Source organism: Cellulomonas sp. T2.31MG-18, from assembly GCF_964266755.1.
GTDB lineage: Bacteria > Actinomycetota > Actinomycetes > Actinomycetales > Cellulomonadaceae > Cellulomonas.
In genome coordinates this window covers 1,474,540-1,693,797 of the sequence record NZ_CAXWGW010000001.1, presented here as the reverse complement: position 1 = coordinate 1,693,797, position 219,258 = coordinate 1,474,540, and the positions used below count along the sequence as shown (strand labels likewise).

The 219,258-nt window shown below is 74.0% G+C and carries 200 protein-coding genes (1 of these 200 only partly in view); 39 read left to right on the top strand and 161 right to left on the bottom strand.

The window, feature by feature from the left end; all coding sequences use genetic code 11:
- Positions 1-578 precede the first annotated feature (578 nt).
- The 11 genes from tyrS to argC all read right to left on the bottom strand — a co-directional run bounded on the left by tyrS (position 579) and on the right by argC (position 12,094).
- Positions 579-1,844: a tyrosine--tRNA ligase gene (gene tyrS, locus ACFQTY_RS07830; RefSeq protein WP_378099054.1), complete on the bottom strand. Its 1,266-nt coding sequence runs from the start codon at positions 1,842-1,844 to the stop codon at positions 579-581.
- A 61-nt stretch (positions 1,845-1,905) separates the two neighbouring features.
- Entirely contained in the window at positions 1,906-2,628 is a 723-nt protein-coding gene (locus tag ACFQTY_RS07825) for a DNA-3-methyladenine glycosylase (RefSeq protein ID WP_378099052.1), read from the bottom strand.
- Entirely contained in the window at positions 2,625-3,224 is a 600-nt protein-coding gene (locus ACFQTY_RS07820) for a uridine kinase (protein ID WP_378099050.1), read from the bottom strand. The genes ACFQTY_RS07825 and ACFQTY_RS07820 overlap by 4 nt, the downstream gene beginning before the upstream one ends.
- Entirely contained in the window at positions 3,212-4,654 is a 1,443-nt protein-coding gene (argH, locus tag ACFQTY_RS07815) for an argininosuccinate lyase (protein ID WP_378099048.1), read from the bottom strand. Before argH ends, ACFQTY_RS07820 begins: the two co-directional genes overlap by 13 nt.
- Position 4,655: 1 nt before the next feature.
- Positions 4,656-6,086 carry an argininosuccinate synthase gene (gene argG / locus ACFQTY_RS07810; RefSeq protein ID WP_378099046.1) on the bottom strand — a complete coding sequence of 477 codons (1,431 nt, stop codon included), beginning with the start codon at positions 6,084-6,086 and terminating at the stop codon, positions 4,656-4,658.
- The gene (locus ACFQTY_RS07805; RefSeq protein WP_378099044.1) at positions 6,083-6,628 is read right to left on the bottom strand and encodes an arginine repressor; all 546 of its coding nucleotides are present in this window, start codon (positions 6,626-6,628) and stop codon (positions 6,083-6,085) included. The genes argG and ACFQTY_RS07805 overlap by 4 nt, the downstream gene beginning before the upstream one ends.
- Complete coding sequence (gene argF / locus ACFQTY_RS07800; RefSeq protein ID WP_378099042.1) at positions 6,625-7,557, bottom strand: ornithine carbamoyltransferase; 933 nt, start codon at positions 7,555-7,557, stop codon at positions 6,625-6,627. The genes ACFQTY_RS07805 and argF overlap by 4 nt, the downstream gene beginning before the upstream one ends.
- A gap of 16 nt (positions 7,558-7,573) precedes the next feature.
- Positions 7,574-8,845 (bottom strand): acetylornithine transaminase, encoded by a 1,272-nt coding sequence (locus tag ACFQTY_RS07795; RefSeq protein WP_378099040.1) that lies wholly within the window; start codon positions 8,843-8,845, stop codon positions 7,574-7,576.
- Complete coding sequence (gene argB, locus ACFQTY_RS07790) at positions 8,842-9,816, bottom strand: acetylglutamate kinase (protein WP_291758529.1); 975 nt, start codon at positions 9,814-9,816, stop codon at positions 8,842-8,844. Before argB ends, ACFQTY_RS07795 begins: the two co-directional genes overlap by 4 nt.
- Positions 9,813-11,039 (bottom strand): bifunctional glutamate N-acetyltransferase/amino-acid acetyltransferase ArgJ, encoded by a 1,227-nt coding sequence (gene argJ, locus ACFQTY_RS07785; RefSeq protein ID WP_378099037.1) that lies wholly within the window; start codon positions 11,037-11,039, stop codon positions 9,813-9,815. The genes argB and argJ overlap by 4 nt, the downstream gene beginning before the upstream one ends.
- A complete protein-coding gene (gene argC / locus ACFQTY_RS07780; protein WP_378099035.1) occupies positions 11,036-12,094 on the bottom strand; it encodes an N-acetyl-gamma-glutamyl-phosphate reductase in 1,059 nt (352 codons plus the stop codon). The genes argJ and argC overlap by 4 nt, the downstream gene beginning before the upstream one ends.
- Before the next feature lie 70 nt (positions 12,095-12,164).
- Here argC and ACFQTY_RS07775 point away from each other — a divergent pair, with 70 nt between their 5' ends.
- A complete protein-coding gene (locus ACFQTY_RS07775) occupies positions 12,165-13,148 on the top strand; it encodes a quinone oxidoreductase family protein (RefSeq protein ID WP_378099033.1) in 984 nt (327 codons plus the stop codon).
- A gap of 39 nt (positions 13,149-13,187) precedes the next feature.
- On the opposite strand, the gene ACFQTY_RS07770 is transcribed toward ACFQTY_RS07775, so the two are convergent.
- The 8 genes from ACFQTY_RS07770 to infC all read right to left on the bottom strand — a co-directional run bounded on the left by ACFQTY_RS07770 (position 13,188) and on the right by infC (position 20,945).
- Entirely contained in the window at positions 13,188-13,775 is a 588-nt protein-coding gene (locus tag ACFQTY_RS07770) for a TMEM175 family protein (RefSeq protein WP_378099031.1), read from the bottom strand.
- Positions 13,776-13,810: 35 nt separating this feature from the next.
- Positions 13,811-16,396 carry a phenylalanine--tRNA ligase subunit beta gene (pheT, locus tag ACFQTY_RS07765; RefSeq protein WP_378099029.1) on the bottom strand — a complete coding sequence of 862 codons (2,586 nt, stop codon included), beginning with the start codon at positions 16,394-16,396 and terminating at the stop codon, positions 13,811-13,813.
- Position 16,397: 1 nt separating this feature from the next.
- Complete coding sequence (pheS, locus tag ACFQTY_RS07760; RefSeq protein WP_378099027.1) at positions 16,398-17,450, bottom strand: phenylalanine--tRNA ligase subunit alpha; 1,053 nt, start codon at positions 17,448-17,450, stop codon at positions 16,398-16,400.
- A 167-nt stretch (positions 17,451-17,617) separates the two neighbouring features.
- Positions 17,618-18,286 carry an RNA 2',3'-cyclic phosphodiesterase gene (gene thpR / locus ACFQTY_RS07755; protein WP_378099025.1) on the bottom strand — a complete coding sequence of 223 codons (669 nt, stop codon included), beginning with the start codon at positions 18,284-18,286 and terminating at the stop codon, positions 17,618-17,620.
- A complete protein-coding gene (locus tag ACFQTY_RS07750) occupies positions 18,261-19,091 on the bottom strand; it encodes a TrmH family RNA methyltransferase (RefSeq protein ID WP_378099023.1) in 831 nt (276 codons plus the stop codon). The genes thpR and ACFQTY_RS07750 overlap by 26 nt, the downstream gene beginning before the upstream one ends.
- 34 nt (positions 19,092-19,125) lie before the next feature.
- Positions 19,126-19,509 (bottom strand): 50S ribosomal protein L20, encoded by a 384-nt coding sequence (gene rplT / locus ACFQTY_RS07745; protein ID WP_263732634.1) that lies wholly within the window; start codon positions 19,507-19,509, stop codon positions 19,126-19,128.
- A 60-nt stretch (positions 19,510-19,569) separates the two neighbouring features.
- Positions 19,570-19,764, bottom strand: coding sequence for a 50S ribosomal protein L35 (gene rpmI, locus ACFQTY_RS07740; RefSeq protein ID WP_263732633.1), 195 nt, complete (start codon positions 19,762-19,764; stop codon positions 19,570-19,572).
- Between the two features lie 89 nt (positions 19,765-19,853).
- A complete protein-coding gene (gene infC / locus ACFQTY_RS07735; RefSeq protein ID WP_378099020.1) occupies positions 19,854-20,945 on the bottom strand; it encodes a translation initiation factor IF-3 in 1,092 nt (363 codons plus the stop codon).
- Between the two features lie 308 nt (positions 20,946-21,253).
- Here infC and ACFQTY_RS07730 point away from each other — a divergent pair, with 308 nt between their 5' ends.
- From ACFQTY_RS07730 to ACFQTY_RS07720, 3 genes are read left to right on the top strand one after another with little or no spacing between them, the layout of a single operon-like run.
- Positions 21,254-21,691 (top strand): DUF1844 domain-containing protein, encoded by a 438-nt coding sequence (locus ACFQTY_RS07730; RefSeq protein WP_378099018.1) that lies wholly within the window; start codon positions 21,254-21,256, stop codon positions 21,689-21,691.
- Positions 21,692-21,715: 24 nt separating this feature from the next.
- Complete coding sequence (locus ACFQTY_RS07725; RefSeq protein ID WP_337972938.1) at positions 21,716-22,318, top strand: hypothetical protein; 603 nt, start codon at positions 21,716-21,718, stop codon at positions 22,316-22,318.
- Complete coding sequence (locus tag ACFQTY_RS07720) at positions 22,315-23,046, top strand: S1C family serine protease (protein ID WP_378099016.1); 732 nt, start codon at positions 22,315-22,317, stop codon at positions 23,044-23,046. Before ACFQTY_RS07725 ends, ACFQTY_RS07720 begins: the two co-directional genes overlap by 4 nt.
- 36 nt (positions 23,047-23,082) lie before the next feature.
- Here ACFQTY_RS07720 and ACFQTY_RS07715 read toward each other — a convergent pair whose 3' ends face one another.
- The 27 genes from ACFQTY_RS07715 to mraZ all read right to left on the bottom strand — a co-directional run bounded on the left by ACFQTY_RS07715 (position 23,083) and on the right by mraZ (position 53,968).
- A complete protein-coding gene (locus ACFQTY_RS07715) occupies positions 23,083-23,805 on the bottom strand; it encodes an SseB family protein (protein WP_378099014.1) in 723 nt (240 codons plus the stop codon).
- Entirely contained in the window at positions 23,802-24,545 is a 744-nt protein-coding gene (gene priA / locus ACFQTY_RS07710; protein WP_378099012.1) for a bifunctional 1-(5-phosphoribosyl)-5-((5-phosphoribosylamino)methylideneamino)imidazole-4-carboxamide isomerase/phosphoribosylanthranilate isomerase PriA, read from the bottom strand. The genes ACFQTY_RS07715 and priA overlap by 4 nt, the downstream gene beginning before the upstream one ends.
- A 64-nt stretch (positions 24,546-24,609) precedes the next feature.
- Positions 24,610-25,281 (bottom strand): imidazole glycerol phosphate synthase subunit HisH, encoded by a 672-nt coding sequence (hisH, locus tag ACFQTY_RS07705; RefSeq protein ID WP_378099010.1) that lies wholly within the window; start codon positions 25,279-25,281, stop codon positions 24,610-24,612.
- Between the two features lie 63 nt (positions 25,282-25,344).
- A complete protein-coding gene (locus ACFQTY_RS07700) occupies positions 25,345-25,854 on the bottom strand; it encodes a hypothetical protein (RefSeq protein WP_378099008.1) in 510 nt (169 codons plus the stop codon).
- Positions 25,851-26,453, bottom strand: coding sequence for an imidazoleglycerol-phosphate dehydratase HisB (gene hisB, locus ACFQTY_RS07695; RefSeq protein ID WP_263732295.1), 603 nt, complete (start codon positions 26,451-26,453; stop codon positions 25,851-25,853). Before hisB ends, ACFQTY_RS07700 begins: the two co-directional genes overlap by 4 nt.
- Positions 26,450-27,565, bottom strand: coding sequence for a histidinol-phosphate transaminase (locus ACFQTY_RS07690; RefSeq protein WP_378099006.1), 1,116 nt, complete (start codon positions 27,563-27,565; stop codon positions 26,450-26,452). Before ACFQTY_RS07690 ends, hisB begins: the two co-directional genes overlap by 4 nt.
- A 118-nt stretch (positions 27,566-27,683) precedes the next feature.
- Complete coding sequence (gene hisD, locus ACFQTY_RS07685) at positions 27,684-29,006, bottom strand: histidinol dehydrogenase (protein ID WP_378099004.1); 1,323 nt, start codon at positions 29,004-29,006, stop codon at positions 27,684-27,686.
- 70 nt (positions 29,007-29,076) lie between these two features.
- A complete protein-coding gene (dnaE, locus tag ACFQTY_RS07680; protein ID WP_378099002.1) occupies positions 29,077-32,646 on the bottom strand; it encodes a DNA polymerase III subunit alpha in 3,570 nt (1,189 codons plus the stop codon).
- 64 nt (positions 32,647-32,710) lie between these two features.
- Positions 32,711-33,646: an RluA family pseudouridine synthase gene (locus tag ACFQTY_RS07675; protein WP_378099000.1), complete on the bottom strand. Its 936-nt coding sequence runs from the start codon at positions 33,644-33,646 to the stop codon at positions 32,711-32,713.
- A complete protein-coding gene (gene lspA / locus ACFQTY_RS07670; RefSeq protein ID WP_378098998.1) occupies positions 33,643-34,296 on the bottom strand; it encodes a signal peptidase II in 654 nt (217 codons plus the stop codon). Before lspA ends, ACFQTY_RS07675 begins: the two co-directional genes overlap by 4 nt.
- 20 nt (positions 34,297-34,316) lie before the next feature.
- Positions 34,317-34,772, bottom strand: coding sequence for a TraR/DksA C4-type zinc finger protein (locus ACFQTY_RS07665; RefSeq protein WP_291758565.1), 456 nt, complete (start codon positions 34,770-34,772; stop codon positions 34,317-34,319).
- Between the two features lie 283 nt (positions 34,773-35,055).
- Positions 35,056-35,736, bottom strand: a complete 681-nt coding sequence (locus ACFQTY_RS07660; protein ID WP_337972950.1) for a DivIVA domain-containing protein — start codon at positions 35,734-35,736, stop codon at positions 35,056-35,058.
- A gap of 199 nt (positions 35,737-35,935) precedes the next feature.
- Entirely contained in the window at positions 35,936-36,211 is a 276-nt protein-coding gene (locus ACFQTY_RS07655) for a YggT family protein (RefSeq protein WP_263732303.1), read from the bottom strand.
- 3 nt (positions 36,212-36,214) lie between these two features.
- Positions 36,215-36,691: a cell division protein SepF gene (locus ACFQTY_RS07650; protein ID WP_337972951.1), complete on the bottom strand. Its 477-nt coding sequence runs from the start codon at positions 36,689-36,691 to the stop codon at positions 36,215-36,217.
- 97 nt (positions 36,692-36,788) lie between these two features.
- Positions 36,789-37,607, bottom strand: a complete 819-nt coding sequence (pgeF, locus tag ACFQTY_RS07645; RefSeq protein ID WP_378098994.1) for a peptidoglycan editing factor PgeF — start codon at positions 37,605-37,607, stop codon at positions 36,789-36,791.
- A gap of 3 nt (positions 37,608-37,610) precedes the next feature.
- Positions 37,611-38,864, bottom strand: a complete 1,254-nt coding sequence (gene ftsZ, locus ACFQTY_RS07640; protein ID WP_378098992.1) for a cell division protein FtsZ — start codon at positions 38,862-38,864, stop codon at positions 37,611-37,613.
- A 208-nt stretch (positions 38,865-39,072) separates the two neighbouring features.
- A complete protein-coding gene (locus tag ACFQTY_RS07635; RefSeq protein ID WP_378098990.1) occupies positions 39,073-39,999 on the bottom strand; it encodes a cell division protein FtsQ/DivIB in 927 nt (308 codons plus the stop codon).
- A 149-nt stretch (positions 40,000-40,148) separates the two neighbouring features.
- Positions 40,149-42,794 carry a UDP-N-acetylmuramate--L-alanine ligase gene (gene murC / locus ACFQTY_RS07630; RefSeq protein WP_378098988.1) on the bottom strand — a complete coding sequence of 882 codons (2,646 nt, stop codon included), beginning with the start codon at positions 42,792-42,794 and terminating at the stop codon, positions 40,149-40,151.
- Positions 42,787-44,025, bottom strand: a complete 1,239-nt coding sequence (ftsW, locus tag ACFQTY_RS07625) for a putative lipid II flippase FtsW (protein WP_378098985.1) — start codon at positions 44,023-44,025, stop codon at positions 42,787-42,789. Before ftsW ends, murC begins: the two co-directional genes overlap by 8 nt.
- Before the next feature lie 5 nt (positions 44,026-44,030).
- Positions 44,031-45,536, bottom strand: coding sequence for a UDP-N-acetylmuramoyl-L-alanine--D-glutamate ligase (gene murD / locus ACFQTY_RS07620; protein ID WP_378098983.1), 1,506 nt, complete (start codon positions 45,534-45,536; stop codon positions 44,031-44,033).
- Positions 45,537-46,619 carry a phospho-N-acetylmuramoyl-pentapeptide-transferase gene (mraY, locus tag ACFQTY_RS07615; protein ID WP_378098981.1) on the bottom strand — a complete coding sequence of 361 codons (1,083 nt, stop codon included), beginning with the start codon at positions 46,617-46,619 and terminating at the stop codon, positions 45,537-45,539.
- The gene (gene murF, locus ACFQTY_RS07610) at positions 46,616-48,061 is read right to left on the bottom strand and encodes a UDP-N-acetylmuramoyl-tripeptide--D-alanyl-D-alanine ligase (protein ID WP_378098979.1); all 1,446 of its coding nucleotides are present in this window, start codon (positions 48,059-48,061) and stop codon (positions 46,616-46,618) included. The genes mraY and murF overlap by 4 nt, the downstream gene beginning before the upstream one ends.
- A complete protein-coding gene (locus tag ACFQTY_RS07605) occupies positions 48,058-49,659 on the bottom strand; it encodes a UDP-N-acetylmuramoyl-L-alanyl-D-glutamate--2,6-diaminopimelate ligase (protein ID WP_378098977.1) in 1,602 nt (533 codons plus the stop codon). Before ACFQTY_RS07605 ends, murF begins: the two co-directional genes overlap by 4 nt.
- A 35-nt stretch (positions 49,660-49,694) precedes the next feature.
- Positions 49,695-51,521: a peptidoglycan D,D-transpeptidase FtsI family protein gene (locus ACFQTY_RS07600; protein ID WP_378098975.1), complete on the bottom strand. Its 1,827-nt coding sequence runs from the start codon at positions 51,519-51,521 to the stop codon at positions 49,695-49,697.
- Between the two features lie 101 nt (positions 51,522-51,622).
- Positions 51,623-52,030: a hypothetical protein gene (locus ACFQTY_RS07595; protein WP_378098973.1), complete on the bottom strand. Its 408-nt coding sequence runs from the start codon at positions 52,028-52,030 to the stop codon at positions 51,623-51,625.
- Positions 52,027-53,043 carry a 16S rRNA (cytosine(1402)-N(4))-methyltransferase RsmH gene (gene rsmH, locus ACFQTY_RS07590; RefSeq protein WP_378098971.1) on the bottom strand — a complete coding sequence of 339 codons (1,017 nt, stop codon included), beginning with the start codon at positions 53,041-53,043 and terminating at the stop codon, positions 52,027-52,029. The genes ACFQTY_RS07595 and rsmH overlap by 4 nt, the downstream gene beginning before the upstream one ends.
- 478 nt (positions 53,044-53,521) lie before the next feature.
- Positions 53,522-53,968 carry a division/cell wall cluster transcriptional repressor MraZ gene (gene mraZ, locus ACFQTY_RS07585; protein ID WP_337975604.1) on the bottom strand — a complete coding sequence of 149 codons (447 nt, stop codon included), beginning with the start codon at positions 53,966-53,968 and terminating at the stop codon, positions 53,522-53,524.
- Between the two features lie 423 nt (positions 53,969-54,391).
- On the opposite strand from mraZ, the gene ACFQTY_RS07580 reads away from it, so the two are divergent.
- Genes ACFQTY_RS07580 through ACFQTY_RS07570 form a run of 3 tightly spaced genes read left to right on the top strand, consistent with a single transcriptional unit; the run spans position 54,392 to position 58,907 of the window.
- Positions 54,392-55,396, top strand: a complete 1,005-nt coding sequence (locus ACFQTY_RS07580) for an AAA family ATPase (protein WP_378098969.1) — start codon at positions 54,392-54,394, stop codon at positions 55,394-55,396.
- The gene (locus ACFQTY_RS07575) at positions 55,396-56,655 is read left to right on the top strand and encodes a DUF58 domain-containing protein (RefSeq protein WP_378098967.1); all 1,260 of its coding nucleotides are present in this window, start codon (positions 55,396-55,398) and stop codon (positions 56,653-56,655) included. Before ACFQTY_RS07580 ends, ACFQTY_RS07575 begins: the two co-directional genes overlap by 1 nt.
- Positions 56,652-58,907 (top strand): transglutaminaseTgpA domain-containing protein, encoded by a 2,256-nt coding sequence (locus ACFQTY_RS07570; RefSeq protein ID WP_378098965.1) that lies wholly within the window; start codon positions 56,652-56,654, stop codon positions 58,905-58,907. Before ACFQTY_RS07575 ends, ACFQTY_RS07570 begins: the two co-directional genes overlap by 4 nt.
- Here the strand turns inward: ACFQTY_RS07570 and ACFQTY_RS07565 are convergent.
- The 3 genes from ACFQTY_RS07565 to ACFQTY_RS07555 are packed head-to-tail and all read right to left on the bottom strand — an operon-like array spanning position 58,852 to position 60,980.
- Entirely contained in the window at positions 58,852-59,244 is a 393-nt protein-coding gene (locus ACFQTY_RS07565) for a DUF3040 domain-containing protein (RefSeq protein WP_337972965.1), read from the bottom strand. The genes ACFQTY_RS07570 and ACFQTY_RS07565 overlap by 56 nt on opposite strands.
- A 42-nt stretch (positions 59,245-59,286) precedes the next feature.
- Positions 59,287-60,552, bottom strand: a complete 1,266-nt coding sequence (gene dinB / locus ACFQTY_RS07560) for a DNA polymerase IV (RefSeq protein WP_378098962.1) — start codon at positions 60,550-60,552, stop codon at positions 59,287-59,289.
- Positions 60,549-60,980: an SAV_6107 family HEPN domain-containing protein gene (locus ACFQTY_RS07555; RefSeq protein ID WP_378098960.1), complete on the bottom strand. Its 432-nt coding sequence runs from the start codon at positions 60,978-60,980 to the stop codon at positions 60,549-60,551. The genes dinB and ACFQTY_RS07555 overlap by 4 nt, the downstream gene beginning before the upstream one ends.
- Positions 60,981-61,146: 166 nt before the next feature.
- Between ACFQTY_RS07555 and ACFQTY_RS07550 the strand changes: the two genes are divergently transcribed.
- Positions 61,147-61,944, top strand: coding sequence for a spermidine synthase (locus tag ACFQTY_RS07550; protein ID WP_378098958.1), 798 nt, complete (start codon positions 61,147-61,149; stop codon positions 61,942-61,944).
- 94 nt (positions 61,945-62,038) lie between these two features.
- Here ACFQTY_RS07550 and ACFQTY_RS07545 read toward each other — a convergent pair whose 3' ends face one another.
- The 5 genes from ACFQTY_RS07545 to ACFQTY_RS07525 form a co-directional block, all read right to left on the bottom strand.
- On the bottom strand, positions 62,039-62,242 hold the full coding sequence (locus ACFQTY_RS07545; protein WP_263732321.1) for a cold-shock protein: 204 nt from the start codon (positions 62,240-62,242) through the stop codon (positions 62,039-62,041).
- A 212-nt stretch (positions 62,243-62,454) separates the two neighbouring features.
- Positions 62,455-63,384, bottom strand: a complete 930-nt coding sequence (locus tag ACFQTY_RS07540) for a proteasome assembly chaperone family protein (protein ID WP_378098956.1) — start codon at positions 63,382-63,384, stop codon at positions 62,455-62,457.
- 123 nt (positions 63,385-63,507) lie between these two features.
- Positions 63,508-63,945 carry a response regulator gene (locus tag ACFQTY_RS07535; protein WP_378098954.1) on the bottom strand — a complete coding sequence of 146 codons (438 nt, stop codon included), beginning with the start codon at positions 63,943-63,945 and terminating at the stop codon, positions 63,508-63,510.
- Between the two features lie 140 nt (positions 63,946-64,085).
- On the bottom strand, positions 64,086-65,735 hold the full coding sequence (locus tag ACFQTY_RS07530) for an ATP-binding protein (protein ID WP_378098952.1): 1,650 nt from the start codon (positions 65,733-65,735) through the stop codon (positions 64,086-64,088).
- On the bottom strand, positions 65,732-66,958 hold the full coding sequence (locus ACFQTY_RS07525; protein ID WP_378098950.1) for a PP2C family protein-serine/threonine phosphatase: 1,227 nt from the start codon (positions 66,956-66,958) through the stop codon (positions 65,732-65,734). Before ACFQTY_RS07525 ends, ACFQTY_RS07530 begins: the two co-directional genes overlap by 4 nt.
- A gap of 213 nt (positions 66,959-67,171) precedes the next feature.
- On the opposite strand from ACFQTY_RS07525, the gene ACFQTY_RS07520 reads away from it, so the two are divergent.
- Together ACFQTY_RS07520 and serA are read left to right on the top strand one after the other, a co-directional pair.
- Positions 67,172-69,415: a HelD family protein gene (locus tag ACFQTY_RS07520; protein WP_378098948.1), complete on the top strand. Its 2,244-nt coding sequence runs from the start codon at positions 67,172-67,174 to the stop codon at positions 69,413-69,415.
- Between the two features lie 68 nt (positions 69,416-69,483).
- Positions 69,484-70,683 carry a phosphoglycerate dehydrogenase gene (gene serA / locus ACFQTY_RS07515; RefSeq protein ID WP_263732327.1) on the top strand — a complete coding sequence of 400 codons (1,200 nt, stop codon included), beginning with the start codon at positions 69,484-69,486 and terminating at the stop codon, positions 70,681-70,683.
- A gap of 128 nt (positions 70,684-70,811) precedes the next feature.
- Here the strand turns inward: serA and ACFQTY_RS07510 are convergent, their stop codons facing one another.
- A complete protein-coding gene (locus tag ACFQTY_RS07510) occupies positions 70,812-71,000 on the bottom strand; it encodes a DUF5302 domain-containing protein (protein WP_378098945.1) in 189 nt (62 codons plus the stop codon).
- A 155-nt stretch (positions 71,001-71,155) separates the two neighbouring features.
- Between ACFQTY_RS07510 and ACFQTY_RS07505 the strand changes: the two genes are divergently transcribed.
- Positions 71,156-72,181 (top strand): aldo/keto reductase, encoded by a 1,026-nt coding sequence (locus ACFQTY_RS07505; protein ID WP_378098943.1) that lies wholly within the window; start codon positions 71,156-71,158, stop codon positions 72,179-72,181.
- Here the strand turns inward: ACFQTY_RS07505 and nrdR are convergent.
- Together nrdR and ACFQTY_RS07495 are read right to left on the bottom strand one after the other, a co-directional pair.
- Positions 72,161-72,727 (bottom strand): transcriptional regulator NrdR, encoded by a 567-nt coding sequence (nrdR, locus tag ACFQTY_RS07500; protein WP_378098941.1) that lies wholly within the window; start codon positions 72,725-72,727, stop codon positions 72,161-72,163. The two genes, ACFQTY_RS07505 and nrdR, sit on opposite strands and share 21 nt — an antisense overlap.
- Positions 72,728-72,854: 127 nt before the next feature.
- Positions 72,855-73,298 carry a LysM peptidoglycan-binding domain-containing protein gene (locus ACFQTY_RS07495; RefSeq protein ID WP_378098939.1) on the bottom strand — a complete coding sequence of 148 codons (444 nt, stop codon included), beginning with the start codon at positions 73,296-73,298 and terminating at the stop codon, positions 72,855-72,857.
- A gap of 287 nt (positions 73,299-73,585) precedes the next feature.
- On the opposite strand from ACFQTY_RS07495, the gene lexA reads away from it, so the two are divergent.
- A complete protein-coding gene (gene lexA / locus ACFQTY_RS07490; RefSeq protein ID WP_263732332.1) occupies positions 73,586-74,332 on the top strand; it encodes a transcriptional repressor LexA in 747 nt (248 codons plus the stop codon).
- Between the two features lie 69 nt (positions 74,333-74,401).
- Here the strand turns inward: lexA and ACFQTY_RS07485 are convergent, their stop codons facing one another.
- From ACFQTY_RS07485 to hflX, 3 genes are all read right to left on the bottom strand, one after another.
- A complete protein-coding gene (locus tag ACFQTY_RS07485) occupies positions 74,402-75,406 on the bottom strand; it encodes an L-lactate dehydrogenase (protein WP_378098937.1) in 1,005 nt (334 codons plus the stop codon).
- Between the two features lie 86 nt (positions 75,407-75,492).
- Entirely contained in the window at positions 75,493-77,577 is a 2,085-nt protein-coding gene (locus ACFQTY_RS07480) for an ATP-dependent DNA helicase (protein WP_378098935.1), read from the bottom strand.
- Positions 77,578-77,664: 87 nt separating this feature from the next.
- On the bottom strand, positions 77,665-79,242 hold the full coding sequence (gene hflX / locus ACFQTY_RS07475) for a GTPase HflX (protein WP_378098933.1): 1,578 nt from the start codon (positions 79,240-79,242) through the stop codon (positions 77,665-77,667).
- A 46-nt stretch (positions 79,243-79,288) separates the two neighbouring features.
- On the opposite strand from hflX, the gene ACFQTY_RS07470 reads away from it, so the two are divergent.
- A complete protein-coding gene (locus tag ACFQTY_RS07470; RefSeq protein WP_378098931.1) occupies positions 79,289-79,924 on the top strand; it encodes a class I SAM-dependent methyltransferase in 636 nt (211 codons plus the stop codon).
- A 15-nt stretch (positions 79,925-79,939) separates the two neighbouring features.
- Here the strand turns inward: ACFQTY_RS07470 and dapF are convergent, their stop codons facing one another.
- On the bottom strand, positions 79,940-80,896 hold the full coding sequence (gene dapF, locus ACFQTY_RS07465; RefSeq protein WP_378098929.1) for a diaminopimelate epimerase: 957 nt from the start codon (positions 80,894-80,896) through the stop codon (positions 79,940-79,942).
- Complete coding sequence (miaA, locus tag ACFQTY_RS07460) at positions 80,893-81,867, bottom strand: tRNA (adenosine(37)-N6)-dimethylallyltransferase MiaA (protein WP_378098927.1); 975 nt, start codon at positions 81,865-81,867, stop codon at positions 80,893-80,895. Before miaA ends, dapF begins: the two co-directional genes overlap by 4 nt.
- Before the next feature lie 36 nt (positions 81,868-81,903).
- On the opposite strand from miaA, the gene ACFQTY_RS07455 reads away from it, so the two are divergent.
- Positions 81,904-82,497, top strand: coding sequence for a YbjN domain-containing protein (locus ACFQTY_RS07455; RefSeq protein WP_378098925.1), 594 nt, complete (start codon positions 81,904-81,906; stop codon positions 82,495-82,497).
- On the top strand, positions 82,494-83,021 hold the full coding sequence (locus tag ACFQTY_RS07450) for a YbjN domain-containing protein (RefSeq protein WP_263732340.1): 528 nt from the start codon (positions 82,494-82,496) through the stop codon (positions 83,019-83,021). The genes ACFQTY_RS07455 and ACFQTY_RS07450 overlap by 4 nt, the downstream gene beginning before the upstream one ends.
- A gap of 5 nt (positions 83,022-83,026) precedes the next feature.
- Here ACFQTY_RS07450 and ACFQTY_RS07445 read toward each other — a convergent pair whose 3' ends face one another.
- From ACFQTY_RS07445 to ACFQTY_RS07410, 8 genes are all read right to left on the bottom strand, one after another.
- Positions 83,027-84,616, bottom strand: a complete 1,590-nt coding sequence (locus ACFQTY_RS07445; protein WP_378098922.1) for an aspartate:alanine exchanger family transporter — start codon at positions 84,614-84,616, stop codon at positions 83,027-83,029.
- Between the two features lie 105 nt (positions 84,617-84,721).
- A complete protein-coding gene (gene miaB, locus ACFQTY_RS07440) occupies positions 84,722-86,251 on the bottom strand; it encodes a tRNA (N6-isopentenyl adenosine(37)-C2)-methylthiotransferase MiaB (protein ID WP_378098920.1) in 1,530 nt (509 codons plus the stop codon).
- Between the two features lie 28 nt (positions 86,252-86,279).
- Positions 86,280-87,812, bottom strand: a complete 1,533-nt coding sequence (rny, locus tag ACFQTY_RS07435; RefSeq protein WP_378098918.1) for a ribonuclease Y — start codon at positions 87,810-87,812, stop codon at positions 86,280-86,282.
- Between the two features lie 221 nt (positions 87,813-88,033).
- Positions 88,034-88,615: a regulatory protein RecX gene (locus tag ACFQTY_RS07430; RefSeq protein ID WP_378098916.1), complete on the bottom strand. Its 582-nt coding sequence runs from the start codon at positions 88,613-88,615 to the stop codon at positions 88,034-88,036.
- 2 nt (positions 88,616-88,617) lie between these two features.
- Positions 88,618-89,655: a recombinase RecA gene (gene recA, locus ACFQTY_RS07425; RefSeq protein WP_291758630.1), complete on the bottom strand. Its 1,038-nt coding sequence runs from the start codon at positions 89,653-89,655 to the stop codon at positions 88,618-88,620.
- Between the two features lie 244 nt (positions 89,656-89,899).
- Positions 89,900-90,754 carry an MBL fold metallo-hydrolase gene (locus ACFQTY_RS07420; RefSeq protein WP_378098914.1) on the bottom strand — a complete coding sequence of 285 codons (855 nt, stop codon included), beginning with the start codon at positions 90,752-90,754 and terminating at the stop codon, positions 89,900-89,902.
- Complete coding sequence (locus ACFQTY_RS07415) at positions 90,751-92,757, bottom strand: alkaline phosphatase family protein (RefSeq protein WP_378098912.1); 2,007 nt, start codon at positions 92,755-92,757, stop codon at positions 90,751-90,753. Before ACFQTY_RS07415 ends, ACFQTY_RS07420 begins: the two co-directional genes overlap by 4 nt.
- A 62-nt stretch (positions 92,758-92,819) precedes the next feature.
- Entirely contained in the window at positions 92,820-93,062 is a 243-nt protein-coding gene (locus ACFQTY_RS07410) for a DUF3046 domain-containing protein (RefSeq protein ID WP_378098910.1), read from the bottom strand.
- A 58-nt stretch (positions 93,063-93,120) separates the two neighbouring features.
- Here ACFQTY_RS07410 and ACFQTY_RS07405 point away from each other — a divergent pair, with 58 nt between their 5' ends.
- Positions 93,121-98,163: an ATP-dependent helicase gene (locus ACFQTY_RS07405; RefSeq protein WP_378098908.1), complete on the top strand. Its 5,043-nt coding sequence runs from the start codon at positions 93,121-93,123 to the stop codon at positions 98,161-98,163.
- A gap of 15 nt (positions 98,164-98,178) precedes the next feature.
- The gene (locus tag ACFQTY_RS07400) at positions 98,179-98,949 is read left to right on the top strand and encodes a DNA-formamidopyrimidine glycosylase family protein (RefSeq protein WP_378098906.1); all 771 of its coding nucleotides are present in this window, start codon (positions 98,179-98,181) and stop codon (positions 98,947-98,949) included.
- A gap of 70 nt (positions 98,950-99,019) precedes the next feature.
- Here the strand turns inward: ACFQTY_RS07400 and ACFQTY_RS07395 are convergent, their stop codons facing one another.
- From ACFQTY_RS07395 to ACFQTY_RS07375, 5 genes are all read right to left on the bottom strand, one after another.
- Positions 99,020-99,367: a helix-turn-helix domain-containing protein gene (locus ACFQTY_RS07395; RefSeq protein ID WP_378098904.1), complete on the bottom strand. Its 348-nt coding sequence runs from the start codon at positions 99,365-99,367 to the stop codon at positions 99,020-99,022.
- Positions 99,368-99,629: 262 nt separating this feature from the next.
- Positions 99,630-100,124, bottom strand: a complete 495-nt coding sequence (locus ACFQTY_RS07390) for a CinA family protein (RefSeq protein WP_378098902.1) — start codon at positions 100,122-100,124, stop codon at positions 99,630-99,632.
- A gap of 2 nt (positions 100,125-100,126) precedes the next feature.
- On the bottom strand, positions 100,127-100,723 hold the full coding sequence (pgsA, locus tag ACFQTY_RS07385) for a CDP-diacylglycerol--glycerol-3-phosphate 3-phosphatidyltransferase (protein WP_378098900.1): 597 nt from the start codon (positions 100,721-100,723) through the stop codon (positions 100,127-100,129).
- A 59-nt stretch (positions 100,724-100,782) separates the two neighbouring features.
- A complete protein-coding gene (locus ACFQTY_RS07380; protein WP_337972996.1) occupies positions 100,783-102,966 on the bottom strand; it encodes a bifunctional diguanylate cyclase/phosphodiesterase in 2,184 nt (727 codons plus the stop codon).
- Complete coding sequence (locus tag ACFQTY_RS07375) at positions 102,960-105,467, bottom strand: DNA translocase FtsK 4TM domain-containing protein (protein WP_378099131.1); 2,508 nt, start codon at positions 105,465-105,467, stop codon at positions 102,960-102,962. The genes ACFQTY_RS07380 and ACFQTY_RS07375 overlap by 7 nt, the downstream gene beginning before the upstream one ends.
- A gap of 447 nt (positions 105,468-105,914) precedes the next feature.
- On the opposite strand from ACFQTY_RS07375, the gene ACFQTY_RS07370 reads away from it, so the two are divergent.
- Together ACFQTY_RS07370 and ACFQTY_RS07365 are read left to right on the top strand one after the other, a co-directional pair.
- Complete coding sequence (locus ACFQTY_RS07370) at positions 105,915-106,913, top strand: DMT family transporter (protein ID WP_378098898.1); 999 nt, start codon at positions 105,915-105,917, stop codon at positions 106,911-106,913.
- An 86-nt stretch (positions 106,914-106,999) separates the two neighbouring features.
- Complete coding sequence (locus tag ACFQTY_RS07365; RefSeq protein WP_378098896.1) at positions 107,000-108,319, top strand: MFS transporter; 1,320 nt, start codon at positions 107,000-107,002, stop codon at positions 108,317-108,319.
- 47 nt (positions 108,320-108,366) lie between these two features.
- Here ACFQTY_RS07365 and ACFQTY_RS07360 read toward each other — a convergent pair whose 3' ends face one another.
- The 4 genes from ACFQTY_RS07360 to ACFQTY_RS07345 are packed head-to-tail and all read right to left on the bottom strand — an operon-like array spanning position 108,367 to position 112,396.
- Positions 108,367-110,052, bottom strand: coding sequence for a ribonuclease J (locus ACFQTY_RS07360; protein ID WP_337972999.1), 1,686 nt, complete (start codon positions 110,050-110,052; stop codon positions 108,367-108,369).
- A gap of 25 nt (positions 110,053-110,077) precedes the next feature.
- Positions 110,078-110,995 carry a 4-hydroxy-tetrahydrodipicolinate synthase gene (gene dapA, locus ACFQTY_RS07355; protein WP_291758655.1) on the bottom strand — a complete coding sequence of 306 codons (918 nt, stop codon included), beginning with the start codon at positions 110,993-110,995 and terminating at the stop codon, positions 110,078-110,080.
- A gap of 4 nt (positions 110,996-110,999) precedes the next feature.
- Entirely contained in the window at positions 111,000-111,581 is a 582-nt protein-coding gene (locus ACFQTY_RS07350; protein WP_378098893.1) for a dihydrofolate reductase, read from the bottom strand.
- Positions 111,578-112,396 carry a thymidylate synthase gene (locus ACFQTY_RS07345; RefSeq protein ID WP_378098891.1) on the bottom strand — a complete coding sequence of 273 codons (819 nt, stop codon included), beginning with the start codon at positions 112,394-112,396 and terminating at the stop codon, positions 111,578-111,580. Before ACFQTY_RS07345 ends, ACFQTY_RS07350 begins: the two co-directional genes overlap by 4 nt.
- Before the next feature lie 64 nt (positions 112,397-112,460).
- Between ACFQTY_RS07345 and ACFQTY_RS07340 the strand changes: the two genes are divergently transcribed.
- Together ACFQTY_RS07340 and ACFQTY_RS07335 are read left to right on the top strand one after the other, a co-directional pair.
- A complete protein-coding gene (locus ACFQTY_RS07340; protein WP_378098889.1) occupies positions 112,461-113,948 on the top strand; it encodes an NAD-dependent succinate-semialdehyde dehydrogenase in 1,488 nt (495 codons plus the stop codon).
- Positions 113,945-114,535, top strand: a complete 591-nt coding sequence (locus ACFQTY_RS07335; protein ID WP_378098887.1) for a GNAT family N-acetyltransferase — start codon at positions 113,945-113,947, stop codon at positions 114,533-114,535. The genes ACFQTY_RS07340 and ACFQTY_RS07335 overlap by 4 nt, the downstream gene beginning before the upstream one ends.
- A 30-nt stretch (positions 114,536-114,565) precedes the next feature.
- Here ACFQTY_RS07335 and ACFQTY_RS07330 read toward each other — a convergent pair whose 3' ends face one another.
- From ACFQTY_RS07330 to ACFQTY_RS07320, 3 genes are all read right to left on the bottom strand, one after another.
- Entirely contained in the window at positions 114,566-115,054 is a 489-nt protein-coding gene (locus ACFQTY_RS07330; RefSeq protein WP_378098885.1) for a tetratricopeptide repeat protein, read from the bottom strand.
- Positions 115,051-115,812: a 4-hydroxy-tetrahydrodipicolinate reductase gene (dapB, locus tag ACFQTY_RS07325; protein ID WP_378098883.1), complete on the bottom strand. Its 762-nt coding sequence runs from the start codon at positions 115,810-115,812 to the stop codon at positions 115,051-115,053. Before dapB ends, ACFQTY_RS07330 begins: the two co-directional genes overlap by 4 nt.
- Positions 115,813-115,885: 73 nt before the next feature.
- Positions 115,886-116,698 carry a hypothetical protein gene (locus ACFQTY_RS07320; RefSeq protein WP_378098881.1) on the bottom strand — a complete coding sequence of 271 codons (813 nt, stop codon included), beginning with the start codon at positions 116,696-116,698 and terminating at the stop codon, positions 115,886-115,888.
- A gap of 62 nt (positions 116,699-116,760) precedes the next feature.
- Between ACFQTY_RS07320 and ACFQTY_RS07315 the strand changes: the two genes are divergently transcribed.
- Complete coding sequence (locus ACFQTY_RS07315; RefSeq protein WP_378098879.1) at positions 116,761-117,729, top strand: hypothetical protein; 969 nt, start codon at positions 116,761-116,763, stop codon at positions 117,727-117,729.
- A 4-nt stretch (positions 117,730-117,733) separates the two neighbouring features.
- Here ACFQTY_RS07315 and ACFQTY_RS07310 read toward each other — a convergent pair whose 3' ends face one another.
- The 11 genes from ACFQTY_RS07310 to rimP form a co-directional block, all read right to left on the bottom strand.
- On the bottom strand, positions 117,734-119,077 hold the full coding sequence (locus tag ACFQTY_RS07310) for a M16 family metallopeptidase (protein WP_378098877.1): 1,344 nt from the start codon (positions 119,075-119,077) through the stop codon (positions 117,734-117,736).
- 1 nt (position 119,078) lies between these two features.
- Complete coding sequence (locus ACFQTY_RS07305; protein WP_378098875.1) at positions 119,079-121,334, bottom strand: polyribonucleotide nucleotidyltransferase; 2,256 nt, start codon at positions 121,332-121,334, stop codon at positions 119,079-119,081.
- Positions 121,335-121,553: 219 nt separating this feature from the next.
- On the bottom strand, positions 121,554-121,823 hold the full coding sequence (rpsO, locus tag ACFQTY_RS07300) for a 30S ribosomal protein S15 (RefSeq protein ID WP_263732369.1): 270 nt from the start codon (positions 121,821-121,823) through the stop codon (positions 121,554-121,556).
- Positions 121,824-121,988: 165 nt separating this feature from the next.
- Positions 121,989-123,029, bottom strand: coding sequence for a bifunctional riboflavin kinase/FAD synthetase (locus ACFQTY_RS07295; RefSeq protein ID WP_378098873.1), 1,041 nt, complete (start codon positions 123,027-123,029; stop codon positions 121,989-121,991).
- A gap of 127 nt (positions 123,030-123,156) precedes the next feature.
- Positions 123,157-124,110 (bottom strand): tRNA pseudouridine(55) synthase TruB, encoded by a 954-nt coding sequence (truB, locus tag ACFQTY_RS07290; protein WP_378098871.1) that lies wholly within the window; start codon positions 124,108-124,110, stop codon positions 123,157-123,159.
- Complete coding sequence (locus tag ACFQTY_RS07285; RefSeq protein WP_378098869.1) at positions 124,107-125,414, bottom strand: DUF4921 family protein; 1,308 nt, start codon at positions 125,412-125,414, stop codon at positions 124,107-124,109. The genes truB and ACFQTY_RS07285 overlap by 4 nt, the downstream gene beginning before the upstream one ends.
- Before the next feature lie 5 nt (positions 125,415-125,419).
- The gene (rbfA, locus tag ACFQTY_RS07280) at positions 125,420-125,947 is read right to left on the bottom strand and encodes a 30S ribosome-binding factor RbfA (RefSeq protein WP_378098867.1); all 528 of its coding nucleotides are present in this window, start codon (positions 125,945-125,947) and stop codon (positions 125,420-125,422) included.
- 140 nt (positions 125,948-126,087) lie between these two features.
- On the bottom strand, positions 126,088-128,916 hold the full coding sequence (gene infB / locus ACFQTY_RS07275; protein WP_378098865.1) for a translation initiation factor IF-2: 2,829 nt from the start codon (positions 128,914-128,916) through the stop codon (positions 126,088-126,090).
- 133 nt (positions 128,917-129,049) lie between these two features.
- Positions 129,050-129,283: a YlxR family protein gene (locus tag ACFQTY_RS07270; RefSeq protein WP_378098863.1), complete on the bottom strand. Its 234-nt coding sequence runs from the start codon at positions 129,281-129,283 to the stop codon at positions 129,050-129,052.
- A gap of 178 nt (positions 129,284-129,461) precedes the next feature.
- Positions 129,462-130,523 (bottom strand): transcription termination factor NusA, encoded by a 1,062-nt coding sequence (gene nusA, locus ACFQTY_RS07265; RefSeq protein ID WP_291758684.1) that lies wholly within the window; start codon positions 130,521-130,523, stop codon positions 129,462-129,464.
- Position 130,524: 1 nt separating this feature from the next.
- On the bottom strand, positions 130,525-131,115 hold the full coding sequence (gene rimP / locus ACFQTY_RS07260; RefSeq protein ID WP_378098860.1) for a ribosome maturation factor RimP: 591 nt from the start codon (positions 131,113-131,115) through the stop codon (positions 130,525-130,527).
- Positions 131,116-131,248: 133 nt separating this feature from the next.
- On the opposite strand from rimP, the gene ACFQTY_RS07255 reads away from it, so the two are divergent.
- Entirely contained in the window at positions 131,249-132,337 is a 1,089-nt protein-coding gene (locus ACFQTY_RS07255) for a DUF4439 domain-containing protein (RefSeq protein ID WP_378098858.1), read from the top strand.
- 74 nt (positions 132,338-132,411) lie between these two features.
- On the opposite strand, the gene ACFQTY_RS07250 is transcribed toward ACFQTY_RS07255, so the two are convergent.
- On the bottom strand, positions 132,412-134,205 hold the full coding sequence (locus tag ACFQTY_RS07250) for a proline--tRNA ligase (RefSeq protein ID WP_378098856.1): 1,794 nt from the start codon (positions 134,203-134,205) through the stop codon (positions 132,412-132,414).
- A gap of 109 nt (positions 134,206-134,314) precedes the next feature.
- On the opposite strand from ACFQTY_RS07250, the gene ACFQTY_RS07245 reads away from it, so the two are divergent.
- A complete protein-coding gene (locus ACFQTY_RS07245; RefSeq protein WP_378098854.1) occupies positions 134,315-135,205 on the top strand; it encodes an Fpg/Nei family DNA glycosylase in 891 nt (296 codons plus the stop codon).
- A gap of 67 nt (positions 135,206-135,272) precedes the next feature.
- Here ACFQTY_RS07245 and ACFQTY_RS07240 read toward each other — a convergent pair whose 3' ends face one another.
- The 3 genes from ACFQTY_RS07240 to ACFQTY_RS07230 all read right to left on the bottom strand — a co-directional run bounded on the left by ACFQTY_RS07240 (position 135,273) and on the right by ACFQTY_RS07230 (position 138,725).
- Positions 135,273-136,157: a GNAT family N-acetyltransferase gene (locus ACFQTY_RS07240; protein WP_378098852.1), complete on the bottom strand. Its 885-nt coding sequence runs from the start codon at positions 136,155-136,157 to the stop codon at positions 135,273-135,275.
- A 74-nt stretch (positions 136,158-136,231) separates the two neighbouring features.
- Complete coding sequence (gene ispG / locus ACFQTY_RS07235; RefSeq protein ID WP_378099129.1) at positions 136,232-137,368, bottom strand: flavodoxin-dependent (E)-4-hydroxy-3-methylbut-2-enyl-diphosphate synthase; 1,137 nt, start codon at positions 137,366-137,368, stop codon at positions 136,232-136,234.
- Positions 137,369-137,408: 40 nt separating this feature from the next.
- Positions 137,409-138,725 (bottom strand): M50 family metallopeptidase, encoded by a 1,317-nt coding sequence (locus ACFQTY_RS07230; protein WP_378098850.1) that lies wholly within the window; start codon positions 138,723-138,725, stop codon positions 137,409-137,411.
- A gap of 209 nt (positions 138,726-138,934) precedes the next feature.
- Between ACFQTY_RS07230 and ACFQTY_RS07225 the strand changes: the two genes are divergently transcribed.
- Positions 138,935-140,281: an NAD(P)/FAD-dependent oxidoreductase gene (locus tag ACFQTY_RS07225; RefSeq protein ID WP_378098848.1), complete on the top strand. Its 1,347-nt coding sequence runs from the start codon at positions 138,935-138,937 to the stop codon at positions 140,279-140,281.
- Between the two features lie 36 nt (positions 140,282-140,317).
- Here ACFQTY_RS07225 and dxr read toward each other — a convergent pair whose 3' ends face one another.
- The 8 genes from dxr to rpsB form a co-directional block, all read right to left on the bottom strand.
- On the bottom strand, positions 140,318-141,490 hold the full coding sequence (dxr, locus tag ACFQTY_RS07220) for a 1-deoxy-D-xylulose-5-phosphate reductoisomerase (protein WP_378098846.1): 1,173 nt from the start codon (positions 141,488-141,490) through the stop codon (positions 140,318-140,320).
- 26 nt (positions 141,491-141,516) lie between these two features.
- Positions 141,517-142,071: a DivIVA domain-containing protein gene (locus ACFQTY_RS07215; protein ID WP_378098844.1), complete on the bottom strand. Its 555-nt coding sequence runs from the start codon at positions 142,069-142,071 to the stop codon at positions 141,517-141,519.
- Positions 142,068-143,228, bottom strand: coding sequence for a 23S rRNA (adenine(2503)-C(2))-methyltransferase RlmN (gene rlmN, locus ACFQTY_RS07210; protein WP_378098842.1), 1,161 nt, complete (start codon positions 143,226-143,228; stop codon positions 142,068-142,070). The genes ACFQTY_RS07215 and rlmN overlap by 4 nt, the downstream gene beginning before the upstream one ends.
- Complete coding sequence (locus tag ACFQTY_RS07205) at positions 143,225-144,064, bottom strand: phosphatidate cytidylyltransferase (protein ID WP_291758701.1); 840 nt, start codon at positions 144,062-144,064, stop codon at positions 143,225-143,227. Before ACFQTY_RS07205 ends, rlmN begins: the two co-directional genes overlap by 4 nt.
- Entirely contained in the window at positions 144,064-144,621 is a 558-nt protein-coding gene (frr, locus tag ACFQTY_RS07200) for a ribosome recycling factor (RefSeq protein WP_291758703.1), read from the bottom strand. Before frr ends, ACFQTY_RS07205 begins: the two co-directional genes overlap by 1 nt.
- 54 nt (positions 144,622-144,675) lie before the next feature.
- Positions 144,676-145,416: a UMP kinase gene (gene pyrH, locus ACFQTY_RS07195; RefSeq protein ID WP_291758705.1), complete on the bottom strand. Its 741-nt coding sequence runs from the start codon at positions 145,414-145,416 to the stop codon at positions 144,676-144,678.
- A gap of 100 nt (positions 145,417-145,516) precedes the next feature.
- Positions 145,517-146,362 carry a translation elongation factor Ts gene (tsf, locus tag ACFQTY_RS07190; RefSeq protein ID WP_378098838.1) on the bottom strand — a complete coding sequence of 282 codons (846 nt, stop codon included), beginning with the start codon at positions 146,360-146,362 and terminating at the stop codon, positions 145,517-145,519.
- 36 nt (positions 146,363-146,398) lie between these two features.
- Entirely contained in the window at positions 146,399-147,364 is a 966-nt protein-coding gene (gene rpsB, locus ACFQTY_RS07185) for a 30S ribosomal protein S2 (protein WP_378098836.1), read from the bottom strand.
- A 568-nt stretch (positions 147,365-147,932) separates the two neighbouring features.
- Between rpsB and ACFQTY_RS07180 the strand changes: the two genes are divergently transcribed.
- Positions 147,933-148,475, top strand: coding sequence for a M23 family metallopeptidase (locus ACFQTY_RS07180; protein ID WP_378098834.1), 543 nt, complete (start codon positions 147,933-147,935; stop codon positions 148,473-148,475).
- Positions 148,476-148,546: 71 nt separating this feature from the next.
- Here ACFQTY_RS07180 and ACFQTY_RS07175 read toward each other — a convergent pair whose 3' ends face one another.
- From ACFQTY_RS07175 to ileS, 28 genes are all read right to left on the bottom strand, one after another.
- A complete protein-coding gene (locus ACFQTY_RS07175) occupies positions 148,547-149,464 on the bottom strand; it encodes a FliA/WhiG family RNA polymerase sigma factor (protein WP_291758712.1) in 918 nt (305 codons plus the stop codon).
- A 20-nt stretch (positions 149,465-149,484) separates the two neighbouring features.
- On the bottom strand, positions 149,485-150,411 hold the full coding sequence (locus ACFQTY_RS07170; RefSeq protein ID WP_378098831.1) for a tyrosine recombinase XerC: 927 nt from the start codon (positions 150,409-150,411) through the stop codon (positions 149,485-149,487).
- A 132-nt stretch (positions 150,412-150,543) separates the two neighbouring features.
- Positions 150,544-151,782 carry a DNA-processing protein DprA gene (gene dprA, locus ACFQTY_RS07165; protein WP_378098829.1) on the bottom strand — a complete coding sequence of 413 codons (1,239 nt, stop codon included), beginning with the start codon at positions 151,780-151,782 and terminating at the stop codon, positions 150,544-150,546.
- Entirely contained in the window at positions 151,779-153,299 is a 1,521-nt protein-coding gene (locus ACFQTY_RS07160; protein WP_378098827.1) for a YifB family Mg chelatase-like AAA ATPase, read from the bottom strand. Before ACFQTY_RS07160 ends, dprA begins: the two co-directional genes overlap by 4 nt.
- A complete protein-coding gene (locus ACFQTY_RS07155; RefSeq protein WP_291758720.1) occupies positions 153,300-153,656 on the bottom strand; it encodes a YraN family protein in 357 nt (118 codons plus the stop codon).
- A 247-nt stretch (positions 153,657-153,903) separates the two neighbouring features.
- Positions 153,904-154,227, bottom strand: a complete 324-nt coding sequence (locus ACFQTY_RS07150) for a DUF2469 domain-containing protein (protein WP_291758722.1) — start codon at positions 154,225-154,227, stop codon at positions 153,904-153,906.
- 7 nt (positions 154,228-154,234) lie between these two features.
- Positions 154,235-155,104 carry a ribonuclease HII gene (locus tag ACFQTY_RS07145; protein WP_378098824.1) on the bottom strand — a complete coding sequence of 290 codons (870 nt, stop codon included), beginning with the start codon at positions 155,102-155,104 and terminating at the stop codon, positions 154,235-154,237.
- Positions 155,101-155,967, bottom strand: a complete 867-nt coding sequence (lepB, locus tag ACFQTY_RS07140) for a signal peptidase I (RefSeq protein WP_378098822.1) — start codon at positions 155,965-155,967, stop codon at positions 155,101-155,103. Before lepB (ACFQTY_RS07140) ends, ACFQTY_RS07145 begins: the two co-directional genes overlap by 4 nt.
- Before the next feature lie 131 nt (positions 155,968-156,098).
- Positions 156,099-156,461 carry a 50S ribosomal protein L19 gene (gene rplS, locus ACFQTY_RS07135; RefSeq protein ID WP_263732575.1) on the bottom strand — a complete coding sequence of 121 codons (363 nt, stop codon included), beginning with the start codon at positions 156,459-156,461 and terminating at the stop codon, positions 156,099-156,101.
- Between the two features lie 266 nt (positions 156,462-156,727).
- Positions 156,728-157,525 carry a tRNA (guanosine(37)-N1)-methyltransferase TrmD gene (gene trmD / locus ACFQTY_RS07130; protein ID WP_291758729.1) on the bottom strand — a complete coding sequence of 266 codons (798 nt, stop codon included), beginning with the start codon at positions 157,523-157,525 and terminating at the stop codon, positions 156,728-156,730.
- Between the two features lie 7 nt (positions 157,526-157,532).
- A complete protein-coding gene (rimM, locus tag ACFQTY_RS07125) occupies positions 157,533-158,138 on the bottom strand; it encodes a ribosome maturation factor RimM (RefSeq protein ID WP_378098819.1) in 606 nt (201 codons plus the stop codon).
- 2 nt (positions 158,139-158,140) lie between these two features.
- Positions 158,141-158,380, bottom strand: coding sequence for an RNA-binding protein (locus ACFQTY_RS07120; protein ID WP_263732578.1), 240 nt, complete (start codon positions 158,378-158,380; stop codon positions 158,141-158,143).
- Positions 158,380-158,790: a 30S ribosomal protein S16 gene (gene rpsP, locus ACFQTY_RS07115; protein ID WP_291758734.1), complete on the bottom strand. Its 411-nt coding sequence runs from the start codon at positions 158,788-158,790 to the stop codon at positions 158,380-158,382. The genes ACFQTY_RS07120 and rpsP overlap by 1 nt, the downstream gene beginning before the upstream one ends.
- Before the next feature lie 167 nt (positions 158,791-158,957).
- Positions 158,958-160,052 carry an amidohydrolase family protein gene (locus tag ACFQTY_RS07110; protein ID WP_378098816.1) on the bottom strand — a complete coding sequence of 365 codons (1,095 nt, stop codon included), beginning with the start codon at positions 160,050-160,052 and terminating at the stop codon, positions 158,958-158,960.
- Positions 160,053-160,057: 5 nt separating this feature from the next.
- The gene (ffh, locus tag ACFQTY_RS07105; protein WP_378098814.1) at positions 160,058-161,671 is read right to left on the bottom strand and encodes a signal recognition particle protein; all 1,614 of its coding nucleotides are present in this window, start codon (positions 161,669-161,671) and stop codon (positions 160,058-160,060) included.
- Positions 161,672-161,698: 27 nt separating this feature from the next.
- Entirely contained in the window at positions 161,699-163,489 is a 1,791-nt protein-coding gene (locus tag ACFQTY_RS07100) for a [protein-PII] uridylyltransferase (protein ID WP_378098812.1), read from the bottom strand.
- Between the two features lie 3 nt (positions 163,490-163,492).
- A complete protein-coding gene (locus ACFQTY_RS07095; protein WP_291758743.1) occupies positions 163,493-163,834 on the bottom strand; it encodes a P-II family nitrogen regulator in 342 nt (113 codons plus the stop codon).
- Entirely contained in the window at positions 163,834-165,153 is a 1,320-nt protein-coding gene (locus tag ACFQTY_RS07090; protein WP_378098810.1) for an ammonium transporter, read from the bottom strand. The genes ACFQTY_RS07095 and ACFQTY_RS07090 overlap by 1 nt, the downstream gene beginning before the upstream one ends.
- A 157-nt stretch (positions 165,154-165,310) precedes the next feature.
- Complete coding sequence (gene ftsY, locus ACFQTY_RS07085; RefSeq protein WP_378098808.1) at positions 165,311-166,510, bottom strand: signal recognition particle-docking protein FtsY; 1,200 nt, start codon at positions 166,508-166,510, stop codon at positions 165,311-165,313.
- A 45-nt stretch (positions 166,511-166,555) separates the two neighbouring features.
- A complete protein-coding gene (locus ACFQTY_RS07080; RefSeq protein ID WP_378098806.1) occupies positions 166,556-166,918 on the bottom strand; it encodes a hypothetical protein in 363 nt (120 codons plus the stop codon).
- A 133-nt stretch (positions 166,919-167,051) separates the two neighbouring features.
- A complete protein-coding gene (gene smc / locus ACFQTY_RS07075) occupies positions 167,052-170,627 on the bottom strand; it encodes a chromosome segregation protein SMC (protein ID WP_378098804.1) in 3,576 nt (1,191 codons plus the stop codon).
- Positions 170,628-170,676: 49 nt separating this feature from the next.
- A complete protein-coding gene (gene ndk, locus ACFQTY_RS07070; RefSeq protein WP_337973042.1) occupies positions 170,677-171,111 on the bottom strand; it encodes a nucleoside-diphosphate kinase in 435 nt (144 codons plus the stop codon).
- A gap of 53 nt (positions 171,112-171,164) precedes the next feature.
- The gene (locus ACFQTY_RS07065; protein ID WP_378098801.1) at positions 171,165-171,578 is read right to left on the bottom strand and encodes a DUF4233 domain-containing protein; all 414 of its coding nucleotides are present in this window, start codon (positions 171,576-171,578) and stop codon (positions 171,165-171,167) included.
- 19 nt (positions 171,579-171,597) lie between these two features.
- Positions 171,598-172,323, bottom strand: a complete 726-nt coding sequence (gene dhaM, locus ACFQTY_RS07060; protein WP_378098799.1) for a dihydroxyacetone kinase phosphoryl donor subunit DhaM — start codon at positions 172,321-172,323, stop codon at positions 171,598-171,600.
- Positions 172,320-172,955: a dihydroxyacetone kinase subunit DhaL gene (dhaL, locus tag ACFQTY_RS07055; protein WP_291758763.1), complete on the bottom strand. Its 636-nt coding sequence runs from the start codon at positions 172,953-172,955 to the stop codon at positions 172,320-172,322. The genes dhaM and dhaL overlap by 4 nt, the downstream gene beginning before the upstream one ends.
- Before the next feature lie 72 nt (positions 172,956-173,027).
- The gene (dhaK, locus tag ACFQTY_RS07050; protein WP_291758768.1) at positions 173,028-174,023 is read right to left on the bottom strand and encodes a dihydroxyacetone kinase subunit DhaK; all 996 of its coding nucleotides are present in this window, start codon (positions 174,021-174,023) and stop codon (positions 173,028-173,030) included.
- 174 nt (positions 174,024-174,197) lie between these two features.
- Positions 174,198-175,586, bottom strand: coding sequence for a bifunctional folylpolyglutamate synthase/dihydrofolate synthase (locus tag ACFQTY_RS07045; protein ID WP_378098796.1), 1,389 nt, complete (start codon positions 175,584-175,586; stop codon positions 174,198-174,200).
- On the bottom strand, positions 175,583-178,870 hold the full coding sequence (gene ileS / locus ACFQTY_RS07040) for an isoleucine--tRNA ligase (RefSeq protein ID WP_378098794.1): 3,288 nt from the start codon (positions 178,868-178,870) through the stop codon (positions 175,583-175,585). Before ileS ends, ACFQTY_RS07045 begins: the two co-directional genes overlap by 4 nt.
- A gap of 343 nt (positions 178,871-179,213) precedes the next feature.
- On the opposite strand from ileS, the gene ACFQTY_RS07035 reads away from it, so the two are divergent.
- Entirely contained in the window at positions 179,214-179,927 is a 714-nt protein-coding gene (locus ACFQTY_RS07035; RefSeq protein WP_378098792.1) for an HAD hydrolase-like protein, read from the top strand.
- On the opposite strand, the gene ACFQTY_RS07030 is transcribed toward ACFQTY_RS07035, so the two are convergent.
- Entirely contained in the window at positions 179,878-180,405 is a 528-nt protein-coding gene (locus ACFQTY_RS07030; protein ID WP_378098790.1) for a phosphoribosyltransferase, read from the bottom strand. The two genes, ACFQTY_RS07035 and ACFQTY_RS07030, sit on opposite strands and share 50 nt — an antisense overlap.
- Positions 180,406-180,507: 102 nt before the next feature.
- Between ACFQTY_RS07030 and ACFQTY_RS07025 the strand changes: the two genes are divergently transcribed.
- Positions 180,508-181,281, top strand: coding sequence for a DUF1206 domain-containing protein (locus tag ACFQTY_RS07025; RefSeq protein WP_291758779.1), 774 nt, complete (start codon positions 180,508-180,510; stop codon positions 181,279-181,281).
- Here ACFQTY_RS07025 and ACFQTY_RS07020 read toward each other — a convergent pair.
- From ACFQTY_RS07020 to ACFQTY_RS07010, 3 genes are all read right to left on the bottom strand, one after another.
- Positions 181,186-182,166 carry a phosphatase PAP2 family protein gene (locus tag ACFQTY_RS07020; RefSeq protein ID WP_378098787.1) on the bottom strand — a complete coding sequence of 327 codons (981 nt, stop codon included), beginning with the start codon at positions 182,164-182,166 and terminating at the stop codon, positions 181,186-181,188. The genes ACFQTY_RS07025 and ACFQTY_RS07020 overlap by 96 nt on opposite strands.
- Entirely contained in the window at positions 182,166-182,882 is a 717-nt protein-coding gene (locus ACFQTY_RS07015; protein WP_378098785.1) for a phosphatase PAP2 family protein, read from the bottom strand. Before ACFQTY_RS07015 ends, ACFQTY_RS07020 begins: the two co-directional genes overlap by 1 nt.
- A 140-nt stretch (positions 182,883-183,022) precedes the next feature.
- Positions 183,023-183,829 carry a hypothetical protein gene (locus ACFQTY_RS07010; protein ID WP_378098783.1) on the bottom strand — a complete coding sequence of 269 codons (807 nt, stop codon included), beginning with the start codon at positions 183,827-183,829 and terminating at the stop codon, positions 183,023-183,025.
- A gap of 328 nt (positions 183,830-184,157) precedes the next feature.
- Between ACFQTY_RS07010 and ACFQTY_RS07005 the strand changes: the two genes are divergently transcribed.
- Positions 184,158-184,913 carry a TipAS antibiotic-recognition domain-containing protein gene (locus ACFQTY_RS07005; RefSeq protein ID WP_378098781.1) on the top strand — a complete coding sequence of 252 codons (756 nt, stop codon included), beginning with the start codon at positions 184,158-184,160 and terminating at the stop codon, positions 184,911-184,913.
- A 61-nt stretch (positions 184,914-184,974) separates the two neighbouring features.
- On the opposite strand, the gene lepB (ACFQTY_RS07000) is transcribed toward ACFQTY_RS07005, so the two are convergent.
- The 5 genes from lepB (ACFQTY_RS07000) to ACFQTY_RS06980 form a co-directional block, all read right to left on the bottom strand.
- Complete coding sequence (gene lepB / locus ACFQTY_RS07000; RefSeq protein WP_378098779.1) at positions 184,975-185,382, bottom strand: signal peptidase I; 408 nt, start codon at positions 185,380-185,382, stop codon at positions 184,975-184,977.
- A complete protein-coding gene (locus ACFQTY_RS06995) occupies positions 185,382-186,038 on the bottom strand; it encodes a DUF6448 family protein (RefSeq protein ID WP_378098777.1) in 657 nt (218 codons plus the stop codon). Before ACFQTY_RS06995 ends, lepB (ACFQTY_RS07000) begins: the two co-directional genes overlap by 1 nt.
- An 81-nt stretch (positions 186,039-186,119) precedes the next feature.
- On the bottom strand, positions 186,120-186,824 hold the full coding sequence (locus ACFQTY_RS06990) for a Crp/Fnr family transcriptional regulator (protein ID WP_291758798.1): 705 nt from the start codon (positions 186,822-186,824) through the stop codon (positions 186,120-186,122).
- Between the two features lie 52 nt (positions 186,825-186,876).
- Entirely contained in the window at positions 186,877-188,409 is a 1,533-nt protein-coding gene (locus ACFQTY_RS06985) for a phytoene desaturase family protein (protein ID WP_378098774.1), read from the bottom strand.
- Positions 188,406-189,368, bottom strand: a complete 963-nt coding sequence (locus ACFQTY_RS06980; RefSeq protein WP_291758805.1) for a squalene/phytoene synthase family protein — start codon at positions 189,366-189,368, stop codon at positions 188,406-188,408. Before ACFQTY_RS06980 ends, ACFQTY_RS06985 begins: the two co-directional genes overlap by 4 nt.
- 197 nt (positions 189,369-189,565) lie before the next feature.
- Here ACFQTY_RS06980 and ACFQTY_RS06975 point away from each other — a divergent pair, with 197 nt between their 5' ends.
- Positions 189,566-190,159, top strand: coding sequence for a TetR/AcrR family transcriptional regulator (locus tag ACFQTY_RS06975; RefSeq protein WP_291758808.1), 594 nt, complete (start codon positions 189,566-189,568; stop codon positions 190,157-190,159).
- Positions 190,160-190,225: 66 nt separating this feature from the next.
- Complete coding sequence (poxB, locus tag ACFQTY_RS06970) at positions 190,226-191,947, top strand: ubiquinone-dependent pyruvate dehydrogenase (protein ID WP_378098771.1); 1,722 nt, start codon at positions 190,226-190,228, stop codon at positions 191,945-191,947.
- A 79-nt stretch (positions 191,948-192,026) separates the two neighbouring features.
- Here poxB and ACFQTY_RS06965 read toward each other — a convergent pair whose 3' ends face one another.
- From ACFQTY_RS06965 to ACFQTY_RS06925, 9 genes are all read right to left on the bottom strand, one after another.
- Positions 192,027-192,776, bottom strand: a complete 750-nt coding sequence (locus ACFQTY_RS06965) for an SDR family NAD(P)-dependent oxidoreductase (protein ID WP_378098769.1) — start codon at positions 192,774-192,776, stop codon at positions 192,027-192,029.
- On the bottom strand, positions 192,773-194,134 hold the full coding sequence (locus ACFQTY_RS06960) for an aspartate aminotransferase family protein (RefSeq protein WP_378098767.1): 1,362 nt from the start codon (positions 194,132-194,134) through the stop codon (positions 192,773-192,775). The genes ACFQTY_RS06965 and ACFQTY_RS06960 overlap by 4 nt, the downstream gene beginning before the upstream one ends.
- Positions 194,135-194,248: 114 nt before the next feature.
- Entirely contained in the window at positions 194,249-195,418 is a 1,170-nt protein-coding gene (locus tag ACFQTY_RS06955; RefSeq protein ID WP_378098765.1) for an ABC transporter substrate-binding protein, read from the bottom strand.
- 100 nt (positions 195,419-195,518) lie between these two features.
- Positions 195,519-196,283, bottom strand: coding sequence for an ABC transporter permease (locus ACFQTY_RS06950; RefSeq protein ID WP_378098760.1), 765 nt, complete (start codon positions 196,281-196,283; stop codon positions 195,519-195,521).
- Entirely contained in the window at positions 196,280-197,131 is an 852-nt protein-coding gene (locus ACFQTY_RS06945; RefSeq protein WP_378098758.1) for an ABC transporter ATP-binding protein, read from the bottom strand. Before ACFQTY_RS06945 ends, ACFQTY_RS06950 begins: the two co-directional genes overlap by 4 nt.
- Positions 197,128-198,012 carry an ABC transporter permease gene (locus ACFQTY_RS06940; protein ID WP_378098756.1) on the bottom strand — a complete coding sequence of 295 codons (885 nt, stop codon included), beginning with the start codon at positions 198,010-198,012 and terminating at the stop codon, positions 197,128-197,130. Before ACFQTY_RS06940 ends, ACFQTY_RS06945 begins: the two co-directional genes overlap by 4 nt.
- The gene (locus tag ACFQTY_RS06935; RefSeq protein ID WP_378098754.1) at positions 198,009-199,040 is read right to left on the bottom strand and encodes a TIGR03842 family LLM class F420-dependent oxidoreductase; all 1,032 of its coding nucleotides are present in this window, start codon (positions 199,038-199,040) and stop codon (positions 198,009-198,011) included. The genes ACFQTY_RS06940 and ACFQTY_RS06935 overlap by 4 nt, the downstream gene beginning before the upstream one ends.
- Before the next feature lie 7 nt (positions 199,041-199,047).
- Positions 199,048-200,469 carry a dihydropyrimidinase gene (gene hydA, locus ACFQTY_RS06930; protein ID WP_378098752.1) on the bottom strand — a complete coding sequence of 474 codons (1,422 nt, stop codon included), beginning with the start codon at positions 200,467-200,469 and terminating at the stop codon, positions 199,048-199,050.
- 25 nt (positions 200,470-200,494) lie between these two features.
- Positions 200,495-201,343: a nitrilase-related carbon-nitrogen hydrolase gene (locus ACFQTY_RS06925; RefSeq protein WP_337973072.1), complete on the bottom strand. Its 849-nt coding sequence runs from the start codon at positions 201,341-201,343 to the stop codon at positions 200,495-200,497.
- Positions 201,344-201,558: 215 nt separating this feature from the next.
- Here ACFQTY_RS06925 and ACFQTY_RS06920 point away from each other — a divergent pair, with 215 nt between their 5' ends.
- From ACFQTY_RS06920 to cofD, 5 genes are all read left to right on the top strand, one after another.
- Positions 201,559-202,989 carry an aminotransferase class I/II-fold pyridoxal phosphate-dependent enzyme gene (locus ACFQTY_RS06920; RefSeq protein ID WP_378098749.1) on the top strand — a complete coding sequence of 477 codons (1,431 nt, stop codon included), beginning with the start codon at positions 201,559-201,561 and terminating at the stop codon, positions 202,987-202,989.
- Between the two features lie 170 nt (positions 202,990-203,159).
- On the top strand, positions 203,160-204,227 hold the full coding sequence (locus ACFQTY_RS06915; RefSeq protein ID WP_378098747.1) for a putative F420-0 ABC transporter substrate-binding protein: 1,068 nt from the start codon (positions 203,160-203,162) through the stop codon (positions 204,225-204,227).
- Between the two features lie 5 nt (positions 204,228-204,232).
- Positions 204,233-205,273 carry a putative F420-0 ABC transporter permease subunit gene (locus tag ACFQTY_RS06910; protein WP_378098745.1) on the top strand — a complete coding sequence of 347 codons (1,041 nt, stop codon included), beginning with the start codon at positions 204,233-204,235 and terminating at the stop codon, positions 205,271-205,273.
- Entirely contained in the window at positions 205,264-206,124 is an 861-nt protein-coding gene (locus tag ACFQTY_RS06905) for a putative F420-0 ABC transporter ATP-binding protein (RefSeq protein ID WP_378098743.1), read from the top strand. The genes ACFQTY_RS06910 and ACFQTY_RS06905 overlap by 10 nt, the downstream gene beginning before the upstream one ends.
- Positions 206,121-207,107, top strand: a complete 987-nt coding sequence (gene cofD, locus ACFQTY_RS06900; protein WP_378098741.1) for a 2-phospho-L-lactate transferase — start codon at positions 206,121-206,123, stop codon at positions 207,105-207,107. Before ACFQTY_RS06905 ends, cofD begins: the two co-directional genes overlap by 4 nt.
- Before the next feature lie 45 nt (positions 207,108-207,152).
- On the opposite strand, the gene cofC is transcribed toward cofD, so the two are convergent.
- Positions 207,153-207,845: a 2-phospho-L-lactate guanylyltransferase gene (gene cofC, locus ACFQTY_RS06895; RefSeq protein ID WP_378098739.1), complete on the bottom strand. Its 693-nt coding sequence runs from the start codon at positions 207,843-207,845 to the stop codon at positions 207,153-207,155.
- Positions 207,846-207,961: 116 nt separating this feature from the next.
- On the opposite strand from cofC, the gene ACFQTY_RS06890 reads away from it, so the two are divergent.
- Complete coding sequence (locus tag ACFQTY_RS06890; RefSeq protein WP_378098737.1) at positions 207,962-208,258, top strand: antibiotic biosynthesis monooxygenase family protein; 297 nt, start codon at positions 207,962-207,964, stop codon at positions 208,256-208,258.
- A gap of 89 nt (positions 208,259-208,347) precedes the next feature.
- Positions 208,348-209,538: a PQQ-binding-like beta-propeller repeat protein gene (locus tag ACFQTY_RS06885; protein WP_291758851.1), complete on the top strand. Its 1,191-nt coding sequence runs from the start codon at positions 208,348-208,350 to the stop codon at positions 209,536-209,538.
- Positions 209,539-209,560: 22 nt separating this feature from the next.
- On the opposite strand, the gene ACFQTY_RS06880 is transcribed toward ACFQTY_RS06885, so the two are convergent.
- Both ACFQTY_RS06880 and ACFQTY_RS06875 read right to left on the bottom strand, forming a co-directional pair.
- Positions 209,561-210,616, bottom strand: coding sequence for a hypothetical protein (locus tag ACFQTY_RS06880; protein ID WP_378098734.1), 1,056 nt, complete (start codon positions 210,614-210,616; stop codon positions 209,561-209,563).
- A gap of 77 nt (positions 210,617-210,693) precedes the next feature.
- Positions 210,694-212,343, bottom strand: coding sequence for an MFS transporter (locus ACFQTY_RS06875; protein WP_378098732.1), 1,650 nt, complete (start codon positions 212,341-212,343; stop codon positions 210,694-210,696).
- A 140-nt stretch (positions 212,344-212,483) separates the two neighbouring features.
- Between ACFQTY_RS06875 and ACFQTY_RS06870 the strand changes: the two genes are divergently transcribed.
- On the top strand, positions 212,484-213,074 hold the full coding sequence (locus ACFQTY_RS06870; RefSeq protein WP_378098730.1) for a TetR/AcrR family transcriptional regulator: 591 nt from the start codon (positions 212,484-212,486) through the stop codon (positions 213,072-213,074).
- Here ACFQTY_RS06870 and ACFQTY_RS06865 read toward each other — a convergent pair.
- The 7 genes from ACFQTY_RS06865 to ACFQTY_RS06835 form a co-directional block, all read right to left on the bottom strand.
- Positions 213,044-213,331, bottom strand: a complete 288-nt coding sequence (locus tag ACFQTY_RS06865) for a hypothetical protein (RefSeq protein ID WP_378098728.1) — start codon at positions 213,329-213,331, stop codon at positions 213,044-213,046. The two genes, ACFQTY_RS06870 and ACFQTY_RS06865, sit on opposite strands and share 31 nt — an antisense overlap.
- A gap of 1 nt (position 213,332) precedes the next feature.
- On the bottom strand, positions 213,333-214,667 hold the full coding sequence (locus ACFQTY_RS06860) for a radical SAM protein (RefSeq protein WP_378098726.1): 1,335 nt from the start codon (positions 214,665-214,667) through the stop codon (positions 213,333-213,335).
- Positions 214,668-214,720: 53 nt separating this feature from the next.
- The gene (locus tag ACFQTY_RS06855) at positions 214,721-215,875 is read right to left on the bottom strand and encodes a hypothetical protein (protein WP_378098724.1); all 1,155 of its coding nucleotides are present in this window, start codon (positions 215,873-215,875) and stop codon (positions 214,721-214,723) included.
- 101 nt (positions 215,876-215,976) lie between these two features.
- Entirely contained in the window at positions 215,977-216,690 is a 714-nt protein-coding gene (locus tag ACFQTY_RS06850; protein WP_378098722.1) for a type 1 glutamine amidotransferase, read from the bottom strand.
- The gene (locus ACFQTY_RS06845; RefSeq protein WP_378098720.1) at positions 216,687-218,006 is read right to left on the bottom strand and encodes a MurT ligase domain-containing protein; all 1,320 of its coding nucleotides are present in this window, start codon (positions 218,004-218,006) and stop codon (positions 216,687-216,689) included. The genes ACFQTY_RS06850 and ACFQTY_RS06845 overlap by 4 nt, the downstream gene beginning before the upstream one ends.
- Before the next feature lie 151 nt (positions 218,007-218,157).
- Positions 218,158-218,652: a flavin reductase family protein gene (locus tag ACFQTY_RS06840; protein ID WP_378098718.1), complete on the bottom strand. Its 495-nt coding sequence runs from the start codon at positions 218,650-218,652 to the stop codon at positions 218,158-218,160.
- Positions 218,653-218,758: 106 nt separating this feature from the next.
- Positions 218,759-219,258: the 3' portion of an undecaprenyl-diphosphate phosphatase gene (locus ACFQTY_RS06835; protein WP_291758876.1), read on the bottom strand. 409 nt of this gene lie beyond the right edge of the window; the window shows 500 of its 909 coding nt (coding positions 410-909); its start codon lies beyond the right edge, outside the window; the stop codon is at positions 218,759-218,761.

Sequence of the window (219,258 nt, the reverse complement as noted above, 5' to 3'; positions counted from 1 at the left end):
CAATGTCCAACGCCACCCAACCACCCGAAGACAGTCAGGCAACAGACACAACAAAGAACAACACAGATCTGGCATCAAAAAGGAACCCACCACCCACGGGGTGGACGACAGGCTCCCATCAACACCAAGCCCACCACGACACAACATCGCAGCAGACAACTTGGCATCGACTACTTGGCACACTGTTGAGTTCTCAAAGAACAGACGCTCTTCCCGTCAGACCCTTGCGGGCCGGACCCGGAGGCGATCTCATCCGTTGCTGGCCCTTTCGAGGCCGGCACCGGAGGTTATCCCATCCAGTCCTGCTCTCCGACCACCGGCTCCAGGGCGCACTGAGCGCCTCGAACCAGTGAGTGGAGTTTTGCTCTCGGCGGGACCGACCACCGGGTGTTCCCTGGTGTTCGTTCCTCCCTGCCGGGGGCCTGGAAGACATTACGCGACCCGCAACCCTGAGGCAAATGTGCTGGTCAGCGCGGTGACGAGGCGTCCGGCGGCTCCGGGCGCCGAGATGCCGTCGTGCCGACCGCGGCAGCGCGACCAGGTTGGGGCGGTGCCGGGTGGTCCTCCGTCGCGGTTCGTCAGCCGCGGGCGTTGCGGACGACGGCGAGCGAGCGCTTGCCACGACGGAGAAGGGCGAAGCCGCCGGCGAGCACGTCCTCACCCTCCAGGACGGCGGCCTCGTCGGCGACCCGGCGGTTGTTGACGGACAGGCCGCCCTCCGCGACCGCACGCCGCGCCTCGCTCTTGCTCTTGACGAGCCCTGCCGCGGTGAACAGGTCGACCAGCAAGTCGCCGGGGGCGCCGTCGGTGCCGGGGAGCTCTGCCACGGCGGCTCGCAGGGTGGACTCGTCGAGATCCGCGAGAGAGCCGCGGCCGAACAGCGCCTGGCTCGCGGCGACCACCTTGGCCGTCGCGTCGGCACCGTGGACGAGCGTGGTCACGTCGCCGGCCAGGGCTCGTTGGGCGTCGCGGGCGGCGGGCCGGGTGCGGACCGCCTCCTCGAGCTCGGCGATCTGCTCCCGCGTGCGGAAGGTGAACACCTTGAGGTGGTTGACCACGTCCGCGTCGTCCGAGTTGAGCCAGAACTGGTAGAAGGCGTACGGGCTGGTCAGCTCAGGGTCGAGCCACACGGTTCCCGACTCCGTCTTGCCGAACTTGGTGCCGTCGGCCTTGGTGATCAGGGGTGTGGTCAGGGCGTGGACCGGGTCGCCGGTGACCTTGCGGACCAGCTCGACGCCGGAGAGCAGGTTGCCCCACTGGTCGTTGCCCCCGGTCTGCAGGGTGACGCCGTGGCGACGGTGCAGCTCGAGGAAGTCCATCCCCTGCAGGATCTGGTAGCTGAACTCGGTGAAGCTGATGCCCTGCTCACTGGCGAGCCGGCGCGCCACGGTGTCCTTGGCGAGCATCGTCCCGAGGCGGTAGTGCTTGCCGACGTCGCGCAGGAAGGCGATGGCGGACAGGTCGGCGGTCCAGTCGAGGTTGTTCACCATCGTCGCGGCCGCAGGTCCGTCGAAGCGGAGGAGCGGTGCGATCTGGCTGCGGATGCGTTCCACCCAGCCGGCGACGACCGACGGGTCGTTGAGGGTGCGCTCCCCCGTCATCTTCGGGTCGCCGATCAGGCCGGTCGCTCCGCCGACGAGGGCGAACGGGCGGTGACCGGCGTCCTGCAGGCGCCTGATGGTGAGGATCTGCACCAGGTTGCCGATGTGCAGGCTCGGGGCGGTGGGGTCGAAGCCGCAGTAGACCGCGACCGGACCGGCGGCTAGCGCCGCGTCCAGCGCGTCGCGGTCGGTGGTCTGGGCGACGAGCCCACGCCAGGTCAGCTCGTCGAGGACGCTGGTCACATCTGTCTCCTTGCACACGGGCGCCGAACGGCGCCCGACGGACGGTTCGGGTGGCCGGTGGTCAGGCCGACGCCGTGGCCCCGGGCGGGGTCGTTGCCGACGTCGGCGAGCGATAGGCCGGGCGGTACGCGGACACGGTGGGCTCCCCCGTCAGCCAGAACCGCCACGGGTGCCGTGCGGCGTCCCCGCCGGCACCGGACACGCCGACCCGTGCTCCCTGCCGGTGCGCGGGCGCCAGTGCAGCCTCGCCCCGGCGCAGCACGATCGCACCGTCGGGCTCGGTGACGTCCGCACCGTTCGCGTCCAGGTCGAGACCGAGGCACACGGCCAGCCGCGCCGGACCGCGGGCCAGCTGCCGCTCGTTGTCCACGACGCCGGCCGCCTCCCGTCGGCGCCACGCCAGCTCGCGCCCTGCCACCACCTCGCCCGCGCGCAGCAGCACCGCGGCAGGGCGACCGGTGGGCTCCGCCACGACGTTGAGGCAGTGGTGCAGCCCGAGGTGCCGGTAGACGTACAGCCGACCCGGTTCGGCGAACATCGCGGCGTTGCGCTGGGTGCGGCCGCGGTGGGCGTGCGAACCAGGGTCGTCCTCGCCCCTGTATGCCTCCACCTCCGTGATGCGCACGGTCACGTCGCCCTCCGGCGACCTGGCGGTGAGGTGGGCTCCGAGCAGGTCGCGTGCGACCGTCAGCACGTCGCGGGCGAACCAGACCCGGGCCGGGCACGTCCCCAGGTCCGGATCCGCGGGGCGGGCCGGCTCCACGGCGTCCCGCTGGCTGGTCACCGGGTCATCCTGCCGCATCCGTCGAGCCGGACGTCGGCCCGTTCCGCGGTGCGCTCGCGCGCGAAGTGACGGGCCTCCCGTCGCATCCAGTCCACCCAGTGGCCGCGCATCGCCGTCCCGTCGCGAGCCAGCCCGCGCGCGAGCCGCTCGGCCGGTGGCGCCTCCACCCACACGCGGAGGGTGGCGACGGCATCGGCCTCGCGGCGGGCGGATCCACAACCTTCGAGCACGAGGACGGTAGCCACCGGCACCTCGACCCACTCGGCGAAGCGGCCCGCGATCCAGTCGTAGCGCTGGAAGCGCCCGGGCCGGCCGCGTCGCAGCGGCTCGAGCACCTGGGCGGCCAGCCGGGGCCACAAGGTGCCTTCCAGGCCGGACCAGCCCTCGTACAGGTCGTCCAGGTGCACCACGGTCACGGTCGTGCCCCGCGCCCGCAGGACGGCCGCCACGGCCGCCGCGGTCGTCGTCTTGCCCGACCGGGCGGGACCGTCGACGCAGAGCAGCCGCACAGGGCCGAGCCGCGCCGCGCCGGCGAGGACGTCGTCCGCCAACGCCCTCGCCGAGCTTGCGTCGTCCGCTGAGGTCAGCGTGCCCACGTCCGCGCGTCGTCGGCTGCGGCACGGGCGCGGACGCGCTGCTCCGCCACGCGGACGGGTGCCGTGCCTCCGTAGGACGCGCGCGAGGCCAGCGACCCCTCGACGGTGAGCACGGACCGGACGTCCGGCGTCAGGTGCGGGCTGATCGCCGCGAGGTCCGCGTCGGTCAGCTCCCACAGCTCGATCGCGGGGCTGCGGCTCTCGCACGCGCGCACGCACGCACCGGCGATCTCGTGGGCCTCGCGGAACGGCACGCCCGTCCGGACCAGCCACTCCGCGACGTCCGTCGCCAGCGAGAAGCCCTGCGGGGCGACCGCCGACATGCGCTCGGTGTCGAACCGGAGGGTGGCGACCATCCCGGCGAACGCGGGGAGCAGGACGGTCAGCTGGTCGACCTGGTCGAAGACCGGCTCCTTGTCCTCCTGGAGGTCGCGGTTGTACGCCAGCGGCAGACCCTTCAGCGTGGTCAGCAGGCCGGTCAGGTCGCCGACGAGGCGGCCGGCCTTGCCACGGGCGAGCTCGGCCACGTCCGGGTTCTTCTTCTGCGGCATGATGCTCGACCCGGTGGAGTACGCGTCGTCGAGATGGGCGAACCCGAAGTCCTTGGTCGACCACAGGATGACGTCCTCGGCGATCCGGGACAGGTCGACCCCGACCATCGCGGCGACGAACGCGAACTCCGCGACGACGTCCCGCGAGGCGGTGCCGTCGATCGAGTTCTCCACCGGTCCGGCGAAGCCCAGCTCGGCCGCGACGGCCGCGGGGTCGAGGCCCAGCGACGAGCCCGCGAGCGCGCCCGAGCCGTACGGGGACAGCGCGGCGCGCGCGTCCCAGTCCTGCCACCGCTGGACGTCGCGCAGCAGCGGCCAGGCGTGCGCCAGCAGGTGGTGCGCGAGCAGCACGGGCTGGGCGTGCTGCAGGTGGGTGCGGCCGGGCATGGGGGCGTCGCCCGCGGCCTCCGCCTGGCCGATGAGCGCGTCCACGACGTCGAGCACCAGGGCGGCGAGCACGCGAGCCTGTCGGCGCAGGTACATCCGCACCAGCGTGGCGATCTGGTCGTTGCGGCTGCGGCCGGCACGCAGCCGACCGCCGAGCTCGGCGCCCGCCCGCTCGATCAACCCGCGCTCGAGAGCGCCGTGGACGTCCTCGTCGTCGGGTGCCGGTCCGAACGCGCCGGACTCCACGTCGGCGCGCAGCGCCCCCAGCGCGGCCACCATCCGGTCCGTGTCCTCGTCGGACAGCAGGCCGGCCTTGTGCAGCACGTGCGCGTGCGCCACCGAGCCGGCGATGTCATCGCCGGCCAGCCGCCAGTCGAACTGCGTCGACCTCGAGAGCGCGGCGAGGGCGTCCGCAGGCCCCGAGGCGAACCGGCCGCCCCACAAGGCCCCAGCGATCGTGGCGGACCGAGCGAACGAGTCGGGAGCGGCCACGTCAGTCCGTCCCGACTTCCATCGCGGCGGCGTCGAGCGCCGCCTCCTCGTCGCCGACCACCGCCGGGTTCGTCGCGATGACGTCCGCGCCACCCGCGGGCAGCGCGCCGAACAGCGTGCCGTGCTCGACGAGCACCTGGCCCTGGTCGACGGGCTGGCTCGCGTACAGCTCGAGCTTCGCGCGCGAGTCGGCGATGTCGAGGTTGCGCATCGTCAGCTGGCCGATCCGGTCGGTCGGCCCGAAGGCGGCGGACTCGGTGCGCTCCATCGACAACCGCTCCGGGTGGTAGGAGAAGCCGGGCCCCTCGGTGCGCAGGATCGTGTAGTCCTCCCCGCGCCGCAGCCGCAACGTCACCTCGCCGGTGACGACCGAGGCGATCCACCGCTGGATCGACTCGCGCACCATGAGCGACTGCGGGTCCAGCCACCGCCCCTCGTAGAGCAGCCGGCCCAGCCGCCGGCCCTCGTTGTGGTAGGTGGCGACGGTGTCCTCGTTGTGGATCGCGTTGACGAGCCGCTCGTAGGCCGCGAACAGCAGCGCCATGCCGGGTGCCTCGTAGATGCCGCGCGACTTCGCCTCGATGATCCGGTTCTCGATCTGGTCGGACATGCCCAGGCCGTGCCGACCGCCGATCGCGTTCGCCGCGCGGACGAGCGCCACCGGGTCGCTGTACCGCACGCCGTCGATCGCCACCGGCCGGCCGCGCTCGAACGCGATCGTCACGTCCTCGGTCTCGATCGGCACCGCCGGGTCCCAGAACCGCACGCCCATGATCGGCTCGACCGTCTCGAGCGACACGTCGAGGTGCTCCAGCGTCTTCGCCTCGTGCGTGGCACCCCAGATGTTCGCGTCCGTCGAGTACGCCTTCTCGGCACTGTCGCGGTACGGCAGGTCGTGGTCCACGAGGAACTGGCTCATCTCCGCGCGTCCGCCGAGCTCGGTGACGAAGTCCTGGTCAAGCCACGGCTTGTAGATCCGCAGGTTGGGGTTGGCGAGCAGGCCGTACCGGTAGAAGCGCTCGATGTCGTTGCCCTTGAAGGTGGACCCGTCGCCCCAGATGTCGACGCCGTCGGACTGCATGGCGCGGACCAGCAGGGTGCCGGTGACGGCCCGGCCCAGCGGCGTCGTGTTGAAGTACGAGCGGCCGCCGCTCCTGATGTGGAAGGCGCCGCACGCGATGGCGGCCAGACCCTCCTCGACCAGCGCGGCCTTGCAGTCGACGGCGCGCGACAGCTCGGCGCCGTACGCCATGGCGCGGCCGGGCACCTGCTCGATCTCCGGCTCGTCGTACTGGCCGAGGTCCGCGGTGTAGGTGCACGGGATCGCGCCCTTGAACCGCATCCAGGCGACGGCCACCGAGGTGTCCAGGCCGCCGGAGAAGGCGATGCCCACCCGCTCGCCGACCGGGAGCTGCGTCAGAACCTTGCTCACATCACGTCCTTGTCTCGTGCGAAGTCTCGCGTGGAGTCACGCCCTGCCGCGAGGTCGAGGAACCGCTGGGCCACCGCCGCGCCGGTGTCCGACTCGGCGGCGATCACCAGGACGGTGTCGTCGCCTGCGATCGTGCCGAGCACCCCCGGCATCGTCGAGTGGTCGATCGCCGAGGCGAGGAACTGCGCACCGCCGGGCGGCGTGCGCAGCACGACGAGCGGGCCGGACGCCTCCGCGGTGACGACGAGCTCGGCGGAGAGCCGTGCCAGCCGGGCGGCCAGGACCTCGGTGCTCTCCGCCTGCAGGGTCGCGCGACCGCCGCCCTCGACCGGCACCGCGTAGACGAGGGTGCCCTGGTGGCGCACCTTCACGGCCTGCAGCTCGACCAGGTCGCGGGACAGGGTCGCCTGCGTCACCGTGACGCCCTCGGCGGCGAGCAGCTCGGCGAGCTCCACCTGGGAGTGGACCTGCTGCCGTGCCAGCAGCGCCGTGATCAGCGCCTGTCGAGCGGCCTTCGTCGACGGTACCGACGTGGCGGTCATGCGTGCCCCTGCAGCAGGTACGTCAGCAGCGCCTTCTGGGCGTGCAGCCGGTTCTCGGCCTCGTCCCACACCACCGACTGGGGACCGTCGAGGACCTCGGCGGTCACCTCCTTGCCGCGGTAAGCGGGCAGGCAGTGCAGCACCAGCGCGTCGGGCGCGGCGAGCGCCAGCGTGGCGGCGTCGAGCTGGAACGGGACGAACGGCAGCTGCCGCTGCTGCGACTCGCCCTCCTGGCCCATCGACACCCACGTGTCCGTGGCGACCACGTCGGCGCCGGCCACCGCCTCGGCACGGTCGTGCACCACGGTGACCGAACCGCCGGTGACCGCCGCGACCCCCTGCGCCGCGGCGAGCACCTCCGCGGCCGGCCCGTACTCCTGCGGTGTGCCGATCCGCACGTGCAGGCCCGCCGTCGCGCCGCCGAGCAGGTACGAGTGCGCCATGTTGTTCGAGCCGTCGCCGATGTACGCCAGCGTCCGCCCGGGCAGCTCCCCCACCCCGCCACGGTGCTGCGCGACCGTCAGGAGGTCGGCCAGCACCTGGCAGGGGTGGAAGTCGTCCGTCAGCGCGTTCACGACCGGGACGCCCGCCTCGGCCGCCATCTCCTCGATCCGCGCCTGGGCGTGCGTGCGCCAGACGATGGCCGCGACCTGGCGGCCCAGCACCCGCGCGGTGTCCGCGATGGACTCACGGACGCCGATCTGTGCCAGGTTCCCGTCGACGACCACGGGGTAGCCGCCGAGCTCGGCGACGCCCGTGGTGAACGACACCTGCGTGCGCAGCGTCGGCTTGTCGAAGATCACCGCGACGGCTCGCGGTCCCTCGAGCGGCCGCCGCGCGAACCGGTCGGCGCGCAGCTCGAGACCCAGCCGCAGGACCTCGGCCTGCTGGGCCGGTGTGAGGTCGTCGTCACGAAGGAAGTGCGCCATCAGCTGGCCTCCTGGCTCAGGTCGCCGGCACGCCGGCGAGGAAGTCGACGAAGCTGCCGGCCTGCTCACGCGTGAGCACGTACGGCGGTGCGAGGCGCAGCGTGGTCGGTGTGCACGGGTTGACGATGAAGCCCGCCTCGAGCGCCCGTGCCGCGACGACGGCGGCGACGGGCGCCGTCAGCTCGACGGCGATCAGAAGACCCTCACCGCGCACGGTGCCGACCAGGGGGTTCCCGGTCGAGGCGAGGGCGGCACGCCACCACTCCCCCAGCTCGCGCACGTGGGCCAGCAGGCCGTCGCGCTCGATGACGCCCATGGTGGCGAGCGCAGCGGCCGCGGCCACCGGGTTGCCGCCGAAGGTCGTCCCGTGCTGGCCACGGCCCAGGCACGCGGCGGCGTGCTCGCCGAACGCGATCAGCGCTCCGACCGGGAACCCGCCGCCGAGACCCTTGGCCACCGTCACGACGTCGGGCACGACGCCGCCGCCGATGTGCGGGTGCTGGAAGGCGAACCACCGGCCCGTCCGACCCATGCCCGACTGGACCTCGTCGAGCACCAGGAGAGCACCGTTCTGCTCGGTGAGCCGGCGCGCCAGTGCGAGGTAGCCCGGGGGGAGCGTCCGAACGCCCGCCTCTCCCTGCACCGGCTCCAGGAACAGCGCCGCGACCTTCTCGCCGTCCGTGGCGAACGCCGCCTCGAGCGCGTCCGTGTCCCCGAACGGCAGGAACTCCACCCCCGGTGGCAGGGGCTCGAACGGCTCCCGGTAGGCCGCCTTGTGGGTCAGCGCCAGGGCACCCATCGAGCGGCCGTGGAAGGCACCCTCGAGCGCGAGCAGCCGTGGGCGCGAGCCGGCGGAGTGCCGCCGGGTCAGCTTGACGGCCGCCTCGTTGGCCTCGGTGCCCGAGTTGCTGAAGAAGACCCGCGAGCCGGCCGGGGCACCGGCGATCGCCAGCAGCCGCTCGGCCAGCGCCACCTGCGTGGGGCTGGCGAAGAAGTTGGAGACGTGGCCGAGCGTGCCGAGCTGTGCACTGATCGCAGCGGTCAGGGTGGGGTGCGCGTGGCCGAGGGCGTTCACGGCGATGCCCCCGAGCAGGTCGAGGTACCGACGACCGTCCGCGTCCCAGACCCAGGCGCCCTCGCCCCGCACCAGCACGCGCTGCGGCGGTCCGAACGTGTCCATCACGGCGTGGGTGTACCGGTCGGTCCACTCCGCGACGGAGCCGCCCTCGGTGGCGGTGGGCAGCGCGTCGTCGCCGGTGCCGACCGCCACGTGCCGTGCCGCGGTCATGCCAGCACCACCGGGACGGGCGCGGTGGCCGGTGCCTCCGGCAGCTCCTCGTCCGGCAGCACCATGGTGCCGACGCCGTCGGAGGTGAACACCTCGACCAGGATCGAGTGCGGCTGCCGGCCGTCGATGACGTGCGCGCGCCCGACGCCGCCGCGGACCGCCCGCCAGCAGGCCTCCATCTTCGGCCGCATCCCGGAGTCCAGCCGCGGCAGCAGCGCCTCCAGGGTGCTCGCGCGGATGCGCCGGACCAGGGAGCTGCGGTCCGGCCAGTCCGTGTACAGGCCCTCGACGTCGGTGAGGATGACGAGCTTGCGGGCGCCGAGGGCGATCGCGAGCGCGGCGGCGGCCGTGTCGGCGTTCACGTTGAGCACCTGCGTGGGGTCCTCGATGTCCGGTGCGACGGTGGACACGACGGGGATCCGCCCGGCGTCGAGCAGGTCGAGCACCGCGCCGGGGTTGACCTGCACGACGTCGCCGACCAGACCCACGTCGACCTCTTCGCCGTCCAGCACGACGTTGCGCCGCCGGGCCTGCAGCAGCCCGCCGTCCTCGCCCGAGAGACCGACCGCGTGCGGCCCGTGGGCGTTCAGCAGGCCGACGAGCTCGCGGGACACCTGACCCGTGAGCACCATGCGGACGACGTCCATCGCCTCCGGCGTGGTGACGCGCAGGCCGCCGCGGAACTCGCTGGCGATGTCCAGCCGCTCGAGCATCGCGTTGATCTGCGGTCCTCCGCCGTGCACGACGACGGGCCGCAGGCCCACCTGCCGCAGGAACACCATGTCCGCGGCGAAGGCGCGCTTGAGCTCGTCGTCCACCATCGCGTTGCCGCCGTACTTGACGACGACGAGCGCGCCGCTGAACTTGCGCAGCCACGGCAGCGCCTGGATCAGCACCTCGGCCTTCTGGTCGGGGCGCAGGTCGGTGCGCGTGTCGAAGACGGCGTCCTCGGGGAGCGGGGTCGGGTTCATGTGGTGTACGCGCTGTTCTCGTGGACGTAGCCGTGGGTCAGGTCGTTGGTCCACACCGTCGCGTCGGCCGTGCCGGCGTGCAGGTCGATCTCGATGTGCACCTCCCGGTTCGAGGCTAGGTCGACGCTGGCGCGGTCGGCCCAGGCGCCGCCGGCGCGGCACACCTGCACCCCGTTGACCGTCACGTCGACCTGGTCCGGGTCGAACGGCGCGACGGACTCCGGCACGGTGCCGATCTGCGCCAGCACGCGTCCCCAGTTGGGGTCGTTGCCGAAGACGGCGGTCTTCACCAGGTTCGACCGCGTGACCGCGCGTCCGACGGCCACCGCGGCGGCCTCGGACGACGCACCGACGACGTGCACGGCGAGATCGTGGCTGGCGCCCTCCGCATCGGCCACGAGCTGCCGGGCCAGCGAGGCGCACACCTGCCGCACGGCGTCGGCGAACTGGACGTAGTCCGGCAGGACGCCGGAGGCGCCCGACGCGAGCAGCACCACCGTGTCGGACGTCGACATGCAGCCGTCGGAGTCCACCCGGTCGAACGTGGTCCGGGTCGCACCCTGGAGGGCGGTGCGCAGGCCGCCCGCGTCGACCTGGGCGTCGGTGGTGAGCACCACGAGCATCGTGGCGAGGGCCGGAGCGAGCATCCCCGCGCCCTTTGCCATGCCCCCGACGGTCCACGTACCGTCCGGCGTCTCGACGGAGACGTGCGCCGTCTTGGCCACCGTGTCGGTGGTCATGATCGCCGTGGCCGCCGCGAGGCCGCCGTCGGTCGACAACGCCGCAGCCGCCGTGTCGACCCCGGCGAGCAGCGCGTCGATCGGGACGGGTTGGCCGATCACACCCGTCGACGCCACCACGACGTCGCCGGACGAGATGCCGAGCACGTCGCCCACCTTCTCGGCGGTCTCGTGCACGTGCACGAAACCCTCGGGACCGGTGCACACGTTCGCCGAGCCGGAGTTGAGCACGACGGCCGACACGACGCCGTCGCTGACGACCTGCCGCGACCACACCACGGGGTGCCCCACCACGCGGTTGGTGGTGAAAACCCCGGCGCCGACCTGCGCAGGCCCGTCGTTCACCACCAGGGCGAGGTCCGGCCGGCCGGAGGGCTTGAGCCCGGCGACCACGCCCGACGCGCGGAACCCGGCGGGCGCCGTCACGCCGGGTGACGTGCCCGGGCTGGTGCCGACCAGGGCGTCGGCGAGATGGTCCGTCACGGTGCCACTCCGTCCAGAGGGAGGCCGAGGACCTCGGGCAGGCCGAGGGCCAGGTTCAACGACTGCAGCGCACCACCGGCGGTGCCCTTGACCAGGTTGTCGATCGCCGTGACGGTGACGACACGTCCCGCCGCGGCGTCCAGCGCCACCTGCACCTCGGCGGTGTTCGACCCGACGACGGAGGCGGTGGTCGGCCAGCGGCCCGGCGGCAGCAGCCGGACGAAGGGCTCGTCGGCGTACGCCGCCTCCCACGCGGCCCGCAGCGCGGCGTCGTCGACCCCGGGCGCGACGCGGGCCGTCGTGGTCGCGAGGATGCCACGCGACATCGGCACGAGCACCGGGGTGAAGGACAGCGACACGGCGGCGGCCCCGGCCGAGCGCAGGTTCTGCGCGATCTCGGGGATGTGCCGGTGCGTACCCGCCACCGAGTAGGGCGCGGCCGCGCCGAGCGCCTCGGCGGCGAGCAGGTGCGGGCGCAACGCCTTCCCCGCACCCGAGTAGCCGACCGCGAGCACCGCGACCACGTCCTGCGGGTCGACCAGAGCGGCGGCGACACCCGGCTGGAGGCCCAGCGTCACCGCCGTGACGTTGCAGCCGGGCACGGCGATGCGGCGCGCGCCGGCCAGCGCGGCCCGCTGCGTGTCGGCGTGCTCCGCGCGGATCAGCTCCGGCAGGCCGTAGGGCCACGTGCCGGCGTGCGGGCTGCCGTAGAAGGCCTCCCAGTCGGCGGCGTCGACCAGCCGGTGGTCGGCACCGAGGTCGACCAGCACGGCATCGGAGCCCAGCGCCTCCAGCTCGGCGGCGATCCGGCCGCTCGCACCGTGCGGCAGGGCCAGGACGACGACGTCGTGACCGGCGAGCGCCTCCACGGAGGTCGGCTCGAGCACACGGTCGGCGAGCGCGTGCAGGTGGGGGTGGTGCTCCGCGAGGGTGCTGCCGGCGTTGTTGTGCGCCGTCAGCGTGCCGATCCGGGCCTCGGGGTGGCCGAGCAGCAGCCGCAGCATCTCGCCGCCTGCGTACCCGCTCGCGCCGGCGACGGCGACGGTGAAGGACATGTGCATGAACATACACCACAGTGCACGACGATTCGCTGACACGCCACGCCGCAGGCGTTTTGATGGTGCCATGCGCGCTGTCGTCGCCACCGCCCCGGGCGGTCCGGAGGTCCTGCAGGTCCTCGAGCTCCCCGACCCGGAGCCACGCCCCGACGAGGCCGTGGTCGCCGTCGCGGCGGCGGGCGTGAACTTCATCGACACCTACCGCCGGTCAGGTCTCTACCCGATGCGCTACCCCCACGTCGTCGGCTCGGAGGGCGCCGGTCGGGTGGTGGCGCTCGGCTCCTCCGTCACCGGGGTGGCGGTGGGCGATCGCGTCGCGTGGACCGCCGCGAACGGGTCGTACGCCGAGCTCGCCACCGTGCGCGCCTCGGACCTGATCCCCGTGCCGGACGGGGTGTCGGACGAGACGGCCGCGGCGATCCCGATGCAGGGCATCACCGCCCACTACCTGGTCACCTCGACCGTGGAGCTGCGACCGGGAGACGACGTGCTGCTGCACGCCGCGGCCGGCGGAGTGGGTCTGCTCGCGACGCAGCTCGCGACGCTGCGTGGCGCGCGGGTGATCGGCACGGTGGGCACCCACGCCAAGGAGGAGCTGGCGCGCCAGGCCGGAGCGGCGGACGTGATCCGGTACCGGGAGCTCGACGACCTGACGCGACAGCTCCCGGCTCTCGTCCGCGAGCTGACGTCGGGGGTCGGTGTGCGTGCGGCGTACGACTCCGTCGGCAAGGACACCTTCGACGCCTCCCTGGCCAGCGTGCGGCCTCGGGGGACGCTGGTGCTGTTCGGTGCGTCGTCCGGACCGGTGCCGCCCGTCGACCCGCAGCGCCTGAGCGCCGCGGGCTCGGTGTACCTGACGAGGCCCTCGCTCGGCGCCTACACCGCCACGCGCGAGGAGCTGCTGGGCCGCACCGACGAGCTGTTCGCGCTGCTCGCGGACGGACGGCTGTCGGCCCGGATCGGGGCCACGTTCCCCCTGCGGGACGCGGCCGACGCGCACCGAGCCCTGGAAGGTCGCCGGACCACGGGCAAGGTGCTGCTCACGCTCTGAGGCTCGCTGCCGGCGCCCGTCCAGGGCAGCGGCGCAGCCTCAACCCCGGTCGCCCCGCGCGAGCTGCCGTTCGACGCGCCTGTCCGGTACCAGCCACAGCAGCGCGACCCCGCCGTAGAGGGCGATGGAGACCCACGGCTCCACGAAGGCCATGCCGACGCCCGCGGCGTAGACGAACGGCGAGATCCGCCCCTTGAGATCCGCACCGACCGCCAGCGCGAGCGTGGACCGCGGACCTTCGAGGGCGATGATCCGGCCCTGCAGCACCCAGTAGGCGATCGCCGCACACAGCGCCACCACGCCGTACGCCGCCGTCGGCACCGCCACCGCGTGGTTCTCGCCGAGCCACGCGGTGGTGAACGGGAACAGGGACAGCCAGAACAGCAGGTGCAGGTTGGCCCACAGCACCGAGCCGTCGACGCGCCGCGCCGCGTTGAGCATGTGGTGGTGGTTGTTCCAGTAGATGCCGAGGTTGACGAAGCTCAGCACGTAGGCGAGGAACACCGGCAGCAGGGGCCGCAGGGCCGCCAGGTCGGTGGTGCGGGGCGCTCGCAGCTCGAGCACCATCACCGTGATCACGATCGCGATCACGCCGTCGCTGAACGCCTCGAGCCGGGTCTTCGACACGGTCGGAGCGTATCCACCGGCCGCTCAGCGGCGGCTCAGGACCGCAGCTCCGCCCCGAACCGCGCCTGCGCCGTCGCCACCACGGCGTTGCGGACCTCCGCCGTCTCGGCCGCCGTCAGGGTCCGGTCGGCGGCCCGGAGCCGCAGCGAGAACGCCAACGACCGCCTGCCTTCCCCGACCTGGTCCCCGACGTAGACGTCGAACAGCCGTACGTCCTCCAGGACGTCGCCCGCGGGGCTGCTCGCCGCGCCGTCCCGCACGGCGGCCAGCACGTCCGCCGCGGGTACGGCGGCGTCGACCACGAGAGCCACGTCCTCCTTGGCCACCGGGAACGTCGACACCGCCTCGGCCTGGACCGGGGCCGACGGCGCGGCGGCGAGCAGAGCGTCGAGGTCGAGCTCGAACGCCACGGCCCTGGCGGGCAGGTCGTGCGCGGCGACGACGGCCGGGTGCAGCTCCCCCGCGTAGCCCAGCACGCGGCCGTCGGCAGCGAGCACACGGGCACAGCGGCCGGGGTGGAACGGTGCACGGTCCGGCTCGGCTGCCACGTGCACCTCGACGCCGAGGCGCCGGGCCACGACGCCCACCAGGGCGAACGCGTCCGTGTGGTCCGCGCGGCGGGCCGGACCGGTCCAGCCGGCGCGCTCACGCAGACCCGTGAGCACCGCCGCCAGGTGCCGCGGCTGGTCCGGGAGCGCCGCCGCCAGCTCGTCCAGCTGGTCGTCGGTGGGCAGCGTGCCACCCGGCAGCAGGGGCGCGGCCGGAGCGCCGCTACGCGGCAGCGTGACGAGCCCGGTCTCGAACAGCGCGAGGTCGCTCTGGCCACGGCCCACGTTGCGGCGCGCGGTGTCCAGCAGCGTCACCAGGAGATCCGTCCGCATCAGCGGCTGGGCCTCGGAGATCGGGTTCGCGAGCCGCAGGGCACGCCGGCGGGCATCCCCGGCGGGCAGGTTCATCGCGTCCAGCTGCGCCGTCCCGACGAAGGGGTACGAGAGCACCTGCACGAGCCCCTCGGCCGCCAGCGCGTCGGCCACCGCCCGGCGAGCGCGCTGCGACCAGGTCAGCCCACGTCCGGCGGGCGCCGCGGGCACCACGGACGGGATCGTGTCGTAGCCGCCGAGCCGCGCGATCTCCTCGACCAGGTCGACCGGCACCACCAGGTCGGGACGCCAGGAGGGCACCTGCACGGACAGACCGGCCGCCGAGTCGGTCACGGTGCACCCGATCCGCTCGAGCGTGCCGCGCACCTCGTCGTCGGTGTACGGCACCCCCACCAGCCGCGCCGGCAGCCGGGGGTCGAGCAGCACGGTGGGCGGCTCCGTGGTCCGGTCGACGTCCGTCCCGGTCTCGTCGACGGTCCCGCCGCCGAGGTCGACCAGCAGCTCCGCCACCCGGTCCACAGCCACCCGCGCGAGCTGCGGGTCGACCCCGCGCTCGAACCGCTTGGCCGCCTCGCTCGACAGCCGGTGGCGGCGCGACGTGCGCGCGACGGTGATCGGGTCGAAGTGCGCACCCTCGATCAGCAGGTCGGTGGTGCCCCCCGCGACCCCGCTGTCCGCGCCGCCCATCACACCGGCCAGCCCCAGCACGCGGGAGCCGCGCGCCCCGTCCGGGCTGTCGGTGATCAGCAGGTCCTGCGGGTCCAGCGCACGGTCCACGCCGTCGAGCGTGGTCGCGTGCTCCCCGGGCGCCGCGCGGCGCACGACGATCGGCGCGGCCAGGCCGCCCAGGTCGTAGGCGTGCAGCGGCTGACCGAGGTCCAGCATCACGTAGTTGGTCACGTCGACCGCGAGGCCGAGCGGCCGCATGCCGGCCTGCACCAGCCGGTGCTGCATCCACGACGGTGAGGGCACGTCGGCGCGCACGCCACGCACGATGCGCGCGACGAACCTGTCGGCGCCCGGGACGCCGTCGATCGGCGCCCCGTCGTCGATCTCCACCGGGAAGCCGCCCGTCAGGGGCGCACGCTGCGCGTCGGTCGGCAGGCCGTGGTCCGTGAACCGGGCACCCGTCGAGTGCGCGTACTCCCGCGCGATCCCACGCATCGAGAAGCAGTAGCCACGGTCGGGCGTGACGTTGATCTCGAGGACCTCGTCGCGCAGGCCGAGCAGCTCCGCCGCGTCCGCGCCTGCGGGTGTCTGGTCGTCGGTCAGCCCGAGGCGGGACAGCACGATGATCCCCGAGTGGTCGTCCCCGATGCCCAGCTCGCGGGCCGAGCAGATCATCCCGTCGGAGACGTGCCCGTAGGTCTTGCGCGCGGCGATCGGGAACGGGCCGGGCAGCACGGCGCCCGGCAGCGCGACGACGACGTGGTCGCCCGCGCCGAAGTTGTGCGCGCCGCAGACGATGCCACGCGGCACGGTCGGCAGGCCGGCGTCGTCCAGGTCGTTGAACGACCCGACGTCCACCTGGCACCAGTTGATCGTCTTGCCGTTCTTCTGCGGCTCCGGATCGGCGGAGAGCACGTGGCCGACCACCAGCGGTCCGGTGACGTCGGATCCGGAGTGGATCGCCTCCTCCTCCAGACCGACCCGCACCAGGTCCGCAGCGAGCTGCGCCGCCGTCAGACCCTCGGGGAGCTCCACGTGGTCGCCCAACCAGGCGAGCGGGACCATCACCACGTCAGATCACCGCCCGGAACTGCTCCGAGAAGCGCACGTCGCCCTCGACCATGTCGTGCATGTCGGCGATCCCGTGCCGCAGCATCAGCGTGCGCTCGATGCCCATCCCGAAGGCGAAGCCGGAGTACTCGTCGGGGTCCACCCCTACCGACCTCAGCACGTTCGGGTTGACCATCCCGCACCCTCCCCACTCGATCCAGCCCGGGCCGCCCTTCTTCTGCGGGAACCACAGGTCCATCTCCGCCGACGGCTCGGTGAACGGGAAGAACGACGGCCGCAACCGGGTGCGGGCCTCCGGCCCGAACATCGCTCGCGCGAAGTGGTCGAGCGTGCCCTTCAGGTTCGCCATGGTCAGACCCCGGTCCACCGCCAGGCCCTCGACCTGGTGGAACACGGGCGTGTGGGTCGCGTCGAGCGCGTCCGTCCGAAACACGCGACCCGGGCAGACGACGTAGACCGGCAGCTCCCGCTCCAGCAACGAGCGAGCCTGGACCGGGGACGTGTGCGTGCGCAGCACCAGGCCGGAGCCGGCGGGGTCGACGAAGAACGTGTCCTGCATCTGCCGCGCGGGGTGGTCGGGACCGAAGTTCAGCGCGTCGAAGTTGAACCACTCCGCCTCGACCTCGGGCCCCTCGGCCACCTCCCAGCCCATGGCGACGAAGACGTCACCGACGCGCTCCATCAGCGTCTCGAGCGGGTGCCGGGCCCCGGCGGGGCGGCGGTCCACCGGGAGGGTGACGTCCACGGCCTCGTCGACCAGCACCCGCGCGTCGCGCTCGGCCTCCAGCTCTGCCTCGCGCGCCGCGATGGCGGCGGTCAGCCGCCCCCGGACCTGGCCGACGATGCGCCCCGCCGCCGCCTTCTCCGCACCCGGTAGACCGCCGATGGCACGGTTGGCCAGGGCCAACGCGCTGCGCTCCCCGGTGTGCGCCTGGCGGACGGCCTTCAGTGCCGCGAGGTCGGCAGCGGAGGCCACCGCCGCGAGCGCCTCGTCCAGCGCGTTCTGCATCGCGTCGGCGTCGAGGGGGGACAGCACCGTGCTCTCGTCGGGCATCCGAGCCTTCCAGGGTGGGACGACGACCGGCGCAGCAGGCGGACCGGCCCGGCCGCCACGCGCACGGGCGGCCGACCCGGCAGTCTAGTGGCGCGCACCGCAACGGCCCGGGTGCGTCCGGCAGAGGGCCCACCGTCCGACTGACCGGCGGCCCGCCGACCCACCGGTCAGGTGCCCAGCGGGAGCTCGCCGACCGGCACGTACAACGGACCTCCGCCGCGCCCGGCGCCCGGGGTGGACTCGACGAGCCGCAGGGACGTCACGGTCCACGTCGGTCCCTCGTACACCGCCAACGCCGAGACCAGGTCCTCCGGCAGCTGACCCCCCACGTCTCCGGCCGCACGCTCGGCTCGACGCCGCCCGGCGGCCCGACCACCCCGGACGGCGGGAGCACCCGGTCGCACCCGGCCCACCGTCAGGTGCGGCCGCTCCCGCACGCGCACGTCCGGTGGAGCGCCGACCTCGTCACCGGCCCGGCCGCAGGCGTGCGTCAGAGCCCGGTGCTGGTCGAGGTCGCCTGCCACGCCGGTCCACAGGGTCCGGTGGGAGAACACCCCGGCGCCGCGCAGTCGCAGCGCGTACGGCTCCGCAGCAGCCGCCGCGGCCGCGAGCTCCTCGAGCAGGATCGGGGCGCTGCCGTCGGCCACGGTGCCGTAGAAGGCGAGCGTCAGGTGCCAGGTCTCCCGTGCCGCCCACCGGACGGGGCCACGGTCCTCCCCCGCCGTCGCCCCGCGCACGGCCGCGAGGGCGAGGTCGAGGTGGTCGAGCACCTCCTCGGGCGGCCAGACCGCGGCGAACAGGCGCACGGGCTCAGAGCCGGAGGTGCCGGTGGGCACGCGCGGAGGCGTACAGGCAGACCGCGGCAGCCGTCGCGAGGTTGAGCGACTCGGCGCGGCCGTGCAGCGGCACCCGGACCACCGCATCGGCCAGGGCGAGGTCCTCGTCCGCCAGGCCCCACGCCTCGTTGCCGAACAGCCAGGCGGTCGGACCGGCGAGGTCGGGCGCACCGGAGCCGGCGGTGTCCTGCAGGTCGTCGAGGTCCACGTCGCCGCGGCCGTCCGCGGCGAGGACGGTGACACCGGCGCTGCGCAGGGCGTCCACGGCGGCGGCGAGGGCCACCTCCTCGACGACGGGCAGGTGGAAGAGCGAACCCGCGGTGGAGCGCACCACCTTGGGGTTGTGCACGTCGACGCTCTCGGTCGAGAGCAGCACCGCGTCGGCTCCGGCGGCGTCGGCCACCCGCAGCACCGTGCCGGCGTTGCCCGGATCACGCACGTGCGCCAGCAGCGCGACCAGCCGGGGGCGCGCCGCTAGCACGGTCCCGAGGTCGTCGTGCCGCTGGTCGGCGACCGCCACGACGTGCTGGGCGTCGGGGCTCATCGCCTCGAGCACGGCGGCGTCGCCGATGTGCAGGTGCAGCCGCCGCTCGCGGGCCGACGCCACGATCTCCGGGTAGCGCTCCGCCGCACCCTCGGTCAGGTAGACGTCGTGCACGACGACGTCGGCCGTCGCCACCGCCTCGCGCACCGCCTGCGGCCCCTCGACGAGGAACCGTCCGGTGCGCCGACGTGCCGAACGCCCGGCCAGGGCGGCGACCGACCGCACGCGCTCGGCGCGCGGGTTGGTCAGCTCAGCGCTCATGGCCGGGCGTTCGGGTGGAGCGGGTCGACGGACCTCACGCAGCCGAGGGGGCGTTGACGTCCTCCGGCAGCGCATCCTTGGCCAGCTGGACCAGCGCGGCGAAGGCCGCCGCGTCGTTCACGGCCAGGTCGGCCAGCACACGCCGGTCCACCTCGACGCCGGCGAGCTTCAGGCCCTGGATCAGGCGGTTGTAGGTGATGCCCTGGGCTCGGCCGGCGGCGTTGATCCGCTGGATCCAGAGCTTGCGGAAGTCGCCCTTGCGCGCCTTGCGGTCGCGGTAGGCGTACACCAGGGAGTGGGTGACCTGCTCCTTGGCCTTCCGGTAGAGACGGGACCGCTGACCGCGGTAGCCGCTCGCCCGCTCGAGGGTCGACCGGCGCTTCTTCTGGGCGTTGACCGCCCGCTTCACGCGTGCCACGTGATGCTCCTTGCTGGTCCAGGCTCGTCGCGCCCGGGACGCCCCGTGGGGCGTCCCGGGTCAGCGGCCGAGCAGCTTCTTGATCTTGGGGGTGTCGACCGACGAGACGACCACGTCACCGGCGATGCGGCGGGTGCGACGGCTCGACTTGTGCTCCAGCAGGTGCCGCCCGTTGGCCTGCTCCCGCATGATCTTGCCGGTGCCGGTCACGCGGAAGCGCTTCTTGGCACCGGAGTGCGTCTTGTTCTTCGGCATGGCTGCCGTCTCTCCTTGTCGTTCGCGCCACCCGGGTGCCCGGGTGGCTCGTGCCGTGCAGGTCCGCCGGTCGGCGTCCCGGCGGTGGTTCAGCTCGCCCCCTCCGTGGGAGCCGTGCGGTTGCCCGTGCTCGTGCTGCGCGCAGCCGCCGGCCGAGGCGGTGCCGGGCGCGGTGCCGCGGGGCGCGGGGCGGCGGGCCGCGGTGCCGACGCCTGCTCCCCGGCCGCGGGTGCGGCCGGCGCAGGACGGGGTGCACGCGGGGCCGCCGCTGCCGGCCGGGCCGCGGGCGCAGCCGTGCGAGGTGCGGGAGCCGGACGCGGGCTCGGCCGAGGCGTCGACGCCGGGGCAGCCGCCGGGCGCGCGGCGGACGAAGCCGTCCGTGCGGGTGCAGCGGCCGCGGGAGCCGCCGCTGCGGGGGCTGCGGGTGCCGGCGCGGCAGCGGGTGCCGGCGTCGCTGCGGGTGCAGGCGCCGCGGCGGGTGCTGTCGCGGGAACCGCGCCGGCCGCCTGCTCGTCCGCGGGAGCCGCTGCCGGCTGCTCCTGCGCCTCGGCCTCGCCCGGCTTGGCCGCTGCCTGTGCCCGGCGCTGCTCGCTGCGCTGGTCCGCCTTCTTCTTGGTCGGCCCGAGCACCATGATCATGTTGCGGCCGTCCTGCTTGGGCATCGACTCGATGAAGCCCAGCTCGGTCACGTCGTCGGCCAGACGCTGCAGCAGGCGCACGCCCATCTCCGGGCGCGACTGCTCGCGGCCGCGGAACATGATCATGACCTTGACCTTGTCGCCGCCCTTGAGGAAGCGCTCGACGTGCCCCTTCTTCGTGGCGTAGTCGTGCGGGTCGATCTTCAGGCGGAACCGGATCTCCTTGAGGACCGTGTTCGTCTGGTTCCGGCGAGCCTCACGGGCCTTCATGTCGGCCTCGTACTTGAACTTGCCGTAGTCCATGATCTTGACGACCGGCGGGCGGGCGTCGGGGGCCACCTCGACGAGGTCGAGGTCGGCGTCCTGGGCAAGGCGCAGTGCGTCCTCCACGCGGACGATGCCGACCTGCTCGCCGTTGGGGCCGACCAGGCGGACCTCGGCGACGCGGATCCGATCGTTGATGCGGGGCTCGCTGATGTGGTGCTCCTCGAGAGTCGTGACGGACGACCGCCCGGGAACGAGGAAGGCCCCCGCCCTGGGCACAGGCGGAGGCCTCGGCAGCACCGCACCGGTGGTTGGTGACCACACGGCGGCACACGGCGCGGCCGTGTGCTGCGGACTGGACCCGGCCCCTGTCGTCAGCACGTCCGGCGGACGTGCTGTGCGGTCGGGACCAAGGTGGGAGGTTCTCCACTTGTGCACCCGACGCCTGCGTCCGTCTGCACCCCTGCGGATGGTCCGCGGGAGCGAAGGACGGGGCCTGCGCCAGGTCAGTCGTGCCACAGGTTACCAGACGGCAGCCGCGCCCCTCTCGAGCGGGTACCCGGGGGCGCGATGAGAGGATGCGTCCCATGACTGCGAACGCCAGCCCCGAGCCGCCGGTGAGCGCCTCCGCCGAGGCGCACGGCGCCCAGGCCACGACGACGGGTCCGGCTCACCTGCACGAGTCGGTCGCCGAGGCGACGCGGGACATCGCGGACGTGTCGGCAGGCGAGGTGATCAGCACCGCGGCCGTGCACCTGATGAGCGCGGCGGCGGTCAAGTGCGGGCTCGCGGAGGACGGGCCGGCGGGAGCCGGTGCCGCGTACCTCGACCTGGACGAGGCCCGGAAGCTGATCACCGCGCTGGCGGCCCTGGTCACCGCGTCCGCGCCGGACCTCGGCGACCAGCACGCCCGGCCGCTGCGCGACGGCCTGCGGTCGCTGCAGCTGGCGTTCCGCGAGGCGTCCCCGTACCCGGACCCCCGTGGTGAGGGCCCCGGCGAGAAGTTCACCGGTCCCGTGTCCTGAGCGGCTCGCTCCTATCCTTGCCGCGTGAGCGATGAGCCGACCGGCCTCGTCTGGAGCCAGCCCCCGCACCGGGACGACGAGACGCGGCCGCTGCCGGTCGTCGAGCCGGGTCGCCACGGGCGTCGGCGCCCTGCGCCCCTGATCGTCGTGCTCGTCGTCGCCCTGGTCGTCGCCCTCGTCGCGGTCGGCCGGATGATCCAGGTGACGACCGCATGGCAGCGCTCGTCCGCGCAGTGGCAGGCGCTGGCGCACACCCACGGGGACCAGCTCGCCCAGGCCCAGGCGGATCTCAAGGCCGCGCAGGACGAGCTGACCGCCACCCGCTCCCAGCTCGACGCCGCGCAGCAGCGGATCACCCAGCTGGCCGACGAGAAGGCCAAGCTGGGCGACACCACCGCGGCCCAGCAGCAGCTCGCCGACTACCAGGCGCGGGTGTCCCAGGCCGCCGGCAAGGTCGCGACCTCCCTCGCCACCTGCATCGACGGCCAGAACAAGCTGATCAGCTACCTGGCCAACGCCTCGGCCTACGACCCGGCGTCCCTGGCGAGCTACCGGAACGACGTGCAGTCGTACTGCGGGCAGGCGACTGCCGCGAACACCGCCCTGCAGCGGGAGTTGTCGCGGTGAGACGTCCCGTCGCCGTCGCTCTCGTCGGCGGCGCCACCCTGCTGGCCAGCTGCGGGGTGCTGCCCGGGATGCCCGCCCCGGTACCGACCAGCGTGGTGCCGACCAGCCTGCCGACGCCGTCGATCTCCGCCGGCACGTCGACGCTGTCGGCGGACGGGTTCGACGCCGTGCGGCGCATGGCGGTGCGCATCCGCAACGTCGGCTGCGGCCAGGTGTCCACCGGGTCCGGCTTCGCGCTGACGGACCACGAGCTGGTGACCAACAAGCACGTCGTGGCCGACTCGGCGTCGCTGCAGGTGTCGACGTACGACGGCCGCGACGTGGCGGTCACCGCGGCCAGCACCGCGAAGCTGGCGGACCTGGCGATCGTCCGGACCGCCGACGCGCTGCCGTCCGCGCCCCAGCTGGCCGCCCACGACCCGCAGACCGGTGACCCCGTGACGGTCGTCGGCTACCCGCTGGGCAGCCGGCTCACGCTGACCGACGGGCACGTCATCGGGTCCACGACGGACCCGCTGAACGCGACGCTCGGACAGGTGCTCGTCACGGATGCACCCGTGGAGCCGGGCAGCTCCGGTTCGGCCGCGCTCGGAGCCGACGGCACCGTGATCGGCGTCGTCTACGCCAAGAGCACGGACGGGCACAGCTATCTGGTGCCGGTCAGCACGTTGCGCCGGATGCTCGACGACACCTCGGCCTTCAGCCCCGCGCCGACCTGCACCGGCTGACCGGCGCCTGGTTCGGCGCGCGGTCCGCCGGTCGCATCAGGCGCTGCGCAGGCGCAGCTCGAACGAGTCGACCCGCTCCGCGGCGACGGGGTCCGCCGCGAGCCGCTCGCCGACCCGCTGCAGCAGCGCGTCGAGCTGCTGCCGGTCGAGCCCGGCGCGCAGCGTGAGGTCCACGGCGACCTCGGCACGCCCGCCCGGCACCGCCGCGCAGGCGACCACGCCGTCGAGCCCGTCCAGGGCTGCGCGAACGGCGTCCCGGACCGCCACCACCACGGCGCCGTCCGCGACCGCCGGTTCCCAGGGGCGGCCCTCCGCCAGCGCCACCACCGCCGGTCGCGGCACGGTCACGGCCGTCGGGCCCGCAGGGTCCAGGACCAGCACGGGCCAGCCGTCGGACACGGCGGACTGCGCCGCTCGCGACGCCTCGGCCGGCACCGGCCGGGCCTCCGGACGCCACGCCGCCAGGGTGGCGACGCTGCTGAACACCGGCAGCGCGGTGCGCCCGTCCGCGATCTGCAGCCCGACGACGCCCGCCGACGCCGTCGAGTCGCCGGCGTGCTCGGCGGCAGCCTGCTCGGCGGACACCTCGGCGTGGGCCAGCACCGGCACGAGGACCCGGGTGCCGTTCAGCGCGGCCACGACGTCGGCCAACGACGAGCGGCCTGCCGCGTAGGCGCCGACCGCGGCCGCGAGTGCCGGGTCCGCCGATCCGTCGTCGTGCGCGAACGCCGAGGTCGGAGGGAGCTCGCGCGGGCTCACGGCCGCCCGGCGACCTGCAGCGCCGCCTCCAGCGTGAAGGCGCCGGCGTACAGCGCCTTGCCCACGATGGCACCCTCGACACCGACCGGGACCAGCGTGCGCAGCGTGCGCAGGTCGTCCAGGCTCGAGACGCCGCCCGACGCGACCACCGGCGCGGACGTGCGGCCGCACACCTGGCGGAGCAGGTCCACGTTGGGACCCCGCAGGGTCCCGTCCTTGGTCACGTCCGTCACGACGTAACGGGCGCAGCCCGCGTCGTCGAGGCGAGCCAGCACCTCCCACAGGTCCCCGCCGTCCTGGGTCCAGCCCCGGGCCGCGAGCGTGGTGCCGCGCACGTCGAGCCCGACGGCGACGCGGTCCCCGTGCGCCGAGATGGCCGAGGCCGTCCACTCGGGGTCCTCGAGCGCCGCCGTGCCCAGGTTCACCCGTGCCGCGCCGGTCGCGAGTGCCCTGTCGAGGGAGGCGTCGTCGCGGATGCCGCCGGACAGCTCGACCCGGACCCCCCGCTCGGCGAGCTGGGCCGCGACATCCGCGAGCAGCGCGGCGTTGGACCCGCGACCGAAGGCCGCGTCGAGGTCCACCAGGTGCACCCACTCCGCCCCCGCCTGCTGCCAGGCGAGCGCCGCATCCAGAGCGTCGCCGTACCCGGTCTCGGAACCGGCCTCCCCCTGCACCAGCCTCACGGCCTGGCCGTCGACCACGTCGACCGCCGGCAGCAGCTCCAGGCGCGGCTCGCTCATCTCGTCGTGCTCCTCACGTCGGAAAACCGTCGGAAAACCAGGGACTGCCCTGCGGCGACGCGCGTCAGCGCAGAGAGGCGACCCAGTGGGACAGCAGCTGCGCCCCGGCGTCGCCGGACTTCTCAGGATGGAACTGGGTCGCGGCCAGGGGACCGTTCTCCACGGCGGCGACGAACCGGTCGCCGTGCTCCGCCCACGTCACCAACGGCGGTGGCATCGGGCCGGGACGCGCGCCGGCTGCCGCGAGCGGGAACGACCGGGCGGCGTAGGAGTGCACGAAGTAGAAGCGCTCGTCCTCCAGCCCGGCGAAGAGCGTCGACCCCTCGGGAGGCTGCACGGTGGCCCAGCCCATGTGCGGCACGACCGGTGCCTCGAGGCGGTCCACCAGCCCGGGCCACTCCCCCAGCCCCGCGGTGCGCACACCGTGCTCGACACCCTCCGTGAACATCACCTGCATCCCGACGCAGATGCCGAGCACCGGACGGCCGCCGGCGAGGCGGCGGTCGACGACCTGGTCACCCCCGACGGCGCGCAGCCCGGCCATCACGGCGGCGAACGCGCCGACGCCGGGGACGACGAGACCGTCGGCCTCCTGGGCGCGGTCCTTGTCGGCGGTCAGCTCGACCTGCGCACCGACCCTCTCGAGCGCGCGCACGGCGGAGCGCACGTTGCCGAAGCCGTAGTCCAGAACCACGACGTGGGGCTGCTGGGGCACGCCGTCAGGGTACCTGCGCATCGCGCGCCGCCTCCGCGGCGCCCGCGCCTGGGCCCGGCGCGGCACGCGGTGCCCGAGGTGGTGTCAGTCCCGCGAGCGCCGTCCTGCCAGGGTTCGCAGGGCCTTCCACCGAGTCATGCCGACGCTGGTCACCGTGCCCGGCACGTCGGCCGCTCGGATGCCCCGGAGCAGCAGGTCCTCGAGGAGCTCGGGCGCGTCGGACAGCACCAGGCCGGGCGGGAGGTCCCGCGTGCGTTCGCCACCGACCCAGTGCGTGGCGGACACCTGCTGCTTGCGGCGCTCCAGCAGGACGACCGGCACGGCGCGCAGCAGCTCGGAGATCGCCCCGGCCGCCTGCTCGCCGGCGGCCGGGTCCCGCAGCACGGCGATCGCGCCGACCTCCGACGGGACGGCGTCGACGTCGACCTTGGCCAGCGCGCAGGTGGCGGCGAGCGGCGCGGGGTCCGCCACGGGCGTCACGACGAGCGCGACGGACGGGACCTCGTCGTCCAGCTCCGAGAGGTCGTCCGGGATCTCCAGACCCGAGAGCGGGTCGTCGTCAGGCCCGGACGGAACCGGTCCGGCGCCGCTCACAGGGCGCCCTTGGTGGACGGCACGCCCTCCACCCGCGGGTCGAGCGCCACGGCCGCGCGCAGCGCCCGTGCCAGCGCCTTGAACTGCGCCTCGACGATGTGGTGCGGGTCCCGGCCGGCCAGCACGCGCACGTGGATGGTCATCGCGGCGTGGTGCGCGATCGACTCGAGCACGTGCGCCGTCAGGGAGCCGGTGAAGTGGCCCCCGATCAGGTGGTACTGCTGCCCGGCGGGCTCGCCGGAGTGCACGAAGTACGGGCGGCCGGACACGTCGACGACCGCCTGGGCGAGCGCCTCGTCGAGGGGCACCGTGGCGTCCCCGAACCGGGCGATCCCGCGCTTGTCACCCAGCGCCTCGCGCAGCGCCTCGCCGAGCACGATGGCCGTGTCCTCGACCGTGTGGTGCGCGTCGATGTGGGTGTCGCCCCGCGACTGCACCGTCAGGTCGAGCAGCGCGTGCTTGCCGAGCGCCGTGAGCATGTGGTCGTAGAACGGCACCCCGGTGTCGATCGTCGTCCGTCCGGACCCGTCGAGATCCAGCTCGACCACCACGCTCGACTCGCTCGTCGAGCGCTCCACCCGCGCCGTGCGACCGCTCACAGTCCCGCCACCTCCACCAGGGCGGCCTTGAAGGCCGCCGTCTCCTGCGGGGTGCCGACCGACACCCGCAGCCATCCGGCCGGGCCGACCTCACGGATCAGCACGCCACGGTCGAGCAGACCCTGCCAGACGGCGTGCGGGTCGTCGAGGACGCCGAACAGCACGAAGTTCGCGTCCGAGTCCGCCACGGTCAGGCCCTTCGACCGCAGCCATGCCACGAGGTCGTCGCGCTCGTCCCGCAGCGCCCCGACCTGGGCCATCAGCTCCTCGGAGTGCGCCAGCGCGGCGCGCGCGACCGCCTGCGTCACCGCCGACAGGTGGTACGGCAGCCGCACCACGCGCAGCGCGTCGACGAGCTCGGATGCAGCTGCGAGGTACCCGACCCGCCCACCCGCCAGCCCGAAGGCCTTCGACATGGTGCGGCTCACGGCGAGGTTGGGGTGGTCGACGAGCAGCTCGAGCGCCGACGGTGTGCCGCGACGGCGGAACTCGCCGTACGCCTCGTCGACGACGACGACGCAGCCGTCGGGTACCTCGTCGGCCGCCGCCAGCACCGCCTCGACGGTGGCGAGAGGCAGCGCGGTGCCCGTGGGGTTGTTCGGGCTGGCGAGGAGCACCACGCTCGGCCGCTCCTCGGCGATCACGTCGTGCGCGTGCGCGGGGTCGAGGCTGAAGTCCTCCGCGCGGCGGCCGGTGACCCACCGGGTCGACGTGTCACGGGCGTACTCCGGGTACATGGAGTAGGTCGGGGCGAAGGACACCGCCGTCCGCCCGGGCCCGCCGAAGGCCTGCAGCAGGTGCAGCATCACCTCGTTGGAGCCGTTGGCCGCCCAGATCTGGGACGGGTCGAGCCGCACCCCCGACTCCGTGAGCAGGTAGGCCGCCAGGTCCGCCCGGAGGTCGGCGAAGTCCCGGTCGGGGTACCGGTTGAGCGTCGCGGCAGCGGTGCGCACCGCGGCGGCGATGTCGTCGACCACGGCGGGCGAGGGAGGGTACGGGTTCTCGTTGACGTTCAGCCGGACGGGGACGTCCAGCTGGGGAGCCCCGTAGGGGTGCAGACCTGCCAGCTCGGGTCGTAGGGGCAGGGCGGCACGCGGCTGGTCGGCGGTCACCGGACGAGTCTAGGGAGCGCCTCGAACGAGCCCCGCAGCGGTCCGCCGTCCGGGCCGGCGCGTGACCTCGTCCGCCCACCGCCTCAGCTCGCCGACCACCTCACCTGGCGGACGCCCGTCAGAAGCGGACCCGCACCGCCTCGCCGTGCGCCGGCAGCCGCTCCGCGTCGGCGAGCGCGACGACGCGGTCCGCCACCGCGGCGAGCGCCCCGGCGTCGTACTCGACGACCTGCACCGGGCGGACGAACGAGTGGACCCCGAGCCCGCTGGTGAAGTGCGACGAGCCGCCGGTCGGCAGCACGTGGTTCGACCCCGCCATGTAGTCCCCGAGCGACACCGGCGAGTACGGGCCGACGAAGATCGCACCGGCGCTCGTCACCTGCTCGGCGAGCGCGGCCGCGTCCTCCGTCTGGATCTCCAGGTGCTCGGCACCGTACGCGTTGACCACCTCGAGCCCCGCGCGGACGTCGTCCACCAGGACGATCGCGGACTGCGTGCCCGCCAGGGCCGTCCGCACGCGCTCGGCGTTCGCCGTCGCGGGCACCAGCTCAGCCAGCACGGCGTCCACGGCGTCCGCGAGCGCCGACGACGGGGTGACGAGCACCGCCGCCGCGAGCGGGTCGTGCTCCGCCTGCGAGATCAGGTCCGCCGCGACATGGCGGGGATCGGCGGACCGGTCCGCGAGGATCGCGATCTCGGTGGGCCCCGCCTCCGCGTCGATGCCCACACGCCCGCGCACCAGGCGCTTGGCGGCCGCGACGTAGACGTTGCCCGGTCCGGTGATCACGTCCACGGGCTCGCACAGCACCGCGCCGTCGCGGTCGTCCTCCCCGAGCGCGCCGTAGGCGAACATCGCCACCGCCTGGGCCCCACCGACGGCGTACACCTCGTCCACGCCGAGCAGCGCGCACGTGCCCAGCACCACGGGGTCCGGGAGTCCGCCACGGTCCTTCTGCGGCGGCGAGGCGACGGCCAGCGACCCGACCCCGGCCTCCTGCGCCGCGACGACGTTCATCACCACGGACGACGGGTAGACGGCCAGACCGCCGGGGACGTACAGCCCGACCCGCCGCACCGGGATCCAGCGCTGCCGCACCTGGGCACCGGGCGCGAGGTCCGTGACCAACGGCGCGGGCCGCTGCGCGGCGTGCACCTGGCGGACTCGACGGATCGTCTCCTCCAGGGCGGCGCGGATCTCCGGTGCGAGCGCCTCGACGGCCCCCGCGAGGACGTCCGCGGGCACCCGGAGGTGCTCGGGGCGCACACCGTCGAACCGCTCCCCCAGCTCGCGGAGCGCGACCGCACCGCGGGTCCGCACCGCCTCCAGCACGGGGAGCACCGCGGCGACGGCGTGCTCGACGTCCAGCTCCGCCCGAGGAAGCGCGTCGATCAGCTCACGTCGGGACAGGGAACGGCCGCGCAGGTCGATGCGGGAGATCACGGGGCGCAGTCTAGGCGGGGCCCCCGGGGCCGGCCCGGGCCGTCCGAGCCCGCGTGCGGCGGCTGCCTCCTCAGGAGGCCAGGCAGCTCGGTCCCAGCAGCGCCTTCAGATCGCCGAAGAGGGCCGGGGTGCGCTCCACGCGCAGACCGTCGCCGAGCCGCATCACCGTCGCGCGGCCCGGGCTCGTCAGCCGCAGCCGCACCTCGGTGACGCCGGGGTGCGTGCCCAGCACCTCCCGCAGCCGCTCCACCACCGGCGGTGTGCACCGCGCCACCGGGAGCGAGACGAGCAGCGGAGCATCCGTGCCCTGCGAGATGTCCGGCAGGGTCACCTCGTTCGCCTGCAGCTGCAGCTGCTCGTCCCGGCGTCGCACCCGGCCGCGCACGACGAGCACGGCGTCCTCGGCCAGCACGGTGGAGTACGCCAGGTACGTCTCGCCGAAGAAGAGGACCTCGATCGAGCCCTCCATGTCCTCCAGCGTGATCACGGCCCACGGGTTCCCCTGCTTGGACATCTTGCGCTGGAGCGACGTGACCAGGCCCGCCACGACCACCATCGAGCCGTCCGGCCGCGCCTCGTCTGCGAGCAGCGTGGCGATCGACACGTCCGCCGCCGTCGTGAGCACGTGCTCCAGCCCGGACAACGGGTGGTCGGACACGTACAGGCCCAACATCTCGCGCTCGAACTGCAGCCGCTGCCGCTTGTCCCAGTCCGGGACGTCCGGCACGGTGACCGCGAACCCTGGACCGCTGTCCGCGCCGCCGCCCATCAGATCGGCGAACAGGTCGAACTGACCTTCCGCCTCCTTGCGCTTCACGCCGATGACGGAGTCGACGGCCTGCTCGTGCACCAGCAGCAGCCCGCGTCGGGTGTGGCCCAGCGAGTCGAACGCCCCCGCCTTGATCAGCGACTCGATGGTGCGCTTGTTGCACACCACGGCCGGCACCTTGTCCAGGAAGTCGGTGAAGGAGGTGAACGCCCCCTTCTCCTCGCGCGCCTTGACGATCGCGTCCACCACGTTGGCGCCCACGTTGCGCACGGCCGTCAGACCGAACCGGATGTCGTCGCCAACGGCCGTGAACAGGGCGGAGGAGGAGTTGACGTCCGGGGGCAGCACCGTGATGCCCATGTGCCGGCACTCGCCGAGGTACAGCGCCGACTTGTCCTTGTCGTCGCGCACGCTCGTCAGCAGGGCGGCCATGTACTCGGTCGGGTAGTTCGCCTTGAGGAACGCCGTCCAGTACGACACCACCCCGTACGCCGCGGAGTGCGCCTTGTTGAACGCGTAGCCGGCGAACGGGACCAGGGTGTCCCACACCGCCTGGATCGCCGCGTCGGAGTAGCCGTTCGCGCGGCACCCCGCCTGGAACGGGATGAACTCCTTCTCGAGGATCTCCTTCTTCTTCTTGCCCATCGCGCGGCGGAGCAGGTCGGCCTGGCCCAGCGTGTAGCCGGCCAGCTTCTGTGCGGCGCGCTGCACCTGCTCCTGGTAGACGATCAGCCCGTGGGTGATCCCCACGACGTCCTGCAGCGGCTCCTCGAGCTCGGGGTGGATCGGCTCGACGTTCTGCAGCTTGTTCTTGCGCAGCGCGTAGTTGATGTGCGAGTTCATGCCCATCGGACCGGGCCGGTACAGGGCGATGACGGCGGAGATGTCCTCGAAGCTGTCCGGTCGCATCTGCCGCAGCAGCGAGCGCATCGGGCCGCCGTCCAGCTGGAACACCCCGAGCGTGTCGCCGCGCGCCAGCAGGTCGTACGTCGGCTGGTCGTCGAGCGGCGTGTCCTCGATGAGGATCGCCGGCTTGCCGTTCGCGACGATGTTCGCCAGCGCGTCGTCCAGGATCGTCAGGTTCCGCAGACCGAGGAAGTCCATCTTGATCAGGCCCAGCGCCTCGGACGCCGGCTGGTCGAACTGCGTGATGATCGCGCCGTCCTGCGGGCGCTTCATGATCGGGACGACGTCCGTCAGCGGGACGCTCGACATGATCACGCCGGCCGCGTGCACGCCCCACTGCCGCTTGAGGTTCTCCAGCCCTCGCGCCGTCTCCAGCACGCGCTGCGCCTCGGGGTCTGCGGCGACGACCTGGCGGAACTCCTCCGCCTCCGCGTACCGCGGGTGCTCGGGGTCGTACATGCCGGACAGCGGGATGTCCTTGCCCATGACCGCCGGCGGCATCGCCTTGGTCAGCTTGTCGCCCATGGCGAAGGGGAAGCCGAGCACCCGCGAGGAGTCCTTGAGCGCCTGCTTCGCCTTGATGGTGCCGTAGGTGACGATCTGGGAGACCCGGTCCTCGCCGTACTTCTCGGTGACGTAGCGGATCACCTCGCCGCGCCGACGCTCGTCGAAGTCCACGTCGACGTCCGGCCAGGAGATGCGCTCGGGGTTGAGGAACCGCTCGAAGATCAGCCCGTGCTTGAGCGGGTCGAGCTCGGTGATGCCCATCGCGTAGGACGCCATCGAGCCCGCCGCGGACCCACGACCCGGTCCGACGCGGATCCCCTGCGACTTCGACCAGTTGATGAAGTCGGCGACGACGAGGAAGTAGCCCGAGAACCCGAGCTGCGTGATGACGCCGGTCTCGTACTCCGCCTGGCGGCGCACGTCCTCCGGCACCTCGCCGTGGTAGCGCCGCTGCAGGCCGCGCTCCACCTCCTTGATGAACCAGGAGTCCTCGTTCTCCCCCGGCGGGGTGTCGAAGCGGGGCATGTAGTTCACGCCCGTCGTGAACTCGACCTCGCACTGCTCGGCGATCCGCAGGGTGTTGTCGCACGCCTCGGGCAGCTCGGCCCAGGTGCGCCGCATCTGCTCCGCCGACTGCAGGTAGTAGCCCGTCCCCCCGAAGGCGAACCGGCTGCCACCCTGGTCGGACGTCGGCTCGTCCAGCGTCGAGCCGGACTGCACCGCGAGCAGGACCTCGTGCGCGTGGGCGTCCTCCTCGCGCGTGTAGTGCAGGTCGTTGGTGGCGACGAGCGGTGCGTCCAGCGCCTCCGCGATGCGCAGCAGGTCCTTGATCACCCGGCGCTCGATGTCGAGCCCGTGGTCCATCAGCTCGACGTAGAAGTACTCCTTGCCGAAGATGTCCTGCAGCTCGCCGGCGGCGCGCAGCGCCTGGTCGAACTGACCCAGCCGCAGCCGGGTCTGCACCTCGCTGGAGGGGCAGCCCGAGGTGGCGATCAGGCCGTCGGCGTAGCGCGACAGCAGCTCGCGGTCCATCCGGGGCCACTTGCCCATCTGGCCCTCGAGGGACGCCTCCGACCCGAGCCGGAAGAGGTTGTGCATGCCCGCGGTGGTCCGGGACAGCAGGGTGAGGTGGGTGTACGCCCCGCGCGCGGAGACGTCGTCGGCCGCCTGGTGCGCCTCGCCCCACCGGACCCTGGTCTGGTCGAACCGGCTGGTGCCCGGGGTGACGTACGCCTCGACGCCGATGATCGGCTTGATCCCGTGGGCCTTGGCCTTCTGCCAGAACTCGAACGCGCCGAACAGGTAGCCGTGGTCGGTGATCGCCATGGCCTTCTGGCCCAGGCGTTCCGCCTCGTCGAACAGCTCGCCGATCCGTGCCGCACCGTCCAGCATCGAGTACTCGGTGTGCACGTGGAGGTGGACGAAGTCGGTGCTCTTCGAGCCACCCGCCGCTGCCATGCGGGCGATCCTACGTCGCCCCACCGACGCCCTCCGGTGTGTCGTCGGGCGTGCCGCGGCGGGGTCAGCGGTACGTCGAGCGCAGCTCGTCCAGGGCGTGCTGGAGGTCCTGCGGGTACTCGCTGACGACCTCGAGCCAGCTGCCCGTCGCCGGGTGCTCGAAGCCGAGGCGGACGGCGTGCAACCACTGCCGAGTGAGCCCGAGCCGCTGCGCCAGCGCCGGATCGGCGCCGTAGGTGAGGTCCCCGACCAACGGGTGGCGAAGCGCCGCGAAGTGCACGCGGATCTGGTGGGTCCGGCCCGTCTCGAGGTGGACCTCCGTGAGCGAGGCCCCGGGGAGCGCCTCGATCACCTCGTAGTGCGTCACCGACGGCTTCCCGTCGGCGACCACCGCGAACTTCCAGTCCGACGACGGGTGCCGCCCGATGGGGGCGTCGATCGTGCCGGTCGCCGGCGACGGATGCCCCTGGGCCAGAGCGTGATAGACCTTCTCGACCGTGCGCTCCTTGAAGGCGCGCTTCAGGGCCGTGTACGCGCGCTCGCTCTTGGCGACCACCATCAGCCCGGAGGTGCCGACGTCCAGCCGGTGCACGACACCCTGCCGCTCGGCGGCTCCCGACGTGGACACCCGGTAGCCCGCAGCGGCGAGCGCCCCGACCACCGTCGGGCCGGTCCACCCCGGCGACGGGTGCGCCGCCACCCCCACGGGCTTGTCGACGACCACCAGGTCGTCGTCGTCGTACCGGACCACCATCCCCGGCACCGGTTCCGGCGGCGCGGCGGCCCTGGCCGATGCCACGTCGGGGAGCTCCACCTCGAGCCACCCGCCCGCGACGAGGCGGTCCGACTTGCCGAGAGGCCGGCCGTCCAGGGCGACTGCGCCCGCCTCCACCAGATCAGCCGCCCGCGTGCGGGACAGGCCGAGCAGCCGTGCCACGGCAGCGTCCGCCCGTTCCCCGGCGAGACCGTCCGGCACGGGCAGGCTCCGTCGCTCGCTCACTGCGGGACGTCGTCCGCCGACGCGGCCGCCCCGCCCCGCGCCACGCGCTCCGGCCTGCTGCCGTCCAGCTGGACACCGCGCATGGTCTGGAGCACCACCAGCACGGCGGCCACGACGATCGCCACGTCGGCGACGTTCCCGACGAAGAGGTGGCCGTAGGCGATGAAGTCGACGACGTGCCCGCGCGCAGGCCCTGGCGCCCGGACCAGCCGGTCGACCAGGTTGCCCACCGCGCCCCCGAGCAGCAGGCCGAACGCCAGCGCCCACCCGGTGGAGCCGAGCCGCCGCGAGACCCGCACGACGACCACCACGACGGTCGCGGCGATGATCGTCAGCACCCAGGTCATGCCGGTCGCGATCGACAGCGCGGCGCCGGGGTTGAACACGAGCTGCAGCCCCAGGAGGCTGTCGAGCACCGGACGGCGCAGACCGTCCGCCAGTGCGCGGAGCGCCCACGCCTTCGTCAGCTGGTCGACGACCAGCACCAGCGCCGCGAGGACGACGACGAGACCGAGCAGTCGCCGGTGCGCCGGCGCTCCGGCCGCGCCCGGAGGCACGGCCGCGCCCCCGTCCCGCGCAGACCGCGAAGGGTCTGCATCGGCCTGCTGGGCGGTACCGGGGATCGGTCGTGGCTCGTCAGGCGTGGGCACCGCAGGAGTCTACGGGCGCGTCAGCGCCGTTCCTCGCGCTGCTTGCACTCGACGCAGAGCGTGGCCCGCGGGAACGCCTGCAGCCGAGCCTTGCCGATCGGCTTGCCGCAGGACTCGCAGGCGCCGTACGTCCCCGCCGCGATCCGCTCCAGGGCGTGACGCGTCTGCTCGAGCAGGTCGCGGGTGTTGTTCACCAGCGTCAGCTCGTGCTCGCGCTCGAGCGCCGAGGACCCGTAGTCGGCCTGGTCGTCACCGGCCCCGTCGCCGGAGTGCCGCAGCAGCTCGGACAGCTCCGCGTCGGCGTTCACCAGCTCGCCCTCGAGCCGCGCGCGCTCCGCCGTCAGCTCGTCGGCGACCTCCGTCACCTCGGCCGCCGTCCACGGCTTCTCACCGTCCCGTACGGGGAACTGCTTCACCATCGTGCTCAGGTCCTTGGTCTCGCCGCTCGCGGTGAGCGTGGTGAGTGCCTCGTTCATGGCCGTCGGTCCCCCCTCGCTGGAGTCACGCGAATGTATTCGTGTGCAGGCCGGAGCACAACAGGACACGCACCCGTTCGCCCGCGGTGACCGGCTGAAGTCTCGCGGAACCTGCCGCGCGTGCCCGGTTCCGGCCTCGGCGCAGGTCAGGGACGCGAGCCGCGACGACCTCGCACCGGCCGGACCACGAGGTGGCGACGCCGCAGACGCACGACCGCCCGGCACCCCAGGAGGGGCGCCGGGCGGCGCGACGACGACGCTGCGACCGCGGGAGGCCGCAGACTCAGATGCCCTGGACCTCGCCCACGGGCTGCGCCTGGCCGCTGCGCGGGGGCAGCGCGTTGCCGCGGTTGTCCAGGTCGCCGAGGAGGTTCTCGAGGTAGCTCTTCAGACGCGTGCGGTAGTCGCGCTCGAACACCCGCAGCTCGTCGATCTTGCGCTCGAGCAGCGACCGCTCCTGCTCCAGCTGGCCGAGCGTCCGCTGGGAGGTCTCCTCCGCCTCGCGGACGATGTGGGTCGCACGGGACTTCGCCTCGTTGATCAGGCGGTCGGACTCCTCCTGACCGCTGCGCACGTAGTCGTCGTGCAGCTTCTGCGCCAGCGCGAGCATCCCGGTGGCCGACTCGGGCTCGTTGCGGGGCGCCGGTGCCGTGACCGCCGGGATGGGGGGCGCGACTGCGGCGACGGGAGCGGGCGCGGGGGCCTGGACGGGCTCCGGGACGGGAGCGGGCTCCGGCTTCGGCGCGGGCGGCTGCTGCTGCGCGCCGGTGCGGCTCAGCTCCGCGATCCGACGCTCGGCTGCTGCGAGCTTCGTCTTGAGGTCCTCGTTCTCGTTCTGCACTTCGCGCAGGGTGTTGACGATCTCGTCGAGAAAGTCGTCGACCTCGTCCTGGTCGTACCCCTCGCGGAACTTCGTCGACTGGAACTTCTTGTTCAGGACGTCGTCTGCGGTCAGCAGTGCCATCGTCGTCACCTCTGTCGGTCGTGCTGCTAGGCCGGCGGCAGTCCACCGACCGCCTCGGGCCACCGTAGCGGACAAACGGCGAGCCGGACTCCCCCCGACACGCGTGCCGTCCGGGTGAGGAGCGGGGCCTTGCGGCTGCCCTCCGGCGCCCGTTCACGGCTGTCCGGCCGGGCGCGACCGGCGCTCGACCCCTCCTGTCCTATATGACCGAGAGCAGCACGATGCAGATGAGGAACAGCACGGTGAACGCCAGGTCGAGCTGCACCGGTCCGAGCCGCAGCGGGGGCAGGAAGCGCCGGAGCAGGCGCAGCGGCGGGTCCGTGACCGTGTAGGTCGCCTCGGCGACCACCAGAGCCACGCCTGTCGGGCGCCACGTGCGGGCGAAGACCTGGACCCAGTCGAGCACCATCCGCACGAGCAGGATCAGGAAGAAGACCAGGACCGCCAGGTGCAGGACGGCGCGGACCAGGCCCACCGGTCAGCTCTGGTTGTAGAAGCCGGGGCGCCCGGCCGCATCGGGGCCGTGCCCCTCACCGGAGACCTCGACCGTCGCCGGGGAGAGGAGGAACACCTTGCTGGTGACGCGCTCGATCGCACCGTGCAGACCGAAGATCAGGCCGGCGGAGAAGTCGACGAGGCGCTTGGCGTCGGCGTCGTCCATGTCCGTGAGGTTCATGATCACCGGGACACCGTCCCGGAACGCCTCACCGATCTTGCGGGCGTCGTTGTACGAGCGCGGGTGGATCGTGGTGATCCGGCGCAGCTCGCTGGACGTCGCCGCAGCGACGGCGGCACCGGTGACGCGGGTGGGTCGCCGCAGCGGGGTGACCTGAGCCTCGAACTGGTCCGGCACCTCGGCCTCCTCGACGTCGTCCTCGACCCACTCGTCCTGCTCCTCGGGCCGCTCGTCGGCCAGACCGAGGTACAGCATCGTCTTCCGCAACGCTCCAGCCATCGCGTCTGCTCCCATCCTCCGGACGTCTCCGGTCCCCCACCCGTCCGGGTCGACCCCCGGAGACGGCGCAGCGCCACCGGCGGAAGCACTGCGCTCGTCACGCTAGCAAGGCGTCCTCGCTGGTCGGCGGCGCGACACGCGGTGCCGCGGGCAGCAGCCGGACGATCCCGCAGGAGCGGCCCGTCGTCGTGCCGGCCGCGGTCGCCCGTCGGTGCGAGTAGAGGTCGGGATCCCGGAAGGTGTCGCGATCGACGCGGTGGACCCGGCGCACCCCTGCTGCCGCCAGCACGGCGACGACGCCGGCGGGGAGGTCGAGCGCGGGGGTGCCCCACGACGTGGTCGCCGAGGTGGCCGGCACCACCTGGGCCACCGCGTCGCGCAGGTCGGCCGGCACCTCGTACGACCGCCCGGCGATCGACGGTCCCACCGCCGCGACGACCCGGTCCAGGCGGCCGCCTAGATCGGTCATCGCGTCGAGCGCCGCCTGGACCACTCCCGCCAGGAGGCCGCCACGGCCGGCGTGCACCGCCGCGACCACCCCGGCCTCGAGGTCCGCGAGCAGCACGGGGACGCAGTCCGCGACGAGGACCGCCAGCGCGACGTCCGTCCGGGTGGTCACCAGGGCGTCGGCCACCGCGACCGAGTCGGTCCGGTCCGCGGGAGGGCCGTCGACGACCACGACGTCGCGCCCGTGCACCTGCGTGGCGAACGCCACCGGGACCCCGACCCACTGCGCGAGGAGCTCACGGTTGCGGCGCACCGTGTCCGGGTCGTCACCCACGGCGAGGCCGAGGTTGAGACCGTCCCACGGCGCCACGCTCACGCCGCCCGCTCGCGTGGTGAACCCGGCGCGGACCGACGGACCGAGGCCGGCCTCGAGAACCTCGAGACCGGCCTGCGGTGCGCTGGGGCTCATCGACTACTTGAGGAAGTCCGGCACGTCCAGGTCGTCCGTCTCGCGACGGGGCGGCTCCTCGGTGAAGACCCGAGGCACCTCGAGGGGACCCGTGAGCGGCCGGGGCTCCGCCTCGGTCGACAGGAAGGCGGGGACCGGCGAGGTGGCCGGCGCCTGGACGGGCTCGAGGGGTTCGGGCACGTACGTCCGCGGCGCGGGGACGACCGGCGTCTGGTGAGCGCCCGGCAGGGCGGCCGGACGCGCCGCCGCGGCCTGCTGGCCCCCGCCGCTCACCTGGCCGAGGGCCCGCGCGTCCCGTCGCACCTGCGGCGAACCGCCGTCGAAACCGGCCGCGATGACCGTGACCCGCACCTCGTCGCCGAGCGCGTCGTCGATGACCGCGCCGAAGATGATGTTCGCCTCGGGGTGCGCCGCCTCCTGCACCAGCCGCGCGGCTTCGTTGATCTCGAACAGACCGAGGTCCGAACCGCCCTGGATGGACAGCAGCACGCCGTGCGCGCCGTCGATGCTCGCCTCGAGCAGCGGAGACGAGATCGCCATCTCCGCGGCCTGCACCGCACGGTCCTCGCCGCGGGCGAAGCCGATGCCCATCAAGGCGGAGCCGGCGCCCTGCATCACCGACTTCACGTCCGCGAAGTCGAGGTTGATCAGGCCCGGTGTGGTGATCAGGTCGGTGATGCCCTGCACACCGGAGAGGAGCACCTGGTCGGCGGAGTGGAAGGCATCGAGGACGCTGACCGAGCGGTCCGAGATCGACAGCAGGCGGTCGTTGGGGATGACGATCAGCGTGTCGACCTCGGCGCGCAGGGCGTCGATCCCGGAGTCCGCCTGGTTGGAGCGGCGCCGACCCTCGAAGGTGAACGGCCGGGTGACGACACCGATCGTGAGCGCGCCGAGCGAGCGGGCGATCCGCGCGACGACGGGCGCACCGCCGGTGCCGGTGCCGCCACCCTCACCCGCGGTGACGAAGACCATGTCCGCCCCGCGCAGGACGTCCTCGATCTCCTCGGTGTGGTCCTCGGCGGCCTTCTTGCCGACCTCCGGGTCGGCGCCGGCGCCGAGCCCACGGGTCAGCTCGCGACCGACGTCGAGCTTGACGTCCGCGTCGGACATGAGCAGGGCCTGCGCATCGGTGTTGATCGCGATGAACTCGACGCCCTTGAGACCGACCTCGATCATGCGGTTCACGGCGTTGACGCCGCCGCCGCCGATGCCGACGACCTTGATGACCGCCAGGTAGTTCTGCGGAGCTGCCACGGTGGGTGCCTCTCGTTCTCGCGTCGTGCGGGTCGCGGCCGGGCCGCGGTCGCCGCTCCGACACGCGGAGCGTCGCTTCAACCTTCACCCTCAAGTTGAGGGTTAGAGTTATGTCAGGCCTGTCGTCAGTGCGTGACGCTAGGTCCGCACCTCATCCCGATCAACGACCGCGCCGCGCGTGTCGGCGGGTGATCCCTGACGGGCTCTCTCACCGCGTGATCGGCAGCCGCGGCGCCGACACGTCGTAGACGTGCGCTCCCTTGGCCGTCGGCGACGCCCGGAGCGCGGTGAGCACCGCGATCTTCAGGGCGGTCTCCTGAGAGCTGCCCCAGTCCACCTCGACACCGTCGCGCAGATGCATGGTCACGGTGTCCTGGGTCTGGGCCGCCACGCCGGCGACCTCGGCCAGGAGCGCCGGCGGAAGCTGGCGCAGCACGCCGAGCACGGCCTGCAGCGTGCGTGCGTCGTCGGCGGGCACGTCGACGACGGGCAGCCCGGCGGGCGCCGCATCGGCGCGGCCGACCTGGACGCCTTCCTCGTCGAGAAGGGAGAAGCCCGGCTTGGCCGCACCGGCCGGCGCCTGCTTCTCGGGAACGGCCGCCACGGGCTCGCGCGCGACGAGCTGGACGGTGAGCCCGTGCGGCCAGTCGCGCGTGACGCGAGCCTCCCGGACCCCCGGCACCTGGAGCAGCCGATCCCGCAGCGCCACGGTCCCGAGGCGCGGCAGCGGGACGCCGCCGTCCTTCGCGACGACGGCCCGCACCTGGTCGACGGCCACGACGGTGCCGGCTCCGGCGACGGTCACGTCCGCGGGCCGCAACGCCAGCACCGGGGACCAGAGCAGCAGCCAGGCGAGCGCGCCGACCACCAGGACGGCAGCCGCCGCGAGGGCGATCTGCCGACGCGCGAGCGTGCGGCGCGCGCGTGCCCGCTCGGCGAAGCGCTGCACCGAGCGCGTGGAGACGACCGGCGGGCGAACCGGGCCCCCGAACCGGCGCACCTGGTACGTGGTGGCCGTCTGGTACCGGCTCCCGGCCGGCGCGGCCGGCAGCGCGGACGGCCCGCTCGGCGCGGGCGATGACGTGGAGGCGACCGGTGCGGCCGCCGTCTTCGACGGGGCCGCGGCCGGTGGCACGCCCGTCTCGACGTGCGGCTCGCGGACCGGTTCACGGACCGAGTCGCCGACCGGCGAGCGAGCAGCCTCCGGTCGCGCGGTGCTCCGTGGAGTCGTTCGGCTCGGGGTCGGCGGTCGGGTACGCGGTGCAGGTGGGCGGGACGGGCTCATCAGGCCGGCCCCGCCCCACCCTGGTCCGCTCGGCCCGCGCCCAGCCGGGCGTCCAGTGCGGCGAGGACCACGGGTGCCAGCTGCGTCACGTCACCCGCGCCGACGGTGAGCACCAGGTCGCCCGGACGTGCCAGGGCCGCGACCGCGGACGCCGCCTCTGTCCTGCCGGCGACGAACCGGCCGCGACCCGGCGTGGTCATGCGGTCGGTGATCAGGGCACCCGTCACGCCGGGCTCGGGGTCCTCGCGCGCTGCGTAGACGTCGGTGACCACCACGGCGTCGGCGAGCTCGAGCGCGTGCGCGAACTCGTCGGCGAACGTCCGTGTGCGGGAGTACAGGTGTGGCTGGAACAGCACGAGGACCCGGCCGTCGCCGGCCACCTGGCGCGCGGCGCCCAGCAGCGCGGCGATCTCCGTCGGGTGGTGGGCGTAGTCGTCGACCACCCGCACCCCGCCCGCGGTCCCCCGGCCCTCGAACCGCCGTCCCGTGCCCCGGAAGGCACCCAGCGCCTCCGCGGCCGCGGTCGCGTCGAGGCCCAGGCGGCGCAGCACGGCCCACGCGGCGGCGGCGTTCAGGCCGTTGTGCGCGCCGGGGACGGCGAGACGCACCACGACCCGCTCGGCGCCCGCGGCGAGCTCGGTCTCCCAGCCCTGCGCCGTGGCCCGGGTGGGACCCACGTGCACGTCGGAACCGGCCGAGCGACCGTAGGTCACCACCTCGACCCCGCGGGCGACGAGGCGATCCGTCACGGTGCGCACCAGGCGGGCCGCACCGGGGTCGTCGAGGCACGCCACCAGCTGGCCGCCCGGACGGATGCGGTCCGCGAACGCCGCGAAGGCCGCCTCGAACGCCTCCCTGGTCCCGTAGTGGTCGAGGTGGTCCGGCTCGACGTTGGTCACCACCGAGACGAGCGGCCGGTAGGCCAGGAACGAGCCGTCGGACTCGTCCGCCTCGGCGACGAACGGTCCGTCGCCGTGCCGGCCGCCACCGACCGGTCCTGGCACGGTCAGCACCGTGCCGCCGATGGCGAACGACGGGTCCACCCCGGCGTGCAGCAGCGCGGTCGCCACCATCGCCGACGTGGTCGTCTTCCCGTGCGCACCCGCCACGGCGACGGAGTCCCGACCGGCCATCAGGGCGGCCAGCGCCTGGGACCGGTGCAGGACGCGCAGACCGGCCGCACGCGCGGCCGCCAGCTCGGGGTTGGTCTCCCGTACCGCGGAGGAGATCACGACCGTGTCGACGTCCCGTACCGCCGACGCGTCGTGCCCCACGTGCACGCGGACGCCGGCCTCGCGCAGGCCGGGCAGCGCCGGGCCGTCCTGGGCGTCGGAGCCCGAGACGTCCAGGCCGCGGGCGGCCAGCAGCGCCGCGACGGCGGACATCCCCGCACCGCCGACGCCGATCAGGTGCACCCGGCCGAGGGAGTCGACGGAGGGCACGTCGTCGCCCCGCTCCTCCCTACCGGTGGCACCGGGCTCCGGAGACGCCGGCGGCGAGGTCGGCCGTGCGACGGGCGGCAGCTGGTCGAGCACCAGCTGAGCCACCCGCTGCGCCGCGTCACGGACACCCACCGACGCGGCCGCTCGCGCCATCTGCTCTCGCTGCCGCACCGCGCCCGGTCCGACCAGCAGCGGCAGCACATGGGCGCGCAGCCACGACGCGTCCAGCGCCGTGTCGTCCACCAGGAGGCCACCCCCGGCGGCGACCACCGAGGCGGCGTTGAGGCGCTGCTCCCCGTTGCCGACCGGCAGCGGCACGTACACCGCCGGGATGCCGAGCGCAGCGAGCTCGCACACGGTGCCCGCGCCCGCGCGGCCGACCACCAGGTCCGCCACCGCGAGCGCCAGCTCCATCCGGGACAGGTACTCGAGCACGTGGTAGTGCTCCGCGCCGGGGAGATCCTCCGTGGCGCGGCGAACCGGGTCGGCCTTGCCGCGGCCGGTGAGGTGCAGCACCTGCACGCCGGAACCGAGCAGGTCGCTCGCGGCCGCCGAGACGGCACGGTTGATGCTGAGCGCACCGAGCGAACCCCCGGTGACCAGGAGCGTCGGGAGGTCGGGGTCGAGGCCCAGCTCGTCGGCCGCGCGACGCCGCGCCGCTGCGGGGTCGGTCGCGCGTTCGTCCAGCAGCGCGGCGACCGCAGGGCGCAAGGGCAGACCCGTCACCTGGGCGTGCGGCAGCACGGTTCCCGGGAACGTCACCGCGACGGCACGCGCCCACCGGGCTCCGAGCCGGTTCGCCAGGCCCGGCCGCGCGTTCTGCTCGTGCACCACGACGGGCAGCCCCCGGTGGCGCGCTGCGAGGTACGCCGGGGTGGACACGTAGCCGCCGAAACCCACGACGACCTGCGCCCCGGCGTCCTCCAGCGCGGACGTGGCGGCTCCGACCGCGGCGCGCAGCCGCGCGGGCAGGTGCAGCAGCGCCCCGCTCGGACGCCTCGGCAGCGGGACACGGGGGACGATGGCGAGCGGCAGGCCGTAGGCGGGCACCAGGTCCGACTCGAGGCCCTCGCGGGTGCCGAGCACGGTGATCCGGATGCCGGGACGCGCAGCGCGCAGCGCGTCGGCGACCGCCAGAAGCGGGTTGACGTGGCCCGCGGTGCCGCCCCCGGCGAGCAGGACCGAGCCCGGGTCGTCAGCCACGCGCGCGCCCCAGGACGGCCAGCGACCGGCGCACCACCGACGGTCGGGCCGCGAGCGCCTCGGCGGCACCCGGTTCCGAGCGGGCGAACGCCAGCACCACACCGATCGCGGCCATCGTCATGATCAGGGCTGAACCTCCGGCGGAGACGAGCGGCAGCGGGACGCCGATGACGGGCAGCAGACCGATCACCACGGCGATGTTGATCATCGCCTGGCCGACGATCCAGCACAGGATCGCGCCGGTGGTGATGCGGGCCATGGGGTCGGGGTGCCGCCGGATCACGCGGATCATCGCGAACGCGAGCAGCGCGAACAGGGCCAGCACCAGCAGGGTGCCGATGAGGCCGAGCTCCTCACCGATGATCGCGAAGATGAAGTCGTTGTGCGCGGCCGGCAGGTACGACCACTTCTCGCGGCTCTCCCCCAGACCCAGGCCGCCCCAGCCGCCGCTCGCGAGCCCCCAGCCGCCGTGCAACGTCTGGTAGCACTCGTTCTGCACGTCGCAGCTGCCGGACAGCCAGGACCGGATGCGGCCGACGCGGTTGTGGCCCAGGGTCACCAGCGGGATGACCGCCGCGACGCCGCCGACGACGAGTGTCACCAGGTACCGGCGCGGCACCGCGGCGATCCACATCGCACCGAACAGCAGGAGCAGCAGCACCATCGCGGTACCGAGGTCCTGGCCGAGCAGGACCGTCCCGATCGGGATGATGCCGCCGATCGGGATGACGGGGACCAGGGCGTGCTGCCAGCGGTGCAGCAGCGGCAGCTTGCGGGCGAGCACGGCGCCGAGCCACAGGGCGAGGGCCAGCTTCAGCGCCTCGGACGGTTGACCGGAGAACCCGGGGAGGCACACCCAGTTCTGGTTGCCGCCCGCCCCGCAGCCGAGGCCCGGCACGAACACCATCATCTGGAACACGACGCCGGCGGCGAGCGCGGGCCAGGCCAGCTTGCGCAGCACCCGCACCGGCAGCCGCGACGCGAGCAGCATCAGCGGCAGTCCGATCAGCGCGAACTTGGTCTGGTCCAGGAAGACGGCGTACGCCGAGTTGCCCTTCTGCAGGGACTCGACGCTGGAGCTCGACAGCACCATCACCAGGCCGATCACCAGCAGCAGGGCAGACGACCCCGCCAGCACGTAGTAGCTGGTCACGGCGCTGTTCCAGTGCCCGAGCGCGGAACGACGCCGCACCGGGTCCGCCGCGACGGCGTCCGGCTGGGCGGAGACCACGGGGTTCACGACTGCCCGGACAGGCCCCGGACGGCGGCAGCGAAGGCGTCGCCGCGCTCCGCGTAGGACGTGAACTGGTCCATGGACGCGCACGCGGGGGCGAGCAGCACGTTCACCGGGGTACCGGCGGGGGCCTGGGCGGCGAGCCGCTCGGCGGCCTGCACGGCACGGGTCATCACCGGTTCAGTGTCACCGGCGACCACCTCGACCACCGGGACCTGCGGCGCGTGTCGGGCCAGGGCGTCCCGCAGCGGTGCGCGGTCCACGCCGATCAGCACGACGGCGCGGAGCCGGTCGCGGCGCTGCTGCACGAGCTCGTCGAACGTGGCGCCCTTCGCGAGCCCGCCGGCGATCCACACCACGCTCGCCTCGCCGAACGCCGCGAGGGAGGCGGCGGCAGCATGCGCGTTCGTCGCCTTCGAGTCGTCGATCCAGGCGACCGAGCCGCGCTGCGCGACGGTCACGATGCGGTGCGCCCCCGGTGCGAAGGCGCGCAGGCCGGCACGGACGTCGGCCGGCGCGACGCCGTGGGCCAGGGCCAGCGCGGCAGCCGCCAGGGCGTTGGACACCACGTGCGGCGGCACCTGCCCGTCCGGACCGGCCAGCTGCGCGAGGTCGTCCAGGGTCGCCAGCTCCTGGGCGTGCGTGTGCCGCAGCCGCGCGAACCCCCGGTCGACCAGCACGTCCTCGACCACACCGACCTGACCGACCGACGGCACGCCGAGGGTGAACCCGACGGCGACGGCGCCGTCGACCACGTCCGCCTCCTCCACCAGCCGACGCGTCACCGGATCGGCCGCCGAGTACACGCAGGCCCGCTCCACCCGGTCGAGCACGCGCCCCTTGTCGGCCGCGTACGCCTCCATGGAGCCGTGCCAGTCGAGGTGGTCCGCCGCGACGTTGAGCACGGCCGCCGCCTGCGCCGCCATGCTGCTGGTGAAGTGCAGCTGGAAGCTGGACAGCTCGACGGCCAGCACGTCGTTGGCGGGGTCGGTCGCGGCGAGCACCAGCGGGTTGCCCACGTTGCCGGCGGAGACGGCGTGCTCACCGGCGGCCCGCAGGATCGACTCCAGCATCCCGACCGTCGTCGTCTTGCCGTTGGTGCCCGTGACGGCCAGCCAGGGCGCCGGCCCCGTGCCGTCCGCACGGTCGACCCGGACCCGCCAGGCCAGCTCGACCTCGCTCCACACCGGTACGCCGCGCTCGACGGCAGCCGCGAGCACGGGGTGCCGCGGCTGCAGGCCCGGAGAGGTCACGACGAGGTCGACCTCCGCGAGACCGTCGCGCGACAGGAAGTCGTCCGCGTCGTGCTCGTCCGCGGTACCGGGCCGGTCGTCGAACGTCCGGACCCGGGCCCCGAGCCGCTCGAGCACCTGCACGGAGGCACGCCCCGACAGACCGAGACCCGCCACCAGCACCCGCGCACCGGCCAACGTGACGTCCGGCGTGCCCGGCGACGCTGCCCTCGGACCGTCCACGCCGTCCGCCGAGCCGTCCACCGACGTCCGCACCTACCCCGCCACCCATTCCCCGTAGAACAGCCCCACGCCGAGAGCCACGAACAGCCCGGCGATGATCCAGAACCGGATCACGATCGTCACCTCGCCCCACCCCGACAGCTCGAAGTGGTGGTGCAGCGGCGCCATCTTCAGCACCCGTCTGCCGGTCGCCTTGAAGAAGCCGATCTGGACCACGTCCGACATCACGATGACGACGAACATGCCACCCAGGATCGCCGCGAGGATCTCGGTGCGCGTGAGGATCGAGAAGCCCGCCAGCGCGCCACCGAGCGCGAGGGAGCCGGTGTCGCCCATGAAGATCTGCGCGGGGCTGGCGTTCCACCACAGGAAACCGAAGAGCGCCCCGGTGATCGCGGCGGCGACCACGGCGAGCGCGAGCGGGTCCCGGGTCTCGTAGCAGCGAGGGCCCACCGAGCCGAGGATCTGGCAGGACTGCTTGAACTGCCACACGCCGACCACCACGTAGGCGCCGAAGACGATGAGCGAGACGCCGGTCGCCAGGCCGTCCAGGCCGTCGGTCAGGTTGACCGCGTTGGACCAGGCCGTGATCAGGAAGTTCGCCCAGACGACGAAGAGGATCAGACCGATCGCCGCGCCGGCGAACGCCAGGTTCAGGTCCGTGTCACGCACGAACGAGATGTGGGTCGAGGCGGGAGTGCGGAACCGCGCGTTGGGGAACTGCAGCGCGGCGACGGCGAAGGCGATCCCGACCACGCCCTGGCCGACGATCTTCGCCGCCGGTGACAGCCCGAGACTGCGCTGCCGGGAGATCTTGATGAAGTCGTCGAGGAACCCGACGACACCGAGCCCCGCCATGAGGAACAGCACGAGGATCGCCGACGCCGAGGGCGCCGTGCCGGTGAGGAGCAGGCCGGCCAGCCAGCCCACGATCGTCGCGACGATGATGACGACGCCGCCCATCGTCGGCGTGCCGCGCTTGGTGAAGTGCGCGGTGGGACCGTCCTGCCGGATGAACTGTCCGTAGCGCCGGCGCACCAGGAACCGGATCAGCAGCGGCGTGCCCAGCAGCGCGGCGACCATGGAGACGCCGCCGGAGATCAGGACCGCCTTCACTCGCCCGCTCCGACCAGCCGGTCGCCGAGCTGCCAGAGCCCGGACCCGTACGACGACTTCACCAGCACGACGTCGCCGGCGCGCAGCTCCTGGGCGAGGAACTGCTCGGCCGCGTCGATGTCGTCCGCCAGCACCACCTCGTCGCCCCACGAGCCCTCATGGTTCGCACCGTCGCGGATCGCTCGCGCACCGTCCCCGACCACCACGGTCAGCCCGATGTTGAGCCGGACGACGAGCCGGCCGATCGCGTCGTGGGCCTGGCGCGCTTCGGCACCCAGCTCGAGCATCTCGCCGAGGACCGCCACCGAGCGGCGGTCCCGGCCGGCGAGCTGCGCGAGGGCCTTCAGCGCGGCGCGCATCGAGTCCGGGTTGGCGTTGTAGGAGTCGTCGACCACGGTGACGCCGTCCGGACGGTCCACCACGTGCATCCGGTGGGGGCTCAGGGCGTCCGCGGACGACAGTCCGGCGGCGACGTCGGCCAGCTCGAGCCCGCCCACCAGCGCGGTGGCGGCCGCCGCCAGCGCGTTGTGCACGTGGTGCTCCCCCACCAGCCGCAGCCGCACCGACGCCGACCGCGGGGCGTGCGTGGTGCGAGCGTCGACCAGCGTGAACGCCGCCCGCCCGCGCTGGTCGAGCGTCACGTCGGTGGCGCGCACCTGCGCGGCCGGAGAAATGCCGAAGGTCACCACCGGTCCGGGGGCGAGCTCCGCCATCGCCATCACGCGATGGTCGTCGGCGTTCAGCACCGCGACGCCGTCGGACCGAAGACCGCGGACCAGCTCGGACTTGGCCCGAGCCGTCGCCTCGACACCGCCGAACTCGCCCAGGTGGGCGGCGCCCACGACGAGCACGACGGAGACGTCCGGCGGCGCGATCTGCGTGAGGTACTCGATGTGCCCGATGCCGGACGCGCCCATCTCGAGCACCAGGTGCGTCGTCGCCTCGTCCGCACGCAGCACCGTCAGGGGCAGGCCGATCTCGTTGTTGAACGAACGCACCGGCGCGACCGTCGGCCCGTCGGCCGCGAACAGCTGCGCCAGCAGGTCCTTCGTCGTCGTCTTCCCGACCGACCCGGTCACGGCGACGACCTGCAGCGCTGCACCGCCCGGCTCGGCCGCGGCCTCGCGCAGCCGGGCGAGCACCTCACGGGCCAGGGCGCCGAGCGCCACCGTCACGTCGTCCACCAGCACGGCGGGCAGGGTTCCTCCTGCCGGGTGCGGCACGTCGTGCGCCGCGAGCACCAGCACGGCGCCCGCCTCCACGGCTCGCGCCGCGAACGCGTGACCGTCGACGTGCTCGCCGGGCAGCGCGACGAAGAGCGCACCCGGGAGCACCTCGCGCGAGTCCGACACCACCGGACCGCTGACGACGGTCCCCGGGTGCACCCCGGACAGCACGCCGCCCGTCGCGGCCGCGACCTCGGCCGCCGTGAGGGCGATCACGCGTGCAGCCCGGATGCCGCACCGGCCGCGGCGAGCCGCTCGTCCCGGACGGCGGTCAGCACGTCGCGGTCGTTGTAGCGGTGGAACACCCCCGCGATCTCCTGAGTCGGCTCGTGCCCCTTGCCCGTGATGATCACCGTGTCCTCGTCGCCTGCCAGGTCGAGGGCGCGCCGCACGGCGTCGGCACGGCCGGTCGTCACCTCGAGCACGTCCACAAGATCGGGTCGCTGCGCGCGGGCACCCTCCAGGATGGCCGCCCGGATCGACGCCGGGTCCTCCGAACGCGGGTTCTCGTCGGTCACGACGACGACGTCCGCCAGCCGCGCCGCGATCTCGCCCATCATCGGCCGCTTGCCGCGGTCCCGGTCGCCGTCGGACCCGAGCACGATCACCAGGCGTCCCGGCGTGATCGGCCGGACGGCCTCCAACGCCAGCACCAGCGCGTCCGGCGTGTGGGCGTAGTCGACGAGCGCCAGCGGGAAGCCGCCGCCGCGCTCGATCACCCGCTCCATCCGGCCGGGGATCTCGTGCGCGTGCGCGACCGCCTCGATCGCGGTCGGCAACGGCACGCCCGCCGTGTGCGCCAGCACCACCGCCGTCGCGGCGTTGGAGACGTTCACCAGTCCCGGCAGCGGGCTGGCGGCGTGGTGCCTCGCACCGTCGGGCCCTCGGAGCACGAAGCTCGAGCCGACGCCGTCGAGCCCGATCTGCGCCTCGACCACCGCCCAGTCGGCCGCGTCACCCACCGGGTCCCCGACATGGGTCGCCACCGTCTGCACCGGGATCGGTGCGGAGGCAGCAAGGCGCCGGCCCCACTCGTCGTCGACCACGACGACGCCCCGTCGCGCCTGGTCGGCCGCGAACAGCCGCGACTTGTCGGCGAAGTACGTCTCCATGTCGCCGTGGAAGTCGAGGTGGTCGCGCTGCAGGTTGGTGAAGCCGACCACGTCGAAGACCAGACCGCGGACGCGGCCCAGCGCGAGCGCGTGCGACGAGACCTCGGTGCTCATCGCCGTCGCGCCGCGCTCCGCCGCCAGCGCGAGGATCGCCTGCAGGACCGGCGCCTCGACCGTCGTGCGGGGGCTCTCGATCGCCTCGTCCCCGATCCGCAGCTCGACCGTGCCGAGCACCGCCGTCACGCGGTGCACCGCGCGCAGCGCCGCGTCGACGAAGTACGTGGTGGTCGTCTTTCCGTTGGTCCCGGTGACCCCGACGGTGACCAGTCCCTCGCCAGGGTCTCCGTGGACCCACGCGGCCACCGGCCCCGCGAGGCCGCGCGGATCGGCCGCGACGAGCACCGGAACCCGTGCCGCCACACCGGCGGCGACGGCTGCCGCCAGCCCCGCGTCGTCGGTCAGCACCGCGACGGCGCCCGCGTCGACGGCCTGCTCGGCATACCGCGCGCCGTGCACGGTGAACCCCGGGACGGCGACGAAGAGGTCGCCCGGCTGCACGTCGCCGCTGGCCATGCTGACCCCGCTGACGACGCTGCCGGCGACCGGAACACCCTCCGCCACCAGGGCGAACGCCTCGACCAGATCGTCCACCCGACGGGCCGGGGGACTGAGCGGACGCATCCGTCCCTGGGGGGAGGTCATGGGGAGAATCTACCCGGCCGCTCTCTGGCGCCCGGTCACCAGGTGGTCGGGAACAGGGACGGCTTGCTGCCCGACGGCGCTACGCCCAGCTCGGACAGCGCGAACCCGGCCACGTCGCTGAACACGGGCGCGGCGACGACACCGCCGTAGATCGACGTCTTGGGGTTCTGCACGAAGACGCCCACGACCAACCGGGGCGCGTCGGCGGGCACGACACCGATGAAGGAGGCGGTGATGCCACCGGTCTGCATGTCCTGCGCCGTCCCGGTCTTGCCCGCGACCTGGTAGCCGGGGACGGCCGCTGACGTCCCCGTACCGTCGTTGACGACGCTGCCGAGCATGGTGAGCAGCGTCTGGGCGGTCTGGGGGGACACCACGCGGACACCCGCGGCCCCCGGCGTCGGTGTGTACGTGCCGTCCGGCCCTGTCCACCCGGCGATGAGGTGCGGCTGCGGACGGACACCGCCGTTCGCGACCGTCGCGTAGACGTTCGTGGCCTGCAGCGCGTTCACCGACAGGCCCTGGCCGAAGAGCACCGTGTACTGCGTACGTCCGTCCCACTGGTCGGCCGGGTGCAGGATCCCGGCCGTCTCACCCGGCAGCTCCACGCCCGTGGGCGTGCCGAGACCGAACTTCGTCAGGTACGAGTACCTCTGGTCCTTGGTCAGCTGCTGACCGATCATCACCGTGCCGGCGTTGGAGGACTGCGCCAGGATCCCCGTCGTCGTCCACTGCTCGACGCCGTGCTGCTCCGCGTCGTGGAACGCCTGACCGTTCGGCGCCGTGTACTCGTACGGCACGGAGAGCTGCGAGGTCGGGGTCGTGAGGCCGGATTCGAGCAGGGCCGCCATGGTGATGACCTTGCCGGTCGATCCAGGCTCGAACGCGTCGGACACCGCCCGCGAGAGGGCGTCCGCCGCTCCGGCGCCGGGCTTGTTCGGGTCGATCGAACCGGAGTCGGCCACCGCGTACAGAGCACCCGTCGCCACGTCCTCAACCACGACCGTCGCGGAGTCGGCGCCCGTCGCGGCCTTCTGCGCGTCCGCGGCCTCCTGCGCCTTCCACTGCAGGTCCGACAGGATCGTCAGCCGTGCGGACTGACCGGCGACCGCCGGCGTGCCCGTCGAGTACCCGCCCGGGATCGCCTGACCGCCGGCACCCCGTTCGTAGGTCTCCGAGCCGGCCGTCCCGGTCAACCGGGAGTTCAGGGTGTACTCCAGGCCCTGCAGGCCCTTCCCGTCGGCGTTCACGAACCCGACGATGTTCCCCGCCAGCGTCCCCTTGGGGTACACCCGGTCGGCGACCTTCTCCACCATGACGCCGTCGATCCGCAGAGCCTGCACCGAGCGCGCGACCTCCGGCAGCACACCCTTGGCCACGTACCGGAACGTCGAGCTGCCCGCCAGCTCACCCCCCAGCTCGGCCGGGTTCGCGCCCAGCACCGGGGCGAGGCGCGCCGCGACGCCGGCGGCGCCGTCGGGCGCCCCGGTCCCACCCGTGCTGCGGTACTTGGTGATGGTGCGCTGGTTGACCGAGATGTCGTAGCGCTCCACCGACGTGGCGAGCGGGACACCGGCCGCGTCGGTGATCTGGCCCCGCTGCCCGAGCACGGTGAAGGACGAGAGGCGCTTCTCCAGGGCCACCTTGGCGATCGCCGGACCGGCGATGCCCTGGACCCACACGAGCCGGCCCGCGAAGGTCGCCAGCACCAGGACGAGCACCACCACGAGCGCGGTGACACGGCCGCGCGGACCGGCCTCGCGCACCGGCCGGGGGCCCCGCTGGGTCGGCACCTGCAGCAGCCGAGCCGCCTCGCCGACCACGCGCCGGCCCGCCGGGGTGCGGACCGCCGCCTGAGCCATGCCGGCTACGTTGTCACGCCGAGGCGCACGTGCGGCTGCGCCGCGCTGCGCGGGCCGGCCGGTGCCGCGGGACGGCGTCGCCCCCGTGCGCGTCGGCGTGCTCATCCCGCCGCAGCCGGCGCCGGCGCGCCCTGGACGGAGCCGTCGGACAGCCGCAGCCAGCCCGTGCCGTTGGCCGGAACCATCCCGATGCCGCGCGCCGCCTGGGCCAGGCTGGCCGGCGCGGACCGTGCATCGAGCTGCGCGACGAGGTCGAGCTGGTCCTGCTGCAGGCGACCGAGGCGGCTGGTCAGCGACGAGCGCTCGAACGCGCCGCCGGCCATCGACGTGTTCAGCAGCAGGGCGGACAGCAGCGCCGCACCGAGGATCGCCATGCAGAGGAAGACGAACGGCACGCGGGTGCGCGCCTGCTGCGGCGCCCGGACCACGCGCAGCCGGGGGCGTGCGGCCGGCGCGGGACGGGGTGCCAGGGAGACGGGCGTGCCCGCCCGCAACGGCTGAGCGCTCATGCGGCGGCTCCTCTCGAGGATGTGCGGCCCGGTAGCAGGTGTGTCGGCGTCGCTCGCAGGCGTTCCGCGGCGCGCAGCCGGACGGACTGGGCGCGGGGGTTCGTGGCCACCTCGTCCGGCCCGGCGAGCTCGGCACCCCGGGTCAGCAGCCGCAGGTACGGCGCGTGGTCCGCCGGCTCCACCGGCAGCCCGGCCGGCGCGCTCGAGGTGGCACCGACGGCGAGCTCCCGCTTGACCAGCTTGTCCTCGAGCGACTGGTAGGCCTCGACGACGATGCGCCCTCCGACGGCGAGCGCCTCGACGGAGGCGGGCAGGGCACGGGCCAGGGCGTCCAGCTCGCCGTTCACCTCGATGCGCAGGGCCTGGAACGTGCGCTTGGCGGGATGGCCGCCCTGCGCCCGGGCCGCGGCCGGGATCGAGGCGCGCACGACGTCCACCAGCTCGCTGGTGCGCGTCAACGGCCGCCGGCTGCGCTCGCGCACGACCGCGCGGGCGATGCGCGGCGCGAACCGCTCCTCGCCGTAGGTGCGCAGCACGCGGACCAGCTGCTGCTCGTCGTAGGTCGCCAGCACGTCCGCCGCCGTCGGTCCGGTGCTCGGGTCCATGCGCATGTCCAGCGGGGCGTCGTGCGCGTAGGAGAAGCCCCGTTCGGCCTCGTCGAGCTGCAGCGACGAGACGCCGAGGTCCATGAGGACGCCCTGCACCAGGTCGATGCCGAGGCCGTCGAGCACCGCCCGCACCTCGTCGTAGACCGCGTGGACCGCCGTGAAGCGGTCGCCGAAGGGAGCCAGCCGCCGGCTGGCCAGCTCGAGCGCCTGCGGGTCCCGGTCCAGACCCACGACCCGCGCCTGCGGGAACGCACGAAGCACACCCTCGGTGTGACCGCCCATGCCGAGCGTGGAGTCCACCATCACGGCGCCCGGGTTGCCGAGCGCCGGCGCGAGCAGCTCGAGGCAGCGGGCCAGGAGGACGGGGACGTGCCGGGCTGCGGTGTCGTCGGTCGGCTGCTCCACGGCGCTCTCCTCTCCTGGTCCTGGTCGGGTTCCGGGCCGGGCGTCCGGCGCGAGCTCTCGGGTACTGCCTGTCGGTGCTGTCTCGGTGCTGGTGCTGCGAGTCGTTGCTGGTCGGAGGCCCTCCACCGTCCGACCAGATCCCCCACCGGCTGTGCTGGCGCCGGGGAAGTGCGTCAGCACGGACGGGAGGAGGTCTCGCCGGGCGGTCGGGTGGAGCTGCGGGCTTCGTGCGGTGGTGCGGACTGCGGTGGTGCGGACTGCGGTGGTGCGGACTGCGGTGGTGCGGACTGCGGTGGTGCGGACTGCGGTGGTGCGGACTGCGGTGGTGCGGACTGCGGTGCTGCGGACTGCGGTGGTGCGGACTGCGGTGGTGCGGACTGCGGTGGTGCGGACTGCGGTGCTGCGGACTGCGGTGCTGCGGACTGCGGTGCTGCGGACTGCGGTGGTGCGGACTGCGGTGGTGCGGACGAGGTGACGGTCAGATGCCTTGCGGGAACACCTCCTCGGCGGTCTCGGCGTACTGCGCCTCCTGCTCGGCCAGGTACGTCTCCCACGCCTGCAGGTCCCAGAGCTCGACGCGGTTGCCGGCGCCGATCACGGCGACGTCGCGGTCGAGGCCGGCGTACTTGCGCAGCACCGGCGGGATGGAGATGCGGCCCTGCTTGTCGGGGAGCTCGTCACTCGCCCCCGACAGCAGCACGCGCAGGTAGTCACGGGCCTGCTTGCTGGTGACCGGGGCGGCCTGGGCGTGCTCGTGCATCCGGCGGAACTCGTCCAGCGGCAGCAGGAACAGGCAGCGCTCCTGACCCCGGGTCAGGACCAGACCCGGCGCCAACCGGGCGCGGAACTTGGCGGGCAGGATCAGCCGCCCCTTGTCGTCCAGCCGGGGTGTGTACGTGCCCAGGAACGGCGCGACGGAGCCCAGGACCCCGCCGAACGCCTCCTCGGACACCACGCCTCCCCTCGCCCGAGCACTCCCGACCTCACCACCGCGCACCACGCTACTCCACTTCCCTCCACCGAGCCCGGTAGGAGAGGGCTTTTTCACCCCTCCTGGCGCGCGAAGTCGCAGGTCAGCCGCCGTGGTGGAAAGTGGAGGGTGGGACGCGGCGGAGATCGCTCGGTCGGGCGACGAGCACCGTGCCGACCCGCACCGCGGCGGTCTCGTCGGCCCACGCGCTCGGCGCTACGCCGCCTGCGGCGTCGTGACGTCGGCCTGCGCGCCACGCACGTCGGGCGCACCCGCTCAGGTGGAGGGAAGTGGGGCGGGCAAGTGCGCCGGCCGACGCGCTGCGGGATCGGTGGCACCGCACGTAGGCTCAGCCCACCTGCCCTGCGAGGAGGAGCGATGACGACCGACGTGCCATCCGGGTCGCAGCTGGACGACGTCGTCCACGTGACGGGCCGGATGCGCGCAGGGATCGAGTCGGTCATCACCGGACGCCCGGACCTGGTCCGAGTCAGCCTGGCGGTCCTCTTGGCAGAGGGCCACCTGCTCCTGGAAGACGTGCCGGGGGTGGGCAAGACCACGCTGGCCAAGGCGATCGCCCGGTCGATCGACTGCACGGTGGGCCGGATCCAGTTCACCCCGGACCTGCTGCCGAGCGACCTGACCGGCGTGAACATCTACCGGACCCAGACGCACGAGTTCGAGTTCCGCCCGGGTCCGGTCTTCGCCCACGTCGTGATCGGCGACGAGATCAACCGCGCCTCCCCCAAGACGCAGTCGGCGCTGCTGGAGTGCATGCAGGAGGCGCAGGCGACCGTCGACGGACGCTCGTACCCGCTGCCCCGCCCCTTCCTCGTCGTCGCGACCCAGAACCCGGTGGAGATGGAGGGGACGTACCCGCTCCCCGAGGCACAGCGGGATCGCTTCATGGCGCGCCTCGCGGTCGGTTACCCGAGCGTCGAGTCGGAGCTCGAGATGCTCGACATCCAGGAGCGGTCCGACCCGATCGACGAGCTGCGTCCGGCCACCGACGCCGAGCACGTCGCCGCGATGATCGAGGTGGTCCGGCACCTGTACGCCTCCGCCGCGGTCAAGCGTTACGTGGTCGACCTGGTCGGGGCGACGCGGGACGACCCGGGCCTTCGGCTCGGCGCCTCGCCACGCGCCGCCATCCAGCTGCTCCGTGCCGCCAAGGCGGTGGCCGCCATGGCCGGTCGGGACCACGTGCTCCCGGACGACGTGCAGCAGCTCGCGGTACCGGTCCTGGCGCACCGCCTGCTCCCGAGCACGGAGTCGCGCCTGTCCGGGCGCACCACCGCGCGGATCGTCGAGGACGTCGTCGAGCGGACGCCGCTGCCCGCACCGGCCGCCACCTCGGCCCGGGTGCGTCGCGCGGCAGGCTGATGGTCCCGCGGCCGACCGTCCGGGGCTGGGCGCTCGTCGCGGGCGGCCTGCTCTCCACGGTGCTCGGCGCCCTTCTGGGCGCGGTCGACCTGGTGCGCATCGGCATCGTCGCCCTGGTCCTGGTCGCCGGCGCCGAGGTCGGCGTGGCCGTCACCGTCCCGGGGCGGGGACGGCACCGGATCGAGGTGCGTCGGTCCGTCGAGCCGAACCCGGTGCACGTCGGTGAGGACGCCGACGTGCAGGTGGACGTGCTCGCGCCGGACTCCGGGGCACGGGTGCGGCTCGCCGGTCTCCGGTTCGCCGAGCAGGCTGCGACGGAGCTGTCCGGCGGCCGCCCGTTGCGGGCGAGGGTGACCCGCTCTCCCGGGCGGGTGACCGTGCGCTACCCGGTGCGGGCGACCCGACGCGGCCGATGGCCGATCGGCCCCCTCGTCGTCACCCACGGTGACCCCTTCGGCGTGGTGCGCTCCCCCGCGACCCTGGGTGGCGCGGCCGACGTGGACGTCTGGCCGGAGGTGGTCGCGCTGCCGCCGCCGAGCGACGTCCTGGTCGACGAGCCGGATCGCGTGACCCTCGGGGCGCGCACCCCGTCGCCCGACGACGCGGCCCTGCGCGACTACCGGGAGGGCGACGACCTGCGGCGCGTGCACTGGCGCAGCAGCGCACGGCGCGGGGCCCTGCTGGTGCGCTCGGACGAACGCGCGGGCATGAGGCCGGTCAGCGTGCTGCTCGACCAGCCCGTCCGGTCCAAGACGCTCGAGTGGTCCATCTCGTTGGCCGCCTCGATGGCGCTGGCGATGCTCGAGGGCGGGCACCCGGTGCGCCTGGTCGGCCTCGAGCCGACCGCCGGCGACGACGTGTCGGAGATCCCCGAGTTCGTGCACTCCCGCAGCGGTCCGCAGGCACGTGCCACGCTGCTGAACCGGACGATCGACCTGGTGGGCCCCCGCACCGACGCAGAGGCGGAGCAGCGTCTGCTCGACGGGGTGCGGCTGCTCGAGACGGCCGAGGGTGGAGCGGAGATGGTCCTCGCCGTGCTCGGACCGCTGTCCGCACGCGCTCGAGCGGCACTGGTGCACGCCAGCAGCTCCTCGCACAGCTGGGCCGTGGTGCGGACGGACGGCCGGAACCCGGCCGAGGCCGCCGGTGCCGAGCACACGGTCCGGGCACTGCAGCGCGCCGGCTGGCGGGTCGGTCGCGCGACGGTCGGTGAGGACCTGATGGTCTGCTGGCGACGCCTGCTCGGGAGCGCGGCGTGACGACCGCCGACCGCGTCGAGGGCAACACGCGAGGCTGGCTCTCGTCGGCCCTCTGCGCACTGGCCACGTGCGCAGCCCTCGTGGCCCTCGGTCGGCTCATCCAGCCGGGCCGCTGGCCGGCGGTCGCCTGCGCTGCGGTGATCCTCCTGGCGGCGGTCATCGCCGCCGTCCGCTCGCTCACGGGCTCCCCCTGGGTGCCGACGGTCGTCGGCGCCGTCGTCGCCTTCGCCGGCCTCGTCGTGCGGTACGGCGCACCGCCCGGGGGTACCCAGGTGCTCCCGACGCCGGACGCCGTGCGGCGCACGTGGGCGCTGGCAGGCGAAGGTGTCGCCCTGATCCAGGGCTCGTTGGTGCCGATGCCGTCGAACCGGTCGGCGGAGGTGCTGGTCGTCGCTGGCGCGGCGGCGGTGCTGCTCCTCGTCGACGCGCTCGCGCTCGGCGCCGGCGCGCCCGCGCTCGTCGCGCTCCCCCTGAGCGCCCTGTGGGTGCCCGCCGTGGTGCTCGGCTACCCGGCGTCCGGCTGGGCCGTCTTCTGGACGGGCCTGGCGTACCTGATGCTGCTGGCGCTGACCACGGCACCCGGAGGTCCGCAGGCCGACCTGGTCCGTCGCTCGAGCACGGCATTCGCCGCCGCGGCCGGGGCGGTGGTGCTCGCGCTCGTCGCGGCGCCCGCCGTCGCGGCGTTCCCCGGCTGGTCGAGCGTGCGGCTGCCGACCCTCGGCGACGGTCCGAGTGGTCCGCTGGTCCTCTCGAGCAACCTGGACCTGCGCGACAGCCTCGGCTCCCGGTCCAGCCAGGTGGTGCTCCGCTACACGGTGTCCCGCCCTGCACCGCAGGACGGGACCGGACCCAGCCCGGGCGCGACGTCCGAGGTGCCGTTGTCGATCGGTCCCCTGCGTGCCTTCACGCTCAGCTCGTTCGACGGTCGCCAGTGGTCCCGGGCCGGCGACGGCCCGGTGTTCCCGTTCGACGGCGGGTCGTGGCTCGGCACCGACTCCGCGACCCCGGACCCCGCCCGGGAGCTCGACGTGCAGGTCCGGCTCGAGTCCCTGCGCGAGACCCGCCTGCCCATCACCACCTTCCCGCGCACGGTGGCGGTGGACGGCACCTGGCGGTACGACCCGCAGCGCGACGAGGTCGTCGGGACCCAGGCCACCGCCGCGGGTCAGACGTACTCGATGCAGGTCGAGGTGCAGGACCTCAGCGCCGACCAGCTCATCGCCGCCGGTGCCGGTGCGCCGTCGGGCAGCGAGAACTACCTGGAGGTGCCTGCCACCCAGCACCTCGCGGACATCACGGCGCGCGCCAACCAGATCGTCGGGAACGCCACGACGGCCTACGACAAGGCGATGGCGCTGCAGCAGTACTTCCGCTCCGGGGCGAACTTCACCTACGACACCAAGGTGCCTCCGGCGACGTCCCAGGACGCCGTGTGGGACTTCCTGCAGTCCCGGCGGGGCTACTGCGTCCAGTTCTCCTCGGCGATGACGTTGATGGCGCGCATCCTCGGCATCCCGGCACGCGTCGCCGTCGGCTTCCTGCCGGGGACGCAGACCGGCAACGACGGTGAGTACGTGGTCACCGGCAAGCAGGCGCACGCCTGGCCCGAGCTGTACTTCGCGGGCTACGGATGGGTCCGGTTCGAGCCGACGCCGGCCGTCCAGACGGGTGCCCCCCCGGCCTGGAGCGACCCGTACGTCCGCTCGACCGGTCCCGGTGCGCAGGGTCCCAACGACCTCGGCCGCGCCGGCCAGGCCGCGACCGGTGGCGCGACCGGCGCCCCGGCGCAGGCGCCGCACCAGACGGTGACCACCACCGTCCACGGCAGCTGGGTGCCGACAGCGGTCACGATGGGACTGGTCCTGCTCGCCGCCGCCGCCGCGCTGCTCGTGTGGCGGCGCCTCCGGCGCCCCCCGGAGCTCAACGCCGAGCGGGCGTGGCACACGCTACGGCGCCGCCTCGCGAAGCGGCACATCACGTGGGCCGACTCGACCACCCCACGGGGTTGCGTCCGTACGGTCCAGGACACGCTGCTGGAGCTGACCGGGCGCGAGCTCCAGGGCGCTGCGTTGGAGGGCCTCACCGAGCTTGCCCGGACGGTCGAGGACGAGCGCTACGCACCTGCCCAGAGCCCACAGACGTCGAGCCAGCTCCATCACTGGATCGGCGAGACCCTCCGCGGGGTCGACGACCTGGTCAGCGACCGCCCTGGTCGCGCCGCCGCTCCCAGCGGGCCTCCAGCCGGGCCATGAAGCCCTGCTTCGAGACGGACTTCCGCACCGGCCGGTGCACCTTGCCGTCCGTGCCCACCACGCCCTGAGGCCCGGCTGACCGCCGGGGCATCGCGAAGGCGAGGGCGACCGAGGCGAACATCAGCACGAAGCCGATCGCCCCGAGCCACGGCTTCGAGTTCGCCGCACCGAGGACCAGCAGCAGCAGCCCGACCACGGCGCCCGTGCCCGTGAGGACGAACCGCACCACGGGACGGCGTCGGCGCTGGGTGAGGGTGTTCGCCAGACGCGGATCGTCTGAAGCGAGCTGGCGCTCCATCTGCTCGAGCACTCGCTGCTCGTACTCGGAGAGTGGCATGGCGACCTCCGATGCACCGATGGACCACGGCCTCTGGTCGCCTCAGGATAGATCGACCGGCACGAAGGTGGTAGTCGAGCGAGCGGGCGCCGCCTCGACCGAGCCCGTCCGGATGGCCTGGGTGCCGAAACGGGAACGAACGGCGTCCATGGCCCGCTCGGCGTCTCGACGCCCCGAGGTCTGCGCCGCGGCCTCCTCGAGAGTCGGCTGACGGACGGTCGTGGCGGCAGGTGAGAGCCCTTCCGCACGGACGCCGACCAGCCGGACCGGAAGACCGCCGAGGTCGACGCCGGCGAGCAGGGCGCGTGCCGCCAGGTAGATCTCGCGGCCGACGTCGGTGGGCGTGGTGAGCGTCCGGGCACGGCTCAGCGTCCGGAAGTCGGAGGTCCGCACCTTGATCGCGACGGTGCGCGCGACCATTCCGTGCCTGCGCAGCCGGGCCGCGCACCGGTCCGCCAGCTCCAGCACCTTGGTCTGCACCACGGCGAGGTCGGACACGTCCGCGACGAACGTCTCCTCGGCGCCGATCGACTTCTCCTCGCGGCCCGGCTGCACCGGACGAGGGTCCCGGCCCCACGCGAGGTCGTACAGGTGCTCACCCGCCACCTTGCCGACCGCCCGTCTCACGGTGTCCACCTCGCTGTCCGCCAGCTCGGCGACCGTCCTGATGCCCCACCGGGCCAGCGCCGCCTCCGTCCGCTCGCCGACGCCCCACAGCGCGCCGACGGGAAGGATCCGCAGGAAGTCCACGGTCGCCGCCCGGGGGACGAGGAGGACCCCGTCGGGCTTGGCGTGGCCGGACGCGAGCTTGGCGACGAACTTGGTCGACGCGATGCCGACGGAGCACGTGATGCCGTAGCGCTCCCGCACCCGGGTGCGGATCAGCGCCGCGATCGCCGTGGGTGGTCCGATGCGACGCCGCGCACCGGCCACGTCGAGGAACGCCTCGTCCACGCTCACCTGCTCCACGAGCGCGGTCACGTCGCGGAGCACCGACATCACGCCCTCGGACACCTCGTGGTACGCGTGGTGGTCGGGCGGGACGACGACGGCCTGCGGGCACATGCGCAGAGCCGTGGACATCGGCATCGCGGAGTGCACACCGAACGCCCGGGCCTCGTAGGTCGCGGCGAGCACGACTCCTCGCTGGGCACCGCCGACGATCACGGGCAGCCCGCGCAGCTGAGGCCGACGCGCGAGCTCGACGGAGGCGAAGAACGCATCCATGTCGACGTGGAGGATGGTGCACCCGTCCTCCTCGCTGCCCCAGTCCCGCTTGGCCGCGGCGGACCGGGGACCGCGGCTCATGAGGCCCTCGCGGTGTGGGCCTCGCCGTCGAGATACGTCCGCACCACGTCGACGAAGTCCTCCGCCTCGACGAGCGCCTGCTCGGCACGAGGACCGGTGACGAGGTCGAACCGACCCGCCTCGACCGCCGCCCGCAGCGGCGCCGCGTCCGCGAAGACCGCCCCCCACCGGCTCAACGACGGCGCGACGGAGCCGAGCTGGCCCCACACCGTGCGAGGCGCCGAGCGTCCGGCCGGTGCACCCTCGGCCGCGACGACGGCCGCCGCGGCCCGTACGGCCGCGAGGTGCGCATGGGACAGCTGCTCCCACGGCTCGGCGGAGAACTGGGCTGCCACGAGCTCTGCGTCGGCGCGGGCGAGCAGCTGACGGACGCGCGACGGAACCGGCGCACCGCCTGTGGTCACCGACCTCGGCCTCGTCGCTCTCATCTCCGCACCTCCCGCCCTCATCATCGAACAGGTGTTCGATCGCCGTCAACCCGGACGGTACGATGGCCGCGTGCCGCCATCCCCGGGGCGTCCCCGACGGCGCCCACCCTCGCACCGACCACCCACACGGTCCGTGCCGGGCGACGAGCGATGGCCGCAGGAGCCGGTGCGAATCAGCACGGGCACGGCGCAGGTGGTCCAGACGGCCGACGACCCGGACGGCGTCACGCTCCTGGTCAACGGCGTGCCGAGCTCGCACCTGGACCTCGCCGACCCCACGCGGCTCGAGTTCGAGTACATGCAGCAGATGACGGCCGTGCTGGACGCCTTCCGGCCTCCGCCCGCCGCGCTCACGGTGGTGCACCTGGGCGCCGGCGCCTGCACCCTCGCTCGGGCCGTACACGCGGCGCGGCCCGAGTCCCGGCAGCTGGCCGTGGAGCTGGACGGGCAGCTGGCGGCGCTGGTGCGCACGTGGTTCGACCTGCCGCGGTCGCCCGCGCCGCGGATCCGGGTCGGCGACGCACGCACCGAGCTGAGCCGTCTGCCGGACGGCTCGGCGGACGTCGTCGTCCGCGACGTGTTCGCCGGCGACCGCACCCCCGACCCGCTCACCACCGCCGAGCTGACCGCGGACGTGAGCCGGGTGCTGCGGCCCGGCGGTCTCTACCTCGCCAACTGTGCCGACCGTCCGCCGCTCACGCTGGCACGCTCGGAGGTGGCGACGGTCGCCTCGGTGTTCACCCACGTCGCCGCCATCGCCGAGCCGGCTCAGCTGAAGGGGCGCCGGTACGGCAACGTCGTCCTCGCGGCGACCGACTCGCCCGCCGTGCTGGACTCCCCCGCGCTGGCCAGGGCGCTGCGGTCCCTCCCCGTGCCGGCGCACCTGCTGCACGGCACGGAGCTGAGCGGCTTCGCGGGCCGGGCACCCGTCCGCCACGACGTGGACGCGGCGCCACACCCCTGACCGCCGGACACACGTCGGGGCCGCACCCCCACGAGGTGCGGCCCCGACGTTCTGGATGTGGTCCTCTACCGGAGAGCCCCGAAGGGGCCGCCGATCAGAGGGGACGGACGTGCTCGGCCTGCGGGCCCTTCGCGCCCTGCGTGATCTCGAACTCGACGCGCTGGCCCTCGTCCAGCGACCGGTAACCCTGGGTGTCGATCGCCGAGTAGTGGACGAAGACGTCGGCGCCGCCGCCGTCCTGGGCGATGAACCCGTAGCCCTTCTCGGCGTTGAACCACTTGACAGCACCCTGTGCCATGTCCTGATTCCTTCTGTCCCACCGGTGACGGCGCAGGCCCGCTGCCTCCGCCGTGCCGCAATGCCTCACGTGCTGCCCCGGGGTGGCACCGCCAAGCGCCGGTCAAGCGTCCGTACGTCACTGCAACGCAGGCATCCTTGCACGTGGGACGTGACGCACGCCACGGTTCTGGGACGAACGGACCTCGCTCCACGCAACGATCTGGTAAAGGGCTAACCCTCGTCGGACTGCTCGGCGAGGAACCGCTCGAACTCGGCGCCGAGCTCGTCCGCGGTCGGCAGCTCGTCGGTCGAGGCCAGCAGGTTCGTCCGCCCGATGCTCCGGGTGAAGGCGTCGTACTGCTCCTCGAGCGCGTGCACCAGGGAGGCGACCTCCTCGGAGCCGGCCACCTGCTCGTCGATCTGCCGCAGGGTCTCGTGCGCGGCCGACTCAAGCGCCCCGACCTTCAGCTGAAGGCCGGTCGCGCGCTCGACCCGCCCGAGCGCCGCGATGGCGGCCTGCGGGAAGGGCGACTGGGACAGGTAGTGCGGGACGTGCACCGCGAAGCCCATCGCGTCGTGCCCCGACTGACCGAGGCGGTACTCGAGGAGCGCCTGGGCGCTGGCCGGGACCTGCACGGTGCCGAACCACGCCGGCTGGTCCGCGACCAGCTCGGGCCTGGTGCCGTGCGCGGTGACGGACACCGGCCGCGTGTGCGGCAGACCCATCGGGATGCCGTGCAGGCCGATGGTCAGCGGCACGTCGAAGCGCTCCACCACCTGACGGACGGCGGCCACGTACCGCTCCCACTGCACGTCCGGCTCGGTGCCGTGCAGCAGCAGGAAGGGCACGCCCTGCTCGTCCTCGACCAGGTCGACCGCGAGCTCGGGCTCGTCGTACGACGTCCAGGTGGTGGAGTCGAAGGTCATCGCCGGCCGACGGGAGCGGTAGTCCATCAGCTGGTCGACGTCGAACGTGACCAGCCGGCGGGACCCGAGCTGCTCGGTCAGGTGCTCCGCGGCGAGCTGGCCGGCCTGGCCGGCGTCGACGAACCCGCGGACGGCGTGCACCAGCACCGGGCCGGAGCCAAGGGTCGCACCGCGCGCGTCCACCTCAGCGGCGACCTGCGGGTCGACGTCGTAGATCTCGCTGGGATCCAGCATGTGGCGCCTCGCTCGTCCTCGTCCTGCGCCGGGCGGTGCACCCGGTCGAGGGTCACAACGCCGCGACGCCCGCGACTCTTCCCGGGACGGTTCCGCCGCGGGAGCCGTCGGCGTGAGCGTGCGTCAGTGCGCGGGGAGCCGCACGATCTCGACGAAGAACTCGTCGATCTGGCGCACCACGTCGATGAACCGGTCGAAGTCCACCGGCTTGGTCACGTAGGCGTTCGCGTGCAGCGAGTAGCTGCGGACGACGTCCTCCTCGGCCTCCGAGGTGGTCAGCACGACGACCGGGATCTTGCGGAGCTCGTCGTCGGACTTCAGCGCCTGCAGCACCTCCCGGCCGTCCATCCGAGGCAGGTTGAGGTCGAGCAGGATCAGGTCCGGCGTCGGGGCCTGCGCGTGCTGCCCCTGCTTGCGCAGGAACTCCAGGGCGCTGACGCCGTCGGACACCACGGCGAGGCGGTTGCGCAGCTTGTTGTGCTCGAACGCCTCGCGCGTCATCAGGACGTCCCCGGGGTCGTCCTCCACCAGCAGCACGTCGATGATCTTCTGGTCCGGCACGGGTGCACCGTCCTCTCGTCTCGTCAGGCCCCGGTCGGGCCGGTTCGGGTGGTGGCCGGGTCAGGTTGTGAACGGGCCAGGTAGTGGGCGGGCCAGGTCGTGGGCGGGTCAGGTCGTGGGCGGGTCGGGTCGTGGGCGGGTCAGGTCGTGAGCGGGTCAGGTGTCGGCAGGGGGAACGGCTGCACGGCTTCCATGCCCTCCGGCCCGGACGGGCGTTCGACCTCGACCCCCGGCAGCGTCCACCGGATCGACGTGCCGGCGCCCGCCGTGCCGTCGATCCAGATCCGACCGCCGTGGTACTCGACGATCTTCTTGCACAGAGCCAGCCCGATGCCCGTGCCCTCGTACACGTCCTTCGCGTGCAGCCGCTGGAAGATGACGAAGACCCGCTCGGCGTACTGCGGCTCGATGCCGATGCCGTTGTCCCGGCACTCGAGCTCCCAGAACCCGTCCTCCGCCGGCCTCGCGCACACGTGGACCCGCGGGGCACGGTCGGGGTGACGGAACTTGATCGCGTTGCCGACCAGGTTCTGCAGCAGCTGCTCGAGCAGGGGCCGCTCCCCGCGGACCACCGGCAGCTCGTCGTGCGTCACCACCGCGTCGCTCTCCTCGATCCGCTCCGAGAGCGTGTCCAGCGCCGCGTCGAGCGCGTCCTGCAGGGGCACGTCCGAGCTCTCGCCGCCCAGCCGACCCACGCGGGAGAAGCCCAGCAGGTCCTGGATCAGCTGCTGCATCCGTTTGGCGCCGTCCACGGCGAACTGGATGTACTGGTCGGCCCGCTCGTCGAGCTGACCGCCATACCGCTTGGCGAGCAGCTGGGTGAAGGACGCGACCTTGCGCAGGGGTTCCTGCAGGTCGTGCGAGGCGACGTAGGCGAACTGCTCGAGGTCGCGGTTGGACCGCCGCAGCTCCTCGGCCTGCTCGGTGAGTCGCGCGTGCGCCTCTTCCAGACCCGCGCGCGACGCCTGGATCTGCTGCACCTGCACGACGAGGGCGTGCCGCATCGCCTCGACGTCGCGCGCCAGCACCTCGAACTCCCCCGGCCCGTCCAGCGTGACCTCGTGCAGCAGGTCGCCGGAGGTCACGGCGCGGGTGTCCGCCGTCAGCTGGTCGATCGGGCGGAGCACCCAGCCCCGCAGGGCGCGCCAGAGCAGGACGCCGGCGACGACGGCCGACACGGCCAGCAGCGCGACCGAGGCCAGCAGCACCTGCGTGTACAGGGCGAGCCGGTGCAATGCACCGTCCCGCTCGGCGCGCAGTGCGCTGGACAGGCCGCTCGCTTGGTCGCGGACCGCTTCGAACAGGCGCTGACCGGCCTGCACCTGCGCCGCGGCCACGGAGCCGGCGCCCTGGGCCCGCACCTGCGCGACGACGGGGTCGGCCCACCCGGAGGTCCACGCCTCCGCCGCCGCAGCAGCGCGCCGGCCGGCGGTCGCCGCAGCGACGTCACCGGAGCCCGACAGGTCGGCCGCCAGGGCGCCGAAGCCGCCGTCGGGAGCGCTGCGGAGCGTGACGAACGGTCCGAGCGTCGACGCGTCCGCGGCCATGGCGTACGAGAGGACGGCCGACCGGGCGTCCGCGAGGCCGGCATAGGCGCTGTCCGCCCGGCTGATCTCGTCGAAGCTGCGCTCCGTGACCGCCCGCTGCACCGACAGCAGCCGAGCAGCAGCCAGCGTCGCGACCACCAGCACCACGGCGAGCACGACGGTCGCGGTCGTCAGCATGCCGGTCAGCCGGTCGCGCAGCGTCCGGGTCGGGGCCACTCGGCGCGAGGACGGCGGCGCCGTCATGACGTCCGCCCGATCACGATCACCGCCGCGTCGTCGACGAGGTCGCCGCCGTGCCGGTCCCGCACGGCGTCGAGCACCGTGGTCACCAGCGGGTCGTCGCCGGCGCCGGGCGGCACGGCCGGGACGTGGCCGTGGGCGGCGGCCGCACCCTCGACCACCCGGAGCAGACCGTCCTTGCCGAGCCGTTCGCCCCCGGCGCCGACGGTCGCCTCGAGCAGACCGTCCGTGTAGAGCATCACGCGCCAGCGGTCTCCGAGCTCCAACGGCAGCGGGTCCCAGCCACCGGGTACGGGGATGCCCAGGGCACGGCCCCGTGCCGAGGCGGGCAGCAGCCGAGCCGGGTCGCCCACCAGCATGGGCACCGGGTGTCCTGCCAGGTACAGGTCGGCGTGCCGCCGGTCCGGGTGCACCGCCAGCATCGACACCGTGGTGAACAGCTCGGGCCGCGAGCGCTCGGTGGCCAGCACCAGCTCGAGCTGCCCGAGGATCTGCCCGGTCGGGACGCCGGTCACCACGAGCGTGCGCCACGCCGTGCGCAAGGTTGCGCCCAGCGCCGCCTCGTCGGGCCCGTGACCGCAGACGTCGCCCACCATCGCCAGCACGGTGCCGTCCGGCCGCTGCACCACGTCGTAGAAGTCGCCGCCCAGCAGACCGTCCCGGCCCGCCCGGTACCCGACGCGCACCTCCAGGCCCGGGTCCTGGACCGACGGCCTCGGCAGCAGCGCCCGCTCCAGCCGCGCCGCCTCCGCGCCTCGCACGAGGCTGCGGTACAGAGCTCTGTCGGTGTCCTCCAGCCGGCGGCGCTGCACGGCGTAGCGCACCGAACGACCGAGGCTCTCGCCGTCGACGTCGCCCTTCACCAGGTAGTCCTGGGCACCGGCGGCGACCGCGGCGAGCCCCACCCCGTCGCCGGCAAGCCCTGTGAGCACCACGACAGCCGGCGCCTGGTGGGACAGCAGCCGCTCCAGACCCGCGAGGCCGACGGTGTCCGGCAGACCGAGGTCCAGCAGCACGCAGTCCACGTCGAGCCGCTCGAGCGCCTGGTCCATGGTGCGCACCCACGTGAGGCGCGTCTCCAGGCCGGCGTCGGAGAGGTGCTCCCGCACCAGCAGGGCGTCCCCGTCGTCGTCCTCCACCAGGAGGATGCGGAGCGGGCCGTCCGGCCGCGTCCCGACCGGGCCGAAGCGGGTGACGTCGTCCGACGCGGGCGGCGTGTGCCTCACAGGTCTCCTCTCCGGCCGGCCGTCTGGCGAAGCGTACGGCGGGGCACCGCCCTCCGCGCGGCGGGCGGCGGCGCGCGCACCGCGCGGACACGCACGTGCAGCGCCTGCGCCGGAGTCGGATAATGGACGGCCGCCCGTGCCGATCGACGCCCGGGCGACGTCCGTGCAGGACCCGGAACGACGGCCACGGGCCGCCGGACAGGAGCGCAGCAGGTGGCAGGACGTCAGGACGAGCTCGCCGGCGAGCAGCAGGTGGTCGACGAGCTGTACGCCCGGCTGGACCAGCAGCGCGCCCAGACCCGGGACCGCCTCGCCGCGGTGCGACGGTCCGGCCCGTCAGGGTCCCCGCAGAACCGCAGCGAGCGGGACGCGTTCGCCACCCTGTACGAGGACCGGCTCGCACAGCTGGAGGCGGTCGAGGACCGCCTGGCCTTCGGCCGGCTCGACCTGGACGACGGCCAGCGCCGCTACGTCGGACGCATCGGGCTGACCGACGCCGAGCAGACCCCGCTGCTCACCGACTGGCGCGCTCCTGCGGCGCGGGCGTTCTACCGGGCGACCGCCGCGCATCCCGAGGGGGTGGTGCAGCGGCGTCACCTGGTGACGTCCGGTCGCACCGTCACCGGCGTCGAGGACGAGGTGCTCGACCTCGACCGGCTGGACGCGTCGGACACCCCCGGGACGCTGAGTGGAGAAGGCGCTCTCCTGGCGGCCCTCGGCGCTCGGCGCACCGGCCGGATGGGCGACATCGTCGCCACGATCCAGGCGGAGCAGGACGCGGTCATCCGGGCCGACCTGCAGGGGACCCTGGTGGTGCAGGGCGGTCCGGGCACCGGCAAGACGGCCGTGGCCCTGCACCGGGCGGCCTACCTGCTCTACGCGCACCGACGGCTCCTCGAGCGCGCGGGTGTGCTGCTCGTGGGCCCGAGCAGGACGTTCCTGCGCTACATCGACCAGGTGCTGCCTGCGCTCGGCGAGACCGGCGTGGTCACCACCACGCTGTCGGAGCTGTACCCGGGCGTCGTCGGCGTGGCGCTCGAGCCCGCTGACGTGGCGGAGCTGAAGGGCCGTGCCGTGATGGCCCGCGTCGTAGCGCGGGCGGTCCGCGCGCGCCAGCGCGTTCCCGCTGCACCGGTGAGCGTCCGGATCGACGGCAGGCTCCTGGAGGTCCGGCCCTCCGACGTCGCCTCGGCGATCGCGCGCGCGCAGCGCCAGCACCGGCCGCACAACCAGGCCCGCATCGGCTTCGTCCGCGACATGCTGGGACGGCTCGCGGAGCAGTACGCCGCCCAGCTGGGCTTCCCCGTCCCGGCGGACGAGCGCGCCGAGCTGATGGAGGAGCTGCGGACGACGCGGGAGATCCGCATCGCGCTGAACCTCGCGTGGATGCCGCTGACGGCCGAGAAGCTCGTCTCCGACCTGTACGCCAAGCCGCACCGGCTGGCCGAGGCCGCACCGGAGCTGAGCGCCGCGCAGCGTCAGCTGCTCGCACGGCCTGCCGAGTCGCCGTGGACGGCCGCCGACGTCCCGCTGCTCGACGAGGCGGCCGAGCTGCTCGGTGAGGACGACCAGGCCGCTCGCGCCCAGGCACGCAACGCCGCACGGCGCCGTGCGGAGGAGGTGGAGTACGCCCGGCAGGTGCTCGCGTCCACCGGGGCCGGCGGGCTGGTCTCGGCGGAGTCCCTCGCGGACCGGTTCGCCGGCACCGGACCGTCGCTCACCACGGCGGAACGAGCCGCCGCGGACCGCTCCTGGACCTACGGGCACGTCGTCGTGGACGAGGCGCAGGAGCTGTCGGCGATGGCGTGGCGAGCGCTGCTGCGGCGCGTGCCGACCCGGTCGATGACGGTGGTCGGGGACGTGGCGCAGACGTCGTCGCCTGGCGGTGCGAGCTCGTGGGCCGGGATGCTCGACCCGGTGCTCGGCGGCTCGTGGCGGCTGGCCGAGCTGACCGTCAACTACCGCACGCCGGCAGTCGTCGCGGAGGCCGCGGGCCGGATGGCGGCCGCGGTCGGCCTGCCCGTCAGCCCCCTGACCTCCGCCCGCGACGTCGAGGACGCCCTGGTGATCGAGGGGGTCGCTGCCGACGAGCTCGCCGACGCGGCCGCGCAGCGTGCCCTCAAGGCGGTCGGCGACGTGTCCGACACGGCCGGCTCCGGTCGGGTCGCGCTGGTGGCGGTCCCCCACCGCCTGCCGCAGGTTCGCGCGGCGCTGGCGGCGCTCGGCCGGCCGGTCGCGGGCACCGACGACGGCACCGCGGTGGACCTCGGTGCGGACCTCGTGGTGCTCAGCCCGGTCCAGACGAAGGGCCTGGAGTTCGACGTGGTCGTGCTCGTCGAGCCGGCCGAGGTGCTGCAGGAGAGCGCCGGGGACCTCTACGTCGCGATGACCCGGCCGACGCAGCTGCTGCACGTCGTGCACGCGAGGCCCCTGCCGGACGGTCTCCGGCCGACCTGAGGCCCTCGGCGACGTCCGCGGAGCGGACCGTTGCCCGTCCGAGGCGCGGACGGGCGCACCATGGTGTCGTGCTGAAGGCCCTGCTGCTGGAGAACATCCACCCCCACGCCCGCACCATCCTCACCGAGGCCGGGTTCGAGGTGGTCACGCGGTCCGGCGCGCTCGACGAGGACGAGCTGATCGAGGCGCTCGACGGCGTGCACATGCTCGGGATCCGGTCGAAGACCCAGGTGTCGGCCCGCGCGCTCGAGCACGCCCCGGACCTGCTCACCGTCGGCGCGTTCTGCATCGGCACCAACCAGATCGACCTGCGCGCCGCCGCGTCGCACGGCATCGCGGCCTTCAACGCGCCGTTCTCCAACACCCGGTCGGTGGTAGAGCTCGCGATCTCCGAGATCATCGCGCTCACCCGGCGGCTGGTGGACTTCGACCGCCAGATGCACGCGGGCGTGTGGAACAAGTCCGCCAGCGGCGCCCACGAGGTCCGCGGCCGCACGCTGGGCATCGTCGGCTACGGCAACATCGGCACGCAGCTGTCGGTGCTGGCGGAGAACCTCGGCATGTCGGTGGTGTTCTACGACACCGCCGAGAAGCTCGCCCTGGGCAACGCCCGCCGCATGCACTCGCTCGACGAGCTGCTCGAGGCAGCCGACGTGGTCACGCTCCACGTCGACGGTCGGTCCGGCAACGCCGGGCTGTTCGGTGCCAAGCAGTTCGCCCGGATGCGCGAGGGCGCGATCTTCCTCAACCTGTCCCGCGGTTTCGTCGTCGACTACCCGGCGCTGCAGGAGGCCATCACCTCCGGGCACGTCGCCGGGGCGGCGGTCGACGTGTTCGCGCACGAGCCGAAGCGCAACGGCGACCCCTTCGAGTCCGAGCTGCGCGGTCTGCCGAACGTGATCCTCACCCCGCACACCGGTGGCTCCACCGAGGAGGCGCAGGAGGCGATCGGGCAGTTCGTCGCCCACAAGGTGCGCGACTACCTGACCACCGGCTCGACGACCCTGTCGGTCAACGTGCCCAACCTCGCGCTGGACCAGGCGCCGGACGTGCACCGCCTGGCGTACCTGCACCGCAACGTGCCGGGCGTGCTCGCCGCCGTGAACGCGACCCTGGCCGAGCACGGCGTCAACATCGAGGGCCAGCTGCTGGCCACGCGCGGCGAGCTGGGCTACGTGGTGACGGACGCCGGGAGCCTGGTCGACGAGGCGGCGGTGACGGCGCTGCGGGACCGCCCCGAGTCCGTCCGCCTGCGTCTGCTCTCCTGAGGGCGGGACGGCGACGGCCGTCGTCGCACTGCTGCGACGACGGCCGTGGTCGTGCACCCGGGAGTCCTACCCGGGTCCCGGACCGGGCGCGCCCGGGTCGATCCCGATCAGACCCGATCAGCCCCGCGTCAGGCCGAGCCGCTCTTGCGCTGGAACCGACGCTGCACGGGTCCGGACGTCTCGGACGCGCGGACGGCACCGCTGCCCGCCGAGCCGTCGGTCGTCCGGTGCTGCGCCGACTTCTTCCGCTCCAGAGCCTCCCGGAACTTCGCCTTGGCGTCCTCGCTCACCGTCGGTGCGTGCTCCTCGTCCGCCATGGGCCCTCCCTCATCCTGCGGGCACCGCCCGCTGCCGCCCATCCGGGCGGCCTGGGGCCAGCCTGGCCCGTCGGCGCGACGACGGGCAAGCCGGACAGCCGCGAGGCCCTTCCCGGCCACCTCGGGTGCGCCGGCTCTGCCGTAGCGTCGGCCACGTGCACGCCTTCCCCGAGCCGGTACCGACCCGACGCGTGGCCGGTCTGATCCTCCCGTCCGTCTCTCTCGGGCTGTGGCAGAACTTCGGCCAGGACACGTCGTTCGACGCCCAACGGACCCTCGTGCTGCGCGCCGTCGACCGCGGGGTCTTCCACCTCGACCTGGCGAACAACTACGGACCCCCACCCTTCGCCGCCGAGGAGGCCGTGGGCCGGCTGCTCGACCGGGAGCTCGCGGCGCACCGTGACGACCTGGTGATCACCACCAAGGCGGGCTACCGCGCGTGGCCGGGGCCGTACGGGGAGCACGGCTCGGCGAAGTACCTCCGCGCGTCCCTCGACCATTCGCTGCGGGCGTTGCGGACCGACCACGTCGACGTCTTCTACTCGCACCGGTACGACCCCGCGACACCGCTGGCGGAGACGATCGGTGCACTCGCGGGCGCGGTCCGCGCCGGGAAGGCACGGGCCGTCGGCATCTCCTCGTACTCGGCGGACCGGACCCGAGAGGCGCTGCACGTCGCCGACGAGCTCGGCATCCGGCTCACGGTCCACCAGTCGGCCTACTCCATGCTGAACCGGTGGGTGGAGCGGCCCGGGAGCGACGGCCGGTCGCTGCTGGACGTGGTCGGTGACGCCGGGATGGGCATGGTGGCCTTCTCGCCGCTCGCGCAGGGGATGCTCAGCACCCGCTACCTGCACGGTGTACCGGCGGACTCCCGCGCGGCACGAGGCGGTCCGCTCCGCCCCGAGTGGCTCACCGAGGAGGCGCTGGCGCACGTGCGCGCGCTGGACCAGATCGCACGGGCGTCAGGACGGACGCTGCCGCAGCTCGCGCTGGCGTGGGTGCTGCGCGACCCGCGGGTGACGACCGTGCTGGTGGGTGCGCGTACGCCGCACCAGCTGGACGAGAACCTCGCCGGTGCGGCGACCGCGCCGCTGACCGAGGACGAGCTCGTCGCGGTCGAGCCTCACGCCGTCGATGCCGGCATCAACCTCTGGGGTTCACGCTCGAGCGACCTCTGACGGCGGACCCGGCGGCGTCGGGACCGACGGTCGACCGTCGGCCGGGCTCGCAGCCGGCTCGTCCGTCGCGTCGGGAGCCACGTCGTCGGTGTCGTGGTCCTCGTGCGCGGCCCGCAGCACGGTGATCGCCGCCTCGAAGTCCTCCAGGGAGTCGAAGCCCTGGTACACCGAGGCGAACCGGAGGTACGCGACCTCGTCGAGCTCCCGCAGCGGACCGAGGATCGCCAGCCCGATCTCGTAGGCGTCGACCTCGGCCTGACCGGACGAGCGGAGCGTCTCCTCGACACGCTGCGCCAGCAGGGCCAGGTCGTCCTCGCTGACCGGCCGACCCTGACAGGCCTTGCGGACGCCGTTGACGACCTTCTCCCGGCTGAAGGGCTCGGTGGCACCGGACCGCTTCACCACTGCGAGGCTCGTGGTCTCCAGCGTGGTGAACCGTCGTCCGCACTGGGGGCACTGACGTCGACGACGGATCGATGCACCGTCGTCAGACGTCCGCGAGTCCACGACGCGCGAGTCGGGGTTCCGGCAGAAGGGGCAGTGCACAAGGGTCCTCTCACCTGTGCCGCCACCCGGGGGCGGTCGGCGGCACCGTCGAACGACCCCTCCGACTCGTCGGGGTCGCAGGCGACGCTAAGCGACGCCTGCGGGCCGCGCAAGGAACGAAGGGCCGTCAGCCGGCGGCGGGAACCACCAGCTCCTCGCCCGCCACCAGGCCCGAGTCGCCCATCCCGTTCAGCTTCTGCAGCTCGACCACCACGTCTCGGACGTCCTGACCGGGACGCGCGACCGACGCGGCGATGCCCCACAGCGTCTCGCCGGACGTCACGACGTGCCGCTCGACGACCGGAGCGGAGGCGGGTCCGTCAGCCGCTGCCCTGCTCCCCAGGACGCCGACGCCGGCCACGAGCAGCAGCGAGAGCGCCGCCACCACGACGCGCCCCCGCCGGGTCAGCCGCAGCGGCCGCTCCTGAGCCTGCCGCTCGTCCGTCGGCGCCGTCGCGTCCGGGACCAGCCGGAGGTGCCGCTCCCGCGCCCCGGCGACACCGCGAGGCGCCGCCGCACCAGCCCGGACGGGAACGACCGCCGGACGTGCCGTGACCAGGATCGCGCTCATGCTGCCCACCTCCGTCGCGGGTGGCACCTCGCGATGCCACCACCGGATCGAACATCCGTTCGTCGAACGTCTGTACGATGTCTACCAGACGGGACCGACATCCGTCGAGACACGCTCGAACAGGTGTTTGAGTCCGGGTGCCGCGGGCCATACGCTCGCTGCACGGCGACAGACCATCACCGACCACTGACACGACCCGCGCGGCGCTGGTACCAGGCCGGACGCGGACGGCGGGGTCGGTGGGTGCGACGGTCCGGCACGCCGCCGGCCACAGGGAGGACAGCGCGGTGACGGACAGCAGGCGGACGGACGAGGACGGGACCCTCGCCTCGGTGCACGCACTACCGGACGGCGCCCCCGACGACGAGGGGCTCACACCGCGTCAGCGGTTGGTGCTGGCGACGATCAAGCAGTCCGTCGAGGGCCGCGGCTACCCGCCGAGCATGCGGGAGATCGGCGAGGCGGTCGGCCTGACCAGCCCGTCGTCGGTCAAGCACCAGCTGACCGTGCTCGAGCGCAAGGGCTACCTGCGTCGGGACCCGAACCGGCCCCGCGCGATCGAGGTGGTCCAGCCCGACGACTCCCGTGCGGTGCGCATCGGGACGGCGGAATGGGCGGCCGGTCTCGACCCCGACCTGCCGGAGCTGGACCGCACCCCCGGGCCGGCATACGTGCCCGTCGTCGGACGGATCGCGGCCGGTGGCCCGATCCTCGCCGACCAGGTGGTGGAGGACGTCTTCCCGCTCCCCCGGCAGGTGGTCGGCGAGGGCGACCTCTTCCTGCTCCGGGTCCGGGGCGACTCGATGATCGACGCCGCCATCTGCGACGGCGACTGGGTGGTGGTCCGGCGCCAGCCGGTGGCGGAGAACGGCGAGATCGTCGCGGCGATGATCGACGGCGAGGCGACGGTCAAGACGCTCAAGCGCACGGACGGTCACGTCTGGCTGATGCCGCAGAACCCCGCGTACGCACCGATCCCCGGCGACGACTCGACGGTGCTCGGTCGTGTGGTGAGCGTGCTGCGCAGCCTCTAGGGCGATCGGCGCACGCCAGGACGGCCCGGCGGGCCCGCCGGTCAGGTCCGGCGAGCCCGCAGGCGTCGTCTAGAACCCGAACTGCCGCGCGACCGAGCGCACCGCGTCGGCGGAGCGTCGCATGCCCGCCAGCTCGTCGCTGGACATGGGCACCGGCATCCGCTCGCCCACACCGTCGGCCGCCACCACGGCCGGGACCGAGAGGCAGACGTCGCTGATGCCGTGGTAGCCCTCGAGCAGGGACGAGACGGGAAGGATGCGGTGCTCGTCCTTGAGGATCGCCTCGATGATGCGCGAGCCGGCGAGGCCGATGGCGTAGTTCGTCGCGCCCTTGCCCTCGATGATCTTGTAGGCGGACTCGACCACGTCGCGGGCGATCGCCTCCCGGACGCCGGCGGTCAGCGGACCCCGGTCGCCGAACCCGTTCCAGTCCAGCAGCGGCACCGCGCCGAGGCTCGCCGAGCTCCAGAGCGGGATCTCCGTGTCTCCGTGCTCCCCGGCGACGTAGGCGTGCACGTTCTGCACCGCGACTCCGGTGTGCTGGGCGATGAGGAAGCGCAGGCGCGAGGAGTCGAGCACGGTGCCGGAGCCGAACAGCTGCGACGGCGGCAGCCCGGAGATCTTCAGGGCCGCGTAGGTCACCACGTCGACGGGGTTGGTCACCATCACGTAGACGGCGTTCGGCGCCACGCGGACGATGCTCGGCAGCACCTTCTGCACCAGGGAGATGGTCGCCCCGGCCAGGTCGAGGCGGCTCTGGCCCGGCTTCTGCTTGGCGCCGGCCGTGAACATCACCACGTCGGCGTCGGCGAGGACGTCGATGTCGTCCGAGCCGACGACCTCCGCCATCGACATGAACTGGATGCCGTGCGAGAGGTCCAGCGCCTCGGCCTCGACCTTCGCGCGGTTGATGTCGAACAGCGCCACGGTGCGCGCCGAACCCCTCATCAGCGCGGCGTAGGCCATGGTCGACCCCACGGCGCCCGCACCGACGATCGCCAGCTTCGAGGCCCTGCGGGGAGAGAAGACGGTCCCGTGCAGGCCACCCTCGTCGATGTCGTCGCTCTCGCTCACGGCTCCTCCTCGCGGTGCGCCGCGACCTGGCGGCGGCAGCAGGACGTTGGTCACGCCCTGACCGGATCACCCCGGTACTCGGAAGGCTAGTCGGCCGCCGCGAGCCGTTGCAGCGCGGAGAGAGCGACGTCACGCCGGGTCGTCGTCCAGAACGGCGGCATGCTCCTGGTCAGGAACGTGCCGTACCGAGCGGTCGCCAGACGAGGGTCCAGGACCGCCACCACACCCCGGTCGTCGACCGTCCGGATCAGCCGACCCGCACCCTGCGCGAGCAGCAGGCCCGCGTGCGTCGCGGACACGGCCATGAACCCGTTCCCCCCGGCCGCCGCGACGGCTTCCGTGCGAGCCGCCATGAGGGGGTCGTCCGGCCTCGGGAACGGGATGCGGTCGATGATCACCAGCCGGCAGGTGGCGCCCGGCACGTCGACGCCCTGCCACAGCGACAGGGTGCCGAACAGGCACGTCGACTCGTCGGCCGAGAACTGCGCGACCAACGTGGGCAGCTGGTCGTCGCCCTGCAGCAGCACCCGGACGTCCAGCCGCTGCCGCATCGCCTCGGCGGCCGCCTGTGCGGCCCGGCGGGACGAGAACAGGCCGAGCGTGCGACCGCCGGCGGCGCGCACCAACGCCTCGATCTCGTCCAGCTGAGCCGCTGTGGCGGGCTCCCGACCGGGTGGCGGCAGGTGCCGCGCCACGTAGCAGATGCCCTGCTTGCCGTAGTCGAACGGGCTCCCGACGTCGAGGCCCCGCCACGGCTGGGTGGCCTCGTCCCCGTTCGACGGCCGCTCCGGGGCGATACCGGTCTCGACGGCGGGCTGGGCCGTTGCCTCGGGCGGGCCGGTGAGGCCCATCGACCGGGCGACCGGCTCGAACGAGCCGCCGAGCGTCAGGGTCGCCGACGTCAGGACGGCCGAGCGACCCGCCAGCAGGTTGGTGCGGATGAGTCCGTGCACGGCGAGCGGGGCGACGAGCAGCCGCGTCAGCGTGCCGCCGCGACGATCCTCGGAACGGCTGCACCACAGCACCTGGCGGCGGGCGTCCTCCGGGTCGGCCCTCATCCGCTCGGCGACCTCGAAGAGGGACAGCATCGCGGTGCTGGCCATCTTCACGCCGCCGTCCGGGCCGCCGGACGCCGCCGTGCGGCTCGGGTCCGGCTTCAGGGCGCTGAGCAGGGCGCGGGCGGCGTCCCGCACGGAGCCGACCACGTCACGCACGGCCGGTGGCAGGCCGTCGGCGAACCGGGTCTCCGGCAGCTCGACCAGCGTGGCGGCGAGCGCGCGGCCGGCGGCGTCCAGGTCGGTCGTCGGGACGCCGCCATGACGACGGGCCAGCCGGGCGGCGTGCTCCACGCTCGCCAACGACAGCTCGTCGGTCGCCTGCGCCGTCACCCTGTCCGTCAGCTCGTGCGCCTCGTCGACGATCAGCACCTGGTGCTCCGGCAGCACGTTGGGCGACCCCGACGCCGCGATCCCCAGCATCGCGTGGTTGGTCACCACGACGTCGGCCGCCCGTGCCGCGGCGCGGGCGCGCTCGGGGAAGCACTGGTCGACCATCGGGCACGTGGAGCCCAGGCACTCCAGCGACGTGACGGACACCTGCCGCCACGCCCGGTCGCTGACCCCGGGCACGAGGTCGTCCCGGTCTCCGCTGTCCGTCTCCTGCGCCCACTCGCGGAGGCGGACCACCTGGTCACCCAGGCTCTCGCGGCCGGCCTCGGCGTCGGGCGCCGGGTGGTCGGCCGCACCTCGACGCTCGCCGAGATCGAACAGGACGGCGGTGTCGTCCTCCGGGTATCCCCCGGCCACCTTGTGCACGCAGAGGTAGTTGTGCCAGCCCTTGAGCAGCGCCGTCGTCGGCTTGCGAGGCAGCCGGTCCGCCAGCGCGTCGGCCACCAGCGGCAGGTCCCGTGCGACCACCTGGCGCTGCAGCGCGAGGGTGGCGGTGGACACGACCACGCGCTCCTCGGCCAGCACCGCGTGACGGACGGCCGGGACGAGATAGCCGAGCGACTTGCCCGTGCCGGTCCCCGCCTGGACCAGCAGGTGCTCCCCACGGTCCACCGACTGGGCGACGGCCTCCGCCATCGCGTGCTGACCGTCCCGGCGAGCTCCGCCGAGAGCCGTCACCGCCAGGTCGAGCAGCTCCGCAACGGGGGGCTCGGGGTCTGGCACCGCGTCAGCGTAGTCGCGGCGCGCGTCTACCCGTGCCGCCGCCGCGACGAGCGCCAGCGGGAGCGGGCGCCGCGTGGGCGGGCCGCATCAGGCGCGACGGACCGCCACCGCGTTCAGCTCACCGGCGAGCGTCGCGTCGACCCGGGCGCGCAGCCAGGTGCCGTCCGGCGTGTGCTCCTCCGCATCGATGTCGCCGTGCTCGTGCACACGGCTGACCAGGTCTCCACGCGAGTAGGGCACCACCACGTCGACCGGCACACCGGGGCGCGGCAGCTGGTCCGCGACCAGCTCCATCAGCTCGGCGATCCCCTCGCCGGTGTGCGCCGAGACCACCACGGAGTGCACCTCGCGGGAGCGGAGGCGGGCGATCGCCTCGGGGCTCGCGAGGTCCGCCTTGTTCAGCACGATGATCTCGGGCACGTCCATCGCCCCCGGGATGTCGGCGAACACGTGCCGCACCGCGGCGATCTGACCCTCGGGATCCGGGTGCGACGCGTCCACGACGTGCAGGATCAGGTCCGCGTCGGCCACCTCCTCCAGGGTCGACCGGAACGCCTCGACCAGCTGGTGCGGCAGAGACCGCACGAAGCCGACGGTGTCCGCGAGCGTGTAGACGCGCCCGTCGGCCGTCTCGGCCCGCCGCACGGTCGGGTCCAGCGTCGCGAACAACGCGTTCTCCACGAGCACGCCCGCTCCGGTGAGCCGGTTGAGCAGCGAGGACTTCCCGGCGTTGGTGTAGCCCGCGATCGCCACCGACGGCACCGCGTTCCTCTTGCGGGACGCACGCTTGGTCTGCCGCGACGGCTGCATCGCCGCGATCTCCCGGCGCAGCCGCGCCATCCGGTTGCGGATCCGACGGCGGTCGAGCTCGATCTTCGTCTCACCGGGGCCACGCGACCCCATGCCGGCGCCCGCACCGCCGACCTGGCCACCGGCCTGCCGGGACATCGACTCGCCCCAGCCGCGCAACCGTGGCAGCAGGTACTCGAGCTGGGCCAGCTCGACCTGCGCCTTGCCCTCCCGGGACTTGGCGTGCTGGGCGAAGATGTCGAGGATCAGCGCCGTCCGGTCGACGACCTTGACGCGGACGACGTCCTCCAGGGAGCGCCGCTGCGAGGGGGCGAGGTCGCCGTCGACCACGACGGTGTCCGCACCGACCGCGGCCACGAGACGCGCCAGCTCGGCCGCCTTGCCGGAGCCGAGGTACGTACCGGGGTCCGGCGTGCGGCGGTGCTGCAGCAGCCCGTCGAGCACCTGCGAACCGGCGGTCTCGGCGAGCGCGGCGAGCTCGCGCAGCGAGTTCTCCGCGTCCTCCGCCGTCCCTTCACCCCACAGCCCGACGAGCACGACGCGCTCCAGCCGCAGCTGCCGGTACTCGACCTCGGTGACGTCCTGCAGCTCCGTCGACAGACCGGCGACCCGACGCAGCGAGGTGCGCTCCTCGAGGTCCAGCTGGTCGCCGTCGTAGGTGGTGTGCTCCGCGGCGGAGGACTGCAGCGAGGCGCCCGCCCGGGCGAGCACGCGTGCGACCACGTCGTCGGCCACCTCCTGCGCGGTGCGCGCCCTTTCAGGCGTCCCGTGGGTGGTGGTCCGGGGGTCGTTCACGCGGTTCCTCTCAGGTCGGTCCCTCCAGGGTCGCACGGGCGATGCGGAGCGGCGAGGCATTTCGCCGTGGGCCGAGCGGCGTGGCGGACGCCGATAGGGTCGGCGCGTGGGCGAGCAGGAGCACTACTTCACGGCCCGTCCGTCCTCGGCCGCCGAACGCCGGACGATCGAGGTGGACCTGGCGGGCAGGACGGTCGCGGTCCAGACCGCCGGAGGCGTCTTCTCCCCCGACCACGTCGACCTGGGCACCCGCGTGCTGCTGCGCTCGGTGCCGACGCCACCCACCTCCGGCGACCTGCTCGACCTCGGCTGCGGCTGGGGCCCGCTTGCCCTGACGCTGGCGCTGCAGTCTCCCGATGCGCACGTGTGGGCCGTCGACGTCAACGAGCGGGCGCTCGACCTGGTGCGGCGCAACGCGGCGGCGCTCGGCCTGCAGAACGTCACCGCGGTCGCACCGGAGGCCGTGCCGGCCGACGTGCGGTTCGCCACGGTGTGGTCGAACCCACCCGTGCGGGTCGGCAAGGACGAGCTCCACGCACTGCTGCGGCACTGGCTGACGCGCCTGGATCCCGGCGGCGAGGCCTGGCTGGTGGTCGGCCGCCATCTCGGCGCCGACCCGCTGCTGCGGTGGTTGCAGGAGGATCTCGGGCCGGACGTCCGCACGGAGCGGTCCGGCAGCGCCAAGGGTTTCCGGGTGCTCCGCGCGGAGGCGTCCCGGCCGGGCGACGACGTCGTCCGCTGACCCGCCGCAGACCCGTCAGGACGAGGTCAGCGTCGCCAGGTCGACCGTCGCGTCGGCGACCAGCACCGCAGGACCGGCCAGCTCGACGTGCCCGTCGGCCCGGGCCGTGACGCGCAAGGTGCCCCCCGGCACGTGCACCAGCCACTGGTCCGGCGCCCCGTCGCCCGCCCAGGTGCGCACCGCGAGCGCCGCCGCGCACGCCCCCGTGCCACAGGAGGCGGTCTCGCCGACGCCGCGCTCGTAGACGCGCATCCGGAGGACGCCGACCGTCCCGCCGTCCTCGGTGGCCCGCTCCCCGAGGGGTAGCACCAGCTCGGTGTTGGTGCCCTCGGGCGGGAGGGGGCGAACGGTGGGCTCACGGGCCAGGTCCGCACGTTCCAGCTCGTCGGCGTCCGCAACGACGACCACCGTGTGCGGGTTGCCCATGTCCACGCTGAGGGCCGGTCGCGCGACACGCAGCCCGGGGACGTCCACCGTCGCGTCGCCGCCCGCCTGCACGGCCGCGGCGCCACCCGGCAGCGACCACACGCCCATGTCGACCGCGTACCAGCGCTCGTCCGCCACCCCGGCCGGGACGGGCACCTCCCGGACCCGTCGCACGCCGGCACGCGTCCCGAGCACCAGCTCGCCGTCGCGGGGGTCCCAGAGCCCGAGGCTGCGCACCAGCGCCGCGAGCACCCGCACGCCGTTGCCGCACATCTGGGCGACGGAGCCGTCCGCGTTGCGGTAGTCCATGAACCACTCGGCACCCGCGTCCGCCGCCAGCCTCGCCGCATCCTCGACCAACCGGCGGGAGGCGACGAGCCGGATCACGCCGTCGCCGCCGATCCCCGCACGTCGCTCGCACAGCGCCTGCACCAGCGCGGGTGTCAGGTCGAGACTCCCGTCGCGGTCGTCGATCAGCACGAAGTCGTTGCGTGTCCCGTGCCCCTTGGCCACGTGCAGCCGCTGGGCGGCGGGAACGGACGTCATGAGCCCAGACTACGGCGACCGTCGGGGCGCTCCGGCGGAGGTCCGAGCGTGCCGGCGTCAGCCCGCGCGACGACGTCGAGCGCCTGGTCGACCAGGTCGGGCGCCTGCGCGTCGAGCCAGTGCACGCGCGGGTCGCGGCCGAACCAGCCCATCTGCTTGCGCGCCAGCCGACGCGTCGCGGCCACCGTGGACTCGAACGCCTCCTGCTCCGTGAGCGAACCCGCTCGCATCGCGATCACCTGCGCGTAGCCCACCGCACGGGCCGCGGTCCGGCCGAGGCCGCCGCAGACCAGCCGGTCGACCTCCTCGACGAGGCCCTCGTCCCACATCCGTCGCACGCGCGACGCCACGCGGGCGTCGAGGGTCGGGCGGTCGCAGTCCAGACCGATCCGGACGGAGGGCACCTCGTCGACGTGGTCGGGCAGCGCCGCGGAGTAGGGCCGCCCCGTCACCCCGATCACCTCGAGGGCCCGCACGATGCGCCTCGCGTTGCGCGGGCCGATGGCGTCCGCGGCCGTCGGGTCGAGCCGGCGCAGCTCGTCGTGCAGCGCTCGGGAACCCTCTGTCTCGACACGGGCCTCGAGCGCCGCCCGGAGCGCGGGGTCCGTCCCGGGGAACTCCAGGTGGTCCAGCAGGGCCCGGACGTAGAGGCCCGACCCGCCGACGGCGACCGCGCGGCGGCGACGGCCGGCGAGCTCGTCCAGCGTCGCGCGCGCCCACCGCTGGTAGTCCGCCACGGAGGCGTCCTGCGACGGTTCCAGCACGTCGAGAAGGTGGTGCGGCACGCCCTGCCGCTCGTCGACCGGCACCTTCGCCGTGCCGATGTCCATGCCGCGGTACAGCTGCATCGCGTCGGTGTTGACCACCTCGCCACCCAGTGCGAGCGCCAGAGCGATCCCGAGGTCGGACTTCCCGGTGGCCGTCGGTCCGACGACGGCCACGACGAGGGCCGGGCGCGAGACGGACGGCACGCGTCGACCGTACCGGGTGCTGGGTACCCTCGACGCATGGCCTCCTTCGCCGACCGCGCGCGCGACTGGGTCGCCCGCCGGAGCCGTCGTCGGGCACCGGAGCCGGTCGACGGGCCGCCGCTGTCGGACGACGAGCTGCACGACCACGTCGCGGCCCTGCTCGCTCGGGAGCTGGGCGTCGCGGAGGCCGGTGACGAGCTCCCGGTCCCGGTGACACCGGCCCGGATCGCCGCCTGGATGTCCGACAACGGTTTCTCGTACTTCGTCGACAACGACGGTGACCTCGGCGGTCTCTGGCGCGGCCGGCTGTTCTACTTCTTCCTCTTCGGGGAGCAGGCCGAGATCCTGCAGATCCGCGGGCAGTGGCACCGCGAGGTGGCGATCGAGCGCCTCGAGGAGGTGCTCGACCTGTGCAACGAGTGGAACGCCGACCGCATCTGGCCCAAGGCGTACGTCCGGGTCCGCGACAACGGCCGCGTCCACGTGATCAGCGAGGTCGCCGTCGACCTGGAGCACGGTGCGACCGACGCGCAGCTGCACCAGACGCTGTTCTGCGGTCTGTCGACCGGCAGCATGTTCTTCGACGCGCTGGACGAGCGGTACCCCGACCCGGCCGGGGTCGCCCCGTGAGCCGGCCCGGGTGGCTGCAGCGGGCCCTCGGCGGCCTGCCGACCCCCGCCAAGTCCCGGCTGGCCGACGACGAGCCTCCGACGCCGCTGGCCCGGTCACGCGTCGCGGACTACCTGCGCGGCCGCGGCTACAAGTTCGTGGTCGACGAGGACGGCGACCTGACCGGCACCTGGGACGGGAACCGGTTCTGGTTCCTGCTGCTGGGCGAGCACCAGGAGATCCTCCAGGTGCGCGGCCGGTGGCACCGGATGCTCGCCCTGGAGAACCGGCCCGCCGTCGCACTGACGGTCAACGACTGGAACCGCGAGCGGATCTGGCCCAAGGCCTACCTCCGGGAGGAGGAGGGCCAGCTGGCGCTGTACAGCGAGGTCTCGGCCGACCTCGAGCCGGGCGCCACCGACGTCCAGCTCGCCCAGCTGATCGCGTGCGGCCTCGGCACCGGCGTGCAGATGTTCTCCGCGCTCGAGGGGATGCTGCCCGACCCCGGCGCGGCCGCCGAACCGCCGGACGTCCCCGACCACTGACCGGGTCAGAGCCCGCCCAGCACCTGGCCGAGCAGGATCTTGGCGATCATCGCCGCCGGGTAGACCAGGGCGTAGCCGAGCGCCACGCGTGAGTCGCTGTTGGTCCGTGCGTTCGCGAACGCCAGCACGGCCGGCTGCGTCTGGGCACCGCCCATCAGGCCTGACAGCTGGGTGCCGCCGATGCGGAAGACGCGCCGCATCACGACGAACAGCCCGCCGCCGACCAGCGTGGTGACCACCACGCCGAGCACCAGGATCCGCAGCCACTCCCCGGAGGAGAAGGCCCCGCTGATCTGCGAACCGGCACGGGTCCCGGCCTGCGCGAGGAACACGAGCATGCCGAACTCGCCGATCGCCTGCGCGGACGTGTACGGCATCGCGGTCACCAGCGGCCCGATGCGACCGACCCGGCCCAGCACCAGGCCGAGCACCAGGGTCCCGGCCGCGGACCCGATGGAGAAGACCCGGCCCGGCACGGGGAACGCGACGACGCCCAGCAGCACACCGGCGGCCATGCCGAGGCCGAGCACGATCGGGGTGATGTCCGACAGGCCCCGCGACGAGTCCCCGAAGAAGGCAGACACGTCCGTCATCCGGTCCCGCGGCGCGATGACGCGCACGCGGTCGCCCAGCTGGAGCAGGAAGTCGTCGGTGGCCACCATGTCGACGTCGCCGCGGCGGACCCGCGAGGCCGTGGCCCGGAACCGCGCCGCCAGCCCCAGCTCGGCGACCGTCCGTCCCGCGACACGGGCGTTCGACACGGTGATACGCCGGACGTCCAGGTAGTCACGGTCCCCCTCCAGATGGTGCGAGGAGGTGTGCCCCAGCTCGCGGGTGACCGCCTCCACGTCGTCGGCCGGTCCCACCACGGTGACCAGGTCGTCGAGCAGCAGCGTGTCGCGCTCGTCCGCCGTGAGGATGGGTGACTGCTCACCGTGCCGCACCCGCGAGAACTTGATCCGGTCGCCGTGGAGCTCCTCGAGCTCGGCGAGCCGCGGTGACGACTCGATCTCGACCCGCACCGTCCGGCTGATCAGGGCAGCCGGTGCATCGGTGTCCGCGGCGCGGTTGCGCAGCGCGAAGGACACCGCGATCAGCATGCCGACGACGCCGAAGAGGTACGTCACGGCGTAGCCGACCGTCGGCGCCGTCTGGTCGCCGGCCGCCTCGCGGGCCGCGGCAAGGGCGGGCGTGTTGGTCACGGCACCGGCCCACGCACCGGCCACCACGGCCGGCTTCAGGTCGAGCAGCCGGCCCATGCCGACCGCCGCGAGGGCCGCCACGGCGAGGACCCCGACCATCGACAGGATCGGTCCCAGACCGCGCCGGAGCGAGGCGAAGAACGTGGCACCGGAGACGATGCCGACGCTGAACGTGAAGAGCGTCAGCCCGAGGGTGCCGAGCGTCTCGGGCACCTGCAGGTCGAGGCCGCTCGCCGAGCCCCACGCGCTGACCGCGATGGCCAGGAACAGCACCGCCGCGGCGCCCAGGCCCACGCCCTTGACCTTCAGGTGCCCGATCGCCGACCCGAACCCCACGATCACGAACAGCAGCAGGATCGGTTGCGCAGCGAGGAAGGCGAGGACGGAGTGCATAGGGACTCCTGCGGCTGGGTGCGACGTTGCGCCGCCATCACAGCAGCCGCATCCCGCACCCAGCAGGGCCGAAAGACCCCGGGCCTTTCGGCCCGGGACGGCGGGTCAGCGCATCCGTGCGGGGAGGCCCAGCAGCACCGGCCCGGTCGGCGCCGACGACCCGTGCGCGTGGGCGTGCGCGTCGTCGTCCGCGCCCCGTGCGGCCCACGCGTCGCCGGCACGCGTGCGGCGGACCTCGAACGGGCCACCGTCCAGCACCCCGTCCGCGACGAGGTGGTGCGGCGCCGCGTGCGTCACGCGGACGCGGACGAGGTCACCCGGACGCGGCCGGCCCTCGACCGGCAGGTTCGCCGGCACCGCCAGGTGGACGAGGCGGTTGTCCTCCGCACGGCCGGACAGGCGTGCGGTCAGCCCGTCCTTGCGCCCCTCCCCCTCCGCGACCAGCACGTCGACGTCCCGGCCGACCTGCGTCCGGTTCTCCTCCAGGGAGATGCGCTCCTGCAGCTCGACGAGCCGCTCGTAGCGCTCCTGCACGACCGCCTTGGGCACCTGGTCGCCCATGCCCGCCGCCGGCGTGCCGGGACGGGGCGAGTACTGGAAGGTGAACGCCGAGGAGAACCGGGCCTGCTCCACCACCCGCAACGTCGCCTCGAAGTCCTCGTCCGACTCGCCGGGGAAGCCGACGATGACGTCCGTGGTGATCGCCGCGTGCGGGATCGCCTCGCGGACGGCGCTCACGATGCCGAGGAAGCGCTCCGCCCGGTACGACCGCCGCATCGCGCGCAGGACCCGGTCCGAGCCGGACTGCAGCGGCATGTGCAGCTGCGGCATCACGGTCGGGGTCGCCGCCATCGCCTCGATGACGTCCTCGCGGAACGCCGCCGGGTGCGGGGACGTGAACCGCAGCCGCTCGAGGCCCGGCACGGCACCGACCGTGCGCAGCAGCCGGGCGAACGCGCCGCGGTCGCCGAACTCGACCCCGTAGGAGTTGACGTTCTGACCGAGCAGGGTCACTTCGATGGCGCCCTGCTCGACCAGGGCCTCCACCTCCGCGAGGATCTCCCCCGGCCGGCGGTCCCGCTCACGCCCGCGCAGGGACGGGACGATGCAGAACGTGCAGGTGTTGTTGCAGCCGACGCTGATGGAGACCCAGCCGGCGTAGACCGACTCGCGACGGGTCGGCAGCGTGGAGGGGAAGACCTGCAGCGACTCGGCGATCTCGACCTCGGCCCGCTCGTTGTGGCGGGCCCGCTCGAGCAGCACCGGCAGCACGTCGAGGTTGTGCGTGCCGAAGACGACGTCCACCCAGGGGGCTCGTTCGACGATGCCGGCCCGGTCCTTCTGCGCGAGGCAGCCGCCGACCGCGATCTGCATGCCGGGTCGGGCACGCTTGGCCGCTGCCAGCCGGCCGAGGTTGCCGTACAGCCGGTCCGCCGCGTTCTCCCGCACCGCGCAGGTGTTGATCACGACGACGTCGGCGTCCTCCGCGGCGACGGCCTGCGGATCGGCGCGCACGTAGCCCGCGGCCTCCAGCAGGCCGGACATGTGCTCGGAGTCGTGCACGTTCATCTGGCAGCCGAGGGTCTTGACCAGATAGGTGCGTGCGGCCGGCTCGGCCGTCGGGGTCGTGGACATCGCGGACCAGGGTACGACGGGGTCGCGGTCAGCCCGCCGTCGCGCTGGCGCGCAGCTCCCGGACAACCGTCACCTTGACCTCACCCGGGTACGTCAGGTCCTGCTCGATCTGCTTCGCGATCGCGGTCGCCAGGCCGGGCAACGCGGTGTCGTCCACCTCGGACGGTTCGACGACGACGCGCACCTCACGACCCGCAGCCATCGCCAGCGCCCGACGGACGCCCGGATGCGCGGCCACCAGGGCCTCGAGCCGGTCCATCCGCTCGACGTACTGGTCGAGCTCCTCACGACGAGCTCCCGGACGGGCGGCCGAGATGGCGTCCGCCGCCTGCACCAGCACGGCCTCCACCGTGGTCGGCGGCACCTCGTCGTGGTGCGCCGCGACGGCGTTCACCACGGCCTCGCCCTCCCCGCAGCGGCGGACCAGGTCGGCGCCGACGATCGCGTGCGTGCCGGGCACCTCGGCGGTCAGCGCCTTTCCGACGTCGTGCAGCAGCGCGCCGCGACGGGCGACCTCGACGTCGGCGCCGACCTCCGCGGCGATCGCTGCCGCCAGCTGGGCGCACTCGACGAGGTGCTCCAGGACCGTCTGCCCGTACGAGGTGCGAAGCCGCAGGCGCCCCAGCGTGGCCACCAGCTCGGGGTGCAGGCCGCGCACCCCCGCACGCTCGGCGGCCTCACCACCGGCCGCCTCCGAACGTTCGTCGGCGCCCGCGAGCGCCTCGGCGTACGCCGCCTCGATCCGCTGCGGATGGATCCGGCCGTCGGCCATCAGCGCCTCGAGCGTCACCTGCGCCACCTCGCGCCGGCCGGCGTCGAAGCACGACAGGACGACAGCACCCGGTACGTCGTCGACCAGGACGTTCACGCCTGTCAGCGCCTCGAACGAGCGGATGTTGCGCCCTTCCTTGCCGATGATCCGGCCCTTCATGTCGTCCGAGGGCAGCGGCAGCACGGTGATCGCCGCCTGCGAGCTGGTCGGCACCGCCAGCCGCTGGACGGCCGTGGTCACCACTCGTCGTGCCTTCGCCTCGGCGGTGCGGCGAGCACTCGCCTCGGCGCGGCGCACCGCTGCGGCGGCCTCGTGGAGCGCCTCGTCCGTCACGCGGCGCACGATCTCGGCCCGCGCCTCCTCCTCCGTGAGGCCGGACGCCGCCTCGACCTCGGCTCGCGCCTGCTGCTGCGCCTCTGCCAGACGGCGTGCGACGGTGCGTTCCGCATCGGCCATCGTCCTCGCGGCCGCACGCTCGGCCGCGTCCACCGCCCGCGCCGACGTCCGCTCCTCCGCGTCGAGCCGGTCGGCCCGTTCCCTCAGCGCGCGCTGGAGCCCGTCCAGCTCCTCACGGTCACGTCCGACGGCCTCCTCGCGCTCCGAGACGCGGCGTTCACGCCGCTCCGCGTCGGCCAGCTGGGCCCGCGCCTCGTCCTTCATCCGGACGACGTCCTCGCGGGCACCGCGACGGACCGCCTCGGCCTCCCGACGAGCCAGCAGAACCAGCAGGAGCGCCACGAGGCAGGCGCCGAGCAGTCCGACGACCGTGACGATCGAGGGGACGTCCACCCAAGCCTCCCAGCTGGTCCTCCGACGCCGGCACCGGCGGCGCCGGGCACCAGGCGCCGGCCCGGCACTCGGGGCAGTGCCACATTGTCACGCACCGGCGCTGCGCTCGGGCGACGTGCCGACAGGCTGAGCAGGGCGAACCTTCTGGGCGTGCTCGCAGACCACTCGACCGCCGCTCGAGCGCCGCGGGGCTGTTCGCTCCGCGGGGGCCGCCCGGCCCGTCAGACGTCGGTGCCGAACCGGTCCTCGTCGCCATCGGGGTCCGCGCCCTCGTCGGCGAGTGCGTCGCGGACCAGCCTCGCCACGAGCCCGGGCGGGTACCCCTTGCGGCCGAGCGTGCCGTACGTGCGCCGGATGCGCGTCTGGCGATCCAGGCCACGGGTGGCCGCCAGCTTGCGGACGACGAGCGCGCGGGCGGCCGTCTCCTCGTCCTCGTCGCCGACCTCCTCCAGAGCGGTGGCGGCCGTCACCGGGTCGATGCCCTTGCGACGCAGCTCGTTCGCGAGGGCCGTGCGAGACAGCCCGCGCTCGGCGTGCCGCGTGCGCACCAACGAGCCGGCGTACGCGGCGTCGTCCACGAGCCCCACCTCGGTGAAGCGGTCGAGCACGCGGTCCGCGACGGTCACAGGGACGTCCCGCCGCGCCATCGCCTCGGCGAGCTGGGCCCGGCTCCGCGGTGCGGCGGTCAGCAGCCGCAGGGCGATGGCGCGGGCGACCTCCTCGGGGTCCGGCTCCCGGTCCACCGCCGCCGCGCCCGCCTCAGGTGGTTCCGAGGCGGGCCGACGGCGACGTGCGTCCCGCATGCTCAGAAGTCCACCGGCGCGCTCTCGGCCGGGTTGTCCACACGCGCGCCGACGCCGAGCTTCTCCTTGATCTTCTTCTCGATCTCGGCAGCCAGGTCGGGGTTGTCCCGGAGGAAGGACCGGGCGTTCTCCTTGCCCTGACCCAGCTGGTCGCCCTCGTACGTGAACCACGAGCCGGACTTGCGGATGAACCCGTGCTCGACGCCCATGTCGATCAGGCCGCCCTCGCGGGAGATGCCGACGCCGTAGAGGATGTCGAACTCGGCCTGCTTGAACGGCGGCGCCATCTTGTTCTTGACGATCTTCACGCGGGTGCGGTTGCCCACCGCGTCCGAGCCCTCCTTGAGGGTCTCGATCCGGCGGATGTCCATGCGCACCGACGCGTAGAACTTCAGCGCCTTGCCTCCGGTGGTGGTCTCCGGGCTGCCGAAGAACACGCCGATCTTCTCGCGGAGCTGGTTGATGAAGATCGCCGTCGTCCCGGAGGAGTTCAGGGCACCGGTGATCTTCCGGAGGGCCTGGGACATCAGACGGGCCTGGAGGCCGACGTGGCTGTCCCCCATCTCGCCCTCGATCTCGGCCTTGGGCACCAGGGCCGCGACCGAGTCGACCACGACGACGTCGATCGCGCCGGAGCGGATCAGCATGTCCATGATCTCGAGCGCCTGCTCACCAGTGTCCGGCTGCGAGACCAGGAGGGCGTCGGTGTCGACGCCGAGCTTCTTGGCGTACTCCGGGTCCAGCGCGTGCTCGGCGTCGATGAACGCCGCGATGCCACCGGCGCGCTGCGCGTTCGCGACGGCGTGCAGCGCGACCGTCGTCTTCCCGGAGGACTCCGGGCCGTAGATCTCCACCACGCGGCCGCGCGGGAGGCCACCGATCCCGAGCGCCACGTCCAGCGCGATCGAACCGGTGGGGATCACCTCGACGGGGGCACGCCCCTCGTCGCCGAGGCGCATGATCGACCCCTTGCCGAACTGGCGGTCGATCTGGCTGAGGGCGGCCTCGAGGGCCTTCTCACGGTCCTGCGGTGCGGGCATGGGTCCCACCTCGTCGTCTCGAGCAGCGTGCGCTGCGTCTGCGGGGGCTGGTCTTCGTCGTGGGCGACCGTATGTCCGACCACCGACACGGCCGTCGAGACCCCTCACCTCCCGTCGCGGCAGGCGTGCCGGACGGGCTGAGGGCGGTTCGACGGTTGATCGCCCGCAGACAACCTACCCGAACAGGTGTTCGACGACCGGCGACACGCCGGTCACCGAACGGCGTGCATCGAGGCGGTCGCGGCTACCGCGTGCCGACCGTGCGCACGGCCACCTGCTGCCCCGGCTCGAGGACGTGGGCACGGCACCCCGGTGCCTCGCGCTCCACCGCCGAGGCGAACGCCGCGCCCGCCCGGTCCATCCAGCCGGGAGGGAGCCTGCGCGACACGGGGGCGTGCAGCGTGCCCCAGTGCACCGGGACGGCGTGCCGGGCGCCGACGACGGCGCAGACCCGCGCCGCCTGGACCGGGTCCATGTGCCCGCCGGACAACCGCGGGCCCCACCCGCCCACCGGCACCAGCGCGAGGTCGATCGGTCCGCCGGCGAGCTCCGGCAGCCGCGCCATCTCCGGGTACGGCTCCGTGTCACCGGGGAACCAGACGCGCAGCCCCTCGGCGACCAGCACGAACCCGTTGGCGGCGTTCGGACGGTGCGGCATCGGGCGGTCCCCGTGCACGGCAGGCACCGCGCACACCGCCACGCCGGCTCCCGGCGCCGCGCCGCGCGCGTGCGACCCGCGGGGGCCGACGCTCAGCCAGACTCCCTCCGCGAGGCCGAGGGCACCGCGCACCTCGTGGTCGCGCAGCCAGTGCGCGTTGGCCGGCGCCGTGAGCACCGGGACGTCGTCGAGCAGGTGCAGGGAACCGAGCTCGGCATGGTCGTGGTGCAGGTGCGACAGGAGCACGACGTCGGCTCCGGACCACACCGCCGGCGCCGGCGCGGCGCCACGTCGGCGCAGCAGGCCGGCGTGGCGCCGCAGCAGGGGGTCCGTCAGCACGCGCACCCCCGCGACGTCCAGCACCGCGCTGGCGTGCCCGAGCCACGTGATGCGGACGACCCCAGACCCCGGCGGGCTCGTCGAGCGTCCCGACCGCGTCATCGGCGAACCCCTGCGGACCGCGCCCACCTCATGAGATGAGCGTGCACCAGCTCGGCGCCGACCAGCACCCGGCGCCCGGCGACGTCCGTCCGGTCGCTCTCCTCGACCGCCCACTCCACCGGGTGCAGCAGGAACGGCCAGGACTGTGCGCCGCCCAGTCCCCCGTGCGAGCCGACCTGACCCTCGAACGCGTGCACGTGACCGGAGGGGGTCACCGCCGAGACGACCATCAGGTCGCCGGTGCACGGCAGCCGTCCGGCCCTGGCCAGGTCCTCGGCGGCACGCGGTCCGAGGCCGAGCACCGGGTCCGTGCCGTCGACCAGGGCCGACGAGCCGGCCCGCACGGGCTCGAGCAGCCGGACGCCCGCCTCCCCGACCGCCACCAGCCCGCGGTCGCGGGTGTCCACCACCACGACGCCGACACCAGGGCGGCCGGCCAGACCGGCGACGAGGCCCGGGTGGAGCTCCTGCAGGTCCTCGAGCGTCAGCCGGGCACCGTGCCGCGGGAACCAGACCAGGCCGAGGTTCCCCGACCCGGTGACGACGACCTCGGGCGGACCGGCGCTCGACGCCGACGTGACCGCCTGCCGGTCGGGCCCCGCGACGGCACCGCCCCGACGCGGCGGCCCGACCAGGCGCGTCAGCAGCATCGTCAGCGGCCCGAAGTCCTCGCCGCCGGCGCTCGTCACACCGGGTGCGTCGGGCTCCGCCATCAGCTCGCGCACCGTGTCGAGCAGCGACCGTCCCTCGACCTGCTCGTACGTCGCGCCGAGCGACTGGCCGTGGTCCGACAGGACCACGACGCCGTACCGCCGCGGCGCCCACGCCAGCACGCGCTCGAGCGTGCCGAGCACGCCGTCCAGCCCCTCCAGGGCGCGCAACGCCTCGGGCCTGGTCGGGCCAGCGTGGTGCGCCACCTCGTCGTAGTCGACCAGGTCCACGAAGACGGTCGGTGCGCCGCGGGCGAGGGTCTCGGCGACGATCGAGGTGATCAGGTCCCGCAGCAGCACGTTGGTCAGCGCGCGCAGCGGGACGTACCAGCCGCCGCGGGACACCCGGGGAACGACGCCGTGCTCGCGCTGGCGGCGCGCCTGGTAGAGCTCCTTCGCCATCTCGCCGAGCGTGACGGTCAGCGCTCTGACCAGCACGAACGGTGAGGTGAAGAACCGCAGGTAGCCCTGACCGGGCCCCAGGCCGCGCCGTCGACCGGTCCGGCTCATCACCAGGAAGCCCGTCGGGGCGCCGCCGGAGAACATCGTCGAGATCGCGACGCCCCCATCCGCCAGCAGGCCGTCGCGCCCGTCCAGCCCGGCCTCGATGGCCGCGGCGTCCGCGGGATGGTTGGCGACGACGAGCCGGCCGAGTTCCCGGTCCCACCACCGGAACGCCGGGATCGTGCTCGAGTCCCCGTGCAGCAGGCCGGCCTGGCTGGCCGGGGTGGTCGCCGGCAGCCGCGCCCACCACGGCTCGAGCCGGTGCGAGCCGTCGACGACCCACCGCTGCATCGTCGGTGCGAGGCCCGCCTCCATCGCCTGCTCCAGCACCGGGGCGGCGACGCCGTCCAGCTGGACGACGAGCAGACCGGCGGGCCGGTCGGGGTCGTCCGCGGGACGACCCGCCGCCGACGCGGCGCGACGGGCACGGCGCACCACCCCGTCGACCACGTAGCCGTTGCCCGGTCCGGCCCACAGCCACCGCCCGGCGGCCATCACGAGCCCGGTGAGCACCAGCACCTGCGCGACGGACCATCCCGACTCGACGTGCATGCCCGGCACGTACGCGAGCGCGGCCCACGCCACGGCCAGCTGAGCGGCGATCCCGGAGAGCAGCGCGGCGCCGGCACCGCCGAACCTGGCCACCGGTCGCAGCAGCGGTGCGACGACGAGGGCACCCACGGCGACCGCCACCGCGGTCAGCAGCACCGCGAGGGGCGAGGAGGTCCGCACGCCGGAGACGACGGCGATCGCGGCCGCGAGCCCGACCGTCGTGGTGGCCAGGGACACACCGGCGTCCGCGACGTCGGCCGGGGTGGGCCACCAGGCCGGTCGGCGACGGCCGGCCGGGTTCACCCGCGTGCGCGGCGCGGCGGGGCGGGGCGGCGCCGGTCCGACCCCCAGCGGCGCGACTCGGGCACGTCGAGCTCGTCGCACAGGGCGTGCCAGACCTCACGTGGCTCCACGCCCTCGTCCAGCGCCTGGGCGCCCGTCCGGTCACCGAGCTCGCCGAGTCGCAGGTCACTGACCAGCACCCGGCCGTGGGCGCGGCCCAGCACCTCGTCGACAAGGTCCCAGAACTCGCGGTACCGCACGGCCTCAGCCTGCCACCCGCCGGGCGCACGTGTCGGCGGGCCCCGCCATGATGGGCGCGTGGTGCTGGACCGCTTCTCCGAGCCGACCCGTGCGTGGTTCACGGGCGCGTTCGCCGAGCCCACCCCGGCGCAGCTCGGTGCCTGGGACGCCGTCTCGGGCGGTCAGCACGCGCTCGTCGTCGCCCCGACCGGTTCCGGCAAGACGCTGGCGGCGTTCCTGTGGGCGCTCGACGGCCTGCTGACCGCCGACCCGCCGGAGGACCCCGTCGAGCGGTGCCGGGTGCTGTACGTCTCGCCGCTGAAGGCCCTCGCGGCGGACGTCGAGCGGAACCTGCGGTCACCGCTCGTGGGCATCCGTCAGGCGGCGACGCGGCTCGGTCGCGTCCTGCCGGAGGTCGCGGTCGGCACTCGCACCGGGGACACGCCGCCGGAGGAGCGGCGCTCGTTCGCCCGGCGGCCGCCGGACATCCTCATCACCACGCCGGAGTCCCTGTACCTGATCCTGACCTCGGCCGCGCGGGCCGGGCTCGCCGGCGTGCGGACGGTCATCGTGGACGAGATCCACGCGGTGGCAGGGACGAAGCGCGGCGCACACCTCGCGCTGTCCCTGGAGCGGCTCGACGGGCTGCTCGACCGGCCCGGCGGCCCCGGCCCTGCTCAGCGGGTCGGTCTGTCCGCCACCGTCCGCCCCGTCGAGGCGGTCTCGGCGTTCCTCGCCGGGGCGCGGTCGCTCGACGACGGCGGGCGTCGGGTGGTGACCGTGCAGCCGCCGTCGGTCAAGCGCATCGAGGTCGACGTCGTGGTGCCGGTCCCCGACCTCGCGGAGCTCGCGGCGGCACCAGTGCGCGACACCGGGCCCGCGAGCGGCTCGGGCGGGCTCCGGGACGAGCTCGGGAGTGAGCTGGTGGGCAACCGCTTCGGTGGCGACCCGGTGCCGCGCGCGTCGATCTGGCCGCACGTGGAGGAGCGTGTGGTGGACCTGGTCGCGGCGCACCGGTCCACGCTGGTGTTCACCAACTCGCGCCGCGGCGCCGAGCGGCTGACGGCCCGCATCAACGAGGTGTGGGCGGAGCGCGAAGGTGTGCCGGTCGGCGCGCCCGGTGCGCTGCAGCCGGCCTCGGTGCCTGGTCAGTCGGGGACCTCCGCGGGGGTGGACACGCGCGACGCCACGACGATCCTGGCGCGGGCGCACCACGGATCGATGAGCCGTGCCGAGCGGACCCGGACGGAGTCGGAGCTCAAGGCCGGTGTGCTGCCGGCGGTGGTGGCGACCAGCTCGCTGGAGCTCGGCATCGACATGGGCGCCGTCGACCTGGTGGTGCAGGTCGGCGCGCCGCCGTCGGTGGCCAGCGGGCTGCAGCGCGTCGGCCGTGCGGGCCACCAGGTGGGGGCCGTGTCGCACGGCGTCGTGTTCCCCACCTTCCGGGGCGAGCTGGTGCCGGCGGCGGTGACCGCGGAGCGGATGCGGTCGGGCCAGCTCGAGGCGTTGTCCGTACCGGCCAACCCCCTGGACGTGCTCGCGCAGCAGGTCGTGGCGATGGTCGCCGTCGAGGACTGGCCGGTGGACGAGCTCGCCCGGGTGGTCCGCCGGTCGGCGCCGTTCGCCGGGCTCGGCGACGCGACGCTGCGGGCGGTGCTCGACATGCTGGCCGGTCGCTACCCGAGCGAGGAGTTCGCCGAGCTGCGGCCACGTCTGGTGTGGGACCGCGTCCGCGACGTGCTGACGGCGCGACCAGGCGCGCTGCGGCTCGCGGTCACCAGCGGCGGCACGATCCCCGACCGTGGGCTGTTCGGCGTGTTCCTGGCCGACGGCTCGACGAGCGCCGAGGTGCCCGTCGACGCCGAGCGCACCGGCGGTCGGCTGCGCGGCGGCAAGCGCGTCGGAGAGCTGGACGAGGAGATGGTGTACGAGTCGCGTGTCGGCGACACGTTCACCCTGGGGTCCAGCACGTGGCGGATCGAGGACATCACGCCGGACCGGGTCGTCGTGACGCCGGCGCCAGGGCTGCCCGGCAGGCTGCCGTTCTGGAAGGGCGACTCCCCCGGCAGGCCGGCCGAGCTCGGGCGAGCCATGGGGGCGTGGGTCCGCGAGGTGCTGGGGCTCCCGGCGTCGGGTGCGCGGGCTCGCGTCGAGGGCGCCGGCCTCGATCCCTGGGCGGCGGACAACCTCGTGGCCTACCTGCACGAGCAGCGCGAGGCGACGGGCGAGGTGCCGAGCGACACCGTGCTGGTGCTCGAGCGGTTCCGCGACGAGCTCGGCGACTGGCGCATCGTGCTCCACTCGCCCTACGGCGCACGCGTGCACGCGCCCTGGGCGGTCGTGCTCGGAGCCCGCCTGCGCGAGCGGTACGGCGTCGACGCGGCCGTGATGCATGCCGACGACGGCATCGTGCTGCGGCTCCCGGACCTCGTCGACATCGGCCTGGACGACCCGGTCGACCGACCGGTCGGCGACGCACCCGCCATCGGGCTGGACGACCTGCTCCTGGAGCCCGACGAGGTGGTCGATTCCGTGCGTGCGGAGCTGGGTGGCTCCGCGCTGTTCGGCGCCCGGTTCCGGGAGGCTGCCGGCCGCGCGCTGCTGCTGCCGCGCCGGCGGCCGGACCGACGGCAGCCGCTGTGGCAGCAGCGGCACCGCGCGGCGCAGCTGCTGTCCGTCGCGGCGCAGTACCCCGACTTCCCGATCCTGCTCGAGGCGGTGCGCGAGTGCCTCCAGGACGACTTCGACACCACGGCGCTCGCCGACCTCATGCGCGACGTCCAGGCCGGACGCGTCCGCGTCCTCGAGGTGACCACGCCGCACCCGTCACCCTTCGCCCAGTCGCTGATGTTCGGGTACACGGCCCAGTTCCTGTACGACGGAGACGCACCGCTCGCCGAGCGCCGGGCAGCGGCGCTCACCCTGGACCCGACCCTGCTGGCCGAGCTTCTGGGCTCCGGCGGACAGTCGCAGCTCGCCGACCTGCTGGACCCGGAGGCGGTCGAGCGGACCGAGGCCGAGCTGGGCGCCCTGGCGCCGGAGCGTCAGGCCACGACCCTCGAGCAGCTCGCCGACGTGCTGCGCCGCCTGGGCCCGTTGCCGCTCGACGAGGTCCGGGCCCGCATCCAGCCGGAGCTCCGCGAGCAGGCCACCGACTGGCTCGGCGAGCTCGAGAGGGCACGGCGGGTGATCCGCGTGCGCATCGGCGGCCTGCCGGCCGACCGCGCGGAGCAGTGGGCCGCCGTCGAGGACGCGGGGCGGCTGCGCGACGCACTCGGCGTCGCCCTGCCCGTCGGTGTGCCCGAGGTGTTCACCGAGGTGCTGCCGGACCCGCTCGGCGACCTGCTGCGCCGGCACGCGCGGACCCATGGCCCGTTCCCCGCGGCGCAGGCCGCGACGCGCTTCGGTCTGGGAGTCGCCGTGGTGACCGAGGCGCTGCGTCGGCTCGAGGGTCGAGGCGTGCTGGTGCAGGGCCGGCTGCGACCGGAGGTGCTGGGCGGTACGGGCGACGAGTTCTGCGACGCCGAGGTGCTGCGGACGTTGCGGCGCCGCTCGCTCGCCTCGCTCCGCGCCGCGGTCGAGCCGGTCCCCCCGCAGGCGCTCGGCGTGTTCCTGCCGCGGTGGCAGGGGGTGCTGCCGGCGGCAGGAGGCTCGCGGAGCTCGGCGAGCGGTGCGCTGCAGGGCGTCGACGGCGTCGCGCGGGCCGTGGAGCAGCTCGCGGGCGCCGTGGTGCCGGCGTCGGCACTGGAGACGTGGGTGCTGCCCGCCCGCGTCCGGGACTACCGACCTGCGATGCTCGACGAGCTGCTCGCCGCCGGTGAGGTCGTGTGGGCGGGGCACGGAGCGCTGGCGGGGCACGACGGGCTCGTGTCCCTGCACCCCGCCGCGGTCGCGGACCTGACGCTGCCCGCGCTGCCGGACGGGTCCGCCGGCCCGACGGACGCGACTGCGGTCAGCCTGCGACGTCATGTGCTGGACGCGCTCAGCGGTGGTGGTGCGTGGTTCCTCGGTGCGATCGCGCAGCGCGTCCGCACCGCCGTGGCGGACGACGACGCCTGGTCCGGCGACGCCGTCCCGTCCCAGGCGCAGGTCGCCGACGCGCTGTGGGACCTGGTGTGGTCAGGACGGGTGACCAACGACAGCCTGGCGCCGTTGCGGGCCTGGCTGGGCACCGGCAGCACGGCTCATCGCGTGCGGGCTGCGACGCCGCGAGGGCGGGCGCTGCGACCGCGGCTGGGTCTGCGTGCGGCCGCCCGGCTGGGGTCGACCGCGGGTGCATGGGCCGGTGGGGACGACGGCGCGGGTGCCGCCGTCGGGCCGCACGCAGGTGGCCGGTGGTCGCTCCTGCCGCCTCGCGAGACGGATCCGACCCTGCGCGCGCACGCGCTCGCCGCCCAGCTGCTCGACCGTCACGGCGTCCTGACCAGGGCTGTCGCCGCCTCCGAGGGCCTGAGCGGGCAGTTCGGGGACGTCTACCGGGTGCTGGGCGCGTTCGAGCAGGGTGGGCAGGTGCGCCGCGGGTACTTCGTCGAGCATCTCGGGGGCTCCCAGTTCGCGCTGCCGGGAGCGGTGGACCGGCTCCGGACCGATGCGCAGGTCGTCGACCAGGCTGCCGAGCGGGCCCGCCGACGTGACGAGGGCGACGCGGTCGCGGGCCCCGCTCTCCCCTGGCAGCTCGCCGGCGGCGGACGCGACACGGTGGACGGCGGCGAACCGCCGGTCGTCGTCGTCCTGGCCGCGACCGATCCGGCGAACCCGTACGGTGCGGCGCTGGGCTGGCCCGAGGGTCCGTCGCGGCCCACCGAGGAGGGCAGTGGTCGGCACCGCCCCGGGCGGAAGGCCGGGGCGCTCGTCGTCCTCGTGGATGGCGCCCTGACGCTCTACGTCGAGCGCGGGGGCCGAACCACGCTGACGTTCACGCAGGACGCGGTCGTGCTCGGCACCGCGGCGGCCGCGCTCGCCGAGGCAGCGCGGTCCGGACGCACCGGCCGCTTGACCATCGGCCGGGTCGACGGCGTCGAGGTGCTCGGAGGAGCGCTGCACAGCCCGTTGGGCAACGCGCTGGTGGGCGCCGGCTTCACCCCGACGCCCCGTGGCCTGCGGCTCCGGGCCGACTCATGATCTGCGGGCGTCGCGGTGCCCGAGGGTGACGTGCTGCGGCGGACGGCCGCCTTGCTCGACCGCGCGCTGGCCGGCCACGTCCTCGTCCGCACGGAGCTGCGCTGGCCCGGCGTCGGCGGCCTCGACCTGACCGGGCGGACCGTCCTCGGCACCGTCGCCTACGGCAAGCACCTGCTCACCCGTCTCGACGACGGCACCACGGTGCACACGCACCTGCGCATGGACGGTTCGTGGCGGGTGTGGCCCACCGGGTCGAGCCGCGCCGCCGGGCGCTCCCCCGACGTCCGCGCGGTTCTGGGCGCGGAGCACACCACGGCGGTCGGCTACCTGCTGGGGATGCTCGACGTCCTCCGCACCCGTGACGAGCAGGCGGTGGTCGGCCACCTCGGACCGGACATCCTCGCGGACAGGGTCGACGCCCCGGAGCTGCTGCGCCGGTGGAGCGCCGCGGGCGACCGTCCTGCCGCAGAGGTGCTGCTCGACCAGCGCGTGGTGGCCGGGATCGGCACGATCTTCATGGCCGAGTCGCTGTTCGCCGACCGCGTGTGGCCCTGGACGCCCGCCGACGAGGTGCCCGACCCGGGACACCTGCTCGCGGTGGCACGTCGGCTGATGCAGCGGTCGGTCGCAGCGGGACGGCCGGACGAGCGTGTGCACGGGCGCGCAGGCAGACCGTGCACCCGTTGCGGAGGTCCCGTCGCGGTGGGCACCGCCGGGGAACCACCGGTGCAGCGGGTGGTCTTCTGGTGCCCGCGCTGCCAGTCGCAGCCGGCAGCGGCCGGTTGAGGCCTGCAGGCGCGACGGAGGGCCGCGACCCTCGGGTGCACGGCCCTCCGCACGTCACAGGCTGGGCAGCTCAGCCGACGGGCGCCAGCTCTCCACGCGACGACTCCCAGGTCCGCCCGTCCCAGGAACGGCCGGCGACGGCAGCCGCCAGGTCCACCGGGACGGTGTCCGGGATCAGCAGGCCCTCGGCGACGGCGATCCGGTCGCTGACCTCGCGCAGCACCAGCGACATCGGCACGTCCAGCGCGTCGCAGATGCTCGACAGCAGCTCCGACGACGCTTCCTTCTGCCCCCGCTCGACCTCGCTGAGGTAGCCGAGCGACACCCGAGCAGCGGACGACACCTCACGCAGGGTGCGGCCCTGGCGCTGCCGTGCGTCCCGCAGCACGTCGCCGATCTCACGACGAAGAACGACCATCCGGGCTCCCCCCTTCGCATCACGCTGCTTGTGCTGCGAAGGGCTCCCCGTGAACGGGCCAACCCCCACGGCACCCGGCCGAACCTCGGCCGGAAGGCTTCCACCGTACCTTGCGGCACCCGCATGTGCGCCGCGGCGTCCGAGCGGACGATCCATCATCACGGTCGCTGCAACGCCGTCGGTACCCGGCGTGTTCCCTCACGACGGCGCCGGCACTGGCACTGGCACTGGCACCGACGGCACGACGGGAACAGGGCAACCGTCAGGCGGCAGGCCCGGCCGCCTCCTCCAGCGCGAGGCGCAGCACCGCGTCGACCGCGCCGAGCCGCACCTGCGCCCGGTCGCCGCTCAGCCGCAGCGACCGGACCCGCGCGCCCGCCGCCGTCGCGACGGCGACGTGGACCGTCCCCGGCGGGAAGCCGTCCTGACCGTCCGGCCCCGCGACGCCCGTGGTGGCGAGGCCGAGATCGGCACCGAGCCGCTCGCGCACGCCGTGCGCCATCGCACGGGCGACGTCCGGGTCCACGGCACCACGCTGCGCCAGCAGCTCGCGGTCGACGCCGAGCAGAGTCGCCTTCAGATCGGTTGCGTAGGCCACCACGCCGCCTCGGAGCACCGCCGAGGCCCCCGGCACATCGACGAGCGCGGAGCACACCGCACCGCCCGTGAGCGACTCCGCCACGGCGACCGTCCACCCGCGACGACCGGCGGCCGCGAGCAGCTCGCGCGCCACCGCGACCAGGTCGTCGTCCGTCATGCCTACCGCGCGCCGGCCGGCCCCGGACGCGCCGCCCGTCGGATCCGCCAGGCGTCCCGCAGGTAGTCCAGACCCGTCACCACGGTGACCAGTACGGCCGCTGCCATCACGACCGCAGCCACCACGGCGACGAAGCCCGGCAGGTGGTGCAGCGGCAGGAGGTAGAGGCCGAGCGCGACGGACTGCAGCACGGTCTTGAGCTTGCCGCCGCGCGACGCCGGCAGCACCACGTACCGCAGCAGGAAGAACCTCATCACCGTGATGCCGACCTCGCGCACCAGGATCACCACGGTGACCCACCACGACAGCTCGCCCAGCACGCTCAGCCCGATCAGGGCCATGCCCATCAGCAGCTTGTCGGCGATGGGGTCCAGCAGCTTGCCGAGGTCGGTGACGAGGGAGAAGCGGCGCGCGATCCACCCGTCCACCCGGTCCGTGAGCGCGGCCAGGACGAAGACCGCCAGCGCGGCCAGCCGCACGCCGACCTGCTGCCCGTGGTCCCACAGCAGCAGGACGCCGAAGACGGGGACCACGAGGATGCGCAGCGCCGTGAACCCGTTCGCCACGTTCCACGGCGAGGGAGCAGCTGCGTCGACCACCGCATCAGCCTAGAGGCGCTCGGCGGCGCAGCCGCGCAGCCGCGACCGCAGCGCCGGACTCACGGCAGCGGCTGCGCCCCGCCGAACAGCCAGCCCTGCCCGTACCGCCAGCCGTTCGCCTGCAGGAACCTCGACTGCTCGGTGTGCTCGATGCCCTCGGCGATGGTCACCATCGCGAGCTCCCGCGCAAGCGCTCCCAGGGCCCGCGCCACCCGGCCGGCGGTCGGGTCCGTCGGGATGCCGGCGGTGAACGACATGTCGAGCTTCACGCCAGACACGGGTAGGTCCCGCAGGTAGGACAGGGGCGAGACACCGGTGCCGAAGTCGTCCAGGAGGACGGGGACGCCCGCGGCCGACAGCTGCGTCAGCTCGTGCCGGATCCGGGTGCTCGACGCCACGAGCGACGACTCGGTCAGCTCGACGACCAGCCGCCCCGCGGTCACGCGGTGCCGCGACAGCTCGGACAGCAGCGTCGTCGCGAACTGCCCGTCGCCGAGCTGGTCCGCGGAGACGTTGACGGACACCCACGGCCCGTCGGCACCCGAACGGGCGAGCAGCTCCACGGCACGGGTCGCGACGAGGGCACCGAGCGCCCCGAGGATCCCCGCCTCCTGGGCGTAGCCGAGGAACGTGCCCGGCAGCAGCAGCCCGCGGCGCGGGTGCTGCCAGCGGACGAGCGCCTCGTAGCCGACCACCCTGACGTCCGCCAGGTCGACGATCGGCTGGTAGTGCACCACCAGCTCGTCGTTCTCGACCGCGTCGGCCAGCTCGCGCAGCATCCCCGTCGGTGATGCCACCGCCATCGACGGGTCGTAGACCTCGGTGCGCGAGCGTCCACCGGCCTTCGCGCGGTAGAGCGCGGCATCCGCCGCGGCGAGCAGAGCCGGCGCCCCGCCCTCGTCCGGCACGTCGGGGTCCAGCGTCGCGATGCCCACGCTGGCCGCCACCGTCAGCCGTCGGCGGGCGATGCGGACCGGTTCCCGCAGCCCCGCGTGCACCGCGGCGGCGACCTCGAACACCGCCTTGGCGGCGTTCTCGTCCTGCACCACCACCACGAACTCGTCACCGCCGAGGCGGGCGACGGTCCCCCGCCGGTTGCTCGCGGCGCGCAGCACACCGGCGACGTGCACCAGCACCTCGTCGCCCGCCGCGTGCCCGTGCCGGTCGTTGATCTGCTTGAACCCGTCCAGGTCGCAGGCGAGCACGGCGACCCGGCCGGCCGCCCCCGGCTGCTCCAGGACCGTCTGCAGCACCTCCTGCAGCAGGGTCCGGTTCGCGAGACCCGTCAGCGGGTCGTGCATGGCCCGGTGGGTGAGCATCTCGGCCTTGAGCTTGGACTCCGTCGTGTCCCGTACCTGGACGACGAAGTGGTCGGGACTGCCGTCGTCGTCGCGGACCAGTCCGACGTCGAGGACCACCCAGACCAGGTGGCCGTCGGCCCGGCGGTACCGCTTCTCGAGCGAGAAACGGTGGTCCTCCCCCACCAGCAGCCGATGGATGTGGCCCTGCTCGGTGTCCCGGTCCTCGGGGGCCGACAGGTCGGCCATCGGGTAGCCGCTCAGCGCCCGCACGTGCGTGCCCAGCAGCTCGGCGAAGGCCGAGTTCGCCTCGATGATCTGCCAGTCCAGGTCGACGAGCGCCATGCCGATCGGCGCGTTCTCCATGGCGACCCGGAACTGCTTCTCGCTGCGCGAGAGGGCGTTCTCCACCTCGTGGCGTCCGGTGACGTCCACCAGCGTGGTCAGCACCGCCGGGGCGTCGCCGTCGCCGTGCGGCACCACCCGACCCGCGACCTGCACCAGCCGTACCGGTGCCGACGCCATGCCCGGCACCGTCACCCCGACGACCAGCGGCGTGTCGCCGGGACGCGTGCCGACGCTGAGCACCGCCGTGGGGTTCATCGCCATCCCGCGCTCGTTGATCATCACCACCGGCAGGTCGCCCACCGACCGCCCGACGGTCTGCGCCGGGTCGACGCGCAGGATGTCCGCCGCCCGCTCGGAGATGTCCAGCACCTGCGACGACAGCGACTGCACCAGCACGCCCTCGCGCGTCACCGACTGCAGCGCGTCGTACCGGTTCCTCAGCTCACGGGAGAGGGCGAGAGCCTGCTCGACCCGCCGCACCTGCCGGCGCTGACGACCGATCAGCACCAGGAGGGCTCCGAGCGCGACGACGGCCACCGCAGCGGTGACCGGTGCGACCCAGCTGGGGACACCGAGGCTCTCGAGCAGCCTCACCACGGGGCGTCGCGCCGGTCGTCGGCGGCGTCCTCCTCGAGGTACTCGTCGTCGTCCATGTCGTCCGCCGCCGGCTCCCCGCGGAGCAGGGCGAGCGTCCCGGGCAGGTCGTCGGGCTTGACGAGCACCTCGCGTGCCTTCGAGCCCTCGGACGGGCCGACGATCTCGCGCGACTCGAGCAGGTCCATCAGCCGGCCGGCCTTCGCGAAGCCCACCCGCAGCTTGCGCTGCAGCATCGAGGTGGAGCCGAACTGGGTGGTGACCACCAGCTCCGCCGCCTGCAGCAGCAGGTCGAGGTCGTCACCGATGTCGTCGTCCACCTGCTTCTTGGCGGGCGCCGCGGTGACGTCCGGCCGGTAGACGGGCTTGAGCTGCGTCTTCACGTGCTCGACGACCGCGTGGATCTCGCTCTCGGTCACCCAGGCGCCCTGCGTGCGCATCGGCTTGGCGGCGCCCATCGGCAGGAACAGGGCGTCGCCCTGGCCGATCAGCTTCTCCGCCCCGGGCTGGTCGAGCACCACGCGCGAGTCGGTCAGTGACGACGTGGCGAAGGCGAGCCGCGACGGCACGTTGGCCTTGATCAGGCCGGTGACGACGTCGACCGACGGTCGCTGGGTGGCGAGGACCAGGTGGATGCCGGCGGCGCGGGCCAGCTGGGTGATCCGCTGGATCGACGCCTCGACGTCTCGTGGGGCCACCATCATCAGGTCGGCCAGCTCGTCGACGATCACCAGGAGGTACGGGTACGGCGCGATCTTCCGCTTCGACTCGGGCAGCGGCTGCACCTTGCCCGCCCGCACGCCGGCGTTGAAGTCGTCGATGTGCTTGTAGCCGAACATCGCCAGGTCGTCGTACCGGGCCTCCATCTCCTTGACCACCCACTCGAGGGCCTCGGCGGCCTTCTTCGGGTTGGTGATGATGGGGGTGATCAGGTGCGGGATGCCCTCGTACACCGTCAGCTCGACGCGCTTGGGGTCGACGAGGATCATCCGGACCTCGTCGGGCGTGGAGCGCATGAGGATCGAGACGATCATCGAGTTGACGAAGCTCGACTTGCCGGCACCGGTCGCGCCGGCGACCAGCAGGTGCGGCATCTTCGCCAGGTTGGCCACCACGTAGCCGCCCTCGACGTCCTTGCCGACGCCGATGATCATCGGGTGCTCGCTGCGCTTGGCGGCCGCCGACCGCAGCACGTCACCGAGCGCCACGGTCTCGCGGTCCGTGTTCGGGATCTCGATGCCGATCGCGGACTTGCCCGGGATCGGCGACAGGATCCGCACGTCGGCGCTCGCCACGGCGTAGGCGATGTTCTTGCTGAGCGCCGTGACCCGCTCCACCTTGATGGCAGGGCCGAGCTCGACCTCGTACCGCGTGACCGTCGGGCCCCGCGTGAACCCCGTGACCTGGGCGTCGATCTCGAACTGCTCCAGCACGTTGGTCAGCGCCTCGACAACCCGGTCGTTCGCCGCCGATCGGACCTTGTGCGGGGCTCCCTTGGTCAGCACGTCCTCGGACGGCAGCAGGTACAGGACGTCACCGGACAGCATCGGCTGCTCGCCACGCGGCACGCCGCGCGTCGGCGGTGCGGCCAGGGCGGTGCTGGTCACCACGCCCGCGTCGGGCGTCACCACGGTGGTCGGGACGGTGTCCGCCGCGCGGGCCGCCTCGACGTCGGCCGGGTCGAGCGGTGCGAGGTGGTCCGTGTCCTCGCTGCCCGGGTGCTTGGCGACGAGCGCGGCCCGCTCGAACGCCTCGTCACCCTCGTAGGCCTCGAGCCGTTCCGCCGCCGCGGCAGCTGCCGCCTCCGCGCGGTCCTTCCGCCGGCCGAGCAGCCCGCGCCGCTTCGACGGCTCGACGGGCTCCTCGGCGGTGTGCCCCTCGCGGATCACCAGGGGCGCGTCGTCGTCCTCGTCCTCCGGCGTGCCGTGGTGCGCCACCGCGGACCAGGCCGACCGGATGCGCGGGATCACCTGGTTCACCGGGGTCGCGGTGACGACGAGCAGCCCGAAGAGCGCGAGCAGCACCAGCAGGATGACGGCGACGACCGGCGTGAGCAGCGTCGCGAGCGGGGTGCCGACGGCGAGTCCGACGAGCCCGCCGGCCGCGTGGACGGCAGCGAGGTGACCGGTCGTCGGCACCCCCGCCGCGACGTGGAAGATGCCGCACACGGACACCGCGATCGCACCGACGCCGATGCCGATCCGGGAGTTCGCCGGACCGAGGTCGGGATGGCGCATCAGCCGGACGGCGAACCAGGCCAGCACCAGCGGCAGCACCAGGCCGACGCGTCCGAAGGCTCCCGCGACCGCGCCGTGCACGGCCGTGCCGGCGGTGCCGGACAGGCCGAACCACTCCCGCGCGCCCACGACGACGGCCAGCCCGAGCAGCGTGAAGGCGAGCCCGTCCCGACGGTGCGCAGGGTCGAGGTCCCGGGCACCGCGGCCGACCCGGCGCGCCGAGCCGCCGACGACGTGCGCCGCACCCATCCACACCCCGCGCACCATGCGCAACGGCAGCGCGGCGCGTGGCGGGGGCGCGGTGCGGGACGACGGTCTCCCGGATCCGGTCGGCCGGCCCGAGGAACCACGGCCGCCGGAGGCAGCGCCGCGCACAGCCCCGCCCGGTCGGTCGCCGGTGCGCCGGGCCGCGCTGGGTGCGGACGTACGTGCTGCCATGGTCCTCACGGTAGCGGCGGGCCCCTGCCGCACCCGCCGTGTGGGGGCCCGGCGGGCGCGTGTCGTGCACGGACGACGTGGGCCCACGCGCCCGAGCAGGGACGTTCGCCCTGGTCGACGGGCGGCAGCGGCCGTGTCGGTGGCCTCGCCTACGGTGGTGCCCGTGACGACCCGACGGCCGGCGACCGGCGTCCCGCAGCTGCAGCCAGACGACCCCACCCCCACCGATCCGTCCCGCCGTCGCGGTGCGGGACGCCCCGACCGGGACGGCGCCGAATGAGCCGGCGCGGCGCGCTGCTGCTGGCCGCCATGGGTGTGATCTGGGGCGTCCCGTACCTGCTCATCAAGGTCGCCGTGGCCGATGTGAGCCCGGTCGACGTCGTCTTCGCCCGAACCGCCGTCGGGGCGCTGCTGCTCCTGCCGTTCGCCCGCCGCTTCGGAGGTCTGCGGGCGCTGCGCGGGCACTGGCCGGCGGTCCTCGGCTTCGCCGTCCTCGAGATCGTCCTGCCCTGGATCCTGCTGTCCAACGCGGAGCGCACGCTCACCAGCTCGACGACCGGCCTCCTGGTGGCGACCGTGCCGGTCGTCGCCGTCGTGCTCGGCCGCGTCGTCGACCGGCAGCCCGTGGCCGCGGTCCGATGGGCGGGGCTGGCCGTCGCGCTCGGCGGCATCGTGCTGCTGCTCGGACCCGGGGCGGCAGCGAACGACCCGTGGGCCGTCGTCCAGGTGCTTCTCGCGGCGCTGGGCTACGCCACCGCACCGATCATCGCGGACCGCTACCTCCGCGACGTGCCGACCATCCCCCTCACCGCCACCTGCCTGGGTCTGACCGCTCTGCTGTACCTGCCGTTCACGCTGCTGACCGGGCACCCGCACCTGCCCGGACTGCACGCCGCGCTGGCGCTGCTCGCGCTCGGCGTCGTCTGCACCGGTCTCGCGTTCGTGCTGTTCTTCCGCCTCATCGCCGAGGTCGGTGCCGCACGGTCGACGCTGGTCGCCTACCTGAACCCCGTGGTCGCCGTCGCGCTCGGCGCAGCGGTGCTCCACGAGCCCGTCACGCTCACCGTGCTGCTGGCGACCGCGCTGATCCTGGCGGGGTCCGCAGCGGCGTCCCGGCGCGGCTCGCGGGGCACCGGTTCGGTGCGCCGGCGCGGCACGGAACCCATGGTGGTGGCGGCTGCGTCGACCGTGACCGCTGCTCCGGCCGTGGGGGCTGCGTCTGCCGCGGCGCCGCGGCGGACCGACGAGCCGGAGCAGTGCCCGGCACAGTCCTGAGGGCGTCGGGCCTCCCGCCCGGGCACGGACGGTGCCGGCGCAAAGTCGTTTGTCGCCTGTCGGAGGCCGGTGAGAGGGTCGTCCGCATGCCTGAGAGCCCGTACCGACGGTTGCTGCGCCTGCCCGGCGTGACACCGCTGGTGCTCGTCGCTCTGGTTGCACGGGTCCCCCACGCGATGACCGGAGTGGTGCTGACCCTCCACGTCGTGGGGCACCTGCACCTCGGCTACGGGCGCGCCGGTCTCGCGGCCGGGGCGATGACCGTCGGGATGGCGATCGGCGCACCGTGGCGGGGTCGACGGGTCGACCGGCTCGGGCTGCGACGCGCCCTGCTGCCGTCGGTCGTCGTCGAGTCGGCGGTCTGGCTGGTCGCACCGCGGCTCGAGTACGTGCCGCTGCTCGGCGCGGTGTTCGTCGCCGGGCTCTTCCTGGTGCCGGTGTTCTCGGTGGTTCGTCAGTCGCTGGCCGCGCTGGTCCCCCTGGGTCAGCAGCGCACGGCCTTCGCGCTCGACTCGGTCGCCACCGAGCTCACCTTCATGCTGGCGCCGGCCATCGGCGTGGTGCTGGCGACCAGGGCGTCCAGCACGCTCGCCCTCACGGTGATCGGCGTCGCGACGGTCGGCGCCGGGCTGCTGCTCATGTGGTTCGACCCGCCCACCACCTCGCCTCGGGGGGCGGACGTCGACGCGCAGCCGGCCGGGGATCCGGAGGGCCACATGGTCGGTCGCGGTGCGCGGGCGTTGGCCACTCCGGGGCTGCTGGTGATCCTGGGTGCCTGCACCGCCGCGGCGCTCGTCCTCAACGGCACGGACGTGTCGATCATCGCCGCCCTGCGCAGCACCGGCCACGAGGCCTCGGTCGGCTGGATGATCGCGCTGTGGTGCCTCGGCTCCGTCATCGGCGGGCTGGTCTACGGCGGTGGCCGGCGGGAGGTGCACCCCCTGGCGCTCGTCGCCCTGCTCGCCGCCCTCACGCTGCCCGCAGCCCTCGCCACGACGCAGGCGCAGCTCGCCGTGGCCGTCGTCGTCGCCGGCCTGCCGTGCGCCGCGAGCCTGTCGGCGATCAACGCCGCCCTGGTCCGCTCGGTGCCGGAGAGCCGACGCGGCGAGGTGATGGGCTGGAGCGGGACGGCCAACACCGTGGGTGCCGCGCTCGGCGCACCGCTCGGCGGGCTGGTGATCGACCACGTCGGTCCACGAGCCGGCTTCCTCGCTGCCGGCGGCGTGGGCCTCGTCCTGACGGTGGGTGCGCTGGTGCTGCGCCGCGTCGCGCGCGCGGTCGGCGGGCGGTCCACGGCGGACCTGGGCGGCGGTGAGGTTGCCGTCGCCGTACCGGCCACCGCCGATGGCGACGACGAGCCGGCGGACCGACCAGGAGGCCGGGACCGGGCGGCGCCGACGCGCTGACGTGCTCGCGCGTCGGCGGCGCGGTCAGGCCTCGACGACCACCGGGGTCAGGCCTCGACGACCACCGGGATGATCATCGGCCGACGCCGCAGGCGGCTCGCCACGAACCGGCCGACCACCCGGCGCACCACCTGCTGCAGCTGGTACGTGTCGACCGAGCTCGACCTGGCCGCCTCCTCCAGTGCCGCGGACAGCTCCGGCAGCACGGCATCGAACACGGAGTCCTGCTCGGCGACACCGCGCGCGTGGATCTGAGGCCCGGCGAGCACCTTGCCGTCCGCCGAGCTGACGACGGCGAAGATGGACACGAAGCCCTCGTCGCCCAGGATCCGGCGGTCCTTCAGCTCGGCCTCGGTGATCCCGCCCACGCTCGAGCCGTCGACGTAGACGTAGCCGCACGGCACGGCACCGGCCACGGAGGCGCGGCCGTCGACCAGGTCGACCACCACACCGTCCTCCGCCAGGACCACGCGGTCGGCGGGGACGCCGGTGCGGACGGCCAGCGCGGCGTTCGCAACGAGGTGCCGCACCTCGCCGTGGATCGGCATCACGTTGCGCGGCCGCAGGACGTTGTAGACGTAGAGCAGCTCACCGGCGCTGGCGTGCCCGGAGACGTGCACCTTGGCGTTGCCGGAGTGCACGACGCGCGCACCGAGCCGGGTCAGGCCGTTGATGACGCGGAACACGGCGTTCTCGTTCCCGGGGATCAGGCTCGAGGCCAGGATCACCGTGTCGCCGGGGCCGACGCTGATGCGGTGGTCGCCGTTCGCGATGCGCGACAGCGCCGCCATCGGCTCGCCCTGGGACCCGGTGCACATGAAGACGACCTGGTCGTCCGGCAGGTCGTCGACCTGCTTCTGGTCGACCAGCACTCCCTCCGGGACGTGCAGGTAGCCCAGCTCGGCCGCGATCGTCATGTTGCGGACCATCGAGCGCCCCACCAGCGCGACCCGGCGCTCGTGCATCGCGGCAGCGTCGAGCACCTGCTGGACGCGGTGCACGTGCGAGGCGAACGAGGCGACGATGATCCGGCGGGTCGACTCGGCGAACACCCGGTCCAGCACGGGGCCGATCTCGCGCTCGCCCGTCACGAACCCGGGGACCTCGGCGTTGGTCGAGTCGACCATGAACAGGTCGACCCCCTGCTCGCCCAGCCTCGCGAACGCGCGCAGGTCCGTGATGCGCCCGTCCAGCGGGAGCTGGTCCATCTTGAAGTCGCCGGTGTTGAGCACCGTGCCCGCCGGCGTCCGCACCGCGACCGCCAGCGCGTCCGGGATCGAGTGGTTGACGGCGACGAACTCGCACTCGAAGACGCCGAGCTGCTCGGTCTGCCCCTCGCGCACGGGCAGGGTCAGCGGCGTGATCCGGTGCTCCTTGAGCTTGGCCTCGACGAAGGCCAGCGTCAGCTGGGAGCCGACCAGAGGGATGTCCTGGCGCAGCCGCAGCAGGTAGGGCACCGCGCCGATGTGGTCCTCGTGGCCGTGCGTGAGGACGATCGCCTCGATGTCGTCCAGCCGGTCCCGGATGTAGTCGAAGTCCGGGAGGATCAGGTCGACGCCGGGCTGGTTGTCCTCGGGGAACAGCACGCCGCAGTCGATGACCAGCAGGCGACCGTCGAACTCGAGGACCGACATGTTGCGGCCCACCTCACCGAGGCCGCCGAGCGGGACGATGCGCAGGGCGCCGGCCGCCAGGGCCGGGGGCAGGGTGAGTTCGGGGTGGGGGTGGCTCACGGGACTCCTGTCAGAGGGGCGCCGGTCAGCCGGCGACGAGGTCGAGCAGGCCTGCGCGCACCAGGTCCGTGCGCAGCGCACCGAGCTCGGCGTCGCTGAGCGGCACGATCGGCAGCCGGGTGGCCCGGCTGGGCAGCAGGCCGAGCAGCTGGAGCGCTGCCTTGGCGGTGGGAGCCTGCATGCCGGCACCGTTGAGGGCGTCGACCGCGGGCATGATCTGGCGGAACGCCGCGAGCGCACCGGCGTGGTCGCCGGACACCCAGCAGCGGGCGATGGTGGCGAGGCCGGGGGTGGCGACGTGGCCGACGACGGACACGATGCCGACGGCGCCCACGGCGAGCAGCGTGAGGAACGCCGAGTCGTCGCCGGAGTACCACGCCAGGCCGGTGCGCTCGATCGCCTTCGCGGCACCGTAGGTGTCGCCCGTCGCGTCCTTGACGGCGACGATGCGGGGGTGCTCGGCCAGCCGGTCCAGCGTCGCAGGCTGCACGCGGACCCCGGCACGGCCCGGGATGTCGTAGACCATCACCGGGAGCTCGGTGGCGTCGGCGACCGACTCGATGTGCGTCGCGAGGCCGTCCTGCGACGGACGTGAGTAGTACGGGCTCACGACCAGCAGACCGTGTGCGCCGGCGTCCGCGGCCTGCTCGGCCATCCGCACCGCGTGCGCCGTGTCGTTGGACCCGGCGCCGGCGACGACGAAGGCGCGGTCGCCGACGGCCTCGACGACCGCGGAGACCAGCTCTGCCTTCTCCGGTGCGTGCGTGGTCGGCGCCTCGCCGGTGGTGCCGCTGAGCACGAGACCGTCGTTGCCCTGGTCCACCAGGTGCTGCGCGAGCGCGACGGCAGCGGCCACGTCGACGGCGCCGTCCGGCGTCATCGGGGTGACCATCGCGGTGAGCACGGACCCGAAGGGACGGGTGGAGGACGTCACGGCGGGCATGGGGTCACGCTACCGCCCCGGTCCCCGGCGTCCCGGACGCGTCCGCGCGGGCGTAGGAGCGGAACCGGTACCGCGTCCCCGTCCGCGAGACGAGCCACGGACCGCCGTCGAGGGCCGCCTCGCGGGACCCCTCCGCCTCGAACGGCTGGGCGCCGGCGACCCCGACGGGACGCCAGCGGACCGGATCCACCAGCGGCGCGTAGGTGTCACCGGGTACGTCGAGGTCGACGTCGGTCACCTCGAGGCGGTCGGCACGCGTGATCGTCTCCGCGAACAGCGCCGCTCCGCCGATGACCCACGTCTCCTCGTCGGCCCCGACCAGCTCGAGCGCGGCCTCCAGCGACGGGCACACCTGCGCGCCCGCGGCGCGGTACGCCACGTCACGCGAGAGCACGATGTTGCGGCGGTCCGGGAGGGGCCGCATCCGCTCCGGCAGCGACTCCCACGTCCGACGGCCCATCACCACGGCATGTCCGGCGGTGAGCCGGCGGAAGCGGGCCAGGTCCTCCGGCAGGTGCCACGGCAGCGTGCCGTCCCGGCCGATCACCCCGTCCGCCGTCTGCGCCCAGACGAGCGCGAGGCTCACACCGCCACCGGCGCCTTGATCGCCGGGTGGTGCTGGTAGTCCAGCACGTGCACGTCCTCGTAGGTGTAGTCGAACAGCGACGGCGCACGGTCCAGCTCCAGTCGCGGCGCCGGGAACGGCGCGCGGGACAGCTGCTCGCGGACCTGGTCGACGTGGTTGTCGTAGACGTGGCAGTCGCCGCCGGTCCACACGAAGTCGCCGACCTCCAGCTCCACCTGCTGGGCCACCATGTGGGTGAGCAGCGCGTACGAGGCGATGTTGAACGGCACCCCGAGGAACATGTCCGCCGACCGCTGGTACAGCTGGCACGAGAGGCGTCCGTCGGCGACGTAGAACTGGAACATCGCGTGGCACGGAGCCAGCGCCATCTGCGGGATCTGGGCGACGTTCCACGCGGAGACGAGGTGCCGGCGCGAGTCCGGGTCGCGGCGCAGACCGTCGAGCACGGCCGCGAGCTGGTCGACGTGGCCGCCGTCCGGCGTCGGCCAGGACCGCCACTGCACGCCGTACACGGGGCCGAGCTCACCGTCCGGTGCGGCCCACTCGTCCCAGATCGACACGCCGTGCTCCTGGAGCCAGTGGACGTTCGAGTCCCCGCGCAGGAACCACAGCAGCTCGTAGACGACCGACCGCAGGTGCACCCGCTTCGTCGTCACCAGAGGGAACCCGGCCTGCAGGTCGAACCGCAGCTGTGCACCGAACAGGCTGCGGGTCCCCGTCCCGGTCCGGTCCGCCTTCCGCGTCCCCGTCTCCAGCACCCGGCGCAGCAGGTCCTCGTACGGCGTCGGCACGGACGCGTCGACCGGGCTCGTCATGGCGGACATCGTAGGTCGCGGACGCGGGAGGACATCGGGGGCTCGCACGGCGAGACTGGGGGCCATGACCGCCTCGTCGTCCTCACCGCCCACCGCTGGGTCCGCACTGCCGGCCGACCTGCCCACCGGGCTGCTGATCGGTGGCGAGTGGCGAGCCGCCGGCTCGGGCGGCACGTTCGCCGTCCACGACCCGGCGACGACCGACGTGCTGGCGGAGGTGTCCGACGCCGGTGAGCAGGACGCCCTCGACGCCCTGACCGCCGCCGACGCGGCCTTCCGGGAGTGGCGGACCGTCGCGCCCCGCGACCGCAGCGAGCTGCTCCGGTCGGTGTTCGAGGCGATCACGGCCCGGACCGACGAGATCGCCGCGGTGATCACCGCGGAGGGCGGCAAGCCCCTGGCCGAGTCGCGTGCCGAGGTGGCCTACGCCGCGGACTACGTCCGCTGGTTCGCGGAGCAGGCGGTGCGGATGGAGGGCCTGGCGCGGCGCGCTCCCGCCGGCACGCACCACCAGCTGGTGCTGCGCAAGCCGGTCGGCCCGGCACTGCTGATCACGCCGTGGAACTTCCCGATCGCGATGATCGCCCGCAAGCTCGCACCGGCGCTCGCCGCCGGCTGCAGCGTGGTGGTGAAGCCGGCACAGCTGACGCCTCTGACCACCGCCCTGGTCGCAGAGATCGTGCGGGCCGAGCTGGCGGCCCGCCACCTGCCGACCGGGGTGGTGAACGTGGTGCCGTCGTCGTCCGCCTCCCGCATCTCCCGACCGCTGCTCGCGGACCCGCGCCTGCGCAAGCTGTCCTTCACCGGCTCGACGGAGGTCGGCGCATCGCTGCTGAAGCAGGCGGCGGACGGGATCCTGCGCACGTCGATGGAGCTCGGCGGCAACGCGCCCTTCCTCGTCTTCGACGACGCCGACCTCGACGCGGCCGTCGAGGGCGCCGTGGCCGCGAAGATGCGCAACTCGGGCCAGACGTGCGTCGCGGCCAACCGGTTCCTGGTGCAGGAAGGGGTCGCCGAGGAGTTCACTGCGAGGCTGACGGAGGCGTTCGGACGGCTCGTCGTCGGCCCCGGCGACCGACCGGGCACCACGGTGGGCCCACTGATCCAGCAGAGCGCCGTCGACCGGGTGACCGAGGTGGTGCAGCAGGCGGACGACGCGGGTGCCCAGGTGCGCGTCGGCGGGGTGCGATCCGAGGGACGCGGCTGGTTCTACCTGCCCACGGTCCTGGACGGCGTGACGCCGGACATGCGGGTGGTGACCGAGGAGGTGTTCGGACCGGTGGCCCCGGTGCTGCGGTTCGGTTCCGAGGACGAGGGCGTCGACCTGGCCAACGCGACGCCCTTCGGCCTGGTCGCGTACGCGTACACCCGTGACGTCGGCCGGGTGATGCGCCTGACCGAGCGCATCGACGCCGGCATGCTCGGGGTGAACCGCGGCATGGTGTCGGACGCGTCGGCACCGTTCGGCGGGGTGAAGCACTCCGGTCTCGGCCGCGAGGGCGGCGAGGCCGGCATCGAGGAGTACGTCGACCCGATGTACGTGGCGCTGTGAACGGCCACCACGCGGAGGGCGCGCACGCGGACGGTGCGCACGCCGACGTCTCGGTCCGGCCGGCCGTCGCCGGCGACGAGCGCGAGGTGGCCCGCATCCAGCTCGCCGCCTGGCGGTCGGCGCACGCGGCGACCCTCGGGCAGGAGGTGCTGGAGAGCTTCGACGAGGGCGCCTTCGTGGAGCGCTGGGCGCAGGCGGTCCGGATGCCGCCGGCTCCCGGGTATCGCGTCCTCGTGGCGTGCGCGGGGCCGCGCGTGGTGGGCTTCGCCGCCGTCGCACCCGTCCCGCCGCCGGAGGGCGAACCCTTGGCCGCACCGGGCGGCGTGATCCTCGCGCTCGAGGTGGACCCGCCGGAGCAGCGTGCCGGCCATGGCTCCCGCCTGCTGGCGGCCGCCGTCGACCTGCTGCGCGGGGACGGTGCCGACCAGGTCCAGACCTGGGTGATCGACGGCGACGAGGCACGCGACCGCTTCCTTGCCGGGGCCGGGATGGGACCGGACGGTGCCGTCCGGGACCTCAGCTCGGGAGAAGGTCCCGGTGGCGAGGCTTTCGTGGTGCGGGAACGCCGCTGGTACGCCTCGATCTAGGGACGCCGGTCGATCGAGGCGGGCCGGGAGCTAGGACTGCTCGCGTCCCCGGTGCAGCCGGCTCGCGCGGCGCAGGGAGCCACGGGCACGACGTCGGTCCCCGGCCGCGTCGTACGCGAACGCCAGGCGGTACCACGCGCGCCAGTCGTCCGGGGCGGCCTCGACGGCCTGCCGGGCAGGCTCGAACCGCTGTCGCGCCACCTGGCGGTCGACCCGTCCGCCGGGTGACCGCGGCAGGTCGTCCACCGGCAGCTCACCGGCACTGTCCAGCTCGTCCGCCATCCGCTGCACGTCCACCGCGAGCAGCCACTCCCGGACGATCAGGGCGATGACCAGCAGGGGAAAGACCAGGAACGCCGTGCCGAGGGCGATGCCGACCGCCCGGCCGGTGGCGATCAGCTGGACCGAGCGCACCCCCACCAGCCACACCCACACGGCCAGCAGGGCGGTGACCAGCACCGCACCGACCAACCCGGTGTACCGGCGCCGGGCCGGCGGCCGGTCGGGCTGCGCGGTCACGCCGTGCCCAGGCCGAGCAACGGCGCCAGCCCGACGGTCAGCCCGGGGAGGCTGCCCACACGGCGCACACCGAGCAGCACCCCGGGCATGAAGCTGGTGCGGTCGAACGAGTCGTGGCGGATGGTCAGCTGCTCCCCCGGGTTGCCGAGCAGCACCTCCTGGTGCGCCGTGAGCCCGCGCAGCCGGACGGCGTGCACATGGATCCCCTCGACCTCGGCGCCGCGCGCACCGTCGAGCGACTGCGTCGTGGCGTCCGGGACGGGACCTCGGCCAGCGGCGGCACGTGCAGCGGCGATGGCTCGCGCCGTGGCACGTGCGGTACCGGACGGTGCGTCGACCTTGTCGGGGTGATGCAGCTCGACCACCTCGACCGACTCGAACCAGCGCGCAGCCTGGGCGGCGAACGACTCGGCGAGCACGGCGCCGAGCGCGAAGTTGGGGGCCACGAGGACGCCGATGCCCGGGGCGTGCACCAGGTGGTCGCGCACCCGGTCGAGCGCCTCGTCGGTCCAGCCCGTCGTCCCGACGACGACGTGCACGCCGCGGTCGATCAACGCGTGCACGTTCTGCTCGGTGACGCTCGGGACGGTGAAGTCGACGGCTACCTGGGCACCGGCCTGCGACACGGCGCTGAGGTCACCGTCGGCGTCGACCTGCGCCACCAGCTGCAGGTCCGGCGCGGCGTCCACCGCCTGCGAGACGGTCGACCCCATGCGCCCGTGGGCGCCGAGCACGGCTACCCGGATCTCGTCGGTCACGGGGAGCCACCCTACCCATGGGGCTCAGGCGCGCTGCGTGCGTCGGCTGGCGTGCCGACGCACGTCCCCGCCGTCAGGACGTCGGACGGCCGAGCCGCTCCACGAGGCGGCGCAGGTCCGCCGGCGCCAGCCCGGTGAACCGTTCGACCTCTCTCGGCGGGTACGCCGGGTCCATGAACCAGCGCAGCGCCGCAACGGCCGCCTCGAGCCGCACCGGCCCGGCGCCGACCCGTTCACGCACGTACGAGGAGAACCGCACGGCCGACAGGTAGGCGGCCGGGGCCATGCCGAGCAGCGCGACGCACCAGCGATGGAGCTCCGCAAGCTGCACGCCCGCGAACGCGGCCAGGTCGACCGGACGCACCAGCCCACGCTCCTGGTCCACGCGGGCGACCACGTCGTCCAGGCGGTCCAGGTCCGCGGAGCGCTCGATCGGCTGCCGGGCAAACGCGTCGAGCAGCAGACGGGCCGCGTCGTCCTCCGCGCCCGCCGCGAGCAGACGTGAGGCGTCGTCCGCGACCGGCCCGACGACGTCCGCCAGCGGCAGCGCCCGGTCCGCGATCGGGCGCCCACCGCCCAGCCGCGCGGGACCGAGCGGGTGCAGCTGGAGGCCCAGCCGCACGCCCGGGCCCGTCTGCGTGCGCACCAGCGCGTGCGTCCACGGGCCGCGGAGCTCGGGCTCCTCGGGCCGGCGCTCACCCGTGAGCGGGTCGACGAGCAGGCCGGTGGCGCCGGCGGTCAGCAGCACCAGGCCGCGGCCGTCGGGAAGCAGCACCTCGGTGTCGCCCGGACCTCCGGGCTGGTGCAGCACCCAGACGTGCTCGACGACGCCGCGCAGCGAGTCGGGCACCTCGATTCGCCGGTACGTCACCTCGGCCACGGCCATGACGCCATTGTGTCGCGCGGACAGCCCACCACGAGCGGGCATCGAGAGGACGATGCGTGGTCGTGGCGTCCCTTCGCGCATCGCTCGTGCACGCCGTCCGCGACCTGCTCGCGATCCTGGTCGTCGGGCTGGTCGGTGGCTCCTTGCTCGCCGCGTGGTGCATCCACGTCGACGCCGCAGTGTGGACGGCGCTCGGCGTGCACATCCAGCCGGGCCTCGCGGACGCCGCCCGGCTCGCGGTCGGGTGGCTGCGGATGGTGGCACCGTTCGCACTCGCCCTCTGGTGCGCGGGTCGCGGACGGGCGGGCACCGGCGCGCGATGGCTGCCGGCGTGGGCCGCGCTCGGTGCGGTCGCAGTCGGCACCGCCTTGGCTGTGGCGACGTGGCCGCACGGGCTGCGGCTGGTGGACACCTGGCCCGGACCCGACATTCCCCTCGTGCCGAACGGTGACGGCTACTGGCGCCTCGGCCTGACCCCTGCGTGGGGTTATCCGGTCCTGTCGGCCCTCTTCCTCGCCGGAGCGGCGGTCCTCGGTGCCCGGGACGGGTGGAAGGGCCGCTTGGATGAGGAGAGCGGGGACCGTGCTTCCGTGCGCGCACCGGCACCGGTGCGGATGTCCCCGCTCGGTGCCGCACTGGTCGCGCTCCCCGCTGCCGCGGCGACGGCCGGTGCCGTGACGGTGGTCCTGACACTCTCCGCACGGTTCTCCGCGATGTCGTCGATCGAGTGGACCGCGGCCGCAGGCCCGCTCTGGTGGCTCACCCTCTCCTTGGCGGCGGCGGGGCTCGCCTCGGGCACCGGCCCGCTGGGTGTGGCGGGGGCCGGCGCGGCCGCGCTGCCTGCCGTGGTCATGCCCGTGCAGTCGTGGCTCGCCGGTGGCGACGACCTGCTGCTGGCGCAGGCGGCTGCGAGCCTCCTCGCATGTGCCGTGCTCGTCGCGTGGCGGCCCGGCATGGTCTGGGCGGTCGGTGCGCTCGGGCCCTCCGAGCCGCCGGTGCCTGCTGCGGCCGACGCCGAGCGCCTGGGCTGACGGCTCAGTCTCCGAACGGGCCGACGCGGACGACGCTGCGCGGCTGTGCCGCCAGCAGGACGGCCAGGGACTGGATGTCCGCCGCCGTCACCGCGCGGATCCGCTCGAGCGACTCGTCCGTGCTGAGCAGCTCGCCGTGCACCAGCTCCGCGCGGCCGAGCCGGCTCATCCGGGAGCCCGTGTCCTCCATGCCGAGCACCAGGCCGCCGGACACCTGTCCGATGGACCGCCGGAGCTCGGCCGGCGTGATCGGGTCCTGCGCCAGCTTCTCCAGCTCGAGGACCAGCAGCGACGTCACCTCGTCGACCTTGGCCGGCGTGCACCCGGCGTACAGGCCGAACAGCCCCGTCTCCGCGTGGCCGGACGAGAACGAGTACGTCGAGTACGCCAGCCCCCGCTTCTCGCGGATCTCCTGGAACAGGCGCGACGACATGCCGCCGCCGAGCACGGCGTTCAGCACGGTCAGGGCGAATCGGCGGTCGTCCGTGGCGGTCAGGCACAGGCCGCCGACGATGACGTTCGCCTGCTCGGTGGGTCGACGGACCGTCAGCTCCGTGCCGTCCGACGGGATGCCGAGCTCGCCCGCGAGGAGGCGGTCACCACCGACGCGACGCCCGACGGGCACGGCGTGGTCGTCCAGCGACCAACCACCGGCCGGCAGTGCGCGCAGCACCTGCTGGCACAACGCGTCGTGGTCCACGCCGCCGGCTGCGGTGACCACCAGGGTCGCCGGCCGGTAGTGCTGGCGGTAGTGCTCCCACACGGCGTCCCTCGGGACGTCGCGGATGGTCTGCGGCGTGCCACCGATGGGTCGGCCGAGCGCGTGCGACCCGAAGACCGCCGTGGCGAACTGCTCGTGCGCCACGTCGGACGGGTCGTCGTCGTTCATCGCGAGCTCTTCGAGGATGACCCCGCGCTCCGTCTCCAGCTCGTCCGTGTCCAGACGGGCGGAGGTGACCATGTCGGCGATGACGTCGACCGCCATCGGCAGGTCGTCGTCGAGCACCCGCGCGTAGTACGAGGTGTGCTCCTTGCCGGTGGCGGCGTTGGCCTCGCCACCGACGGCGTCGAACGCCTCCGCGATGTCCATCGCGGTGCGGCGCTCGGTGCCCTTGAACAGCAGGTGCTCGAGGAAGTGCGTCGAGCCGAAGTGCCCGCTGGTCTCGTCGCGCGATCCGACGCCCACCCAGGCGCCGACCGTCGCCGAGCGCAGACCGGGCATGTGCTCGGTCAGCACCCGGACCCCGCCGGGCCGGACGGAACGACGCACGTGTGCGTCGCCGTCCTGCCCGGCGGACTGCTCCGCCCCCGGCTGACCGGAGGCGACGAGCGGGAGGTCCAGCGGCACGTCAGGCGTTCGCAGGCGCCGCGTCGGTGGCGTCGGTGCCGGTCTCCTCGGAGCTGGCCGCCGGAGCCGCCGCCTCCTCGTCGACCACCGCGTGCAGCGAGAGCTTGCCGCGCGGGTCGATCTCGCCGATCTCCACCTGGACCTTCTGGCCCACGGCGAGGACGTCCTCGACGTTCTCGACCCGCTTGCCGCCCACGAGCTTGCGGATCTGCGAGATGTGCAGCAGCCCGTCCTTGCCCGGCGACAGCGAGACGAAGGCACCGAACGTGGTGGTCTTGACGACCGTGCCGACGAAGCGCTCGCCCAGCTCGGGCATGTGCGGGTTGGCGATCGCGTTGATCGCCGCCCGCGCGGCCTCCGCCGACGGGCCGTCGGTGGCGCCGATGTAGACCGTGCCGTCGTCCTCGATCGAGATGTCGGCGCCGGTCTCCTCCTGGATCTGGTTGATCATCTTGCCCTTCGGGCCGATGACCTCGCCGATCTTGTCGACCGGCACCTTCACCGTGATGACGCGCGGCGCGAACGGGCTCATCTCGTCCGGCGTGTCGATCGCCTCGGCGATGACGTCGAGGATCGCCAGGCGCGCCTCCTTGGCCTGCGTCAGCGCGCCGGCCAGGACGCTCGCCGGGATGCCGTCGAGCTTGGTGTCCAGCTGGATCGCGGTGACGAACTCCCGCGTACCGGCCACCTTGAAGTCCATGTCACCGAACGCGTCCTCGGCACCGAGGATGTCGGTCAGCGCGGCGTAGCGCGTCTGGCCGTCGACCGTGTCGGACACCAGGCCCATCGCGATGCCGGCGACCGGCGCGCGCAGCGGCACACCGGCGTTCAGCAGGGACAGCGTCGAGGCGCAGACGGAGCCCATCGACGTCGAGCCGTTGGAGCCGAGCGCCTCGGACACCTGACGGATCGCGTAGGGGAACTCCTCGCGGCTCGGCAGGACGGGCACGAGGGCCCGCTCCGCCAGGGCGCCGTGGCCGATCTCGCGGCGCTTCGGCGAGCCGACGCGGCCCGTCTCACCGGTGGAGAACGGCGGGAAGTTGTAGTGGTGCATGTACCGCTTGCGCGTCTCCGGCGACAGCGTGTCCAGCTGCTGCTCCATGCGGAGCATGTTCAGCGTGGTGACGCCGAGGATCTGCGTCTCGCCGCGCTCGAACAGCGCCGAGCCGTGCACCCGGGGCAGCACCTCGACCTCGGCTGACAGCGTGCGGATGTCCCGCAGGCCGCGGCCGTCGATGCGGAAGCCGTCGGTGAGGATGCGCTGACGGATCAGCTTCTTCTGCACGGAGCGGTACGCGGCGGAGATCTCCTTCTCGCGGCCCTCGAACTGCTCGGCGAGCTCGGCCTGGATCTCGGCCTTGATCTCGTCGAGACGGTTCTCGCGGGTCTGCTTGTCCGCGATGGACAGCGCCTCGCCCAGGCGGGCGGCCGCGGCCGACTCGACGGCGGCGTAGGCGTCCGGCTGGTACTCCGGGAAGACCGGGAAGACCTGAGTCTCCTTGGCCGCACGCCCGGCGAGCTCCGCCTGCGCGAGGCACAGGGACCGCAGGAACGGCTTGGCGGCCTCGAGGCCCTCGGCGACGACCTCCTCGGTCGGCACCGTGCCACCGCCACCGTGCACCAGGCCCCAGGTCGCCTCGGGCGCCTCGGCCTCGATCATCGCGATCGCGACGTCGTCACCGACGATGCGGCCGGCCACGACCATGTCGAAGGTGGCGCGCTCGCGCTCGGAGTACCGCGGGAACGCGACCCACTGGCCGTCGACCAGCGCGATGCGGGTCGCGGCGACCGGGCCGGAGAACGGCAGGCCGGACAGCTGGGTGGAGATGGACGCGGCGTTGATCGCCAGGACGTCGTACGCGTCGTCCGGGTGCAGCGCGAGGACGGTGACGACCACCTGGACCTCGTTGCGCAGGCCCTTGACGAAGAGCGGGCGAAGCGGGCGGTCGATCAGGCGGCAGGCCAGGATCGCCTCGGTCGAGGGACGGCCCTCGCGACGGAAGAACGAGCCGGGGATCTTGCCGGCGGCGTACTGCCGCTCCTCGACGTCGACCGTCAGCGGGAAGAAGTCGAACTGGTCCTTGGGGTGCTTGCCGGCCGTCGTGGCCGACAGCAGCATCGTCTGGTCGTCCAGGTAGGCGACGGCGGAACCGGCGGCCTGCTTGGCCAGGCGGCCCGTCTCGAAGCGGACGGTGCGCTTGCCGAACTTGCCGTTGTCGATGACGGCCTCGGCGAACTGGATCTCGGGACCCTCCACGGGTGCCCTCCTTGTTCTCGAAGTGCGCCGGTGGGTCCGCGGCGGTCTTCGATCGAGGCCCTCGGCGCGCCGTGCGGCGGTCCGGGGGCCACTACCGAGGACCGGACGTGGGACCGGCGCGGCGGTGTGGTGTGACGTGGTGCGTGCGTCAGGGACGCGTACCGGCCCCGACGCGGGACCAGCCCGGACCCTGTGCGGGGTCCGGGCTGGTCCGGTGGGTCAACGGCGCAGGCCGAGCCGCTCGATCAGGCTGCGGTAGCGCTCGATGTCGATCTTCTGCAGGTAGCCGAGCAGCCGACGACGGCGCCCGACGAGGAGCAGCAGACCACGACGGGAGTGGTGGTCGTGCTTGTGCTCCTTGAGGTGCTCGGTCAGGTCCTTGATGCGCTGCGTGAGCACCGCGATCTGGACCTCCGGCGAACCGGTGTCACCCTCGTGGGTCGCGTACTCGGTCATGATCGACTGCTTGGTGGCAGTGTCGAGGGCCAACGGTTCTCCTGGTGTCTCGTTGCGCGGCGCTCCGGGGCTTGTCCACCCGGGCTCTGTGGGTCCGCGGCCGTTCTGACGGCGCGTGAAGTCTACCAGCACGTCTGCCGCCGGCCGGTTGGTCCACCTCGGGCCCGCCCGTCAGCCGCCGGGGCCAGCTGCCGCCGGTCAGCTGCCGGGGAGAACACGTACGCCGGGGTCGGCGGCGCCGGCGAGCACCTCGCGCACCCGCGCCACGTCCTGCCCCATGCGCTCCAGGAGCTCGTCGACCGACGCGAACCGCAACGTCGGGCGGAGGCGTTCCACCAGCTCCACGGCCACCTCCTCGCCGTACAGGTCGAGGTCCGTGCGGTCCAGGACGTAGGCCTCGACGCGGCGGACCACGCCGTCGAACGTCGGGTTGGTCCCGATCGACACGGCGGCAGGCAGCACGCGGTCCGGGTCGTCGGGCGACACGGGCGTGCCGTCGGCGTGGGCCAACCGGCGCAGCCAGCCGGCGTACACGCCGTCGGCCGGCACCATGCCGGTCGCGTCCGACGCCAGGTTGGCCGTGGGGAAGCCCAGCTCCCGGCCGCGGGCGTCGCCGTGCACCACGAGCCCTCGGATGCGGTGCGGCCGCCCGAGCACGCGCGCCGCCTGCCGCACGTCGCCGTCGGCGAGCAGCTCCCGCACCCAGGTGGACGACCACCGTCGGCGCAACGGGTCCGCGCTGTGGCCGTCGCCCACGCTGGGGTCCGCCGTGACGTCCTCCACGACCTCGACGTCGAACCCGTAGCCCTGGCCCAGCCGCGTCATCGCCGCCAGGTCCCCGCCGTTGTCCCGGCCGAAGCGCACGTCACGCCCGACGACGACGGTCCTGGCGTGCAGCCCCTCCACCAGGTAGCGCCGGACGAACTCCTCGGGCGACTGCCGGGCGAACTCCAGCGTGTACGTGATGAGCAGCACGGCGTCGAGACCCGTCTCCCCCAGCAGCTCCAACCGGTCGGCGTCGCCCGTCAGGCGGGGCGGCGCGGTCTGCGGCCGGTGCACCTGCGCGGGGTGCGGCGTGAACGTGACGGCGACCGAGCGCAGGCCCGCGGCGTGCGCGTCCGACGCCAGACGCTGCAGCACACCCGTGTGCCCACGGTGGACACCGTCGAAGTTGCCGATGGTGACCACGCTCGGGCCGAAGTCCGCCGGCACCTCGCCCAGCTCCGTCCAGACCTGCACGCACGCTCCCGCTCGGGTCGTCCTCCGTGGTGGGCGTCCTCGACGCCGGTGCCCAAGCCTGCCACCTGCGCCGGTGTCCGCCGTATCCGTTGACCCCTGCGCCGGTGCAGGTCCTCGTCCCAGCGCCTCAGGCGGGGGCGAAGACCAGGAGGGGCACCGCCCGGCCACCCCGGTTCTCCAGGAGCGCCACCAGCTCTCCGCTCGGGGAGAACGCCGCCACCGGTCCGCCCGCAGCAGCGACGGCGTCCAGGCGCTGGCCGTAGGACAGCGCCCGGGTCTCGGCCTCGCTGAGCTCCCGGGGGGCGAACATCGCCCGGGCTGCGTCCGCCAGGGGCAGCACGGCGATCGGGCGGTCCGTCGGCGCGGCCTCGAGGACGTCGAGCGGGGTCGCTGCCTCGATGCCGTAGGCACCGACACGGGTCCTGCGCAGCGCGGTCAGGTGGCCCCCGGCACCCAGCGCGGCGCCCAGGTCGCGCGCCAGCGCTCGGACGTAGGTGCCTGACGAGCAGGTGACGGAGACGTCCAGGTCGACGACCGGGGTGCCGTCCGACGCCGACGCCCTGCGCACGTCGAGCACGTCGAACCGGGACACGACCACGTCGCGGGCGGCGAGCTCGACCTCTTCACCGGCCCGGACCCGCGCGTAGGCACGCTTCCCGTCGACCTTGATCGCGCTGACCGCGCTGGGTACCTGGCTGATCGGCCCGGTCAGCGCCGACACGGCGCGCCGAAGCCGCTCCTCGTCGAGCTCGGCAGCGCCCGCCGCGGCGACCAGCTCGCCCTCGGCATCGTCCGTGGTGGTGCTCTGGCCGAGGCGGATGGTGGCGTCGTAGTCCTTGTCGGAGCCGACCAGGTACGTCAGCAGCCGGGTGCCGCGCCCGATGCCGAGCACGAGGACGCCCGTGGCCATCGGGTCGAGGGTCCCCGCGTGGCCGACCTTGCGGGTCGCCGCAAGGCGTCGCACCCGGGCCACCACGTCGTGGCTGGTCACCCCGGCCGGCTTGTCGACCACCAGCAGGCCGTCGGCGGCAGTGGGCCGGTGGTCCTGCGCCCGGGCCGGGCGGTCGGGCCGCGCGCTCATCGGACGCCTGCGTAGCGCAGCCGGACGGGGTGGCCCGACGTCTCCTCGCCGATGCGCATCGGTGCGATCGCACCGGCGTCCCGCAGCCGACGCAGGCCGACGACCGCGCGGTCGCGCAGCGTGAAGGGGTCGATCGTGTTGACGTTCACCTTGGTGCCCCCCTCGAACCCCGCGAGCGTCGAGACGCGCCACTTCAGCACGATGCGCCACGGCATCGGCTCGGCCACGTCCGGCGGCCGGTGGTGCCACTCCTCGTTGCTGGGCGTGTGCACCCCGGACACGGCGTGCAGCGCGTGCACCAGGTCGGACACGGCGCGCACCTCCGCGTCGTCGTGCTCCCAGGGCAGCTGGTGCTCGCCGGTCGCGTACACCTCGAACGCCGGGTAGCGGTGGCCGACCCCGGCGATCGCGACCGCGTGCTCGTTCGCCGCGACCACGAGCCCGTGCCGCAGCGCGACGTCGAGCACCGCGTGGTTGTACAGGTCCGGCTCGTCGCGCAGCCGCTCACGCTCGCGCTCCACCTGGGGCCCGTGCTCGTCGATGGCCACCACCTGCTTGTGGAGGTGGTCGAACGACGCCCCCGCCGGCCGCAGCCAGTTCTGGAAGGCGGCGACGTACAGGGCGTCGGGCCGCGAGCCGTACAGGTCCTGCACCGTCCGCACCGTCATCGCCATGAACCGGTGGTGCTCGTCCGGCGTCAGCGTGCCCGACCCGGCCAGCTCGTCGTCGAACCGGGCGCCGTCGACCAGGTGACGGCGGGCCACCACCACGTCGTGCGAGCCGGCGAACAGGTCGACCGCACCGGCGAGCGGGTCGTCGGAGCCGCCGGCGGGAGCAGCACCGGCCGCCGCGCGGGCCCGGAGCACCGACACGACGTGCGCCCGGCCGGCGGGGTCGGCCACGTACCGCGCCGCACGGTCCGCCACGTCGGCCGGAACCACGTAGCCGTGGTTGGCCCGCCAGTAGTCGACGGAGAGGATCTCGTAGAGGTTCGGGATGCGGCGGACCTCGGCGACGGTCTCACCCAGAGCGGCGGCCGCGACGTGCTCGATCAGGCGCGGCTCCGGGTCGCAGACCAGGCGGGCCTTCTCCGGCGGTGTCTCGGTGTACCGGTCCGGGCAGAAGGCGCAGAGCGCGCCGGCGCGCGCCGGGTCGACCGGCGACCGTCGTGCGGGCACGTCCGGCAGCGGGCGGTTGGCCCGGCCGGGCAGCGTCCAGACGGTGGTGCCCGTCAGGGGCGAGACCTGCTTGACGGTTCCGTCCGGCAGCCGGCGCAGCGGTTCGGTGTCCGCCTGGGTGGTCACGGCCGTCAGGCGGTGGGCCCGGCGGCGGGCTCGGCCGTCGACGGCGCGGAGCCGTCCGCGCCGGCGTCCGCGTCCGGCTCGCCGTCCTCGCGGAGGTCGTCGTCCGTGGCGTCCTCTGCCGGACGTCGGTACGGGTCCGAGTCCCCGGCGTACGACGCACGGGCAGCCAGGGCTGCGACCTCGGCGTCGCGGCGCGCCGCCTCGGACAGCGCTGCCTCGAGGTGGGCGGCCGTCTCGGGCACGGCGTCGAGGTGGAACGCGATCGTCGGCGTCAGGCGCAGGCCCGTCGCCTTGCCGACCTCGGACCGGATCAGCCCCTTGGCGCTCTCGAGAGCGGCGGCGGAAGCGGTCCGCGCCTCGTCGTCCCCGAGCACGGTGTAGAAGATGTCCGCGTGCTGGAGGTCGCCCGTGACGCGCACGTCCGTCACCGTGACGTAGCCGAGCCTGGGGTCCTTCACGCGCGTGTCCAGCATCTGCGCGACGACCTGCTGGATGCGGTCCGCGATCTTGCGGGCGCGGGGGCGGTCCGCCATGGCCCTTCCTCCTTCGTGGTGCCGGCTCACGCCGGGATGTCGGTGCGACGACGCTCGGTGCTCATCACTGCCCACGTGGGCGAGACCCGCACGGGACCGGGCGGGTCACCCGCGAAAGGTGACCCGCCCGGTGCGCGCCGTCAGGAGCGCGGCTTCTCGCGCATCTCGAACGTCTCGATGACGTCCTCCACCTGCAGGTCGTTGAACGACCCGAGGCCGATGCCGCACTCGTAGCCCTCGCGGACCTCGGTGGCGTCGTCCTTGAACCGCTTGAGCGACTCGATGGTGAGGTTGTCGCCGATGACGCGCCCGTGCCGGAGCACGCGCGCCTTGGAGTTGCGGCGGATCTCGCCGGAACGGACCAGCGAACCGGCGATGTTGCCGAACTTGGAGGAGCGGAAGACCTCGCGCACCTCGGCCGTGCCGAGCTGCACCTCCTCGTACTCCGGCTTGAGCATGCCCTTGAGGGCCGCCTCGACGTCGTCGATCGCCTGGTAGATGACCGAGTAGAAGCGCACGTCGACGCCCTCGCGGTCGGCCAGGTCCTCCACGCGCTCTGCGAACTTCACGTTGAAGCCGATGATGATCGCGTTGTCGACCGTGGCCAGGTTGACGTCGTTCTGCGTGATGGCACCCACACCGCGGTGGATGACCCGCAGGTCGACCTCCTCGCCCACGTCGATCTTGAGCAGCGCGTCCTCCAGCGCCTCGACGGCACCGGACACGTCGCCCTTGATGACGAGGTTGAGGGTCTCGACCTTGCCCTGGGCCAGCGCCTGGGTGAAGTCCTCGAGGCTGATGCGCTTGCGGCGCTTGGCCAGGAGGGCGGCACGCTCGGCGGCCTCGCGCTTCTCGGCGATCTGCCGCGCGGTCCGCTCGTCGGGCGCCACCAGGAAGGTGTCACCCGCGCTCGGGACCGACGCCAGGCCGAGGACCATCACGGGACGGGCCGGACCCGCCTCGGTGACGTTCTCGCCGTGCTCGTCGAACATCGCACGCACGCGGCCGTGGGCCGTGCCGGCGACGATCGCGTCCCCGACGTGCAGCGTGCCCGACTGGACCAGCACCGTCGCGACGGCACCGCGACCGCGGTCGAGGTTGGCCTCGATCGCCACGCCGCGCGCGTCCTTGTCCGGGTTGGCCCGCAGGTCGAGGGCGGCGTCCGCGGTGAGCAGCACCGCCTCGAGCAGCTGGTCGATCCCGGTGCGCTGCTTGGCGGAGACGTCGACGAACATGGTGTCGCCGCCGTACTCCTCCGCGACCAGGTTGTACTCGGTCAGCTGCTGACGGATCTTGGCGGGGTTGGCCCCCTCCTTGTCCACCTTGTTCACCGCGACGACGATCGGCACGCCGGCCGCCTGGGCGTGGTTCAGCGCCTCGATCGTCTGGGGCATCACGCCGTCGTCCGCCGCCACCACGAGGATCGCGATGTCGGTGACCTGGGCACCACGGGCACGCATGGCGGTGAACGCCTCGTGGCCCGGGGTGTCGATGAACGTGATCGCCCGGTCCACACCCTCGTGCTCGGTGCGCACCTGGTAGGCGCCGATGTGCTGGGTGATGCCGCCGGCCTCGCCCGCCACCACGTCGGTGGAGCGGATCGCGTCCAGCAGCTTCGTCTTGCCGTGGTCGACGTGGCCCATGACGGTGACCACGGGCGGCCGGGCCTGCAGGTCCTCGTCGGACTCACCGGCCTCCTCCGCCTCGAGGTCGATGTCGAAGGACCCGAGCAGCTCGCGGTCCTCCTCCTCCGCCGAGACCATCTCGACGACGTAGCCCAGCTCGGCGCCGAGCGCGTTGAAGGTGTCCTCGTCCAGCGACTGGGTGGCCGTGGCCATCTCACCGAGGTGGAAGAGCACCGTCACGAGCGAGGCCGGGTTGGCGTCGATCTTGTCGGCGAAGTCGTTCAGCGACGAGCCGTGACGCAGGCGCACGACGGTCGAGCCGTTGCCGCGCGGGACGGACACGCCGCCCAGCGACGGCGCCTGCATCTGCTCGAACTCCTGGCGCTTCGCGCGCTTCGACTTCCGCCCACGGACGGGACGACCGCCGGCACGCCCGAAGGCGCCCTGCGTCGAACCACGGCCGGCGCCACCGCTGCGGCCGCCACCGCCCGGACGTCCGGCGAAACCGCCGCCACCGGCGCCCGGAGCGCCACCCGGGGCACCCGGACGGCCGCCCGGACCGCCGCGACCAGCGCCACGGCCCGCGGGGGCCGGACGCTCACCGGGACGGCCGACACCGCTGGAGGTGCGGCCGGGCATCATGCCCGGGTTCGGACGCGGGCCGCCGGGACGGGGTCCCGCGGGGCGCGGACCGCCCGGACGGTCGCCCGCGGCGGCCGCGGGAGCACCCTCGGTGCGGCGCTCGCCCGGACGCGGCATGCCCTGGGAGGGCGCGAACGGGTTGTTCCCCGGACGCGGACCACCCGGGCGCGGGGCGCCGGAGCGGTCACCCTGCCGCGGCATCCCCTGCGAGGGCGCGAACGGGTTGTTGCCGGGACGGGCCTGCGGCCGCGGACCAGGTGCGGCACCGGGACGGGCCGGTGCGCTGGGTCGGGCGGAGGGCGCAGCCGGTGCCGGCGCGGAGGCCGCGGGACGCGCTGCGGGGCGGGGGCCGGGAGCGGCGGCTGCCGGGCGTGCGGGAGCCGGGGCTGCCGGGCGCGCCGCCGGCGCGGGAGCTGCAGCGGCAGCCGGTGCGACGGGTGCGGCGCTGACGGGCGCAGCGGGTGCCGACGCGGCCGGTGCCGGCGCGGCGGGTGCGGCAGGACGGGCGGCCGGACGGGCCGGAGCCGCGGGCGCGGCGCTGGTCGCCGCGGGGTACGTGTCGCGCAGCTTGCGCACGACGGGGGGCTCGATGGTCGAGGAGGGGGACCTGACGAACTCCCCCAGCTCGTTGAGCTTGGTCATGATGGTCTTGCTGTCGACCCCGAGCTCCTTGGCGAGCTCGTAGACGCGGACCTTGGGCACATCTCTCCTGTCTCGGTCCGCCCCGGACAGGTCGGACCGTCGTTAGTGCTGGGCACTCATAGCTGGGCACTCATCGGTGCGCGCTCATCGGGCAGCCATCGGCTTCCTGACCCGCTTTCCTCATCGACGGTGGCTACCCCTCCGGGACCGGCCCGGTGGGGTCCTGCTCCGACGCCTCGAGATGACGGCGGACGACGGTGACGTCCAGCAGACCCGGCACTCGCAGGGCCCGCCCGAACGCACGCCGACGTTCGGCGAGCTCGAGACAGTGCGGATCGGGGTGCAGCCACGCACCCCTTCCCGGCATCCGGCGGCCGGTGTCCACCACGAGGACCGACGTTCCGGTCCCTGTGGTGCTGGCGACCACCCTCAGCAGGGCGTACCGGGGGGCTGTCGCACGGCAGCCGACGCACGTCCGGAGCGGGCCAGAGCCCGCACCGGGGGACGAGGGAAGCCGGGCGCGCCGCCCAGGCGTGGCAAGTCTACCCCGGACCGCCTGCTCGGCGGCAGGTCGGGACCACACGCCGCCCGGAAGCGCGCTCTCGTCAGCGTTCGTCGGCCGCACCCGGTTGTCCCGCTGCCGCACCCGCGGCCGGTTCCGCGTCGGAGCGGATGTCGATGCGCCAGCCCGTCAGCTTCGCTGCGAGCCGCGCGTTCTGCCCCTCCTTGCCGATCGCCAGCGACAGCTGGTAGTCGGGCACGACGACCCGGGCAGCCCGGGCGACCGGGTCGACGACCGTGACCGAGAGGACCCGGGCCGGCGACAGGGCGTTGGCCACCATCTCCGCCGGGTCGTCCGAGTGGTCGACGATGTCGATCTTCTCGCCGTGCAGCTCCGCCATCACGGCGCGCACACGGCCGCCGAGCGGGCCGATGCACGCTCCCTTGGCGTTGACCCCCGGGACGGTGGCGCGGACCGCCATCTTGGTCCGGTGACCGGCCTCGCGGGCGATCGCCGTGATCTCCACGGTCCCGTCGGCCACCTCGGGCACCTCGAGGGCGAACAGCTTGCGGACCAGCCCCGGGTGCGTCCGGGACAGGGTCACCTGCGGACCGCGGTTGCCGCGAGCCACCTCGAGCACGTACCCGCGGATGCGCTCGCCGTGGACGTACTGCTCGGTGGGCACCTGCTCGTGCGCGGGCAGCACCGCCTCGGTGCCGCCGATGTCGACGAGCACCGTGCGGGGGTCACGACCCTGCTGGATGACGCCGCCGAGCACCTCCCCCTCCTTGCCGCGGAAGGTGCCGAGCACCGCGTCGTCCTCGGCGTCGCGCAGGCGCTGCACGATCACCTGCCTCGCCGTCGAGGTCGCGATCCTTCCGAAGCCGGCCGGGGTGTGGTCGAACTCGGGTCCCAGCTCCACGGGTGCCGGGACGGCCTCCTCCTCGCCCTCGACCGGCGGGGCGTCGGGTGCCGGCAGCGGCTCGCGCGCCCACACCGTCACGTGCCCGGTCTGGCGGTCGAGCTCCACCCGGGCCCGTGGGTACGCACCCGGCGTCCGGTGGTACGCGGAGAGCAGCGCCTGCTCGATCGCCTCGACCAGCACGTCCAGGCTGATGTCCCTCTCGCGCTCGATCAGTCGCAGCGCCTGCATGTCGATGTCCACGTCACGCCTCCCCTCGCTCGTCGTCCCGCGTACCGGTGCCTGCCACGTCCTCGCCGTCCGGTCCTGGCTCCTCGACCGGGCCGAGCCCCTTCAGGTCCACCTCGACCCTGCCGTCGACCACCCGGTGCAGCGGCACCTGCTGCGGCGGACCCTCGACGGGTCGCCGTCCCTTGCCGGGCGAGGTCACCGGCACGACCACCGCCACCGCGTCGTCCGCCGGCCCGTCGACCCGGTCGAGCCGGCCCACCACCTCCGACCCGTCGTCGAGCCGCAGGCGCACCGAGCGCCCGACCGCGCGCACGTAGTGGCGGCGCTGCGTCAGCGGGCGGGCCACGCCGGGGCTGGACACCTCCAGCGTGTACGGACCGGACGGCACGTCGGCCTCGTCGAGCGCCTCGGACACGGCCTGGTGCACCAGCGCGACGCGGTCCAGGTCGAGCTCCGCCGCGTCGTCCTCGGTCAGGTCGACGGTCACCCGGACCACGGTGCGCGGACCGGTGCCGACCACGGCGACGTCCTCCAGCACCAGGCCGGTCCGCTCGACGGCGGGTGCGACGAGCTGCCGCACCCGCTCCGGGGTCGCCGCCGCCATCTCCGCCTCCGCTCACCTGCACGTGCCCCCGAGGAGCTCGCCGAGGACCTGACCTCGCGACGTGCCGGACCAGCCTAACGAGTCCGCGCGTGCCGCCGGTCGCCGGTCGAGGGCCGTGGGAGGATCGCCCGCGATGAGCGCCCCAGTCCTCCGACGCAGCCACGCGGCCGTCGCCCTCGCCCTGAGCGTGGCGCTCGGCCTGGGACTCAGCGGCTGCGAGCTGCGGCTAGCGACCCCCGCCGCCACGGAACCTGCACGGTCGGCGGCCGAGCTGCTGCGTTCCCGAGCGGTGGACGACGCGCTGACGTTGGAGCAGACCGCGCACGCGGCGCGCGGCACGGCGGCCGGGACCGCCGCTGCGGTGGCCCCCGTGCTGGACGACGTCGTCGCGTTCAGCACGCGCCACGCAGCCGAGCTCGGAGGCGTGTACTCCTCGGGCCTGCACCCCAGCGGACCGGCCACCGCCACGCCGACGGCCACCGCACCGCCCAGCACCCCGGCGGATGTGCTGGCGGTGCTCGTCTCGTCGGCGGCCGACGCGCTGGGCACCGCCGAGTCCGTGCCGGACGGCGGGATGGCTCGGCTGCTCGCCGCGATCGGCACCTCTCGGGCCCAGCTCGCGAGCCGGCTGGCCACGGCACTGGGCGTGCCTGCGCCGGCCGTGACGCCGACGACAGGTGCCGCGACGCCGACGGCCGTCCCGACGCAGGGCACGTCGGGGGCTCCGAGCCCGTCGGCGACCACGTCCGGCTCCGCGTCCGGGCTCAGCCCGGCCGACCTCGACGCCCTGACGGTGGTCCACGACCAGGCCGGCTACGGCCTGGAGGTGGTCGCGGCGAAGCTCGAGGGCGCGGCGCGTGCCCGGGCGCTCGCGGCCGCGCGTGCGCACCGAGCGGCCGCGGAGGCCTGGGCCGTGCGCGCCGGGACCGCGGCCACCGCACGGGACCCGCGACGAGCGGCGTACACGCTGCCCACCGGTCTGCGTGACGCCGCGACCGCGACGGCCCTGGCCCGGACCTTGGAGGAAGCCGTCGCTCGCGCCGACGCCACCATGGTGGCCGCCGCGCCTGCCAGCCAGCGTGGTGCCCTGATCGGCGACCTCCGCACCGCCGCCGACGCGGTGGTCGCCTGGGGCGGCGCGCCCGACCCGCTTCCCGGGCTCGTGCTTCCGACGGCGTCTGCCGCACCCTCGGCCGCACCGTCCGCCACGCCCACCCGCTGACGGTCCCCGCGACGCGCCGTCGCGGGGACCCCGGTCGGCCGGCGAGGACCCCGGTCGGTCGGCGAGGGCCCCGGTCAGTCGGCGAGCAGCCCGTCCACGAGCTCGGCGACCACGTCGGCAGCCGTCGCCACCGGCACCTGCCGCGCCTCGCCCCCGACACGCGGGCGGACCTCCACCACGCCGTCGGCCAGGCCGCGTCCGACCACCACCACGAGCGGCACGCCGAGCAGCTCGGCGTCGGCGAACTTCACGCCGGGCGACACCTTCGGCCGGTCGTCGTACAGCACCTCGACACCACGGGCTGCCAGCGTCCCCGCCAGCGCCTCGGCCGCCTCGAACACCGCCTGGTCCTTGCCGGTCGCCACCACGTGCACGTGCGCCGGCGCCACCGCCGCCGGCCACGCGAGGCCGCGCTCGTCGTGGTTCGCCTCCGCGAGGGCCGCCAGCACGCGGCTGACGCCGATGCCGTACGACCCCATGGTGACCACCTGGGCCTTGCCGTTCTGGTCGAGCACCGTCAGGCCCAGCGCCTGGGCGTACTTGCGCCCGAGGGCGAAGATGTGGCCGATCTCGATGCCGCGCGCGAGCTCGAGGGGTCCGGAGCCGTCCGGCGCCGGGTCCCCGGCGCGCACCTCGGCGGCCTCGATCGCGCCGTCGGCGGTGAAGTCACGTCCTGCGACCAGGTCGAACACGTGCCGACCCGCCTCGTTGGCGCCGGTGATCCACCGGGTGCCCGGCACCACGCGCGGGTCGAGCAGGTAGCGGACCGCCGTGCGCTCGCCGTCCGGGCCGACGGGCGCGTTCGGCCCCATCACCGCGGGACCGATGTACCCGCGCACCAGCTCCGGGTGGGCGGCGAAGTCCGCGTCACCGGCCGCCTCCACCTCGGCGGGGGCGACCGACGCCTCGAGCCGCTTGGCGTCGACGTCCCGGTCGCCGGGAAGACCGACGACGAGCAGCTCGCGCTCCCCGCCGGGGTGCACCAGCGCGAACACGACGTTCTTCAGCGTGTCGGCAGCCGTCCACGCCCGGTCCGGCCGCGGGAACCGGTCGTTGGCCAGGGCGACCAACGAGTCGATCGTCGGGGTGTCGGGCGTGTCCTCGACGTGCGGTGCCGGTGCGTCGTCCCAGGGCACCGACGGCGGCACGACGGTGGTGACCGCCTCGACGTTGGCGGCGTAGCCGCCGGGCGACCGGACGAAGGTGTCCTCGCCGATCGCGGTCGGGGTGAGGAACTCCTCCGACCGCGAGCCACCCATCGCCCCGGAGGTCGCGGCGACGATGACGTGCTCGAGGCCGAGCCGGTCGAAGATGCGCACGTAGGCGTCGCGCTGCGCCTGGTACGAGGCTGCGAGGCCGTCGTCGTCGAGGTCGAAGGTGTACGCGTCCTTCATGATGAACTCGCGCCCCCGGATCAGACCCGCGCGGGGCCGGGCCTCGTCGCGGTACTTCGTCTGGATCTGGAACAGCGTGAGCGGCAGGTCCTTGTACGACGAGTACAGGTCCTTCACCAGGAGCGTGAACATCTCCTCGTGCGTCGGCGCGAGCAGGTAGTCGCCGCCCTTCCGGTCCTTGAGCCGGAAGATGTTCGGCCCGTACTCGGTCCACCGACCCGTCGCCTCGTAGGGCTCCTTGGGCAGCAGCGCCGGGAAGTGCACCTCCTGGGCGCCGGCGGCGACCATCTCCTCGCGCACCACGCCCTCGACCTTCGCCAGCACGCGCAGGCCGAGCGGGAGCCACGTGTAGATGCCCGGTGCGGCGCGCCGGATGTACCCGGCGCGGACCAGGAGCTTGTGGCTGGCGACCTCGGCATCGACCGGGTCCTCGCGAAGCGTGCGGACGAACAGGCTGGACAGGCGCAAGAGCATGGGCGCAAGGCTAGTTGCCCGGCACCGGCGGTCCGGCACGCACGTCCGGCGGGAGCGCGGCGCAGCCGTCGCAGGCGACGACGTCGGCGGCATGCGCCACGATGGGCGCGTGCCTGAGCTGCCGGAGGTCGAGGCGCTCGCCCAGTTCCTGCGCGGGCGGGCCGTGGGTCGCACCGTCACGGCGGTGGAGGTGGGTGCGATCAGCGCGCTGAAGACGTTCTCGCCGCCTCCCGACGCGTTGGTCGGCGCAGTCGTCGTCGACGTGCTGCGCCACGGCAAGTGGCTGGACCTCCTCGCCGCGACCCCGGCCGGTGAGCCGCTGCACCTGGTGTGGCACCTGTCCCGCGCGGGCTGGGTGCGCTGGTCGGAACAGCTGTCGACCACCCCGGTGCGACCAGGCCGGTCCCCCATCGCGCTCCGGCTCCGCCTGGACGACGGGTCCGGGTTCGACCTGACCGAGGCGGGCACGCGCAAACGGCTGGCGGTGCACGTGGTCGAGGACGTCGAGGAGATCCCGCAGATCGCCACGCTCGGCGTCGAACCGCTGTCCGACGAGTTCACCCCCGAACGGCTCGGCGAGCTGATGGCGGCCCGCAACCAGCAGATCAAGGGGCTGCTGCGCGACCAGGGCACCATCGCCGGCATCGGGAACGCGTACTCCGACGAGATCCTGCACGCCGCCCGCACCAGCCCGTTCGCCCCGACGAGGTCGTTCGACGCGGAACGCACCCGGGTGCTCTACGACGCCGTCCGGCGGGTCCTGACGGAGGCCGTGGTGGCCGCCGCCGGCAAACCGGCTGCCGAGCTCAAGGACTCCAAGCGCCGGTCGATGCGCGTGCACGGACGCACCGGGCTGCCGTGCCCCGGCTGGAACGGCGAGCCGTGCGGCGACACGGTGCACGAGGTGTCGTTCGCCGACTCGTCGCTGCAGTACTGCCCCACGTGCCAGACGGGCGGCAAGCCGCTCGCGGACCGCCGGCTCTCGCGGCTGCTGCGCTGACCCGCCGCGGCTCCGGCGAACCGTCGCGTCCCTGCCCGTAGCCGCCGGCCGGTGCCGGGGCCGGCGGCTAGAACAGCACGGTCGCGTACGTGCCGACCTGCCGGAAGCCGACCGCCCGGTACGCCGCGACCGCCCGCACGTTGTGCGCGTTCGCGTACAGCGACACCAGCGGCGCGATCTCGTCCCGCGTGCTCCGCACGACGGCTGCCATGCCGCCCTCGGACAGCCCCTCACCACGTCGGTCCGGCCGGACCCAGACCCCCTGGACCTGAGCCACGCCCCCCGCGACCGCCGCGACCTCCGCCTTGAACACCACGGAGCCGTCCTCGATCCGGACGAAGGAGCGTCGCTGGGTGATCAGCGACCGGACGCGTGCCTCGTAGAAACCTCCGGAGCCTGCGAGGGGCGAGTAACCGACCTCCTCGGTGAACATCGCGACGCACGCGGGCAGCACGGCGTCGAGCTCCTCCGGCCGTGACCGGCGCACCAGCGGGTCGGGTGCGAGCGGCGGGTCCGAGTCGATCACCATGGACGGCTGGTCGGGCCGCACGTCCCGGGCGGCGGGCCACAGGCCGTCCAGCCGACGCCACAGGTCCAGCACGTCGTCCCGGGGACCCACCAACGACGAGCACCGTCGCCCCCGGTACGCACCGAGCTTGGCGAACGCGTCGAGCGCCCGGTCCCGCACCGGCCCCGCCAAGCCTGGCAGGATCGGCACCAGGTTCGCCCCCACCCAGCAGGCCGCGACCAGCTCACCGGCCTCGGCGTACCCCCACAGCTCACCGCCCGCCGACCGGAGGCCGGAGGTGCGGGCGTGGTCCAGCCGGGTCGTCGCCAGCACGGTGCCCACCGGGTCGAGGGCGCACAGCCCCAGCGCGCCGGTGACGTCCTCGTCGGTGAGGACGGCAGCGCCGGTGCGACCGTCGAGCACGGCGGCCCGCAGGGCTGTCATGCGGTGATTGTGCCGTACCGACGGGACGGGCGCGGCTCGGCCGGACCAGCCGGCGTGGCGGTGGGCCGCAGGACTCAGCCGACGCTGACGGTGGGGGTGCCGGAGCCCGTCTCGACCGGGTCCATCGTCTCGGCCAGGCGCATGGCCTCCTCGATGAGCGTCTCGACGATCTTCGACTCCGGGACCGTCTTGATCACCTCGCCGCGGACGAAGATCTGGCCCTTGCCGTTGCCGGACGCGACACCGAGGTCCGCCTCGCGCGCCTCACCGGGGCCGTTGACGACGCACCCCATCACCGCGACCCGCAGCGGGACCTCCATGCCCTCCAGCCCGGCGGTGACCCGCTCGGCGAGCGAGTACACGTCCACCTGGGCCCGTCCGCAGGACGGGCAGGAGACGATCTCCAGCTTGCGCGGCCGCAGGTTGAGCGACTGCAGGATCTGGATGCCGACCTTGACCTCCTCGACCGGCGGGGCGGACAGGGAGACGCGGATGGTGTCGCCGATCCCCTTGCTCAGCAGCGCGCCGAACGCGGTGGCGGACTTGATGGTGCCCTGGAAGGCCGGACCGGCCTCGGTCACCCCGAGGTGCAGGGGCCAGTCCCCCCGCTCGGACAGCAGCTCGTAGGCGCGCACCATCACGACGGGGTCGTGGTGCTTCACCGAGATCTTGAAGTCGTGGAAGTCGTGCTCCTCGAACAGCGACGCCTCCCAGACGGCCGACTCGACGAGCGCCTCCGGGGTGGCCGAGCCGTACTTCTGGAGCAGCCGCGGGTCCAGGGAGCCGGCGTTGACGCCGATGCGCAGCGAGACCCCGGCGTCCGTCGCGGCCTTGGCGATCTCGCGGATCTGGTCGTCGAACTTGCGGATGTTGCCGGGGTTGACCCGGACGGCGGCGCAGCCGGCGTCGATCGCGGCGAACACGTACTTCGGCTGGAAGTGGATGTCGGCGATCACCGGGATCTGCGACTTGTGCGCGATCGCGGGCAGCGCGTCGGCGTCGTCCTGGCTCGGGACGGCCACCCGGACGATGTCGCAGCCGGCCGCGGTCAGGGCGGCGATCTGCTGCAGGGTCGCGTTGATGTCGGTGGTCGGCGTCGTGGTCATCGACTGGACGCTGATCGGCGCGTCGCCACCGACCTCGACCTTGCCGACGCGGATCTTGCGGGTGGGTCGCCGCGGCGCGAGGACGGGCGCCGGAGACGCAGGCATGCCGAGGTTGATGGCGGGGCTCACTGCCTCATCATCCCACTCAGCCGAGCCGGACCGGGTTGACGAGGTCGGCCCACACCAGCACCAGCCCCATGCCGCCGAGCACGACGAACATCCCGTAGGCGAGCGGGACCAGGCGCGCCGAGTCGAACGGGCGAGGCCGGGCCAGCCCTCGCAGCCGCGCCACCTGCCGCTTCGCGCCCTCCCAGAGGGCGGAGGCGACGTGGCCGCCGTCGAGCGGCGGCAGCGGTATGAGGTTGAACACGAACAGGCTGATGTTCAGGGCGGCGAGCATCTCCAGCAGCCCGACGGCCCGCAGGCCCAGGTCGACGCCCGCGGCCTTGTCCGAGGCGATCTCCCCGGCCAGCCGGCCGACGCCGACGATGCCGACCACGCTGCTCGAGTCGCGGGGCTGGCCGTTCACCGTCTCGCTGACCACCTGGGCGGTGCGCTGCGGCAGGGCGACCACGATCTTCATCGTCTGCCAGGTCCGGTCGGCCACCTGGCCGGGCAGGCTCAGCACGGACATCCGCTGGGTGGCGGTGGTCGGGGTCGCGCCGAGGAAGCCGGCCTTCCGGGTCTTGGCCGTGCCGTCTGCGTTGGTCACCACGTTGCCGTTGGCGTCCAGCACCGGGCGGTCCGTGACGATCGGGGTGACCGTCAACGTGATCGGCGAGCCGGCGCGCTGCACCACCAAGGGCACCGTCTGGCCGCCGGAGGCCCTGATCAGCGCTGTCAGCTGCGTCCACGACGTGACCGCGGTGCCGTCGTAGGAGACGACGTGGTCGCCCGGCTTCAGACCGGCCGCGGCCGCGGGAGCCGCCGGATCGCCGGCCTGGCACGCCGTCGCCGTCGAGCTGGCGGGCAGCACGCACTGCGAGACCTCCGCCACGGTGGTGGTCGTGCCGGGGATGCCGATGCCGACGTAGGCGATGCCGAGCAGCACCACGGCGATCAGCAGGTTCATCACCGGGCCGCCCATCATCACCACGAGCTTCTTCGGCGTGGACAGGCGGTAGAACGCCCGGTTGTCCTCCCCCGGGTGGATCTCCTCGGCGCTGGCGGCGCGGGCGTCGGCCGCGAGCCGACCGGCCCACGTCCGCGGCTCCTTCGCCTCCACCGCGGCCGCGGTCGGGTACATGCCGACCAGCCGCACGTAGCCGCCGAGCGGGATCGCCTTGAGGCCGTACTCCGTCTCGCCGCGCGTGCGGGACCACAGCGTCGGGCCGAAGCCGACCATGTACTGGCTGACCCGCACACCGAACCGCTTGGCGGGGATCATGTGGCCCAGCTCGTGCAGGCCGATCGACGCCAGCAGGACGACGACGACGATGAGCACCGCCACCACATAGGCCATGAGCCGCGACCGACCTTCCGCCCGTTCCGGGCCGTCCCGTCCTGCGCCGGCAGCCGCCGGCCGCACCATTGTCCGCTGCCTGCCTGGGACCTGCCTCGAAACGGCCTGGGAAGGCGCCGGACGACGTCCGTCCGGCGCAGCGGTCCGCACACGGCCGACGGCACGGAGCCGGACAGGCCGGTCACCAGGGGCTGTGGAACGATCACGGCATGGCGTCCCCGCACCGCTCGCTGTGGTGGGACCAGCTGCTCACCGCCCGGCCGCAGGAGGCGGTGCCACGACCGCCGCTCGACGGCGACACGACGGCCGACGTCGCCGTCGTCGGTGCCGGCCTGACCGGTCTGTGGACCGCCTACTACCTCCAGGAGGCCGACCCCGGTCTCGACGTGCTCGTCCTCGACCAGGACGTCGCCGGAGCCGGGGCGAGCGGGAGCAGCAGCGGCTGGTGCTCGGCACGCCTCGGCGTCTCCGCCGCGGAGCTGGCCCGCCTGCACGGTGCCGAGGCCGCGCGCGACCTGCGCGCCGCGATGCGGGACGCGGTGGTCGAGGTCGGGGGCGTGGCCGCCGCGGAGCACCTCGCGTGCGACTTCACCTACGCCGGCACCGTCAGCGTCGCGCGCAACGGCGCGCAGCTCGCGCGGCTGCGGGCGCACGCCGCGGAGGCGGCCGCCTGGGGCGACGAGCTCGAGCTGCTGGGGCCCGACGAGGTCGCCACCCACCTGGTGGCCGCCGGCGTGCTGGGTGGGGCGTACACCCCGGACTGCGCCTTCCTCCAACCGGCCGCGCTGGTGCGCGAGCTGGCCGACCTGGTCGTGTCGCGGGGCGCGAGGCTGGTCGAGCAGACACGGGTGGTGCGGATCTCGCCGCGCGCCGTGGTGACGCTCCACGGCACCGTGCGCGCCCGGTGGGTGGTGCGCGCCGTCGAGGCCTGGTCGGCGCAGCTGCCCGGCTCCACCCGCGACGTCGCGCCGGTGCGCACGCAGCTGCTGGCCACCGAGCCGCTGGACCAGCAGGTCTGGGACCGGGTCGGTCTCCGACCGGGTGGGACCTTCGAGGACGTCGCGCACCTGGCGCTCCGCGGCGCCCGGACGACGGACGACCGCCTGGTGCTGGGTGGGCGGGCGGCAGGAGGCGCGGTCCGGGCGTTCGACGAGGTCCCCGGGGACCTGGACGCACCGTGGGAGCGGTTCGAGCGCGGCCTGCGGAGCCTGTTCCCCGCGGCCGACGGCGTCGCGGTGACGCACCGGTGGGGCGGCCCGGTCGGCGTCCCCCGCGACGGTCATCCGTCGGTAGGTCTCGACGCCGAGTCCGGACTCGGTTGGGCAGGGGGCTACGGGGACGACGGGGTCGCCGCCGCGAACCTCGCCGGCCGGACGCTGGCCGACCTGGTGACAGGGGCGGACTCGGCTCTGGTCCACCTGCCGTGGGTGGGGCACCGGTCCCCGCGATGGGCGCGCGGCGTTGTGCGCAGCGCCGAGGTGACGGCGGCCGGCTGGGCGGCTCGCCTCGCCGACGAGGCCGAGACGTTGAGGGAGCACCGCAGCGGCGGCCGCTGACCGGCTCGCACCCCCGTCAGGCGCAGGCCGTGCCGGTCAGCGCTCGTCGAGCAGCTGCCGGGCACGCACGCGGGCCCACCGCTCCGCCGCGAGCACTGTCGGCAGGTCGATGCCGTCCGCGGCCGTGCCTGCGTGCTCGTCGAGCACGCGGCGGACCGTCGCGACGATGTCGAGGAACCCGATGCGACCGGCCAGGAACGCGGCGACGGACTCCTCGTTCGCCGCGTTGTAGACGGCAGGGTGCGTCGCCGACGCCGCCAGGGCGGCACGGGCGAGGCGCACGGCGGGGAACGCGTCCTCGTCCAGGGGCTCGAAGGTCCAGGCCGTCGGGCCGGACCAGTCGCACGCGGGCACCACGCCGTCGAGCCGATCGGGCCAGGACAGGCCGAGCGCGATCGGCAGGCGCATGTCCGGCGGGGATGCCTGGGCGACGGTGGACCCGTCCACGAACTCGACCATCGAGTGCACGACCGACTGCGGGTGCACCACCACGGTGATGTCCTGCGGCGGCACGTCGAACAACAGGTGCGCCTCGATCAGTTCGAGGCCCTTGTTCACCATCGTCGCGGAGTTGATCGTCACCACCGGGCCCATCGACCACGTCGGGTGCCTCAGCGCCTGTGCCGCCGTGGCGGCCTTGCGCTCGTCGAGCGTGGTCCCCCGGAACGGGCCTCCCGAGGCCGTCAGCACCAGCCGGCGGACCTCGGCGTGCGTGCCGGACCGCAGCGCCTGGGCGATCGCCGAGTGCTCGGAGTCCACCGGGACCAGCTGGTCCTGCCGGCGCTGCGCCGCGCGGACCAGGGGCCCGCCCACCACCAGGGACTCCTTGTTGGCGAGCGCGAGCGTGCTGCCCGCGCCGAGCGCGGCCAGCGTCGGCCCCAGACCGACGGAGCCGGTGATGCCGTTGAGCACGACGTCGGCTCCCTCCGCGGCGACGCGCGCCGCGGCGTCCGCTCCGGTGAGCACGTGCGTCCCGGTCCCCTCGAGACGCTCGCGGACCGCCGCGCCGGCCGCCTCGTCGGCCACGGCCACCACCGGCACGTGATGGGCACGCACCTGCGCCACGAGCAGGTCGACGTTCCCGCCGCCCGCGGAGAGACCCACCACCTCGAACCGCTCGGGGAACCGGTCGACGACGTCCAGCGCCTGGGTGCCGATCGAGCCGGTGGAGCCCAGCAGCACCACCGAACGACGTGCGCTCCCCGTCACAGCGGCGTGCTCACTCGACGCCGGGCTCACTCGACGCCGAGCAGCACCTCGACGGCGCGACCGAAGAACGCGTCGACCGAGGCCTCGTCGTACCCGCTCTTGCCGCTGCGGGAACGGAAGGTGGCGTTGCGCACCTCCGCGGCGGTCAGCGGCGCGCCCGTGTCGAAGTAGGCGACCAGCCGGTGGCAGAGCTCGTCGACATCGGCCGGCTCGTACCCAGGCTGACGCCCCTCCGGCGGCGCGAACCGGTCACCGTCGGGACGACCCAGCCGGCCGTACAGCGTGCGCGCCTGCTCGCCGAGGTGCGCGAGCCACGCCTCCTGGCCCCGCTGGGCGACGAAGTCGGCACGGGACCGCGCCACGAACGCCGCCTCCAGGCGGTCCAGGGCGGCGTCGACCGCCGCGGTCACGTACCCGCCGCGGATCATCGAGAACGAGACCCGGCGTACGTCCTTGCCGGACAGGCCCCCCGCGGGCCCCTGCTCGTACATCGACCGCGCGTGCGAGAAGAACTCGTCGACCTCGTCCGGGTCGTACCCGCGCCGCACGCTGGAGACCGTGCGGAACATCCCATCGCTCACCGCTCCTCCTCGCTCGCCGGCACACCGGCCGCCTCGTCCTCGACCGCCGCGAGCTGACCGCACGCACCGTCGATCTCGCTGCCGCGGGTGTCCCGCACCGTCGTGGGGATGCCGTGCGCGCGCAGCCGCGCGACGAACTCCGCCTCCACCGCGGGGTCGCTCGCCGTCCAGCGGGAGCCCGGCACCGGGTTGAGCGGGATCGGGTTGCAGTGCACCCACCCCTGACCCCGCGCCGCGAGCTTCTCCCCCAGCAGGTCGGCGCGCCAGGCGTGGTCGTTCACGTCGCGGATCAGCGCGTACTCGATGGACACCCGACGGCCGGTCCGGTCGAAGTACCGGCGCGCGCTGTCGATCGCCTCGTCGACGCTCCACCGGGTGTTCACCGGGACCAGCTCGCTGCGCAGCTCGTCGTCCGGGGCGTGCAGCGACAGGGCCAGCGTCACCGGGATGCCCTCGTCGGCCAGCCGGTCCATCGCCGGCACCAGCCCGACGGTCGACACCGTCACGTTGCGCGCGGACAGACCGAGACCCTCCGGCGGGGCCGCGACCAGGAGCCGCACGGTGGCCATCACCGAGCGGTAGTTCGCCAGGGGCTCGCCCATCCCCATGAACACGACGTTGCTCAGCCGGGTCGCCCCGCCGGCCACCTCGCCGTCCGCGAGGGAGCGTGCCGCGCGCCGCACCTGCTCGACGATCTCGGCCGTCGACAGGTTCCGGGTGAGGCCCAGCTGACCGGTGGCGCAGAAGGCGCACGCCAGACCGCACCCGGCCTGGCTGGAGACGCAGAGCGTGGCACGGTCCGGGTACCGCATCAGCACCGACTCGACGCGGGCGCCGTCGAACAGGTGCCACAGCGTCTTCACCGTGGTCCCACGGTCGGCGGTCAGTGTGCGCGCCGGAGTCAGCAGCGGTGGGAACAGGTCGGCCGCCAGTGTGTCCCGAGCGGCCGCTGGCAGGTCGGTCATCGCCTCGGGGTCCACGGTGAGGTGCGTGAAGTAGTGCGTCGCGAGCTGGCGGGCCCGGAACGCCGGCTGGCCGAGCGCCTGCACGGCCGCCGCACGCTCCGACGGCGTCAGGTCGACGAAGTGGCGCGGCGGCTTGCCCCGCGGACCGCGGGACGGCGAGGAGAGGTCCAGCCGGACCGGGGTGCCGGTCATCGGACCGGCACCAGCACGGCGAGCACCAGGTACACCGCGGGCGCCGTGAGCAGCAACGAGTCGAGGCGGTCGAGCAGGCCGCCGTGGCCGGGCAGCAGGCTGCCCATGTCCTTCAGCTCGAGGTCCCGCTTCAGCATCGACTCCGACAGGTCGCCGAGCGTGGCCGTGCACACCGTCGCGAGGCCCAGCAGCACGCCGACGTAGGGCTGCGCGCCGAAGGCGACCTGCACGCCGACCACCCCGACCACGCAGGCCAGCACCACCGATCCGGCCAACCCCTCCCAGCTCTTCTTCGGGCTCACGCTCGGCGCGAGCGGATGCCGTCCGAGCAGCACCCCCACGGAGTAGCCACCGACGTCGCTCGCCACTGCGAGCAGGACGAACACGAGCGTGCGGGACGGCCCGTCCGGCTGGGCGAGCATCAGCATCGCGAAGCCGGCGAGGAACGGCAGGTACGCCGCAGCGAACGCCGCGGCCGTCGAGTCGCGCAGCGCCGGCCGGCCGGAGCCGTCCAGCACGCGCCAGACCACGGCACCGCCGACGGTGAGGACGAACGCCACGATCAGCGCCTCCGGACCGGCGGTGTACGCCGACACGAGGATCCCGATCGAGCCGACGATCAGCGGGACCAGCGGCAGGTGCACGTCGCGGCGGGTGAACGCGCGCGCGAGCTCCCACATCGCCCCGCAGACCAGGATCACCGCCAGGACGCCGAAGGCCTCCTTGCGGATGAACAACGAGGCGACCACCACGCCGAGCAGGCCGAGACCCACCGCGACCGCGACCGGCAGGTCACGGCCCGGAGTCGGGGTGCGGGGGGCGGCGAGCTGCGACATCAGACCTCGAGCAGCTCGCTCTCCTTGGTGGCGAGCAGGTGGTCCACCAGCTCGACGTGCTTCTTGGTGAGGGCCTCGAGCTCCTTCTCGGCGCGGGCGACCTCGTCCTCGCCGGCCTCGCCGTCACGGGCGATCCGGTCCAGCTCGTCCTTGGCGTGCCGACGCACGCTGCGCACCGAGACGCGGGCGTCCTCGGCCTTGGTCTTCGCGAGCTTGACGAAGTCCTTGCGCCGCTCGGCGGTCAGCGCCGGGAGCACGACGCGGATCACGCCACCGTCGTCCGTCGGGTTCACCCCGAGGTCGGAGTCGCGGATCGCCTTCTCGATGGCGTGCATCGAGGACTTGTCGAACGGGGAGATCAGCATCGTCCGCGCCTCGGGCACGTTGAACGACGCCAGCTGCTGCAGCGGCGTCGGGCTCCCGTAGTAGTCGACCAGGATCTTGGAGAACATCGCCGCGTTCGCACGGCCGGTGCGGATCGACGAGAAGTCGTCCTTCGCGACCTCGATCGCCTTGTCCATCTTCTCCTCGGCCTCGAGGAGGGTCTCGTCGATCACGCCGAGCTCCTTCGTGCTGCGATACGGGTGGGGATGGGGTCGTGGGCTGGGACGTCAGCTCGTCGTGACGAGCGTGCCGATCCTCTCACCGTCGAGCGCGCGGGTGACGTTCCCGCGCTCCTCGAGGCCGAACACGACCATGCGGACGTCGTTGTCACGGCACAGGGACAGGGCCGTCGCGTCCATCACCTCGAGGCCCTGGACCAGCGCCTCGGTGTAGGTCAGGTGGTCGAGCTTGCGGGCCGACGGGTCGCGGCGCGGGTCGGCGCTGTAGACGCCGTCCACGCCGTTCTTGCCCATCAGCACCTCCTGGCAGTGGGTCTCGAGAGCCCGCTGCACCGCCACCGTGTCCGTGGAGAAGAACGGCATGCCTGCCCCGGCGCCGAAGATCACGACGCGGCCCTTCTCCAGGTGCCGGATCGCCCGCAGCGGGATGTACGGCTCGGCGACCTGGCCCATCGTGATCGCGGTCTGGACGCGGGTGCTGACGCCGGCCTGCTCCAGGAAGTCCTGCAGGGCCAGGCAGTTCATCACCGTGCCCAGCATGCCCATGTAGTCGGCGCGAGCCCGGTCCATGCCGTTCTGCGCCAGCTCGGCCCCGCGGAAGAAGTTGCCGCCGCCGACGACGATCGCCACCTGCACGCCGTTGCGCACGGCCACCGCGATCTCGTCCGCGATGCGCCGCACCACGTCCGCCGCGAGCCCGACGCTCCCGCCGCCGAACGATTCTCCGGAGAGCTTGAGCAGCACCCGCCGGGTCCACTTGTCGGAGCGATCCTTGCCCTGCGGGCTCACATGTCCTCCACTGGTGGCCGGTTCCCCCGGGTACGGCGGGGTGATGCTGACGTGCCGGTGACCGGGCCCCGAAGGGCACCGGTCACCGGCACGGTGGTGCTCAGGCGCCGACGCGGAACCGCGCGAAGCCGGTGACGGTGCCACCGACCTCGGCGAGCACCTGGCCGACGGACTTCTTGGCGTCGCGGGCGAACGCCTGGTCGACCAGGACGTTCTCCTTGAAGAAGCCGACGAGGCGACCCTCCACGATCTTCGGCAGGGCAGCCTCGGGCTTGCCCTCACCACGCGCGGTCTCCTCGGCGATGTGCCGCTCGCTCGCGACGACGTCCGCCGGGACGTCCTCACGGGTGAGGTAGGTCGGCGAGTACGCCGCGATGTGCGTGGCGATGTCGCGGGCGACCGAGGCGCCGGCCGAGTCCGTGGCGACCAGAACGCCGACCTGCGGGGGCAGGTCCTTGTTGACCTTGTGCAGGTAGACCTCGACGTGCTCGCCGGCCAGGCGGGCGAGCCGCCGGACGACGATCTTCTCGCCGATGGTCGCCGCGATGTCGTCGACCACGGACTGCACCGGGGTGCCGTCCGAGTCGGCGGCGAGCAGCGCGTCCGCGTCACGGGCGCCGGAGGAGACAGCCGCCGCGAGCACGCGGTCCGCGAAGGAGATGAAGGTCTGGTTCTTGGCGACGAAGTCCGTCTCCGAGTTGACCTCGAGCAGCACCGCGCTCTGACCCTCGCCGTCGGCCGTCGGGCCGACCCACGCCGTCACCAGGCCGTCGGAGGCCGAGCGGCCCTCGCGCTTGCCGATGCCCTTCAGGCCCTTGACACGGATGATCTCCAGCGCCTTCTCCGAGTCGCCGTCCGCCTCGTCGAGCGCCTTCTTGACGTCGAGCATGCCGGCGCCCGTCTTCTCGCGGAGCGCCTTGATGTCAGCGACCGAGTAGTTCGCCATCAGTGGTTCCTGTCCTCGTGTGCTCGTGGTGGGTGCTCAGGCCTCGGCCGGCGCGTCGGTGCCGGGCTCGTCGGCGGCAGGCGCCTCGACCTCGGCGGCGGGCGTCTCGGCGGCGGGCGTCTCGACCACGGAGGTCTCCGCGACCTGCTCCGCGACCTCCTCGACGGCCTCGGCGACCTCGGGCTGGGCAGCGGGGGTCACGTCGGCGGCGGCCAGGTCGGCCTCGGCACCGGCGAGCAGCTCGCGCTCCCACTCGGCCAGCGGCTCGGCCTCGACCGTGCCGGCACCCTCGGCGGCAGCCGGCGCGCCGGAGTGGCGCTTGAGCAGACCGTCGGCGACCGCGTCGGCGATCACGCGGGTGAGCAGCTGGACGGCGCGGATCGCGTCGTCGTTGCCCGGGATCGGGTAGTCGACCTGGTCGGGGTCGCAGTTGGTGTCCAGGATCGCGACGACCGGGATGCCCAGCTTGCGGGCCTCGTCGACGGCGAGGTGCTCCTTGTTGGTGTCGACGATCCACACCGCGGACGGCACCTTGGCCATGTCACGGATGCCGCCGAGCGTCTTGGAGAGCTTGTCCTTCTCGCGGCGCAGGACGAGCAGCTCCTTCTTCGTCAGGCCGGAGGCCGCGACGTCGTCGAAGTCGATCTGCTCGAGCTCCTTGAGGCGCTGCAGGCGCTTGTGCACCGTGGAGAAGTTGGTCAGCATGCCGCCCAGCCAGCGCTGGTTGACGTAGGGCATGCCCACGCGCGCGGCCTGCTCGGCGACGGGCTCCTGCGCCTGCTTCTTGGTGCCGACGAACAGCACGGTGCCACCGTGCGCGACGGTCTGGCTGACGAAGTCGTACGCGCTGTCGATGAAGGTCAGCGACTGCTGCAGGTCGACGATGTAGATGCCGTTGCGCTCGGTGAAGATGAAGCGCTTCATCTTGGGGTTCCAGCGGCGGGTCTGGTGCCCGAAGTGGACACCGCTCTCCAGCAGCTGGCGCATGGTCACGACGGCCATGGCACGGTCCTTCCGGCGCTCGCCCAGGGCGTGCGCGCTCGTGCGGGTCCCGTCCAGGACGGGCACACCGCGGCTCGGTTGTCGGCCCCGACCGGTCGGTCGGTGCCCCTGGCGCCAGCCGGTGCACCGCGCCGGGCGTGGCCCGGACCGCTGCGATGCTCGGCCCCGCCCGTGGCGACCCGAGGGCCGTGAGGGCGGGAGATGACGCGCGAAGTCGACCGGTACGGACCGGTCGCCGAGGCAATGCTACCGGATCGGTGCCGGCGCCCGGGCCTGCGACGGGGCGCCGACCCCTGAGCGAGGGCAGCGCGCGACCGTGGACGGGGGCAGCAGCGGACGCGGTGCGGCGGGTGGTGCGGCGGGCGGTCCCGGCGTCGGTCCCGCTCGAGCGACCACAGCCCCTCCGGATGCAGGTGCGGCACCACGACGGACCCGGAGAGCGTCGACCCTGTCGGGCGACCGGTTGGCTCGTCCGGTGCGGTCCGCTGCTCCCCCACCTCTGCCTACCTCGACGGCATCCGTCCGCGTCGCCCGTGGCGGTCGGGCGCGAGCCGTCGTCAGGCTCGCCGTGACCACGGCGCTCCTCGCCGGCGCGGTCGCCGCCCCTGCCGCACCGAGCGCGTCGGTCTCGGGGAGCGCGATCGGTGCCGGCGCGCCGCGTGGCACGCCCCCGACCGACGAGCCGGTGGCCGTCTACCGGGCCCCGGTCCCGGGAACCCCCTCGTTCGCACACCCTTTCCGGGCCCCCGCGCAGCGGTGGTCGGCCGGCCACCGGGGCATGGACCTCTGGCTGGGCGACGGCATGCCCGTCCTGGCGCCGGCCGCCGGCACCGTGACGTTCGCCGGCACGGTCGTGGACCGGGGAGTGGTGTCAGTGCTCCACCCCGACGGGCGACGGAGCAGCGTCGAGCCGGTGGTGGCTGCCGTGGTCGTCGGCCAGCAGGTGGGTGCCGGTGACGTCCTGGGGACCCTCGACGGGTCCGGCGGCCACTGCGCACCCCGCAGCTGCGTGCACTGGGGCCTGCGGGAGGGTGACCGCTACCTGGACCCGATGACGGTGCTGCCCGGTGGCGGCCCGATCGTGCTGCTGCCGGTGGCACCCGCCGGGTGAGGACGGCGTTCGATCGGGTTCGTCCGGACGCCGTCAGGCGTCCGCTGTCGCGTCAGGCGTGCTCCGCCTCGTCAGGCGCGCTCGGCCTCGACCAGTCGCGTCCGGAGCCGGGCCATCGCCGCGGTGTGCATCTGCGAGATGCGGGACTCGGTCACGCCGAGCAGCCGGCCGATCTCGGCCAGCGTCATGCCCTCGTAGTAGTAGAGGACCACGACCATCCGCTCACGCTCGCCGAGCTGCTCGATGGCCCGCGCCAGCAGGAACTTGGTCTCCTGCGCCTCCACCGACCGCGCAGGGTCCTCCGACCGCTCGTCGCCGAGGGTGTCCCCGAGGGACACGGAGCCGGGCCGGTCGTCCCCACCCAGCATCTCGTCGAGCGCAGCCACGTTGACGGAGGACAGCTGCCCGAGCACGGAGCGCAGCTCCTCGACCGGCATCTGCAGGTGGCCCGCCACCTCGTGCTCGCTCGGTGAGCGGTGCAGGGTGGCCTCGAGCTCGCCGTAGGCACGGTCGACAGCGCGGGCCTTGGTCCGGACGGAGCGGGGCACCCAGTCCATCGCGCGCAGCTCGTCGATGATCGCGCCGCGGATCCGCGAGGACGCGTACGACTCGAACTTCACGGAACGACCCAGCTCGTACTTCTCGATGGCGTCGATCAGGCCGAACATGCCGTAGGACACCAGGTCCGCGTGCTCCACCATGCTCGGCAGACGCATCCCGACCCGGCCGGCGACGGCCGTGACCAGCGGCACGAAGTTCATGATCAGGCGCTCGCGCGCCTGGGGGCAGCCCGTGTCCTTGAAGGTCACCCAGGTGGCCTCGAGGTCCAGGACGGCGTCGGCGACCGGACCCGTCGGTACGGCGGTGCCTGCGGCGACGGAGCGCTGCTGCGGGATGACACCCTGCGGGGCGGTGCCGGCCGCATAGCGGTCTGCCGGCTCGGCCGTGCGCACGGACGAGCGGACCGGCGCGCTCAAGGGTGTGGTCATGGGGGGCTCCGTCCGGGGGCTCATGCGCGGGGGTGAGCGAGCTGGTAGGCGGAGCGCAGACGCTCCGCCGAGACGTGGGTGTACCGCTGCGTGGTGCCGAGGCTTGCGTGGCCCAGCAGCTCCTGGACGGTCCGCAGGTCCGAACCGCCCTCGAGAAGGTGCGTCGCGGCCGTGTGGCGGAGCGCGTGCGGGGCGACGTCGTCCACCCCCGCGGTGGCGGCGAGCCGGTGCACCGCATCCCGCAGCCGTCGCTGGTCGACACGGGCGCCCCGAGCACCGAGGAACAGCGCGTCGCCGGACATCGGTCCGGCCAGGCGGGGCCGACCGAGCTCGAGCCACGCACGAGCTGCGTGCACGGCGGGGAGGCCCACCGGCACCACTCGCTCCTTGCCGCCCTTGCCGAGCACCCGCAGCGTCCGCTCGTTCAGGTCGAGGTCCGACAGGCTCGCTCCGCAGAGCTCCCCGACCCGCACCCCGGTGGCGTACAGCAGCTCGGCCGCCGCCCAGTCCCGCACCGCGACGGGGTCACCGTCCTGCGCCGCGGCCCGGGCCGTGTCCAGCAGCGTGGTGACCGCAGGTTGCGCCAGCACGGTGGGCAGCACACCGGAGACCCGAGCCGTCGCGAGACGAGCCGTCGGGTCGGATGCCAGGCGCCCGGTGTGGACGGCCCAGCCGAAGAACGTCCGGACGGCCGCCGAGCGGCGTGCCAGGGTCGCGCGGCTGTGCTGGCTCGCCGCCATCGCCGCGAGCCAGCCGCGCAGCGTGGTCAGGTCGATGGAGTCCAGGGTGGTACGACCGTGACGACCCGCGTACGCGAACAGGTGGTCCAGGTCTCCCTCGTAGGCGCGCACGGTGTGCTCGGACAGGCCCCGCTGGGCGCGCAGGTGCAGGGCGAAGTCGGACTGCAGGAGGGCGCGCTCGGGCGCTCCCGCAGTGATCTCTGCCACGTACACATGCCTACCGTGACTGCTCGGCCGGATTCGGACAAGACACGCATGGCCACGCTCGCTGACCGCCTGGGCGAATGCGACGGCAATGTCCGATTCCGCGTCGACAATTGAGCCGAATGCCGTTGTTTTTCACCCGGTCGGCCGAGTGTCGGTCGCGCGCGCCGGCCGCCGAGCGGTCCACCGGTCTCCTGCGCGCACGGCGAGATCCTCGAGCTGCAGGATGCCGAGCGCTGCCCTCGCCTCGGCGACCGACGTGCCGGCGCGCGTCGCGATCGTCGACTCGTCCAGGCCGCCGCGCAGGGGCAACGCGTCATGGACCTGGACGACCCTCGTGCCGAGGTCCGTGAGCGTTCCACGGCTGAGCGCGTCGTCGCTGGTGCGGACGTTGCCGGCGTCGCCGGCGTGGTGCAGGCCGCCCGGCAGGAGCTCGGCCACCTCGTCGGCGTCGGTCACGCACACCGCATGCCCTTCGCGGAGCAGCCGGTGGCATCCCGCGGACGCTGCCGAGGTCACCGGTCCCGGCACGGCGCCGACCGGCCGCAGCAGCGCCGCGGCGTGATGAGCGGAGCTGAGGGCGCCGGAGCGCCACGCCGCCTCCACCACCACGGTGGCGTCGGACAGTGCGGCGATCACACGGTTGCGTTGCAGAAATCGGGACTTGGTCGGAAGGGAACCCGGCGGGACCTCACTGAGCAGGGCGCCGCCCGTTCCGACCGTTTCCTCGAAGATGCGCGCGTTCCCGGCCGGATAGGCGCGGTCCACGCCACCCGCGAGGACGACCAGGGTCGGGCCGCCCGCGCCGAGGGCGCCACGGTGCGCCGCTGCGTCGATGCCGTACGCACCGCCCGACGCGACACAGCTCCCCCGCGTCGCGAGGCCGTGGGCGAGGTCGTAGGCGACTCGCTCGCCGTACGTGGTGCTCGCTCGCGCCCCGACGACCGCCACGGTGCTGCGCGCGGGCAGCGCGCCGCGAACCCACAGAGCCGGTGGTGCGGCATCCCCCAGGTCGTCCAGGCCGCGCGGCCACTCGTCGTCCCCCGGGACGACGAGATGACCGTTCAGGCGGTGCAGGGCGCCGAGATCACCCTCCGGGCACAGGGCCTCGAGGCGCCCTGCCCAGCGCAGCACGGCTCGGCCGAGCCGAGCCCGGTCGGCCGAGCCCATCTCCTCGCCCGCCGCGGTGAGCACGACGGACCAGTCGACGGCCCCCCGGGCCGCGGCACGAGCCCACGCGAGCGCGTGGGCGGCGCCGAGGATCCTGACGAGCGCCCCGGCGACGCGGTCACCGGGCTCGACGAGAGCAGACCACGCAGCCCGCGCCATCCGCTCCGCGGTCGCGGACGAGTCGTCGTCGACGGTGCCGCTCACGCGCCCTGGCCTCGGGTCCGGAGCAGCAGCGCCCGGCCGACGTCGTCCCGCGACGGTGCAGCACGGCCTTGCAGGTCCGCGAGGGTCCAGGCGACCCTCAGCACCCGGTCCACGCCACGCAGGCTGAGCGTCCCGCGGTCGAGCGCCCGGTCGAGGTCCGTCATCAGGCTGCGCCGCGGACCCAGGCGCTCGCGCAGCCAGCGTCCGGACACCTGCGCGTTGGTGCGCCACCCCGTTCCGGCCAGGCGCTCGACTGCAGCACCTCGGGCCTGCCGGACACGCTCCGCGACGACGGCGGACCGCTCCCCCGGTACGTCCTCGGCGCGTGCCGGGAGCACCTCGAGCTGGAGGTCGACGCGGTCCAGCAGCGGGCCCGACAGCTTGCCGAAGTACCGCCGCCGCTGCTCCGCCCGGCACGTGCACTCCAGCCCCTTGCCGACGGACCGGCCGCAGGGGCACGGGTTCGCCGCCAGCACCAGCTGGAAGCGGGCCGGGTAGCGGGCCGCGCCGGCCGCCCGGTGCAGCACCACCTCGCCGTGCTCCAGGGGCTGGCGCAGCGTCTGCAGCACGGCCGTGGGGAACTCCGGCGCCTCGTCGAGGAAGAGCACGCCGCAGTGGGCGCGGGAGGCCGCGCCCGGTCGCGGCACGCCGGAGCCACCACCCACGACGCTGGCGGGCGTCGCGGTGTGGTGCGGGTCCTCGAAGGGTGGCCGGCGGACCAGGCCGTCGCCCGCGTCGAAGGTCCCGGCGAGGGAGTGCACGGCGGTCACCTCGACCGCCTCCGCCTCGGCCAGGTCCGGCAGCAGCCCCGGCAGCCTCGCCGCCAGCATCGTCTTGCCGGCCCCGGGCGGTCCCACCATCAGCAGGTGGTGACCGCCCGCCGCCGCCACCTCGAGGCAGTGCCGCGCCTCGGGCTGGCCGATCACGTCCGCCAGGTCGGGGTCCACCACGGCACGCCGGGCCGGGACGTCGTCGTGTACCGGCGGCAGGTCCGGCACCTCGACGTCGGCTCCGTAGCGGCGCGCCACCTCGGCGAGGCAGGCGGCACCCACCACGTCGGCACCCGGGACGAGGGACGCCTCCGCCGCGTTGGCCGTCGGCACGACGACACGCGGGTGGCCGGCCGCCACGGCGGCCGCGACGGCCGGGAGCACCCCTCGCACGGGACGCAGCCGACCGTCGAGCCCGAGCTCACCGATGTGGACCCGGTCGGCTGCCGAGGCAGCGTCCACCACGCCGGCGCCCGCGAGCGTCGCGACGGCGATCGCCAGGTCGAAGCCCGAGCCGGCCTTGGGCAGCGTGGCCGGTGAGAGATTGACGGTGATGCGCCGGTTGGGCCACACGAGACCGCTCGAGGTCACGGCCGCCCGCACCCGGTCCCTCGCCTCGGCCAGGGCGGTGTCCGGCAGGCCCACGAGCGAGAACGCAGGCAACGACGGCGCGAGGTGCGCCTCGACCTCGACGAGGTGGCCGGACAGGCCCAGCAGGCTCACCGCCCTGGTGCGGCCGAGGGTCACTCAGACCACCGCCACGAGGTGCTCGACCCTGGCGGCACCACGGGGTGGGAGCGTCACGGCGATGACGTCGATGCGGACGGATGCCGCGTGCACGTCGTGGGCGTCCAGCCAGGCGGCCGTCAGGCGACGCAGCCGCGCGAGCTTGGCTCCGGTCACAGCCTCCGCCGGCGAGCCGAAGCGGTCCGAACGACGCGTCTTCACCTCGACCGCCACCAGCTCGCGCCCGTCGAGGCAGACGACGTCGAGCTCGCCGACCGCGCACCGCCAGTTGCGGTCGAGCACCGTCCACCCCGCGGCCTGCACGTGCGCCACCGCCACGTCCTCGCCGTAGCGACCTACCGCGTCCTTGGCACGCATCGAGCACCACCTCCCGGTGCAGGGTGCTGCGCGCCCGCCCGGGCGCGACCGGTCGCGGTGCAGCGCCGGGTCCGTCGGCACGATCGCTCCGGGCTGGGGACGGCTCGGACGGGACGGCTCCCGCCCCGACGCGCCGCCACCCCGAGCGCTCGGCGGGGGGTGGCGAGCGCCCCGCGTGGCGGGTCCGGTGCGCGACGCGGTCTACCGGCGCGCGACGACCCCGCCGGTCAGCGGACGACCGCGCCGGTCAGCGCGTGAACGGCGAGCCGCCCCCGAGGTCGAGCTCCGGCTTGGCGAGCTCCTCGACGTTGACGTCCTTGAACGTCACCACCCGCACCGACTTCACGAACCGAGCCGAGCGGTACACGTCCCACACCCAGGCGTCGGCGAGCGTCAGCTCGAAGTAGACCTCACCAGCCGCCGAGCGCACCTGGAGGTCGACCTGGTTGGCGAGGTAGAAGCGCCGTTCCGTCTCCACCACGTAGGAGAACAGCCCGACGACGTCTCGGTACTCGCGGTAGAGCGCCAGCTCGGCGTCCGTCTCGTAGTTCTCCAGGTCCTCGGCGCTCACCGCCCCATCATCCCCCTGCCCCGACGACGTCGGCGCCACGGCCGGTGGGGACCAGGCCGCGGACGAGGGGCGCGAGGGCCGCGTCGGCGCCCTCGGCAAGCAGCTCCCCCGGCTCCTCGTCGTCGCGCTCGTCGTCCTCGGCCGCGGCCAGCGCGGCGAGCAGCGCGGCGTCGTCCGTGCCGGGCAGCCGCCAGGAACGGCGGTGCAGGTCGCAGGGACCCCACGTACGCAGGGCGGCGATGTGCTCGGGAGACGCGTAGCCCTTGTTCTCGTGCCAGCCGTACTCCGGGTGACCGGCCGACAGCTCCACCATCAGGGCGTCGCGCTCGCACTTCGCCAGGACGCTGGCCGCGGCGACGCTGGCACAGGTGCGGTCTGCCTTGACGCGCGTGAGGACGCGCGGCAGCGGCCCGACGGGCTCGTCGTCGAACGAGAAGAGATCCGGCTGGGGTGCCGTGAGCCAGTCGTGCGAACCGTCGAGCAGCACCACGTCCACCGGTCCGCACACCGACGCCGCCTCCGCGAGCGCGCGCGTGCCGGCGAGGCGGAGCGCCGCGATGATGCCGAGCTGGTCGATCTCCAGCGAGCTGGCGTGGCCGACGGCCCTCGCGACCCCCCACCGACGTAGGGCGGGGACGAGGGCGGTCCGCGCGAGCGGGGTGAGCAGCTTGGAGTCCGCGACGCCCTGCGGCGCGGAGCGCGTCGTCGCCGCGACGACGACGACCCCGACGCTCACCGGGCCGGCCAGCGAGCCTCGCCCGACCTCGTCCATCCCGGCCACGAGAGTCGCGCCGTCACGCAGCAGCCCGCGCTCGTGGCGCAGGTGCGGCGTCGGGCGACCCGCCCGAGCCGGTCCGGGGACGGCCGCTGGTGTCACGGGTTGGGGACGCCGGCGAACGTGGCCGACGGGTTGTGCAGCACGGTGACGCGCTGCAGCGGCCAGACGGTGACGAAGGCGACGCCCACCACGTTCGCCTCGGGGACGGAACCACCTCCCGGGTTCCCCTGGTGGTAGCGCGAGTCCGACGAGTGGTCACGGTTGTCGCCCATCACCCACAGGGAGCTCGGCGGGACGACGACGTCGAACGCCATGCTGCTCGGCTGGGACCCGGGCGCGACGTACGGCTCCTTGAGCGCCACACCGTTCACCATCACCGGCGCGCCGTTCCCTGCGCTGCTCACGTGGTCACCCGGCAGGCCGATGACCCGCTTGACCAGGTGCTCCCCGGCGTCGACCGGCAGCAGACCCACCCACGTGAGCACGTCGTTCGCCGTGCGCTGCCAGCCGGACCGGGTCACGACCGGCTGGCTCTCCAACCAGCCGCCCGGGTCCTTGAAGACCACGATGTCCCCGCGGTGCAGGCTCAGCGGCCCGGGGACCAGCTTGCTGACGAGGATGCGGTCGTTCTCGATCAACGTCTCGTGCATCGACGGCGACGGGATGTAGAAGGCCTGCACCAGGAACGTCTTCACCAGCAGGGACAGCACCAGCGCGCTGGCGAGGATCACCACGGTCTCGCGGAGCCAGGCGAACGCCCCGCCACGACGGGAGGCCGGTGCGCGGCGCTCGCGGCGCGTCGCAGCCGTCGCGCCGTCCCGCGGCGCCGGCTCGGTGCCGTCCAGGCCGGGGGTGGCGGGCTCGTAGGACGCTGGAGCGCCGGCGGGCGGGACGGAGGCGGGCGTCGCGGACCAGGGCCTCCCCTGGGCCGGCTGCGGTCGGTCGGAACGCCAGTCGGTCACCCGCACAGCGTCGCACGCCGAGCCATGCGATGCGGCCACCGGCGACGCCCCGAGACGGCTCCCCCGGACGCACGGACGGACGGCCCCCGCCGTGCGGGAACCGTCCGTCCGAGAGGAGCAGCAGCTGCGGGTCAGCCCTTGGCCGGGACCGTCTCGCGCTTCTCCTTGATCTTCGCCTTCTTGCCGCGCAGCGAGCGCAGGTAGTACAGCTTCGCCCGGCGGACGTCGCCGCGGGTGACGACCTCGACCGTGTCGATCGCCGGCGTGTGCAGCGGGAACGTGCGCTCGACGCCGACGCCGAAGCTGATCTTGCGGACCGTGAAGGTCTCACGGACGCCGCTGCCCTGGCGGCCGATCACGACGCCCTGGAACGCCTGGATGCGGGAGCGGTTGCCCTCGACGACCTTGACGTTGACCTTGACGGTGTCACCCGGGCGGAAGTCCGGGACGTCGGTGCGCAGCGAGGCTGCGTCGACGATGTCCAGCGTGTGCATGGTGGTATCGCTTCCCCGCCCTGCCGCAGGTCAGGAACGATGCTGGGCGGACCTCGCCGACCGCACGAGGCGGGTCGGGGCGGTGCACCCGATGAACGAGTGGTCCGGCGTCGCCGGACCCGAGACGAGCACGGGACCGGGCGTCCTGGCGGTCTCCCCTGCGGCAGAGGACACGACCGACGCGCGCCGGTCCGCAAGTCTGCCACACGGCGGCACGGGCGGGGAATCCGGTCGCCCGCGCCAGCGGCGTGCCGGCCGGTGGCGGCTCAGGGAGTCGCGTCGACCGGCCCCACGGGTACCCGCTGCAGCCGCCCCTCGGCCACGACCCACCCGAGGGCCGCGAGCAGGGTGCGGTCCGCTCGGTCGAGCTCCGTGGGGTCGAGCGCGGCGAGCAGGTCGGGCCGGCGCTCCGCCGTGCGCTCCAACGACCGGTCCCGGCGCCACCGGCGCACCCGGCCGTGGTGCCCGGACAGGAGGACGGGCGGCACCTCCAGGTCCCCCCACACCGGCGGCTTGGTGTAGACGGGGTACTCGAGCAGACCCGAGGACCCGTGCGACTCCTCCACCAGGGACTCCGGGTTGCCCAGCACCCCCGGCACCAGGCGGGCCGTCGCCTCGACGATCGCCAGCGCGGCGACCTCCCCGCCGTTGAGCACGTAGTCGCCGAGCGACACCTCGCTGACCGGCCCGCGCGACCGGTAGTGCTCCATCACGCGGGCGTCGATGCCCTCGTACCGGCCGCACGCGATGACGAGGTGCGGCTGGGTGGCGAACGCCTCGGCGGTGCGCTGCGTGAAGGGCACGCCCGACGGGGTCGGCACGACGAGATGCCCGTCGGCGCCGAGGACGTCGTCCAGGGCGCGGCCCCAGACGTCCGGACGCATCACCATGCCGGCACCACCGCCGAACGGCGTGTCGTCCACGGTCCGGTGCCGGTCGTCGGTCCAGTCCCGCAGGTCGTGCACCCGCACGTCGAGCAGGCCGGAGGTGCGGGCCTTGCCCACCAGCGAGACGTCGAGCGCGGACAGGTACTCCGGGAAGATGGTGACGACGTCGATCCGCACGCTGCGCTCAGCCTCGAGGGTCGGTGGGGACGCCGTCCGAGCCCGGCTCGTCGTCGTCCGGCTCGTCGTCGTCCGGCTCGTCGTCACGGACGACCACGAGGTTCGCCGCGTCCGAGGCGAGCAGACCGCCCGGGGGGTCGAGCACGACGCGGCCGCCGGGGACGTCGACCACCGGCACGATCGCCCGCACGAACGGCACGAGGCTCCGGGCGCCGTCGGGCTCCCGCAGCACGAGGAGGTCGTGGGCTGGGCCGCCCTCCAGCCCGACGACCTCGCCGAGCAGCCGGCCGTCCACGTGCTCGGCACGCAGGCCGACCAGCTGGTGCTCGTACCAGGCGTCGTCGTCCTCGTCCGCCTCCTCGGCGTCCACCACGAGGCTCACCCCGCGCAGCGCCTCCGCGGCGGTGCGGTCGGACGCCTCCGCGAACGTGACGAACCAGCGGCCCTGCTGCTCCCGCACGCGGGTGGGCGTCAGCGGCCCGGCGGACGCCGGGTCGGTGCGCAGCTCCCGGCCGACCACGAGGCGGTCGGCCGGGGCATCGGTACGCAGGTCGAGCGAGACCTCACCGCGCAGGCCGTGCGCACGGCCCACGCGGGCGACGGTGAGCAGCACCGTCAGCGGCGGTCGACGTCCACGACGTCGATCCGCACCGCTCCGTCGCGGGACAGCGCCCCGACGACCGTCCGCAGCGCGCGCGCCGTGCGTCCGCCGCGGCCGATGACCCGCCCGAGGTCCTCCGGGTTGACCCGGACCTCGAGCAGCTCACCGCGGCGCAGGCTGGCCGCGCGCACGTGCACGTCGTCCGGATGGTCGACGATCCCCCGGACGAGGTGCTCGAGCGCGTCGGCGAGCATCAGGCCTGCTCGTCCTCGGCCGGTGCCGGAGCCGCGGCCTTGGCGGACGACGCGTCGGCCTTGACCTTCTCGGCGTCCGCGGCGGCCTTGTCGATCGCGGCCTTCGGGTCGACCTTGGCGGCCTTGGTCCGCAGGGTGCCCTCGGCACCCGGGAGACCCTTGAACTTCTGCCAGTCACCGGTGACCTTGAGGATGGCCAGCACCTGGTCGGTGGGCTGCGCGCCGACGGTCAGCCAGTGCTGCGCACGAGCGGAGTCGACCTCGATCAGCGAGGGCTCCTCGGTGGGGTGGTACTTGCCGATCTCCTCGATGACCCGGCCGTCACGGCGGGTGCGGGAGTCGGCGACGACGATGCGGTAGTACGGAGCGCGGATCTTGCCGAAGCGCTTCAGGCGGATCTTGGTGGCCACGAGCGGGGTGTTCTCCTGAGTCTGCGGGGTGGCCTCGCCGTGCCGCCCGTGGGGGTGGGGGCACCGGTCCGGCCGAGGGACACGGCGGCGCGCAGGTAGAGGGGCTGCGCATGCCGAGTACAGCGGGCCATTCTGCCAGACGCCCGGGGGGGCGCCCAACCACCGGCTCAGCGGGCTGCGACCACCTCGCCGCGCAGGACGACGGCCTCCGGCGCCGCCAGCACCCGGACGTCCTGACGCGGGTCCGCGGGATAGGCGACGAGGTCCGCCGGTGCACCCTCGTCGAGACCGTCAGCACCGAGCCACTCGCGGGTCCGCCACGAGGCGGCCGCCACCACGTCGGCCGTCGGCAGCCCGGCCTCGACCAGCGCTGCGGCCTCGTCGGCGATCCGGCCGTGGCCGATGGTGCCGCCGGCGTCGGTGCCGAGCAGGATCGGGACGCCGGCGTCGTGCAGGTCGCGGACCTGGGCGTGCCGGCGGGCGTGCATCGCCCGCATCCGCGCGGCGTACACCGGGTAACGGTCCGCCTGGTCGGCGATCGCGGCGAACCGCTCGACCTGCAGCAGGGTCGCCGTGACGGGGATGCCGGCGGCGGCGATGCGGTCGATCTGCCCGGCGTCGGCACCCGTCGCGTGCTCGAGGCAGTCGACCCCCGCGTCGAGCAGCGGGTCGAGGGCCTCGGTGGCGAACGTGTGCGCCGTGACGCGGGCACCGGCGGCGTGGGCGGCCGCGATCCCGGCGGTCAGCACGTCGTCCGGCCACAGCGGGCGGAGGTCACCCTCCGGACCGAGGTCACGATCGATCCAGTCGGCGACGATCTTCACCCAGCCGTCGCCACGGGCCGCCTCCTGCGCCATCGCCGTGGGCAGCTCGTCCGGCGAGCTCAGCTCGCGAGCGTAGTGGCGCAGGTAGCGCTTGGGCAGGGCGAGGTGGTGACCGGCGCGGATCAGCCTGGGCAGGTCGTGGCGGGCGTCCACCCACCGGGTGTCGGCCGGTGACCCCGCGTCCCGGATCAGCAGCACGCCGGAGTCGCGGTCGGACACCGCCTGGACCTCGGCGGTCTCCCGGTCGACGGCCCCGTTCGCCCCGAGCCCGATGTGGCAGTGCACGTCGACCAGGCCGGGCAGCACCCAGCCCGGGAGGTCGACGGCCGGTCCGGACGGCCGCTCGTACGTGATGCGGCCGCCCAGCACCCAGGCCTCCGGCGCCTCGAGCCCGTCGCCGAGCACCACCGGCCCGCGCAGGTGCAGGACGTCCGCCATGGCCGTCAGCGGCCGAGCAGCCCGTCGAGCCCGGAGGGCAGCTGGACGTCGGAGCCGTCGCCGCCCGGTGCCGGCGGTCGCCCGAGACCGAAGGCGGAGCCCGGTGCCGACGCCGTGGTCGGTCCCGCAGTCGCGCGTTCGGCGGCTGCCCGCTCCTGCAGCGCCCGCTTCGCCGGGTTGCCCGACTTGCCCTTGACCTTGCGCGCCGGGGCGACCGTCCGGCCGCGCGACTTCTTGCCGCCCATGCCCGGCAGGTTCCCCATGCCCGGCATCGCGCCCATCCCGCCGCTGCGGGCCATCTGGCGCATCATCTTCTGCGCCGCGTCGAACCGGTCGAGCAGCTGGTTGACGTCCGACGGCTGGGTGCCGGAACCGGCGGCGATGCGCGAACGGCGGGACCCGTTGATCACCTTGGGGCTGCGGCGCTCCAGCGGCGTCATCGACTGGATGATCGCCTGGATCCGGTCCACCTCGCGCTCGTCGAACGAGTCGAGCGCCTCCCGCATCTGGCCCATGCCGGGCAGCATGCCGAGCATCTTCTTCAGCGGGCCGGCGTTGCGCAGCTGCTGCATCTGGACCAGGAAGTCCTCGAGCGTGAAGTCCTCGCCCGCCGCCAGCTTGCCGGCCATCTTCTCGGCCTGCTCGGCGTCGAACGCCCGCTCCGCCTGCTCGATCAGGGTGAGCACGTCACCCATGTCGAGGATGCGGGAGGCCATGCGGTCGGGGTGGAACACCTCGAAGTCGGTGAGCTTCTCGCCGGTCGAGGCGAACAGGATGGGCCGCTCGGTGACGCTGGCGATGGACAGGGCCGCACCGCCGCGGGCGTCGCCGTCCAGCTTGGACAGCACCACGCCGGTGAAGCCGACGCCGTCGGCGAAGGCGCGGGCCGTGGTGACGGCGTCCTGGCCGATCATCGCGTCGACGACGAACAGCGTCTCGTCCGGCTGCACGGCGTCGCGGATGTCGGCCGCCTGCGCCATCAGCTCGGCGTCGACGCCGAGCCGACCGGCCGTGTCGACGATCACCACGTCGTGCTGACGGCTGCGGGCGGTCGCGACCCCGTCGCGCGCCACGGCCACCGGGTCGGCGCCGGCCGGGAGCTCGTCGAGGTCGGCCGCGGCCTGGTTGCCGGGGTGCGGTGCGTACACCGGCACACCGGCGCGCTCCCCCACCACCTGCAGCTGGGTGACGGCGTTGGGTCGCTGCAGGTCGGCCGCCACCAGCAGGGGCGTGTGGCCCTGACCCTTCAGCCAGACGGCCAGCTTGCCGGCCAGCGTCGTCTTGCCGGCACCCTGCAGACCCGCCAGCAGGATGACAGTCGGCGGGTTCTTCGCCAGCCGGAGGTTGCGCGTCTGACCACCGAGGATGGTCACCAGCTCGTCGTTGACGATCTTGACGACCTGCTGGGCCGGGTTGAGCGCGCCGGAGACCTCGGCCGACAGCGCGCGCTCGCGCACCGCGGCGGTGAACGCGCGCACGACGGTGACGGCGACGTCCGCGTCCAGCAGGGCGCGACGGATCTCGCGCACCGTGGCGTCGATGTCCGCCTCGGACAACCTGCCCTTGGTGCGCAGGTTGCGGAACGTCGACGTCAGGCGGTCGGAGAGGGTGGCGAACACCGCGGCAGACCTCGTGGGCTCTTGGGGCTACGGACGGTCCAGGGTACCTGCCAGCGCACGCTCGGCCCGTGCGACGAGGTCGTCCACCAGCCGCTGGCGCCACGTGGTCCAGGCAGCGGGTCCGGCCGCGGAGGCGTCCGCCTCCGTCAGCACCCGGAGCATGCCGAGCAGGTCCGCGCGGTGGTCCACCGCCGTCAGCAGGCGCTGCACGGTGGCCGGGTCGTCCAGGTCCTCGGTGGTGGCCAGCTCGGCGAGGGTCAGGTGCTCACGCACCAGCCGGACGACGTCCTCGGCGACCTCGTCCGCGAAGCCCATCCGCGTGACGACCGGGCCGGCGAGCCGTGCCCCCTCGACGGAGTGGTCGCCCGCGCCCGCTCGCTTGCCGATGTCGTGCAGCAGCGCCGCGAGCAGCAGCGTGTCGGACTGGTCGCCGGGGTGCCGGTCGCGACCGGCACGGGCCACCGTCTCCACCAGGTGACGGTCCACGGTGTGCCGGTGGATCGGTGACCGCTGCGGACGGTTGCGCACCGCGGCCCACTCGGGGATCCACGTGGTGACCACCCCCGCGAGGTCGAGGGCCTCCCACACCGGCACCTGCGCGGGTCCGGAGCCGAGCAGGCTCAGCAGCGCGGTGCGCGCCGAGCGGGGCCACGGCACCGGCAGCGGAGGGGACGCCTCGAGGCTCGCGACCGTCACCGGGGACAGCACGAGACCGGTGCGCGCGGCCGTCGCGGCCGCGCGCAGCGACAGCACCGGGTCGTCGGCGGGGCGGGCGTCGGCGGCGAGCACCAGCTCTCCGTCGTGCTCCACCAGGCCCTCCGCGATCGTGCGCAGCCGGGGCGGCTGCCGGCGGCCCCGCACCAGGAACGGTTTGGGCGCGGGCCGCTGCAGCGCCTGACGGGCGTTGCGGGCCGTGGTGTCCAGGGCGTAGGAGATGACCCGGCCGGCCTCGGCGATGGAGGCGAGCAGGTCGTCGCGGTCGTCGAAACCGACCCGCGCCGCCACCTCGTCCTGGTCCGCCAGGATCAGCCGGTTGGTGTGGCGGCCGGTGACCAGCTGCACGGTGTCCCGCACGTCGAGCAGGTGCTCGTAGGCGGTGTCCACGGCGCCGTGCGGACGGTCGGTCAACCAGGTGGCCGCGAGCGCCGACAGCACGACGGCGTCGCGGATGCCGCCGCGCGCCTCCTTCAGGTCGGGCTCGATGAGGTAGGCCAGCTCCCCGTGCCGTTCCGCGCGCGTCCGGGTGGAGGCCAGCAGCTCGGGCAGTCGGCGCCGGGCGGCCGCGCGCCAGTCCTCGAGCAGCGCCGACATCGCCCGGGCCACGACCACGGGGTCACCGGCGACGTGGCGCAGCTCCAGCAGCCCGACGGCCGCCGGAAGGTCCTTGGACGCCACCTGACGGCACTGCGCGAGGGACCGCACCGAGTGGTCGAGCTCCAGCCGGGCGTCCCAGATCGGGTACCAGAGCCGCTCGGCGATGTGCGCGAGGTCCTCCGGCGACCGCCCACGGCCCTCGTGCACCAGCACCAGGTCCAGGTCGCTGACGGGCGAGGCGTCCCCACGTCCGATGCTGCCGACCGCGCCGAGCGCCATCCCGGTCGTGTCGAGCCCGACCGTGGCCGTGTCCCACAGCTCCGCGAGGCGCTGGACCACCAGGTCCGCGACCCGACGGCGACGCAGCACCCCGTCGGCACCGGGACCCGCCAGCTGCTCGGCCAGGTCCAGACGCTCACGACGCAGGTCCCGCACCGCCAGGTGCGGGACCTGCGTCGGCCCCTGCCCGGCCGCTCCCCCCGAGGGCGGCCGCTCGTCGCTCATCGGCTAGAGCGCATCCGGTCCGTGCTCACCGGTGCGCACCCGGGCGACGTCCTCGACGGGCGTCACCCAGACCTTGCCGTCGCCGATCTTCCCGGTCTGCGCGGCCTGGACGATCACCGTGACCGCCCCGGCGGCGTCCTCGTCGGCCACGAGGACGTCGATCTTCACCTTGGGGACCAGGTCCACCGTGTACTCGGCACCCCGGTAGACCTCCGTGTGCCCGCGCTGGCGGCCGTAGCCACTCGCCTCGGTCACCGTCAGACCCGCAACACCAGCCGCCTGCAGGGCGGACTTCACGTCGTCCAGCCGATGCGGCTGGATGACCGCCGTCACCAGCTTGGTCATCACTTCACCTCCGTCACGACGCGGGTGGCGCCCAGGGTCTCGTACGCGGACTCACCGTGCACCGCGAGGTCGATGCCGCCGACCTCGACGTCCTCCGACAGGCGAATGCCGCCGGCGGCCTTGAGGATCGAGCCGATCACCCAGGTGAGCACGAAGGAGAACACCACGGCGAAGGCTGCCACCAGCACCTGTGCGAGGAGCTGGGTCACGCCGCCGCCGTAGAACAGACCGTTCTTGGACCCGGTCGGGTACCACGCGCCCTGGTTGTTGGTGGCGAGGAACCCGATCAGCACCGTGCCGGTGATGCCGCCGACCAGGTGGACGCCGACGACGTCGAGCGCGTCGTCGAAGCCAAACTTGTACTTGATGCCGATCGCGACGGCGCACAGCACGCCCGCGACGGCGCCGATGACGATCGCACCCCAGGTGTCGACCGCCGCAGCGGCCGGGGTGATCGCGACCAGGCCGGCCACGATGCCCGACGCGGCACCCAGGGACGTCGCGTGACCGTCCCGGACCTTCTCCGTGGCGAGCCACGCCAGCATCGCGACGCAGGTGGCGAGGAACGTGTTGAGCCACGCACGACCGGCGACCGCGTCGGCGGCACCCTCGGACCCGGCGTTGAAGCCGAACCAGCCGACCCACAGCAGGGCTGCGCCCAGCATGACGAACGGCAGGTTGTGCGGCCGCATGGGCTCACGCGGCCAGCCCTTGCGCTTGCCGAGCAGCAGCGCGAGCGCCAGACCGGCCGCACCGGCGTCGATGTGCACGACGGTCCCGCCGGCGAAGTCGATCGGCGTCGAGATGTGCTGCGAGATGAACCCGCCGACGCCGAGGAAACCGCCGGCCCACACCATGTGGGCCATCGGGAAGTAGACGATCGTCGCCCAGATCACCGAGAACCAGATCCACGCCCCGAACTTCATGCGGTCCGCGATCGCCCCGGTGATCAGCGCGACGGTGATCACCGCGAAGGTCGCCTGGAACGCGACCACTGCGAACGCCGGCACCCCGCTGGCCCCGAGCGGGCTCGCCGCATCGGTCAGGCCGTTCATCCCGAAGAACTGGAAGGGGTTGCCGAAGAACTGGTTGATCCCCGTGATGTCCGTCCCGAAGGACATCGAGTAGCCCCACAGCAACCAGACGAAGCCCACGATCCCCGCTGCGACGTAGTTCATCATCAGCATGTTGAGGACGGACCTGCCCCGGACCATCCCGCCGTAGAAGAACGCCAGCGCAGGGACCGTCATCATGAGGACGATCACTGCCGACGTCAGCATCCAGGCGGTGTTGCCGGAGTTCAGCTGAAAATCTGCCATCAGCATCCGGATTACCCGTTTCTCCCGTCGCCAGCCGGGTGGCTGGACACGGGTCCAACGGTGGAGGACCGGCGTTTCCCGGCGACGCCGCGGGTGTTACGACGGCGTCACGAGCGCCCCTGGCACGTAAACATCGTGTGTCCGGGCGCCCGTGGTCTCACGCTCCGAGAAGACCGTCCACGAACGCCTCCGGCTCGAAGGGCGCCAGGTCGTCGGCGCCCTCCCCCAGCCCGACGAGCTTGACCGGCACCCCGAGCTCACGCTGCACCGCCACGACGATGCCGCCCTTGGCGGTGCCGTCGAGCTTGGTCAGCACGATGCCCGTCACCCCGGCGACCTCGGCGAACACCCGGGCCTGCACCAGGCCGTTCTGCCCGGTGGTGGCGTCCAGCACCAGCAGCACCTCGGACAGCGGGGCCTCACGCTGGATGACGCGCGTGATCTTGCCGAGCTCGTCCATCAGGCCGGCCTTGTTCTGCAGCCGGCCGGCGGTGTCCACGAGCACGACGTCGACGCCCTCCGTGCGACCCTCGCGCACCGCGTCGAACGCGACGGCGGCCGGGTCACCGCCTTCCCGCTCGGCACGGACCGTGCGGACGCCGACGCGGGAGCCCCACGTCGCCAGCTGGTCCGCGGCCGCGGCCCGGAACGTGTCGGCGGCGCCGAGCACCACCGTGCGGCCCTGCGCGACCAGCACGCGGGCCAGCTTGCCGACGGTCGTGGTCTTGCCCGTCCCGTTCACGCCGACGACGAGCAGCACCGCGGGGACCGGCGCGCCGTCGGCGCCCGTGCCGGGCTCCGTGCGCAGGCTGCGGTCGAGCGTCGGGTCGACGATGGCGAGCAGCTGCTCGCGCAGCAGCGCCCGGGCCTGGGCCGGATCCGCAAGGCCCTCGACCCGCACGCGCGTCCGCAGCGCGTCGATCAGCTCGCCGGTGGGGCCGGCGCCGACGTCCGCGAGGAGCAGCGTCTCCTCGAGCTCGTCCCAGTCGTCCTCGGTCAGCCGGTCCCGGGACAGCACCGCCAGCAGGCGGGCGCCGAACGGGGATCCCGACCTGGCCAGCCGGTCGCGGAGCCGGACGAGCCGGCCGGCGGCGGGGGCCGGGACCTCGAGCGGAGGGGCGACCGCCGCCTCCTCGACCGTCGCGGTCGCGGTCGGCTCCGTCCCCGGCTGCGGCACCGGCGCGGCCTCGACCTGCGGTTCGCCGGTCGGGGTCGGAGCTGCCGGCGGCGCGGGCAGCGTCGGGGTGGCGGTGTCCGCGCCACGACCGCGGCGGCGCACCAGCACGGTAGAGGCGGCGACCACCACGGCGAGCGGGACACCGCCGGCCAGCAACCAGGTCAGGAGCTCATGAGTCACCGGCACAGTGTGTCGGTGCGGAGGTGCCCGGGGCGAGCCGGCGCCTCAGCGGGAGGCGAGCACTCCGTGCTCGGCGGCGTCGTCGGACCCGCCGGCGTCCCGGCCGGGAAGCACCCGGGCGGCCATCTCCCGCGCGTGCAGCAGCGGTTCGGTGAGCTCGCCCACGGAGACGTAGCCCTCGCCGCGCTCGACGTTGGCGGCGAGCATCTCGCCGAGCGAGACGTCGACGGGCTCGACAGCGGCGGCCCGTGCGGCGGCGACCTGGTCGGCATCCGGGTGGCGGCGGCCACGCAGGCCACGCCGGAACGCCCGCAGCGGCGACTCCTCGTCCCGACCGCGCGGCGTCGAAGCCAGCAGGACGACGACGGTGACGAGGAGCGCGACGACGACGAGGATCACAGCGGCCATGGGTCCAGTCTCCGTCGGCCGCGCGGCCTCGACCGGCAATGGTGGCGCATCCCACCGTGCCGGTCACACAACCTTCACACCCGCCGCGTCCACCCGGCGCCCCGGCCAGCGGTGGACCGGTCCGGCCGCCGCCTCAGGCCGGCACGTCCTCGCGGAGGCGCTGGCTGATCACCGTCGTGACGCCGTCGTCCCGCATCGTCACGCCGTACAGCGCGTCGGCGATCTCCATCGTCCGCTTCTGGTGGGTCACGATCAGCAGCTGCGAGTCGGCCTGCAGCTCGCGCAGCACCTCGATCAGCCGTCCGAGGTTGGCGTCGTCGAGCGCCGCCTCCACCTCGTCCATCACGTAGAAGGGGCTCGGTCGCGCCTTGAAGATCGCCACCAGCAGGGCGACGGCCGTCAGCGACCGCTCGCCACCGGACAGCAGCGACAGCCGCTTGACCTTCTTGCCGGCGGGGCGGGCCTCGACCTCGACGCCCGTGGTGAGCATGTCGGCCGGCTCGGTCAGCACCAGCCGTCCCTCACCACCCGGGAACAGTCGCGGGAACACCTGCTCGAACGCGGCGGCGGTGTCGGCATAGGCCTCCGCGAACACCTGCTCCACGCGCTCGTCGATCTCGCGCACGATCTGCAGCAGGTCCGCCCGGGACGACTTCAGGTCCGCCAGCTGGTCGGTGAGGAACTTGTGCCGCTCCTCCAGCGCCGCGAACTCCTCCAGCGCCAGCGGGTTGACACGGCCCAGCAGAGCCAGCGCCCGCTCGGCGGCGCGCAGCCGCTTCTCCTGCTGCTCGCGGACGTACGGCACGGACGTCGGTGCCTCGGGATCGGGCTCGGTGCCAGGAGCGAGCACCACCGGCACCGGCTGGTGGGGGCCGTACTCCTCGACCAGCACCTCGGGGTCGATGCCGAGCTCCTCGACCGACCGCTGGGCGAGGGCCTCGATGCGCAGGCGCTGCTGGGTGCGGGCGACCTCGTCGCGGTGCGCCACGTCGGTGAGCTCGGCGAGCTGCGCCGTCAGCGCCTCGGCACGGGCGCGGGTCGCCGCGAGCTCCTGGTCCCGCTCCGCACGGGCGGCCTCGGCGGCGTCCCGCTCCTGCGAGGCGCGTCGCAGCGACTCGTCGAGCACCAGCAGCGCGCGGCGCGCGCCCTCGTGCACGGCGGCGGCGACGGCCGCCTGGCGGGCGCGGGCGCGTTCCCGCTCCGCGGCACGCTCGCGCGCCGTCCGTTCCGCGGCAGCGGCACGCTCGAGCGAGTCGGCGCGGCCGGCGAGCGCGCGCGCCCGCTCCTCGGCGGTGCGGAGCGTCAGTCGGGCATCGGTCTCGCGGCCGCGGGCCGCCGTGGCGAGGGCCGCGGTCCGGTCACGCTCGGACGTGCGCTCGGCGACCGCGTCCTCACCGTCGGCCGGCTGGTCCTGCGCGGCAGCCAGCCGCTCGGTCAGCTCGGCGAGCGCCTCGGTGTCCTCCTGCAGCGTCCGCTCGGCGGCGTCGAGCGACTGCTGGACCCGCTCCGCCTCGGCACGGGCGGACCGCGCCGTCGAGCCCAGCGTGGCGAGCTGCTCCGCGACGGCCGCGAGCGCGGCGTCGGACTCGTTGAGCCGGTCGAGCGTCTCCTGGTACGCCTGTCGAGCAGCGGTCTGCTGGTCGCGTGCGCCCGCCAGCTCGAAGCGCAGCCGCTCCGCCAGGGCCTGCGCCTGCTCGGCGCCCGAGCGCGCCTGGTCGAGCGCGGCCTGCAGGTGCAGGGCACTGGGCGCCTCGGCGGAACCCCCGGACGCGCGGTGGGCGGACAGCAGGTCACCGGTGCGGGTGGCGACGACGAGGTCCGGGCGGGCGCCGAGCACGGCGCGCGCCGTGGCGAGGTCGTCGACGACGACGACACCGGCCAGGGCGGCGGTCACCGCGTCCCGCACCGCCGGTGGGCAGCGGACCAGGTCGACGGCGCGGTCGGCACCGGTCGGCAGCGGGAGGTCGTCGACCGGGCCGGCACCGGCGGCCGCCGCCGAGCCGACCAGCAGGCCGGACCGCCCTGCGTCCTGCTCGCGCAGGTAGCGGATGGCGTCGACCGCCGCGTCGACACCGTCGACCGCCACCGCGTCGGCGAGCGGTCCCAGGGCTGCGACCACCGCCTCCTCGTCGCGTGGGTCCACCGAGAGCAGGGCGGCCACCGACCCGATGGTCCCGCGCAGGCCGTCGGCCGCGAGCAGCGCTCCCGCCCCGTCCTTGCGCGACAGGCTCAGCTCGAGCGTCTCGGCGCGGGCCGTCAGCGTGCTGCGCTCCCGCTCGGCCTCCGCGAGCCGCTCCGTCAGGTCCGCGAGGCGCTCCGTCGCCGTCTCCAGGGCGTCGGCCGCGTTCTCGTGGGCCGCGTCCAGGCCCTCCTCGCCCTCCTCGGCGCCGGCCACCTGGCCCTCCAGGGCCGCGAACTGGGTGGTCGCCTCCTCGGCGCGGCGCTGCGCGGCGGCGTGCGCCCCGCGCAGCCGGCCGATCTCCTCACCGGTCGCCTCGAGGCGGCTGCGGCGGGCGGCGACCTGGCCGGCCAGCCGCGCCACGCCCTCGCGACGGTCCGCGGCCGCCCGCAGCACGGAGGCCAACGCCTTCTCCGCCTCGGTGGCCACCGCCTCCGCCTGCTGTCGCGCGGTCACCGCCCCCTCGAGCGCCGCGCGTGCCAGGTCCACCTCGGTGCCGAGCTCCGCCTCGGCGGCACGGACCCGGGCCGCCTGGGCGACCAGGTCGTCGGGGTCCTGACCGCCGGACCGCTCCGGTGCCGCGGCGCCGAGCAGTCGCACCCGGTCAGCGGCCAGCGACGCGGTGCCGCGCAGGCGCTCACGCAGCGCCGAGAGCCGGTACCAGAGCTCGCCGGCCTCCGTGACGGTGGGTGCGGCCTCGGCGGCCGCCCGCTCGAGCGTGGCCAGCTGGTCGCGGGTGGTCGCCAGCTCGGTGCCGACCTCCTCGCGCCGCGCCAGCAGCGCCGTCTCGTCCGCGGTCTCCTGCGCCATCGCGGCGGTCAGCTGCGCGAGGTCGTCGGCGAGGAGCCGGGCACGGGCGTCGCGCACGTCCGTCTGCACCACGGCGGCCTTGCGGGCGACCTCCGCCTGACGGCCGAGCGGGCCGAGCTGGCGGCGGATCTCGGTGGTGAGGTCCGCCAGCCGGGTCAGGTTGGCCTGCATCGCGTCGAGCTTGCGGAGCGCCTTCTCCTTGCGCCGGCGGTGCTTGAGCACCCCCGCCGCCTCCTCGATGAAGCCGCGGCGCTCCTCCGGCGTGGCGCGCAGGACGGTGTCGAGGCGCCCCTGGCCGACGATGACGTGCATCTCGCGGCCCATGCCGGTGTCCGACAGCAGCTCCTGGATGTCCAGCAGCCGGCAGGAGCGGCCGTTGATCGCGTACTCCGACCCGCCGTTGCGGAACAGGGTCCGCGAGATCGACACCTCGGTGTAGTCGATCGGCAGCGCGCCGTCGGTGTTGTCGATGGTCAGGGACACCTCGGCCCGGCCGAGCGGCGGGCGGCCGGCGGTGCCGGCGAAGATGACGTCCTCCATGGTGCCGCCACGCAGGGACTTGGCGCCCTGCTCCCCCATCACCCAGGCGAGGGCGTCCACCACGTTGGACTTGCCGGAGCCGTTGGGCCCCACGACGCACGTGATGCCCGGCTCGAAGCTCAGGGTCGTCGCGGAGGCGAACGACTTGAAGCCCCGCAGCGTCAGGGTCTTCAGGTGCACGGGGGCAGCCTACGGTCGGGCACCGCGCGCGCCGCGGAGGCGGCGTCGGTCACAGGTGCGGGAACCAGAGGGCGATCTCACGCGCTGCGGACTCGGGCGAGTCCGAGCCGTGCACGATGTTCTGGATCGCCGAGGTGCCCCAGTCGCGTGCCAGGTCACCGCGGATGGTGCCGGGAGCGGCGGCGGTCGGGTCGGTGGCGCCGGCGAGCGAGCGGAAGCCCTCGATCACCTTGTGACCCTCGGCCACCACGGCGACGAGGGGCCCGGACGTCATGAAGTCGATCAGGGCCGGCAGCCACGCCTTGCCGAGGTGCTCGGCGTAGTGCTGCTCGAAGATCGCCCGGTCGGCGGTCCGCAGCTCGACCGCGGCGAGCGTGTAGCCCTTCGCCTCGATGCGGCGCAGCACCTCGCCCACCAGGCCCCGGCTGACGCCGTCGGGCTTGACGAGGACAAGGGTGCGCTGAACGGAAGGTGCGTCGGCCATGGCGGAAACCCTAGTGCCGGTCTCGCTAGTGCCGGTCTCGGACCCGGCCGCCGTCAGACCCGACGACGGGGCCGCGCGGGCTCCACGGCGTCCGGGTGCGCGGCGTCGAAGACCGCTCGCTCCGCGTCGATCCGCACCCCGAGCCACAGGAACAGCACCCAGAGGACGGCGAACAGGCCACCGACGCCGAACATCATCGGAACCACGAACCCGCACGCCAGCACCGGCAGCTGCGCCACGGTGCCGGCGACCGAGCCCCAGCGCGGCCGCTGCAGGCCGGCGAGCAGCAGCAGCAGCGCCGCCAGCCCCCCGCCGACGGACCAGATCGCCGCCGGGGGCGCCGACCGGAGGCCGAACGCCACCAGTGCGGCGAAGAGCACGACGAAGGCCTCGAGCAGCAGCATCGTCTGGCCGAGGACGATGCGCGCCGGGCGCTTGCGTCGCACGGCGGGCGCGGGGCTGGTCACGCGGTCAGGCTACCGGCGCTCAGTCCTCGCCGAACTTGTCCTCGAACAGCGCGACCACCGCGTCCACCGCCTGCTGGGCCTGCTCCCCGCTGCCCTCGAGGATCAGGTCCGTGCCGTTGGCCACGCCCAGCGCCATCAGCTGGAGCACGCTCGCCGCGTCCACCCCGCCCAGCCGCACGTGCGCGTCGAAGCCTGCGACCGTCCGGGCGACGATCGCCGCGGGCCGCGCGTGCAGCCCCAACCTGTTGGTCACCGTGACGGTGGTGCGGACGGCGCCGGGCTCCGTGGACAGCTCCGTGGTGGACGACTGCTCGAGCGCGGTGTGCCCGGGGTGCGGGTGCAGGACGTCCGCGAACGTGGCGACGGCGCCCTCGGCCGCCGCGAGCACCCCCTGGACCCCTGCCCCGCCCTGGGCAGCCACCGCAGCGGCCACCGCACCCTCGACGAGCGGTGCGTCGGCCAGCAGGACACGCTCCGCGACCGGCTCGTCGAGCATCTCCAGGACGGACTGCGCGGTCATCACGGCGGACCCGAGGTCCGTAAGGACCACGGCAGAGCGGCCGTCGGCGGTCGCCTGCTCCAGCGCGGCCTCGATGGCGTCGTAGCTGGTGCCGAGGCCGCCGTCGGGCATGCCGCCGGCCGGGAGCAGCGTCACGTCCGGTGCCATCTGCCCCGCGAGCTCGGCCAGCCCTTCGGCGATCAGGCGCGAGTGCGAGACCAGCACCAACGCCACCTGGACGGTCATGCGCCGGCCGCGTCCGCCGCCGCGCGCAGCAGCAGCTCGGTCGACCGGGCGCCGGGGTCCAGGTGGCCGATGGACCGCTCGCCGAGGTACGACGCACGCCCCTTGGTGGCCAGGAGCGGGATGGTGGCCTGCGCTCCCGTGGCCGCGGCGTCGGCCGCCGCCGCCAGCACCGCGGCGGGCGACCCGCCGTTGTCCGCCACCGACTCCGCCGCCTCGACCGCGGGCGTCCACGCGTCGACCATCGTCTTCTCGCCCGTGTGGGCCTTGCCGCGGGCGACGATGCCCTCCAGCGCCGCCTCCAGGACGGCAACCGCGGCAGCCGAGTCGAGCTCGGCCACCGCGGCCGCCTTCGCCGCACGCAGGTAGGCGGTGCCGTACAGCGGGCCGGCGGCACCGCCGACCGTGGACATCAGGGTGGTGGCGACCAGCTTGAGCACGTCACCGACCTGCTCCGGCGCCGCCTCGAGGGCATCGAGCTTGGCGACGACGGCGGTGAACCCGCGGTTCATGTTCTCGCCGTGGTCACCGTCGCCGATCTGCCGGTCGAGCTCGATCAGCTCCTCGCGGTGCTCCTTGACCACCTTCGCCGAGAGGCGCACCCACTCGACCGCCCACGCCACGTCCAGACTCATCCCGCGCTCCCTGGCTCGTCCGACCCGCTCACCGTCGCCGATGCCCCCGGCGACCGTCCTACCAGGCGCTCCTCACCAGCGCAGCGCGGCGGTGTGCACCGGAGCGTCCCAGAGGGCCGTGAGCTCGTCGTCGAGACGCAGCACCGTCACGGAGGCGCCCTGCATCTCGAGCGAGGTGACGTAGTTGCCGACCAGCGACCGGACCACCTCGACCCCCCGGCCCTCGAGCAGCGCCCGCGCCCGCCGGTAGACGATGAACAGCTCCGACTGCGGGGTGCCGCCCATGCCGTTGACGAACAGCAGCACCTTCTCGCCGGAGGCGAGCTTGAGGTCGTCGGCGACCGGTGTGAGCAGCATCTCCGTGATCTCGTCGGCGGAGGCCAGCGGGATGCGGCGGCGGCCCGGCTCGCCGTGGATGCCGATGCCGATCTCGATCTCGTCCTCGGGCAGGTCGAAGCTCGGCTTGCCGGCGTGCGGGACGGTGCAGGCCGTCAGGGCGACGCCCATCGAGCGGACGTTCGCGATCACCTTCTCCGCCACGGCCACCACGGCGTCGAGGTCGTCACCGCGCTCGGCGGCGGCACCCGCGATCTTCTCCACGCAGACCGTGCCGGCGACGCCGCGACGGCCGGCGGTGTAGAGCGAGTCCTCGACGGCGACGTCGTCGTTGACCACCACCGAGCGCACCGTGACGCCCTCGGCGTCGGCCAGCTCGGCGGCCGTCTCGAAGTTGAGCACGTCGCCCGTGTAGTTCTTCACGATCGCCAGCACACCGGCACCGCCGTCCGCGGCCTGGATGGCCGGGGCGACCTGGTCCGGGGTAGGAGACGTGAAGACGGCGCCGGGGACGGCGGCATCGAGCATGCCGAGGCCGACGAAGCCGGCGTGCAGGGGCTCGTGGCCGCTACCGCCGCCGCTGACCAGGCCGACCTTGCCCTGCACCGCACCACCGGCGCGGGTGACGAAGATCGGGTCGGTGTGCACGGCGACGACATCGGCGTGGGCCAGACCGAACCCCTCGACGGACTCGTTGACGACGTGCTCGGGATCGTTGATGAGCTTCTTCACTCCGGCGACCTGCCTTCCTCGGGTGGGCAGCTGTGCGGCGTCCCGAGGGTGGCGCCGATCGGCGTCGGCCGGCCCGGGACACGGCGACCGGGACGCCGTCGTCCCGTGAGGCTCACCCTCGCCGGGGGTTGCACCGGACGCAAGTGCGCTGCCGCTGCACGTTCGTGCACGAGGTCAGGAACGACCCAGCAGCACACGCGCCTCCGCGACCAGCAGCAGCGAACCGGTGACCAGGACGCCCGCGCCGCGCTCGACCTCGCTCTCGGCGCGCTCCACCGCGAGCGCGATCGCCTCGTCCAGCCGCTCGACGACGTGCACGCGGTCCTCGCCGAACACGTCGTAGGCGAGATCGGCCAGGTCCTGCACGTCCATCGCCCGCGGTGAGCCGGCGTGCGTGACGACGACCTCCGCCAGCACCGGCTCCAGCAGGCCGAGCATCGCCTCCGGGTCCTTGTCGGCCATCACCCCGAGGACGCCGACCAGCCGCTCGAAGGCGAACGCCTCGTCCAGCGCGGCGACCATCGCCTCCATCCCCGCCGGGTTGTGCGCACCGTCCACGAGCACCGTCGGGCTGCTGCGGACCACCTCGAGGCGGCCCGGGGAGCTGACGTCGGCGAACGCGGCGCCGACGACGTCGCCGCCCAGCGCACCCCCGCCGGTCAGCAGGGCCTCGGTGGCCGCGAGCGCGAGCAGGGCGTTGTGGGCCTGGTGCTCACCGTGCAGCGGGAGGAACACGTCCTGGTAGATGCCGCCGATGCCGCGCAGCGTCAGCAGCTGCCCGCCGACGGCCACCTGACGCTCCAGGACCGCGATCTCCTGGTCGTCGCGCACCAGCCGGGCGCCGTGCTCGGCGGCAGCCGCCTCGATCACCGCCTCGGCCGACTCGGACTGCGCGGAGACCACCACCGTGCCGCCGTCCTTGATGATCCCCGCCTTCTGGGCGGCGATCTCGGCCAGGGTGTGGCCGAGGTAGCGCTCGTGGTCCATCGCCACCGGCGTGATCACCTGCACCTGCGAGCGGACGACGTTGGTGGAGTCCCAGAGGCCGCCCATGCCGACCTCGACGACCGCGACGTCCACCGGCGCGTCGGCGAACGCGGCGAACGCCATCACGGTGAACACCTCGAAGAACGACAGCCGCGGGCCGCCGGCCTCCGTCGACCGCTGGTCGACCAGCTCGACGTACGGCGCCACGTCGTTCCACACCGCGACGAACTGCTCGTCGCTGATCGGCTCGCCGTCGATCGCGATGCGCTCGTTCACCCGGGTCAGGTGGGGGCTGGTGAACCGGCCGGTGCGCAGCCCGTGCTCGCGCAGCAGCCGCTCGACCATGCGCGCGGTGGACGTCTTGCCGTTGGTGCCGGTCAGGTGCACCACCCGGTAGGCGTCCTGCGGGTCGCCGAGCAGCTCGCACACCTGCCGGACCCGGTCGAGCGTCGGGTCGATCTCGTGCTCCGGTGCTCGGGCGACGATCTCGGCGTAGATCCGATCGGCCTCGTGGCGGGCGGCCTCGGCCTGCTGGTCGCGGCGGTGGTCGGCGCCCGACGAGCCGCGGCGGCTCATGCCTCCACCCGGCTGACCTGGACGGCGAGCTCGTCGCCCGGTCGCACCTCGAACGAGGTCGCCAGCGTCTCGCGGGCGACGAACTCGCGGTGCGCCTCGACGGCCGGGACCTGGTCGGCCGGCACGTGCAGGCGCAGGTCGATCCGGTCGCTGACCCGCAGGCCGGCCGCCTTGCGGGCGTCCTGCACCGCGCGGACCACGTCCCGGGCGTACCCCTCGGCGAGCAGCGCGTCGTCGAGCGCGAGGTCGAGCACGACGAACCCCGCGCCGCCCGGCAGCACCGCCGCCGCGACGTCAGCACCGGCCGCTCCGTCGACCACCGTCGTCAGGTCGTACTCGGCGGGGAGCAGCGGCACGTCGGTGCCGTCCTCGAGCGTCACCACCACACCGTCCTCGGTCGCGCGCCACGAGCCGGCCTTGGCGGCGCGGATGGCGGTCTGCACGCCCTTGCCCAGACGCGGGCCGGCGGCACGGGCGTTCACCGCGAGGCGCTGCGTGATCCCGAACCGGCCGGCCGCGTCCTCGTCGTCGGCCACCAGCTCGACACGCTTGACGTTCAGCTCGGCCGCCACGAGGTCGGTGTACGGCTCAGCCGCCGCCGGGTCGGCCACCGCGACCGTGAGCGACCGCAGCGGCTGCCGCACGCGCAGCTGGTGCGCCTTGCGCAGGCCCAGCGCCGTCGACACCGCGGAGCGGACCTGGTCGACCACGGCCGCCAGGTTCTCGTCGGCACCGTGCCCGCCCGGCACGTGCGTCGGCCAGTCGGTCAGGTGCACCGACCGCTGCCCGGTCAGGCCCCGCCACACCTCCTCGGTCACCAGGGGCGCGAGCGGCGCCATCACGCGGGTGAGCACCTCGAGCGCGGTCCACAGGGTGTCGAACGCGTCGTGGTCCTCCGCCCAGAACCGGTCGCGCTGCGTGCGGACGTACCAGTTGGTCAGCACGTCGAGGTGCTCGCGCACCAGGGCGCAGGCCGCGGCGATCTCGTAGGAGTCGAGCGCCGCGGTGACCTGGGCGACCAGCTCGCCGGTGCGCGCCAGCAGGTAGCGGTCCATCACCGGCAGGCCGGCGACCCGCTCGTCGTCCACGGCCCGGGCGAGGTAGCCCCGCCCCCCGTCGGCCGCACCGGCGTACAGGCTGAAGAAGTAGTACGTGCTCCACAGCGGCAGCACCACCTGGCGCACCGCCTCGCGGATGTTCTCCTCCGCCACCACGAGGTTGCCGCCGCGCAGCACCGGCGAGCTCATCAGCGACCACCGCACGGCGTCGGAGCCGTAGGTGTCGAACATCTGCATCGGGTCCGGGAAGTTGCGCAGCGACTTGGACGCCTTGCGGCCGTCGTCGCCCAGCACGATGCCGTGGCAGATCACCGAGGTGAACGCCGGCCGGTCGAACAACGCCGTGGCCAGGACGTGCAGCAGGTAGAACCAGCCGCGCGTCTGGCCGACGTACTCGACGATGAAGTCGCCCGGGAAGTGGTGCTCGAACCAGTCGGCGTTCTCGAACGGGTAGTGCACCTGCGCGTACGGCATGGACCCGGAGTCGAACCACACGTCCAGCACGTCCGGGATGCGGCGCATGGTGCTCTGCCCGGTCGGGTCGTCCGGGTTGGGCCGCGTCAGCTCGTCGATGAACGGCCGGTGCAGGTCCGGCTCACCGGCCTCGTTGCGCGGCAGCCGGCCGAAGTCGGCCTCCAGCTCGGCGAACGAGCCGTAGACGTCGACGCGCGGGTGCGCCGGGTCGTCGGACACCCACACCGGGATCGGCGTGCCCCAGTACCGGTTGCGGGACACCGACCAGTCGCGGGCGCCCTCGAGCCACTTGCCGAACTGGCCGTCGCGGATGTGCTCCGGCGTCCACGCGATCTGCTGGTTCAGCTCGATCATCCGGTCACGGAACTGGGTCACCCTGACGAACCAGGAGGAGACGGCCTTGTAGATCAACGGGTTCCGGCAGCGCCAGCAGTGCGGGTAGGAGTGCACGTAGGACGCCTGGCGCAGCAGCCGGCCGTCCTCGCGCAGGCGCCGGATGATCGGCATGTTCGCCTCGAACACCTGCTGGCCCTCGAAGTCGGGCACCACGGCGGTGAACTTGCCGGCGTCGTCCACGGACAGCAGCGTGGGGATGCCTGCGGCGTCGCAGGCACCCTGGTCGACCTCGCCGTAGGCGGGTGCCAGGTGCACGATGCCGGTGCCGTCCTCGGTGGTGACGAAGTCGCCGACCAGCACCTGCCAGGCGTCCTGCGTGCCGTGCTTCTCGGTGTCGGCGAAGTAGTCGAACAACCGCTCGTAGCGCAGGCCGGCCAGCTCGGCGCCGGGGACCTCGCGGGTCACCGCGGCCACCGCGTCGTCGGGGGCCGCGTAGCCGAGGTCCTTGGCGTAGCCCGGCAGCAGGTCGCGCGCCAGGAGGAAGGGACCGGTGCCGGCGGAGGTCCCCGCGGGACCGGCCGGGACGACGACGTACGTGATGTCGGCGCCGACCGCCAGCGCCTCGTTCGTGGGAAGCGTCCACGGCGTCGTCGTCCACGCGACCGCCCGCACCCCGGCCAGGCCGAGAGCCTCCGACCGCTCCCCGACCAGGGGGAACGTGACGGTGACGGTCTGGTCCTGACGCTCCCGGTAGACGTCCGCGTCCATGCCGAGCTCGTGGTTGGACAGCGGCGTCTGGTCGCGCCAGCAGTACGGCAGCACCCGGTAGCCGGAGTACGCCAGCCCCTTGTCGTACAGCTGCTTGAACGCCCAGATCACCGACTCCATGAACGTCGGGTCGAGCGTCTTGTAGTCGTGCTCGAAGTCCACCCAGCGGGCCTGGCGGGTGACGTAGTCCTCCCACTCGTGGGTGTACGTCAGCACCGACTCGCGGCAGGCGGCGTTGAACGCCGCGATGCCCATCTCCTCGATCTGCGACTTGTCCGTGATGCCGAGGATCCGCTCGGCCTCCAGCTCCGCAGGCAGGCCGTGGGTGTCCCAGCCGAACCGGCGCTCCACGCGGTGACCGCGCATCGTCTGGTAGCGCGGCACGACGTCCTTGACGTAGCCCGTCAGCAGGTGGCCGTAGTGCGGCAGGCCGTTGGCGAACGGCGGGCCGTCGTAGAAGACGAACTCGTTGCTGCCGTCGGGACCGGCCTCACGCGCGTCGACCGAGGCGACGAACGTGCCGTCGGCCTTCCAGTAGGCGAGCACGTCCTGCTCGAGCGCGGGCAGGTCCGGGGAGGCCGGCACGCCCTGGGGCTCGGACTGGGACGACGGCGCGGACGGCGCGGGACGGTGCAGCGGATACGCCACGGCGAGACTCTCCTGGTTGCACGCACCCGGGCGGGTGCGGACGACTCCTGGTCACGAGGACGACGACGTCCGGACCGGCCGGACGGCACCGCGGTACCACCTCGTTTGCCGGGCCCCGAGGGGTCCGGCCGCTCGCCTGCGGCTGTGACGGGCCTGCCCCGTCCGGTTCTACTGGGGGCCGCGGTGCTGCTGCGGACCTGTTCTTCCGGAGGCTCGCCGGTGATGGCCGGGTCGACGCCTGTGCCCCGAGTGTATGACGAGCCTGCGCGGGTGAGGCGCGCGACCTGCTGGCGCGGCCGGCCCGGGCCGTCGGGCACCTCAGGGCCGCTGAGACAATCGTGGGATGAGGCCCGCACCGCTCGTCCTGCTCGACCTCGACGGCACCCTGACGGACTCGGCCCCCGGGATCGTGGCGTCGGCGCAGGCGGCCTACGCCGACCTCGAGCTGCCGACCCCCGACGCCGCGACGCTGCGCACCTTCGTCGGGCCGCCGATCGCCGGGTCGTTCCTGGCGCACGGGGTGCCGCCCGAGCGCGTCGCCGAGGCGATCGCCGCGTACCGGCGGTACTTCCGGGCCGGCGGCATGTACGACAACGCGGTGTTCGAGGGCGTGCCGGAGGCGCTGCGCGGGCTGCGCGCCGCCGGTGCCCGGCTGGTCGTCGCCACGTCGAAGCCGACGGTGTTCGCCCGGCCGATCGTCGAGCACTTCGGTCTCGCGGAGCTGCTGGACGGGGTGTTCGGGGCTCCGCCGGACGACCTGCCGTCGTCGAAGGCCACCGTGATCGCCGAGGCGCTCGCCTCGCTCGGGCCCGACGGCTACGACCCGGCCACCACGCTGATGGTGGGCGACCGGGAGCACGACGTCATCGGCGCCCGCGCGCACGGCATCGACACGCTGGGGGTGGCGTGGGGCTACGCCGTTCCGGGCGAGCTGCTGGGAGCCGGGGCCGTGGCCGTGCTGCACCGCCCCGCCGAGCTTGTGCCCGCGGTGGCGGGCCGGCTGCCGCTCAGCCCGCAGAAGGTGCGACCGGAGGCTGCGCCGACCACGGGAAGGTGATCCACCGGTCGGTGCGCCGCCACACGTAGTCCGGGTCGACGACCGATCGAGGCTTGGCGTACAGCACCGCGGTGCGCGCCTCGTCGCAGTGCTCGGCCACCAGCCGCTGCACCAGCGCCAGCGTCTCCCCCGTGTCGGCCACGTCGTCCACGACGAGGGCCCGCAGGCCGTGCAGCGCCGACGTGTCCAGCAGCGGAGGGAGCACGGCCGGCTGCGCCAGCCGCTCGTCGACCCCCGTGTAGAACTCGACGTTCAGCGTGCCGACCGCCTTGGTGCCCAGCGCGTAGGCGAGGGCGCCACCCGGCGGCAGCCCGCCGCGCGCCACCGCCACCACGACGTCCGGCCGGAAACCGGAGTCGACCACCGCCTGGGCCAGCTCGCGGACCGCGGTGCCGAACAGCTCCCAGCCGAGCACCTCGCGGGCGTCCGCCAGCTCGGCACCGGACTCGTCTGCCTGGGTCGGGCGACCGATCGTCATCGGCACAGGGTAGGGGCGCCGCGTTGCCACCAGGTTGCGCACCGGCGGAGGCCCTGCGCCCTCGGCGCGCGGGTGCGCACAGCCGGTGCGATCCTGCGATCCATGGACCACACCGTGCGCGCGTCGGCCGTCCGGGCCGGCAACCACCCCGTGCTCGAGAACGGCGCCCGCCTGGGCTACGCGGCAAGCGGGGTGCTGCACCTGCTGCTGGGCTGGCTCGCCCTGCAGCTCGCCCTGGGCCACGCGGCCACGGCGGACCAGAACGGCGCGCTCGCAGCCCTCGCCAGCACCGGCATCGGCAAGGCGCTGCTGTGGGTGCTGCTGGCCGGGTTCATCCTGCTCGGCGTCTGGCAGGTGGCCGAGGCGATCGGCCGGTACGGCAAGCAGCGGATCAAGCCGGCCGCCAAGGCCGTGGTGTACCTGGCGCTCGCCTGGACCACGTTCAGCGTGCTGCGCGGTTCCGGGGCGTCCGGCAACCAGCAGTCCTCGGGCACGGCCGCCCGCCTGATGACCTACCCCGCCGGCCGGCTGCTGGTCGGCGCGATCGGCGTGCTGGTGGTCGTCGTCGGCGTCTACCACGTCGTCAAGGGCTGGAAGAAGAAGTTCCTCACCGACCTGCGCGAGCACCCCAACGGTGGCGTCGTGCTCGCCGGCCGCATCGGGTACGTGGCCAAGGGCATCGCGCTCGCCCTGGTGGGCGGCCTGTTCGTCTCGGCCGCGCTCACGGCGGACCCGACCAAGGCCAAGGGCCTGGACGGCGCGCTGCGCAGCCTGCTGGCGCTACCCCTGGGACGGGTGCTGCTGATCCTCGTGGCGGTGGGCCTGGCGGCGTACGGCATCTACTCCTTCGCCCGCGCGCGGTACGCCCGCGTCTGAGGCTGCCACCGGCGCTGCGGACGCGGGAGGTGCCGACGTGGGCGCGGCTGCATGCCGCCCGGTCCGCAGGGGCACCGGCCTGGACGCCGGCGTGAACGCCGACGTGGGCGAGGTCGGCGTCGGCGAGCCCGGTGCGGGCGTCAGCTCCGGGGTGAACCGGCCGTGCCCGGTGCGGTCGCGAGCGTCGTCGACCGGCGCCGCCCTCCCGGTGTCCCGGCGCAGGTACCCGTACGCGAGGGCCGCGCAGACGGCACCGTTGAGGAACCCGGCCGCGACGTCGGTGGCGCTGTGCATGCCGCGGTAGATCCGCGAGTACGCCACCGCGAACGGCACCAGCGCACAGAGCACGGTCACCAGCACCCGGACCCGGGTGCTGCGAATCCGCTGCGCGAGCAGCGCGAGGCTGAACCACAGGGCCGTCGACGCGCCGGTGTGCCCGCTGGGATAGCTCGACGTCGGCGGTGCCTGGTCGAGGTGCGGGACGTCGGGGCGCGGCCGCCCGACGATGAGCGACGTGCTCAGGAACACGGCGAGCTCGAGCAGGACCGCGATCGCGGGCACGACGGCGGACCACCACTGGCGCGTCGCCCACCACAGCAGCAGGACGGCGAGCAGCGTGCAGACGGCGATGACGCCCGTGCTGCCCGTGAGCGAGCCGTAGCGCGTCAGCGTGTTCATCAGCGGCGTCCGGCCGTCGGCGAGCGCCTGGCTCAGGGCGCGCTCCGACGGCACGCCGTGCAGCGGTCCGGTCAGCACCAGACCCAGGCCGAGCACCACGCCGAACAGCAGGACGGCCGGCAGCGCGGCACGGACCAGCGCGTCGCGGGCGGCCTCCCGGACGGTCGGCGCGGACCGGTCGGCGTCGTACCGGGTCAGGGCGCTCATCAGGGCTCCTCGGGGGACGGTGGGGCGGTGGAGGGGTGGTCGACCGAGGGTTCGTCGGGCGCAGCGGGACCACGGCCGAGGTAGCCGAGCGCCGAGCCTGCGGCGACGGCGGCCCCGAGCAGGTAGCCGCCCAGCACGTCGGACGGGAAGTGGGCGCCGAGCATCACCCGGTCCACGCCGATCAGCAGCACCGCCGCCACGGCGAGCACCACGCCGGTCGCACGTCCTCGGCGACGCAGCTGCGGCCAGAGCAGCACCAGCAGGACGATCGCCGCGACGGTCGTGTTGGTGGCGTGACCGGAGGGGAAGCTGTACCCCGGGGCGTGGTCCACGGCGTGCTCGACGACGGGCCGTGCGCGACCCACCAGGGCCTTGACCCCGTTGGCCAGCCCCCAGCCGAGCAGCACCGTGACGATCGCCCACAACGCCCGCGTGCCGAGGCTCCGACGCCGCCACGCCCACACGCAGACCAGGGCGACGACGAGGTTCACCCACGGGGGCTGGAACGCCGCCTGCCCGGCGAGCAGCACCGACCGCAGGGTCGCGTCCGTCTGGGCGAGCGGTGTCGCCGCGCGGATGGCGGCGTCGTCCAGCCGCACCACGTCCGGCACGCCCACCCGGACCACGAAGGCGAGCACGGCGGCGGGGATGCTGAACGCCAGCGAGAGCCCCACGGCACGCAGCAGCCGCCTGCGGCGGGACACCGTGGCCTTCATGCCTGCACGGTAGGGGTGGCGCCCGACGACCGCGCGTCGAGCCGTGCGCAACGGGTGACGACTGCAGGTGGCTGGTCCCCCCGCAGGTCGAGCGGGGTCTCCGACCCGCAGCTCGGTTCCGAAGATCGCGGGCGCAGACGTCAGCAGGCGAGGATGTCGATCCTCCAGCCGGTACCGGGCGTGTAGACGGCCGTGAACGGAAGGCCGGCGCCGACGCCGGACCCGGCGGACGCCTCCGGGAGGATCGCGCCGGTCCGCGTCGTGGCGGACGCCGGCGCCTGGTCCCAGACGATGGTCGACACCTCGGTCTGCACGAATCCGCCGCAGGAGCCGCAGCCACGGTTACGCAAGACGATCTCCATCAGCCGCACGTCGACCTCGGCCCGCGCGAGCGAGGCCGGGTTCACCGTCGGCAGTGGTGGTGTCGATCCCGCGGCGGTCACCACGCCCGCGAGGTCCGCATCGAAGCGTTGCGCTGCGACGGTGCCGTTGCCGAGGCACAGCACCATGTCCTCGCCCTCCGCCCGGGCCGTCGTCCCCTCAGGCGGGATGCGCGTGTACGTCCTGTCCGCGAAACGGAAGGGGCTCATCGCCAGCGTGCGGGAGGCGAGGTCGCTGTAGGTGGTCAGCACCCGCCGCATCAGCTCGCGAGGTAGGCCGCCCGGGATGGCCGACCCGACGGCACCGAGGTCGAGTCCCTGCACCGCCGCGGCCGTCGACCGGTCGACCACGACGGCGTCCGCGTGGATACCCGTGTTGATCAGGGCCGCTGCGGCATGCAGCCGCCTGTCGAGGTCACGCGCTGCGTCGACGAAGGGGGCGAGGTCGCCCTGCGCCGAGGCGCTCGTCAGGGGCGCCCCCGACGGCAGCGGGGTCGACGGCGTCGAGGACGGGGCCGACGACGACGGCGCCTCGACGGTGGGCGGCGCCGATGACGAACCAGGCACGCCGGACGGTGACGGGGTCGGCGCGCCGGGGGATGCTCCCGAGCAGGCACCGACCCCCAGAACGAGGAGGAAAGTCAGACAGACCCAGCCCCTGCGCAGCCGGCACATGGTGCAGCTCCCTGCGAGGCCGGACGCCACCGACGGGCACCGGCCCGCTACTCGACCATCGAACCGCGCGAGGCCTGGGCGCCAGGGCACGAGGTCCCAACCTGGCCGTTGCGTGTCGCCACCCAACGGGGCTTGACATTGACGCGGCGTCAACGCCTACCGTCGAGCAGGTTCGACGACAGGCGGCCTGACCAGGCCTTACACCGCGAGAGGTGCACCGATGGACTCCTCCATCCAGGAGGTGGCACGGCTGACCGGCACGACCAGCCGGGCGCTGCGCCACTACGACCACGTGGGCCTGCTGCGCCCGTCGCGGGTCGGCTCCAACGGCATGCGGTTCTACGACGCCGCGGCGCTGCTGCGGCTCCAGCGGATCCTCCTGCTGCGGGAGCTGGGGCTCGGGCTGACCGAGGTGCGCCGGGTGCTCGAGCGTGAGGTCGACGACGTGGCGGCGCTGCGTCGCCACCTCGCCGTGCTGCGCGCGGAGCAGGAGCGCCTCGCGCGGCAGATCGCCTCCGTCGAACGGACCGTCACGGCACGAGAGGCAGGAGAGGAACTGATGAGCGAGCAGATGTTCGACGGGTTCGACCACACGGTCTACCGCGAGGAGGTGGAGCAGCGCTGGGGCGTGGCCGCCTACGAGGAGTCCGACCGCTGGTGGCGGGGGCTCGGCGAGGAGGGGCGGGCCGCCTGGCAGGCCCGGCAGGCGGCCCTGCAGGCGGACTGGCGCGCGGCGGCGGATCGGGGCGTCGAGCCGGGCTCCGAGGAGGCGCAGCAGCTGGCCGCCCGGCACGTGGCGTGGCTGGCGGACGTGCCGGGGACCCCGGGTCACGGCGGCACCCCCGTGCGCGCCTACATCGAGGGGCTGGCCGACATGTACGTCGCCGACCCGCGGTTCGCGGCGCACTACGGCGGGCAGGACGGCGCCGAGCTGGTGCGCGACGCGCTGCACAGGTACGCCGAGCAGCACCTCTGACAGGACGGCGCCGGTTGCCGTCACCCGGCACCTGGTGACGGCAAACGGCGCCGGTCCCGGATCAGGTGCCGGCCGGCAGGCGGCGACCGACGAGCCGGCCGACCAGCGCCTCACGGGGCAGGTACGGCTGCTGCCACGACCGGGCGTCGTCGGAGGCGTCGCGGTTGTCGCCGAGCAGCAGGTAGTGGTCCGGCGGGACGCGGAACGTGCCGCGGAACACCGAAGGGCTCGCGTACGGCTCCTCCAGCCACCGCCCGTTGACCGTGATCCGGCCGTCCACCAGCACCAGGCGCTCCCCCGGCAGGCCGACCACCCGCTTGACGATGCGGCGACCGAGCTCCGCGGAGTCCGCCACCACCACGTCGCCGCGCCGGACGGCTCGCCGCCCGAACGACCGGGTCAGCCACAGGGAACCGTCGCGGAGCGCCGGTTCCATCGAGCCGGACCGCACGACGGTGAGCCAGGGCATCAGCTCGCGCGCTGCGACGGCAGCGCGCCGAGATTCGGGTGCGACCGGTGGCCGCCCGTGGCGCCCACGGCGTGCACGTCGTGGTGGGCATCGTCGTGGTGGGCATCGCCGTGGCCCGCGGCGTAGTGCACGTAGTCGACGTAGGCCGCGACCGCGGCTCGTGCCGCCGGCAGGTCGCCGTTGTCGTGGTCCTTCAGCGCGCTCGCGGCGGCGAACCGCTCCACGACGCCCTGCCAGCGATCGGCATGGACCAGACCGTGCAACGGGACGAGCGAGCCGGTCTCGAGCGCCCGGTCGGCGGCCGTCACGGCGGGTGGCTGAGGGGTCCCGGACGGCTTGATGCCGTCGAAGCCCGCGCCCTCCCCCGCACGGTGCAGGCGCACCAGCGTCTCGAGGAAGCGCCGGTCGGCCCCGACCCGCTCGGGACCCAGGCCTGCGGCCACGGCGGCGAACGCCGTCCGCACCTCGTCCTCGTCGGCAGCGTGCACCCACGCCAGCGCGTGGTTGACGTCACCGCTGATCAGCGCACGTCGGCCGGCCTTCACCACCGGGCCGTCCTCGGTGTCGCAGTGCGCGCTCGCCGGTCGCACGACGAGCCGCGCCGCTGCCCGCATGCCGCGTGCGATCGTCCGGGTGAGGGTCCTCTGGGGGGTCATCGTCCGCTCCTTCGTCGTCGGTGAGGCGACGGTACGAAGGTCGCGGACGGCCCGCCTTGACGCAGGTCAAGCCCCACCTGGTCAGGACGTCGCGCGCCGGTCCAGCGCGGCGGGATCGAGGATCGCGACGTCGCGCCCGGGGAGCACCTCGATCAGCCCGTCCCGCTCCAGGGCCCGCAACCGACGGCTGAGCGTCTCCGGCGTGGTGCCCAGGTACGCGGCGACCTGGTTCTTGGGCAGCGGCAGGTGGACCGTGGCGCGTCCGCCGTCCCAGGTGCTGGGTGCGTCGAGCAGGTACGCGGCCACCCGGGTCCCGACGTCGGCGGACGTGAGCGCCGCGAGCATGCGCTCCGCGGAGGTCAGCTTGGCCGCGACGGCGCGCAGCATCCCCACACCGATGTCGGGCATGCGCGCGAGCAGGCGCGCCAGCTCGGCGTGCTCCAGCGTGCACAGCCGGGACGGCTCGACGGCGGTGGCGTCCTCCTCGGCGGGTGCGCCGGTCAGGAACGCCGCCTCGCCCGAGACGTCGCCGGGCCCCAGCACCCGCAGGATCGTGCGGTGCCCGCTCGCGCTGGTGCGGGACACGGCGACCCGGCCCTCGTGGACGACGAGCAGCCGCGGGGACCGCTCCCCCGCGCGCACCACCGCCTGGCCGGCCTCGACCGAGACGGGACGCACGTGCCGGGCGACCTCCGCCTGCTGCTCCCGCGAGAGGCCCGCGAACACGGGCACCCGCGCGACGCACGGGTCCGGCGACGCCGTGGTGGACGATCGTGACGCAGGCACGTCGGCATCGTCGCACCGGTCCGGGCAACGGTGACCGGCACCCGGAGGCCGGTCACCGCTGCGCGGCTCGCGGACGGTCGACGCCGAGGTCGTCGAGCAGCCGTTCCGCGGCCAGCCGGCCGGACACGAGCGCGGTCGGCACACCGGTGCCCGGGTGGGTGCTGGCGCCCGCGAAGTAGAGGTTGCGGTAGCGCTCGTGCCGGTTGTGCGGTCGCAGGTAGGCCAGCTGCGGCAGCGTGTGCGCCAGCCCGTGCGTCGCGCCCCAGGCGAGGTTGTGGTGCGCCTGCCAGGTCAGCGGCGTCGCGGTCGCCTCGACGGTCACGTGCGCGTCGAGGTCGTCGATTCCGACCTGGGCCAGCCGCCGCAGCACGGCGGAGCGGGCCCTGGCCAGCTCACCGGCCCACAGCTCACGCTCCCGCTCCCGGCGGTCCGGGTCGGTGCCGTCGTAGGTCAGGTGTCCCGACGGCACCACGGCGACGAGGGTCTCACCGCCGGGCGGCGCAGCCGTCGGGTCCACCGAGGCGGGGGCGTGCACGTACACGCTGGGGTCGTCCGGCAGGGGCTCGTTGCGGTCGATGCTGTCGAAGTTCTCGCGGTAGCGGTCACCGAGGAACAGGGTGTGCGGCCGCAGCTGCGGGTACCGGCGGTCCAGCCCCCAGTAGAAGCTGATCGTCGACCCGGAGAACGTCTTGCGAGCCAGCCGCGCCGCCGGCGCGGGGTCCGGCAGCAGAGCGCGGTAGACGTAGGGCAGGTCGGCGTTGGCGACGACGACGTCGGCCGGCAGCACGCCGTCGTCGTGCAGCCGGACCCCGGTCACCCGGCCGCCCTCGACCTCGATGCGCCGCACCGGCTCGTCGTACCGGAACCGCACGCCCGCCTCGTCCGCGAGCGCCGCGAGCACCTCGACGATCCGGTACATCCCGCCGGTCGGGTACCAGACGCCGTGCGCGAGCTCGCTGTGCGGCGTCAGGGAGAACGTCGACGGCGCACTGAACGGGCTCAGTCCCATGTACACGTCCTGGCACGTGAACGCCGCCTTGAGCTGTGGCGAGGTGAAGAACCGGGCCATGTGGCGGTAGTGCGGCACCAGGGCGTGGACCCGCAGCGCGAGGGCCAGGCTGCGGGGGTTGACGAAGTCCACGGCCCGGCGGAAGTCGCGCTCGACCAGGCCCGGCATCGACAGGTCGTAGTGCCGGCGCCCCTCCTCGAGGTAGCGCAGCAGGCCGCCGAACGAGCCGGGCTCGATCGCCTCGAGCTGGCGGCGCATCGCCTCCAGGTCGGACGTCATGGCGAGCCGCGTGCCGTCGTCGAACACCATGTCGTACGTCGGGTCGACCCGGACGGGGGCCAGGTCACGGTCGAGGTCGGCGCCCAGGTGCGCCAGCTCGCTCCGGTAGAGCAGCGGCATGATCAGCAGGGTCGGGCCCGTCGAGAACCGATGACCCTCCCGCGTGAACTGCCCGAGCCGGCCGCCGGGCGCCCCGTTCTTCTCGACGACGGTCACGTCGAGACCCTGCCGGGCGAGGTGGATCGCCGCGGACAGGCCGCCGACGCCTGCGCCGACCACGACCGCCCGTGTGCTCATGCGCCGACCTCCTGCCGCGCGCCACGGGCGGCCGCTGGCGACATGGTGAGCGCCGACCGCGCGGTCCCCACCGCGATCCGCACACCGCCGCGCCACGTCGCCCGCTCGGGGTAGGACGCTCGCAGCCGGTAGCCGTCGTGCTCGATCGCGTCCAGCACCCACTCGAACCGGGCGACGTACGCGTGACCGGCCAGCCGGCACCGTCGGCTCTCCACCGCGGCGAACGACCGGCGGCCCGCCGCGAAGCAGGACCGGGCGAGCGCCACGCGGTCCTGCACCCACGCGCGCACGTCCGGCTCGTGCACCCACTCCAGGGGGTGGGCACCGCTCCGCACCAGCTCGGCCGGGAGGTTGAGGTAGCCCGCCTCGACGTCCTCGACCAGGTCGCGCAGCATGTGCGCGACGTGGGCGCCGCGCACCGCGACGTACCGGTCGGCACCGTGCGGCGCGCCCGCACCGTGGCCGATGCAGTGGTGCAAGGCCTCCGTCACCGCGACGGACAGGCTCTGCGTGTACGCGTCGAGCGTCGCCACGTCGACCGCTCGTCCCCGTCGACCGGCGTCGACCTGCATCACGTCGAGCATCGACCGCAGGCACAGCGGCAGCCCCTCGCCGTCCGGCGAGGGCGCGGCCGGACGCAGGGGCCGGCGGGCGCGGTCGCGGTCGACGAGCCCGAGCAGCAGCGCCTCCTGCGGCCGCAGCACGCTGCACGGTCGTCCGTCGAGCGCGGCCTCCAGCAGGGCACGCTGCTGGGCGACGAAGGCCAGCCGCCGCCGGTCGTCGGGGAGGTGCTCGTCCACCTGGTCGTCGAGCCAGCGGAAATAGGCGTACAGCGCGAAGCCGTCGCCTCGGAAGTCGCGGTCGGCCAGCCGGCGCACCGTGAGGTACGACTGCAGGCTCGCCGCCCGGGTGATGGACGCCGCGAGCGCGTCCTGGGTCGCACCACCGCGCCCTGGCATCCACCGCCGCCTTCTGTGCCGTCCGGCTTCTCCGGCCCCGATGCGCCCGGTCCGCACCTGCGCGCGGGGCGTCGTGCCGGTCCCCTGCTGGGAACGTAGCCACCACCCCGACCCGCCCGCGCGGGTCCTCCGACCCATCCGAGCGATCTGCGTCACACCTCGGGACGTTCGTCCTCGGCAGCGATATAGTGAACAACGTGTCCAGTAATACCGACACCGCCCGACCGGGCCGGCCACGCTCCGAGCGGCGGCGCACCGCGATCCTCGAGGCCGCCGCCGAGCTCGCCCTCGCCGGGGGGTCGATCCCGACCATGGACGCCATCGCCGCGCGCGCCGGCGTCTCCCGGACCACCCTCTACAAGTGGTGGCCGTCGGCCGCCACCGTGCTCCTCGAAGGGCTGCTCGAGCACTTCCACGAGAGCATCGAGTTCGACGACGACCTGCCGGTGCGCGAGGCGCTCACCGCGCAGGTGGACGCGCTGGTGCACCTGCTGCGCGACACCTCCGCCGGGATGCTGCTGCGGCAGCTGATGGCGGCGTCCATCACCGAGCGCGACGTGGCCGCCGCGATGCTCGAGCACTGGCTCGAACCGCGCCGGCTGGCCGCGATCCACCACCTCGAGCGCGGCATCGCCACGGGCGTCGTCCGCCCGGGCACCGACACCGGACTGGTGACGGACACCTTGTTCGCACCGGCCTACTACCGGCTGATCTGGGGGCACACGGAGCTGGGCGACGACCTCGCCGAGCAGGTGTGCGCGCTGGTCTGGCCGAGCGTCGCCACCCCCTGATCCCCCACCGTCTGGTCCCCCACCCGCACCACCCGCCACCACAGGCCCACCACGAAGAAGGTCCACATGGTCACCGTCGCCAAGAACATGGTCGACACGCTCGTCGCCGCCGGGGTCAAGCGCGTCTACGGCATCCCCGGCGACTCGCTCAACGGCTTCACCGACGCCCTGCGGGGCTCGGGGATCGACTGGGTGCACGTGCGGCACGAGGAGGCCGCGGCCTTCGCGGCCGGTGCCGAGGCGGCCCTGACCGGCGAGCTGGCGGTGTGCGTCGGCAGCGCCGGGCCCGGCAACCTGCACCTGATCAACGGCCTGTTCGACGCGCAGCGCTCGGGCGCGCCGGTGCTGGCGATCGCGGCGCACATCCCGACCTCGGAGATCGGCAGCGGCTACTTCCAGGAGACGCACCCGCAGGAGCTGTTCCGCGAGTGCTCGGTGTACTCGGAGTACGCCTCGTCGCCGTCGCAGATGCCGCGCATCCTGCGCACCGCGATGCAGACGGCGCTGGAGAAGAAGGGCGTCGCCGTCGTCGTCATCCCGGGCGACGTCGCCCTCGCCGAGGCCGAGGACACGCGCGTGACGCCGGTGCGTGCCACCCGGCCGCGGATCCTGCCGTCCACCGCCGAGCTGGAGCAGGCCGCCCAGCTGCTCGGTGCCGGCCGCAAGGTGACGATCCTCGCGGGTGCAGGGGTCGAGGGCGCGCACGACGAGGTCGCGGCGCTGGCCGACCGCCTGGCCGCGCCGATCGTGCACACCCTGCGCTCCAAGCAGTTCGTCGAGCACGACAACCCGTTCGACGTCGGCATGACCGGCCTGCTCGGCTTCGCCTCCGGCTACCGCGCGCTCGAGGCGTGCGACACCCTGCTGATGCTCGGCACCGACTTCCCGTACCGGCCGTTCCTGCCCGAGAAGGCCACCGTGATCCAGGTGGACATCCGCGGTGAGAACCTGGGCCGCCGCACGCCCCTGGCGCTCGGCATGGTCGGCGACGTCAAGGAGACGGTCACCGCGCTGCTGCCCCTGCTGGCCAAGAAGACGGACCGCTCGCACCTGGACGACTCCCTCGCGCACTACCGCACCACGCGCACCAAGCTCGACGACCTGGCCACCCCCCGCAAGGGCGACCAGCCGCTGCACCCGCAGTACGTCGCCAAGGTGATCGACGAGGTCGCGTCGAAGGACGCCGTGTTCATCCCCGACGTCGGCTCCCCCGTCATCTGGGCCGCCCGCTACCTGACCATGAACGGCGACCGGAAGGTGATCGGCTCGTTCATCCACGGGTCGATGGCGAACGCGCTGCCGCAGGCCGTCGGCGCGCAGGCGGCGTTCCCGGGACGGCAGGTGGTGGCGATGTCCGGCGACGGCGGGGTCGCGATGCTGCTCGGCGAGCTGCTGACGTTCACCCAGAACAAGCTGCCGGTGAAGATCGTCGTGTTCAACAACTCGTCGCTGAACTTCGTCGAGCTGGAGATGAAGGCCGCCGGGTTCGTCACCAACGCGACCGGGCTGGAGAACCCGAACCTGGCCGGGATCGCCGCGGCGGCGGGTCTCAAGGCGTTCCGGGTGGAGCGGTCGGCGGACCTGCGCACGGCGCTGGAGGAGGCGTTCGCGTACGACGGACCGGCGTTCGTCGACGTGGTCACCGAGCGCCAGGAGCTGACCATCCCGCCGTCGATCAAGCTCGACCAGGCCAAGGGCTTCGCGCTGTACGCCCTGCGGACGCTGCTCTCCGGCCGTGGCGACGAGCTGCTGGACCTGGGCCGCGCGAACCTGCGCCAGGTGTTCTGAGCCGTCGGGAGCCGGCCCCGGCCGGGACGCGGGAACGGCCCCGCAGCGACCGATGCTGCGGGGCCGTTCCCGTCCGGCGTCAGACGCCCGTGCGAGCCGTGGTGGTGTTGTTGGCCTGCGCCCGCGGACGGACGACGAGCAGGTCGACGTTGACGTGCGACGGACGGCTCAGCGTCCACGCGATCGCGTCGGCGATGTCCTCGGCCACCAGCGGCTGGTAGCCCTCGTACACCTTCGCCGCCCGCTCGGCGTCGCCGCCGAACCGGACCAGGGAGAACTCCTCGGTGGCGACCGCGCCGGGCGCGATCTCGATGACGCGCAGCGGCTCGCCGACGATCTCCCAGCGCAGGGTGGTGGTGAGCAGCTGCTCGGCGGCCTTGACCCCCGTGTAGCCGGCTCCGCCCGGGTAGGCGCCGTGCGCCGCGGTGGACGTCACGACCACCACGTCACCGGCTCCGCGCTCTCGCAGCAGGGGCAGCACGGCCTTGGTGACGCGCAGGGTGCCGAGCACGTTGAGCTCGTACATGGTGCGCCACTGGTCCAGGTCGGCGTGCTCGACGGGCTCCAGCCCCAGGGCGCCGCCGGCATTGTTCACCACCGCGTCGAGCCCGCCGGTGGCGGCCAGGTGCGAGACGAGCGCGGCGACGTCGTCGTCGCTGGTCACGTCGGCCGGGTACGCCTCGGCGCCGGTCTCCTCAGCGAGCGCCGCGAGACGGTCGGCGCGGCGGGCCGTGGCGACGACGTCCCAGCCGTCGGCGCGCAGCCGCCGGACCGTGGCGGCGCCGATGCCGGACGAGGCGCCGGTGACGAGGACCCGACGCGCGCTCATGCCGCGCCCCCGGCGGTCACGGCGGTCAGCGCGTCGTCAATGATCGCCAGGCCGCGCCGGGCGTCCTCGGAGCTGATCACGCACGGCGGCACCACGTGGATGCGGTTGTCGGAGACGAAGGGCAGCAGGCCGCGGTCGAGAAGGGCGCGTTTCACGGCGCCCATCGTCGCAGGGCTCACGGGCCTCCTGCTGTCCCGGTCGGCCACCAGCTCGACCGCCCAGAACACCCCGGTGCCGCGTACCTCGCCCACCAGCGGCTGGCCGGCCGCCAGCTCCGCGAGGCCCGGCGCCAGCACGTCCGTGCCGATCGCCGCGGCGTTGGGCACCACACCCTCGTCCTCCATGGCGGTGACGGTCGCCTCGATCGCCGCCATCGCCAGCGGGTGGCCGGAGTACGTCAGGCCGCCGGGGAACACGCGCTCGTCGAACGTCGCGGCGACCGGGTCGCTGATCAGCACCCCGCCGGCCGGCACGTAACCGGAGTTCACGCCCTTGGCGAAGGTGATCAGGTCCGGCACCACGTCGTGCTGCTCGAACGCGAACCACGAGCCGGTGCGGCCGAAGCCGGCCATCACCTCGTCGAGGATCAGCACGATGCCGTACCGGTCGGCGATCGCCCGGACCCCGGCCAGGTAGCCGGGCGGCGGCACCAGGACGCCCGCAGTGCCCGGGACGGACTCGAGCAGGATCGCGGCGACCGTCTCCGGACCCTCGCACTGGATCACCCGCTCGAGGTGCTGCAGGGCACGTTCGCACTCCTGCTCCGGGGTCATCGCCCAGAACTCCGTGCGGTACAGGTAGGGGGTGAACACGTGCACGTGACCGCGCGCGTACTCGTTGGGCATCCGGCGCCAGTCGCCCGTCGCGTTCACCGCGGCGCCGGTGTTGCCGTGGTACGAGCGGTAGCCGCTGACCACCTTGTCGCGTCCGGTGTGCAGCCGGGCCATCCGGATCGCGTTCTCGTTGGCGTCGGCACCGGCGTTGGTGAAGAAGACCTTGGAGAACCCGGCCGGCGCGTGCTCGACGATCTTGGCCGCCGCGCGGCCACGGGTCAGGTTCGCGGTGGCCGGCGCGATGGTCGTCAGCAGGTCCGCCTGCTCGTGGATCGCGGCGACGACCTTGGGGTGCTGGTAGCCGATGTTGACGTTGACCAGCTGGCTGGAGAAGTCGAGGTAGCGGTGGCCGGAGTGGTCCCACAGCTCGCAGCCCGCACCGCCCGCCAGCACGAACGGCGTCAGGTGCGCCTGCGCCGACCAGGAGTGGAACAGGTGCGCGCGGTCCAGGCTCGCCGCGAGGGCGTCGAGCTCCGGTCCGGTCGGGGCCGCGGCGGTCGGGACGGCCGGGGCTGCGTGTGGCATGAGCGAGGCTCCTCGTGGCGGTGCTGGTCGGTGGTGACGATCGGTTGCGCAGGGTGCTGCGGGCGGTGGGGGCGGACCTCGGACGGTTCCGGGCCGCCCCCACCGCCCGTCGGACTAGTTGCCGCCCTCGGCGAGGGTGACGGTGATCGGCTTGAAGCTCGAGCCGGTCACGTCGACCCCCTCGGCCTTGAGCTCGTCGAGCGCCTTGGTGACGTAGTCGTTGGTGTACGCGTCGGCGTCCGGCTTCTTGGTGATGACGGTCGCGCCCTGGTCGTTCTTGGTGCCCAGCGCGATGGCGACGGTCTGGTCCCAGGCCTTCTGGTCGATCATCCCGGCGCCGTCCGGCGCCGGCCAGATCAGCTTGTTCACCTCGTTGGTCTGCCACAGCTGGTGGCTCTGGCCGAGCTTGGAGCCCGCGGCCACGACGATGTCCCGCGCGGCCTCCGGGTTGTCCCGGACGTACGCCCAGCCCTTGATGCTGGCCTTGATGAACTTCACGGTCGTGTCCTGGTACGCCTTGTCCGACTTGAGCTTGTCGGTGTTGGCCCAGATCGCGTCCTGCAGCATCGCGGTGCCCTCGGTGTTCCAGTCGACGACGTTGAAGTCGTCGGCCGTGTACTGCTTGCCGGTGGCCGGGTTCTTCGCCTCGAGCAGCTGGGCGTACTCGTTGTAGACCATCGCCTGGGCCGCGTCGATGTCACCGGCGAGGAAGGCGTTCATGTCGAACTGCTGCTGCACCAGCGTGACGTCCTTCGCCGGGTCGAGGCCGGCCTTGGTCATGCCGGCGAACAGCTCGAACTCGTTGCCGAAGCCCCAGTTGCCCACCTTCTTGCCCTTGAGGGCCGCTGCGGTGGTGATGTCCTTGTCCTTGAACGAGACCTGCAGCGTGCCGGAGCGCTGGAAGATCTGCGCCACGTCGGTGATCCCGGCACCCTGCTCACGGGAGGCGAGTGCCTTGGGCACCCACGCCAGCGCGTAGTCCACCGACCCGTTGGCCAGCTGGGTCTGCGGCACGATGTCGGTGCCGCCCTCGACGATCTGCACGTCGAGACCCTCGTCCTTGTAGTAGCCCTGCTTCAGCGCCGCGTAGTAGCCGGCGAACTGGGCCTGCGTGAACCACTGCAGCTGCAGCTTGACCGGGGTGAGCGCGCCGGAGCCGCCCGTCCCGGACGCGGAGGCTGCCGGTGCGGCGGCCGAGCCGCTGCTGCTGCAGCCGGTCAGCGCGAGCGCTGCGGCGGTCGCGGCGACGGTCAGGCCCCACGCGGTGCGCCTGGTGAGTCTCATCTGGCTCATCCCTTTCCTCGGTGCGGGGTGCGGCTCGCGGAGGGGCGAGACGCCGGGTCGGCCGGCCTGGCGCCGATGGCAGGCGGGACGGGTGGTGGGCTCAGGCGGCTCCCTGACGGCGGGCGACGGCGTGCTCGGCCGCGAGCGTGACCAGGTAGAACACGAGCCCGAGCGCGATCGCGCCGACCACGAAGGCCCAGGCCCGGGCATAGGCCGAGTTGGACGCCGCGGCGGTGATCCGCGAGCCGAGGCCGTTCTGCAGCCCGCCGAAGTACTCCGCGACGATCGCGGCGATCACCCCGGTGGACGAGGCGATGCGCAGGCCGGTGAACAGGTACGGCAGCGCACCGGGGACCGTGACCGTCCTGGCGAGCTGGCCCGGCGTGGCGGCGTAGGCCCGCAGCAGGTCGCGGTGCACGGGCAGCACCTGGCGCAGCCCGCGCAGGGTGTTGACGAACACCGGGGCGAACACGACCACGGCGACGATCAGTCGCCGTGGGGTCGTGGTGGTGGTGCCGAACATCGTGTTCAGCGCCGGTGCCAGGGCGACGATCGGCATCACGGCCAGCGCCGCGGCAGTCGGCGACATCAGGGCGTCCACCACCCGGCTGCGGGCGGCGAGCAGCGCGGCGCCGACCGCCGCGAGGGCCCCGAGCAGCAGCCCGACCAGCACGTTCGTGCCCGTCGCCAGCGCGGAGCGCCACACCAGCGGCCACACCGTCACCAGCTGCGTCCAGATCGCGGTCGGTGCCGGCAGCAGGTAGGGCTTGACGCCACTGACCTGGACGAACAGCTGCCAGGCCAGCAGCGCCAGCGCGCCGAGCGCGACGGGCGCGAGCCACCGGCGGACCGCGGCGGCCGTCATCGCAGGTCCACGCCGCGCGCCGCGGTCGCGCCACCGTGCAGCGCCTCGCGCACCGCGGTGACGTCGGCGAAGAACGCGCTGTCCTCGCGGGTGCCGTCCGTGCGGCTGGCCGTCGCGGCCAGGGAGATCGGCACCACCTGGCTGATCCGGCCCGGTCGGGCGCTCATCACCACCACGCGGTGGGACAGGAACACCGCCTCGGGGATCGAGTGCGTGACGAACAGCACCGCCGCGCCGCTCTCCGCGCAGATGCGCACCAGCTCGGTCTGCATCCGTTCGCGGGTCATCTCGTCGAGCGCGCCGAAGGGCTCGTCCATCAGCAGCAGGCTCGGTCGCTCCGCCAGCGAGCGGGCGATCGCCACGCGCTGCTGCATGCCGCCCGACAGCTGGCCCGGCAGGTGGCCGGCGAAGTCCCCCAGCCCCACCATCTCGAGCAGCTCGGTCGCCCGCGCGGCTCGCTGCCGGCGTCCGACGCCGTGCAGCTCCAACGGCAGCTCGACGTTGGCCCTGACGGTGCGCCACGGCAGCAGCCCCGCCTGCTGGAACGCGATGCCGTAGTCCTGCCCCTCCCGGGCCACGCGCGGCGGCTTGCCGAACACGGTCAGCTCGCCGGACGTCGGCTCGTCCAGGTCGGCGACCAGGCGCAGCAACGTGGACTTGCCGCACCCGGACGGTCCGATCAGGGAGACGAACTCCCCCGCGGCGACCGTCAGGTCGACGCCCTCGAGCGCGACCACCTCGCCGCTGCGGGTGCAGAACGTCTTGCCGACGCCGCGGGCGACCACCGCGGCGGCGGGATGCGTAGTGACCGGCGCAACCGGCGCCGGGGTGGGGGTGGGGACGGTCACGAGGACACCTCCGCGTAGCGGTAGCGGCGCAGCAGCAGCCCGACGAGGCCGACGAGCCCGGCGGCGACCAGGCCGAGGGCGGCGGCGGCCACGATCGCCGCCCACGGCTTGCCCGGGTCGCCGCTGGCGGACTGCGCGTACGAGATGATCAGCCGCCCGATGCCCCCGGGGGTCCCGGTGGACACCTCGGCGACGATGGCGCCCACCACGGCCGTGGCGGCGCCGAGCCGCAGCGCGGGCAGCACGTACGGCACGCTGGCCGGCAGCCGCAGCGAGACGAGCGTGCGCCACCACCCGGCGGCCTGGGCGCGGAACAGGTCGGTCTGCGCCGGCGTCGGGGACTGCAGCCCCCGCAGCGCGCCGACGGCCACCGGGAAGAACGCCAGGTAGGACGCGATCGCGGCCACCGACATCCACCGCTGCCACTCGAACGCGCCGAGGTGGATCCGCCCGCCCCAGCCGACCACCAGCGGGGCCAGCGCGATCAGCGGGACGGTCTGGCTGAGCACCACCCACGGGAGCACCGCGGCCTCGGCGAGCCGGCGCCGGGCCATCAGCACGGCCAGGGCCATCCCGGCGACCACCCCCACCAACCAGCCCGCGAGCGCCACCCGCAACGTGAACCAGCCGGCCTTGCCCATCGCGACGAGGACGGAGTCGGCGCCGCGCGCCGACGTCTCCGACCGACCCATCCGGGCGACCACGTCCCACACGTGCGGCATCGCGTGGTCGTCGGTGCGGGGCAGCACGCTGGCGCCGAGCACGTGCACGCCCGCGGCGGGGACCACGGCCTTGACCAGCTCCCAGACCAGGCAGAACAGCAGCAGGGCGGCGATCCCGTAGACGGTCGCGCGCAGGGCGCGGTACCGGCCGCCCGTCATGCCGTCGCCACCACGGGCTCGGCGAGCGCCGGGATCACCCGCTCGCCGTACAGGCGCATCGTCTCCTCCTTGTTGTCGTGCTGGAGGTAGAGCGCGTACTGCGTGCAGCCCAGGGACTCGAGCACCCGCAGCTTCTCCACGTGCTCGTACGGCGAGCCGAGCAGGCAGAAGCGCTCGACGATCTCGTCCGGCACGAAGGTCGTGTGGGTGTTCCCCGCGCGGCCGTGCTGGTTGTAGTCGTAGCCCTCGCGGTCGCGGATGTAGTCGGTCAGGGCCTTCGGCACCGCGGAGTCCGTCCCGTACCGCCGGACGATCTCCGCGACGTGGTTGCCGACCATCCCGCCGAACCAGCGGCACTGCTCACGCATGTGCGCGCGCTCGGCGGGCGACTGCCCGTCGCCGACGTACGCCGGTGCCGCGACGCAGAACTGCACCTCGTCCGGGTCGCGCCCCGCCGCCTCGGCCGAGTCGCGGACCGCCCGGATCATCCAGGTGGCGATGTCCGGGTCCGCCAGCTGCAGGATGAACGCGTCGCCCACCTCGCCGGTGAGCTTGAGGGCCTGCGGGCCGTAGGCGGCGACCCACACCTCGAGCTGCGAGCGCGTCGCCCACGGGAACCGGACCGTGCGGTCGTTCAGGTGCGCCGCTCGACCGTTCCCCAGCTCGCGGATCACCTGCACCGCCTCGCGCAGCGTCGCGAGGTTGGACGGCCTGCCGTTCAGCGTCCGCACGGCCGAGTCGCCCCGCCCGATGCCGCACACCGTCCGGTTGCCGTACATCTCGTTCAGGGTGGCGAACAGGGACGCGATCACGGTCCAGTCCCGCGTCGCGGGGTTGGTGACCATCGGGCCGACCTTGACCGTGTGCGTCGCGGCGAGGATCGCGGAGTAGATGACGAACGGCTCCTGCCACAGCAGGTGCGAGTCGAACGTCCACACGTAGTCGAAGCCGTGGGTCTCGGCCTGGCGGGCCAGGTCGACGGTCCGCCAGGCGGGTGGGTTGGTCTGCAGGACGACGCCGAAGTCCATGTGCGCCTCAGACCAGGTACTGCGACAGGTCGCGCTTGAGGAACTTCCCGTGGCCGGCGGTGCCCAGGAACTGCCCGTCGTCCACGATCACCGACCCGCGGGAGATCACGGTGTCGACGTGCCCGTCGATCTCGTAGCCCTCCCAGGCCGAGTAGTCCATGTTCATGTGGTGCGTCTTGCCCACCCCGATCGACGTGTGGCCGTTCGGGTCGTAGACCACGACGTCCGCGTCGGCGCCCGGGGCGAGGACGCCCTTGCGGCCGTACAGGCCGAACATCCGCGCCGGGGTGGCGGCGATCAGCTCCACCCAGCGCTCCAGGGTGATCTGCCCGGTGACGACGCCCTGGTAGAGCAGGTCGACGCGGTGCTCCACCGAGCCGATGCCGTTGGGGATCTTGGAGAAGTCGCCGATCCCGAGCTCCTTCTGCCCCTTCATGCAGAAGGGGCAGTGGTCGGTGGACACCACCTGCAGGTCGTTGGTGCGCAGCGCCTGCCACATGTGCTCCTGGTGGTGCTCCGCCTTGGACCGCAGCGGGGTGGAGCACACCCACTTGGCTCCCTCGAAGCCGGGGGCGCCGAGCTGGTCCTCCAGGGTCAGGTACAGGTACTGCGGGCAGGTCTCGCCGAACACGTTCTGCCCGGTGTCCCGGGCGGCGGCGATCTGCGCGACGGCCTGCTTGTCCGAGACGTGCACCACGTAAAGCGGCGCGCCGGTGTACTGCGCCAGCATGATCGCCCGGTGCGTGGCCTCCTCCTCCGCCTGCCACGGCCGCGAGATGCCGTGGTAGTACGGGTCGGTCTTGCCCTGCGCCACCAGCTGCTGCACCACGGTGTCGATCCACGACCCGTTCTCCGCGTGCATCATGACCAGCGCGCCGTTGTCCGCCGCCTTCTGCATCGCGCGCAGGATCTGGCCGTCGTCGGACAGGAACACGCCCTTGTAGGCCTGGAACAGCTTGAAGCTGCTCACGCCCTCGGCCACCAGCTCGTCCATCGCGTCCAGGGACGAGTCCTGCACGTCGCTCAGGATCTGGTGGAACCCGTAGTCGATCGCACAGCTCCCGGCGGCCTTCTGGTGCCACAGCGCGTACTGGTCCAGCGGGTTCTCGCCCGCGTACTGGACGACGAAGTCGATGATGCTCGTCGTCCCGCCCCACGCGGCGGCCGTGGTGCCCGTCTCGAAGGTGTCGGAGGCGAACGTGCCGCCGAACGGCATCTCCATGTGCGTGTGCGCGTCGATCCCGCCGGGGATCACGTACTTGCCGGCGGCGTCGACGACGCGGTCCACGGAGGCCGCCAGGTCGTGGCCGAGCAGCGTGGAGCCGGGGTCGAGGATCGCGACGATCCTCTCTCCGTCGATCAGCACGTCGGCGGCGCCGCGGCCGGTGGCGTTGACCACCGTGCCGCCGGTGATGAGCGTGGTCGGCATAGGTCTCCTTCGCGGGTCGGTGCGGTCAGGGCGCGACGATCGGGCCGTACTGGTCCGGCCGACGGTCGCGGAAGAACTGCCAGCGCTCGCGCACCTCGCGGATCTGCTCCAGGTCCAGGTCCCGGACGATCAGCTGGTCGTCGGTGCTCGACCCGACCTCTCCGACGTAGTTCCCGTCCGGGCCCACGGCGTACGACGAGCCGTAGAAGTTGACGGCCTCGTCCCCGTACTCGTTGTCCTCCAGGCCGACGCGGTTGTTCGCGATGACGAAGTACCCGTTGGCCACCGCCGCGGCGGGCTGCTCGAGCTCCCACAGCCGGTTCGAGACGCCGGGCGCCGTCGCGTTCGGGTTGAACACGATCTGCGCGCCGTTCAGCGCGAGCGTGCGCCACCCCTCCGGGAAGTGCCGGTCGTAGCAGATGTTCACGCCGATCTTGCCGACCGCCGTGTCGAACACCGGCCAGCCGGTGTTCCCGGGGCGGAAGTAGAACTTCTCCCAGAACTTGGGCAGGTGCGGGATGTGGTGCTTGCGGTACTTGCCCAGCACGGTGCCGTCCGCGTCGATGACGACGGCCGTGTTGTAGAGGACCCCAGGCTGGTCCTCCTCGTAGATCGGCAGCACGATCACGATGCCCAGCTCGGCGGCCAGCGCGGCGAAGCGGTCGACGGTCGGGCCGGGGATCGTCTCGGCGTAGTCGTAGTAGGCGGTGTCCTGCGTGATGCCGAAGTACGGCCCGTAGAACAGCTCCTGGAAGCCGATCACCTGCGCGCCGGCGGAGGCCGCCTCGCGGGTCCACGCCTCGTGCAGCGCGATCATCGACTCCTTGTCCCCGGTCCAGGTGGCCTGGGTGAAGGCGACGCGTACGACGGTCATCTGCGGCTCCTCGGTGGTGCTCGGCATCGGGCGAGAAGCGGTACGTCGGGTCCGGCGGGGGCCGTCCCGGCCGCACCGCCTGGAATGTGACTGTCGAGGTTGGACATTTCTGCGGCGTTTCTCGGGATTTGCCGTGCGGGAACTTCCGGGGCGCCGCGTGTAAACAGTGGGGACCTTGGTCCGCGTCGACCGCGCCCAGCACGGACGATTCCGTCGTGGACCAGGGGGATTCGCAGGGGGATTCGCAGCGGGACTCGCAGGCGGGGCCGCGCCGCGGGCACGACGAGCACCACCTCGGGCACGGCCGGGCCGCCGCGGCACGCCTCGCGGACCTGGTCGTCGACCGCAGCCCGCGCGGCATCGCCGCGACGGTGGCGCGGATGGTGCACACGGGCGGCCTGCGCCCCGGCGACCGGCTGCCGACCGTCCGGGCCCTCGCCGCGGAGCTCGCGGTCAGCCCCGCCACCGTCGGCTCGGCGTGGCACGCCCTGTCCGTCGTCGGCCTGGTGTCGTCCCGCGGCCGGGCCGGCACCACCGTGCTGCCCTCACCGGAGGACCGCGTGCCGCCGCGCTACCGCGACCTGACCGGCGGGGCGCCCGGCCGCCTCGACCTGTCCACCGGCACGCCGGACCCCGAGCTGCTGCCCGAGCTGGGCCCGGCGCTGGCGCGGGTCTCGGCCCGCATGCCCGCGGCCGAGACGGCCAGCTACGTCGCGCCGTCCCTGGTGCCCGAGCTCGAGCACCTGCTGCGCGGCACGTGGCCCTTCCCGCCGCAACGGCTGACCGTGGTCGACGGGGCGGTCGACGCGCTGGCGCGCACGCTCGACGTCACGTGCGGGTTCGGCGACCGCGTGGCCGTGGAGGACCCCGGCTTCCCACCGCTGTTCGACCTGCTCGACCAGCTGGGCCTCGAACGCGTGCCCGTCACGCTGGACGCCCACGGCATGGTGCCGGACTCGCTGGGGGCGGCGCTGGCCGCCGGGGCGTCCGCCGTGGTGCTGCAACCGCGCGCGCACAACCCCACGGGCGTCAGCCTGACGCCGACCCGTGCGCGGGAGCTCGCAGCCGCCGTGCGCGCGGCACCCCAGCCCGTCTGGGTGCTGGAGGACGACCACTCCGGGCAGATCTCCTCCGCGCGGGACGTCAGCCTGGGTGCGCTGCTGCCCGACCGGGTGGTGCACGTGCGCTCGTACTCCAAGTCGCACGGTCCGGACCTGCGCATCGCCGCCGTCGGCGGACCCGCCACCGTGCTCGACGCGCTCGTCGCCCGCCGCCTGCTCGGCCCTGGGTGGACCAGCCGCCTGCTGCAGCGCGTGCTGGCGGACCTGCTCACCGACGGTCCCGCCGTGGACGCCGTCGAGCACGCCCGCCGGGTCTACCACGGACGCCAGCGCGCGCTCACGCAGGCGCTCGCGCACCACGGCCTGGAGCTGGTCCCCGGGGACGGCGTGAACCTGTGGGTCCCGGTGGCGGACGAGCAGCGTGCGCTCGTGCGGCTCGGTGCGGCCGGGATCCGCGTGGCCCGCGGCCGGCCCTTCGCCGCCACGGGCCAGGAGGGTGGCGGTCACCTGCGCGTGACGGTCAGCGCGCTGCGCCAGGACGTCGACGCGGTGGCGCGCGCGCTGGCCCTCGCGGCGGCGCCGTGACCGGCCGGTTGTGGGGCTCCGACCTGCGTGCCTAGGGTGTGCGCCGGAACCCCACCGGATGTTGGCGAGGGCCGCGCCGTCCCCACTGGGCGGTGCGATTCCGGGGAGCGACGTGCTCCCGTGCGAGCGGCGACGAGCCGCCGACCCGCCACCTGCCGAGGAGCCCTCCCATGCACCGCCGTGCCGTCCCGTCCCGTCTGATGCTCCCCCTGGTGCTCGCGCCTGTCCTCGCGCTCGGCGCCTGCGCCTCGGGCGCCTCCGGTTCCGCGTCGTCGTCCACCACCGCGGCCGCCACGGCGGCGACGTTCAGCCCCGTCACCCTGGACGACTGCGGCACGCAGGTGACGGTGACCAAGCCGCCCACCCGCGTGGTGTCGATCAAGTCCAGCGCGACCGAGATGATGCTCGCGCTCGGCCTCGGCGACCGCCTGGTCGGCACCGCCTTCGCCGACGGGCCGGTGCCCAGCCAGTGGGCCGCCGCGGCGGCCAAGGTGCCGGTGCTCGGCGACACGGTGCCCAGCCAGGAGGCACTGCTCGCCGCGAACCCGGACTTCGTCTACGCCGGCTGGGAGTCGAACGTGTCGTCGTCCGGCGTCGGCGACCGGGCGACGCTCGCCTCGCGCGGGATCGGCACCTACGTCTCCCCCGCGGCCTGCAAGGAGAAGGGCTCGATGCCCGACCCGCTGACGTTCGACACCGTGTTCGGTGAGATCGGCCAGGTGGGGCAGATCTTCGGCGTGCCGGACCGCGCCGCGGCGCTCGTCGCGAAGCAGAAGGCCGACCTCGCGGCCGTGCAGAAGCTGCCCGGCCACCGCACCGCCCTGTGGTACTCCTCCGGCAACGACACCCCGTACGTCGGCGCCGGCATCGGGGCACCGGAGATGATCATGGACGCCGCCGGCCTGACCAACGTGTTCGCGGACGTGCACGACACCTGGACGTCGGTCGGCTGGGAGAAGGTCGTGGCGGCCAACCCGGACGTGATCGTGCTGGTCGACGCGACGTGGAACACCGCGGCGTCGAAGATCACCGCGCTCGAGCAGAACCCGGCGACCGCCCAGCTCGCCGCCGTCAAGCAGCACCGGTACGTGGTGGTGCCGTTCGCCGCGACCGAGGCGGGCGTGCGGAACGTCGAGGCGGTGCAGACCGTGGTCGCGGGCGTGAACGCCCTGGACGGCGGCCCGGCGCCGAGCGGCGGCACCACGGCGACCCCGGGCAGCACCACCAGCGCCGGCTGACGCCGGTGGCAGCAGGGGTCCGTCGTCTCCCGCTGACCGTCCTCGTGGCGGTCGGCGTGGTGGCGCTCGTCGTCACCGTGCTGGTGGCCGTGACGATCGGGCCCGCGCACCTCGCGGTGAGCGAGGTGGCGCGCAGCATCGGCGTGCACCTGCACCTGCTCGGAGCCGGTGGGGCGGCGCCCGTGCCGACGCTGCACGACGCGATCGTGTGGCAGCTGCGGCTGCCGCGGGTGCTCACCGCCGCGGCGGTCGGGGCGGGGCTCGCGCTGTCCGGCGCGGTGATGCAGTCGCTGACCCGCAACCCGCTGGCCGACCCGTACCTGCTGGGGCTGTCCTCCGGAGCCTCGCTGGGCGCCGTCGCGGTGCTGGTGGTCGGTGTGGCGCTGGTGCTGCCGCTCGCGGCGTTCGCCGGCGCGCTGCTCGCGTTGGTCGGCACCCTGACGCTGGCGCGGGCGGGCGGGACGCTGACCCCCGGACGCGCGGTGCTGGCGGGCCTCGCCGTGTCGCAGCTCGCGGCGGCGGGCACGTCGTTCGTCATCTTCTGGACGGCGACGGGTGACTCCTACCGGGAGATCCTCGCGTGGCTGATGGGGTCGTTGGCCGGCGCGACGTGGCGGTCGGTCGCCATCTCGGCGGGGGCGCTGCTCGTGGTCGGCACCGTGCTGGTGGTCAGCGGGACACGGCTGGACGCCTTCACGTTCGGCGACACCAGCGCGGCGGCGCTCGGCCTGCACGTGGACCGGACGCGATGGACCCTGATGACGCTCGTCGCCCTGCTGACCGGCGCGATGGTGGCGGTCAGCGGCGCGATCGGGTTCGTCGGGCTGGTGCTGCCGCACATCGTCTCGGCGCTGACCGGGCCGGCGCACCGGCGGCTGCTGCCGGTGGCGGCCCTGGCGGGCGGCACGTTCCTGGTGTGGGCGGACACGCTGGCCCGTACGGCGTTCGACCCGCGGGAGCTGCCGGTCGGCATCGTCACCGCGCTGATCGGGGTGCCGGTGTTCGCGGTGCTGCTGCGACGTGGGCAGGGGTCGGCGTGGAGCTGACCATCGCGGGGGTCGGGACCCGGCTGGGCGGGCGGTGGGTGGTCGACGGGGTCGACGCGACGCCGCCGACCGGAGCCCTCACCGGGCTGCTGGGACCCAACGGCGCCGGCAAGACGACGCTGCTGCGGCTGGTCGCCGGGCTGCTGGTGCCGCAGGCGGGAGCCGTCATGGTCTCGGACGACGAGCCCGGTCCCGGGCCGACGTCCACGGCCGGCGGGGCCGGCGCCGTCCCACCACGTCAGGTGCCCGTGCACCTGCTCCCCCGGCGGCACCGCGCCCGCCGCATCGCCCTGCTGGAGCAGGAGTCGAGCTCGGCCGTCCCGTTGACCGTCCGCGACGTCGTCGCCCTGGGCCGGATCCCCTACCGCTCGTGGTGGGGCACGGACGACGACCCCGCCGCCGTCGACCGCGCGCTCGAGGCCGCGGAGGCCGCCCACCTGGCCGACCGCGCGTGGGCCACGCTGTCCGGCGGTGAGCGTCAGCGCGTGCAGATCGCCCGCGCGCTGGCCCAGGAGCCCGCGCTGCTGCTGCTCGACGAGCCGACCAACCACCTGGACGTCGCCGCGCAGCTGCACCTGCTGGCGTTCGTGCGGAACCTCGGCACCACCACGGTGGCCGCCCTGCACGACCTCAACCTCGCCGCCGCGTTCTGCGAGCACGTCCTGGTGCTGTCCGCCGGTCGCCTGGCCGCCGCCGGCCACCCCGCCGACGTGCTCACGCCCGCCCTGCTGCGCCAGGTGTACGGCGTGGAGGCCGAGGTGCTGACCCATCCGCGCACCGGACGGCCTGTCATCGCGTTCACCGACCGCTCCCCGGTCGGTCCGACCCCCCGACCCCAGGAGGACCGTTGAGGATCACCGTGCTGTCCGGCGGCGTCGGCGGCGCCCGGTTCACCCGCGGCCTGCTGGCGCTGCTGCGCGACCGGCTGCCGGACGGCGCCGGGGGCACCACGGCACAGGTGACGGTGGTGGCCAACACCGGGGACGACATGTGGCTCCACGGTGTCCGCGTCTGCCCCGACCTGGACACGCTGATGTACACGCTCGGCGACGCCGTGCACGAGGGCCAGGGCTGGGGTCGGCGGGACGAGACGAGCCGGGTCTCGGGCGATCTCGCCGCGTACGGCCTCGGCTGGGAGTGGTTCACGCTGGGCGACCTGGACCTGGCCACGCACCTGGCCCGGACGCAGCTGCTGCAGGAGGGGCTGCCGTTGTCGCAGGTCACCGAGCGTCTGGCCCTGCGATGGGACCTGGGCGTGCGGCTGCTGCCGATGAGCGACCAGCCGGTGGAGACCCACGTCGAGCTGGTCGACGGCCGGACCGTGCACTTCGAGGAGTGGTGGGTGCGCCTGCGGGCGGGCGTGCCGGCCCGCAGCTTCGTTCAGGCGGGGCTCGAGGTCGCGACGGCGGCACCGGGCGTGGTGGAGGCGCTCACCGAGGCGGACGTGGTGGTGCTGCCGCCGTCCAACCCGGTGGTGTCGATCGGCACGATCCTCGCGGTGCCGGGCGTGCACGCTGCACTGGCGGCGACGGCGGCGCCGGTGGTCGGCGTCAGCCCGGTGATCAGCGGTGCGCCCGTGCGCGGCATGGCGGACGCGTGCCTGGCGGCGATCGGCGTGGAGACCTCCGCGGCCGCGGTCGCCCACCACTACGGAGCACGGTCGACCGGCGGCATCCTGGACGGCTGGTTGGTGGACGACGCGGACGCCGGCGCGGTGCCGGAGCTGGCCCTCGCCGGTCTCGCAGCGGCCGCGACCGGCACCCTCATGAGCGACGTGCCGACCACCGCCCGGATCGCCGCTGCGGCGCTGTCGCTGGTGGACCGGCTGCCGTGACCCACCGCCGCGCCCGGACGCGGCCGAGCGAACTCCCCCGGCGCGTCAGACCAGCCCGGGCAGCCGGGCTATCAGGGCCGTGGTGCGCGGCCCCAGCGGGAGTGCCGCCGCCGCCCTGAGGTCGGCGGGGACGTCGACGTCCTGACGCAACGTGGACGCCTCAGGGACGTCGAGCGGCACGTGCCCCAGCGCCCGGTGAGCCGCCGCCGACCCCCTCCCGAACCGCGGCTCCAGCTCCGCGGACGGCCCGACCGTCAGCACGGTCGTACCCGTGCCGGGTGCGTCGGCCACCAGACCGCGGTCCACGCCGTCCGCTGCGGTGAGCGCGTCCCCCAGATCGGACGGCTGCAGCGCCGGCACGTCACCGAGCAGCACGGCTACGGGCGCCGGCCGATCGCGCCGGGCTGCTGCGGCGCCCGCGAGCACCGCCGCGTCCAGCCCGCTGCGCCGACCCTCGTGCGACGGTTCGCCCACCACCGTCACACGTGGGAGCCGGGACGCCTCCTCGGCCACCGCGGGGTCCGCCGTCACCACCAGCACGCGGGCCACCCGGTCGCACGCGAGCGCCGCCTCGACCGTGTCGAGCGCCATCGCCCGCACCAGGTCGGCCCGATGGCCGGCCGCCAGCACCGCCGACAGGCGCGTCTTGCCGTGCCGGGCGTCCTTGACGGGCACCACCACGGCCCACGTCCGCCCGCCGGGCGCCGCCGTCGCGCCGTCCGTGTGCTCGTCGTGCACGCCGCTCCCGTCGCCTCGCGCGGGCCGACGACCCGCGGGCACACGGTAACCGGCCCGTGCGGCCGGTCCGGCGCAGTGGTGTGATGCACGCATCACGGCTCCCGTGGAGGTGCGCGATGGTCGTCACGATCCTGCAGGCGGAGGTCGACCCGGTACGGGCGGCGGACCTGGTCGGCGCCTACCGGGAGGGCGTCGGGGAGCTGGAGCCGGGCATCGTCGAGACGTACCTGCTGCACGACGCCCGCGACGACACGCAGTGGCGGATCGTCACCGTGTGGGCGTCGCTCGAGGCGCTCGACGCGATGCGGGCCTCCGGGCAGACGCCTCGAGGCGTGCAGTTCTTCGCCGCGGCGGGCGCGCAGGCGACCCTCACCGTGCTGGGCGTCGTCGAGCACGCGGCGGCGCTCGCCTGAACGGCACCGGAGGGACGACGAGCCCTGCTGCGGAGCCGCGGGGTGGACCGCGCTGGCGTTCGGACCGATCGCACCGCAGACTCCCGGCCATGAAGAGAACGGGCGCCCTGCTGGCGTCGTCGGCAGCCGCCGTCCTGATCCTGTCCGCCTGCACGGCCGGCCCCAGCACCGCGCCACGGTCCACCTCGGCCGCGGACGCCGCCACGACCGCACCGGCCCCGTCGGGTGCCGGTAGCGCGAGCGCGGCTGCGACACCCACCCCGAGCTCGACCCCCGCATGGCCTCCGGCCGCGCCCGCCGGCACGCCGGGCTATCTCGCGGCCGGCTCGGACCCCAGCGTGCTGCCCGGTCCGATCCTCATCGCGGACAAGAAGAACAACCGGCTCGTGGTGGTCAGCCCGCAGGGGCAGGTGCTGTGGCAGTGGCCGCAGGCGGGCGACCTGGCGCCGGGCCAGACGTTCCTCATCCCCGACGACGCCTTCTTCACCCCCGACGGCAAGAGCATCGTCGCGACGGAGGAGGACAACTTCGTCATCACCCAGATCGACATCGCCAGCCGCAAGATCGTCTGGCGCTACGGCACGCCCGGGACGCACGGCTCCGGCCCCAACCAGCTGTGGAACCCGGACGACGGCATGATGCTGCCGGACCACACGGTCATCGCCCCGGACATCAAGAACTGCCGGATCGTCGACCTCTCGCCGTCCTCGCAGAGCCCGCTGTGGACGCTGGGCACCCTCGGCTCGTGCCAGCACAACCCGCCGTCGCACTTCGGCAGCCCGAACGGCGTGTTCCCCCTGCCGAACGGGCACTTCCTGGTGACCGAGATCAACGGCGACTGGGTCGAGGAGATGGACCGCTCGGGCCACGTCTACTGGTCCACGCACCCGCCGGCCATCACCTACCCGTCGGACTCGAGCCAGTACAAGCCCGGGCAGTACGTCACGGTCGACTACTCGAACCCGGGCCAGGTGGTGCTGTTCGACCAGTCCGGCAAGGCGCTGTGGCGGTGGAACCCCGCCAGCGGCGACGGCCGGCTGAACCACCCGTCGCTGGCGGAGGGACTGCCGAACGGTGACGTCATCCTGAACGACGACGCCAACCACCGCGTGATCGTGCTGGACCCGACGCAGAACAAGATCGTCTGGCAGTACGGGCACACCGGCCAGGCGGGTGACCAGCCGGGGTACCTCAACACCCCGGACGGCCTGGACCCCGTCCCGCCGCACTCGTACGCGACCGTCGTCGGGCTGACGGCACCGGCTCCGGGCGCCTGGTAGCGGGCGCGCCGGCCGCAGGTCGCTACGGAGCCGGCTGGATCCGGACGACGGTCGAGAGCGCGGACGTCTTCCCGGCCGCGTCCGCGGTCTCACCGCCGACGACGTAGGCGGAGTCCCCGAGCACGGCCATCCCCGGGTCGGAGGTCGGCGCGGGCAGGTGCCCGACGGCGGTGACCTGCCCGGTGGCCGGGTCCAGGCGGTACACCACGTCCTGGTGCGCGGCGCCGCGCGTGCCGCCGACCAGGAGCACCGCGCCCCCGAGGGTGGCCGCCGCCGCGTGGGACAACGGTGCCGGCAGGTGCCCGGCGACCGTGACGGCGCCGCTGGTCAGGTCGATGCGCTGCACCAGGTCGATCGCCGTGCCCGAGTGCTCCCCGCCCAGCACCCACAGCGCCCCGCCGGCCACGGCCGCAGCGGCGTACCGGACGGTGGTCGGCAGGTGCGCCACGGTGCGGAACGTCGTCCCGTCGGTGGTGGCCAGCACGTCCGCCAGCTCGGTCGTCGCGGCGTACCCGCCGACCACGTAGGCCGTGCCACCGTCCACCGCCACCGCGTGGTCGGACCGCGCCTGCGGCAGGTGGCCCACCACGGTCCCGGTGCCACCCGTGGTCGCGATCGCCTGCACCGGGTCCGTGGACGCGTTCACGCCGCCGCCCAGCACCACGGCACGCCCACCCAGCACCGCTCCCCCGGCGTCGTGGGTCGGCTGCGCCAGGTGCCCCACCACCGAGGTGGCGCCGGTGCCGGGGTCCAGCGTGAGGACGTTCGCCGTGGTGGAACCCCCCGCCAGGCCGCCGAGCAGCAGCAGGCGGTCGCCGACGGGCAGCACCACCATGCGGGACGACGGCGACGGCAGGTGCGTGGCGAGCGTGGTCACGGTGAGCCGGCCGGCCGAGGCGGCCGACGCCGATGCGCCGGGGGCCGAGGCGGTGGAGGCCGACGTCGAGCTCGGTGCACCCCCGGCGGTGGCCGAGGCGGCACCGTGCACCCCGGCGGGCGCGGGCGTCGACGGGCTGCACGCTGCCACCAGCCCCACCGCGATCGCGGCGGCCGTCCCGCTGACCCGACGTGCTCGCATGCGTCCTCCGTGCCTGGTGCGGGCGCGGCGGCGAGGGGTGCCGCCCGCGGACGGCCGCTCACCGGCCGGACGGCCCATCAGACGACGTCCGGCGCCTCGTGTCCAGCCGGGGCGGGGGGCGTCGGAGGGGGCGTGGCCGAGCGCCGCGGCAGGGCGAACGTCGCCGCGAGGCCGACCGCGAGGGCGACGGCGGCCAGGCCGGTGGTCACCTGGCTGGCGTGCACCATGGCGTCGGCCGCGGCCGTCGCCGCGGTGTGCATGCCGGGCGCCGTCTGCAGGCCCGCGATCGCGATGCCCGCGCTGTCCTTCACCGCCGCGGTCAGGCCGTCCACCGCGCCGGGCGGCAGGCCTGCCGCCGCCAGGTTGGCGCGAGTGCTCGAGGCCAACGTGGACACGAGCAGCCCGCCGAGCAGGGCGACGCCGAGCGCCGAGCCCAGCTGGCGCACGGTGCTCTGCAGCCCGGAGGCCTGTCCGCTCTCCTGCACCGGTACGTCGGACAGCAGCAGCGAGGTCAGCTGGGCCGTGGCCATGCCGACGCCGACCCCGTAGCCGAACAGCCACAGGCACAGCACCAGGGTCGACGTGCTGGTCGACAGGCTGAGCGCCAGCCCGCCGACCGCGATCGCCTCGAGCGCGAGCCCGGTCTGCACGATCGCCCGCTGGGACATCCGGCCGCTCAGCCGCGGCAGGGCGGCGGAGACCAGGAACGTGCCCATCGCCAGGCACAGGATCACGCCGCCGGTGCCGAGCGCGCTGTAGCCGAGCGTGCCCTGCAGCAGCAGAGGCAGCGTGAACAGCAGGCCGAACTCGCCGAACGCGACGATCAGCGCCGCCACGATCCCGGCGCGGAACGTGCGCACCCGTAGCAGCGAGAGGTCCACCAGCACGTGGCGCCCGGCGGCGGACCGACGCTGCTCGAGGCGCACGAACGCGACCACCGCCAGCACCCCGCCCACCAGGGCGAACGGCACCGGGGACAGCGCGCCGGACGGCTGCCGCGTCCAGCCGAACCAGGAGGACTCGATCAGCGCGAACACGATGCCGCCCATGCCCACCGCGCTCAGCAGCACACCCCACGCGTCACGGCCCGGCGCGGCGGTGGCGTCCCGGGTCTCCGGCACCACCCGCACGATCCCGACCACAACCAGCAGCCCGACTGGGATGTTCAGCCAGAACGCCCATCGCCACGACACGTCCGTGGCCAGCCAGCCGCCCAGCAGGGGGCCGATGGCGGCCATGCCACCGATCGCGGAGCCCCACACGGCGAACCCGATCGCGCGCGCCCGCCCGGTGAACGTGGCGTTCAGCGTCGACAGGGTGCTCGGCACCACCATCGCCGCGCCGAGCCCCTGCACCAGCCGGGCCACGATCAGCTGGGGGGCACCGCCGCTCAGCCCGGCGACCAGGGACGCCGCCATGAACAGCACGATCCCGGCGGCGAACAGCCGCCGCCGCCCGTGCAGGTCGCCGAGCCGCCCCACCGTGATCAGCACGGCGGCGAACACCAGGGCGTAGGAGGCGTTGAGCCACTGCGCGTCGGCGGCGGTCAGGTGCAGGTCGGCCATCACCACCGGCAGGGCGACGTTGACGATGGTCGCGTCCATGATCACCAGCGCGACGCCGAACCCGATGGTGAGCAGCGCCGCCCAGGCGCGACGGTCGAGCGCCCCGGACGGCCCGCTCGGCGGGGTGGGGACGGCGGGGGGTGCGGCGGCAGGCTGGGTCACGGCGGCGACTTTACCGACACCGTGTCGGCAAAATCAATCGGTGCCGCCCGGGGGTCTCGACACGCCGTCGTTATCATGAGCCCGACCCGGCTCCGCGGCTCCGCGCTCGCGCAGCCCCGACCGGCAGCGAGGAGCCCGCCGTGCCCCGCATCCAGGCACCGACCGTCGCCGAGCACCGCGCGGCGCAGCGGACCGCCCTGCTCGACGCCGCCCGCGACCTGCTGTCGGAGGGTGCCACGGAGGCGCCGGCTCTGGCGGACGTCGCGCAGCGGGCCGGTCTGGCCAGGTCGAGCGTCTACTCCTACTTCAGCTCCCGGGAGGACCTGCTCGACGCCCTGGTCTCCGACACGTTCCCCCGCTGGTCCGGGTACGTGCACCAGCGGATGGCCCGCCAGTCGACGCCCGGCGGCAAGGTGCTGGCGTACGTCGACGCCAACGTGCACCTCGTCGCGCGCGGCGACCACGCGCTCGCGATGACCCTCGCCTCGGTCGCACGTTCGGACGCCCTCGCCGAGTCGACGCACCTGCTGCACGACGAGCTGCGCACACCGCTCGTCGCCGCGCTCCGGGAGCACGGCAGCAGCGACCCGGACCGCACCGCCGAGCTGGTCCAGGCCCTGGTCTATGCCGTGAGCCGCATGGTGGAGGACGGCGTCAGCGAACGCCGCGCCCGCGGTCTCGCGCACGAGCTGCTGGAGCCCTACCTCCGGCGCACCCCGCCCACCGACTGAGGCCTGAGCACCTGGGTCCGCTCCCGCAGCTCCCGCTCGTCGATCTCTCCCCGGGCGTACCGCGCGCGGACGATCTCCAGCGCGGGGTCACGGTTCCCGTCCGGGCCCACGGATGCCTGCGCACGGCGCAGCGCGCGCAGCGCGACCGGGATCGCCGCCGCCCAGAACAGCAGGTACGCGGCCATGGACACCAGCCCCAGCGCGCGGGTGTCCCGGTCCGCCACCAGCCGGCCGCTGTGCTCGTAGAACGGGTGCACGTCAGCTCCTCTCAGCGGGCCGGGCACCGTCGAGCACCCGGCGTTCCGTCAGCGTCCGGGCCAGCCACCACACCGGGCCGCTGCGCCCGCGGGCCGGTCGGGCCCAGCCCGCCGTCGGCTGCATCGCCACGTCCCCGTGCTCACGCAGCATCTGCGCCCACAGCGGTTCGATCAGCCCGTACGTCACCGCGCGCTCGAGATCGTGGAACACGTCGTAGCCGCGCGGCGTCAGCCGCAGCAGCCCGTCGTCCGACCTGACCAGCCCGGCGGCGCGGCCCACCGCCGTCAGACCGCGCACCGGTCCGGCGCCCACCAGGCCGTAGGCCGCCGTGAGGGTGGCCGGGTCGACCGCACCGGCGTACGCCTGCCAGAACGCCTCGTACGCCGCGCCGCCGAGCGCGCCGAGGTGGAAGCGCCGGGCGACGGGCACCCGGCCGGCGGCGACCGCCGCCTCGTACGCCGCCAGGCCGAAGTGGTTCACCAGCAGGTCCCGGCCGGTGACCGACGAGGCGCCGGCACCCATGCCGAGGAAACGGCGCCGGGTGATCGACGTGTACGGCGGGCTGCCCAGGCGGTTGAACGTCCACACCGAGCGGCGCTCGTACCCGAGGCGACGGGCGAGCTCCGCCACCTGCGACAGCACGGCGTGCTCGCGGCGGCGGGCGTGCCGCGCGACGCCGAACGGCGTGTACCCGAAGCGCATCAACGGGTACGTCGACACCTGGTCGGCACCGGTCTCGAAGCACCAGGCGACGTCGTCGAGGAACGCGCGGACAGCGGTCGCGGCGGCCGGCGACGACCCCGGCAGGGCGACGTCGACGATGAGGTCCACGTCGACCACGGCGAAGCGCCCGACTGCCGCCAGCACCGCCCGGCGGGAGGCGTCCGCGTCGTGCGGCCGACCCAGCCGACGCAGCACCGGGTCGTGGAACGACTGCGCACCGATGCTGACCGCGTCGAACCCCGCGGCGGCCAGCGCGTCGAGCCGTGCGGGCGTGGCGTGCGTCGGCAGCACCTCGACGGCTCGGCGCCCCGCCGTCGGCACGCGCTCGACCAGGTCGGCCAGCACCTCGGGGAACAGCGTGGGCGTCCCGCCCCCGACGTACAGCGAGGTGAACGACCCGAACCGGGCGGTGTGCGCGTCGACGACCGCGTCGACCTCCCGCCGGAGCGCCTCCAGGTACGGCATCGCAGGCACGTCGCCCAGCCGCACCTTGTCGTAGGGGCAGAACGGGCAGATGGACGAGCAGAACGGGACGTGCACGTAGGCGCCGGCCGGGGCGTCGAGCAGCCGCACCACGTCGGCGGCCCCCGCGAGCAGCGTCCCGACGGGCATGGCACCCACCCCTCGCTCCCCGGACCGACCGACCACCGGGCCCGGGTCGCCCGTCAGGGCGCCCCGCGGTCGCCGGCCCGAGCCGCCCGACGGCGGCCCACGACCACCGCCGCTGCGGTCCCGCCGAGCAGCACCACACCGGCCACGAGGAAGGTCAGCGCGGGTCCCATGGTCCGGTTCCCGATCAGCACGACGGCGAGGAACGCGGCGCCGACCGCGCCGACCATCCACGCCCACAAGGGGTCGCGCAGGTAGGTGACCACGGCGGCGACGGCGAGGAGGCCGAGCAGCGCGGCCGCCACGGGCATCCCCCGACCGGCGGTGGTCGGGGCACCGATCACCGCCGCGACCAGCCCGAGCGCCACACCGAGCTGTCGGTGCGGCAGCCGACGCGACACCAGCCACGCCCAGACCACCCCGTAGCCGAACAGCAGCAGGCCCCTCGTCAGGTCGGTCCGCGCGAAGTCGTGGGTGTCGCCCGGGCCCTCGGACCCCGGCGCCGGCCACACGGCGTCCGGGACCATCCCCATCAGAGCAGCGCCTGCACCGAACACCGCCAGCTCGGCCACCACGCTCGGCGCCACCAGGTGCACGGCGAGCATCAGGACGAGCGCGACGCCTGCGGCCACGACGCCGGACCACCGCGCCTCGCGGACCAGCAGCACGGTGGTGGCCGCCGCCAGGGCGACCGCGAGGGTGAGCACCACGCTCGCCGACCGCCGTCGCACCGCGTGCCGGCGGTCGGCGCCGACCCGCTGCGGTCGCACCGGCCAGCCGACCGCCAGCCCGGCCACCGCCGCCAGCGCGGTGAGCCCGCCGGCGAGCAACAGCTGCGTGCCCCGGGAGATCGTCGACCACGACTGCTGCACCACCAGCGCGACGGCGGCCAGCACGAAGACGCTGCCGAGGTACACGCCGGCCTCGAGCAGCCGGCCGCGCCACGCGGGGGCCGGCTGGGCGACCGGCGCCGCGACGGAGACCGCGGGTGGCGCGGCAGCGACCGCGGCCGGCACCGCCGCCACCTCGGGCGAGGTGCCGAGCGGAGCGACCTCCGCACCGGCGATCGCGGTCAGCACCGCGTCCGCCTGGGCACGGCTCAGCGTGCCGTCGGCCACGAGGGCGGCGAGCGCCTGCACCGGGCCGCGAGGGGGTGTGCCGCCGGACGGTTCGAGGGCCGGTCCGGCCGGGGGAACGGGTGTCGTCGTCATCGCTGACTCCCTGCTCACGCGCTGCGCGAGTCCTGCTCCCAGCGTCCTCCCACCGGGCGGCGCTGCCAACCCCGCGACCGCCCCGCGCGGGGCCGAGCGGGTCAGTACGCCCGGTTCGCCGCCTCCGCGCGGGACCGCTCGACCAGCGGCTCCTCGATCGGCTCGAGCTGCGCCGGCTCACCACGTCGCGCCAGCGCCAGGGACAGCAGGGCGTCGGCCAGCACGGGGTTCGCCGGCAGCAAGGGGCCGTGCAGGTAGGTGCCGATCGCGTTGCCCGTGCGGGCGCCCTCGGTGCCGTCCTCCCCGTTGTTCCCGTTGCCGCGCAGCACCCGGCCCAGCGGCTGCTGGTCGGCACCCAGCCGGGTGCGGCCGCTGTGGTTCTCGAAGCCGTAGAGGGTGCCGAACGCCTCGGTCTGCACGGCCGCGTTGCCGATCAGGCGGCGGTCACCGCCGATGGTCTCCACGTCGAAGACGCCGATGCCGGCGATCTCCTCGCCCTCGTGCGTGCGGAACCGCCGGCCCAGCAGCTGGTACGTGCCGCACACCATGAGCATCGGCACGCCGTCGCGGACCAGCTGGTGCAGCCGGTCGCCCTTGCGCAGCACGTCCGCCTGGATGTCCGCCTGCGCCGAGTCCTGGCCGCCGCCGCCCAGCACCAGGTCGGTCTCGTCCGGGAGGTCGTCACCGATGCCGACGAAGTGCACCACCGGGTCGAGGCCGCGCCACCGGGCCCGCTGCAGCAGCGTCAGCCGGTTGCCGCGGTCCCCGTACGTGTTCATCTCGTCCGGGTACAGGTGCACCAGGTGCAGCGTCATCGTGCGGTCACCGTCCCCTTCACGGCCGACGCCGAGAGCATGGTGTGCAGCCGCAGCATGGCGGTGTAGGTGGAGAAGACCACCGTCTCCCCCGGTGTTCCGGCGATGACCGCCACGGCCGCCTCCAGGTCCGGCTCGATGCGCCCGACGGGCACGTCGTCGTACCGCAGCCGCAGGGCCATGTCGACCGCCCTGATCCCCGTGGTCATCGCCACCTCCCGCCCGGCCAGCGGCGAGAAGTCCACGTCCCACAGCCAGGACAGGTCCCGCCCGTCCGCGACCAGGTCGTTCACGGCGACGACGACGGTCGTCCCCTCCCGCACGTAGGAGGCCAGCCCCTGCCGGAAGCTCGCGGGGTTCTTGACCAGGTTCAGCTGGACGTGGGCGCCGCCCGGCAGCGTGTACACCTGGCCCCGGCCGAACGCGGGCCGCACGTCGGCCAGCTGGTCCACCAGCGTGCGCACCGGGACGTCCGGCAGCAGGGCGTGCACCAGCGCCAGCGCGGCGGCGCCGTTCTGGAAGTTGTGCTGACCGGTGACCTGCAGCCGCGCGTCGAGCTCCTGGTCACCCACCCGGTAGCGCGCGCGGTCGCCGTCGAACGCGAGCAGCTCGACCCCCGGCGCCGGCGGCACCGGGGCCGCCTCCTCGAGCTCACCCGTCAGGGTGGCGGGCGCCATGTGCGTCGCCGCACCGGTTCCGGTGCGCACCAGCTCGTCGTCCCGCGGGAAGTACCGCAGCAGGTCCGGTGCCACCCCGAACCGCTCCACCCGGACACCCGGGGCGCCGGAGGACAGGCGGGGGTCGTCGCCGTTGACCACCACGCCGGTGCCCGCGGCGCGCATGGCGCTGGTGATCAGCCGCGCGACGGTGTCCACCTCGCCGAACCGGTCCAGCTGGTCGCGGCTGGCGTTCAGCGCGAGCACCCACGCCGGCGGGGCGGCAGCCGCCACCTGGGGGGCGTAGGCCTCGTCCAGCTCGAACACCGCGATGTCGAACGGCAGCCGGCCGGTCAGGTGCGCCTGCTGGCTGACGCTGCTGATGATGCCGCGCGTCATGTTGCTGCCGGTCGCGTTGGTCAGCACGCGCAGCCCGTTGGCCCGCAGCACCTCGACCACCATCTTGGTGGTGGTGGTCTTGCCGTTGGTCCCGGTCACCATCACCACGCCACGCGGCAGCTGACCGAGCACCGCGGCCAGGTATCCCGGCACCAGCCGCTCGACCACCCGGCCCGGCATCGCCTGCCCGGCGCTGCGTCCGCGCAGCCGCACCGCGGCGGCGACCGCCTTGCCGGTCAGTGTGCCGAGAAGCCTTCGCACGCGTTCTGCCCTCTGCTCGACGAACCCGGGTTCCCCTGCGGGCGCCCCGACCTTACCCGGCACCGACCGGACGACGCCCGCCGCCGCCCTGCCCGGCGGGTGCGCCCGCTCCCGCCCGGACGGTCCGCGGGCCCGCGACCAGGGGATCTGCTCAGGGCTCGCGACGCTCGCGCAGCCGGTGGTACGTCCGGTCCCGGTAGACCAGGGGGTGCCCGTCCCCACGGTCGGAGGCGTGCTGCGCGAGCACCGCCACCAGGTAGCTGCTGCCCACGGGCGCGCGCTGCACCACCTCGCCCTGGATCCAGGCCACGGCGCCCTCGACCACCGGCTCGCCGGTCGGCAGCTGGCGCCACCCGCCGTCGGCGAACCGGTCGATGCCGTGCCGGGCGAACCGTGCCGCGAGCTCGTGCTGGTCGTCGGCGAGGAAGCTGACGGCCAGCGTCCGGGCGGCCTGCACCGCCGGCCACGACGACGACGTCGAGGCGATCGAGAACGCCAGGATCGGCGGTTCGGCAGAGACCGAGATCACCGAGGTGACGGTGAGCCCCACCATGGCACCGTCCGGTCCCCGCAGGCCGACCACGGCCACGCCTGCAGGGTGCCCACGGAACAGGTCCTTGAACCGCCCGGTCTCCAGGGGGCTCACGGCCGCCGCCTCCGTCCGTCGATCGTCTCGCAGGTCACCGTACGTCCGGGCGCGTCCGGCACGCCGGGACGTCCGGATGCCGTGCCGAGCGCCGAGCGAGCCCCGCTCAGGCGAACCGGACGATCGACAGCACCCCGGCCACCAGGCAGTACACGGCGAACGGCGTGAGCGTCCTCGTCTTGAACCACCGCTGCAGGAACGTGGCTGCCGCGAGCGCCGCCACGAACGCCGCCCCGGCGCCGGCCAGGCTCTGCGCCCGGATGCCCTCGCCGAGCGGTCCCATCAGGTCCGGCACCTTGAGGACGCCGGCCGCGAGGATGATCGGCGTCGCCAGCAGGAAGGCGAACCGCACGGCCTCCTCGTGCGTCAGCCCGCGCAGCAGACCGCCCGCCATGGTGATGCCGGACCGGCTGATGCCCGCCAGCAGCGCGCCGCTCTGCAGCAGGCCGATCACCCCGGCGTCCCGCACGCTCACCTGCTGCGTCATCGCGACGTCCAGACCCGGCACGGGGCCCTCGGCGTCGACCGCGTCCGGTGCCGGGCGGTGCCTCGGCGCCCGCCGGCGCAGCCGCTCGGCGGCGAACAGGACCAGGCCGTTCAGGGTCA

What these genes read in the sequence shown, in the direction of transcription:
- ACFQTY_RS06940 (WP_378098756.1), bottom strand. Translation starts at nt 198,012, where the DNA reads ATGACGGGCGGCCGGTACCGCGCCCTGCGCGCGACCGTCTACGGGATC.
- ACFQTY_RS06850 (WP_378098722.1), bottom strand. Translation starts at nt 216,690, where the DNA reads ATGACGCTGCACCTGGTGCACCTGTACCCGGACGAGATGAACACGTAC.
- ispG (WP_378099129.1), bottom strand. Translation starts at nt 137,368, where the DNA reads ATGCCTGCGTCTCCGGCGCCCGTCCTCGCGCCGCGGCGACCCACCCGC.
- dinB (WP_378098962.1), bottom strand. Translation starts at nt 60,552, where the DNA reads ATGAGCCGCGGTCCCCGGTCCGCCGCGGCCAAGCGGGACTGGGGCAGC.
- ndk (WP_337973042.1), bottom strand. Translation starts at nt 171,111, where the DNA reads ATGGCCGACGCACCTTCCGTTCAGCGCACCCTTGTCCTCGTCAAGCCC.
- ACFQTY_RS07430 (WP_378098916.1), bottom strand. Translation starts at nt 88,615, where the DNA reads ATGCGGGACGCACGTCGCCGTCGGCCCGCCTCGGAACCACCTGAGGCG.
- ACFQTY_RS06925 (WP_337973072.1), bottom strand. Translation starts at nt 201,343, where the DNA reads ATGACCGTCGTACGCGTCGCCTTCACCCAGGCCACCTGGACCGGGGAC.
- ACFQTY_RS07035 (WP_378098792.1), top strand. Translation starts at nt 179,214, where the DNA reads ATGAGGCCCGCACCGCTCGTCCTGCTCGACCTCGACGGCACCCTGACG.
- rplS (WP_263732575.1), bottom strand. Translation starts at nt 156,461, where the DNA reads ATGCACACGCTGGACATCGTCGACGCAGCCTCGCTGCGCACCGACGTC.
- argF (WP_378099042.1), bottom strand. Translation starts at nt 7,557, where the DNA reads ATGGCGCACTTCCTTCGTGACGACGACCTCACACCGGCCCAGCAGGCC.
- ACFQTY_RS07320 (WP_378098881.1), bottom strand. Translation starts at nt 116,698, where the DNA reads ATGGCCGTGGCCGAGGTGACGTACCGGCGAATCGAGGTGCCCGACTCG.
- poxB (WP_378098771.1), top strand. Translation starts at nt 190,226, where the DNA reads ATGGTCACCGTCGCCAAGAACATGGTCGACACGCTCGTCGCCGCCGGG.
- ACFQTY_RS07230 (WP_378098850.1), bottom strand. Translation starts at nt 138,725, where the DNA reads ATGGCCTATGTGGTGGCGGTGCTCATCGTCGTCGTCGTCCTGCTGGCG.
- ACFQTY_RS07455 (WP_378098925.1), top strand. Translation starts at nt 81,904, where the DNA reads ATGGCCTCCTTCGCCGACCGCGCGCGCGACTGGGTCGCCCGCCGGAGC.
- ACFQTY_RS07030 (WP_378098790.1), bottom strand. Translation starts at nt 180,405, where the DNA reads ATGACGATCGGTCGCCCGACCCAGGCAGACGAGTCCGGTGCCGAGCTG.
- ACFQTY_RS07110 (WP_378098816.1), bottom strand. Translation starts at nt 160,052, where the DNA reads ATGGCGGACGTCCTGCACCTGCGCGGGCCGGTGGTGCTCGGCGACGGG.
- tsf (WP_378098838.1), bottom strand. Translation starts at nt 146,362, where the DNA reads ATGGCGAACTACTCGGTCGCTGACATCAAGGCGCTCCGCGAGAAGACG.
- ACFQTY_RS06880 (WP_378098734.1), bottom strand. Translation starts at nt 210,616, where the DNA reads ATGCGAGCACGTCGGGTCAGCGGGACGGCCGCCGCGATCGCGGTGGGG.
- hisH (WP_378099010.1), bottom strand. Translation starts at nt 25,281, where the DNA reads ATGCGCAGGTACCCTGACGGCGTGCCCCAGCAGCCCCACGTCGTGGTT.
- ACFQTY_RS06955 (WP_378098765.1), bottom strand. Translation starts at nt 195,418, where the DNA reads ATGAGACTCACCAGGCGCACCGCGTGGGGCCTGACCGTCGCCGCGACC.
- ACFQTY_RS06995 (WP_378098777.1), bottom strand. Translation starts at nt 186,038, where the DNA reads ATGACCCCCCAGAGGACCCTCACCCGGACGATCGCACGCGGCATGCGG.
- ACFQTY_RS07375 (WP_378099131.1), bottom strand. Translation starts at nt 105,467, where the DNA reads ATGGTGCGCGGGGTGTGGATGGGTGCGGCGCACGTCGTCGGCGGCTCG.
- ACFQTY_RS07240 (WP_378098852.1), bottom strand. Translation starts at nt 136,157, where the DNA reads ATGACAGCCCTGCGGGCCGCCGTGCTCGACGGTCGCACCGGCGCTGCC.
- dapF (WP_378098929.1), bottom strand. Translation starts at nt 80,896, where the DNA reads ATGACGTCCGTTCCCGCCGCCCAGCGGCTGCACGTGGCCAAGGGGCAC.
- ACFQTY_RS06980 (WP_291758805.1), bottom strand. Translation starts at nt 189,368, where the DNA reads ATGCCAGGGCGCGGTGGTGCGACCCAGGACGCGCTCGCGGCGTCCATC.
- ACFQTY_RS07750 (WP_378099023.1), bottom strand. Translation starts at nt 19,091, where the DNA reads ATGAGCGCTGAGCTGACCAACCCGCGCGCCGAGCGCGTGCGGTCGGTC.
- ACFQTY_RS07120 (WP_263732578.1), bottom strand. Translation starts at nt 158,380, where the DNA reads ATGCTCGCCGACGCGCTCGAGCACCTCGTCCGGGGGATCGTCGACCAT.
- truB (WP_378098871.1), bottom strand. Translation starts at nt 124,110, where the DNA reads ATGAGCGCGCGGCCCGACCGCCCGGCCCGGGCGCAGGACCACCGGCCC.
- hydA (WP_378098752.1), bottom strand. Translation starts at nt 200,469, where the DNA reads ATGCCGACCACGCTCATCACCGGCGGCACGGTGGTCAACGCCACCGGC.
- ACFQTY_RS07340 (WP_378098889.1), top strand. Translation starts at nt 112,461, where the DNA reads ATGACCGCCTCGTCGTCCTCACCGCCCACCGCTGGGTCCGCACTGCCG.
- dapA (WP_291758655.1), bottom strand. Translation starts at nt 110,995, where the DNA reads ATGCCCGCCGTGACGTCCTCCACCCGTCCCTTCGGGTCCGTGCTCACC.
- ACFQTY_RS06985 (WP_378098774.1), bottom strand. Translation starts at nt 188,409, where the DNA reads ATGAGCACACGGGCGGTCGTGGTCGGCGCAGGCGTCGGCGGCCTGTCC.
- ACFQTY_RS07395 (WP_378098904.1), bottom strand. Translation starts at nt 99,367, where the DNA reads ATGGTCGTTCTTCGTCGTGAGATCGGCGACGTGCTGCGGGACGCACGG.
- hflX (WP_378098933.1), bottom strand. Translation starts at nt 79,242, where the DNA reads ATGCCTCGCCGCTCCGCATCGCCCGTGCGACCCTGGAGGGACCGACCT.
- dnaE (WP_378099002.1), bottom strand. Translation starts at nt 32,646, where the DNA reads ATGGCAGCGGCGGGTGGCTCGAAGAGCACCGACTTCGTCCACCTCCAC.
- rpsB (WP_378098836.1), bottom strand. Translation starts at nt 147,364, where the DNA reads ATGGCCGTCGTGACCATGCGCCAGCTGCTGGAGAGCGGTGTCCACTTC.
- ACFQTY_RS07005 (WP_378098781.1), top strand. Translation starts at nt 184,158, where the DNA reads ATGGACTCCTCCATCCAGGAGGTGGCACGGCTGACCGGCACGACCAGC.
- ACFQTY_RS07600 (WP_378098975.1), bottom strand. Translation starts at nt 51,521, where the DNA reads ATGGCTCAGGCGGCGGTCCGCACCCCGGCGGGCCGGCGCGTGGTCGGC.
- argB (WP_291758529.1), bottom strand. Translation starts at nt 9,816, where the DNA reads ATGAACCCGACCCCGCTCCCCGAGGACGCCGTCTTCGACACGCGCACC.
- dhaL (WP_291758763.1), bottom strand. Translation starts at nt 172,955, where the DNA reads ATGAGTCTGGACGTGGCGTGGGCGGTCGAGTGGGTGCGCCTCTCGGCG.
- ACFQTY_RS07100 (WP_378098812.1), bottom strand. Translation starts at nt 163,489, where the DNA reads ATGAGCGACGAGCGGCCGCCCTCGGGGGGAGCGGCCGGGCAGGGGCCG.
- ACFQTY_RS07540 (WP_378098956.1), bottom strand. Translation starts at nt 63,384, where the DNA reads ATGCTGGATCCCAGCGAGATCTACGACGTCGACCCGCAGGTCGCCGCT.
- pgeF (WP_378098994.1), bottom strand. Translation starts at nt 37,607, where the DNA reads ATGAGCCCCAGCGCACCGCAGGCCGGTCTCGAGGTTCTCGAGGCCGGC.
- ACFQTY_RS07530 (WP_378098952.1), bottom strand. Translation starts at nt 65,735, where the DNA reads ATGACGGCGCCGCCGTCCTCGCGCCGAGTGGCCCCGACCCGGACGCTG.
- ACFQTY_RS07250 (WP_378098856.1), bottom strand. Translation starts at nt 134,205, where the DNA reads ATGCTCTTGCGCCTGTCCAGCCTGTTCGTCCGCACGCTTCGCGAGGAC.
- ACFQTY_RS07390 (WP_378098902.1), bottom strand. Translation starts at nt 100,124, where the DNA reads ATGACGGACGACGACCTGGTCGCGGTGGCGCGCGAGCTGCTCGCGGCC.
- ACFQTY_RS07555 (WP_378098960.1), bottom strand. Translation starts at nt 60,980, where the DNA reads ATGAGAGCGACGAGGCCGAGGTCGGTGACCACAGGCGGTGCGCCGGTT.
- rpmI (WP_263732633.1), bottom strand. Translation starts at nt 19,764, where the DNA reads ATGCCGAAGAACAAGACGCACTCCGGTGCCAAGAAGCGCTTCCGCGTG.
- ACFQTY_RS07665 (WP_291758565.1), bottom strand. Translation starts at nt 34,772, where the DNA reads ATGAACGAGGCACTCACCACGCTCACCGCGAGCGGCGAGACCAAGGAC.
- ACFQTY_RS07580 (WP_378098969.1), top strand. Translation starts at nt 54,392, where the DNA reads ATGACGACCGACGTGCCATCCGGGTCGCAGCTGGACGACGTCGTCCAC.
- ACFQTY_RS07090 (WP_378098810.1), bottom strand. Translation starts at nt 165,153, where the DNA reads ATGGCAGATTTTCAGCTGAACTCCGGCAACACCGCCTGGATGCTGACG.
- ACFQTY_RS06950 (WP_378098760.1), bottom strand. Translation starts at nt 196,283, where the DNA reads ATGACGGCCGCCGCGGTCCGCCGGTGGCTCGCGCCCGTCGCGCTCGGC.
- ACFQTY_RS07420 (WP_378098914.1), bottom strand. Translation starts at nt 90,754, where the DNA reads ATGACGCGGTCGGGACGCTCGACGAGCCCGCCGGGGTCTGGGGTCGTC.
- ACFQTY_RS07805 (WP_378099044.1), bottom strand. Translation starts at nt 6,628, where the DNA reads ATGACCGCCACGTCGGTACCGTCGACGAAGGCCGCTCGACAGGCGCTG.
- ACFQTY_RS06915 (WP_378098747.1), top strand. Translation starts at nt 203,160, where the DNA reads ATGCACCGCCGTGCCGTCCCGTCCCGTCTGATGCTCCCCCTGGTGCTC.
- ACFQTY_RS07080 (WP_378098806.1), bottom strand. Translation starts at nt 166,918, where the DNA reads ATGGCCGCTGTGATCCTCGTCGTCGTCGCGCTCCTCGTCACCGTCGTC.
- ACFQTY_RS07045 (WP_378098796.1), bottom strand. Translation starts at nt 175,586, where the DNA reads ATGAGCCGCCGCGGCTCGTCGGGCGCCGACCACCGCCGCGACCAGCAG.
- ACFQTY_RS07225 (WP_378098848.1), top strand. Translation starts at nt 138,935, where the DNA reads ATGGCGTCCCCGCACCGCTCGCTGTGGTGGGACCAGCTGCTCACCGCC.
- ACFQTY_RS07730 (WP_378099018.1), top strand. Translation starts at nt 21,254, where the DNA reads ATGACTGCGAACGCCAGCCCCGAGCCGCCGGTGAGCGCCTCCGCCGAG.
- ACFQTY_RS07365 (WP_378098896.1), top strand. Translation starts at nt 107,000, where the DNA reads ATGCCTGAGAGCCCGTACCGACGGTTGCTGCGCCTGCCCGGCGTGACA.
- rlmN (WP_378098842.1), bottom strand. Translation starts at nt 143,228, where the DNA reads ATGACCGGCACCCCGGTCCGGCTGGACCTCTCCTCGCCGTCCCGCGGT.
- ACFQTY_RS07095 (WP_291758743.1), bottom strand. Translation starts at nt 163,834, where the DNA reads ATGACCAAGCTGGTGACGGCGGTCATCCAGCCGCATCGGCTGGACGAC.
- ACFQTY_RS07650 (WP_337972951.1), bottom strand. Translation starts at nt 36,691, where the DNA reads ATGGCTGGAGCGTTGCGGAAGACGATGCTGTACCTCGGTCTGGCCGAC.
- ACFQTY_RS06860 (WP_378098726.1), bottom strand. Translation starts at nt 214,667, where the DNA reads ATGCCCGTCGGGACGCTGCTCGCGGGGGCCGCCGACGTGGTGCGGCTG.
- ACFQTY_RS07020 (WP_378098787.1), bottom strand. Translation starts at nt 182,166, where the DNA reads ATGAGCGCCCTGACCCGGTACGACGCCGACCGGTCCGCGCCGACCGTC.
- ACFQTY_RS07025 (WP_291758779.1), top strand. Translation starts at nt 180,508, where the DNA reads ATGGACCACACCGTGCGCGCGTCGGCCGTCCGGGCCGGCAACCACCCC.
- ACFQTY_RS07345 (WP_378098891.1), bottom strand. Translation starts at nt 112,396, where the DNA reads ATGACGAGCCCGGTCGACGCGTCCGTGCCGACGCCGTACGAGGACCTG.
- rimP (WP_378098860.1), bottom strand. Translation starts at nt 131,115, where the DNA reads ATGGCGGCGGCGACCCCGGAGCGGGTGCGGCAGCTCGTCGCACCCGCC.
- ACFQTY_RS07205 (WP_291758701.1), bottom strand. Translation starts at nt 144,064, where the DNA reads ATGTCGCAGCTCGCCGCCCCCCGCACCCCGACTCCGGGCCGTGACCTG.
- pheS (WP_378099027.1), bottom strand. Translation starts at nt 17,450, where the DNA reads ATGCCCGACGAGAGCACGGTGCTGTCCCCCCTCGACGCCGACGCGATG.
- ACFQTY_RS07595 (WP_378098973.1), bottom strand. Translation starts at nt 52,030, where the DNA reads ATGAGCGCTCAGCCGTTGCGGGCGGGCACGCCCGTCTCCCTGGCACCC.
- ACFQTY_RS06855 (WP_378098724.1), bottom strand. Translation starts at nt 215,875, where the DNA reads ATGACGACGACACCCGTTCCCCCGGCCGGACCGGCCCTCGAACCGTCC.
- argC (WP_378099035.1), bottom strand. Translation starts at nt 12,094, where the DNA reads ATGTCCTTCACCGTCGCCGTCGCCGGCGCGAGCGGGTACGCAGGCGGC.
- ACFQTY_RS06960 (WP_378098767.1), bottom strand. Translation starts at nt 194,134, where the DNA reads ATGCCACACGCAGCCCCGGCCGTCCCGACCGCCGCGGCCCCGACCGGA.
- ACFQTY_RS07565 (WP_337972965.1), bottom strand. Translation starts at nt 59,244, where the DNA reads ATGCCACTCTCCGAGTACGAGCAGCGAGTGCTCGAGCAGATGGAGCGC.
- ACFQTY_RS07545 (WP_263732321.1), bottom strand. Translation starts at nt 62,242, where the DNA reads ATGGCACAGGGTGCTGTCAAGTGGTTCAACGCCGAGAAGGGCTACGGG.
- rbfA (WP_378098867.1), bottom strand. Translation starts at nt 125,947, where the DNA reads ATGGCGGACCGCCCCCGCGCCCGCAAGATCGCGGACCGCATCCAGCAG.
- ACFQTY_RS07575 (WP_378098967.1), top strand. Translation starts at nt 55,396, where the DNA reads ATGGTCCCGCGGCCGACCGTCCGGGGCTGGGCGCTCGTCGCGGGCGGC.
- ACFQTY_RS07660 (WP_337972950.1), bottom strand. Translation starts at nt 35,736, where the DNA reads ATGGCACTGCTGACCGCAGACGACGTCCTGAACAAGAAGTTCCAGTCG.
- ACFQTY_RS07605 (WP_378098977.1), bottom strand. Translation starts at nt 49,659, where the DNA reads ATGACCTCCCCCCAGGGACGGATGCGTCCGCTCAGTCCCCCGGCCCGT.
- ACFQTY_RS06890 (WP_378098737.1), top strand. Translation starts at nt 207,962, where the DNA reads ATGGTCGTCACGATCCTGCAGGCGGAGGTCGACCCGGTACGGGCGGCG.
- ACFQTY_RS06965 (WP_378098769.1), bottom strand. Translation starts at nt 192,776, where the DNA reads ATGAGCGCGCGTCGGGTCCTCGTCACCGGCGCCTCGTCCGGCATCGGC.
- ACFQTY_RS07445 (WP_378098922.1), bottom strand. Translation starts at nt 84,616, where the DNA reads ATGCACTCCGTCCTCGCCTTCCTCGCTGCGCAACCGATCCTGCTGCTG.
- ACFQTY_RS07015 (WP_378098785.1), bottom strand. Translation starts at nt 182,882, where the DNA reads ATGAAGGCCACGGTGTCCCGCCGCAGGCGGCTGCTGCGTGCCGTGGGG.
- ACFQTY_RS07795 (WP_378099040.1), bottom strand. Translation starts at nt 8,845, where the DNA reads ATGACCGCGGCACGGCACGTGGCGGTCGGCACCGGCGACGACGCGCTG.
- ACFQTY_RS07255 (WP_378098858.1), top strand. Translation starts at nt 131,249, where the DNA reads ATGAGCGCCCCAGTCCTCCGACGCAGCCACGCGGCCGTCGCCCTCGCC.
- ACFQTY_RS07495 (WP_378098939.1), bottom strand. Translation starts at nt 73,298, where the DNA reads ATGAGCGCGATCCTGGTCACGGCACGTCCGGCGGTCGTTCCCGTCCGG.
- ACFQTY_RS07510 (WP_378098945.1), bottom strand. Translation starts at nt 71,000, where the DNA reads ATGGCGGACGAGGAGCACGCACCGACGGTGAGCGAGGACGCCAAGGCG.
- ACFQTY_RS07370 (WP_378098898.1), top strand. Translation starts at nt 105,915, where the DNA reads ATGAGCCGGCGCGGCGCGCTGCTGCTGGCCGCCATGGGTGTGATCTGG.
- dhaM (WP_378098799.1), bottom strand. Translation starts at nt 172,323, where the DNA reads ATGACCGTCCAGGTGGCGTTGGTGCTGGTCTCGCACTCGCGCCTGATC.
- ACFQTY_RS07155 (WP_291758720.1), bottom strand. Translation starts at nt 153,656, where the DNA reads ATGCGTGCCAAGGACGCGGTAGGTCGCTACGGCGAGGACGTGGCGGTG.
- ACFQTY_RS07175 (WP_291758712.1), bottom strand. Translation starts at nt 149,464, where the DNA reads ATGACCACACCCTTGAGCGCGCCGGTCCGCTCGTCCGTGCGCACGGCC.
- priA (WP_378099012.1), bottom strand. Translation starts at nt 24,545, where the DNA reads ATGAGCGAGCCGCGCCTGGAGCTGCTGCCGGCGGTCGACGTGGTCGAC.
- ACFQTY_RS06935 (WP_378098754.1), bottom strand. Translation starts at nt 199,040, where the DNA reads ATGGACTTCGGCGTCGTCCTGCAGACCAACCCACCCGCCTGGCGGACC.
- recA (WP_291758630.1), bottom strand. Translation starts at nt 89,655, where the DNA reads ATGCCCGCACCGCAGGACCGTGAGAAGGCCCTCGAGGCCGCCCTCAGC.
- miaB (WP_378098920.1), bottom strand. Translation starts at nt 86,251, where the DNA reads ATGTCCACGACCCCGACGGCCGAGCCGGCCGCACGCACCTATCTGGTC.
- ACFQTY_RS07775 (WP_378099033.1), top strand. Translation starts at nt 12,165, where the DNA reads ATGCGCGCTGTCGTCGCCACCGCCCCGGGCGGTCCGGAGGTCCTGCAG.
- ACFQTY_RS06885 (WP_291758851.1), top strand. Translation starts at nt 208,348, where the DNA reads ATGAAGAGAACGGGCGCCCTGCTGGCGTCGTCGGCAGCCGCCGTCCTG.
- lepB (WP_378098779.1), bottom strand. Translation starts at nt 185,382, where the DNA reads ATGCCCTGGCTCACCGTCGTGCGGTCCGGCTCGATGGAACCGGCGCTC.